Source organism: Flavobacterium sp. FlaQc-49 (genome assembly GCF_044005985.1).
GTDB lineage: Bacteria > Bacteroidota > Bacteroidia > Flavobacteriales > Flavobacteriaceae > Flavobacterium > Flavobacterium cupriresistens.
Genome location: NZ_JBIPCS010000001.1, coordinates 634,387 through 865,072 on the forward strand (window position 1 = coordinate 634,387; position 230,686 = coordinate 865,072).

Consider the following 230,686-nt stretch of genomic DNA (forward strand, 5'->3'; position numbering starts at 1 on the left):
TTCGTAAGTGTCTGGATTTTTTAAATATTCTCCAATTAATTCATTTGCTTTTTCTTTATTCCCACTTTCAAGCAAACTGCCGTAGACTCTCGAAAGATTCTGTAATGGCATTTTATAAGGCTTCTTATCTATTAATTTCAAAACTTCATTGGCTGTCACGAAAACCGGATTTGCTGTATTAGACAGCAAAATAACCGTGTTGTTTTTAGTAATGTTATGCATCAAAATTGAAGTAAGTCCAGTAATGAGTCCATCATGAAAAACTATTTTTTCATTAGTGTCATTAGTGTAGATTTGCCATCCCAAACCATAGGCAATCTCTTTTTCGCCCAAACGATAAGAAGCAATTTTGCCATTATTAAGCTTTGTCGGCGTCAGTGCTTCTTCTAATTCTTTCTTGCCTAAAAGCTTGTAGCTAAATAATGCTTTTTGGTACTTATGCAAATCCAGAGCAGTACTTACAATACTTCCACCTCCATAAAAATTGCTTTTCTCATAGATTAAAAAAGTTTCTTTTAAGGTTTGAACATTCACTACGTCCGTAGAATAAAAGTTTGGATAAGTGTACAATTCTACTTGATTTGGTTCTTTAAGCTTTCTGTTTTTTGGAAGAAATGAATCTTTCATTTTAGCAGGAATGAAAACATTTTTTAGCATATAATCTCCAAAACTAATTCCGGCTATTTTTTCTACTATTAATGCCGCAAGACAGAAATTAACATTATTATATTCCCATTTGTCTCCTGGAGCAAACGAAAGTGGTACTTTATTATCAATTAATGCCGGTATAATGTCTTCATTAGAAAAAATTCTTTCCGGACTTTCTTTTATTTCCTTATCAAATAGATGATATTCTTGCCCCAATCCGGAAGTATTGCTTATCAGATGCCTGATACTGACATTTGGATAAGGAAAATTCAGAAGATATTTTTGCACTGCATCATCAATGTTCAATTTACCTTTTTGTTTAAGCTGCAGTATTGTTACCGCAGTAAACGTTTTTGATACCGATGCAATTGGAAATTGCGATTTTTCATTGATCTTTTCTTTCTTATCGATATTGGAATATCCATAAAAATTTGAAAAAGTATTTTCTCCTGATTTGGAAACTAAAACACTGCCGTAAAAAAGATCATTTTTAGCAAGCGTTGAAAAGAAATCTTTTATCTCTTGTCCTGAAATAGTACTTGTAAAAAGTAAAGCTGTAAAGTAAAGAAATATTTGTTTTTTCATTTTGATTGATTGATTGATTGATTGATTTTAAACGAAAATAATAAAATATTATTACTGCAATCGTTTTTCCGGATTTATATCCCAGTTGTTTTACAGAAAGCTTTTCCAAATCATACCAAAATGGATTAATCTTGTCACGCGAAATTCTTGCACTAATGTACGCTAAGACACTGGCCGAGGGCATACACGGCGTCTGTCATGATAGACCTTCGCGGAGAAGAGTCATTGATAATTAAAAAATACTTCATTGACCAGCAGTGTATTGAACTGAATTTAGAACATAAAATCAACCCAAATATTCCTTTAAAATACTGCTTTTCTAACTCCCCAAAAAATCAAATACAAAATAAATTTTAAAATTATGTTTATTTAATTGACATATCAATTATATTTGTATCAAACAAAATAAAGATGAAAAACAATACCCCAACAGGAACAGTACTTTATTCGCTGGAACAAGCCATAAAAGAATACAGAAAAATTTCGCAAAAAAAAATCAGCAAAATTGTAACCGATATAACTGTTGATCAATGTTTAGTGCTAATAATCCTCAATAAAAACTCTGATTATTCTCAAAAAGAAATCGCTAATCTTATTTTTAAAGACAATGCTTCCATTACAAGAATAATTGAATTAATGGTGAAAAAAGACTATCTAAAAAGGGAAATAAATGAATTTGACAGAAGGAAATTTAATCTCAAAATAACAGAAAAAGGACAAAATACCATAGAGCTATTATCACCAGTTATAACACATAATAGGGAAACTGCTCTAAATGGATTAACTAATAATGAAATTGAACTCCTTGACAAAATACTCAATAAAATAATCTCCAATTGTAAAACCAGCTAAAATGAAACGTATCATCACTTTATTGCTATTAGTACTAACAACATCTTTTTATTCGCAAAAAACAATAGCTCCCCGAACAGAAGTTAATCTTACTGAATTAGAAAAAAAAGATATTTTAGATTCGCTAAACAAAAAGCTTATAGAATTTTATATACGCCCCAACGCGCTACAAAATATAAAAACAAAGTTGAGTGAAAACTATAAAAAAGGCAAGTATAGTAAAAGTTCTAATCCAAAAGAATTTGCCTCCATGCTCACAACAGATATTGTAGATATTAGCAAAGATTTGCATTTTAATGTAATTTACGATCCACAATGGATAAATGATCAATTGAAAAGCAAAGATGATCTTTTACGAAAAACAATTAAAGCTCAAGAACTAACAGAGGCGAAAAAAAAGAATTTTGGTTTTCAACAAACACGAATATTGGAAGGTAATGTGGGCTATCTGGAATTTACCTATTTTCACGATCCGGTCGAAGCAAGTGAAGTTGCAACAACCGCGTTACAGTTTTTAAGCAACACAGATGCTTTAATTATAGATTTGCGTAAAAATAATGGTGGAGCAATGGAGATGGGGCAATTTATCAGCAGTTATTTGTTTTACAATAAAGATTTACCGCTCTATAAATATTATTATTACGAAAGTGGGAGAAAAAAAATAGATCGAGAAATGTGGTTGTTACCTTCTGTTCCCGGCAAACGATTAGATGAAATTGACATCTATATTTTGACAAGTGGCGTAACTTTTTCCGCTGCTGAATGGATGAGTTATTCTCTTCAAAACCTTAAACGTGTCACTATTGTTGGAGAGCAGACAGCAGGTGGCGCCCATCCGATTGATCGAAAAATAATAACAAACGGCTTTTCTGTAAACATACCTTTTGGAGAAGTAACAGACCCTATTACAAAAACAGATTTTGAGGGCCGCGGCGTCACTCCGGATGTACTATGTAAAAGCGAAGACGCTGTGAATGTAGCTCATCTTTTAGCCTTACAAAAATTGTCATCGAAAAATAAAGATTCATTACACCCTATTGATTGGATTATTCCGGTTGTTAAAAACAGGCAAAAACCAGCGATTATAGATCGCGAAATTCTAAAATCATATCAAGGAAAATATGGGAAAAGTGAACTGGTCTATGAGAATTCCAATTTGTATTATAAATGGAATAATACGGTTAGCTTTTTGCTTACCCCTTTAGAACAAAATTTGTTTCTGGTAAATGGGATAGATGAATTTCGTATAAAAATAATTTTAGAAAAAAATTCCATCACTGGAATTAAAAGGATTTATCAAGATGGACATGAGCGAATGTATTCCAAAGAATGATGCCGGTGACCTTAATACAATAAGTACTAATAATAAGCCTCTTAATTTTATAAGACGTTTATTGTTAGTAGTATTATTTATATAAAAATTGCACAAGATAACACTATAGCATTGTCTAAAATTTGCGATAACTTCATGCAACAAATATGGAACAACGAAACAATAATCTTTAAGATTCTTTAAAATAGTCTTCCATCGCTAAACTCCAATTTTCATTTAAAATATAACTAATGTCATCTTTAGCGTCACTTATTTCTTTTATTGAAAAGTCCATTAATTCTTTATAATTAAAATCTTCTGGTACATTTTGATTGTATAGCCCTTCGACCATTTCTTTAAAAAGCAATTCGTTGTTCATCGTTTTTTCAAGATTAAAGAACGCAATATCAAAGAAAGACTTCATTTTCATTTGTAATCGGTTGAAATAATATTCATGATACAACCAAATGGCAGATTGAAGAATAGGAAAGTCATCAGCGCTTTCCATTAATGTCCTTAACTGACTTATAAAAGAGGTATATTTAATAAAACCCCAAACGCCTTGTGCTAAAGCGGATTTATCCTTTGATGTAATTATTTGACTTAATTTTTCGAATGATTTTAAACTTTTAATAACATCCGAAATATCGTATTCACCATAACTAACGTAATCTAGCATTGCCAAAAAAACGTCAACATCATCATCATTTTTTAAGAATCTGTTTAAACTGATATATTCATTAAAAATTCGTAAACTTTCCTCATTTGTTTCTCCATTATATTCCATTTCATTTAACGAAAATTCGCAAGTATATCCAGCTAATTTATAAGGATAGTTTATTCTGTAGTACTCCACTACAGCTTCATAAGACATTATTTTATTAATTTCTTGTCTTAGGTCATTATTGAATTTTCGAGGTATAAATCCAGCGAATACGGCAATTAATAAAAAGTTATAATACCCTATTAACTCATCCGTCCAAAATCGTTGTTGAAGTTCAAGTCCGTAATAACTTCTTTTTTTATGATCATCCAGTAAAGCATATAAGTCAATCTTTCTATTTTCTAGAATTAACTGATTTATCAATTCAAATCCTTGCGACGGCATCTTCTTTTCATAAAATTCGGCCTTTAAAGAATCGTAATTTCTGTCTGTATTTTCCATAAATCCTTAGTTTAGATGATAGACTTAAGCAAGTCCAATGGTTCTATAAAACCACTTTTGGGTTTACAAACAGAGACATGACTTGTCTCTGCTAAAACAATCGGAGCTATATCATTTAGATAAGGAATATTTCTGACTACTTTATCTCCCTTAGCATAGACAACTAATTTTGCTTTAGTACAATCGCCTTTATTTTGATTTTGAAATTCGTGAGTCCGTTCCTTTATGTAATGTATAATACCTTCCTCAGTATTATCTAAATCATTAAGAATTGGATATCTTAGTTTAGCAAAAATCCCAAGTAATCCGGTTAAACCAGGTAAAGCTTGCATTGCCAAGTTAATAATGTTTGCTCCATGATGAGCCGGTGCAAACAATGCTAAAGTAACTTTATCAGCCCATGTCTTATTCTCATTGATCGCAAATATTAAAGCTTGTCTTGTCAAAATTGCTCCGAGAGAATGAGCCACTAAAATAATCCCATTATAGTTTCTTTCAGGCAATCCTTGTGCAATGGGCAAAATATGGTTGGCTACTGGATTTTCGACAAGATTTAAAAATTTGAAAAGTTCTCCGGAATGATCACCGGCTTGTCCTTTAAAAGTATCGTATCCGTAAAAAATAATATCAGATTTTGCAAACTCTTCTTCTGAAGTAATATAAGTTGGGAAATTATTCCATGTTCCTATAGAAGTGCCACCAAAACCATGAATAAACACAATTAGATTTTTAGGCTCACTATAACTGAAAAAACCTTGCGAATTTAATCCGTGTTTTTGAATTCCAATACTAATAGTATGATTTGACATTTTCTAATTTTAAAGTTATTAGTAAAAGCTACTGATTTTCAATTCATTTCATATAAGTTTAGAAAAGTATTGAAAATTAAAAAAAAATATTCAAAAACGCGTTTTTCAACCTGTAGTATTAATATAAAAACAATAGAGTTTTAACAACTATCTGAGAATTTATAGTGAATATATTTTATAGCTTGGAAATATTTAAAAGTAAAAAATAAATTACATATACTGCACAAGTATAAATACCCTTTTCTTTATTTTAAAAATTCTTATTTACTGCTAAATAACTCGAGAGTTTGCTCAAAAATCTAATTCAAAATTTACTTTATTTACTTACTTTTTTTAGCTAATTCCATCGCGTTATACACATTTAGAACTTTTCCTGTTTTTGATAGCTCAGAGAATGGTGCTTTTTTGTCGTTTGTTCCCGGAACAATAACATTTATATCATATGCCGTACCTGAATCTAAAATAATTTGTTTAACCTCTTTTACAGTAAGTTTAGGGTAATAGGACCAAATCAATGCAGCGGTTCCACAAACCATCGGGGCTGCAAATGAAGTCCCTGATTCAAATTTATAGATGTTTCCTGCTCCGGTGGTGTAAATTTCATCGCCAGGTGCAAATAAGTCTACATTCTGCTTACCATAATTTGAAAAATCAGATACAAATTTATCCCCTAATTGTTGAGTCGTTGAACCTACATTAATAAAATTGTCATAGATCTCCACGGTATCATCATTATTAAGGTCATTGGGGTAGTTAAGGAAATTATCTAAATTTTGGCTATCATTCCCAGAACTATGCACAAGAAGAACATTATGATCCTGGGCATATTTAAAAGCATCTATTACCCAATCTTTATGCATAGAAAACTCCTTGCCAAAAGACATGTTAATTATTTTAGCTCCATTATCTACAGCATACCGGATTGCCATGGTAATATCTTTGTCATGTTCATCACCAGATGGGGAAATGTTTAAAGGCATAATTTTCACATCAGCAATTCCTTTTATGCCAATAGCATTACTCCTATTTGCTGCAATAATACCGGATACCATCGTATTATGATCCTGAATAGTTCTTACACCCTTTATAGTATTGCTGATCTTATTATTACCGTATCCTTTTTCTAAAACCGTTGGATTGTCCCCAATAGGAAGTCGTTCATTGTATGCTAAATTTAAATTTTTATTAACTACAGAATCTAATTGAACTTCTTGATCTTTTACATCATCAAAAGTTTTTTGATTAACTTCAAGATTACTCATCATAAAAAACACAAGTGCACCAAGATCTTTGTCATTATCATCTCGTCTCTGGCGGTATTTTTTATTATTAATTTTGTATTTATTATACATGCTGTCCAATTGCTGATAAGTATAATCCTCTTTAGGAAAAAAATGTTTTAAAGTATCTTTTACCAAGGGATAAATTGCTACACCATGTATTAAAGACTTGTGCCAGTTTTTATAATACTTATTTTTTTCCTCAAATGTTTTTAACGCTCTTTGGTATACTTTAAACTTGTACAAATCTTTAGTTTCGATTTGGGTTTCTTTTTTATCCTTAAATAATGTTTCCCATTCATTGACTATACGTACATATTCATATCGGTTCCATACCACGTAACCTCCACTTTTGGTACCTGTAAAACTCCAGCCGTTGCAATCGTCTATATATCCGTTGTTATCATCATCGATACCATTATCTGGAATCTCTTTTGCATTTGTCCAGATTACACCTTGTAAATCTTCATGTTTTAAATCAATTTGGGTATCAATAACTGCAACAATAATGTTATTATTTTTTGGCTTCTTTTTATTTTGTGCATACCATTTATCCAAAGAAATTCCAGGTATATTATCCTTTTGAAAATCCTTTTTATACCATGTTTTTTGATCTGAAATTGCGAGTTGTTTTTCAGTATCTGGTTTTAGAGTAGTAATTTTTGAATGCTTCGTTGATTTACATCCTATTAGAATTACTATAAATAATGATAAGATATAAAGTGATTTCATTTTAAGATCGCGGTTTAGACAAGTTCCTGTCGTACATAATAATAGTTCCAGCCACAGCAACATTTAAACTTTTTTCGGATTTAAATTTCACTAAATAATGGCATTTATCCATTACTTTTTTGGATAAACCATGATCTTCTGCTCCTAATAAATAAACACAACGTCTTGGATGTTCGAAGGTTTCTAAATCGCAGGCATTTTCATCTAATTCAACACCAACCAATCTCGCTCCTTTTGGCAGGTTTTCAAAAAAAGCTTCAAAAGTATCATAATGAAAATAAGGAATTGCTTTTACCGCATCATGAGTATCGCAGGCTTGTTTGGCATATCGATTCCCGATGGTAAATATAAAAGTAGCACCTAAGTTTTGAGCAGATCGCCACAAAACACCCAAATTTTCAGGAGTTTTACCATTTTGTATTCCTATCCCAAAATATTCATTTATAAAGTTATCATTCATAAGGGCAAAAATACAAACTGTAAGTAGATAAATCAATTTTTTCTTAAGTTGAAACGAAAGTCTGGGATTGGTAATTCTGTATTGCAATTTTAGGAGATATCTATTAGCGAAAATAAATCCAATGAAAGTTAATGATGCGGCTTTTCGTTTAGAAACTTTTTTTTGCAGGTAAGGCCGAGTCAATTATGATTGACAAGATGTAAACCAGAAATGAATAATTGCTAAATATTAGCCTAAATAAAAAGCCGTAAATCTAAAATTTCTATACCCCTCTTCCCTCTTAAATTCTCGATAAATAAAGGAAAAATACTTATTGCATTATAAAATAACAGCAAAGTCAATCTATCCACCTTACACCATCAAAACCTTTTAATAAACTCCATCATATCACCAATAGTTTGTATATCTTCTTTTTGGGTGTTTCCTAGCGCTCTAACCTTTTCAATATGCAGCAGACTCGTTAACATTGCTTTTTGTAAACCGTTTAATGGATCTTTACTTGTATCGGGCTCAGGAAGTAATTCTTCCAGACTTATATGGGACGGGATGTCGGGCCAATCTGTTCTTTTTTGATTGGAAAAAACCTCTGTAAATGGCAAAACACTTGGATCTTTATCTCTGTCGGTTAACGCATCCAGTCCCCATTTCTGACAAGCAGTTTTTATGAATGAGGTGTGCTCAAACTGTCCGTTGATAATCGTATTTGGTTGAATATAGGAGGAAACCATTATCATAGGAACTCGAATGCCCAGACGATCAAAAGTGAAATCACACTGTCCTTTCATACCGGGAACAGGTGGTACTGTTGCAGGCGGATATACATGGTCAAAACAGCCGCCATGTTCATCATGAGTGATGATAAAAAGTATTTTATCTCGCTTTGGACTATTTTTGATGGCATTATACACTTCGCGAATCAGTTCATCTCCTAATTTTACAGTTCCCGTAGCTAATTTGTGATTCACTGCAGACGGATGTTGATCATTGTGTTTGTCAAGAAATTGAGGCTCCACGAACGAATATTGCGGAAGACTTCCAAATTTCAAATCAAAGAAAAAATCAAGATGTCCGTGTGTTTTGTCTTTTCCGTCTCCAAAGCCATTGACAATATTGGTGAGGCTCAGAGGCGCAATAGGCGAATAAACTTTCCATGAAACATCCTTGTCATTCATGCGGTCAAAAATGGTGGGAAGAGGCCAAACCTCTTTTATCCACGAATCCATATCGCTGAAATCGCCATCAATACCGGGAAAACCGGTTCCGTCTTCCTCAAGCGGATTAACCACTTTGCCCCCCGAACTGGCTGCGTGCCAAAAAGCCCGATTGCAATAGGTTTGACTGGGCACCGCACAATACCAATGATCAAAAACTGCAAATTCCTTAGCCAAAGTAGCCATTGCCGGAATCTGGTCCGGCTGAAAACACTGCATGATTACCTCATACTGTTCGTAACTTGGGTCATCAATACCATAAGTAGCTCTAAGATTACTTTCATAATCGTTAACAAATCCGATCATCCCCCCGGGTGTGGGTACAGGAGTAGGCAGGTTGTAAGGTGGTGTCATTTTATACTCCGGCAAACCAACATTGCAAAGCGGGTCAATCGTATTAAAAAGTTGTGTATTTACATGCGGATATTCCTCACCCGGATCGGGATAAGGTACCGAATAGTTCATAGCGCGTGAAGGGGAAATACTCGTCTCTCCTGAGTTATTGATAACTCTTGGAGGAATAGGGTTCGCATAGTCAACTGCGGGGTTGTAAAGCCCTTCAAACGACTTATTCGCTGGTACTTCATCATTTTCATAGAGGAAGCCTAAAAGATTGTCGAAAGAACGATTTTCGAGCATCAGAACGACAATGTGGTCAAAAGTATCCAGACCGTCAAATTGGTTTTCGTTTTCCATTTTTAACTGTTTTACATTACAACTTAACTGTAAATTAAAATAATTAAAATCAAAGTTGTACACGTACTTTTACGTGTTTATGAACCGTATTTTACAACTGTTTAAAAAACCAATAAACACTACACTTCTATTGATAATCTAGTCCAAAAGTTTTAGGTTTTTATGAAAATTCTTTCTTTGAGATTGGGAATGGCTCTCGCAAAGCCGCGAAGTCGCCAAGTTTTATTTGTTTTGCTGATTGCTAGAAGCAATTTTCAGGAGCAAAGGATTAAAGATAAAAAAGAAGAAAAGAGGAAAAGAAACTTTGCGACTTCGCGACTTTGCGAGATTATTACATACCGACAACTTTTGGACTTGATCGTAGCTTTAAGAAACTATGAAGCCTTAAAAGGATTCAAAAAACTCATACGCTCTTTTCTCTGCATAGGAATACATCGAATTGCGCAGTGGAAAAGCGCAATGTCCACCATATTTTGGGGTTTCCAGATACACATAAGCACTGTCACCCGCTATTGTTCTCGGATAACATCTTTCTCCTAAAAAAGGATCGTCAAGCGAATTAATAATGAGCACCGGAGTGGTAATATTTTTAAGCGAAAATTCCGGAGAAACACGCTGATAATAATCATCCCGACTTGCAAAACCATGCAACGGTGCTGTAAAATAATGGTCGACTTCATCAAAAGAAGAAATTTTATCAATCTGATCACGGTTTATAAAATCCGGAAATTGTGCTGCTTTGTGCTTTAGCTTTCGTTTAATATCGATTGTAAAATTCTTTAAGTAAACTCTGTTAAACCCTTTTTTGAGTTCCGCTGCACTTGTTGCGATATGCGTTGGAACTGAAATAGAGACTGCCGCTTTTATGCGTTCATCCATTTTTATCCAGCCCAAATAATTCAAAAGCTGCACGCCTCCCATTGAGTATCCGATTAAATATACCTCTTCAAAGCCTTTTCGTAAAACAAATTGCACTACTTCATCAAGATCATCCACAGCACCATGATGATACAGTCTCGGAAGCCGATTCATTTCGCCCCCGCAAGTGCGATTGTTCCAAGCGAAAACGGAGAAATCTTTCTCCTGAAAATAAGCTGCACAGCTATTATTGTACGTTCTTCGCGAATCTCCTTCTAAACCATGGCATAAAATCACTGCTTTTTTAGAATCCTTTAGAATGAAATCTATATTGATGAAATCGCCGTCTTTTAACTCCTGTTTTTCTCTTGTGTAGCCCGGAACATCAAATTTTTTAAACAGAGCAGCATAAATAGTAGAAATGTGCCTGTTACGGTACATTATAAAAGGCAAACTATATTCTGATTGTTCAATAATTGGCATACTAAAGAAGTTTTTATGGTGCTTGATACAAATTTAAGAAATCAATCAACATGTCATTTGATACTGTCGTTTTTATTTCACTAAAACTCAAATATTTTCTATTAAAATTAATCAATCAGCATTTGAATAATCCACGGTTTTAATCAACGGTCGGATAGGATTGATTGTATAGGCTTTAACCAAAACCTTAACCGCGAAATTTTGGCTAAAGCCTTGCATCGATATCTTTTAAATCCGTTGATTAAAACCAACGGCTATTCAAAAAAACACAAAATAGAAGATTCAATAAAATAGTTTTTAAACTCAATACACTTTAATCACCTAGAGATGAATTACATAACAAAACATCCATCTATATAATTTAATAAAAACAAAAATTTGGCCAGATCAATTGCGACAATCCATGTCCTCAGTCAAAAAAATCACTATTTTTGAGTAAACCTTCACTCATTTACTATGACCGATAAATCACAACTCCGTAGTTCTATATTCAGACATCTTGACGGCCTGGCAGTTGCCCCTGTTGCAATAGCATTGAAAAACAATGGAGTTTTAGATTTTATTCTGGACAAAAAGCAACTACAGTTGGCACAGCTTACAACTGTTTTTAAAGCAAATGAAGGCTATCTAAATGTTGGTTTGAGGATTTTGGCTTCGCAAGGTTTTTTCGATTATGAAGTGAATAACAGCACTCAGGAAATTACGATCCTGACAAATGAAAAGACAGAAACAGCCTTTTCGATGTTTTACCTGTATGAAGATGTGGTTGATTTACTAAAATTTTCGATCCAGTTTCATCCGCGTGTCTTTGAGGATGAACCATTTGAAAAACTTAATGTTATTTTTGAAAAATACAAACAAAATTATTGGGTTGAACAGGGTGAAGATCCGCTTGTAAACAGTATACAAAACCAAATCTTAAAGCACATAGAAGGCTATCTGATTGGACCAACCATTGTCCGTTTGGCAATGAGCGGCATGTTTCATAAATATTTTATGGAGACTTCCTTCAAGCCGGAGGAATTTCATAAATCTCCTGAAAAATTTAAAAAAATATTAGACTTTTTTGTACATCTTGGATGGTTCCTGGAGAAAAATGGCAATTATCAATTTACAGAAGTGGGTTTGTTTTATGCTAAAAGAGCCAGTGCCTATGGGGTTACTGTTTCTTATCTGCCGACCTTTGCGAAAATTGAAGAATTGATTTTTGGCGATGCAACCGTTTTAAGAATGGTAACAGAGGGTGAAAATGAAATACATGTTGACCGTGAAATGAATGTATGGGGAAGCGGAGGAGCTCACGATACTTATTTTAAAGTTGTAGACGAGATTCTGGTTAAGCTTTTTAACCTGCCAATTGAAGAACAACCTAAAGGAATACTGGATATGGGCTGTGGTAATGGTGCTTTTTTACAGCATATTTTTGAAGTCATTGACAGACAAACTTTAAGAGGAAAAATGCTTGATGAGTATCCGTTGTTTCTTGTTGGTGCCGATTATAACCAAGCGGCTCTGAAAGTGACAAGAGCCAATCTTATCAAAGCAGATATTTGGGCAAAGGTCATTTGGGGAGACATTGGACGCCCCGATTTGCTAGCCCAAGACTTGAAAGAACATTACAATATTGACCTGAAAGAGTTGCTAAACGTGAGAACTTTTTTGGATCACAATCGAATTTGGGAAGAGCCGAAACACATTAAATCAGACAGAATCAGTAAATCTACCGGTGCTTTTGCCTACCATGGAAAAAGAATCAGTAACAACCACATAGAAGATAATCTGTTGGAACATTTACAGAAATGGTCGCCTTACGTTCGTAAATTTGGTCTGCTTTTGATTGAATTACATACCATAGATCCAAAACTTACTGCTCAGAATTTAGGAAAAACTCCCGCAACAGCTTATGATGCTACTCATGGTTTTTCCGATCAATACATTGTTGAAATCGATATCTTCAATGCCGTTGCCGCTGAAGCAGGATTATTTCCGGATCAATCCATTTTTAGCCGTTTTCCGGATGCTGATATCGCTACAGTAAGCATCAATTTACTAAAGGGAAACTGATAATTGATCAGACAATAGAAGCTTATATTAGGGGCATTTCAATACTATTATCGTTTGCAACTACAACTAATTTTATAATCGTTCAATTTTGCAAATAAAACAACAAGCTTCTGAATTTCTGGCGTGAAGAAACTCAATTTCTTTTTTACTTTCAAAAATTTTGACAATTAAATCATCTACATCGGCGTTTCCAACCAGCTTGGCGTATATCATTTTTTGCCCTTTGTTGTAACCTATTAATGTCAATGGAAAATTTTCTTTATCTGCTTTTATTGCGTGAGGAAAATTATAAATATCGGCATACGGTTCTACTTCCTCTTTTTGAATAAATATGGGGCCGGGCTGATTGAAAATATTGTCAATCTGAAACGGACTGTGTTTCAAAACCAATCTTCTATCATTCCCGACATCAAATGGTTGTAATGAAATTCGGCAAGGGCCCTTCCCAGTTGCTACTTCTTCGTATACTTGGTTACCGAAATCATCTTTATAAGTTTGCTTGATTTTATTTGCATATTCTGTCGTTAGAGGTATAATTTTAAAATTTTTCATTTTGTTTCAATTTACAAGTTTACTCCAAATTTAGTTTGCTTTTATTGCTCACAAAATCCGAAAGTTGCTAATTCATAAACTAATAATCTTGTCGCATCGAAGAATACATTGACACTTCACCAGTATAAACAACAAAACCCGACAATTGCCGGGTTTTATTGTTATTTCTAGGTTTGAATCTATTTACTTTGCTACACCAAACATCATTACTAACTTGTTATCAAGATAGAAATTAAGTGTTTGATCAGCTACGTCAAAACGTAATTTTTTGTCATTTAAAAAAGACAGTATTTTTTGTTCTGTTTTATTCGCTTCTTCATTTAGGCAAGCCATTCTGGTAGATGCAATATTGCTAAACTGAATAGAGTTATCACCGCTAGCAGTATAACTTCCGAAAAAATTATTACAACCGCTATTTCCATTTACTTTCTTTTCGGCAATATTAAATTTAATTGAAGCTCTTCCATAATCTTGCCCAACATTTTCAAGGCTAATTAGTTTCCAGTCATTTTTACCAATATAACTCCAAAGATCATTTTGAGTAGGAATAGTAAATTCCATTATCGTTTTATTTTTTGAGTTCTTAAACTGAACAACATTTTTCTTCTTAACGATTTTGTATTTTTTATCTTTTATAGCGTCAAGAAAGTCTCTCTCTACTTTCATTGCAGCATCATTACAAGCCATTAAGGTTCCTGCACCTGCACTAATTTGAATCCCGTTTTTAGAATTCAGTTTTTTGTATTTTGCATTAAAGTTATTGCATCCGCTTTTCCCGCTAATCGTCTCGGTAGTTGGATCAATGGTCATATATACACTCTTTGAATTGATTGTTTTACCATTCAAACGCGTTAATATCATCTTGGTATTGTAAATCCCATTAGACTTTGTTACCGGTTTTTTCCAAACAATACTTTTTAATTTATAAAGATAAGAAGAAGCATCTGCCGGCACAATTCCCTGTCTTTTTGTTCTGATTACTATAATTTCGTAGCGATTACCCTTTTCGAAATTAAAGCCTTCGATATGATCATAAAAAAGTTCCCAATCCTTTCCATTATCATATTTCACTTCTAAACATTCCATCGGAGCTACACCCTGACAAGGCACTTTGTTTTCTTTGACAGTCATCTTGATTGTTTCCTGTCCATAGGTAAATGCTGATACTAACAATAGCATCATAAAAACGTACATCTTCTTAAATCTTTTCATCGTTTCAAATTTTGTAATACTCATAAGTATTTGATTATAAAATATTCCATTAATAGGTGCAAAAGTATTGCTGATACCTACAATTAGGATTAAACTCGATCTGCTTTAAAAAAGCATATCGTTGGCTTCTTTGCATTAATCGTGCCATTACAAAAAATAAGTTTAAAAAAATTTTCGTAAAAAGTAAACAAACCCGTTTATTGATTGACTATCAGATTACAGGGCAAAATAAATTTTTCGCTACCCGTCAACCCAAAAACAGTTGGCAATGATGACACCAATGACGCACCAAAATCAACTGTTCTGGCTTCCGTATCGTATAGCCGACTGAAGAATAGCAAGATCGATATCTTTTAGCGTTTTGAACTTAATGCAGTACCCCGTCACACTTGCTTTGCCTAGTTTTTCTCCAAAGGTTTTTGCCAGATAAGTTTTGTCTTTGATTCCTAAAATGTATACAGAAATTCCGGTTTTATTTGCGCTGATCCCAATTTGAAACCACTCTTTGGTTTTTCCATCAGCATATTCCATGACGAAAAATCCATATCCGATATTAGGGTTAGCTACAACTTTATTCTCACTGTTTTTACCATCAAAAAACCATAGTTGACATCCCGGTAATACCTCCAGTGTGGCCCGGTGTAACTCTTGCACTTCACTTCGTTTTGGTTCCGGCAGACTGGCAATATATTCTTTGATTTGCTCTTCTACATTCATATAAAATATACAATTAGTTGTTTCCTATAATATTCCTTCCAAGTTAATACGATCTGCAAAACGTCGGATCAGCTTATAAATTATTTAATACCTGCTCTTCAAACTATTGGGTTATAATTTCTGTTTTTGCAGCAGTAAGTATCTTCAATGATTTCGCATCCTGAACAAACGTAATAATCTGGTATTCGGAAGCAGTTGCATTGCCATTCAAAACGAAATTTATACTACCTGATTTCGAATCAGAAGGAACGGTCTTAAAATCAGTTACTATATTGTAATTGGTGAGTGTCAAACCTGAATTCTCCCCTCTTTTTATTGCAGTAGACTCCTCTTTTTTTACTAAGGCAAAACAAATTTTATCTTTCGCCGAAATTACTTTACAATGGTATTGCACCTGTACATTGCTAAGTTTTTTTTCGGCTGTAATATTCAATTCCCCCAAAGGTTTCTGCTCTCGTGCTTCTTTAATAAACCTTGTGATACTACTCTCCTGACTTCCTACAACCGATTCACTTCCGTTGATGATCAACTGCGGCGTATAAACTGAGGAATTTAATGTTGCTGCGTATTGTCTTTGTCTTTCTGAAAATTCTTTTTTGCTAAACGGATCTTTCCATCCAATATAGTTCCAATAATCTACATGAAATGACAACAGCATCATATCGGGATTGTTTGCCACAGCATATTTCCCCATTAATCTGTCGGCGGACGGACAGCTACTGCAGCCCTGGGAGGTAAACAATTCTAAGACAACAAATGACTTAGACTCCTCTGCCTTTTTTTCTTTAAACGTAGAAAATCCCATCGAAATCAATAGTGCAATCCCTAAAAACAAATAAAAAATCTTTTTCATAACGTACAATTTTATAAGTCAAATGTACTTATAGTATGAAAATCTAATTGTCGCCCAGATTACATTAATACTAAATATTTCACACTTCTTTTATTCAACACGAATATAAGCAATTAACTTGCTACTTAGTAAAATGCTATAACACATAATAATAATACAGGCTTAGTGGTTTTTCGCCACGAATTACGGATCAAGCCCGAAAGTTGCGGGGAAGAAAAAATCTCGCAGAGTCGCAAAATCGCAAAGTTTTAATGAAAAAACAGAAAAAACTTTGAGACTCAATACTATTTTTAGAAATCCAAAGCGAGAAAGTAGAAAACAGAAAGGTGGAGCTTAAAAATAGGAAAAAAACTTAGCGGCTTGGCGTCTTTGCGAGATCGTGTTCCTCCAAAACAATATGTCTTGATCCCGAATTACACGAATTTTCACTAATTTATTTGCGAATTGCAGAATAGCTTAAATCCTTTTAATCCTTTAATCAGTGGCAAAATTCCCCACAAAGAATCTCAACAATTAATTCGTGAAAATTCGTGTAATTCGTGTTCAACTTTTTATTGCATTATTTTTGGCAATACGTTCCGCAAAAAGAAAAATCAAAACAAGAAACTAGTTTGTGTATGAATAACATCAATCTCCATTGGAATCATGTTAATTTTTCTTTCGACAATGGTCTCGCCTAAAGAACCAGCAATTTCACTATTAAAATTCACCGCATTAAAATTATAAGTAAGCCACTTTCTTTCTCTGTCTGAAAGCAGTGGGATTTTAGAAATCGGAGTATCAATGTTCTCTTTTAAATTTTTCAACCAATTTTTAAAATTCATTAAAAAATCAGAAACAATGACACTGTCTATAAATTTTGGAGAATGACTAACTAAAATTTCATAATCTTTATTCTCCAGCTTTTCTATTTGAAATGAGAATCCATAATTTAAATCCGCTTCTGTCTCCTCTGCTCCATAATTAAAATGAAAAGGGACATTACGTACATCAGCAGCAAAAAAGGAATCATCTTCGGAATAGCTAATACATTTATAAACCGTCTGCACTTCTTCTCTGACTTCCTGGAGAAATTCTTTTATTGATTTTTGAGCAATACTGTCAAATTCGTAACCTACCGATACCGTCTTAAAATCCAAGTCAATATTTGCCGCTATCCTGTTACAATCCTCAAAATAATGTTGAAGCAGTATATTGTACAAACCGATTAACACAGTGTATTCTGCTATCGTATTTCCAGCTGTTAACTCATAAAAATAAGAAAGATCTGAAGCGTTTATTATCATACAATCTATCGTAGAAACTTCAGAAACACTTCCTTCATAAGAAGCAATCTTGCTTATCTCTCTATGCCAATTTTCTCTAGTAGTAATCTGATTGATTTGTTGCATTGCGTCTCTGTTTATTATTAAATTATCTCACTGAAAAATGGCAAACAGGATAAGAGAAAAAACAAGAAACCTATTACTATTTCATTCCCTTATGATTTCATCAATCTCAGTTTCAAATGTTTATTCTAATTATTTCAGTCAACCAATTTAACACTAAGGTAACAGAGATATAGGTCTAAAAATTACGGGCTTTTGATCTAATAATTACGGTCTTCAGAAACTTGCAACAACGCTCCTAAATAAAACAACTAATATCACAATACATGGAGCTTCCATACCGAAACAACACTAAAAGAAAAGTAAATAGGAATTTTGGATTTGGAAGAATTATGCCAAACCACTTCAATCATTGAGGTTAAAATATTGAGTTTTACCAGACTTTGCTCCATCCGGATTTTACTAAATAGGATTTAAAAATTAAAACAAGCCCTGTCGACCTTGTATATGAAGGTTGATTGTAACTTCAATTCTGGTTCCTTCATTTGTTTTTGAAATTACGATAAACTTCCCATTCAAAGAATTTACTCGGTCTCTCATATTACTTAATCCAATGCCTGCTTTTCTGCTTCGAACATCAAAGCCAACACCATCATCTGTAATGGTCAGTTTCAGAATATTATTTTTCTTTTTACTGATCTTTACTTCACAACTTTTTGCGTTAGCATATTTATTGACATTTAAAATAGCCTCCTGAATAATTCGGTACAAATTTATTTTGTAAATAATCTGAATACTTCTCCATTCGATCCCGTCATTATCCAAATAATTGAACTTGGTTTCCGTAATTTCCTTTTGATTTTCTATCAAAGCCATTAACAAGATATTAAAATCACTATGCTCCAAGAACGAGCTGTGACTTAAGCCATGTGAAACCGTACGTATTTCATTTTCGATATTTTGCAATTCAATAATGTAATATCGTCGCTTTTCTATAATTTCAGCATTGTTCTGTGAATTAAAAAAGCCCAAATTCATTCTGACACTATAAATTTTATTCATTATGCCATCGTGTAATTCTTTCGCTATTTTTGTCTTTTCGTCTTCACGTGCTGTATTAATTTTCTCCTGCTGATCGGTCAATAATTGATAGATGACCTCATTGGCCAACTGCTCCTTTTTAAAGAATCGCATTTCCTGATTTTTATATTTCAAATAGCGAAAAAGGATAATTATTAACAGTCCCAGAATTAATACAAAGGAGGTAATTAAGATGTAAAAATTTCTCTTGGTCAGAATCTTATTTTCGTCCTCAATTCTTGACGTCTCATATTCGATTCTGGAGTACTTATCGTGTGCATTTTTCTGAATGGCATTAATGCTGTCACTTAACTTAATATACTCATTTGTATAGTATAAGTTTTTCTTTTTATCAATTTTGTAAAGTAATCTCAAAGTGGTCAGAATCTCATTACTGCTTTTTAGTTTAACAGCCAGTCGATTTGCTTCTACCAGAATCTTAATAGATTGTACCGTATCTTTTTGAGACAAATAATACTCTCCTATACGTATCTTTTTATATAGAATATCCGGTTCTAAACCTATACTATCGACTATTTTAAGGGATTCAAAAAGCATTGAACTTACATTCTTATAGTCTTTGCTTTTCATTTTTGAATAAGCCAGATTACTTAAAACGTTCGCATACAATTTAGGCCATTTCTTTTTTAAGTCTTCGGTTACTAATGGGGTTAGCATTTTTATAGACTTATCGTATTCGCCTTCTAAATCATGTAGATTACAAACGTTAATAATAGAACTTACATTATAATTGTTAACATGAGCTTTGTCTGTAATTTTCATTTTACCGACTACTTCCAAAGCCATGCGATGGTATTTTAAAGCCTGATTGTACTTAACCAGTTTCTCCAGACAATTCCCCATTAAAGTATTACAACTGTAAATCAGTTCGTAATCTTTGGATTTTTTTAAATATTGTAAAGCTTTAGAAATTTCAACAGTACTTTCTATATAATTACCGTCATAAAATAAAACATAGCCTTTGTTGAATAACATTCTGGCAACATTATCGTTGTCATGAATTTTATGGTATATTTTTTCAGCTCTAAGATAATAGTAGTATGCACTGTCTTTTTGTGTATTTTCATAGCAATCTCCTACAAAATAAGATGACTTTGCCATTCTGACACTATCACTAGCCAATTTTGATAATTCTAAAGCTTTCAAACTAACCTCTAAAGATTTTTTTGATTTATTAATATAATAATATTCTGACGCAATTTCTAAATAAGCATCCCTTACTGCCGAATCATTCTTTTTCTTTTTTAAGACAAGAACCCGATAATCTAAATAGGCCTCTTTTTTATTGTTTTCGAGATTACAAACGTAATTTTTATCAAACAAATCCGTTGGGCTACTTTCAAAGCTCAACGTGTCATTTTTCTTACACGAGAAAAAAAGGAGAAAAATAAAATAATAAGGAACCCGGGTCGAAATAGCCAAAATACAATTGTTGTTTATAATCTCAAATATAACATTTTGAAATAAATCGGAACTTAATGATATTAATAATTAGCAAATAAATTTTTAGTGTCTTGGTGGTTTCGGATTACTTGGGTCGCCATAATGTTCCCCGTCACAATTAGTTGGTGCTATCTCCCTTTTGATACTGCTTGAATCCAATTCGCGCGCAAATGCATCTTTTTGTGTTTTTAAATTTTTAACTTGCTCATTTTCAATATCATCATTTGAACATGAAGCCATTGATAATGAAGCAAAAACAAGTCCCAGTAAGTAGAATTTAATTCTCATAAAATTGTATTTTTTTATTAATCATGAATATTTGGTAAAAAAAAAGCTTTATTTTTTCTAAATTGTACGGGATTTCCGTAACATTTTAACTAGATTTGATGTAAATTGAGATTACAAATTATGGGATTAAACATTTTAATAGTTGACGATCATCCGATGACCGTCGATAGTTACATTAACCTACTATCATACAGTAGCTTACAAGAAAAAAACTTGCATTTTATAAAAAGTTATAATTGTGAAGAGGCATATAATAAAATAAACTTATACGAAAAACAGAATAGTATAATACACTTTGCATTACTGGACATTAGCATCCCTCCTTATAAAGATTTAAACATTAATAGTGGAGTTGATTTGGCTTCTCTTCTCAGAAAAAAATTCCCTTTCTGTAAAGTCGTTCTTCTTACCATGCACAGTGAAGCTCTGACGGTTGATAAAATAATTAAAGAAATAAAACCCGAAGGATTTATCTCAAAAAGCGATATCAATTTTGAATTATTTCCGGTCATCTGTCAAAAAGTTTTAAATGGAGAATTCTACAAAAGTCCAACAATAATAGAATCACAAAGAGAATTATTAAAGAAAAATATAAACTGGGATAATCATGATAGTCAGATTTTGATATTATTGGCAGAGGGCGTAAAAACGGTTAATCTGCCCAATTACATTCCATTATCCATGAGTGCTATTGAAAAACGCAAAGCCAATATAAAAGACCAGCTTTTAGAAGGTAAAGGTGGAGATAAAGACTTAATCGACAAGGCTAAAAAATTAGGTTTATTGTAATTATTAAACACTTATAAATGAAAACAACAAGAATTTTATGCCTGGGGCTAACCTTATTCTTTTCTTTTAACAGTCATGCCCAAAAAGAAGAAAAGGATTTGATCAAACAAACAATTGAAACCTATTTTGACGGCTGGATGACCGGTGATACTTTAAAAGTTGGAAAGGCAATGCACGCTTCCTGCCATTTAAAATTCATCAAAGACGATCAGATTACCATAATTAACAGAAAAAACTATCTGGCCGGGTTCAAACCTCGTCCAAAAATGGAAAATACGAAAGGTACTATACTCGATATCAATTATACAAAAAATGTTGCTTCTGCAAAATGTGAAATTGAGACTCCAAAAAGGGTATTTACTGATTATTTCAATATGATTAAATTAAATGGGGTCTGGTATATCGTTGATAAGATTTCTACAAATTTTGAAAAAAAATAAGACTCGTTTCATTTCCCATAATGCCGCTAGGCATGCTAACGAAAAACGATTGTCATAAAAAAGTCTGATTATAGAAATCAGACTTTTTTTATACAAAGTCCCGTCCCAAAATAAGTTGACACAAAATTGGCTTATTCGGAACGAGACACAAACACAACAAAACATTTTATACCTATTCGGTTGTTCTGATCTTTTTTAAACACGAATTTCACGAATTGGCACTAATTTTTTTTGCCACAGATTAAAAAGATTCGCACAGATTTTTTTTGCCGCGAATTACACGAATTGACACTAATTTTTTATTAATTAAAATTTTAATTCGTGCAAATTCGTGTAATTCGTGTAATTCGTGTCAACCTTTTTTTGCCACAGATTAAAAAGATTCGCACAGATTTTTTTGCCTCGAATTACACGAATTGACGCTAATTCTTTTTATTAATTAAAATTTTAATTCGTGCAAATTCGTGTAATTCGTGTCAAACTTTTTTTGCCCATAGCTGTACAAGATTACTTTTTCTCTCTAGAATCGCTAAATTTTTATTTCAAATTAATCTGTAAGAAAGGATCTGTATCCTTGTAAATTGTTTTTAAGGATAGTCTTTTTACAGCTGAGCTTCTATTTTGTTTAGCGTTCACTCCCCCATTCAAAGCTCTATTGATTAAAATTTCTCTGGGATCTCCCAAGGGAAAAATCTCCATTTCCTGTAGTTCGTTTAGCGCAACAACGGGGGTTATTCCTTTGGCATAATTGCCTTCGTCGTTGGCATTAAACAACTTATAAATCACGGGATATAAAACCCATCCCTTGTTACCTGAAGAAGGTCTTTCATCTTCTATAGCAAAACCCGCTACATCTTTTCCTACGGTCTTTTCGCCTATCGAAATTACAGGCATAAACGGCTTTAAATTATTGATAATTATTTCAGAAGCCGATGCGGTATGCGTTCCACATAACACATACAGCTCCTGAATTAATAATGGGTGTGCAGTTCTTAAGGCTTCAAAACCGATTTGAGTTTCGTTCATTTCCAATGCTTCTTTAAAGGACTTATTTACAAAACCTCCGTTTTTATTTCCTTTAAATTTTATAAACAAATCATCCGGTTTAATGTTTGGAGCCAAAAGAATACTTAATGCTGTTGCCGATGAGACATCTCCACCTCCATTATATCTCAAATCGACGATCACTTTGGTAACTGATTCCTTTTTAAACTCGCTAAAGACGGACAACAACGTCGCTGCAAGTCCGCTATCAAAATGAGCGATGGCGATGTACCCCGTTTTTTGACTATTATTTGAAATGATTTTATGAATTATAGACTGCGAAAAAGTAAACCCCCGAATTATCTCCATTTCTTTTGCAGTTGAAAATCCGGACTGCGAGGCATATTCAGTAAGTTTCAAATTTATGCGTTCAGAATTGAGAATATCGGCATACAAACGTTCCAAATTTTGATTGTTTACCGCAACCCCGTTTATTGCTTTTATAAGCTGACCTCTTTTAAGACCTGATCGTTCCGCAGGCGAATCGGAAAGTACATATAAAACAACACCATAAACTTGTGCTTCATATTCAATAAAAGAAATGTCAAATCCGTAGGAGATTCTAATGCTTTTGGGGGCTGTTTCCGGCAATGTCACATTTGTTGCATAAGAAAAACGATCCTCCGCATTTAATAGTCTCTCAAAATATTCTTTTGGATTTAGCGACTTATCTGTGTTTTTAGGCAAACTTTCGTTCCATAAATAATACTTTTTCATTTGTTCGTACATCCAGTCATTTACATATTGATTGGTACCTTCTTCATACGTAACCGGAACGGGATCACTTTGACAGGAAATCATCAAAGAAAAAACAAGGACGAAAAAACGTAAAGTAAAATGATATTTTTTCATGGATTGAAAGACATTCAAAATTTAAAAAGAAAAATAATCCGTTAAATTAATACTCCCTTCTACTCCTGAAAAAGCACCATTTGCATCCGCTTTTTCTTCCAGTACGATTAACTTTGATTTATTCTTTTGCATCACCATTAAAAAAGATACTTTTCTCCCTGGTACATAAGATTCATCTGTTCCGTGTTTGACTAGCTCAACATTGACGATTGGGGGTAAACTGAACGGAAACTCTAAAAAGCTACTGAAACGGTCTTTCTTTATGTTTTCTATTCGGCCTATTTGTTGTCCGTTGGTTTTTCTTAAGATTGCATCCAAAGTACCGTTGTAGCCACTTTTAGAATATTGATTTACGGAAGGGAAAATAAATTTATAGCCTGTGTTTCCTGCTGCGCTAAGGGTTCCGGGTTTATTAGCGAGTACATTTTCTATCCAAACATTTTCTTTGGTGTAAAAAGAAACTGTATCTACCGGTTTTGCGGTAGTAAAAGTATATGAATGTAGAATTTGCTTTGTTTTTTTAAGACTAATCACTACAGTTTTACTGCTCTGACCGTAAAATACAAATTCGTAATTATTTTCTGTTTTTTTCAAAAAGGCGTTGCGTTTATCAACCACCAGCAATTTACCATTTAAGGAAACCTGAATGGAATCCTGTGCTCCATTATAACCGCGTATCACTACTTTTCCTGCTTTTTGTTCCTCGTACAAGGGTGTTAATTCGTCGTTGCTGCAGGCGGCAATCAAAAGGCTTGTAATAAAAAAGAGAACTATTGCTTTTACTATATTCGTCATGAGTTGTAAACTATTAAAAATGATATTCTTGTTGGTGTTGGTATAGATCAATTCTCTTTTTACAATACCAATCTATTTTTTGATAAATTTTATTTTTTCGACTGCATCTCCGTATTCAATAACAAGAAAATAAACGCCTCCCGACAAGTTACCGACAGTAATTCCTGCTTTATTATATTTCGATTCTTTAACCAATACACCTGCTGTATTGTATATTTTTAGTGCAATTTCTTCTTCATTTAGGGTGCTGTCCAACTCTAATTGCAAATCATTCTCAACAGGATTTTGTTTTAATGCAATTTCTTTTTTTCCTTGTAAGTCTTTTAATCCTAATGATGTTGCTGTAATTGAAACTTTATCAATTTCATAACCTACTACAAAATTAGGCGCATTTAAAAACGCGAAATACACTTGAGTTTTTCCTGCAAATTGAGAAATGTCCAGTGTATAATCTTTAAATTCTGCATCTAAAGTGGATACTCTTGTTAATTCTAAAACCCCAATCTGAGTAAACGATTTAAGATCAGTATCTGTTGTAGAAACATAAACATATAAATTATCAGGTCCGTCATAAATCGCTTTTTGAGCATTTAAAATTAATTGCATGTTTCCTGCATAATAGGATAAATCTACCGCCGGCATAATGGCCCAGTTTTTCTGTTCCACTCCAAGTGGCGCTCCCGAAGCCATATCAATATTATAAGTTCCCAGTACTTTGTAAGTCCCGTCTGTTACGACACCATTTCCATCAATCTGAATATTGGTTCGCGTAATCCAATTTATGGCATCACCATCAGCATCCAAAAAAGTCCAATCTGATGCCTCAGCATCGTCAAAATCATCCTCCCAAATTGCAAACTGTGCAGATGCAATTCCGGATATAAGCATAAAAACCAATACGAGTAATTTTTTCTTCATTTTTATCTATTTAAAACAAAGGCTGCCTAAAAAGTGAGGAATCAAACCATATCCTACTCTTTATAAAAAAAACAATAAAAAACTCTTCAGACAGCCCCGTTAAATTGTATTATTAATTTACAGTACTATTAAAAGTTAGTAAACTTAGTCCAAGTATTTGTCCAGTTTGCTTCCGTTTTAAATGCACCAGTTGCACCAGCGAAGTTTAACGTACCATCATTAAAGAATGGTTGTGTTAAACCCCATGCTGTAGCAGGGCTTACAGTAGAAGTAGTACTACCAAAACCTAAAGCTGTACCAACAGGCAATACCGGATTTGTGAAACCGTGAACTGATAAAAGACTCCATGTAGAGTTTGCAGGTAAAGAAGGGCTTTCCCATCTGATTCCTGTAAGGTATCCTGTAACAGTAACATTCGAAAGGTTGATTTGACCTAATCTACGTACGTGAATTGCATTCTCATAAAGAGCAGCATTTGTAGATGAACTAGCACCAATGATAGACAATTGAGAGATAACCGGTCTTGTAATGATTGCAGTACTTGTACCTGTAGCATTATTGTCTAATTCTATACCATTTGAATCCGGGTTTCCACCGCTTAAACTGTGTGTAGAATCTTTATCTGCAATAGCGATCGCTTTAGTGATTGATCCTGTATAACCAAAATCAAAATCAAAGTTGTCATCATCCGGAGCAAAAGAAACTAAATGGCTTGCATTTACAGTTCCTCCGAAAAATTCGAATGAATCATCTCTTCCGTAAGATACCTGAACGTGATCGATAACAGTACCACTACCAACACCACCAAGAGTTAAACCATTGATCTCAACACCAGTTGTAGCATCTAAAATACGACCAGCGAACTCGATACGAACATAGTTTAAAGCTCCGGCATTGTGAGCGTTGTTTGTTCCTCCGTAGTAAAAATCAGAAGGGTTTGGTTGATCTCCTAAACCTTCGATAACGTTAGTAGTAACTCCTGTATTTACTTGCGCATCTCCTAAAAGAACAAGACCACCAAAGTCACCAGGAGTCGCTTTAGTAGCAGCGTTTCCGTCTAACAAATTAAAACTTGTAAAAATAACAGGAGAAGCAGCAGTACCCTGAGCATCAATCTGACCTGTTTTTGTGATAACCAATACCCCTGTAGCAACTCCTGAACCTAATACTTTAGCTTTAATAAAAGTTCCCGGTTGTATCGTTAATTTCGCTCCAATAACACGAACTACACCGCTAACTTCCCAAACTCTGTCGTTTGTCCAAGTAGTGTTAGTTGTAATGTTACCACTTACTGTTTGTACTGTAGCTGGGTAACCTGAATAATCTGCACTTGCAGATTTCATTGCAAATGAAGAATCAGCACTTGTTGCTTCATCATTTTGACAAGAATTGAAGAAAAGAATGGCAATCGCGAACAAAAAAACTTTTTTCATGATAACTGAATTTTGATTAACTTTGCTGCTAATATTTTACACTTGAGGTCTTTGGGAGGAGCAGCAAATTTTCTTCCCTTTGACCTTTCCTTTTTTTGGTAATGTATTTTATAGGTCTCCGTCTTACCTCCGGAGACTATCCCTGAGTATTCCTCTTTCACTTTTAGGGTTCCGGTGAAAGGCTCATTTTCTTCAAAATCTGAAACAAACCATACTATAAGTTGTAGAGAACGTAAAAATCTATTGTACCATTCTGACGCGCTTTTTTCGGTCTGGATTTTTTTTGCAGATTGTGTACGTCTGTTAAGATGTAGTGTTGACTTGTAGCAGTTTTTCAAAGAAATTAATATCAAAACAGATTTACTTTATAGCTAAAAATAGATCGTCTCATTTATATACATTAGATTTCAAAAGGGGAAAAAATCACGCTAAAATCTTTCCTTAACGTTTTCTTAATTTTAATGGTCTTTTCTCCGTGAAATCAACAATCTAATGTTACTAAAAAGAATAATTCATAGAGAAATTAAAGCTTCTCCCACTCCAGGCTTTAAACATTTTTCGGTCTATGTACGGATCGTATTTATCGGTTGCTCCTGCCCCAAGTGCCTTTTGATCTCTTGGATTTGAACCATAATCGTAATCCACATCTTTTGAGTAACTATTGGCATTATTATACGTCTCAATAGCTGTATCAAAAAGATTCTTGATTCCGAGTTTTATTTCTAAATTTCGTTCTTTGAAAAACTTATAACTTACCTGAGCATCGGTAACGGCATATGGCATACGGATCTCTTCGGCCTGATAATCAAAACCAACCAGAATGTACTGATCTCCAATAGCATTGTGTCTGATACTGAACCCTGAACGTTCTCCTACATAGTCCAATCCTAAATTGTAATTGTAAGGAGCCTGTCCGTATAAAGGACGATTGGCTTCATAAAGTCCGCCTGTACCGTCAATGTTTACATATCCGGTTACTTTTGTATCATTAAAAGCGGCATTTCCGCATAGGAAGATTTTTTTCAAAAGATCCCCTTCACCCAAAAAAGAGAGGTTTTTATAAATTTCAAATTCTACTCCAAATAGTTTGGCACTGTCTGAGTTCATATTAAAGATGGTACGCGAACCTCCGTCATTACCAATCTGGGTAACTCCTTCAATTGGATTTTTGATGTTTTTATGATACACTCCAAAAGACAGAATTTCACCCTGAGAAGGAAACCATTCCGCTTTAAAATCAAAATTATCAACCAGAGTAGAAACAATTCCGCCTGTATAATTCAGCACTTTTGCATCGCGTATTGGGTCGTAATAAGGCATATTGATTCGCTCTGCAAACTGTGGTCGCAAAACCGATTTGGTATACCCCAGTCTGATATTCATTTTGTTGGTAGGGCTAATGGTCAGGTTGGCAGAAGGAAGGTATTGCCACACATCCTCATCTTTTTGCGTTGTTTCAAAACCAGCCGAATTGTCTGACTGACTCGCGATTTGGGTGTAGACATAACTTTCAGCACGCAATCCCCAAACCAGTCTGATATACTGCGAAAATTTATTATCGAGCATTAAAAAAGGAGAATGAATTTTGACATCTCCCTCATATTCATTACCATAAGTCGTAATCCTGTTCCAGCCATAACCACCCCAGCGATAATAAGAACCGTCCAGCAATTGCGAAAGAGGAAAATCAACAATAGCCGTTTCTGTTCCTTGCCCGACAACATTCAGAGCCGATGATTCCTGTTGGTTGGTTGCTATTTTGTAAGTCCCGAAATATCCTGCTTTTACGTTGTTTTTGACCGATTCTCCTAAATCAAAAGCATAATTAAAATTAATTCCTACATTATAATCTTTCTCGTTGTTTGTGAAATTGGATCTTTTAAAAGCATCCGGATCAGCATTATAAATTTGTTGGTACAACTGAACATCACTTCCCACTTTTCTTCTGTAACTCGTTAAAAAAGTAGCATCCTTAGTATCTTTTGAAGTACTGGCAAAAGCCCCAAACCAATTGATCTCAAAATTCTCAAAACGATGATTTCCTTCTATTTTATTTTGAATAAAAGTCTGGTAAACCGGATAATCAGTTTCTTTGGTAAAAGGCAAATAAGTTCCTTTTACAATTCCTTCGACGTTTCCTGCGTAGAAATTCCAACCTGTAATTTGAGTCAGTTGGTTGTCGTACATGTGCATGTACGTATTGCGAATGGCAATTTTATGCTTTCCGAGCTGAATACCCGCATTCAACATTCCGCCTAAAGTCGAATTGAAATTATAGGAAGCCCCCGAGTTTTTAAATCCGTATCTTTTAAAAGTCGAATAACCTTCTTCTTGTTCCGGTGTAAACTCCGAGTTGGTCATATAGGTACCTCTTTCGGTGTGGTCAATTTGTAACTGATCTTGTGTGTTTTTGAAAATAACAGAACCCACAAAACCAAGTTTATTATTGTCTTTTAACTCATATACTTGTCCCAAAGCAAACTGTAACGAAGTTCCGGGAGCGGCATAGGTTTTATAAGTAGTAAAATTATCCTCCGTAAATTTTTTCGATTGCTCTAAAAAAGGCCCTGATGTCGCCTCCGTGGTAGGCAAAGCAATATTTACTAAACCGGAAGGATAATCTCTGGTGCCATCATCAAACCCAATATAATCATTTGAACCTTCTTGTTTGCTCAGACGGTCTTTAAACGTACTACGGCTATTATAAGAACTTCCGACGGTAAATGACATGAAATTTTTCTTCGGAATATCTTTTGTTTTTACTTCTACATACCCTCCGGCAAAATTGGCATTCATATCCGGAGTTGCATTTTTACTAACTACAACACTTTCTACCATTGCCGTGGGAATAATATCAAAATTAAACTGTTGTACATTCGGATCTGTACTTGGCAAATTAACACCATCCATTACAGCTTGATTCCAACGTTCTCCCATCGAACGTACGACCACATATTTATCATCAATTGTAGTTACTCCTGTAATACGTTTTAGGGTACTTCCGACATCCTTATCCGGTGTTCTGGCAATTTGTTCGGCAGAAATTCCATCAGAAAACTGAGCGGCTTTCTTTTGCTGAAGCAGCATTCCTTCCGTAGAAGCAGTTGCTTTTTGATAGGTTTGGGTGATTACCACTTCATCCAATGATTCCGCATCGTCTTTTAAGACTACATTCAAGACTATTTCTGCTGCATCTCCCACTTTTATATCTGTAATTTTCTGGCTTTGAAAGGAAACATAACTCACTTCCAAGGTATATGAACCCTCTTCCAGTGCAAAAGAATAATTTCCGTCAAAATCAGAAACAATTGCATTTGCGGTTTCTATTACTTTCACGGAGGCTCCCGGCAAAGCCAAACCATTTTTGTCGACAATTTTCCCGGAAATACCTCCTACTTTTTTTGTCGATGCGATCCTTTTATTGACAGCAATATTGGTATTATTTCTTCTAAAATTTAGATTGGTAAGCAGCTCTAATTCTTTTAATACTTCATCAATCGTTACATTCTCTTTTTTAAGATTGATCAATGGTTTACTAAAATCTATATCTTTTTGATAAATAAAGCGATAAGGAGTTCGGGATTCTAAATTTTCAAAAATTTCTTTTGGTGAAGCATTTTTAAAATCTACCGACACGGTTCCAGATTGTGCGTAGGTGGCGGTTGTACAGAGGAATAGGCTAAAAAACAGCATTTGTATGGCAATCGGAAATTGCCTGAAAAAATAGCTCATAAGTAAATAATTTGTTTTAATGGTATATTAGGTTATAGGAAATCGCATGTTTTCTTAGCGGATAAAGGCTTATTTGCTTACTAAAAATTTATTCTCCCCGATGGGTTTGATTTTAACTTCAAGAGCAAATGCAATTGTTTGTAATATTTCAGAAAGGCCTTGTCTGGTATCAAGTGTTCCTTTTATTTGAAGTTGTTTCAGGTCTTCGCTGGCGTATTCCAATTTAAAGACATGATCGGATTTAAGTTTCTCGATGACAGCAACGAGCGTTAGGCCATCAACATCAAGCAGCGCTTTTTTCCATTGTGGTTCCAACTCAGTAGTTTTGTGTTTTTTAACTCTGTTTTCTTTTGGAAAAAATAGTGCAGCGTATCCTCGTTCTAAAAAAACAGCATTTTGAGTACTTTCTACTTTTACCTTTCCGGTTCTCACATTTACCTCTGCTATTTTTCCGTACGCTTTTACATTAAAGGAAGTTCCTAAAACCGTTGTTTTTATATCACCGGAACTGATAATAAAAGGCCTCGTAGTATCTCTTGCTACTTCAAAAAAAGCTTCTCCTTTTAATTTTACAATTCGTTCATTAGCCGCAAAATGTTCCGGATATTCAATCTGAGTATTTTCATTTACCCAAACACGGGTACCGTCAGACAGACGCAATAGTCTTATGTCCTGAGGAAATGTCTGTGTGATAATTTCGGGTTTCCTGGAAAAATTGAATGCCAAAAAAGTGTGGTAAGCAGCAATCGATAGAAAAAGCACCGCGCAAGCTGCGATTGCTCTTTGGTAATTACGTCTGCGTCTGTTGCTTGTTGCGCGGAGAATGTTAGTCCACATTCTGAGTTTTGTCTCTTCCGAAAATAATCCTTTTTGTGGCAACTCATCCCATTCTTCACGTAGTCTGTACGATTTCATTTTATCTTAGTAAAAATTAATATTTTAGGAAAAACTCCAGAATTTCTCCTGTCTAACTACATTAGATATTTTTACTCCAAAAAATCACGGGGGGTCGCGACACTTAACGATTTGTTAATGCCTTAAAAAGCAAAAAACAATGAAACCGATTAAAAAACAATTCATTAGAAAAAAACAGCTCAAAACAACTTACATTTAATTTACACTTGTCACGCAATTTTATAACACAGCGCGTTGGATGCAACTAATTTTAATACATAGAGATAGGGTCAAAAAAGCGTAAAAAGATGATGCGCTAAAAAACAATTCACATAAAGCTATGTGAAAAAATTATGTTTCCCTTAAAACACCACAAATTATAAATTCCGCATCTATGTTTCTATGTGTTAAAAGAAAAAATCAACAGAATCACAATCAATAATTTGCCTGAAATATTTCCGAAATACAGTCCGAAAAATCAAAGTTTAATTATGGTTAATGAACATTAAAAGAAACCAATAAAGTTCATGGCTCTTTATAGAATTCTTCTTAAGATACTGTAAGGTTTTGGAGATCTGGTTGGCCACAGCACTTTGGGACATTCCCATTTCGGTGGCAATTTCCTTGTAACTCATTTCGTCAAACTTGTGCAGGGTAAAAATTTTTCTTCTTTTCTCCGGAATCTGCTGCAATAGTATTTCTATTTTTTCCAGATTTAAAGAGACCGTCTCCTCTGCTTCATCGGTTTCATCCAGATCTTTTACCAACTGTTCATACTCCATCGAAAAAATTTCATTCTGTTTTTTATACCATTTTGAAATTTCCTGTTTGCAACTTTTAAACAAAATCGAGTCTAACGGAATGGAAGGATCTATTTTAGTGCGGTATTTCCAGATATGAATAAAGACATTCTGTGTTATATCCTCTACGTCGGCAGGCTGAGCAGCATACTTTTTAACAAAACAATACACTTTGAAGTGATATAGCTCATAGATTTCTTTAAAACAAGAATCGTCTCCGTCGCGCAATCTGGTAATCAAAATAGTATTCATAATGCAATTTTAAAGGTGTAAGGTATCCTTACAAAATTACCTTAAACTAACTTTCCTTATTTTGATAACCCATTCATTTAATGATTTATTAATATGCCCTTCCGAAGCAATCCTCCTTTTTCAAAACAAAAAAAGCGGTAGGATTAAAAATAGCTGTTTTCGAGCACAAATAAATTTCATCCAACTTTTCCTTGAATTTTGTTTAAATCTCCTGTTTACTCAGCAAAGCTTTAAAGGCTCGAGTTTATTTTATAATATTCCAACCTTTTTGTCTAATTTAGCGGAACATTAGCAATACAGCGTATTTCCTTGTCGTATTGTAAACAACAACACACTAACAATTTAGTTAATTTAAAAAATTATGAACACATTTGATTTTGGCATTGTTGGGCTCGGCGTAATGGGCCGTAACCTACTTTTAAACATTGCCAGCCAAAAATTCGCCGCAGCGGGCTTAGATTTAGATGCCGAAAAAGTAAATTCACTTCAGCAAGAAGCCGATGCGGAGCATACCCTCGAAGCAACAACAGACGTTAAGCATTTTGTGGAACTTATCAAACGTCCAAGAGCCATTATGCTTTTGGTACCAGCCGGTAAGCCTGTCGATAGCGCCATCCAAAGCCTTTTACCTCACCTTGATGAAGGAGACATTCTGATTGATGGTGGTAATACATACTTCACCGACACAGACAGAAGATTCCTTGAATTATCTGCAAAAGGAATTCATTTCTTTGGTATGGGAATTTCGGGAGGAGAAAAAGGAGCGAGATTTGGTCCTAGCATGATGCCCGGAGGAGATAAAAAAGCGTACGAAAGACTTCGTCCGATTTTTGAAGCTATTGCAGCAAAAGTCGATGGAGAACCTTGCGTGGAATATCTGGGGAACGGATCAGCGGGTAATTATGTAAAAATGGTTCATAATGGAATCGAATACGGAATTATGCAGCTTATTTCAGAAATTTATGATCTGATGAAGCGTGGCTATAATCTCGATGAAGATACTATTCAAAAAACGTTTGAAGAATGGAACGAGAGCGATCTTAAATCATTCTTAATCGAAATAACAGCACAGATCCTTAAAAAAACAGAACCGGATGGTTCAAGGTTAATCAATCAAATATCGGATTGGGCAAAGTCTAAAGGAACCGGAAAATGGACGTCACAAAATGCGATGGATCTGCAAGTACCTGTCCCTACTATTGATGCTGCAGTGTTTATGCGTGATATGTCAAAAAGCAAACCGGAAAGAATTGAGGCAGCAACAAAATTAATCTGGGAAAATGCAAAAACAACGGTGGACACAACGGAAGCAATTGCGTCGTTAAAATCGGCTTTGTATTTTTCTACCCTGATTACTTATGCACAAGGATTGGCCATGTTAAAAACGGCTTCAAAAGAATACAACTACGACTTAAACTTAGAGACCGTAACAAAAATATGGCGCGGTGGTTGTATCATTCGTGCAGAAGTGCTGGAAGATTTCAGAAAAGCATTCGCACAGAATACCGACTTACCCAACATACTTTTAGATTCGAATATTGCAGCAAAACTGAATGAAAGTCAGAAAGGTATCAGAACCATTATTCAATTTGCCGTGCAAAATGGTTTACCAACTGCCGGTCTAATGAATTCTTTGGCTTATTTTGATTCTTACAGGTCCGAAAATCTTCCAACCAACCTAATACAGGCTCAGCGCGATTATTTTGGAGCGCATACTTATGAACGTATTGATGCTCCGGGCATCTTTCATACCCAATGGAATGATTAAGAACCTTTAAGCAAAACAAAAATGAGTACTGTTAAAAATATAAACCCAACAATCATTGTTATTTTTGGAGCCTCAGGTGATTTAGCTAAAAGAAAGCTTTTCCCTGCCTTTCAAAATCTATATCTCGATGGTCGTATGGATGAAAAATTTCAGATTATAGCACTGGGAAGAGCCGAAAAAACCAATGAGGAGTTTCGCAGTTATGTTTTGGAAAATTTAGAGAAATTTTCGAGAAAATCAGGGCTTTCCCTTGAAGATACTCAGAAATTCATTTCACATATTACCTATCTCAGACACGACATTGACAAAGAAGAATCCTATCAGGACTTAGATTCCAAGTTAAATGCCATCGATGAGTCTTTTGGTCTGCGTGCCAATCGTCTTTTTTACCTGTCTATAGCCCCTTCTTTCATTACCACTATCTCGAGTAATATCAAGAAAATAGGTCTTGCTGCGAATGCCAAACAAGATCGTATTATTATCGAAAAACCATTCGGATACGATAAGACTTCGGCGATTGAACTTAACGAGATGCTTTCCGAAACTTTCAAGGAAGAACAGATTTACCGTATTGATCATTATTTAGGGAAAGAAACCGTTCAAAATATCCTTGCTTTCCGTTTTGGAAATTCTATGTTTGAACCCTTATGGAGCCGCAATTTTATTGATTTTGTTCAAATTACTGTGGCAGAAGAAGTAGGAGTTGAAGATCGTGGCGGATTCTATGAAGGAGTCGGAGCCTTAAAGGACATGATCCAAAATCACCTGCTTCAAATTTTGTGTATGACTGCCATGGAAGCTCCCGCTTCTTTAGATGCAGATGATATCAGAAGTCGCAAAGCAGATGTGCTGCGTTCTATTCGTCGTATAAAACCAAATGAAGTCGATCATTATACGGTAAGAGGTCAATACGATGCAGGATTTATACAAGGAAATCCCGTTCCAGAATATCGTAAAGACAAAGGAGTCGCACCGGATTCTAATACAGAAACCTATGTGGCGATGAAAATTTACCTCGATAACTGGAGATGGCAAGGCGTTCCTTTTTACCTGCGTACCGGAAAAAGAATGCAGGAAAAACAGTCCTCGATCGTGATTCAGTTCAAACCGGTACCGCATTCCTCCTTTTCTTATGGCAATGAAGGAATGACGCCTAACCGATTGATCATAAACATTCAGCCCTCTATGGATATCAAGCTGCAGTTTATGACTAAAAAACCGGGACTTTCGCTTTCTTTGAGACCTGCAGAAATGGTTTTTGATTATTTTCAATGTTCTACAATGTCACCGGAAGCTTATGAAACCCTGCTTGCAGATGCTTTAGCAGGAGATCCTACCCTGTTTATGCGTTGGGATCAGGTAGAACAGGCTTGGGATGCAATCGACACCATTCAGGAATTCTGGAAGAACAATGCCCCTGCCAATTTCCCGAATTACAAAGCCGGAAGCTGGGGACCTGAAGCCGCAGACGAATTACTTGCACGTCAGGGACATGCCTGGGTTTCTAACACAACAACTACCGTAAAAGAAGAAATTTAAAATGATACAGATTTTTAACACCATAGAAGAGATTAATACTAAAGCAGCAACTCTTTTCGTAGTGTCAGCACAAAAAGCCATACAGGAAAAAGGAAAATTTACCGCCGTACTTACCGGTGGTTCTTCACCTGCCGGTCTTTATAAACTCTTGGCTTCTCCCGATTACAAATCAAAAATTGATTGGAGCAAAGTTTATATTTTTTGGGGTGATGAGCGTTGGGTACCACTTGATGATGACCGCAGTAATGCAAAAATGTCTTTTGATACGCTTTTGAGCCACGTTCCAATTCCGCAAGAAAATATATTTCCGATGTACAAAGAGGGTGTTTCACCAGAAGCGTATGCGGTTACTTATGAGCAATCCGTAAAAGATATTACTGGTCCGGACGGAAAATTAGATCTTATTTTACTTGGGCTTGGTGATGACGGGCACACCGCCTCTCTTTTCCCGGGCGAAGCTGTTTTGCATGAACAAACAAAATGGGTAGATGCTTACCGTTTAGAATCTCAAAACATGCACCGTATTACGTTGACCGCTCCTCTGATTAACAAAGCAGAGCAGATTATCGTAGTGGCTTTTGGAGGAAAGAAAGCTCCGGCATTAAAAGAAGTGTTACATGGCGATTATAACCCCACTACTTATCCGATGCAACTAATAAAACCTGTTACAGGAGAATTATTGTTTTTGGTAGACAAAAGTGCTGCAGGGACAACTAATTAAATACTAGACAAATCCTAACCGATTTGGCTAAAAAAAAATACTACTTAAACAGTTACGAGATTTTCTTGTAACTGTTTTTTTTGTTTTTAAAGCATCCTAAATTAAATGCCTTTTTCGCTACTGAAAAAAATATATTGACCCAAAATTTTCCGGTTGTTCTAATGTAAACCTCTAATAGCATAGGTATTGAATTTATTATATCAATTATAATTTTTAATCATACATCTATACAACCAACTATTTCTGTTACACTGCTCTTTAATATTTTTGAAAAAAAATGAAGGTATTGCTATTTCGCCCTCATTCTTTATCAACCTGCTTTATTATACTTTTTGCATGTTCCGAATTATTTCAGTAAAAAAAATAATGAATTGATTTCTATAATTTCAATGTTTATCAGCCCTAACCGATTGGATTATGATTATCGTATTTATAAACCGTATTTAAGTTTGGCAAGTTGATACAAATTGGGGTTTTTCACACTTTCTTAATCAAAAATTAAACCTATGAAACAGTACTACAAATTAATCTTTTTATTACTATTTCCTTTACTGGCAGTAGCTCAACCAGCTCATGGTAAAAAAGTAATAGGCTACTATGCACAATGGTCTATTTATGCACGGGATTTTAATATTCCAAAAATAGACGGCAGTAAATTAACCCATTTAAACTATTCCTTTTATGGGACAACCTACGATCCCGCCCATCCCGAAAATACCAAATTAAGATGTTTAGACTCCTATGCTGATTTTGAACATATGGAAGGCGGAATACCATGGGACGCTCCGGTAAAAGGGAACTTTTATGACTTAATGAAGTTAAAACAAAAGTATCCGCATTTAAAGGTTTTAATTTCGATTGGAGGCTGGACCAAAGGTCAGGATTTATCACCAATAGCCGCAAACCCTATAGCAAGAAATGCTTTAGTAGCAGATATGGCACAGTTTATCTCCAATTATCCCTTTATTGACGGGTTTGACATTGATTGGGAATATCCTGTAAAAGGAGGAACAGACGGAACGGAAATGCTTAATGATGCTCCGGTTCCTGCACAAAATCACAATCCGGATGATAACAAAAATTTTGTCTACCTATTAAAAGAAATGCGTCGTGTAATGCCTAATAAACTAATCTCGATCGCCGCCGGGAATAATGTGAAAAATGTTTCTCAGCAATATCTGGGGCCTAACAATAGAGCTCAATATGGAATGACAGAAGACCTTTCGACTTACTGCGATTATATCACTTATTTTGGATATGATTTTGGTGGAAACTGGTATGATAAAACGTGCTATAATGCTCCTTTATATGCCAGTGAAAACACAAACGATCCTTTATACGGCGCAACACAATCTGAATCATTAGACGAGTTAACGAATCAATTTCTAAACGTTGTGGGTATTCCATCCAATAAATTAATCATGGGATTGCCTTACTATGGAAAGTTGTTTAACAATGTTGCCAATAATGGAACAGATCCAAATCATCCGGGTCTATTTGTTTCAGCTCCACAAGATATCATTTCAGGATGCACCAATCATCAACCTCCATTAGGAACCTGGGATTCAGGTAAACCCTGTGAAAATTCGGGAAGTATTGAAATCTGTGATTTAGTAGGAAACCAAACTACAAATCCACATCCTTATTTAGATCCAACTACCATGCTGGTAACATCCACCGCCGCTGCTGCCGGTTGGGTAAGGTACTTTGACAACACTACTAAAGTTCCTTATCTATACAACGACCGTACACACCAGTTTATCAGTTATGAAGACAAACAATCTATAGACTTTAAAGTACAATATCTTAAATCACGAAATCTGGCCGGAGGAATGATTTGGGAACTTTCTCAGGATACCAGAGGCGTAGTTCCAAATGCATTACTAAACCAGATAGATACTTCGTTTGAGGCTATCTTACCCGGAACAGTAAGTATTAGTGGTGCTGTAAAAAACGGAACTGCTTTGATCGTCAATGCTACAGTTGAATTAAGAGATTCAAACAATGCAATTCTGCAGACTACAGTTAGTACTACTGGTAATTTTACTTTCCATAATTTAGCCTCCGGAAAAAATTACAGCCTTATCGCTGTTCATCCGGCGTATACATTTACAGCTACAAATTTTACAAATGTGACGACGGATCAAACCGCAGTAGTACTTCAAGGAACAGCACGCCCTACTTACACCGTTAGCGGAACTGTTAAAAATGGAACTACTGCAGTTTCAGGAATGGTAGTTTCTGCAACTTCCGGAACTATGACTCTGAACGCTACATCAGATGCTACGGGCAATTACACCGTTGCCAATTTGGTCGCAGGATTAGATTACGCTGTAACAGCCGCTAAAACAGGGATGACTTATACTCCGGCTAATACCGTTTATGCTGCAATTGACGCCAACAAAACATTAGACTTTACCCAAGATGCCATTATAAACAAAATTAGTGGTACAGTTAAAAAGGGTTCAACTCCGGTTTCAGGAGCAAAACTAGAATTAACCTTACCCTGGACCGACTCCAGTCATGCTTATAAAACCATAATTGCAACTACAGATGCACAAGGGGCGTACAGTTTTAATAATGATGATTTAGCAGGTTATTCAAAAGTACAAACCTTAAAACTGAATACTTGGGATAATAATGGAATTGACTATTTCCCAACTGATTTGGCAAACTTTGAGATTCCAACGGTATCAAAAGTTTATAATTTCAATTCAAGCGCTGTCACACCACAAATTGCGATTACAAGTCCAACAGCAACAACAGTAGCAGTTACACCAGGAACGGTTGTTCAACTCAAAGCCAATGCTGATTTGACTTTTGCAGATCCGTCCGTGACTATTTCTTCTGTAGTATTTAACATCAATGGACAAACGATTACAGGAACACTTTCAACAGCAACCGAATATGTAGCCAATTGGACACCAACTTTAGCCGATTTTAATAAAAATTACACCTTAAAAGCAACGGTAACAGCGTCAAATACAATCACTGCAGAAGACAGTAAAACGTTTTATTTACAATGTTCCGGTGTCAATTGTCCAAATATAGTACCCGAAATCACCTGGATTGATCCGGCATCAACTACTATCAATCAGGCTTCGGGATTTAAGACTGTATCGGTCAGTGTTACTATTACAGATAAAGATGGTACAGTTGCCAGTGCTTCTATTAGTATTGATGGGGTTTCTTATACGATGACAAAGGGCGCGGGAAGTACTTACAATTACACTTTCACTCCAACTGCCTTCAAAACATATGCAATAGTTGTAAAAGCCAAGGATAACTCCGGAGGCGAAAACACCTTAAACCAATCGATTAATATCGTTAATTCTGCATTTAATCTTCTCCCGGCGAAGGTAATTGTTGGTTATGCCCACGGATGGGAAAACTCAAGTGCACCGTTTTTATACTTCAATCAAATGGGGGATAAAAAATTTAATGTAGTCATTTACTCCTTCATTGAAACTAAAAACAGAGACGGCTATACACCAGTCCTTGTGGTAAACGAGCCAAGATATTTTACAAATGGTATTTTTGATCCTCAGTTATTAAAAAACGATATCAAGTTCTTAAGAGATAAAGAAATTCCGGTTCTTGTATCCATAGGAGGGCAAAATGGTCATGTAGTGTTAGAAACAGTCGCTCAAAAAGACATTTTTGTAAGCGGCATAAAAACGATTGTTGATCAATATCATTTTGACGGTCTTGATATTGATTTTGAAGGATCATCAATGAATTTCGAAGCAGGAGCACTTAAAGATTTCTCCTATTCATCGATTTCCACTTATCCAAAATTAAAAAATGTCGTAGATGCTTTTAAAGAATTAAAAACAAATTATGGGAGCGGATTCATTCTGACAGCTGCTCCCGAAGCCTACTACGTTCAGGCAGGTTATAATACCTATGGAAACGGAGTTGGTTCTTTCTTACCCGTAATTCATAATCTACGCAACGAGCTGGATCTTTTGATGGTGCAATTATACAATACAGGATCAATAGTAGCGCTGGACAACCTTGCCTATGAACAAGGAAAACCCGATTTCTTAGTATCCATGTCAGAAATGTTAATGAAAGGATTTAATGTAAGCACTACAGGCTTTTATTTCCCTCCATTACCCGCATCCAAAGTGGTCATAGCGATTCCGGCTTGTACCGGAGCAGCTCAGGCTGCAAGTTATATAACACCGCAAAAAGGAATTGAAGCTTTTAATTATTTAAGAAGCGGAATCAATTATACAGGACGAAATTACACACTTAAAGGTGGTCCTTATCCTGATATGAGAGGAGTAATGACCTGGTCGATTAACTGGGATGCAGGCTGCGGAACCGGATATGAATTTTCAAATGCGTATGCTACTTATTTTGCAACACAGTTATCTCTTGACAAAATTGAAGCAAAAAACAATACAGTGGTTTATTTCAAAAACAATGCTCTACTAGTTAAAAGCGAGACGGAAGATATTGCTCAGGTCGACGTGTTTAATACATTGGGACAATCTTTAGCCAGTTACAAAAACAGGACGAACAATAACGAAATACTGCTTCAAAACTATAGTTTTTCGACGAAACAATTGTTTATCGTTGTAGTAACAAACAAAGCAGGAAACAAAAAATCTTTCAAAGTAGCAAACTTCTTAAACTAAGAATTTTGCAACAAAATGTTAAAGCAATAAAAGCTAAGTCATTTTAGTTTTATTTTTTTTTTGCAAAATACTCTGGAATTATGAGCCATCTTTAGTTTGTATTAATCCGAAGTAGAGTGTTTTGAACCTGGCAATTTTATTGTCAGGTTTTTTTGTCTCTACTTTTTAAATTTGACTTCTTTGGAGAAAATGCAAAACCCTTGTACTCCATTGTATCCTTTTGCAAAATCATACGGTTATAGTTAACTTTACAGAGAAATCTACCCCCATGTGATGCTAACAAACAAAAACAAACATATTCCGCTTCTCGGTTTAGAAGAGTTTAGAAAAGACCGACTCCATTCTAAAGAGCCGCTTTTGTTTAATGAACTGCATGGCGAAAGACATATTCACAAACCACATCAACACGATTTTTTTATCATCATTCTTTTTGATCAGGCAAAAGGGAATCATACTATTGATTTTAAAGAGTATAAAATTAGCAACCGACAAATTCATCTTTTATTCCCCGGACAGGTTCATACCTGGAATATCGAACCGGAAACAACAGGCTATCAATTGATGATTGATCGTCATTTTTTTGAACGTTTTTCTGCCAGTTTCAGATTTTCATTCGTCGAGTATCACAATCATCCTGTTATTGAGCTGGAACCGGATTCCTTTAAACTGCTTCATTATGAATTTGATGCGATTAAAAATGAGTTAGCTGCTGAAGACTCCCTCTCAGAATTAATCAGTTCCCGTACGGCCGTCATCGCTTCTATTATAAGTAAATCTGCCGCTACAATTTTTACCGATCTGAACAACTATGAGGCTGAGCCACGCATCGTAAAATTTCAACAGTTGATTGATGTCTCTTTTAAAGAACAAAAACTAGTGTCCTTTTATGCGGCAAAACTTCACATTTCGGCCAATTATCTCAATATCCTTTGCAAGAAATATCTAAAGATTTCAGCAACACAACTCATACAGCAAAGAACGGTACTGGAAGCCAAACGTCTTCTTAAAACCACCACCGTGTCTGTTAAAGAAATTGCCTTTGAATTGGGATTTATTGACCATGCTTATTTTTCCAATTTCTTTAAAACCCAAACCGGAACAACACCTACTGATTTTCGGGATTTGTTATAAATTTTACAAGCCTTGGAATAAATCCTTCACATTCGGATTCTTTATGACGGTTATATTTGTAGAAACTATAACTACTATGAAAAATTCCGGAATATCCCGCAAAGACTTTTTAAGAAACTCCGCATTAAGTGTTGCCGGACTGGCCATTGGCTCCGGATTTCTAAATTCGGCAGCGGCCTCTTCCCTGAAAACCGATTCTGATATAAAAATAGCAGCAGGTAAATCGTACACCTTAAAAAATGTTAGATTAGAAACAGGCTTTGAATATAAAGAAGAAGAAATTGTACACACCAAAACAGCACTCTTTTGCGTAGAAATCAGTGATGGCAAAATCAAGTCTATTTCGCCAAATAAACCCAACTCAGAGGCCATAGATGCCAAAGGTTTTTTAATGCTTCCGGCTTTTCGTGATATGCACATTCACTTGGATAAAACTTTATACGGCGATTCCTGGGAAGCAGTAAAAAAGAGAAATGGTGGTGTAAAAGGCATGATAACATTAGAGCAGCAAATTATGCCTGATTTGCTAAAAAATTCAACCTATAAAGCTGAAAAACTAATCGAACTGTTACAATCACACGGAACCTCGTTTGCCCGCAGCCATGTAAACATTGAGCCTACTTCTAAGCTACAATCCTTAACAAACCTACAGATCGCTTTAGAAAATAAAAAGAATGGTTTTGGAGCAGAACTGGTAGCTTTTCCACAACACGGTGTTTTTTATACCGATACGGTTCCTTATCTAAAAGAAGCTGCAAAAATGGACATTGATTTTATTGGAGGAGTCGATCCTTACACGATTGACGGTGCCATTGAAAAAACAATGGATTTTACCATACAACTGGCTCTCGACCATAACAAAGGAATTGATATCCATTTGCATGAATCTGGCGAATCGGGACTAAAAACCGTTGAATATCTAATAGACAAAGTCAACGAAAATACCAGTCTGAAAGGAAAAACTTTCGTAAGTCATTGTTTTATTCTTGGAAAACTGGACAAACCCAAACAGGAAGAAATGGCACAAAAACTGGCCGCAGCTCAGATAGGCATTGTTTCTACTGTTCCTTTCGGTACTCTTGTGATGCCTATTCCAACTTTACTGAAACATGGCGTAAAAGTAATGACCGGAAACGACAGTATTATCGATCATTGGAATACTTTTGGAACCGGAAGTGTGTTGCAAAAAGCCAATCTTGCAGCACAATTGTACGGACAAGTTACAGAATTCGGCTTATCCAGAATGTTAAAACTCGCTACCGCAGGTCCGTTACCATTAGATGATAAAGGAATTCAACAATGGCCAAAAGCGGGTGATACTGCAGATGTAGTATTGATTGAGGCCAGCTGCTCTGCTGAGGCTGTATCGAGAATGTCTCCGGTGCGCTCTCTTATTCATAATGGAAATATTGTATATTAAATATTGTCTATTAAATATGCCTTTTTTCAATAGCTGTTGGTTATGGCTTTAGACCAACCTTATTAAGTTCAAAGATTATCAAAAAAAGTCTCACGCAGATTTTAGCAGAATGAAATAAAAAAATCCGCCAAATCTGCCAAATCTGCGTGAAAAAATCTCTTAATTTAATGATATTAGGTTTTAACCAAAACTTTGCCTTGAGATTTTTGGCTAAAGCCTATTACTCTGGCAACAAACGACCATTGGTTAAAACCAACGGCAATTCAAATTCTTAGTGATTATTCACAGCACCAACTAACACATACATACCTGATTATAAAACAACAACACCTCTATAACCTGCAAAGTCAAGGGAGTTTAAAGAAATTACAAGTCTACTTAAATAAAAATAACCCGTAGTACATTTGGGTAATTCTGTTGTTTAAAAAAAACATCAAATGCATATTTTTTTAATTGCCGTTGGTTTTAACCAACGGATTTAAAAGCCCTTGATTATGGCTTTAGCCCAACCTTATTAAGTTCAAAGATTGTCAAAAAAAGTCTCATCTAGATTTAAGCAGAATGAAATAAAAATAACGCGTAGTACATTTGGGCAATTTTATTGTTTAAAAAAACATCAAATACCTATTTTTTTAATTGCCGTTGGTTTTAACCAACGGATTTAAAAAGCCCTTGATGATGGCTTTAGCCCAACCTCATTAAGTTCAAAGATTGTCAAAAAAAATCTCACTCAGATTTAAACACAATGAAATAAAAAAAATCCGTAGAATCCGCAGAATCTGCCAAATCCACGTGCAAAAAATCTACCCTTAAATTTTCCAGCTAAAACATATTACTTAAAAAAACAACTTATTTCACAGGCAGATTTTTCTCAAATGCAGAACCAAACGAAATAAAAGAATCCGTTCCCCCTACTCCTTCGATTTGATGAATCTGTTCATATAAAATTTTGCGAAGCTCTTCATTATTCGCAGCAACAATTTTTATAAACAAAGCATATTTTCCCGAAACCCAGTGGCATTCTACTACTTCAGGGATTTTCTCCAATTGTTCAGAAATCGAATAAGCAAAACGCGCTTCTTTGGTTGCAATTCCTGTGTAGGTTATCGTTTCAAAACCAATTCCCTTAGCATCTAACTTAACAGAAAACCCTTTAATTATTCCAGATTCCTGCATTTTTCGAACGCGCAAATGCACTAATGAATTAGAAATATTTAAATCTTTTGCTATTTCAGAAAAAGGGATTCTACCATTTTCATCCAGCTTTCGTAAAATTTCCTGATCTAAATAGTCAGTGTTTTCGTTGTGTTTTATGATTGACATAGCTACAAATGATTTACTTGATTCTATTATTTTGACAACTTTAAGATTAAAACTGTTTTTATAAGTGTCAAATCTACAAAAAAAAACAGCTAATCCATTTATTTATAAATAATCGTACAGTAATAATAATAACATAACAGTTATATATATAGATTTGTGTAATAATAACATTTAAAATTTTTTACAGATGGACAAGACGCAATTACTGTCAAAATTATGGGAACAATACGCTGAAATTACCCCATCAGCAAAAAAAATTCATGACTTATTAGAACAAAAAGGAGAAGAGATAAAAAACGATCATATTGCGATCCGCACATTCAATGATAATAGAATAAATATTGCCGTATTAGAAAGGCTTTTTGTAAACCTTGGTTACGAAGCTAAAGGAGAATACCATTTTGAGTCTAAAAAATTGTTCGCTAAACATTACGAACATGCTACGGATCAAAATGCTCCAAGAATTTTCATTTCTGAATTGGAACTGGAAAAATGTTCATCTGAATTGCAGCAGACAGTAAAAAGCATTTTAGACAGTTGCGATCAAAAGCTATTTGACCATCCGGAATTAGTATTGAGCGGAACCGTTTGGAACGCCAATTCACACGCCACTTACCAATCCCTATTGGCCGAATCTGAATATGCGGCTTGGATGTATGTTTACGGATTCCGCGCGAACCATTTTACAATAAATACTAACGCCTTGAAAGGCTTTGCTACTTTACAGAATCTAAATGCTTTCTTAGAAGATAACGGATGGAAATTAAATGCCTCAGGAGGAAAAATTAAAGGTACACCGGAGCAATTATTAGAACAATCCAGCACCTTGGCAGATTTACACGTCGTTAATTTTGAGGAAGGCGCTTTAGAAATCCCTTCTTGTTATTACGAATTCGCGCTTCGTTATCCAATGGCCAACGGTGAACTGTACCAAGGATTTATTGCTTCTTCTGCTGACAAGATATTTGAAAGTACAGACGTACAATTACAACACAATAAATAGTAATACGCTTTAAAAGAAGATTTATTCCAAATCTCTTTCTTTTAAAGTATAAAAGCACATACAAAACATGACATCAATAACATCGCAATTTGGAATGAATGAGGCTCTGGTAAAACTGGGCATCAAAACGATAAATGAAGGAACATCGACAGGTTTGCAAAACTTTTCATCAGGAGGCATTTTAGAAAGTTATTCTCCGGTAGACGGAAAATTAATTGCTTCCGTAAAAATGTCAACACCTGAGGACTATGAAAGAGTACTGCAAGCTGCAACAGAAGCTTTCAAAACATTTCGATTAATTCCGGCTCCACAACGCGGCGAGATTGTGCGTCAGTTTGGAGAAAAATTGCGTGAGAATAAAGAGGCTCTTGGCAAATTGGTTTCTTATGAGATGGGTAAGTCACTTCAAGAAGGTTATGGTGAAGTACAGGAAATGATCGACATCTGTGATTTTGCAGTGGGATTATCACGTCAGCTTCACGGATTGACAATGCACTCTGAAAGACCGGGACACCGCATGTACGAACAATACCATTCCTTAGGAGTTGTGGGAATTATTTCAGCATTTAACTTTCCGGTTGCCGTTTGGGCTTGGAATACAGCTCTGGCCTGGATCTCCGGTGATGTTTGCGTTTGGAAACCTTCTGAGAAAACACCTATCTGCGGTATCGCTTGTCAAAACATCATGGCTCAGGTTATTAAAGAAAATAATTTACCGGAAGGAATTTCCTGTTTGATCAACGGTGATTATAAAATTGGAGAATTACTAACTGCTGATACCCGTATTCCTCTAATTTCTGCTACAGGTTCTACTCGAATGGGAAAAATCGTAGCGCAAACCGTTGCCGGACGTTTGGGCAAATCACTACTGGAATTAGGAGGAAACAACGCTATAATTGTAACTCCCGATGCTGATATCAAAATGACTGTTATAGGTGCCGTTTTTGGTGCAGTTGGTACAGCGGGACAACGTTGTACATCAACCAGAAGATTGATCATTCACGAAAGTATTTACGATAAAGTAAAAGATGCACTAGTTGCTGCCTACAAACAACTACGCATTGGAAATCCGCTTAACGAAAACAATCATGTTGGCCCACTAATTGACACACATGCTGTTGAAATGTACACTCAGGCTTTGCAAAAAGTAGTAGCCGAAGGTGGAAACATTCTTATAGAAGGCGGTGTACTTTCAGGAGAAGGTTACGAAAGTGGTTGTTATGTAAAACCTGCTATTGCCGAAGCTCAAAATTCCTTTGAAATTGTACAACACGAAACCTTTGCGCCGGTTTTATACCTCGTAAAGTATTCCGGAGAAGTAGAAAACGCCATTGACCTTCAAAACGGAGTGGCTCAAGGATTGTCTTCAGCGATTATGACTAATAATTTGCGTGAGGCCGAAAGATTTTTATCTGTAACAGGTTCTGACTGCGGCATTGCCAATGTAAATATCGGAACATCGGGGGCTGAAATTGGTGGTGCTTTTGGCGGAGAAAAAGAAACCGGTGGCGGTCGCGAATCAGGATCTGATGCCTGGAAAATTTATATGAGGCGCCAAACCAATACCATCAACTATACGACCAGCCTTCCACTGGCCCAAGGAATTAAATTCGACCTATAAATCATCAAAAAAAACAATTAACCAAAACCACTATCAAATGAAAAAACCAATTTTATTAAGTAAGGAAATAAGCTATATTGTCTTATTTCTATGCTTGTGGCTGCCAGCTATCGGTTTTGCACAAGCAAATCAGGCGCAAAAAAGCGTTTCAGGAAAAATAATTGACAATAAAGGTTTTACCCTTCCGGGAGTGAATATAACCTTAGATGCGACCAATGTGAGCGCAAATAGTGATGAAAACGGAAAATTTACATTACTTATTCCATCCGATATCAAAAACCCGACTTTAACCTTTACTTATATTGGGTTTACCAGTCAGTCAATAGCAGTCAATAACAGCAAAGAACTAAACGTTGTACTGCTCGAAGAAAACAATAAACTGGACGAAGTAGTCGTGATCGGGTACGGTTCTATCAAAAAAGGAAACGTTACCGGAGCTATTTCTTCCGTAAAAAAAGAAAGCATCGAAACCAGAGCTACCAATAATGCTGCTGAGGCCTTACAAGGTTTAGTAGCAGGGGTGAATGTTCAAAAAAGTGGAGGAACCGCCGGAGCAACTGTAAAAGTTAAAATTCGTGGAATCAATACTTTCGGAAGCACCGAACCTTTATACATTATTGATGGTTTTCAGGGAGATATTGCCTCTGTAAATCCAACCAATATTGAATCAATGGAAGTTCTAAAAGATGGAGCTGCAGCTGCAATTTATGGATCTGTTGCTGCCAATGGTGTCATTATCGTGACTACCAAAGCAGGTCAAAAAGAAGGAATTAAAGTTGATTTCACTTCTTTTGTGAAAGGCACATCAACCGCAAAAACATTAGATTTATTAGACGCACAAGGCTATCAGACCGTTCACAGAAGAATGTACGATGAATACAATAAATATGCTAATACACCAGTAACTTTACCAGCTTATATTACCAAACCGGGACAATACAATACAGACTGGCAAGATCAAGTTTTCCGTTCCGGGTTAGCGCAGAACTATGGGATAGGTGTTCAGGGACGTCAGGGTGTGGTTAAATTTGCACTTTATGGGAACTATTCAACAGAAAAAGGAATTGTAATTGACAATAATTTTGGACAACGCAATGCAAGTGCCAGAGTGAGTTTCAAAAAATCAATTTTTGATGTTGATACAAAATTATCTTACCTTACTACTAATAATGAGCAACCCAACTTTCAATTAAAAGAAGTTTACGCGATCTCGCCATTAGTACCCGTATTAGATCCAAATGAAACTTATGGTTACGGTTTAACCAACAAAGACGGTTTACCTTTTAATACCAACCCGGTAGCAGATGAGCATTTTAGAAGCGGAGCTGTAAAATCACAGGATTTAACGGCTAATATCTCGATAACAGCCAATCTGGCTCCTTGGTTAAAATTTAAAACGGCTTACTCTTATCATGAAATAAACACCCAGCTTGAGGCACACAATCCGCCTTTTATTGCCAACACACAAGCACCGGAAAAATATACCGTACACAGAGAAAGAAGAGCTTTTTGGGATGAGCAAATTTTTGAAAACACATTGACTGTAGCCAAAACATTCGGAGCTCATTCTATTGATTTTCTTTTGGGAGCAACCATCAACCCGTCATCTTCTAACTGGAATGACATTACGGTAGAAGGAAAAACAATAGATCACACGGTAGAAAACGGACAACTTGTTTCTGTTGAACGCCCTTCAGGATTCTTAGATCCGGGATTCGAAACCATCGGAGCCGGAAAAGGCGGAACGTATTCTGCAGACGGATCTAAATACCAATACAACAGACTTTCTTATTACAGCCGTTTGAATTACTCGTATAAAGACCGTTATTTAGCACAGGCCACTTTACGTTATGATGGTTCGTCAAAATTTGGAAAGGACAGCCGTTGGGGAGCTTTCCCGTCTGTGGCTTTGGGTTGGAAAATTGATAAAGAAAGTTTCTTTCCGGAAGATTTCTTTGTTTCAAAATTAAAATTACGTGCCAGCTGGGGACAATTGGGTAATGAAGCTGCATTAGGTTACTACGCATCAAGCTCTTTAATTACTTCAGGAAATTATTTAAACTCAGGTTATGTACAAGGAACCGGAGGTAACCCATGGCCGGGAAGTATCGCTACAACATTAGAAAACAGAAAATTAAAATGGGAGACTACCGACTCTAAAAACATCGGTATTGATTATACCCTTAAAAACGGAAAAATTAGCGGTTCGATCAATTTCTATCGCAACGTTACCAACGATTTGTTGATTACAAAAAGATTAGCGCCATCAGCAGGTATCGATGATCCAATTCTAAACGTAGGTAAAGTAAGCAACAGCGGATTTGAATTCGAAATAAATTATAGCGAACAAAGTAATGCCTTCAAATACAATGTAGGTTTCAATTTTTCAACGTTACGCAACAATGTTGAATCTCTTGCCAATGCCGATCAGGCGATTTATGGAGAAGGTCTAAAATTTAATGACGAGCACTTCCCTACTCAGGCACGTGTGGGTACTCCGATCAGCGCCTTTTACTTGTACCGCACTAATGGAATTTTTCAATCTCAGGACGAGGTAAACAGCTATACCAATAATGGTACTTTAATTCAACCCAATGCCAAACCGGGAGATATTAGGTTTAAAGATTTAAACAATGACGGTATAATTAATGAAAAAGACAAAGAATATACCGGTACAGGTTTACCAAAAGTAGAGGCTAACTTAACTTTGGGAGCCAGTTACAAAGGCTTTGATTTTAGTACTTTAATCGGAAGCGGCTGGGGTAATAAATTGTACAACGGAAACCGTTATTTTTACGAATCTATGAGTTCAGGAACCAATATGCTGGCTTCTACTCTTAACTCCTGGACACCCGAAAACCGCAGCAATACGCCACGTGCCGTTCTTGGAGATCCTAATGGAAACAGCAGAGAGTCAGATCGTTTTCTGGAAAGTGGAAATTTCGTTCGCATGCGTCAGTTACAAATCGGATATTCTTTACCGCAGGAATTGTTAGAAGCAGCCAAAATAGATAAATTAAGATTCTACATCAGTGCTGAAAATTTATTTACCATCACCAAGTATTCCGGTACAGACCCTGAATTCTCCAGACGTGAGCTATTGGATACCGGAGTAGATCGTTTTGTGTATCCGTTTACGAGATCATTTATTTTGGGTGTACAGTACGTATTTTAAGAAATTTATAAAGAAACAATCATGAAAAAGATATTCAATTTTTTTACTGTTTTAGGTTTACTAGCAGTAACGGCATGTAGTAATGATTTCCTCGAACAACAATCACCGGATCAACTCGACTCCTCTACCTTCTGGAGAAATAAAGCTGACGCCGAAGCAGGTCTTTCTGCCACCTATGCCTTTCTGGAAGCTTCCATTGACGAATATTCCTTCTCTGAAATAAAATGGCCCGTAGAAGCCTATCGTGAAGACATTTGCAAATTAGGAAGTGATGCTCTTAATTATCAAAGCTGGGTAGAATTGGCTGATTTTACTTATACTAACGGAAACACTCAATTTACCAGTTATTGGAAATACAATTACCGCGGGATCAGTAATGCCAATCAGGTTATTACCAAAGTAGGTGAAATGTCCTCCTCCACTATTAGCGATGCCGACAGAAACCAAATCATTGCAGAAGCTCGTTTTTTAAGAGCTTATTACCATTTAAAATTAATTTTGAACTGGGAGAAAATCAAGATCAGAAACAAATACATCACGGATCAAGCTCAAATTAGTATTCCACTTTCTGAGCGTGCAGAAGCATGGGATTTTATTATCGGCGAATTAAAAGCAGTTGCCACCGTACTTCCTCCATCGCAACCGGCAGAAAAAGCAGGTCGTGCAACCAGCGGAGCAGCTAACAGTTATCTTGGTTTTGCTTATTTAACGAGAGCCTACGAAGAAACAGCACAGAAACAAACTTATCTTACGGAGTCTCTTGCTGCTTTTAACAAAGTTCAGGGTTACGAACTTGTAAAAGATTATGTAAGTCTTTTTAACGGAACTAATAAAAACTCTAAAGAATCTATTTTTGAACTTCAATTTACAGAGAACACTTCAAATGGTGCTTTCTATCGTACTGCCTTACACTTCTGGATGGCGGCCAGCGAACTGGGTGGTTGGGATGAAATCCTGCCAACAACTATGTTGATGAACGAGTTTAAAAAAGAAGGAAAAATAGCGACTACAGGAAATTATGATACTCGTCTTTACAGTAATATTTTCTTTAAAGATCCTTATTTTAATGATGCGGCTAATCCAAGAATTTTTGGAGCTACTTATGATCAAAAATTCGGAACTTTAGACAAGCCTGTTTTCCGTAAATACCTGCCTCCTACTCAGGAACAAATGGATACTGAGTTTTTAGGACTTAATGTTCCTTTAATGCGTTACTCGAATGTTCTTTTGATGAAAGCAGAAGCCCTAAACGAGTTACAACGTCCGGCCGAAGCAATTCCTTTTATCAACGCGGTTCGTGAGCGCGCAGACATGCCCAATATGACAGGTACTACCTACGATGCTGTAAAAACTCAAATCGAACATGAAAGAATTATTGAGTTTCCTTTAGAAAACTTCCGCTTTTACGATTTACGTCGTTGGGGAAAAACCAAAGCGGCTCTTGATGCCGTTGGCCGCACCAATTTTGATGCTGCAAAAAATAACTTTTATCCGGTTCCTTTAACGGAAATACAAAATAATTAGACTTATTTTTACCCTGAAAGCAGTACAAAACTCTTTCAGGGTAATTATTTCAAAACATCAAATAAATTAAATATCATGTCCAAAAAAGAAGCATTTTCTATTTTTTTGTTCTTTTTAATGATGCAGAGTACTTTTGCTCAAAATAAATACACCAACTTAGAAGCCAGTAAAAACAGTCTGGATTACAAAGGAGACCCTAAAAATGCCACAGATCGAAAATCACTCGCTTTTTCTGATAAAGGAGCCTGGTTTGGATTCGGCTTTTTGGAACCCGCCGTAGCTCAGGGTGGATTCTCAGGCCCTTTCTTAATGACAGAGCAAAACGGAGTCTGGCTAAGTGCTTCTTTTATTTCTTTACATCTAATCGATGAAAAACAACAAGAACTTATCGATTGGAAAACGGCTTTAGTACAACAAAATAGTTATAACAGTCATTTAGAACAACAATTTCAAAACGATCAACTGGAGGTAATCCAACAACTGGTATTTTCATCCGGTCAATCTGCTATTCAAAAAACAACAATCAAAAATCGATCATCAAAAACGATAACGCTTACTCCTGCTTATTATTCTAAAATATATCTCGATAATCTACAGTTTTCAGCAGAAGAGAATGCGATCAAAATCGTTTCTTCAAAGAGCAATGCTATTGGACATATTCAATTCCTTAGCGCAAAAAGTACCATCGAAATCACAAAAGAAGGTTTCGCTGCCAAAACTGCTGAACTTACTTTAAAACCTAATGAAACTAAGGAAATTGTAGTTTCTCAGACCTATATTTTTCCACAATACGATTGGAAAAAAGAAAAGGAAGATCTCTCAAAAATAAAATTTAATACGCTTTTAGAAAATACAAAACGAGAGAAAGAAAAGCAACTGTCTCAGTTAATTTCGAAAAAGAAATCAATATATAAAGGAACCGATTATTCTGTTTTCCTAGCCAAACTGGTTCTTACTTTACAAAACAACAGCCGAATTGCGGCCGAAGGATTAAAACACGAAGGTATATTTCCGAGTTATCATTACGAATGGTTTCATGGTTTCTGGGCATGGGACAGTTGGAAACATGCAGCAGCGGCAGCTCATTTTGCACCCGAATTAGCCAAAAACCAAATGCGTGCTTTATTTGATTTTCAGTCGCCAAATGGTTTTATCCCGGATTGTATTTACAGAGATACTTCCATTGAACCTAACAATTACAGAAATACAAAATCCCCTCTTGCCGCTTGGGCGGTTTGGGAAATTTACAAACAGACTAAAGATGTCGATTTCATAAAAGAATTTTATCCAAAGTTGAAAAAATACCATGCGTGGTGGTACAAAGATCGCGATCACGATCAGGATGGTCTTTGCGAATTTGGTTCAACAGACGGTACTTTAATTGCCGGAAAATGGGAAAGTGGTATGGATAACGCTGTTCGTTTTGACAATAGTAAGATATTAAAAAACGGTGAAAATGCATATTCAATGGATCAGGAAAGCGTTGATCTAAATTCTTTTTTATATGCCGAAAAAAACTATTTGGCTATGATGGCTAACGTTTTAAAACTAGCAGACGAAGAGAAAAACTGGAAGACAGAAAGTGAGCAATTAAAAAATCAGATTCAGACTCAATTTTGGGACGCCAGTTCAGGTTGGTTTTACGACACTACAATTGATGGTAAGAATTTTATAAAAGATATGGGCTGCGAAGGTTATTTACCGCTTTGGGTACAAGCTGCAACCAGCGAGCAGGCAAAAGCTATAAAAAACAATTTGTTAGATCCGTTGTCTTTTAACACGTTTGTTCCTCTGCCGACTTTAGCCGCAAATCAATCAAAATTCAAACCGGATAATGGGTATTGGAGAGGTCCAATCTGGCTCGATCAAAGTTATTTCGGAATTGATGGTTTACGAAAATACGGATATGTAAACGAAGCCAATCAGCTTTCAAACAAACTTATTCATAATGCAGAAGGCGCTTTTGAGAAAGGAAAATCGATTCGCGAAAATTACCATCCTATTACCGGAAAAGGTTTAGAATCGGAAAATTTTAGCTGGTCAGCGGCACATTATTTATTATTACTTTTAAACGATTAGAGGTTGAAGAATACATAGAATGGGACGCGGATTATGCGGGTGTGCTGGCGCACAAACGCGGATAAAAACGGATTTTTTTTTATTTAAAATGGGTTTGTTTCTTTTGCTTAAATTCATTTACATTTAAACAAAGACTCGATAATAGTCAGCAGCTTGTACGTCAAGAAAGAAACATAGATAAGACAAACTAAAAAAATCCGTTTTTATCCGCGTCTTCACGATAGTGAATCCGTACAATCCGCGTCCAAACCTAATCAACAGTATAAAAATTGAGAAACCAATTAAGAAATGAAGCATGTGCAGAAGCAATAATAAATAGTTAAACCATATAAGTAATGTAAGTTCATTTAAAACAAAGCTTATATTTTCTTAAATGACTTATATGGTTTAAAATTTTGCGTCCTCATGATAATTCAACACTATAAAAATTGATAAAACCAATTAAGAAATGAAGCATTACAATTCGAGATTAACCAAATTTATAGCATCAATAGTACTGCTGTCGGGTGGCTTTTCTACTTCCTTATTTGCGCAGGAAAAGAAAACTCCACAAACAGAAAAGGCAGATCCAAAACGTTTTTTCACCAAATCTGATCTGATGCAGATTGGTGTTTATTATTATCCCGAACAATGGCCGAGGGAACAATGGGAACGCGACTTAAAAAACATCAAAAAATTAGGTTTTGAATTCACGCATTTCGCCGAATTTGCCTGGACTTATATGGAACCTGAACAAGGAAAATATGATTTCAAATGGCTTGATGATGCTTTAGCAATAGCCAAAAAAGAAGGCTTAAAAGTAATTCTTTGCACCCCAACACCAACGCCTCCGGCATGGATGGGCGACAAATATCCTGAAATCTATCTGACCGACGCTAATGGCCGTCGCAGAGAACATGGCAACAGAGCTAATGTATCTGTAACGAATGAAAAATACCGTGAATTTACCGATCAGATTGTTGCTGAATTGGGAAAACGCTACGGAAAAAACAAAAACATTATGGGTTGGCAGATCGATAATGAGCCTTTGGCAACAGCCGATTTTAGCCCTTCTGCCCGCAAAGCTTTTCAAGTTTGGTTAAAAGCTAAATATGGAACCATCGAAAAATTAAATACCGAATGGGTCGGTAGTTTTTGGAGCACGCGTTATTCCAATTTCGAACAAATAATTTTACCTAATGCCGAGATCTATTTTGAAGATAAGTTAAGCCCGCATGCTGTTTTGGATTTCAAACGCTTTACCTCAGACGCACAAGCCGAGTATCTGAACAGACAAGCCGAAATACTTAGAAAATATATTGATCCGAAACAATGGATTACTACCAATTTTACGAATGTAATTTATGATGCCAACCCAAGGAGTGCCGATAAAATGGATTTCATTACCTACACCATGTATCCCGTAAGCGGTCAAAATCCGCTGGGTGGTCAGAGTTTTAGAATGGGTTCTCCAAGCAAAATTTCAGAAGCAAACGATTATTACCGTTCCATAACTGGTGTAACCGGTGTTATGGAAATGCAACCGGGGCAGGTAAACTGGGCGGGTATTAATCCGCAGTTATTACCGGGAACCGTGCACATGTGGCTTTCTCAGGCTTTTGGCGGTAATTGTTCATTTACTTGCACTTATCGATACAGACATCCGCTGGGAAGCAGTGAAATGTACCATGACGGTATTGTGGGGACTGATGGTGTTACACTTTCGCAAGGTGGTAAGGAATTTGTTGAATCAATACAAGACATGAAATTGTTGCGCAAAGAGTACGATCCTAAAGCCGTATTGCCACAAAATCTGCTAAAAAGAAAGACCGGTTTCTTATGGAGTCATGATAACCTTTGGGACTTGGAAAACCAAAAACAAACAAAATTCTGGAATACCTGGAAACATAGAAATACGTATACTGCTGCTATTAAATCTACGGGAGCTCCGATGGATTTTATTACCGAAGCAGACAACTTTGCTGATTATCCGTTTATCGTCGCTCCGGCTTATCAGCTTATTGATCAAAAATTAGTTGCCAAATGGCAGAAATATGTTGAAAATGGAGGTCACCTAATCTTATCTTGCCGTACGGGACAAAAAGACAAAAACGGACATTTTTTTGAAGCTAACTGGAGCGCACCAATCGTACCGCTAATAGGTGCTGAAGTGGATTTCTTCGATATGTTGGTTTCGGATGTGAATGGAGTTGTAAAAGCAGGAAACACTACTTTTCAATGGAATACTTGGGCCGATGTGCTTACACCCAAACAAGGAACAGAAGTTCTGGCAACTTATGAAGATCAATTTTATAAAGGAAAAGCGGCAGCAGTAACTCGAAAATTAGGCAAAGGAACAATTACCTACGTTGGGGTTGAAAGCAATGACGGGAACTTAGAAAGAGAAATTGTTCGTACGATCTACACTCGTGCCAATGTTGCAATTGAAAATTTACCAAAAGGTGTTTTTATCGAATGGAGAGATGGTTTTTATGTGGTTGTAAATTATACTAATGAGCCCGTTAATTTACCAATTCCGCAAGGCAGTAAAATACTGGTTGGACAAAACCCGTTATTGCCTGCACAAGCGGTAATCTGGAAATAAACTATTACTCTCAGGGTCTTTTGATTATCCTGATTTTTTGCCACGAATTTCACTAATTGCCACGAATTATTTTCTTGCCACAGATTACACTGATTCCCACAGATTAAATCTTTTTAATTCTTTTAATCTGTGACAAAAAAGTAGGTACAAGTGTGTAATTTGGTTTTGACAGAATAAAAATAGCACGCAGATTTTGCAGATCTTGGAGATTTCCGCAAAAGAAACGATAAAAAAATCTGCTAAATCTGCTAAATCTGCGTGAAAAAAAAATAGGCAAAAGTGCATGATTTGAGCTTGACAGACTAAAACTTATGCAAATGAATAATGCCACAAATTACACTGATTCTCACAGATTAAATCTTTTTAATCCTTTTAATCTGTGGCAAAAAAGTAGGTACAAGTGTGTAATTTGGTTTTGACGGAATAAAAATAGCACGCAGATTTTGCAGATCTTGGAGATTTCCGCAAAAGTAACGATAAAAAAATCTGCTAAATCTGCGTGAAAAAAAAGTAAGCAAAAGGGTGTAATTTGGCTGGATATACTAAAAATTATACAAATAAATAATGCCACAGATTACACTGATTCTCACAGATTAAATCTTTTTTTAATTCTTTTAATCTGTGGCAAAAAAAGTAGGTACAAGTTTGTAATTTGGTTTTGACAGAATAAAAATAGCACGCAGATTTTGCAGATCTTGGAGATTTCCGCAAAAGAAACGATAAAAAAATCTGCTAAATCTGCTAAATCTGCGTGAGAAAAAAAGTAAGCAAAAGTGTGTAATTTGGTTTTGACAAAATAAAAATAGCACGCAGATTTAGCAGATCTTGGAGATTTCCGCAAAAGAAGTGATAAAAAAATCTGCTAAATCTGCTAAATCTGCGTGAAAAAAAAGTAGGCAAAAGTGTGTAAGTTGACTTTATATGCTAAAAATTATACAAATGAATAATTACACTAATTTCCACGAATTAAATCTTTTTAATCCTTTTAATCTGTGGCAAAAAAAACAAACGAAAGTGTGTACTTTTAACTACAAACAAGACCACTAAAAAGAAATATAAAAAATAAATACTAAAAATAATGACTTTTTCAGAAGCAGCTATTCAAACCTTAGTAAAGGAACATTACGGATTAAACGTTAGTGTCAAATCATTAAATGGATATGATGAATTAAACTTTCTTCTGTCTAATGATCAAAATGAAAAATACATTCTAAAAATATCCAACGAAAGTCATTCCTTTCCCTTTTTGGAAGCTCAGGTCAAAATTATCAGACATTTGTCCCAAAGCAATATGGCCGATTTGTTTCAGCATTTTTGCCTTAATAAAGAAGGAGAAGAATTAACCAAAATTGAAAAAGATTCTAAAATCTATTACCTGAGAATTCTAAACTTTCTGGAGGGTACTTTTTGGGTCGAAAAAGAGCATAAGCCTAATTCGTTATTTCATAATCTAGGTTCCTTTTTAGGGAATATGGATAAAGCACTTCAGGATTTTTCGCACCTTGCAATGCATCGCAGTTATACCTGGGATATTAGTCGTGCCAGTGAAGCAAACGATGGCCTTAAGTACATTTTAAATCACGAGAGAAGGCGTATTGCGTCTTACTTCCTGTTGCAGTTTGATACAGAAATTGTTCCTAAAATACATCAATTGCGTCATGCTTATATTCACAATGATGCCAATGATTATAATGTACTTGTTCAGGAGGATAAGATAAGTGGTTTGATAGATTTCGGAGATATGGTTTTTACGGCCCTAATCAACAATCTTGCGATTGCTTGTACGTATGCCATGCTGGATCAGGAAGATCCATTGGCTTGTGCGGCTTTAATTGTAGCAGGATACCATAAAGCCTACCCTCTTACCGAACAGGAAACAGATCTGCTGTATTATTTAATAGCCGGAAGACTTTGCATCAGCGTTACACAATCGGCTTACAATGCTTCTTTGGACAGTGACAACGAACATCATTTTATTACCGAAAGACCCGCTTGGGATCTGTTGTATCAGCTCATCAAAATTAACCCGATCAAAGCGCAGGATACTTTTAGAAAAGCTTGTGGTTTTGAAGGTGTTATTAAAGAAAATGATTATAGCGACCTCTTAAAAGTCCGTCAGGAAAAGATTGGTCGTAATTTAAGCATTGGTTACAAAGACAAACTAAAAATTGTAAAAGGCGCTTTGCAATATCTGTATGACGATCAAGGACGCACTTTTGTGGATTGCGTAAATAACCCTTCACACGTGGGACATTGCCATCCGGTAGTCGTTCGAAGAATGCAAAAACAAATTGCATCGTTAAATACCAATACCCGATATTTAAATGATACTATTATTGAATATGCTGAAAAACTTACGGCAACCTTACCTCCTGCTTTAAGTGTTTGTTATTTTGTGAATTCCGGCAGTGAAGCCAATGATCTTGCCATTCGAATGAGCCGTCATTATACCAAACAAAAAGATGTCATTGTTTTAGATCATGCGTATCACGGCACTTCGACTGTTGCCATGGAAATGAGTCCGTACAAATTTGACAGTAAAGGCGGTTTTGGTAAAATGCCTTGGATTCACAAAGCCATTAATCCTGATTTATACCGTGGTCCTTACCAATACGGGGATGCAAATGCAGGCGAAAAATATGCCGCCGATGTGCAACGCATTATCGAAGATTTAAAAACAGAAGGAAAAGCTCCCGCTGTATTTATCTGCGAAACTCTTTTAGGCGTTGGCGGACAGATTCCGCTTCCTGAGAATTATTTAAAAACAGCCTATCAATATGTCAGAGCTGCAGGAGGTATTTGTATTGCCGATGAAGTCCAAGTTGGTTTTGGAAGAATCGGGGATCATTTTTGGGGTTTTGAACTGCAAGATGTTGTTCCGGATATTGTTGTCTTAGGAAAACCAATAGGAAATGGCCATCCGCTAGCTGCAGTAATTGTTACTAATGAAATTGCTGATGCCTTCAACAACGGTTTGGAGTATTTTAACACCTTTGGCGGTAACCCAGTATCTATGACAGCAGGTCTGGCAGTTTTAGATGTAATTCAGGAAGAAGAAATGCAGCAACATGCGCTGGAAGTAGGCAATCATTTAATGGATGGTTTAAGAAATTTAATGACCAAACACCCGATTATTAGTGATGTTAGAGGTCATGGTTTGTTTATTGGTGCAGAGATGGTCAAAGACCCAATTACTATGGAACCTGCAGTTGCCGAAATTGATCGTGTCGTAGAAAAAATGAAAGAGAAAGGATATCTACTGAGTACAGACGGGCCTTTGCATAATGTTTTAAAAATAAAGCCACCAATGCCTTTTAATAAACAAAATGCAGATGAAATGGTTGCTTTATTGGATCTGGCATTGAGTGAATTATAAGGAATCTAGGAACTAATTAGCTAAAAGTTTGGCACACGGATGAAACGGATTCGCTATGCGAAGACGCGGATTTTTGCGGATTTTTCTTTTTTTGTGTGGGATGGTTGTTTGGTGAAGATTTGAATAAGAATTCCGCGGAGATTCGCAGAGGCCACACAGAGACACACAAAGAATCATAAAACTTTGTGTGTCTCTGTGTAACCTTTGTGAAGCTTTGTGAAACTTTCTTAAGTGCTAAGGATTCACCTGAAAATGATTTTGTAGAAGGCTTTTGCCTAAAAAGTATTAAAATGAATAATAGTAATAATAATCCGCTTTCGGAACCAATTTCCCATCTTGAAAATTTAGAAAAACAATTGGAAGGTAAATTATTTTATGACCACACCATGCGTTTGTTATATGCTACAGATGCAAGTGCTTATAAAGAAATGCCGTTGGCTGTTGCGATTCCTAAAACAAAGGAAGACATTCAGAAAATCATTGCTTTTGCACGTGAAAATAAGAGTAGTGTGATTCCGCGTGCGGCTGGGACTTCACTTGCAGGTCAGGTAGTCGGTAATGGAATTATTGTCGACATCTCACAAGAATTCACCCAAATTATTTCGGTGGATGAGAGCAATAAAACAGCATGGGTTGAACCGGGTGTAATTCGTGATGAACTTAATCTTTACCTGAAACCCTATCAACTATTTTTTGGCCCTGAAACGTCTACCAGCAATCGTTGTATGATTGGGGGTATGGTAGGAAACAATGCCTGTGGTGCCCGATCGGTAGTCTACGGCTCGACAAGAGAACATCTTTTAGAAATAAAGGGCTTTTTGGCTGATGGAAATGAAGTCACTTTCAAAGCATTAACCAACGCTGAATTTGAAAACAAATGCAACGGCATTGACACGGTAAGTCCTTTAGAGCAATCGATTTACGTTCAAATTAAAGAAGTAGTATCGTCTGAAACCAACAGGCTTTTATTCGATAAAAATTTCCCTAAAAAATCAATTCCAAGGAGGAACACCGGTTATGCATTGGATTTATTAGCCGATAGTATGCCGTTTGCTGCTACTGATGAGAAGTTTAATTTTTGTAAATTAATTGCCGGATCAGAAGGAACTTTATTCTTTGCTACTGCTATAAAACTAAACTTAGTTCCTGCTCTGAAACCTTTTGCTGCTTTGGTTTGCATTCATTTTGAAAGTCTTAACGATTCTTTGAAAGCTAATCTGGAAGCCCTGAAATTCAATCCTGATAGTGTTGAACTTATTGATCATTATATACTGGAATGTACTAAAGAGAATTTAGAACAAAGTAAGAATCGTTTTTTTGTAGAAGGAGACCCTCAAGCCATTCTTGTGGTTGAATTTTTAAGAGATACACAAGAAGAAATAGATACGATAGCCAAAGAAATGGAGTTTTTAATGCGTTCTAAAAACTTAGGCTACCATTTTCCGATAGTTTATGGCGAAGAGACTAACAAAGTATGGAATTTACGAAAAGCCGGACTTGGATTATTGTCTAATATACCCGGAGACGCAAAAGCAGTCGCAGTTATTGAAGATACGGCTGTCGATGTAAATGATTTGCCAGCCTTTATCGAAGATTTTAATGCGATATTAAAACAACGCAATTTAAGTTGTGTTCATTACGCACATGCGGCAACAGGTGAATTGCACCTGCGCCCTATTATCAATTTAAAAACCAAAGAAGGTGCCGCCCTTTTTAGAACTATAGCCACAGACATTGCGCATTTGGTAAAAGAATATAAAGGATCACTTAGTGGTGAACATGGCGACGGAAGGCTTCGTGGTGAGTTTATCCCAATGATGCTCGGAGAAGAAATATACCAACTGTTTATCCAACTTAAAAACACCTGGGATCCCTGGAATGTTTTTAATCCGGGAAAAATTGTGAACACGCCTCCAATGGACACCAATTTAAGATATACTCCGGGACAGGATACTCCAATGCCGGAAACTTACTTTGATTTCTCTGAACACAACGGCATCCTTCGTGCTGCCGAAATGTGTAATGGTTCGGGAGATTGCAGAAAAACCGAGAAAAGCGGTGGTACGATGTGTCCCAGTTATATGGCTACGCGAAACGAAAAACACACCACTCGCGCAAGAGCAAACATGCTCAGAGAAACCATCACTACCTCAACAAAAGAAAACAAATTTGACGCTGAAGAACTTCTTGAAGTACTCGATTTGTGTTTGAGTTGTAAAGGTTGTAAATCCGAATGTCCTTCTAATGTTGATATGGCCAAGTTAAAAGCGGAAACCTTACAACAAAACTATGATGTAAATGGAGTCAAATTTCGTTCCAGTCTGATTGGAAATACACCAAAAATAAATGCTGTTTTTGCTACAGTTCCGTGGGTTTATAATTTATCTACTAAAGGTTTTTTGGGTAACCTCATCAAAAAATCGACTGGATTTGCGGTTGAAAGACAACTACCGCAAATGCATAAAATCACTTTTGCAAAATGGATAAAAACACACGTTCAAAAAGGGAATTTTATCCACGGTCAGGTCTATTTGTACAACGATGAATTTTTAAACTATTATGATGTCGAAATAGGTCAAACGGCAGTTCAATTATTAAATCGTTTAGGGTATGAAGTAGTAGTTCCTGAAATTGGCATAAGCGGAAGAACCTATTTGTCAAAAGGCATGTTAAAAGAAGCTCGAGAAATTGCAGAAAAAAACATACTGGCTTTCGAAAAACATATGCCAAAGGATGCTATTCTAATCGGAATAGAACCTTCTGCCATCTTATCGTTTCGCGATGAATATCCTGATTTATGTCGTGGTATATTGAAAGAAAAAGCTAAAACATTTGCGGGCAGAACGTTACTTATTGAAGAATTTTTGGCCCGTGAATTAGACGAAGGACGTATATCGTCTGTTAGTTTTACAAATAAAGAAGAACGTGTACGCATGCACGGTCATTGTTTTCAAAAAGCGTTGTCTTCTTTAGTTCCTTTGAAAAAAATTCTGATGCTTCCGAAAAACTATACCGTTCTAAATATTCCAAGTGGTTGTTGTGGTATGGCGGGGTCATTTGGTTATGAAAAAGAACATTATGACATTTCAATGAAAATTGGAGAATTGGTTTTGTTTCCCTCGATTCGCTCTGAAAAGGAAGCTACTTTAATCTCAGCATCAGGAACCAGCTGTAGACATCAAATAAAAGACGGTACCAACCGAAATGCACAGCATCCTGTGAGTATATTGTATAATGCTTTAAAATAATTTGATCCTTTTTCACTTTGAAAATAAAAATATACAACAAAAAAGGCTGTCTTACCAATAGTAAAACAGCCTCTCTTTTGTCATTAAAATTGATCAAAACAACGAATTAAACAATTCATTATCAATCCTTTTTAAAATTTTAAAATTTATTTTTTAATTATTTTTCTGGTGGTTACCGTTCCGTTATCTGAAATAAACTGAACTAAATAAACCCCGGGAACCTGATTCGCAATGTTTACATCAAAATCTCTCTGTTTAGCGGTTCTTTCTTTAAATACAACTCTGTTGTAAATGCTAACTATTCTTAAAGTTCCTTGTTGCTCATTGTTAATACTGATTTTAAACACTCCGTCTGTCGGATTAGGATAAATTGTAAACAATTGAGACTCGGCTGCTTCTTTAAGAACAATTTCATTTCCTTTGGTATTGGCCTGTTTTTCGGCTCTTACAAGGGCAAAACGTTCACCGCCTTCCAGTTCTCCTTTTAGAGCATCTTCCTGAATAAGGTCTAATGTGATCTGCTGATCCAGAGGGAAATCTTTCGCTACTTTAAAGTCAAATGTTATTCCGAAAGTTTCCTCATTGTCAATCGGTAAATTTGCAATCGCACCTTCTCTGTTAGTAATCAGAATTTTGTTTTTATCAATAATCTGAACTCCTTTCAGACTTCCGTTTGCTTGCGCTCTTTCAAAAAGACGGTCATCCAGTGTCGCTACGATTGTTCCTCCTAATTCAAAGAAGTTGTTTTTAAGCTCTTCATTAAATCCTTTGTCTACAAATCTTATATTAATAGTTTTAGACTTTACTCCTCTTATAAATACTGCTGTAGGGGGAACAAAATCGGTTGTATTTAAATTATAAACACTTAGGTTCTTCCAGGCAATATTATTATTGTTTTTAGCATTTGGAGTAATTACAACACCATTGACTTCATTAGGCATTGGATCTCTTGGAGATTCGATTCTGGCAATTAAGCAGAAATGATGCTGATCATACGTATAATCTGCCGGGTTTGGCGGATACCATGGCACCATTACTATCGTGCTACCTCCTACCGGTATTGACGGGATACTTACTTCACCAATCTCATCACCGTGTTTTACTGCTCCGACACTAAAGTTCACAAAATTAGTAGGCCATACCAATCCGGATGACGCTTTTGCAAAATAGAGTCTTACTTTTGCAGAAGAACTTGGACTTGTTCCCTTGTTATAAACTCTGATGTATACTCCGTTTGGAGAACTCAATTTAAACTCAGGGTTCTGATGCGAAAGTCCAGCATCAATACTTTGTCTTACCCAAATGTCATCGCTGATCCACATTGGACCTAAATCAGGATTTGGCTCTAAACCTGTATCAAAAGGTCGGTCTTTGATGTACAAATCCGCTATTGGCAAAGTGATACCGGTAACAATTACAGAATATTTCTGACTGCTGTTCACCAACGTTCCTTTGTGCGTAATTTTTACCGTATAGACACCTGCAGCGCCTACAATAGCAATTCTTTCAAAAGGGTCTCTGGTATTATCTCCCAATCCGTTTGTTGTAGCTGACAACAATCTGTATGGGAAAACGGTACCTGCCGAATTGGTTACTCGTATGTCAAGGTCATTTACAAGTCGGGCTGTACCCACATTTACAATACTTCCCGGATTGGCAGTTCCGGCAGGATCTGTCCAGGATATCGAAGCGATTAACGGATTTACTCCATCTGATGTTACCGGAAAACTATAAGAACCACCGTTTGGTAAGGTATGTTCCTGAATGATCGCTAAAGTTCCATTTTTCGTAATAGTTTCTGCCGCAAATTTTGCATTTAACAAACCCCATCCAAATATAGCATCAGGACCTGTGGGTCCGGCATCATCTGCAGTGTGTAAAGCCAGTCCTTTTAAAGTTGCCGCACGCATAAAATTTCCTTTCAGATTTTTGTAGTGCTGTTGCAATAAAAGTAAAGTACCGGTAACGTTTGGTGATGCCATAGAAGTTCCCGTTGCATTACCATAACTCGTATTGGTCAATGGCGTAATTACTGATGTAAGTGTAGCGGTAGAATAAACAGAGGTTCCATTTCCGGTAAGATCCGGTTTGATTCTTAAATCATCTGTTGGTCCTTGACTGCTCGAAGTATTAATCGTTACGCTGGTTAAGGCTCCGGTTGAACTGATCACAGCATCATTGGCATTAGCAATTACCAAATTGTTCTTCGCAGTCGCATATCCTGTTAATTTATCGTAGCTCGGATTCCCTCCCAGCGGACTCGGATTTGCGGTATTGTCAGTACCGTCGTTACCGGCTGCTTTTATCATCAAATAGTAAGGCGCATTAAACATTAAATTGTCCCAGTCTCTTGCGAAAGTTTCATACGCTCCAAATCGCCAAGGTGCCATTATCACAGTTCCTGCAGAATTTCTTAATCCCCATCCGTAGGAATGATTGGACAGCAACATACCGTTTGAGGCTGCGGTCGTAGCCTCAGCTAAATCAGAATTCCATTCATTTGTTCTTGCAGTTGCCATATTGGCCATTCCCTTTGAAGCAGCTACCAAACCAGCTGCAACAATAGTACCTGTAACATGGTTCGCATGTTGGCTGTTATTACTGGTCGTTATGATAGTGGTAACACCATCAGAAATAGAAACCCTTCCTCCAAACTCATTGTGAGTAGGAAGCGTGGCTCCACCGTCCCAAACATAAGCAGTCATCGATTGTCCATTTAAGTTGAGTCCCAAACCACCGCCTGAATTCAGAAAGTTTGCACGGGTCGATTTGGCAGCATTTACGTTTTCAGGTGTAAAATAAAGAGGTTGTTTACCATCTGCAGAAACGCCCATCAATTCACTCACAGTACCGTCTTTATTTTTAAATGTGGTACTCCAGCCATTGGTTTTGGCCAGACTTAAAGCTCGGTCCTTATTTCGGTCTGACTCACTCTTGTATTGTTTACTTAGCGCTTCCAGCTCTGTTATATTTGAATTTTGTCTAATCTTTTGAATATCATTCTGCGTTTGGGAATACGTTATTCCACATACGCAAAAGAGCATATATTTGTATAATTTTTTCATATGATTTTTGTTTTAATGGGTTGTTTTGTTCTCATAAACTCTTCATAAGAAAAAGGCGGACTTCTGTCACTCATAATCCCAGAGCATTCAGAAAATACATTTGTTTTGATTTTCATAATTCCAGTTGGTTAAGGGTTAATAAAGAATAGTTTTATTGTAATCCGTTGGTATTCGAAAAATAAACTTGTTCAACTTTATTTACAAAAACTCTAATTTTTGTAAGATTTATTCATTAAACACAACAAAACTCGTTAAACAAAACGAACCAAAAAAGAGTATAAATACCTGATTTAAAACACATTGACTTTTCAGCTCTCCAACAACAATCAACCGGATACCAATTCGACTTTAATCTATCAATGCGCCATTTAAAAAGAAGTAAGGATCTTATTCACTCCCTCTTCTACTTTCCAAAAAGCATACAAGCTGAATTATTTTTTATATTTTTGAATGGAGCATTAATATCCTCATTTTAAAAGATATGAAACCACTATTAGTATTAATCAGCGTTTTTCTGATCTCCTTAGTTTCTATTATTCTTCTTTCCGGAGATTACAATTTTGCATTAGCGGCACGAATTGCGATGTCGGCGATGTTACTGTTCACGGCTATAGCACATTTTGTATTTGCAAAGGGAATGAGCATGATGTTACCGGACTTTATTCCGTATAAAACGGTCGTTATCTGGTTAACCGGATTCATTGAAATTGCTGCTGCGATCGGACTCTTAATTCCGCAAATCAGAATAATAACCGCTTGGCTGCTCATTGTGTTTTTTATTCTTATACTTCCGGCTAATATATACGCCGCTACTAAACAGATCGATTATCAAAAAGGGACTTTTGACGGAAAAGGAACGACTTATTTGTATTTTAGGATTCCATTACAAATCCTTTTTATTGTTTGGGTTTATCTGTCGGCAATCATCAACTAACTAATTCAAGTTGTTAGTTTTTTTTTAATCTGTTACTATTTGAATGGCTTTCTGCTTTAGCTCAATGGCATTAGGTTAAGAGATTTTTTCACGCAGATTCTGCTGATTTTCTTTCATACAATTTTAACTCATTTCTTGAAATACTTAATTCATCCTTTTTTTTCCTTAGCTTATTGTTTTGTCGTTGCCGGACCGTTCTTATTCAAATAGTTTTGTCTTATAAATTCAACCCTTTAACACTAAAACAATGAATAAAGAATTAGTTTTTTTAAGAACATTCGCGATCGCCACCTCGTTAGGAATGATTGTTCTCACAAGCTCCGCTTTCAAAGAAAAAAGCAATACAAAATTTACTGAAATTGATGTAGAACGGATCAATATTGTAGAAAAAGACGGCACGGTAAAAATGATTATTACCAATGTAGACCGTTTTCCAAACGGAAAGGATATCATCAATAAAAGGCCTACTAATGAAGGGCGAAAAAAACGTTCGGGCATGCTTTTCTTTAATGAAGAAGGTATTGAATGCGGCGGTTTTATCTATGACGGTCAGAAAAAAGAAAACGGGCACTCAGCCGGTTTGTCACTTACCTACGACCAATACGATGGTGATCAGGTCATGCAATTGCTTACACAAGATTACATTAAGGGAGACAAAAGAGTCGTATCCAGTACTCTTGCTTTTAACGATCGCCCGGCAAAAGAATCACAGTTGAAAACCTTTGAAATAACACAAGAACTGGCAGAATTACGCAAAAAAGATCCACAGGCAATGGAGAAAAAACTAAAGGAGTATGAAGAACAAGGCTTGTTAGGAGGCGCTACACGAGTAATGCTCGGAAAATCAAGAAGTCAAAACAACGGGCTGTTTCTGTTTGATGATAAAGGAAAACCAAAAGCGATGTTTTATGTAGACAAAGAAAACAAAGCCAAATTGGACTTCTTTGATGACAACGGTGCTATCATTGCTTCATTCCCCGAAAATAAAACCAAATAAACTTCAGGTCAATAGTGCTGCAAAATTAGAAATGCTATTTTTGTATTGATACATCGTCTATAGAAAATGAAAAACATGCTATCTCAACTTAAACAAGCCCGGTATTTTCTACTGTTTGTCTTTTTATTCTCTTACGCACAATCGATACAAGTCCGTTTTTTAATAAGACAGAAATTAAACTGGTTTATTTTTACACCGGAGGCTGCTATAGCTTCACTTATGTCGTCCTGTGTTTTATTCCTGATCCTTTATTTTTTCATCAAACGCTGGCAAAAATCAGAGCTCTTTAGTTTCAAAGAAGTATTAAAAATATTCAGCTTCTCCTTGTTGGTCTTTTTAGCAACAATGAAAACTATAGGGCTGCTGCTTGCCCTCCTATTTGATACATTTGAGCGCAACTTCAATCAGAAAACGCTGCTTTTATCAACCTTTTCGGAACTAATGGATGCGATTATTTACGGGAGTTTTTTTCTGACTTATTACTATTATCAAAAAAATAAAACGAATCAAAAGCAACTTATAGTTTACAATCAGGCTTTGGCAGAAACTAAAATTGATCGGCTAAAAGCACAACTTAACCCTCATTTTTTGTTTAACAATCTTAATGTACTGGATCAGCTTATTGAAGAAGATCAGCTGCAAGCTTCTGATTTCTTAAATGAGTTTGCTGAAATTTACCGTTATGTTTTACAGGTCTCGGACAAAAAAATAATTGCTTTGGAAGAAGAATATGCTTTTGCTAAAAAATACTTCAACCTGATGCAATACAAATACGGGACTGCTTACCAATTGCAAACAGAAACTTTAGATCTAAGCGGAAGTATTGTACCGTTAACATTACAATTGCTTTTAGAAAATGCCATTCAACACAATTTAGGAACAGAGGCAAATCCGATTCGTATAAAAATAAACAGAGATTCTAAACTCACGGTAAGCAACACTATTGTACCAAAACGCAATTCAAAAACCTTATCAGGAAGGGCACTACAGAACTTAAAAGAGCAATACTTTCTGTTAACAAAAGACCAAATCGAAATTGAAAAAACGGCTACTACTTTTTCTGTTTCTATACCTCTAATTTCAAACTAACCACAATGATAAAAGTGCTAATCATAGAAGATGAGATTCCGGCAAGAAACAAACTGAAAAGATTTCTCAGTCAGCTTAACGAAAGTATTGAAGTAGTGGGCGAAATAGATACTGTAGAGGCTGCAATTGCATTTTTGAACACAACAAAAGTAGATCTGATCCTTTCGGATATTGAATTGCTGGATGGAAATGCTTTTGAAATCTATACGCAAGTTAAAATTAACTGTCCGATTATTTTCACCACGGCCTACGATCAATTTCTGATGGATGCGTTTGAGAATTATGGTATCGAATATCTTTTGAAGCCTTTTTCGATGGAACGTTTTCAAAAAGCCTGGGACAAATACCTATTGTTAGGAAAATCAAACTCTAACGAAAGTGATTTGGTCGCTAAATTAAATCAGATTCTTCAAAACAATAATCGGGCAAAGACCTATAAAGAGCGTTTCACGATCAGTAGTCCGAAAGGGATTTATTTTATAGAAACAAATGGTATTTTGTTTTTTGAAGCCAACGAAGGGGTGTTATTTGCTTTCGATACAACAGGAAAAAAACATTTGCTGAATGAGACAACGCTTAAAGAAATTGAATTTTTACTCGATCCACGGGCTTTTTTCAGAATTAACCGTAGTGAATTGGTTCATAAAAAATATGTTGAAAGAGTCGAGCGTTATTCTAAAAATGCTTTTGCTTTAAAAATAAAAGGATATGAAAAACACCTGAAGACCAGTCAAAGCAATACCGCTTCTTTTCGGGAATGGATAGAGCAATAATTGTTTCGTACAAAGGTTTAAAGAGGCAAACACTCAAAGGTCCAAAAGATACAGCGGCAGACGCTAAAAACTTTGTGGCTTTGTGACTTCGTGGCTTTGTAGCTCTCCCTCACTATCCTCAAAAAAAAAAACATCTGACATAAATACGAATATGCCAGATGTAATCACAAATCAATCACTGAGGATTAAAATCTTTATTTCACTAAATAAGAAACAGCATCTGCTTCACAAAGTCTAAAATATCCCATCGCGTAACTATCAGCGTTTTTGGTATTGACAATATTGCCTCTGATATTACCTGGTGGAACAGAGAAAGGATTTCCTTGTGAAGCTTCCAAAATTAGCTTCATATAGTTAAAAAAGTTCTTCGAAATACCACGATTCACAATAGCAATGGTTTTACCCGGTTTTAAATCTGTATCTCCGAATTGAATACTTATTTCATTCCCATTTAGTAACTCATCATCTGAATTTACATAAAGAGGAAACTTTAAAAAATCACTTTTGAAATCTGTGAGATAATAATTGCTCTTATCAGCCGGGTCATTAAAATAAATCTGAACCACAAGCACATCAGGACCTGATATATCCGGTACATATTTTTGTTCAACTTTATTAATTGGAGTTACGGAAGTTAACTTTTCAACAGCAGTAAAACTTTGCCCTTCTGCCTGTACATGAAGCACATAATCCATATCTACCACAGGAACAAAATTAGTACATACATATACGCCGGGTGCCGATTCGTTAAAAATGAAACTGGTTCCATTGCTGTTCTCCACTCTTACCTGTGCTCCTGAAACTTTTGGTGTGTCAGCATTATAATAAGATGTCGTTTTACTGATTCTTATGGTCTGCTCGCTACCTGTAGTTCCTTTTTTCCAAATTAGTTCCGCATCGATTACAATCTTAGGGGTTCCTTCATTTAAATCCAACTTTACTGTATCTTCACAGGAAGAAAAAAACAAAACAAACAAACCACTAAATAAAGCAAGTACGCTGCTTTTAAAATTATACTTTATTACTCTTTGCATGCCATTAAAATTTAAAATTATAAGAAATACTCGGTACTAATCCAAAAATAGACAGCCTTTTGGTCTCATTAAGTCCTGTGTCTTCATTTGTTGTAAACGCCATTGAAACTGCATTTGCTCTATTATAGATATTGTAGATGCTAAATACCCAGTAGCTTTGCCATCCTTTCTTTTTGTCCGGTTTAGGCGTGTAAGTTGCCGCTACATCTAAGTGATGGTATAAGGGTAATCTATTTTCATTTCTCACTCCGTAATTTGGCACATTAAGTTCACCAAAATTGTAATAACTACCGGCATAGGTTACCGGCTGACCTGATCGCAATGAAAAATTAGCATTAAAAGACCATTTTGGACTAAAATCATAGTTCCCCACTATATTTAAATTATGCAATTTGTCATAGCCTGATAAATACCAGTCTCCATTAGCAATACCCGGTTCATCCGGAGTTCTTCCCGGAGTCTTTTGTTCCGCTCTTGACAAGGTATAAGAAACCCATCCTGTGAAATTACCTTTGTTTTTACGGAATAATAATTCCATACCATATGCTCTGGCTTTACCGTTCAGAATAACCTGTTCAATGTCATCGTTTGCCACTACATCTGCCCCGTCAATATAATCGATTCGATTTTGGATGTTCTTATAAAACAACTCCCCTTCAAAAGAATAATCCCCTTCCTTAAAATTTCTGAAATAACCTACAGCATATTGATCCAATAATTGTGGTTTTGTAAAAGGACCACTTGGTGTCCAGACATTCATTGGCATTGGAGATTGTGTATTGGATAACATATGAATATACTGCGCCATCCTGTTGTAACTTGCTTTAACAGAATTATCATCATTAAAAGCATAAGACAATGCCAATCGAGGTTCTAAATTATCGAATTTACTAATGGTTTGACCATTTTTATAGGACTTAGTTCCGGTTGGAGTACCTTCTTCATAAATGTTATACAACGGATTATATACTACAGCTTTCCCGTCTTTGTATGTATTAATATCTTCCGCACCCAAACGTAAAAACATACTGTAACGAAGTCCGTAACGAAGATTCAGTTTCTCTGTAATCTGATGCTCAAAATCAATATAGGCAGAACTTTCAAAGGCATATTTTTTATTCAACTGTTTGTAATTAAACTGAGAACCTGCACCTGAAGGCTTCACGGTACCCGGATTAAAATCATAATACAAACCATCGATACCATAGTTGAGTTTTAGTTTCTCTGATCTAATGTAATTCCAATTGTACTTAAGTCCGTAACTGCTGATTTTACTGTCCCATTCAAACTTTTCTTCCGTCATCGTTAGGTTAAACTTATAATCACTGTATAAAACCGATAAATTAGTGTTCAGAGATTCCGAAAATTTATGCTTCCAACTTAAAATACCCATTGCATTTCCGTAGGTACTGGCGAAACGTTTATTCAAATCAAACAAATCACTTCCTAAATAACCGGAGAACGTAAGGCTGTTATTCGGACTAAGGCGATAATTCAACTTAGCGTTAAAGTCATAAAACATAGCCGAATTTTTATTATCCGCCAGTTTCATAAATAAATGAGCATAAGAAGCACGTCCGGCTACGATAAAAGAGCCTTTTTCTTTTTTTATGGGTCCTTGCACTAAGAGCCGACTCGAGATAAGACCGATTCCTCCATTTACTTTATACTTTTCAAAATCTCCTGTCTGCTGGGCCACATCAAGAACAGAAGAAACACGTCCTCCATATTTAGACGAAATCCCTCCTTTGTACAAATCTAATGCACTAACGATGTCAGCATTAAAAATGGAAAAAAAACCAAACATATGAGAGTCTCCATACACCGGAGCACCATCTAAAAGAATCAGATTCTGATCTGCTGCACCTCCACGGACATTAAAACCCGATGACAGATCTCCTGCATTGGTAACACCCGGCAAGGTTAATAACGATTTTAAAGGATCGGGTTCTCCCAAAGCAACCGGAATTCTTTTGATGTCCTCCATCGAAAGTCTGTTGACACTCATTTGTGTATTCCTAACGTCTACTGCTTTAGTGTTTGTTATGATTACCTGATCTAATTGTTGACTATCAGAAGCAATACTAAAATTAATTGAAACATCATCGGAAACCGTAATTTGCTTCTCTTTCGTACTGTATCCCAAATAACTAATCGAAACGGTATAACTTCCTTTGGGTAATTCTAAGGTAAACTTTCCGTTTTTATCGGTTATAATACCCGTTTCGAGTTCTTTAATAAAAACGTTGGCACCAATAACCGTTTCATTGTTTTCATCAAAAACCTGACCTGTTACTTTATTTTTTTTTTTTGTTGTTTTTGGCGCTTTGTGTTTTACAAAAATGTTATTCCCCACAATTGAAAATTGAATCTGTGCATTCTTATTCAGTTCGGCGATCAGTTTCTCTATTTCGATCTTTTTGTAAGTACTTTTTCTTGTAAAATATTTCTGACTGGTATCAATTTGATCCGTAAAGGCAAATTTAAAGTCTGTTTGTTGTTCAATTTGCTTAAATAATTCTTTTAATGTTACGGTTTGATCTACTGTAACCGTTACGTTTTGGGAAAACACACTAAAACTGAGTAAAAAAAAGCATACTGTAATTAAATGCTTCATAAAAATTTGTATTTTTGAATATTATTAAGTGGAATAGCATCATGCTATCCATACTAAGGGAGGATGTTTAGTTTCGCGGCTAGTGCATCCTTTTCTTTTCTATTGAAAAGTAATCTGCTTTATTTCTTCATTTACTTCAAAATTTAGGTTATACATTTCTGAGATTAATTGGATTATGGTTTTTAAATTTTCCTTTTTATTGATTCTCAATGTAATTCTTTGAGTATCAAATTCTTTTGGGAGTATCATTTTATAACCATAGTTGGTCTCAATGTAGGTACTGAGTACTACTAGTTTTTCATTTTCAAAATCCACAAAGCGGTTGAAATCGGTCACTGCCACAATCTTATTGCTATAAGTGAATTTTTCACCGGGTTTCAGTATCCAGTTTTCTTTTTGGTCTTTTACATTCATCTGAACACTTCCCTCAAAAAGTTCAACAACTACTTCTTTATCAGTAGATCCATTAACTGAAAAGGAAGTCCCTAGAACAGTTGTAGTGGTCTCTTTGCAAAAAACCTGAAAAGGATGTTTTTTATCTTTTTTAACTTTAAAATAGGCTGATCCTTCTACCTCGATCTTTCTGTTTGAAATAAAATTACTGACGTATTTGATTTTAGAATTCGGGTTTAATTCTACCACTGAACTATCGGGTAAGAATACACTTTTTACCTTAGAAGTTGGATTTTCAATGATAGTTGAAGCAACAAAATTATCCACTTGTAATGGGTTATCAGTGTTGAAAACTCTGGTTCCAATAAAGCCAAAAATTAAAATTGCCGCTGCCGCTGCATAATACATCCAATGTTTCAATTTCCGTTCTTTCGAAGGAAAGGTTTTTGCTTGGAATTGCTCCCAAGAAGTTTCTTTTTCACTATCTGAATGCGAAACAGGGGTCTCCTCCCACATTTTTTTTAATTCTTCTTCCAGTTTATTTTCATCCATATCTTTGGGGCGTTAAAGTTTCTGACAATAATATCCTTGTTTATTAAAAACACCATAGACCATTTCTTTAATATCTCTATTGGTCTCAATTCTTAAAATAGTATCACAACCTTCTGTGTCAAAGTTCATGATACAATCAGAAATAACAAATTGCAACAATGCTACAATATACCTAGCTTGCTCTTTTGTTCTAACATCGGTTTTGTAAACTTCTATATCCATTTCTACAGTCTGTTTTTATATATAACAAACGAAAACAGAAAAGTTCCTAATGGTTTTCGATTTTTTTTCTAATAAATTTACTGGCAAGATAAATATGATTGGCAATGGTCTTCTCAGAAAGATCCGTAAGTGCTGCAATTTCTTTATAGCTAAGATTTTCCAGTTTGTGTAAAGTAAATATTTTTTGTTGTTGTTCAGGAAGCTGATTTATGAAATTGTATAATTTTTCTTTTTTTTCTTCAAAATCTCCTGTATCCGTAACCTCTTCTGCAATTTCAACTTTTAAAGGATTAAGTTGAACTATTTTATTTTCTCTGTTCACATGATTGAGGATGATATTTTTACAGATCGTAAACAATTGTTTGTCCAACAAAACATCTTCGTGAAGTAATTCCCGCTTATCGTAAAGTCTTAGAAAAGTTTCCTGAACAAAGTCTTCAGGAGTTAGAAGTTTAAAGTCGAATCTTTTAGCGATACTTACCAATCGATCATAATAAGTAAGATAAACCTCTTTGAAGGATGCTTCATTGCCTTTTTTCAAACTTCCTATAAACTTCCTATTGTCCATAACTTAACTATGATAACTACTCTAAACTGTTTGACGGCAATTATATTGTGTTTCAAAATTGAAAACATAAAACTGCAAGGATCTCAGATTGGAAATCTATTGAATCGCTTTGCCAATTTCAATGCTGTAGAAAAGTGCAAAGAACCGTAATTTAATTCTATATTTTATGTCTGCTGCAATAAAGTTTTTAGCAATTACAGCTATTGAAAAGCTCTAGATTAGTCGTGTCTTTTAAGAATATGTTACACAGGGATGAAAAAAAAATAGGACAGATCGAAACCGTGCCATAATTTACATCTGAACGATGCTTCTTCAGGGCTAAAAAAAATCGCACAAAGACGCAAAGGCGCAAAGTTTTTTACTTTTAAAACTTGGCGGCTTGGCGTCTTGGCGAGAACCATTTCATGAGCTGTACTGAAGTCTCTATCTCTTACAATTACAGCAAACGATTTTTCTCTATTCTCACTTTACCCACAATACCGCATTACCATGTGCTTCCAGATTAATCTCTTTTCCTAAAGCTTTTATTCGGACACTATGAGCGCCGGAGGATAGATTGTCTGGCTTTGCAATCCTCCACAAATGCGTACTGATTGTTTCCGGCTTTGGGGAATTTGATATTTTCATGCTGGCATATCTCCCTTGGCTTTGCAGATAGTATTGTTTTTGAATATTGGGCGAAATACCTTCATATTTTACCATTTCACTCCAACTTCCATTATCGAAATTCACATACACCTTTGTCGCGTCATCTGCAGCAAATACATTGGCGTAAATGTAATTGTCATTCAAAGCATTGAGTGTCGTATCCCATTCGTTAGTATTTGGAACGGTGATGTCCATTTGTTTTGTATTGGGTGCTCCGGAAACTTTATAATCGTAGGTATAACGATCCTGATTAATTCCGACTGTCCAATAACCTTTTGGCGTACCGTCGTACATCAACGCAAACGGAATCTGGTTCTGATCATGTGGACCTTGCCACCACGAACCACATACGGCGCCGGCAACTAACTCATGGATTGGCTTTCGTCCTGCCTCTCTTTCAAAATATTTATGATATTGGGTATGGGTATGTCCGGCACTAATCAGTACTTCTTCAAAAGGAGCCAACAATTTTATAATCCAATCCTGATCTTCCATCTCTTCCAGCGGAATGTGCATAAACAAATGAATCGAATTAAAAGCGCCTTTTTTTACTGTTATCAGATTGGTTATGAATTGTTTTTGCATCTCATCAAGACGTCCTACATATCCTTTTTCGTTTACAGGATAAATATTATTCAGCACTAAAAAGAACTGATTTCCGTACTCGAATGCGTAATAAGACGGCCCAAAAATACTTTCAAAACTTTTATCCCGATCCTCAAAAGCGGTTTCTTTAAAATTTAGATCGTGATTGCCAATGGTATAAAAAATGGGAGCTCCAATAAGTCCCAAAGTTTCTGCTAAGGGTTTAAAAATAGTCAGATTGTCAAAAGAAAGATCTCCAAGCGGTACTATAAAATCAATTTTCTGACCCATTAATTCTTCGGTAACCAACTTTCCTACGTGGTGAATATCATCCATCACATCAACCTGAGTATCTCCTAACAACACCACTTTCACATCTTTATTTTCAGCATTTGGAATCAAGGGGAAATTGTAATTTTTAACGCCTTTTACTTCATCAAACGGAACATAAAACTGCACGCTGTTCTGCTTATTTTTCTTTGAAATATACCCCGTCGGTTTAATTACAAAAACGGTATTTCCTTTTATTTTTGTAATGCTGTATTTTCCTTCTGAATTGGTCTCAACAACATCTTTACCATTAGAAACCAAAACATTAGGCAGCACTACCTCATCTTTATCAAGAACAGCATTTTGGTTTGTATCGGCAAACACAATTCCTGAAACTTTATTGTTTTTCTGTGCAAAACCAGCTGTAAAACTCAGCATTACAACTAAGCTAAAAATTATTCTATTCATGATACTACTTATTAATAAAAAATCCTTCGTAAATCATCCCTCTTTTCCAAGATAACAAAGCTATGTGAGCCAATATTGAACTAAAAAAATTCTTTTTTCCATCTCTAAATATTTCTATGTCTCTATCTGTTAACAAATTGCGTTGTTATTGCACCAGGGATATTTTTTGCAAAGACGCAAAGTTTTTTAACACATAGAGACATAGCTTTTTGGAATCTCTACTGCAGTTAACTTTTTAGAAAGGGCTTATTTCGTTTTCAGTAATTGCATTATTTTATTGTAAATCTCTGTGTTTTGATACACTCCCATAAAATTCTGAGCTCCGGGACCGTATGCAAAAACAGGAACAGTTACCGAGGTGTGATCGTTTGTACTGAAACTTCCGTGTACATATCCTTTTTCTATACTACCGTCAATCAAAGAAAGTCCTCCGGTCTCGTGGTCTGCGGTTACAATTAGCAGGGTCTCCGGATTTTTGTCTACAAACTCCATCGCCTGTCCAACCAAACGGTCAAAATCTAACATTTCACGCACCACATATTCCACATTATTACTGTGACCTCCATAATCAATCTGTGCGCCTTCTGCCATTATAAAAAACGGATTTGTAGTTTTAGAAAAAGTGGTTGTAGCTTTAGCCAATGATTTCGCTAGAAAATCACCTCTTCCGTCTTTTCTGGAAACCACCGAAGCATCATCCAATACTACAAAACGATTGTTCCTGATGGTATCTAAAGCACTAAATTGATCCGAAAAAGTATAGCCTTTTTTCTGTAAAACCTCAGCAAGATTTTTACCGTCTTTGCGGGATCTGAACTCCTTTGTTCCTCCCCCAATTAAGATATCAACCGGATTGGATAAAAAATCTGCCGCGATTGCTTCACTATAACTTCGGTCTGATTGATGCGCATAAAAAGCAGCTGGTGTCGCATCGGTAATATTACCACACGAAATGAGCGCCGTTTTATACTTTTTCTTAGCCAATTTCTCTGTTATTGATTCTAAAGATTGTCCTTTTTCATCCACTCCAATAAAACGGTTATTGGTTTTATGACCCGAAGCCATAGCCGTTGCGCCGGCTGCTGAATCTGTAATATAACTATCGGAGGCTTTGGTTATCGAAAATCCTTCGGTAGGGATAGTAAACAAATTTAATCTTCCTTTGTTGGCGGTGTAACCGGCATAAATCTGCGTCAGTCCCATTCCGTCACCAATAAGGAGAATCACATTCTTTGGGCGTTTATTTTTAGGAAATACAGCACCATTTTTAGGGACATAAGTTTCATAGAACTCGGTATTCTGGTAAAAAGTAGACTTGATGTTTTTAATGAATTGTGTTAAAGCCGATGTATTATCCGTTGCAATGTAATCGACGTGAAGGTTCATTAAAGTCATCCAGGTATTTACATTGTCTTGCGTAGACCAAAATCTGATTTTCTTATGCTGATCGTGTACTTTTTTGATTACTGCTTGTATTTTTTCAGAATCAGTTTGGGTCAGAATCCCCTTTCCGTTCCAAACGGTAAGCTCTTTCAAATCTTCACTGATCATTTCTACACGCGACAATTCCTGAACTGTATAGGTTTCGTTTACTCTTCCGTCGAAATAAATAAACGTCGGGTACTCGCTCCATTTTGAAGGAGCCGGTCTGCTTCCCGAAATAACTACTTTGAAATTTTTGTTTGAAATTAAATCCGGATACATTTTTAACTGTTCCACAATTACTTTCAAAGTAGCTTCTGCCTCTGACTTTATATCAATCATCAAAAGCAACGGTTTATCGCTTTTATAAGCTTTACCGCCCAGTGCTTTAAATTTCAATAAAAGAGGCTCCAAATAAAGGTTACGCAACGAATTACCAACTTTAATTTCTTCAGAAGTGTGAGCCACCATCAAATCATTTTTCACTAAAAAAACATCGGCTTCAATAACCCCTGTTTCATTAGCATAAGCCTCATAAAAAGGAAGCGCCCCGGCGTAGTCATTATGAGAATGTATATTGGACGAACTGTATTCTTGTGCCTGCAAAAAAAGGCAGAAAAGAAGGCAAAAAAAGGTGCTTATTTTTTTCATATTTATTATAAATTATCCATTTCAAAAGTTACAAACCAACTTTAATAAAACAGACATAAGTTATTGATATTAAAAGTTTTAAATTTAAAATTCCTACAATAAAAAACAGAAACCATCTATTCTCTATTATCCATTCTTTAAAAACACAAACCAGCCCTTCTTAACACAGGACTGGCTTATTAAATTATCTGTAAAAAGTTGTCATTTTGTTTACGACTGCAGACTCCTTAGAAGCCCGCAGCGTAACAAAACACAAACAAATGAAACTACTTTTTACCAACCTTTGTTTTGAGACAAAGCTCCTTTACTTACTGCAATCTCATCCGGTGGTATTGGCCAAACATGGTGAATGGCAGGGTTAAAATTACGAGCAGGATAAATTACCGTTCCGTTATAATGGTGTAACGGTTTGGCATAGGTTGCTTCGGCATCGCCCCAACGAACAAGGTCAAAATGGCGGTCTGTCCATTCTCCGGCTAATTCGCAACGTCTTTCTCTTTTTAAATCGGTTAATGTTGCTCCCGAAATAGAGGTTAGACCAGCACGATTACGAATCAAATTTATTTCGGTATCTGCACTTTGTCCTTTCTTTAATTTTGCTTCAGCCAACATCAGAATCACATCGGCATAACGCAATAGTGGTACATTTAATGCGGTTGAAGGTTTGTCTCCATTTGCGTTTACATAACGAATATCAATTCCTCCCGAAGTGGTTTTTGCATAACCAAACGGCTCCATATACTTTTTAAATTGATAGCCTGTTCTGTTACTTGAACTCACGACATATTTTCCTTCATTAAAAGTAACCAGCTGACCAAAGTACATAAACGAATCTCCTTTTTGTAGAATAGTCGCACTACGACGTTTATCGGCAGGATCATACGCATCAAATAATTCTTTGGTTGGGTAAAAATTCCCCCAGCCATTATAAGCTCCCCAACCTTTATCTTCGAGACAAACACCCGGAAAGATTGACCCAAGTGAAGTATTATCGGCACTTGAAGTAACAGACCAAATGTATTCTGATGACCAGTTGTTTTTGATTTTAAATACATCTTCAAAATTAGGAAGCAAAGCATGTTTTCCACTGTTAACAACCATATTTGCGTACTTAATGGCATTGTCCCAGTCTTTGGCATACAAATACGTACGAACCAAATACGCCCACGCAGCCGTTTTGTGCGCACGGCCGTAATTGTCTACCGTAAGTTCACTGAAATAAGGCAATAAGTCAGCTGCTTTAACCAGATCCGCAGCAATATAGGCGTAATTCTCCGCTACATTTTTTGCTCTCGGTACATAAACATTCGTAGGATCGTTTCTATCCTGAATAGGAATTCCCGCGCGATCATCGCCATAATGATACGCCAATTCTAAATGCATAACGGCATGATTAAAATAGGCTTCTCCCAACATCATTTTCTTAGTTTTCTCCTCTAATGGAATGTTTGGAATATTACGCAATACATCGTTACAACGTTTCATCACTTCATAATGCAATCTCCAAATGTCTTTTGTGTCGGATTCTGATCCGTCAACAATAAAGTTTTTGATACGTTCTGCATTTTGTCTTGGTTTGGTTCCGATATCATCACTGGCATTGTTGAGCCAGAAAAACCCACGTCCGTACATATTATCATCCGAATACAAGGCATAAATAGCATTTACTCCAGCCTTGGCATCTGCGGGTGTTTTCCAGAAATTTCCGCTCGAAGGCGCTCCTTGTGGTATCAGATCAAGTTCACTTTCACAAGCTGTCGTTCCAAGCAGCATTGTAAAACTCAACAATAAAATACTTATCTTTTTCATTTTGTATGTTTTATGTTTTTTTAAAAAGTAGCGTTTATACCCGTCATATAAATTCTGGACAGCGGGTATTTCCCTAAATCCAGTCCGAAATTAGAAAGACCTACCTCGGGATCCATTCCTGAATATTTAGTAATCGTAAAGAGATTCTGAGCCGAAATAAAGAACCTTAGATTTGCTTTTCCGTTTAACCAAGCTTCTTTAATTGTATACCCAATTGCCACATTTTTTAATCTCAGGTAAGAGGCATCTTCAATATAAAAATCAGAAATTCGTCCGAAGTTATTGTTATTGTCTGTTGCTGAAAGTACCGGAATATTTGATCCTGTATTCTGTGGTGACCACGCATCTTTTGACTCTGCCAATAAATTATACCCAGGGAAAGAACCGTTTAAGCCGGTATATTTTACGGCATTAAAAACACTGTTACCTGCCGCACCGCTTAAAAAGATGTTCATATCAAATCCTTTGTATCTGAAATTGGAATTTAAACTGAATGTGGTTTTTGGAAATGGATTCCCCAGCACTACCCTGTCGTTATTATTAATCACACCGTCTCCGTTTACATCTCTAAATTTCATATCTCCGGCAACTGCATTTGGTTGATATACGGCACCACTTGAATTCACATAGGCTTTAGCTTCTGCATTACTTTGGAACAATCCGTCTGTTTTATACCCGTAAAAGGCACCAACCGGACTTCCTACCTGATAAATATTGGCTAAAGGCAAACTACGAACTCTGCTCAAATTAAGTGGTTCAAGAGAGGTTAAACCGTCTTTGATTGAAACAATTCTGTTGTCTAGAAAAGCAGCATTCGCCGTCACATCAAATTTAAAATCACCTCGTGTTTTTTGATAGGTAAGACTTAATTCAAGTCCTTTGTTCTCTACATCACCCGAGTTTACAATTCGCCCTAATGGTGTTCCCGATACTCCCGGCAACTGGTCTCGAACGAGCATGTCTTTGTTTGTTTTTTTATAAACGTCTACCGATCCTGTAAGACTGTTGTTGAAAAGAGTGAAGTCTAAACCTAAGTTGGTTTGCTCTGAGCTTTCCCACTTTAAAGCCGGATTCGACAATTCGTTTTCCGAATAACCGTAATTAATCACCGGAGTCGATCCAATTAAAGCAGAAGTCTGATTTAACGGTACACTAAACTGATAAGGTCCTAAGTTTCCTAAATTTCCAATCTGTCCCCAACTCGCACGAAGTTTTAAACTGTTTACGGTTGAACTAATGTTTTTCATAAAATCTTCTTCAGAAATTAACCAACCTGCCGATACAGAAGGATAAACTCTCCAACGGTTTGCAGAAGTCAATTTTGAAGTTCCGTCACGACGCACAATTCCCGAGAACAGGTATTTTTGACTGAAATCATAATTTAACCTTCCCACATAAGAAGAAATAATTTCTTCAGACATTCCTGCTCCTAACTGCTGTACTAATTTGGCATTAAGCAAATAACGTTGTGATGGATCTTCGTTATCAAAACCGGTACCTTGTACACTGTAAAAATTCCTTTTGGTTTGTTGATAAGTGTATCCTGCCAAAGCTTTAAAACTGTGTTTCCCAAATGTTTTATCGTACGAAAGGGTTTGTTCGCTCAATAAATCGGTTGTCGTAGAAGTGGTTTGTGTTAATCTGTTAAAATCAAATACTTTACCCGGTTCTGTAATCTTTACGGTAAAATCTTTATAATCACTTTGAATTCTGGTATACCCCCAATTTGATTTAAATCTTAACCCTTTTACAATTTCCCATTCCGCATAAGGATTGATCAGAACAGTAGAAACGGGATTGTTGTTGTCTAACCTTTTCAAATAAGCCACCGGATTAATAACGTCTCCATACGATCCGATGTATTTTTCAGGTACTCCACCAAAAGAACCGGAACCGTCTTCTCTATAAACCGTTGCATTTGGCGGGTACAAAATCGCTCCTAAAATTGCTCCTGTGTAAGCACTTGAAGTATTGGCACTCTGACCATCTGTTAACGAATACGTCAGATTCTCTCCTATTGTAAAATTGGGCGCCAGTTTAAAAGAAGAATTAGCGCGGGCTGTATAACGTCTTGCAAAGGTGTTCAACAATATTCCTTCATTTTTTCGGTAACTTCCTGAAAGAAAGAAATTAGATTTTTCTGTTTTTCCGTTTACCGAAATAGATAAATCCTGAATTTCACCAGTCTGAAAAATTTCATCCATCCAATCGGTTTTGGTCATTCTGGCGGTAGGTTCAAATGCGGGATCAAAAGCCGGTATTCTTGGTAGTCCTGCATTATCTCTGGCCGTATTCATGGCGTCTGCATATTCTGCGGCGTTTAATACTTTCAATTTTTTCGCTACATTCTGAAAACCTCCCTGATAATTTACATTGACATTAATTTTTTCAGAAGTACCCTTTTTAGAAGTAATTAAAATCACACCACCTGAAGCTCTCGCTCCATAAATAGCTGCCGAAGCTGCATCTTTTAAAACACTGATAGAAGCAATATCATTAGGGTTAATGGTATTTAATGAACCACTGTAAATAATTCCGTCTAATACAATCAGCGGAGTTTCGGCATTTAAAGAACCTATCCCACGAATATTGATTGTAGGTTCTCCTGTTGGATCTCCTCCATTATTAATAACCGTAACACCCGAAACAGTTCCCTGTAATAATTCGGCAGCAGTATTGTAGGTTCTGCTTGCGGTTTCTTTCATTGAAACAGATCCCACAGCTCCCAGAACTTCTTTCTTTTTTACACTTCCATATCCCATTACTACTACTTCCTGTAATTGTTTTACATCGGCAGCTAATTTGATATTTTGATTTTTTCGGCTTTCAGTAACCTTAATTTCCTGTGTAATATACCCTACATAAGAAAAAACCAACAGCGCCTCAGCCGAATGAATTTCCAGTGTAAAAGTTCCATCATAATCAGTTACGGTGGCTGCACTGGAACCTTTATCTTTAATCTCTACTCCCGGCAACGGCATTCCGTCATCACCGCCAAAAACGGTTCCGGATATCGTGATTTTATTTTGTCCCGCATCGCTTACTTTCTGATTTTTCTTAATCACAATATTGTTGTTGATTATTTCATACTTCAGGAAAAAACTGCTGCAAATTTGATCCAACGCATATTCCAGCGTGACATTGTTTAGTTTTAAACTTGCTTTTTGATTGGTATTGATCTGATTGGCTTCATACATAAAATGCACGTCCACTTGATTTTCAATTTTTTGAAGAATATTTTTTATACTTTCATTTTCTACTTTTAAAGTTATTCTTTTGTCCCTCTCAACATTTCCGGCCTTTGCCGTTAATCCGATAAAAAATAAAGCAGTGAACAGAATCAATTGGGTCTGAAGACCTTTTTTAATGCTTTGACACTTTGCGACGTACCGCAGTTGTTTTTCATTCATAATTTTTAATTTTGATTATTCCTTTAGTTATTGTTGTTTTTTTTGGAGTTTCATTCTATTCTAAAAGTTATTCAATCCGGTACACTCCGGACTCGAGTTTATACTTGGCATTGATAATAGTACACACCAATCGGATCACCTGATCAGGCGGTAATTCTTTAAAGTAGGCGCTTATTTTGAGGTTGTTCAGATCCTTATTTTCAACAGATACAGCGATATTATAATTGCGGTTGATCGTTGTAATTACTTCCGGTAATGGGGTGTCTTCAAAAACAATAATATTCTTTCGCCATAGCGAAATGGAGTTCATCGGAATGTTACTAAAAGCATGCAGACTACTGTTTTTTGATTTAAAAACCACTTTCTGACCCGGCGTTACATAAACGTTCTCTTCCGTAACAGTCGATTTTACATTTACTCTTCCTGTTAGTACAGAAACCTCCTGTGTTGTTTGATCGGGATAGGCCTGTACATTAAAACTGGTACCTAACACTTTAGTATCCATTTTATTGGTATGAATGATAAAAGGGTGTTTTTTATCTTTTGCTACATCAAAAAAAGCTTCTCCTGTTAAATAAACTTCGCGGGTATCTCCTTCGAATTCAGCAGGGTATTTTAAAAGGCTTCCCGCATTAAGCCAGATCTGTGTTCCGTCGCTCAAAGTTATTTTGGTATGCTCTCCGGGTTTTGTAGCATATTCTTTAAGGATACTTGTTTCGGTAGACAGATAGAAAAAACAGGACAAACCCGCTAAAAGCACTACAGAAGCCGCCATGATCCAATTTCTGGTGTTTAACGAAATGACTTCGTTTGATTTTTTGATGGCTTTGATTTCTCTCTTTAGTTTTGAAATATCCGATTGTATAACCACCTCGTGTTCGAATATTTCTCCGGGATTGTTATACCAGTTGTCCCACATTTCTTTTCCTTTTAAAGAAGATTTACCTTCTAAAAAAGTTTTGATATCTTGATGTAATTTCTCAGGCATTATATAGTTATTGCTTTAATAGTAAGTCTTAGGAATTCCGATTTCAGGTAGGTACTCAAGGTTACCCTTTTGTTAAGAAACCAAAAGAATACCTTAGCATTGAAATCTGTTATAAATTAAATTGTCCCAAATAAAGACGCATGAATTTTAGCGCATAGGCAATATGATACTTAACGGTCTCGTGAGATACATTAAGCTCATCAGCTATTTCTTTGTTGGTGTACTGCTTAAAACGACTCAGAATAAAAACCTCTTTAGCCTTTTTTGGCAGCAAAGAAGTGGCTTTGTCTAAAGCCTGTTGCAGCTCATCATGATAGATGGATTCTTCTGTAGTATTATTATTACCTTCAATAACTGTATTTCGATCAAAGACCTCTTTACAGTAGGCATCCGTCATTTGGTTGGATTTAATATAGTCGAGCGTTACATAACGTACTGAAGTGTACATATAAGCCGAAAACTTTTTTTGAATGACCAGCGTTTTGCGTCGCTCCCAAATAGTGGTAAAAACTTCCTGAACAATTTCTTCTGAAATCGGAATCGATTTTATTCGCTGGTATACAAAGCGGACTAATACATCTCTGTATCGAAAATACAATTCATCAAAAGCTCTGTCTTTTCCTTGTTTTAATAATGCAACAAGTTCTTCGTCACTATATTTCTTATACATAATACAACGCTTTTGCAACTGTTGTCAAACAAACAAGGTTTACTACAACATCGATACGGATTGTTTTTTTGCGATGAATTCTTACTCTGAAAAGCGACATATATACAAGTATTGGTTTCTTATACTATGTCTCCAAAATTAAAGCTCAGGGTAGGTCAAAAAGGTTACGTTTACATTAATAAAACCAGCCGATTACGAAACATATTATTAACATTTGAGGCCTGATGTTACCGCTGTGTAGTGCCCCGGAAAGAATAAACTTACTTATGAATGAATAGTAGTTTATTCCCTAAAAAAATGGTCAGAATCTACTCTATTTTAAACACTTATTGTGTGATTATTTATTTTACATATAATGGCAATTGCATCATATTGTATTCTGTTTAAATTAGTAAATATGTTTTTTTTGAATAGCCGTTGGGTTTTATCAACGGATTTAAAAGAACATTCAAGAAGGCTTTAGCCAAAACTTTGCCTGCATTTTTTTTGGCTAAAGCCTATTGTCCTAAACAAACACAACCGTTGGTTAAAACCAACGGCAATTAAAATCCGGATTGATTATTTCTAATTGAAAAAAGAATCCCAAATAAAAACACCTCATAATTACAATACAAAAACAGGTACTAATACGCTACTCCAAAAAAAAAATCTTTAATACTTTAGACCCTACATCTATCCGCTAAAAAATACTCTGTTTAAGCCTGTTAAAGTAAGGTCAACTTAAATTATTCAGAGTGTAATTCCGAGCCTAAAAGCGAAATAATGGGAAGGTAATTGGAAGTATCCAAATTAAAATGCAATACCTGCTACTCTTTAAAATAAATCGATGATTCATAAAACTACAAATTATGCTTAATTCTCCCGTACTAGATACTGCCATTGGTCTGGTTTTTATTTATCTTTTATACAGTTTATTGGCCACTTCTGTAAACGAAGCCTTTTCTACCCTCTTCGGATTAAGAGCGAGAATGCTAAAAAAAGGTATTGTTGACAGTATGTTGTCTAATACCGAGCGCAAGGAATGGTTATGGTTCGAAACACTAAAGTCCTTTTTTGAAACTATACTGGAGCCTTTTAAATTGATTTTGGGTTACAAACCCATTTCGAAAGAAAAACTGGGCGATAAATTTTATGAGCATCCCGTGATCAAAAATTACGGTTATAGCAATAGAAATTCGATTCCTTCCTACATCTCTAAAGAGAATTTTTCAACCATCTTAATTGAAGTTTTAAAAAAATACTATCAAGAGCACGAAGCAGCTGTCATTGCTTATGTCAAGGCGAAAAAAGTAAATGTAGATCTTAAAGATGCTCCAAGTATTATAAAAATATACTATCTGGTGGATTATTTACTTAGTCCTGCCGGTCAAGCTTTAATCGCTAATTTTAAAGCGCAACATACTGATATTGATATCGAAACACTTGAAATACTACAGCTTTACCTACAGAAAAGCTATCAAAATATCGAGACATTTACCAAGCAAATTGAAGACTGGTACGATGACAGTATGAATAGAATTGCCGGATGGTACAAAAAGCAAGTTCAATTTTGGTTGTTTAGTATCGGATTGGTTATTGCGATTTGCTTTAATGTCGATATTATTGAAATTGCCGGTAAAATAAGTACCGATAAAGATGCCAGAGACAAGTTGGTTGAATTAGCCATAAAAGAAGCCGACGGCTTAAAAGCAGCCGGTTATCAGCAAACCTCAACTGACACCGCATCGACACCAAAGGCTAAACTTCCCAAAGATCCATTGGTACAATATAAAAGTCAGATTGACACAATAAAAAAACAATTGAATGGACAGATTAAAGAAGCCAATAATCTCTTGGCAATAGGTTGGGGAGATTATGGTTTAAAAAGAGACAGTACGCTGGTCTCGAAGGAATACGCTGGTGAACTCGCAAGCATAACAAAAGAGCTTAAAGCTGATGTCACGCTAAAAGTTCCAAAAGACGCTACAAAATTTTATACTCAAAAAGCACTACAGCGTTTGTATGATGACCATTGGATAAAACTCAAAGCCAGCTACGTATTGGAGCAATCCACCGATGGAAGAAAACTTTTGGGTTTTCTGCTTCTCGCATTCGGTGTTTGTTTAGGAGCTCCGTTTTGGTTTGATTTATTACAGAAATTTATTAAAATCCGAGGAACAGGTAAAAAAGAAACCAGTGGAAATAGTTCCACAACCCCAACCCCGGAAACTCAACCTGTTCAGGTAACAGTGAACAGCAATATTAACCCTGAAGCAGTAGGATAGCCATGGACCGATATAAAGTAATAGTACCGCGACTTAACGTACGTAAAGCGCCGGTAGCCGATTTTAAAACACAAAATATCATTTCTCAGGTAACACAAGATATGATACTCGAATTAGAACCAGAAACCAATATACCTAACCCAGGTTTAGGAAAATGGTTAAAGGATAGCCTTGGACAATATTATTGGGCAAATGGTTTGGCAAAACTAAGTGCTACACCTGCCGCTGCTACTCCTCCTACGTCTACACCGCCAGCAGCACGTACACCACCAGCTCCCGCTCCTACATCTCCATCTACCGTAAGTTTAAAGGGGCTTCCGACAAATCTTCCTGCCAACTATCAATTAGGAGTTGATGTTTCGCATCATAATGCTAAACCGGATTGGGCTGGATTTGTTAAAGCCGGAGTTCGTTTTTCGTATATAAAATTATCCGAAGGTGTTGGAACTCCAGATGCAAAGGCAAAAGAAAATGCTCAAAATGCAGTAAGCAAAAACATCAAAATTGGTTACTATCATTTCTGTCGTCCTGATACCCGAAATGGAGGAACCGTTGTTTCTGATGCCACTGCAGAAGCCAATGAAGCACTCAATTTGATGAAAGCCTTACCCAAATCCAATTTAGCTTTAGTAATGGATTTGGAAGATCAGGCGAGCTGGGATACTCCTTTAAAACCAGCCGACTATATGCTGTGGATTAAAACCTTTGCTTCCATTATCCAAACAGGAATGAACGCAGGACCGATAATCTATAGTCGTAAAGAGTATCTGGACAGAAAGCTACCCAAAACACACACTTTAAGCAATCTAAAACTATGGATCTCTTATTATCCAGCACAACCAAACTGTCTAAAGGTTACAATACCAAATGGATGGACGGATTGGGCAATCTGGCAATATACCGAAAGTGGAGCTATTGGTCAGAATCCTAAGATCGATCTTAATATTTTAAAAGATAATTCGGTATTTATAAATCCTTAAAATTGAAAAAAAAATAGCGTATAAGTATGCTATGGGTATAAAAAATAATATTTCACTTACTTTTGTAAAACACTTATCTCTTTTATGGTGTTCAAAATCTATTATCAAAGAATTAGTAAACTTGTATCAATTAAATCGTAAGTAATCATGAAACCAATTATTTTTATCCCCGGTATTCAAGCCACCAGTTTAGTCAACAGTAATACTTTTGATTTCAATTATATCTGGAATGCTTATGACACTTTAAGTACTTCTATAGGTACAGCAATCACAGGACCTTATATTAAAGAATACCTGCAATTGAATCCGCTTTACGATCAGAGTATTGAATCCATTGTCGAACGCAATCATATTGCACGGTTTCCTTATGAGAACAGTATACTTAAATTGAAAGCTAAACTTAATGACAATCCGCTTTATAAAGATACACCCATCTATTTGTTTGGTTACGATTGGCGAATGTCGAATATGGAAAGTGCCAAAAGGCTCAAATTATATGTAGAATACCTTCGCAATAAATTAAAAGGTCAAAACATTGAAGGATTCCGATTTGTCACGCACAGCATGGGAGGATTAGTCTTAACCTGTTATTTGAATCTTTTAAAAGAAGACTATTCCGGTATTGACAAAATCGTAATGAATGCTCCGCCATTTTTAGGTTCCCCTTATGCTATGGTGCATATGGTAAAAGGTGATGGTGGATTACGCAGCATCCTCAACTGGGCCATTGGAAGAAATGAAGACATGCGAAAAGTAATTCGCACCTATCCCGGAGTTTACGAATTACTGCCTGTATACGCAAATGCCATGATCTATAAAGACGATAAACAACCTTTAAATCTTTTCGAAAAAAAATACTGGCAAAACAATATTTATGATGACATTGAAGAACTTTTCGATGCACGATTAGCGCTATTAAAAGAGTTTCATGGACCTACCGGCTCTAAAAACTTATCGGAATTACCACAAGCCGTAAAAGACAAAATGGTGATTGTAGTAGGAGAAAAAGACAATACCTATACGCAATTATTGGTTGACAAAAAGAAGTTCACTACCAAAAACCTGGTGGATTTAGACTCTCTAAAAAAAGGAATTGATTCCGGAGACGGCACAGTGCCTTTTAAGAGCTCGTCTATATATGCAAAGGACATTACTACACTGGCTGTAAAAAAAGAAAACTTTTTTGATGAAATCAGTAATAATTTAGATTTTCATGGCTTGTTTCTGAAAGATAGCCGTGTACAAAACATTGTAGAACGCTTTCTGAATACCGAAGATATAATCCCCGGTGGGATAAAAAATTGGTGGGAAGTACCCAATCACAGTGTTAGAAAAGTCTAAACTTTAAGAACATAAAAAAACGTTGTATCAGATTTGATCCAATACAACGTTTTTATTTTTATAATACTAACCAGACTTTATTCAAGAAAAGAAATGGTTATAGTGTTTTACTTTTTATTTTCCCCAACTCAGGTAACAGCTTCCAAATGTAAATCCGGCTCCAAATGCGGTAAGTAATAATCGGTCTCCTGTTTTGAAATCATTTTTAAAATCCCATAAGCATAAAGGTATTGTAGCCGCTGTAGTGTTACCATAACGCTCAATATTTACCTTTACTTTTTCCATTGGTACATTTAAATTACTCGCTACAGCATTTATAATACGAATATTGGCCTGATGCGGGATCACCCAATCCACATCTGTCACGTCCAAAAGATTGCGTTCCAGGATTTCATTGCACGTATTGGTCATGCTTTCTATAGCATTCTTAAATACAGTTCTTCCGTCCTGTTTTACGAATTGTTCCCGATTCTCTAATGTACCATCATGAAAAGGTTTAAGAGAACCTCCTCCTGAAACCGACAGAAATTCGCTGCCCGCTCCATTAGTTTTTAATACAAAATCCTTCAATCCATTGTTTTCAGAGGCTTCCAATAATACGGCACCTGCACCATCTCCAAACAATACACAGGTATTGCGGTCTGTATAATCGATAATCCTGCTCATGGTATCTACACCCACAACGATTACTTTTTTATGTCTCCCTGATTCTATTAATGCCGCAGCAGTTGATAAAGCATACAAGAAACCACTACACGCTCCATTAAGATCAAATCCCCAAGCATTTGTAAGTCCAGCTTTCTGACATACTACAGGTGCTGTAGGAGCCAGTAATTGATCCGGTGTTGCTGTTGCCAGTACCAAACAATCGATTTCTTCGGGATTAGTATCAGAATTTTCTAAAAGGTCTTTTATGGCCTCTGCAGCCATGTCTGAAGTTGCTTTTTCGGGATCAGTCAGTATACGTCTCTCTTGTATTCCTGTTCTTGATAAAATCCAGTCGTTTGAAGTATCGACCATTTTTTCAAGTTGATAATTATCCAGTACAGTGCTAGGAACATAGCCACCTACAGCCGTAATAGCTGCTAAATTATTTCTTGTCATTGCTAACGATTATTGAATTTTTTGTTGTAGAAATCTACAAATATAAAATTGCTCCTACCGTTTTTCTTGCGATTTTCAGAATTCATACATCCATTTCAGATAGGACAAAAACTTAATTTCAATATTGCTTTAAAAAAATAAAATAACTAATCTTTTCAAAAACTAGTTATTTATCCAAAAAAGCCAAATGCATTTTGCAAAGCCACCGGGAGAGCAACGCGTCCAAATTTACCAAAAAAAGTTGGTTTAGCCATCATTTTCATGACGCAATCCTCTAAAAAGAAATAGGCCGAATGTAAGACATTCAGCCTAATTCACTTACTATTGCTGGCATTCATCAAAAAACATAAAAAAAGTGTACCTCCTTTAAAATAACTAATATTTCATAAGACTTATACCGTTAAAAAAAAATAAAATTTAGTTGGTTTCAATCGTAAGGGAACTAACACAAAATTAAAATTCCCAAAACGCACCCACTAAGTCAACTAAAAATCCCTGTTTTTAGCTTAAATTAAAGGCTACTATTAGTTCGAAACCTGACTAATACGAACAACATTTACCGGATCACTTAACAACTCGTCCGTCCTTTTTGCAAAGTTTTGAAAATGATCCGTTTGAATATGTGCCTCAAATGCTTCTGCATTTTTAAATTCTTCATTCATATAAAATGCCCCGGAACTTTCATGATCTTCATAAAGTACATACTCCAGACATCCTTCTTCATTTCTGGTAGGTTCAATTAAAGCCAGTAAAGCTTCTTTCAACAATTGATTTTTACCCGATTTCGCTTTCAAAAAAGCGATCGCCTTAAATGTATTTTCCATACTCTTTATTCTTTATTCATTAATTATTTTTAACACTATAACTAAATCAACAAACTTTACCGATAACTCATAAAAACGGATAATCCGTATACCCTCTGGCACCCCCTCCTCCAAACAAAGTATGATTGTCTGAAATCACATTAAGAGGTGCATTCGTTAATACGCGTTGTGGATAATCGGGATTCGTCAGAAACTTTCGACCAAATCCGATTAGATCTACCAAATCTTCAATTAGTAAAACCTCTCCCTCTTCAGGACTTTTGTTTCCCGTTGCGATTATGGTGTTTTTAAAATTGGCTCTTAACGCCTTTCTAAAATCATTGGGTATAACTGGTGCATCATCCCAATCTGCTTCACAAAGATGTATGTAGGCAATGTCTAATTTGTTTAATTCTTTGGCAGCGAGCATAATGGTTTCTAATATTTCCGGATCATTCATATCTTTAAAACTAATAAAAGGAGAAAGTCTTACACCGGTTTTTTCCTTACCTATTGCTGCTACTATCGCTGCAGTTATTTCCAATAAAATACGGATTCTGTTTTCTTGTGATCCTCCATAAGCATCCGTTCTTTTGTTGCTGTTGCTTCTTAAAAACTGATCGATCAAATAACCGTTTGCGCCATGTATTTCAACACCGTCAAATCCGGCCAAAACAGCATTTTTTGCACCTTGTACAAATTCTTCTATAACACGATCAATATCGTTCTGAGACATCTCCTTTGGTTCTTCAACAGGAACAAAAGTGGCGTCCCCATTTGGAGCTCCGTCAAAAATATAGACATTGGTATCTTTCGCAATTACTCCTGATGGTCCGATCGGCTGTAAACCGTTTACTTTTGAACTCGATACTCGCCCAACATGCCACAACTGCAAAAATATCGTGCCTCCTTTTTCATGCACGGCATCTGTTGTCAGTTTCCAGCCATCGATTTGTTCCTTAGTATAAATACCGGGTGTTTTAGCATACCCCTTACCTTGTAATGAAATCTGTGTAGCCTCGGTAATAATTAATCCTGCCGAGCTTCGTTGTTTATAATATTCGGCCATTAAAGCATTGGGAATATCGCCGGGTTGTGTCGTTCTTGATCGGGTCATGGGAGCCATGAGAAAACGATTTTTAGTCTGTATTTTATCTCCCTTATACGTTTGGAATAGTTTCATTTCTTTCATTTAATATTTTTTTAAATTTCTATTTATTTTATCCTAAAAGGGCTGTCCCTCCAAGCAGTCTGTCTATAAGCCCATAACAACAGATCAAACCAATTATACAATAACCAATCGCTACTAAAATCAAACATCCGAAAATGGAAGTCCAGTACGCTAAACCAATATTCAGATCTCTGTTTAGCGTATAAACGATTGTGATTTTTCGCTTAAGAATACTCCAAAACCAAACTAGCAGCATCGATATCCCTATAAAAACCAAACTGATAACCGCAAATCTAAATTCATAACGCCCAAAAATAAGGTCAATTACAAACACCAAACAAAGTAGTAGTGAACAAATCAGAGCGAGTCCACTTGTTATTCTAAATATTTTCAACATCTAATTCCTTTAAAAATTCAACAGTCATAAAAATTAATTCTGTGCTTCCGGTATTCTCCAAATTATGGGTGAAAAAATTAGCATCACTCAAATCCGAAAAATACTTTACGTCATTTACTTCATATTGTGTTTCCAGAACAGAACCGTCATTGTAATACGAAATTGATTTGCCTGCTGACAATGCCGTCCAGAAATAGCGTTTAGAATGCGTATGAAATGGCATGCTTTCACCTGCCGGTAGATGTATGGTCCAGATCTTAAATTCATTATTCTCTAAAACCAACTGTTCACCAACCTTAAAATTGTCTGTAGCATTTTCCAGTTCCGAAATTTTCTCTGCTGTCCAAAAACTCCAATTCTCCGGCGGATTAATTAATGTAGCTATCATATTCTTCAAAAAAATTAGATTTACAAATACTTCAATATTGGTTTCTTTTAATATTCAATAACAATTTTCCCAATCGTTTTTCCACTTTCGAGCAACTCGTGAGCCTCCTTTAAATTCTCGGCCGTTAATCCTTTTAACGTTGTAGTTAATGTAGATTGTACTACACCTTCGTCTAATAAATCAGCCATACGATTCAGAATATGATGTTGCTCAATCTTATCTGCAGTTTGAAACATGGATCTCGTGTACATCAATTCCCAGCTAAAACTCACACTCTTGTTTTTCAGCTTATTTAGTGCAACCGGTTCACTCGATCCCGTAATAGAAGCAATGTGCCCTTGCGGTTTTATAAGTTCAGCCATTACATCCCAATACTTATTTGTATCTACGAAATCCAGAATAAAATCGACATTCTCAAAACCCGCCTCACGTACCTCTTTCACTAAATCAAAATGATTCACCACTACATCAGCGCCCATTTTTTTACACCAATTAACAGTCTCCGGTCGTGAAGCAGTTGCAATTACTTTAAGGCCTGCTATTTTTTTGGCCAACTGAATCGCAACAGACCCGACACCACCGGCACCGCCAATGATTAAAACACTTTTGCCTTTATCTTTTTCGGGACTAATCCGAATGCGATCAAAAAGAATTTCCCAGGCAGTAAGAGATGTTAACGGCATTGCAGCAGCCTGCGAAATAGTGGTTGTTTTTGGAGCAAATCCAACAATGTTTTCATCTACCAATTGATACTCCGCATTAGAACCTGATCGCGTAATATCTCCTGCATAAAAAACAGCATCTCCCACTTTAAAAAGCGAAACCTTTTCTCCTATGGCTTCTACAATACCAACGGCATCCCAGCCAATCACTTTAGGATCCGTCAAAACAGTATCTTTTGCTGCACTTTGTCGAATCTTAAAATCCACCGGATTTACCGAGATTGCCTGTATTTTAACCAAAAGATCCGTTCCCTTCGCTTCCGGTATTTGACTTTCAAATTCAATAAAACTTTCCTCATGATCTACCGGGAAAGACGTTCTAAATCCTATTGCTTTCATATTTTTACTACTTTAAAATTAATGTTATAAATAAAATGCTTTACTAAACCGATTCGTTAAAGACTCCTTCTAAGAGAACTCCCGTCGGTGTTCTGAAAAAAATGCGTCTCTCGTTTAGCTCCTCAATATCCATTAGGGAATAAGGAATTTTTAGTCTTTCTAGTTTTTTCTTAAATGCTGTATAGTTTTCTAATTTAAAACCAACATGATCAATTGTTTCTGATGTATGATCCAAATGATTTCCAAAACTTTTTATCACATGTATAATGGGATCATTTCCATCAAACAACCAAAATCCGGGTATGTGCTGTATCATTTTCGGGCGCTCTTTTTCAACAAGATCAAAAACACCAATTAAAAATAATTTAGTGGCTTCCAAATCACCCGTTCTTATCGTTACATGGTCGAGTTGCATACTACGCTAATTAATTGTTGTATTTTTCCTCCGAATTATCAATGGGAGTATTCGGATCGTTTTGTACCAATCTGGCAATAGCATCCTTACGCATGTAAACAACACCTGTTTTAGTTCTGGTATACTTTATAAATTGCTCCATTGCATTGACAACTGCCGGTGATCCTCCAATACGATCATGAAAACTAATCGACATCATTCTTCGTTTTGTTGCGCCTTCTTTATAAAGTTGATCAAACTCTAATTTTAACTGATTTAAAAATTGATCCGGACTCCAATGTTTGCCTTCAATATTTACGATATCATTGTTACGAAGCGTATACGGAATCACTACAAATTTTTTCCCGTTCACCATTGTGATAAAAGGTTCATCACGGCTCAAATCATCAATATGATATAAAAAACCCAACTCCTGAAGTACTTTTAATGTATTAGGACCTCTCCTTAACCAGTTACTGTTGTACCCCACTCCTCTTTTTCCTGTAATGGCTTCAACGGTATCAATTCCGTCTTTTACAAACTTTAATTCCTCTTCGTAGTTCTTATTCCATTGATTGTCCCAGGTCATACCGTGTGCTGCTATTTCATGACCCTGATCAGCAATTGCTTTTGCTACCTCCGGATATTTTACGGCAGCTTGTCCAACTACATGTGAGGTGACCTTAATATCGTATTTTTTCCATAAATCAAGCATGCGATACACTCCTTCTTTCGCTCCATATCGGAACCAACTGTCTGCTGCTAAATCAGGTTGTCCTTTTGGCAATGGATTTCCCGAAAATGGACTTTCTGCGCCTTCCGGCTGTCCTCCGGTTTCAAACTGCATGGATACTGATACCACCAACTGAGCACCATTAGGCCAATGACTTTTTGATAACGCTGTTGAATCCTTAGCCCCCTTACAAGATACCAATAACACCATTAGTATCAACAAGCTAACTATTGCTGTATATTTTTTCATTTTTAATTTGTTTTAATTAATAGATCAAAATTACAAAGTCTCTCGGTGGTATTAAGGTATAAATCTATTGTTGTTTTGTAAAAATCAATTCTATTATGAAGTGGTTTTCTTTAAGGCTTTTTGAATCCTTTTAGAAAGTAATGTTATCGATTTGGGTACTGGTTTTGAGTTTTGAGTTTCAAGTTTCAGGTTGCTGCTTACTGGTTTCAGATTACTGCTTATTGGTTTCAGGATATTACTTACTCCTTTTGGGGTCATCACAATTCTGTCATTTCGAGCGAAGTCGAGAAATCACACACGCTGATCCGTTTCTATCTTCCGCAATTTTGTCATACTGAGGAACGAAGTATCTTCACAAGTAATTCCGTAAAGTGAAGCTCAACGCTATCGATTCAGCAAACGTAGATCCTTCGTTCCTCAGGATGACAAACTGTGTGGAGTTTCTGGTTTCAGGGTATTACTTACTGTTTTTGGGGTCACCACAATTCTGTCATTTCGAGCGAAGTGAGAAATCACACAAGCTGATCCGTTTCTATCTTCCACAATTTTGTCATACTGAGGAACGAAGTATCTTCACAAGTAATTCCGTAATGTGAAGCTCAACGGTATGGATTCAGCAAACGTATATCCTTCGTTCCTCAGGATGACAAACTGTGTTGAGTTTCTGGTTTCATGGTATTACTTACTGTTTTTGGGATCATAACAATTCTGTCATTTCGAGCGAAGTGAGAAGTAACACAAGCTGATCCGTTTCTATTATCCACAATTTTGTCATACTGAGGAACGAAGTATCTTCACAAGTAATTCCGTAAAGTGAAGCTCAGTAGTATGGATTCAGCAAACGTAGATCCTTCGTTCCTCAGGATGGCAAACTGTATGGAGTTTATTGCTTGATTACGCCTCCTCAGGATGACAAACTGTGCGGAGTTTCTTGTGTGATTTCTCATTCTTCGAAATGACAAACTACACCGTATGTTTTACCCTTTTCGAGTTTCAGTATTCAGGTTTCAAGTTTCGGACTATTACTTACTGTTTTTGGGGTCATCACAATTCTGTCATTTCGAGCGAAGTCGAGAAATCACACACGCTGATCCGTTTCTATTATCCACAATTTTGTCATACTGAGGAACGAAGTATCTTCACAAGTAATTCCGTAAAGTGAAGCTCAGTAGTATGGATTCAGCAAACGTAGATCCTTCGTTCCTCAGGATGACAAACTGTGTGGAGTTTTTTGCTTGATTACGCCTCCTCATGATGACAAACTGTACGGAGTTTCTGGTGTGATTTCTCATTCTTCGAAATGACAAACTACACCGTATGTTTTACCCTTTTCGAGTTTCAGTATTCAGGTTTCAAGTTTCAGGGTATTACTTACTGTTTTTGAGGTCATCACAATTCTGTCATTTCGAGCGAAGTCGAGAAATCACACATGCTGATCCGTTTCTATTATCCGCAATTTTGTCATACTGAGGAACGAAGTATCTTCACAAGTAATTCCGTAAAGTGAAGCTCAGTAGTATGGATTCAGCAAACGTAGATCCTTCGTTCCTCAGGATGGCAAACTGTATGGAGTTTCTTGCTTGATTACGCCTCCTCAGGATGACAAACTGTGTGGAGTTTCTTGTGTGATTTCTCATTCTTCGAAATGACAAACTACACCGTATGTTTTACCCTTTTCGGGTTTCAGGGTTCAGGTTTCAAGTTTCGGACTATTACTTACTGTTTTTGGGGTCATCACAATTCTGTCATTTCGAGCGAAGTCGAGAAATCAAACACGCTGATCCGTTTCTATCTTCCGCAATTTTGTCATACTGAGGAACGAAGTATCTTCACAAGTAATTCCGTAAAGTGAAGTTCAACGGTATCGATTCAGCAAACGTAGATCCTTCGTTCCTCAGGATGACAAACTGTGTGGAGTTTCTTGCTTGATTACGCCTCCTCAGGATGACAAACTGTATGGAGTTTTTTGCTTGATTACGCCTCCTCAGGATGACAAACTGTGTGGAGTTTCTTGTTTGATTACGCCTCTTCATGATGACAAACTGTGCGGAGTTTCTTGCTTGATTACGCCTCCTTATGATGACAAACTGTACGGAGTTTCTGGTGTGATTTCTCGACTTCGCACGAAATGACAAAATGTAGTGGGGAACTATCTAGAGCACTTTTTTAACTTTTTTCTTTTAAGAAGACGATCCTGAGTTTTTATAGGCAATTCCGGGGCTTATACCTCTGTACTTTTTATATATTTTATTGAAGTGGCTGGCATCTGTAAAGCCTAATTTAGAGGCTATTTCATTGATGTTAAGACGACTGTTTTTCAGCAATTGATCTGCCAACTTGAGTTTCGTTTGTATAATATGTTGCTGAATTGAAACGCCGCTATGTTTCTTTATATAAATACTGATATAGTTTGGAGACATTGCAAAATTAGAGGCTATATTTTCGATACGCATTTTTTCTATATCTAGTGCATACAATCTCATATACCCCAAAATTTGATTTACTCTGTCCAATTCTATATTCTCCGGACATTGTTCCCCATATTGTGATGTTGCATGACTTCTTGCCACTATCATCAATATCGCCCCAAAAAGTTCTACTACCACTTCACGACTGTAGGTGCATGTTTTTGTGAATTCAACTAACATAATCTGTAGTAAGTAGCCCAAATGTTTTTTGTCCTGAACCTCATTTACCAAACTGCCGGAAACAGCTGATACATTTTGCAGCAACGTTTTAATAACTTCCATCCACTTTGCCGTTTTTCCGCCTTCTAGTTTTTCAACAAAAAGTTGCTCTGTAAATTTTACAAATATAAAATGTGTTTGTTCTGTGATCGTGAAATAATGTCCATCTTCGGGTCGCAGCAAAAAAACATCTCCTTCTTTAAAACTAAAAGATACCTCATTGACTATATGATAACCACTTCCTTTTTCAACAAAAATCAATTCATAAAAATTATGTTTATGAGTAGGAAATTCCCATCGATCTAATTCAAGTCGGAACACATTTAAAGAATAATAACTGTTAAAACGCTTCATATGGATACAATAATTATTTACAAAAGTAGAATGAATTTTTACAACAACTTCCTTGTCTTAGCAAAAATCTTTATTTCATATACTTCTTTGGCCTATAGACATTTATAACACCATCCGATAAAATTATTCAAATTGCAGCAAATCATTAGATTTTTTTATTCCAAATCGCCTTTATCATTGCTGCTATTTGTCCTTTCCATTGCAAATAAAAAATTCGGATTTGAATAACCGTCGGTTTTGTCCTAAACCTTAATAGTACCATTTTTGGCTAAAGCCCAACATCATTAGCATTCTTAAAAAAAAATCTCACGCAGATTTTAGCGGATTGAAATAAAAAAATCCGCAGAATCTGCCTGAAAAAATAACTTAACTTAATGACATTTGGCTAAAACTTACAGTAATACCTTTTTAAATCTGTTGGTTAAAACCAAGGACTATTAAAAAAATACCTTTCAAATAATTTAAAAAACTATATTACCTAAATGCACTACAGGTTTCTTTAATTTTTTTTCCAATTGCCATGTAAAGTAAATAGTGAAAACAAACAAGCGATTGAGAAAAGAATTACTTCTATTCAACAATCGCTTATCACTCTAATTTTCAAAATTTCTTGTATAAACCTTATATCAAATAAATCACAAACATCAATATACAGTCCTGGTTCAAATTAGAGTTCTCTTTTTCCTTTTAGAGGTATTTAGATTATAATTACGTTTCTAAAAATAACATCCAAATAACTGCTTTTAAATTAAGTGTGTACTAATTCCAGCTCACCACTGCCCAAGTAGATCCATCGGCTATTACGGTTACTGCTTTAGGATAGTTCAATGTTGTAAAAGTACCACCATCATATGTAACTGCGGCACCAAATGTTAAAGTTGTCCCTTGATCACTTTTCTTAATTGTTAACTTTTTACCTTGATTAGTAGTCGTAACAGCAGGTAATGTCAAGGTCATATTTCCGGTACACACCACAAATTCATCTGTACTGACAACGGTGTAATTGGCACTTACTTTTCTCAACGCAGCAAGAAGATTTGCTTTTTTATCTAACTCTACTTTAAGACCTGCCGGATGAACCGCCTTTGTCGTTTCTGTTCCAGTTGTCGTTTCTGCCGCATTAGCCAACTGAACTTTACCCGCTTTTGATTCTGTTGAAGCAACAACACTAGGAGAATCCGCTGAACCTAATAAATCACCCGCTAATTGAATCTTTCCTTTTACTAAAGTTGTTGCGTCGGGTGTAGCATTACTCACTGCTGTAGTTACAAAAGCTGTTGTGGCTATAGAAGTATCATTATCGCCAGCTGCCGCTGTTTCTGTTTTAGCATCACCTGTAAATGTTGGGGCAGCTATAGGTGCTTTTTTATTTAATTCGACTTTCAAACCTTTTGGGTGCACTGCTTTTGAATCTAATGTTCCTTCAGTGGTTTCTGTTTCGTTAGCCAACTGAACCTTACCTGCTTTCGATTCTGTTGAAGCAACAACACTAGGAGAATCCGCTGAACCTAATAAATCACCCGCTAATTGAATCTTTCCTTTTACTAAAGTTGTTGCATCGGGTGTAGCATTACTCACCGCTGTACTTACAAAAGCTGTTGTGGCTATAGAAGTGTCATTATCGCCAGCTGTCGCTGTTTCTGCTTTAGCATCGCCTGTAAATCTTGGATCCGCTATAGTTGCTTTTAGATCTAATGCTTCTTTCAAACCTTTTGGATGAACTGCTTTTGTAGATAATGTTCCAGCTTTAGTTTCTGCAGCCGTAGCCAATTGAACTTTACCCAATACTGTTTCTGTTGCATCAGCGACATTAGCTGTTGCGGATTTCCAAACGATATTACCATTTGCATCTGCTGCAGTTGCAACCTGACCTGTTAATGGGGCAACACCATCTGTACCTTTGCCAATGGCTAATGAGGTTAATGTGGTTTTACCTGTTGTATCATCAATAGAGAGGGCGTCAGAAATATCCACGCTCCAAATACTGAATTTTCCACTCTGTTTATATAAACTAAACCCCTTTGTATTCGTAGCCAACCTATCTTTAATAATCATTTGAAAATTTGCTGTAATCTGGTTTGCATTAGTAATATCATGATTTCCCATATTCAAATCTCCAGTCATAGTACCTCCCGAAAGATCTAGTTTTCCACTTACCGAAGGTGCGTCCCTCCAAACGACATCACCATCTGCATTCTTTGCAGTTGCAATCTGGCCTGCTACTGGGGCAGTAAGATTATCTGAACCATATGAAATGGTTAATCTGCTTAATGTGGTTTTGCCAGTAGTAGCGTTTATAGAAAAATTATTTTCACCCCTTTGTTGATTGTAAATCTTAAAATTATTTGAATTATAACCTAAGCTAAAAAACCCTCTAGGAAGGGATTCTGAAGGATCTTCGAAGTAAAGGGTACCTACATTATTAATATTTTTTAATCCCATACTCAAATCTCCGGTCATAGTACCTCCCAAAAGATTAAGTTTTTTATCTAATTCAAATTTCAATCCTGCCGGATGTACTGCTTTTGTCTTGTCTGTTCCTGTAGTAGTTTCTGCTTCTGTAGCCAACTGAACTTTACCTGCTTTCGATTCTGTTGAAGCAACAACACTAGGAGAATCCGCTGAACCTAATAAATCACCCGCTAATTGAATCTTTCCTTTTACTAAAGTTGTTGCATCGGGTGTCGCATTACTCACTGCTGTACTTACAAAAGCTGTTGTGGCTATAGAGGTGTCATTATCAGCTGCTGCTGCTGTTACTGCTTTTGCATCTCCTGTAAATGTTGGGGCAGCTATGGGTGCTTTCGTATCGACATATTGTTTGGTAGCAGCTCCCAAATTCGCAGTCGGGTCTCCTGATAGGGTCAACAATCCTGTCATAGTAGCCCCGGAAAGAGGTACATTTTCATCACTGGCCGAAGTACTATACCATTTACTTCCATCATATACTTCTAACCTTTTTGTTGTAGTATTATAAATAATCAAACCAATGGCGGTCGGAACAATAGCATCTCGCTGAATAGTTGTCATTCGTGGAGCTAAAAAACCTTTTGATGTTGATTCTAATTCCAAAACAGCGCTTGGACTCAATATAAAAGGATTATCTCCAATCTTTTGGACTACCTGACTGCTCACAGACTCAGTAGCCAAGGCAAGCAATAGTATACTTCCAACTTTAAGAATATTTTTATTCATAATAAATTATTTTTTATTGACTAAAATGATTTAGGATACTGATCTGTTTTACCTATTAATAATCTAGAATTATTTTTATATTTCATTTGTTAGCCCAATTTAATTCGAGTTATTTTAAATTATGACAGTACTAATTCCAACCTGCCACAGTCCAATTTGATCCATCTGAAATTAGAGTTATTACTTTAGAATAATTTATTGTTGTAAATGATTTCAGTACGCGCATATCATCAAAATAGTAAACTGCGGCACTAAAGGTTAAAGTACCCTCACCTGTTTTGCAAATTTTAAGCGTTTTGTTTTTGTTAAGCGCAACATCTGGCAATGTCATTGTCACATTTCCACCAGCATATATAACTTCATCTGCGCTGGATGTATAACTACTATTTAATGCCGTTTTAACTACGATAACGTTTGCTTTTTTATCTAATTCTACTTTCAAACCTGCAGGATGAACTGCTTTTGTCTTGTCTGTTCCAGCTGTAGTTTCTGCAGCATTAGCCAATTGAACTTTACCCGCTTTCGATTCTGTTGAAGCAACAACAGTAGGAGAATCCGCTGAACCTAATAAATCACCCGTTAATTGAATCTTTCCTTTTACTAAAGTTGTTGCGTCGGGTGTCGCATTACTCACTGCTGTACTTACAAAAGCTGTTGTGGCTATAGAAGTATCATTATCAGCTGCTGCTGCTGTCTCTGCTTTTGCGTCTCCTGTAAATTTTGGATCCGCTATAGGTGCTTTTAGATCTAATGCTTCTTTCAAACCTTTTGGATGAACTGCTTTTGTTTCTAATGTTCCAGCTTTAGTTTCTGCAGCATTAGCCAACTGAACTTTACCCGCTTTCGATTCTGTTGAAGCAACAACACTAGGAGAATCCGCTGAACCTAATAAATCACCCGCTAATTGAATCTTTCCTTTTACTAAAGTTGTTGCATCGGGTGTCGCATTACTCACTGCTGTACTTACAAAAGCTGTTGTGGCTATAGAAGTGTCATTATCTGCTGCTGTTGCTGTCTCTGCTCTAGCATCTCCTGTAAATGTTGGGGCCGCTATAGGTGCTTTCGTATCGACATATTGTTTAGTAGCTGCACCTAAATCCGCAGTCGGATCTGCTGATAAGGTCAACAATCCTGTCATGGTAGCTCCGGAAAGCGGTATGTATTTACCACTGCCAGAAGTACTGTACCAAACTGTTCCATCCCACACTTCCAACGTATTTGTTGTAGTATTATAAATAATCAAACCAACGGCACGCGAAACAATAGCATCTCGCTGAATAGTTGTCATTCGTGGAGCTAAAAAACCCTTTGATGTTGATTCTAATTCCAAAACAGCGCTTGGACTCAATGTGAAAGGATTATCTCCAATCTTTTGGACTATCTGACTGCTAACAGACTCCGTAGCCAAGGCAAGTAATACTACACTTCCTATTTTTAATAAATTTTTATTCATAATAAAATATTTTTTATTTTTTTTTTCTAAAATGATTTAGGATTCTGATCGGTTTACACCTAAAAAATCAAATCATTTTTTATTTATTTTGTCGATTCAATTTGAGTCATTTAAATTATGTGAGTACTACCACTCTCCCACATTCCAAACCCCATTATTAGCCCATACAATTACTGATTTAGGATAGTTTATGGTTGTGAAAAATTGGTTAGAAGTATATTTAATTGGGCTACTAAAAGTTAAAATTGTACCTTCATCTACTTTGTAAATCACCATTCGTTTGCCATTATTGCTCACGGGATCAGGTAATGTTATGGTTACATCTCCGACACATGATAAAAATTCATCTGTACTCACAGCTGTATAATTGGCCGTTACATCTTTCAATACGGGAAGGCCCGCTTTTTTATCCAATTCTACTTTCAAACCTGCGGGATGAACTGCTTTTGTATCTACTGTTCCTGCTGTAGTTTCAGCAACCGTAGCCAACTGAACTTTACCCGCTCTCGATTCTGTTGAAGCAACAACACTAGGTGAATCTGCTGTACCCGATAAGTCACCTGCAAGTTGTATTTTCCCCATAATCAAGTTCGTAGCTTCTGGGAGTAATGTTCCATCAGCCCCAGCAGGTCCCTGGTCTCCTTGAATTCCTTGTATACCCTGTAAACCAGTATCTCCTTTTTCTCCTTGAATTCCTTGTATACCCTGTAAGCCAGTATCCCCTGTATCTCCTTTTTCTCCCTGAATTCCTTGTATACCCTGTATTCCAGTATCTCCTTTTTCTCCCTTTAACCCATTTTGTAATGGAATCCAGTTTTTAGGATTTGATCCCGGTTCTAAAACATAAAAAATTTTGGTTGTAGTATCCAAATAGAAGTTTGTTCCTGCAGGGATACTCACTCCCGGAGTTCCCGGAGCTCCAGCAGCACCTGTAAGGTCATTTGAGCGTGATAAATTATTTAATTCATCAGAAATTACGATCCTATTCCATTTATTATTAAACCAGTAATAATATCCTGGCATAACATCTAAAATACTTGAAGTATTAAAAACTAAAAGGCTTTCAACATTCCCATTATCAATAGTTTTAATATCTGTTGTACCAGTAAGGGAAATTCTAGGAATTAACATCCCTTTATTTACACCCTTAGCAGTTGTAACATCTAATTGAGCTGATGGATTTGGGACAAGAGTTCCAATTCCCACCTGAGCATAACTAACATAACCTCCTATTAGAAACAATGAGAAGAAACTAAGTACATCTTTTTTCATATTTAAATCAATTTATTTCTATGCAAATAAAAAAAAGTACAACTATTATTAGCCAATATGTTTTATTAGTGCGTAAATCGAATTGATATTTGATATATCTAGTTTTACTTTCAAAACATTATTGCGGGATATCCGTAATAGTAATTTTATGTACTAATGTTTTATTATTTGCATTTTGCTGTCATACAAAATATATTTAAACAGAAAAAAGAGCTAATTGTATCTGTACAGAACGCGGAGAAACATTTATTTTCCTAAAAAAACAGCTTCCTTATTCTTTTACTACCTACAAACCAGCAACTTGAATAAATCACAAAAGTGTTGGGTATTATTTAGAAAAGTAGGAAACAACAAATAGTATGTTATCTTAAATAAAAAAAAATCCAACTTTACAGTTAAATCTTTATTTCTATAAAACAATCCTATTTCAATAATAAGAAGTCCATTAGAGTGAGAGGATATTGAGAAGTATAAAAACAAAAAGAGTGAAAATTTTAAAATTTTCACTCTTTTTGTTTTTCTGTAATAACTTTAGAGCGCATTTACGTCAAACTATTACAGGCAAAAAACTAAAAACCGAACCTCATTATTGATCAATTAATTTATAGCTTCTTCTAAATTTAGGCTACGATTTTTTATCTCTGCAGACTAATGATGGCCCAAACATACGTGCAAGATAAAAAAGCGTTTAAGAGAATATAATTAATTCAAGCTGCTGGTTCATTATTCTTTTTCAATCTGTTACTATTTGAATAGTCTCCTGCTTTTGCTCAATAGCATGAAGTTAAGTTATTTTTCACGCAGATGCTGCGGATTTTTTTTATTTCAATTCCCTAAAATCTGTGTGAGACTTTTTTACAAAATCCTATAACTTGTTTCATTTCACAGAAAAGAGAAATAACAACTTGAATTAATTATTTTAACAGAACAACAGTTTGGAATCAAATTAAAATAAAGGTATGCTTTTTTACAGAAGTTCCCATCTGTATGAACCGTTTTTTGATTAATCGCATCAAAACCGACTTCTTTAATGGCTCCTGAATGTTTCAATATTGCATCAACTAAATCAAAAGATGCTCTTTAGATTGCAGCAATTAAACACTTCATTTCTTAAACAAAGATCTCTTTCTTACAGATACCGGTACTTCATCGCCATTACTCATCACTACATGGGCTAATTTCTTCGATATTATTTTATTTTTGGCCACTAAGTGTGAATTGTGAACTCTTATAAAGTCATATTCACTCAATAGATCTTCATAATACTTCATGTTTTTTGACACCAAAATTATTTTATTTTTCAAAATAAACTTGGTATAAGCTGTATCCGCTTCCAGTCTGATAATATCTTCAATATCAACATAAAAAGTTTCAGACAAAACATTAAGAGTCAGACGAGGGACTTCCTTTTTTCTGTTGCTTAAAAAATACTCAATCTGAGCCCGATTGTTAATTCTCTCTTTTGCTTTTACTATTGCTTTTGCAAGATCATCAGGATCAACCGGTTTAAGAATATAATCAATCGCACTAAACTTAAAAGCTTTTACTGCATGATTATTATAAGCGGTAATAAAAATGATTGAAAAATTTATTTGCGGGATTTTTGATAATAATTCAAAACAATCTCCATCAGCCAACTGAATATCCAGAAAAACAATATCTACACTCGTATCTTTCAAGAAAACAAGACTTTCGAATATACTGGAAATCTTAGCACAAATCTTAAACTCTGGCTCTAAAATAAATAACATCTTTTCAAGGGCTGAAGCCGCAGCTACCTCATCTTCAATAATTAATACTTTATACATATTTTATTGTGTATTTAAATTCAATTTTAGTTCCTTCAAAATCCGGTCTGGACACAACCGTAAAACTTTTCAAATCTTGGCTATTGTGCAGAAAGAGCCTGGCTCTAAAAACTTCTGTGGAATGTAACTTATCGTCTTCAACCACCTTATAGCCAACCCCGTTATCCGAAATACAAAAACCAATTCTTTTCTCAGAAATATTAAATATCTTTATCTTTAGAATCCCTAATTCTTCAATTCCTTTAAAACCAATTTCTATAGCATTTTCTACAAAAGGTTGCAACATTAAGGGCGGAACTAAAATAGTCTCAATTTCGACATTTTCATATTCTATAAAACAATCAAAACTTTCCCCAAACCTCATTTTTTGGACTGATATATAATTTTTTAACGCCCCCAAATCTTCCTCTAACGTAATATATTCTTTTTGTGTAAAATCAAAGTTCTGTCTTATGAGCTTCGCAAATTTTGCTACATGGGAAGCTGATACTAATATATCAGAATCCATCATTGAGTTCTGAATCGCAACAAGGGCATTAAATATAAAGTGGGGATTCATCTGTGATCTCAATACTTTCTGCTCCAACTGCAGCGCAGTTTGTTGTTGTCTTACAATATTTTTACGATAAAAGCCGTACAAAATAAGCCCTATCAGCAACATGATTACAAATACTATAATACGTTCACTCTGGAATACCTCTTGTTCTAGCTGGTTCTTGTCATTCAATAGCTTAATATCCTCACTCTGATGTTTAATCCTCGCTTGCTCCGTAGTCCTGTCCACCAGATCTTTTTTTTCTAAAAATCGCACACTCTTAAACTCTTTTAATTCTAGTTTTTGATAATATAAGGCACTATCCAGCATCATTTTCTTTTCGTAACATTCAGAAAGAATTCTATACAAGCTTTCTTGATCGTTTAAAAAATAACTATTACTTGAATAGTAACCTAAAGATTTTTTACCATAATAGAGAGCACTGTCTATCATTATTTTTCTTTCAAAAACTAATGCCATTTTTTTATTTATACTGGCCTCGAGACTCTTCAAATCGATATACGGGACATACCCCTTTGAGACATACTTTAATGACGTCTTTAAGCAAAAATAAGCACTATCATAATTTTTCAAATCAATATATACAGAAGCCATGTTATTATAAGTTGAACTGTGCAGACTAAAATTTTTATTCAACTTATCGTTTTTAATAGATAACCTAAAATATTTCAGCGCTTCTTTAGGAATTTTCTGTTTTCTTAATATAATTCCATATTGATTGAAGATTCTTGACAAATTGATTTTATAGTTAATTTTTTTAGAATGCTCAATAGTTTTCTTTAAAAACACTTTTGCTTTTTCAAAAGATTCTAAACTGTTATAGTATCTTACTGTCTGAAAATAACTATCAGACAGTACTGTCGAATAGGGGGCGTGCTCTTCAAGTTGCAGATTATTTTGAAGGATAATTTCCAATGCTTTTACAATTTTATCGCGATCAAAATAATATTCAGCATTAATAATATTAACAATACCCTTTTCCGGATAACACTTATCATTGTTACAAATGACAAGCGCTTTTCTCATTTCCATTTCGGCCAAAACATCTAAGTTTCTTGATGCCATAAACTCAGCCGATTTTGCGTAAATAACTTGCGATATCTTTGGGAAATCTATGTTTTTATCTTTAAGTATATCTAACTGATTTTTACACCATGAATATCGGTTGGTTTGGTATCCATAAATTACACTATCTATTGCATCAAAATCCAAATCTGACTGACTATATGCTTTAGGCGCTAAAAATAGAGTTATAAAAAAAAGAAGAAAAACTAATCTATTTCCAATCATCATTTTAAATATTACAATTTTGATAAAAAATACCTCTTAAAGATATTACTTTATTTACTAGTAAGTTGCTCGTAACTAGAATTTTATTAAATAGACCGTACTACAATTTCAATTCTCTTCTTCAACTTATGCTTCTTCTCACTACAAAAGACCTCATGTCTAAAATTTGCAACACTTATAAATACTTGAGTTGCCAAATTCTTATATATCTTGAAATATCCTCTATCAACAAGTTTTTATACATCTCAACAGTATCAATAAACCCATCTGCTTTTTATACAATTTAAGCTTAACCTACAAAAATTAAAAGAAACGGGGTTCAAGGTTTTTGGAGCTTCCGCTCTTGAAAATTTTAAATCCAACAAATAACTCATGCGATCCTGAATTATAATTCGTCAACTTAGTTACTTCGGTATCATAAGAATATCCAATAAAAAGATTGTTTGTTATCTGAAATCCGCAGAGTGCACTGAAAGAAGATCCGACTCGGTATGAAATCCCGGCATTAAATTTCTCTGCATAAAGAAAATTAGCTGAAACGTCTGCTTGCAAGGGAGCTCCTTCAATGTTTTTAATCATAAAAGTAGGTTTAAATTTCAGATTATAGTCCAGATCAAAAACATACCCACCAATAAGATAGGTTTGAAACTTTCTATGAACAACGGAATAATTTTCTTCATTATATCGTTTCGTCATAATCATCTGCGGCACTGAGAGCCCTACATAAAATCTGCTTGAATAGGCATAAACACCGGCACCCACATTAGGTGAAAGTTGATTTTCTACATTACTGGCAAAAACCGGATCTAAGTCGTTATAAATTTTCAGCTTTGTAAAATCAACATTTAATACATTTAAAGAAGTTTTAATACCAAAAGCAAGTTTAAAATTATCAATATCCAAACCATACGATAAATCTAATGCCAGGTTATTTTCCTGCATTGGTCCAATATTATCATTGATTAAGGAAACCCCTACTCCCATTTTTTTGTACATGGGTGCATTCATCGATATCGATGCTGTTTTCGGCGCTCCGTCCAAACCTACCCATTGTGAACGATAGCTTCCTGTAATATTTGTACAATTATCACTTCCTGCATACGCTGGATTGAAATATGTGGTAGTGTACATATATTGCGAATACTGGGGATCCATCTGCCCTAACATACTAAAATTAATACTTAGTAAAAAAAGTAGTAGAAAAAAGACATTTTTTCCTGTTGTATTTTTTTTCATAAATTCTCTGTGCGATACTATTAATATCTTACGAAGAAAATTCAAAAAAACACACTCGATCACTACAAGTTAATAATCGATATGTTCTAACTTATAATTGTGCTAATAATCAAACGGAGTGTAATTAAAATAGCCTAATTTGCTCTTTAATTGACAAGGGAAATTGCAAAATGAAAATCATAAATTTATGATTCAATCTTTTAATTCTATCTAACTCCTTTTAAGTTACTGGCAAAGAGGGGCCTTTTTTTTGCCACGAATTACACTAATTTCCGCGAATTATTTTTTGCCACAGATTAGGAGGATTTTCACAAATTATTTGATTCTTTTTAAAATCACTAACAAAGGGGGGGCTTTTTTTGCCACGAATTTCGCAAATTGCCGTTAATTATTTTTTGCCACAGATTAAGAGGATTTGCACAGATTATTTAATTCTTTTTAAAATTACTGACAAAGAGAGGTCTTTTTTTTGCCACGAATTACACTAATTTCCGCGAATTGTTTCTATGCTGTTGGGGGTTAAACCATCCTAAGCCTTCAATCTTCGGCGATGTTTCTCGCCAATAATTTTAAAACTTGATTCGTGTAATTCGTGACAAAATGATGAAAAACAAGAAATACAAACGACTTACTCATCACTAACTCTTTTTTAAAATTACTGATAAACATTAAATTTATATTTCCGACTTTTTGGATTATTCTAGCCTTTTGTTTTCACGCAGATTCAGCAGATTTTCTCCTTGCTTCCTTCGAAAATCTTTCAACAGGAGGACAGCGAACAGACGAAGCAAATCTACATGCTGTTCTCTTTGATGTCTTTACTGTTTTAACATTGTACACAACTTAGCAACTCTTTGTTGAGCTCCAAAATGAACTTTCCTACAATTTGTGCTAGAATAAAAAGTAGCCACGGATTTTTAAGATTAAAAAGGGTTTTCTTTTTCTTTTTAAACTAAAGCTATTTGTTATTCTTTTTTTACTACTCCACAACTTTTAGATTTGATCTTTTAACTAATAAAACTAGATCTTACAAGTGATGCCAAATTAATTCAGTACTAAACGCTAAAATCGTGGATCAAGACATATTGTTGTGGAGGAACAAATATCTTGTAGTTCTGTAATTTCGAATCAAGTTAAAAAGTTGTGAAATAATTTTTAGAAATTTCTTTTGTTTAGAAGTAGCAGATCATATACTTTTTGGCCAGAGCTTTTTAAGGTTCCTAATTTTCTAACTTCTCGCTTTGACGATCTCGAAAAGACGCCAAGCCGCTAAGTTTTTTCCTGTTTTTTCATTAAAACTTTGCGATTTTGCGACTCTGCGAGATTTTTACTTCCCCACAACTTTAGGACTTGATCCAAAACCGTATGCTAACAAGCTTTTAGTACTGAATAAGATATTATTAGAAAAAACAAAAGACCAAATCCAAAAGTTGTTGGGAAGCAACTTTTAGACTTGATCTGTTTTTTCATTTACTATATCATCATATGTAAATGAAATTCAATGATTTTATATGTATAAAAAAATATACACTTACTCACTAAGATACAAATACCCTGATTTTGTATTTAATTTTTTATCAGCTCCGGTTCCGTATTCAATGGTATAGAAATAAGTGCCCGCCGGAAGCTTACCTGTTCCGACTTTTATTCCTTTACCAGCCATGAATCCATCGAAAACATTTCCTGTAGAATCATAATTGTTTGTTTTAAAAACTCTGGCTCCCCATCTATTATAAATCTCAACGGTATTATTAGGATAGTTTTCAATATTTTCAATTTTGAAATAATCATTTACTCCATCATTATTAGGTGAAACGGCATTATATGTCTTTAAATCTGATCCTGCCCCTGCCGTATCCTCCCTTTTTATCTTTGCCAAAGTAAAGATTCCTTTAGCATCGTTTTTAGTGACAGCTGTCACGACCTTACTCTGCAGATCGGAAACACTGTTAATGACTATCCATTTTTTGCTTTCCGGATTCCATTTTACAATTCCAATTTTTTTAGGATCTGAAATTATTTCGGACTGCGACATATCTTCAGACCAACTTAGTGAAATAAAAATATCAGCCTTATCGTTCTTATCTTTATCAATAACCCAATATTCATTATCTGCAATTAATTCTACCTCATCTTCTTTTGCGGAATGTGGGTACAATGCATCTGAATTCAAATTATAATATATTACATTTAAAATATTTACATCATCCAGACCTGATATAATATAACGTCTGTAACTTTTATTAGTTCCAATTGGAAATGTAAAATCCGATTTACCCATCTTATATACATCTCCATCAACAAAACTTAAATCTGAAGCCAAGCTATTTACTGCATCAAAACCAAAAGTTATAGCCCCTCCAAAATCTCTATTGTTCAAAATCCCTTTTTCAAACAGAGCCATTCCATCTATAGAAATATTACCACGTAGATTAAAACTGGCATTTGAACGATTAGTATTCAAAAATTGAACATTTTTAAATTGAGATTCCACAGTCCCTTCGATATTTTGTATTTCTGAACCCGTAAATCTGGTGTAACCGTTTTGTTTGTCATTGAAAGCCACTACGCCATTATTACGAAAATTTTGTTTAAAAGAAACATCGCCATCATTCTGAAAACGCCCATTTACAGAATTGATAAAATCTCCATATACAGAAACTATAGTATTCTCTTTTATTGAGACAATCCCATTATTTAAGACCTCATTATTTTGGCCAAAACAAATCACAACTTGCAAAAAGAAAGCGGTAAGATATAATTTCATATTATTACTAAATTTATTTATTTCAATTCCCCATAAATGGTCTTTTTGCAATCTTAAATCCTCTTTTTTCATATTAAATATCTAATTTCAAAGCAAATAAACCACCAAACGGACAATCAAACAAAAGGAATTAATAATCAAAACGATTCGTTTTATAATCGTGAAAATTTTAAGTAAGCAGAATTAATTCGAATGAAAACAAAATTAACTTTAAATCAAAAAACAAGATGGGACAAGTACTATTCATAAGACCCGCTACCTAGTTATTGGTCAGGAATCTGCCCGCAAATGACATCCCCAAACGCCATAAAACAGACAGATAACCTGAAACAATATTTAAAAGAATAAAAATTGAAATTCACCCTCTTGTTCTAATGAAACATAAAACATCGTTTAATTACCTTAACAAGTTTAATCCATCCAAAACACAAACTTTTCATCGGCTTCATTATGGCAATCCGGTCTAATTCCATTATTCCATAAAAGATATTTATCTTACCTTTTAACGAAATCCGTGCAAACTTACAATAGCATAAACTAAAACCTTTTAATTAATCAACACCTGATCGATTGCAATTTATATTTGAAACAAAACCTTTCAAAATGCTACATTTTATTCGAGCAAAATTGCATACGACATACTGCTATCTCTTTAAATTACAGAAACAATTTTTCAGAAAACTTTGTCCCTAAATTTGTTAAGTATTCTTATTTTTTTTGATTTTTGATCTTCAATAAATACAATAAATCCCTTAATTAAGTGTTTATACAAATAGGTATTAAAGTGTTTCACTTTATGTCTATTATGTTTTATTTGTTAATATTTACAAGAGATGAAAAGTATATTGTTTTTAATTATATTGGTTGGGGTATCCTTACAGGGATATGCGCAGGATGAAATGAATAATAAATTCAAACCAATCCCTGCAAAAGAATCGGAAAAAAAAGAAGTTATTCCTCCGAAAGAGATTTCAACAAAGATTGCGCCGCCTGCTATTGTGGAAAAACCGGATCCATTGAAAATTGATCCTGCAGAACTTTTTAAAGATCCCAATTTATACAAAAAAGAAGCTAATATTGAAGGGATTTTTTACAGAAGAAATCAATATTTAGGAGGTTTTAAGACCAAATCCTTTACTTCTACAATTCGTTACCGAGATGCTGCTTATGTGGATGGTGATAAGATAAAAATATATCTGAATGATAAGATCGTTGAACCGGAAGTTAGTCTTGATGGAACGTTTAAAGAATTTAAAATAAAACTCATAGCAGGCATTAATAAAATCGATTTTGAAGCTCTAAATGAGGGCTTTGCTTCTCCGAATACTGCTCAGTTTGAGGTATATGATGACAAAGGTACCGTTATTAATGCAAGTGAATGGAATGTGGGTACGGGTTATAAAGCCACTATTATTTTATTTAAAGAGTAAAAGATTGTTACCGAAATAACCACCAGTAAAAAGGACACCAATGAACGAAACTATCTGATTTTGATCATTTTATGCCTCTGTATTTGGCAAATGCATAAAAACGGGTAGTTCTACGCTCTTGTAGGATTATACATTGCATTAAGTTTGTTACTTAATCCTAAATAACAATACCATGCAAGACAATCAAAATTCACCCATTCCAGCAGGATGGGTTGGCGGGTTTCCACCGGCAGGTTCACCAATGTTATATCCAATCCGAGATCTTTCCTCTTTACCAATGTTGGGTAATATGGACAATATTAATTTTCTTCAGCGTCAGCTTGGCGTAAGATGGCCCGAGTTTAGTTGGGAGACAGAGAAAGACAGTCCTATTAATACGAAACGATGCTATCAGCAATTTGCTCCCTATATCTCGAGAGCCGGTTATACCGATGAAGGAAGGGTATATTCCGTTATCTGTCCACAACAAGGAGTTTGGATCAAAGATGAGATTTGCATCAATGTCGAGGTTACCGTTACCGGACAAAGAGGCTGGGTCAATGAAGTAACCAAAGAAATCGCAATAGACATGACAGTGGAAGGCAAAATTTGGTTAACGCGAGATAAAAAAAAGGGAGGCATATTTAATGATATTTGGGCCTTTATGGAATATGGTCCTTTTAAATTTCCGTTAGATAAAGAACACGCGATCCGAGTTACAACACACAAACAAAATGATCCTACTCAACCCATTTTTGAGGTGATACACGGATTAAATCCTGAATTTGAAAATCCACCGTTTGCACTACACGAAGCTGAGGCATTTGCAACGGCCTTTCTTGCCGTAGAAATTGGTGCTATCAAAGAGACAAAAAGCTCCCTTGTGGATGGTTTTAATCATTTAATAATGAACATTTTTAATCTGGGTTCAGGAAATATGCTTCAGCCCGGAAACACCTTATCATGGAATCTGTGGTTTACAGAACCTGCTCTGGTTAATAAGGAAGAGTGGAAAAATCATGCTAATTTCTGGAGAGATTCTATTGATATTCATCATCGTTCTCCTACCGGAAATGGTACTGATGCCAGGTATTTTGATGGTAGTACATTCAACCCTGAACAAAATGCAATAGATGAAATAGTTCAGGATATTATTGATTATGTTAAAAAACATATTTAGATAACGTAATTCTGGTGGAAATAAATTTGGGGTTAAATTCCAATTTTTTAAATCCCAAATTCCAACTTTTGGAACTTGAAATTCCAGAGACAAAACGTACTTGATTTTAAATACGTACAAATATAAAACCCCAATGTACTAAATGTATATTGGGGTTTATTTATATTTACGCTTCTGCTTTTAGAATCTGTTGTAGTGCTTATTTGGCTACTTTTTTAAATCGCATCATCGGGACATCACCTTCATTTAAATTTAATTTTCCCTCTTTATCAATCGTATAACTTGTGATTTTATTTATTTGTTGCAGGAACTGTTGCTCTCCTCCACCATCACAAAACATCATTGTTGTTGGTCCGGCCTCTCCAAAAGAAAGTTTTTTTCCGTCTAAAGTATAGGAAGCACTGTAGCCGTTACAACCATTATTTCCATACACTCTGGTTTCTTTCTGATCAAAAGTAAGTTGTGGTTTTTTGTTTGGAAATAATCCGTCAAAAGCGATTCTTGGTCCTGAAATATACTCTAACTCCCAGGTTGTATCATAAATGTTGGCAGTACTTTTTGTTTCTTTTGAGGCTTTGCAGGAACTAAAGAATACCGTTGAAATTGCAACGATCGCGATTACATAATTTTTCATAAATGTGATTGTGTTTTTTAATTAATGATTTTAATTTTTAATGATTGGAATTACTTTCACAATATTCGTGCCTGATTGTGCTTACAAATGTTTTTTTGTTTCAGGTTTCAGGTTTCGGGTTTTACTTCAACACGGATTAATGAAAACTGAGATTATTAAACCATATAAGTCATATGAGAAAATATAAGTTGAGCTTAAATGACTTACATTACTTATATGGTTTTGTTTCAAGTTTCAAGTTTCAGGTTCTACTTCAACACTAATAATGGAAACTGAGATTATTAAATCATATAAGTCATATGAGAAAATATAAGTTGGACTTAAAATGACTTACATTACTTATATCGTTTTTGTTTCAGGGTTCAAGTTACTGGTTACTGGTTTCAGGGGTATCACAATTCTGTTATTTCGAGCGAAGTCGAGAAATCACATAAAGTACTAAGTTTCTATTTTCCATGATTTTGTCATACTGAGGAACGAAGTATCTTCGCAAGTAATTCCGTAAAGTGAAGTTCAACAGTATCGATTCAGCAAACGTAGATCCTTCGTTCCTCAGGATGACAAACTGTACGGAGTTTCTAGTGTGATTTCTCGACTTCGCTCGAAATGACAGACTACAACGTATAATTTACTGGTTTCAGGTTTCAAGTTTCAGGTTTCAGTTTCTACTTCAATACGAATAATGTAAACTGAGATTATTAAACCATATAAGTCATATGAGAAAATATAAGTTGGGCTTAAATGACTTACATCACTTATATGGTTTTTGTTTCAGGTTTCAAGTTACTGGTTACTGGTTTCAGGGTTATCACAATTCTGTCATTTCGAGCGAAGTCGAGAAATCACATAAAGTACTAAGTTTCTATTTTCCATGATTTTGTCATACTGAGGAACGAAGTATCTTCGCAAGTAATTCCGTAAAGTGAAGTTCAACAGTATCAATTCAGCAAACGTAGATCCTTCGTTCCTCAGGATGACAAACTGTACGGAGTTTCTTGTGTGATTTCTCGACTTCGCTCGAAATGACAGACTACAACGTATATTTTACTTGTTTCAGGTTTCAAGTTTCAGGTTCTGCATCAACAAGAATAGCGGAAACTGAGATTATCAAACCATATAAGTCATATGAGAAAATATAAGTTGGACTTAAATGACTTACATTACTTATATGGTTTAAAAACTTTGCCCCTTTGTACCTGAGAACCTCTGTACCTTACCTACTTTTTAAACTGCTGAATACCGGATTGCAACCATTCTTCATATTCAGTGACGTCTGGCATATATCCGACAGCTTTGTTCAAACTGTTCTCCTTCGTATCTAAAATAAGATAATACGGTTGTGCATTGGCTTTGTATCTTGTAATCTGGAAGTCACTCCATTTATTACCGATTGATTTTATTGTTTTTCCAGTTTCTTTGGAGACGTATTGCTCGCTTTCGGGTAGTTCTCTTTTATCATCAACATAGAGTGATATTAATACAACTTCATTGTTTAAAATCGACAATATTTTGGGATCGGACCAAACGTAATCTTCCATTTTTCGGCAGTTTACACAAGCAAATCCTGTAAAGTCCAAAAGAATAGGTTTGTTAACCGATTTCGCATATGCCAATCCTTTTTCATAATCTGTAAAAGCCATAATATCATGCGGGCCTTTGTGTGCGCCATCGGGCAATACTGTCGTAGAAATAGTATTTCCCGCTTTGGTACCTCCCACTCCATATGGAGATTCACTGTAAGTCATTGGTGGCGGGAAACCGCTGATTAATTTTAATGGTGCTCCCCATAAACCCGGAATCAGATAAATCGTAAAACTCAATACAATTAACCCTACAGACAAACGTCCTACAGAAATAGAGGAAGTCGGTGAATCGTGAGGCAGTGTAATTTTTCCGAACAGATACAAGGCCAATGTACCAAATATGGCAATCCAGACTGCTAAGAATATTTCACGCTCAAACCAATGCAATTGCAAAACCAAATCGGCATTGGATAAAAATTTAAATGCCAGCGCCAATTCTAAAAAGCCTAAAAATACTTTCACGGTATTCAACCAGCCTCCTGATTTGGGTAATGTGTTTAACCAGCTCGGAAATAAAGCAAATAGCATAAAAGGCAATGCCAATGCGGAAGAAAAGCCCAACATTCCAACAATTGGAGCAATACCGCCTTTAGATGCGGCTTCTACCAACAAAGTTCCGATAATGGGACCTGTACAGGAAAACGACACTATAGCCAAAGCGAGTGCCATAAAAAGTATGCCTATAATACCGCCCCTGTCTGCCTGCTGATCGACTTTATTGGCCCAGGAATTAGGCAGCATTATTTCGAAAGCACCCAGAAAAGAACTGGCAAAAACCACTAACAGTACAAAGAAAACAACATTAAACCATACGTTAGTAGACAAAGCATTTAAAGCATCAGCACCGAAAATAAGTGTAATCACTGAGCCTAAAAAAACATAAATCAGAATAATGGACAATCCGTATATAATGGCATTTTTAATTCCTTTGGCTCTGTTTTTACTTTGTTTGGTAAAAAAACTCACCGTCATCGGAATCATAGGAAATACGCAGGGTGTCAACAGTGCCGCGAATCCGGATAAAAAGGCTATAAAGAAAATAGTCCCCAAACCTGTTTCTGAATCTGAATTGTCCTTTTCTGTTACAAGAGGAACTTTCGAATCTGTTTTTATTGTTTTTTGAGTGTTAATTGCCGAGGCTTCGATTTCTTTCGCTTCTAATGATTTTAAGTTAAACTCAAAGTATTTGGTCTCGCTTATGCAGTTTTCTTTGCACACCTGATAGGCTAGTTCGAGCTGAATAATTTCATTCTCTGTATTCGTATTTTTAATCGATTGTGCAAAAGCAACTTTGCTTGAAAAGAAAATTTCATCAACTCCAAAAATGTCGTTAAATTTTCTTTCTGTTTCACTTTCGGTCGCTTTTCCAATTAACTCATAATTTCCATCTTTTTTATGAAAGATCAGTTCTGCCGGCAGAGGTCCACCATCTGGGGTAAATTGTGAATAAACATGCCAACCGGTTTCAATGGTTCCGTTGACGGTAATCAAAAAATCAGCATTGGATTTCTTTTCTATTTTTGGCGTCCATTTTACGGGATTTAAAATTTGTGCCTGCCCGTTTACAAAAGCAAACAGCAGGAGCACTACATATAGTATTTTTTTCATGGTTTCAATTTAAGCAGAACGAGATGTTCCGGTTATCGTTTTGTTTTCGATCCTTTCTTTAATCTGCATAACAACTCTTTCGATGGCAACGGTGCTGCCATCGAAAAATAGTTGTCTACTCCTTTTTATTGGTTTAAAAAAAACTTTTTAAGGATTACATTTTATAAAGAAGTTGTTTACTTGGTTACATTAAAAAAGGTGTACTCTAATTTCAAAAAGAAACCATCTGATGTGATACGGTTCATCGAGCTGTACAGTTCTTTCCTGTAAGCCAAATCAATTCTCGCCTGACTATTGATGATAAACTGAATTGAAGGCACTACATCCATAAACGACTTACCATCGGCAGTGATCGTCTGACCTACAAACTCTAACATCGTGTTAATGTTCGTTTGTTTATAGCTGGTGTATTTTTTGGGATGCATTAATCGTCCAACTGAAAAAGTGTAATTTATAGCACTCTTGCCTTGACTGTCCGGAAAGTTGTTGTTATTGTTATCAAAAGCCTGTCCGTAACTTACTGTTGAACTTAGCGCTACTTTTTTAATTAATTGTGTGGCAACCAAACCGGCTTCATAGCCTGTATTCATCCCCATCAAATCAATAGCTTCACTACTAACCGGAGCATTGTTCCAGCTGTATCGCCCAAAAGCAGCCATTCTAAAATGACTTTGAAGATCATCTATGGAGAAAAAACGGTATTTGGCATAAACCCCTCCCCCTTTGTACTCCAGTCCACTGTTCATATTATTTAAATAAGCAGAGGCTCGTACCATTAAATTTTTGTTGACACCCCAGGTAACTTCAGGCGACAAAGCATAGATGTTACCTCCGTCGAATTGGTTCTTCATCAAAGACTGTCCTACGCAGGCTGAAATAGAACCCGCCGGAGCATTACTGGCGGGCTCGGTTACAACAAATAATTCCTGTGCCTTACTATTAAATGAAACAAGCAACAAAAATAGGATTGATAATTGTCTCATTATTATATGGTTTTTAAATGATAATCGTTTTCATTTTCAACAGCATAACTTGGTTGATTTGAATACGTTTTACTTAATTTTTTGTATGCTTTCTGTGTTACAAAACCTTTGTCAATGACCTGATAGGCAGTTTCATTACCTGAAACCGGGTTTTTAGAATCAATAAACACAAAAGTACCGTCGGCTATTTTAAGCGTATTGTTTTCCAGTTTTTGCGGATCCACTTTCATCGTCAGCACCATAGAGCCAACAAAAAAGCCTGCTTTCTCGACTGCATTTTTAAGTACTTTAGGTTGTAATGCCACGTCTTTTTTAAAATAGACCGTAAACGTATTGGTGTTTAAATCGGTGCTGATACTGTCTACTTCCGTCATTGATTTTAATTGCTTATTTATGGCGTTAGAACACATTGAACAAGTTAATCCTGTAGCAATTATTTCAGCTTTAGAAATTTGAGCGTATGATTTTATGCTGCCAAGCATTACCAAAAGTGCAATGGCAAGAGATTTTATAGATAAGGTTTTCATTTTATTTGTTTTTTTTGATTTGTGCAATAATCTGAGCTTCTGTAGGATCGATCGCGATCAATTTTCCGGATGCATCAAAAAGATAAGTTGATGGTAGCGCTTCTACTCCAAAAAGTACTGCCGTTTTCGCGTCAAAACCTTTTGGGTCAATTAACTGCTGATGTTTCATTTTGTCTTTTGCTATGGCTTTCAACCATTTGTCTTTATCGGCATCAATTGAGATTCCAACGATTTCAAAATTTTGACCTTTATACTTATCGTACATTTTGACCAAATTTTTATTCGCTAATCGACAAGGTGCACACCAGGAGGCCCAAAAGTCAACCAAAACTGTTTTTCCTTTAAAAGAATTTAGTTTTACAGCTGCATTTTTATCATTTTGAAGTTGAATATTGGGAAGGTTATCACCTACTTTTATCTGTGCATTTGCTAATGAAAAACTTAAAATCATTAGGAATGCTACGGTTACATTTTTTATTTTAAACATAAAAATTTAATTTAGAGTGAATAGTATTACTACTGTTTATGACATTGTGCTTTCTTCGGAGTTTCTCTGTCGTATTGGCAACATCCGTGAAGGTTGTCATAAGCGGTAGTTGTGGCCGTGAATTTTTCGTTATCATATCCTGCATCAGATACGCGTTTTAGGATCTCCTCTAAATTGGTTTTCTTAGGGTCGTAAGTAACTACAGCAGTCTTTGTGTCTTTATTCCAATTTAATACCGCTGATTTGGTATTTGCTGTGGTTTCGATGGTCTTTTTGCACATGGCACAGTTTCCATTAATTTTTACAGTTTCAGTTACTTTATTTTTACTTTGCGCGTTGACAGTTGCCACTGATAACAATAGTATTATTGCTACCAATACTTTATATATTGATTTCATGTTTTTTTTAATTTTTGAATGAATTTATCCGACGGGTACAACAGAAACTATAGCAGATACAGCTATGTTCTGAAACTAATACGGATTTAATAAATGATTTTGTTGCCTGAACAGGCTTAAATTTGACGCACTTACGGCTGTCAAAGAAGAAAATCTAGCTTATTTTAGGAGGAAGCCAGATAGAACGGAAATCAGAAGAAATAAACACTTCTGAATAAAAATAAGTTTGTCTGCGATCTGAAAAATCAAAAAGAGCGTCGTTCGCTTCCTGAAAAACAAACATTGGGCTAAAACCACAATACATTACAGGACAACCACAAGAAACTCCCGAACAACTGCTATCGCAATCGTGTTTGGTTTCTTTAGACTTCTTTTCTTTACAACAAGATTTTTCAGAAGATTCTTTTTTACAGCATGACATTTCTTTCTTACTACTATTATGTGCAAAAGATTGCATTGGACTTAAAAAGAGTCCAAGAATAAGTAGAAGTAATATGTAGCTGTTTTTCGGCATTTCGGATACAAACATACAATTATATTGAGTATCGAGTTGTTAAGTTTTTTGTAAAAAAAATCAAGAAGACTATAGTTGGCCTCAGAAAAACAGCAGCCTTTTTCCTAAACAACTGAATGTTAAGACCACATAAAGAAATTGCCTTTTGATAAAAGAGTATTTTTTTCGCAGTTTAACACTTTGTACAGCTAAAGAATAAGTTTACAGCTGTGAATTTGAAATCAAAACTAAATAATTAAATATCAGTGAGTTAAAAATCATTACCAATACCTTCAAATTTAGTACTGTATTCACCCCTATTTTCATTCAAAAAAAGCTATTAAATTTTACTTAATGGGCTCCCGAAAGCCATTCAAAAGCGTTAACAAAAAAATAACAAAGTCAGATTAAACTCATTATTAAGCGATTAACTTCAACACAAAGCTATTTAAGGGCAAAATCTACTACAAAAACAGGTATTTCTACCTGCCCTTGTGAGTAGGCAATAAAGTAGCTTTGTTGTATCAAAACTATTATAAATTAACTTAATCTATTTTATTATGGAAGAATACATTGGAATTGTAAAGCTTTTTGCGGGAAATTTTGCGCCAAGAGGATGGGCCTTATGTAATGGACAAATAATGTCAATTGCTCAGAACACGGCATTATTTTCAATTTTAGGTACTACTTACGGAGGTAATGGTCAAACTACATTCGCCTTACCTAACCTACAAGGTAACGTAGCTATTGGTGCTGGAACAAGCCCAAGCGGAAGTTATGTTCAAGGACAAACAGCAGGTACTACAACAACAAGCATTTTAACAAGTAACCTTCCAACACACGTTCACGCAGGTGTAGGAACTATATCTGTAAGTACTGCTAACGCTACAGATTCTACACCGGTAGCCGGTGCTTCTTTTGCTGTACCGGGATCGATTGTATCAAGAGTGTTTACCCCGACGTTAGGATTTGCAACATCAACCCCAAGTGTTAATTTGGCAAGTTCTATCACTACCGGTGCGACTGGAAGTAATATTCCAATCTCAATAATGCAACCTTATTTGGCATTGACATACATCATTTGTCTTGAAGGTATTTTCCCTTCTAGAAATTAAAAGATAAGATTATTTTTTTAAGCTATATGACCATTGTGGTATTTCACTAAAATCATATACCAATTGAATTTTTGAATAATCCCTGAGATTATACATCGATACTAAACAATAAGGATTTGTAATAAAAGACTCTGCCGTTCTTAACGTAATGTCTTCAAATATCTTTAATTCAGTAAAAATGGCAATATCAGGATGATTGCTAAAATTCTCAGGCAGATCATAAAAAGAACTTTCCAATTTTGAATTGTGATTTTCTCTGCCGCAATGTTCTTTGTTTATTGTAAATAATCTATCAACAAATACGTTATCAGGATAGGGCTGCATTTCTTTGTAGCCCTTTATTCCATCTATAGTGTATTTAAGGTAAGGCTCATAATCAAAAAAGGTATAGGCCAGATCAATACTTATTTCTTCGGGAATTAATATAGCATAAGAAGCTAATTGTCTGGTAATATTTCTCATGATCGCGACCTGCGGTTCACGTGTAAGCGCATAATGCATGGTTTCGGATATGGCAAGATCTATAGTAAAATCAACTGGTTTTGTATACGTAATAGCATTAGTTTCAACTAAATGAATATTATACTCTTCAAGACCAATGACAGAAACAAGTTGCTGTACAGAAGAGATTGATTCTGCATTAATATCGAGTAAAAGAGCATTAATTTTCTCTTTACTAAATAACGGAAGCAACGGTAAAATTAGTGTCGCATACGGACCACATCCGGCATATAGTACATTAATACTTCTTTCGGGAAAATCTATACTTAATTTAGTTAAAGCCTTATAAATACCTTTTATAAAAAAAACTGTGCGCAAACTGTCATCAACACAATCTGCGGCTCCGGAACTGGATAAAGCAATACCGCCTTTTACGAAAGTCTCATTGCTCTCAGAAATAAAAATCTTGGTCACTTTTTTATAAAACTCTGAAAGTTCTCCGGCACATCGTATATGCTCATCAATAGTATTTGATGCAATGATAGATTTCGCAATAAATGTAAGTTCCTGTTTATACATGTTTTACAACCTTATATATTATTCTATTTAAAGTTAGAAATATAAGTTAAAATAGTATACAGTAATACTAACAGATCAATTTAATATCAATAAATTATGAAAAAACTTTACTTATTATTAATCCTTCTCTTTTTTGCGATGCAACATATTGCCGCGCAAACTACAGAAACATTTGAAACGGCAACTGTAGGTGCTTCCAGTTTTACAAACGGTACAAAAACGTTTAACTTAAGCAGCAGCTACCTTAGCTTTAAAGCTTTCAATCTTCCTGGTCAGGGTTACAACGGCTCGAATAATTTTCTTCAGGTTGAAGATGCTGTCGGCCCAGAAGCTCTTGGACAAACCGGTACTATTTCGGATGCTACAGGTAGTTTTAAAATCAGTAGTCTATGGATATATGTAACTGGTAATTCTGCCTTTACTGCAGGTGTCACAAGTAATGGATTACCTGGGTCAATCACTTTCAGAGGTAAACTTGCCGGTGCTACCGTATTTACTGTTACTAAAACTACGACCGGTGCTAGTATTCCTCTGACACTTCCCGGCAACGGTTTTCTGTTTATCAACTTCGCTACCGAAGGAGGCTCAAATAATACAACTGCAATAATAGATCAACTTGAAATTCAATTAAGCAACAATTATGATTATTTTGCTGTTGATAATTTTATATTTTCAAATGGTGCAGTAGCACCAACAGTAAGTACTACAACAGCAACAGGTACCGGATCTGTAAAAGCCACCATGGGTGGTAATGTAACAGCCGATGGTGGTGATGCTACTATAGAAAGAGGAATCGTTTGGGGCACAGCAGTCAACCCGACTACTGCCAACAATAAATTCCAAATCGGAACAGGAACGGGAATCTACTCAGGTATCGTTTCTTCCTTTCCCCCATCAACGCTTATTCATTATAGAGCTTATGCTACAAATAGCGGAGGTACTGCATATGGGAATGATTTAACATTTACAACAACAGCAGCTTTAAACACTTCTTCAACACCATCTAGTAATGTATCCTGTAATGGAGGTAATAATGGTGTAGGAGCAGCAACTGTAACGGGAGGCTCCGGAGGTTATACCTATTCTTGGGCACCTTCAGGAGGTAACGGATCAATAGCTACCGGTTTAGCTGCGAATACTTATACCCTTACTATTACTGATAGTGAAGGCACAATCATAACACGAACATATAATATTACACAACCCACAGCTATTAGTTTAGTTACCGGATCAAGTAGTAACGTATCCTGTAATGGCGGTAATAATGGTGTAGCCAGTGTAACACCTACCGGTGGAACACCCGGATATTCCTATTCATGGGCACCATCTGGAGGAACAGGTTCTACTGCTTCCGGTTTAGCAGCAGGCACCTATACGGTAACAGTTACAGATGCCAATACTTGTCAAGCAACCAGAACATTTAATATTGGACAACCGGCTGCAGCACTTAGTCTCGCAACAGGCTCCAGCAGCGATGTGTCTTGTAACGGAGGTTCAAATGGTGTAGCAAGTGTAACGCCTACCGGTGGAACACCCGGATATACCTATTCATGGGCACCATCAGGAGGAACGGGTTCAACTGCTGCAGGTTTAGCAGCAGGGACTTATACGGTAACAGTTACTGATAATAATACTTGTCAGGCAACCAGAACATTTGTTATAAATCAACCAGCAGCACCTCTTAGTCTCGCAACAGGATCTAGCAGCGATATATCTTGTAACGGAGGTGCCAACGGTGTGGCTAGCGTTAGCCCTACTGGAGGAACATTTCCTTATACTTACTCCTGGGCACCATCAGGTGGAACCGGATCAACGGCCGCAGGTTTAACAGCAGGAACTTATACGGTAACGGTTACCGATAATAATACCTGTCAGTCAACCAGAACATATGTTATAAATGAACCAGCAGCACCAATTAGTCTGGCAACAGGATCTAGTAGTGATGTATCCTGTAACGGAGGTGCTAACGGTGTAGCGAGTGTTTCTCCTACTGGTGGAACATTTCCTTATACCTATTCATGGGCACCGTCTGGTGGAACCGGATCAACGGCTGCAGGTTTAACAGCAGGAACTTATACGGTAACAGTTACCGATAATAATACCTGTCAGTCAACCAGAACGTTTGTCATAGGTGAACCAGCAACGCCACTTAGTCTGGCTACAGGATCCAGCAGTGATGTATCTTGTAACGGAGGTGCCAATGGTATAGCAAGTGTTACTCCAACCGGTGGAACATTTCCTTACGCCTTCTCTTGGGCACCATCCGGTGGAACCGGTTCAACGGCTACTGGTTTAGCAGCAGGTACTTATACCGTAACTGTTACGGATAATAATACGTGTCAGACAACCAGAACATTTGTTATAGGAGAACCAGCAACTGCACTTGTAGCTTCAGATGGAGGGCAAACCAATGTTTCCTGTAATTTGGGAGCTAACGGATCTGCTACTGTTAATGCAACAGGTGGAACTCCAACTTATACCTATTCTTGGGCACCCGCAGGCGGAACTGCTGCAACAGCAACAGGATTGACTGCAGGAACATACACTGCGACTGTTACAGACGCCAACGGATGTACAGCAACACAAAGTTTTACTATTACAGAGCCAACGGCTATTATTGCAAGTGCAGCAGCACAAACTAATGTAAATTGTAATGGAGGCTCCAACGGATCTGCCGCTGTAACTGCAACCGGAGGAACGGGTAGCTATACTTACTCTTGGGCACCAGCTGGTGGAACTGCAGCAACAGCAGCAGGACTTACAGCCGGAACATACACTGCAACTGTTACAGATGCTAACGGATGTACTGGAACGCAAAGTTTTACTATTACCGAGCCAACTGCTATTATTGCAAGCGCAGCAGCTCAAAATAATGTGAGTTGTAATGGAGGTGCCAACGGTACCGCTACTGTAAGTGCAACCGGAGGAACTGGAGCATATACGTATTCATGGGCACCAACTGGTGGAACAGCCGATACAGCAGCAGGATTAACTGCAGGTACTTATACTGCAACTGTTACAGATGCTAACGGATGTACTGGAACGCAAAGTTTTACTATTACTGAACCTGCAGCACTTGTAGCTTCAGATGGAGGACAAACAAATGTATCTTGTAATTCAGGAGCTAATGGAACGGCTACTGTTAGTGTAACAGGAGGAACAGGTTCTTATACTTATTCATGGGCACCAGCTGGCGGAACTGCTGCTACGGCTTCAGGATTAACTGCCGGTAGCTACACTGTAACGGTGACAGATGCCAATACTTGTTCTACTACACAAAGTTTTACGATCACAGAACCAGCTTCACTTGTAGCTTCAGATGGAGGTCAAACGAATGTTTCCTGTAATTCAGGAGCTAACGGATCAGCTACTGTAAGTGCAACCGGAGGAACTGGAACCTATACCTATTCATGGGCACCAACTGGTGGAACTGCAGCTACGGCTACAGGACTTACAGCAGGTACCTACACTGTAACGGTAACAGATGCCAATACTTGTTCTACTACACAAAGTTTTACCATTACTGAACCAACTGTTATTGTTGCGGCTCCTGTCGCACAAACCAACATCGCTTGTAATGGAGGTGCTACCGGATCTGCTACTGTAACTGCAACCGGAGGAACTGGAACTTATACTTACTCTTGGGCACCAGCTGGCGGAACTGCTGCAACAGCATCAGGATTGACAGCCGGAACATATACAGCAACTGTTACAGATGCAAACGGATGTTCAGCAACTCAGAGTTTTACTCTTACAGAGCCAACTGCTATTGTTGCAACTTTAGCAGCGCAAACCAATGTATCTTGTAACGGAGGTGCTAACGGTTCAGCTACTGTAAGTGCTACTGGAGGAACAGGTAGCTATACCTATTCCTGGTCTCCATCTGGAGGAACTGCTGCAACAGCAGCAGGATTAACTGCAGGTACTTATACCGCAACTGTTACAGATGCAAACGGTTGTACCGCAACTCAAAGTTTTACTCTTACTCAACCTGCTCCACTTGTTGCTTCAGATGGAGGACAAACAAATGTATCTTGTAATTCAGGATCTAATGGATCAGCAACAGTTAGTGTAACTGGAGGAACGGGTTCTTATACGTACACATGGGCACCAACTGGCGGAACTGCTGCAACAGCGACAGGATTGACAGCTGGAACTTATACAGTAACCATAGAAGATGGTAATGGATGTACTACAACACAAAGTTTTACTATTACTGAACCAACTTTACTAGTAGCTTCAGATGGAGGACAAACCAACGTATCTTGTAATTCAGGAGCTAACGGATCTGCTACTGTAAGTGCAACCGGAGGAACTGGAACTTATACCTATTCATGGACACCAACTGGCGGAACTGCTGCAACAGCAACAGGATTGACAGTTGGAACATATACAGCAATTGTTACAGATGCTAACGGATGTACAGCTACTCAAAGTTTTACGATCACAGAACCAACTGCTATTGTTGCGGCTCCTGTCGCGCAAACCAACATCGCTTGTAATGGGGGTGCTACTGGATCTGCTACTGTAACTGCAACCGGAGGAACTGGAACTTATACTTACTCTTGGGCACCAGCTGGTGGAACTGCTGCTACAGCAACAGGACTTACAGCAGGAACGTATACTGCAACTGTTACAGACGCTAACGGATGTGCAGCAACTCAAAGTTTTACTCTTACAGAGCCAACTGCTATTATTGCAAGTGCAGCAGCACAAAATAATGTGAGTTGTAATGGAGGGGCCAACGGTACAGCTACTGTAAGCGCAACCGGAGGAACTGGAGCATATACATATTCATGGGCACCAACTGGTGGAACTGCCGATACTGCTTCGGGATTAACTGCAGGTACTTATACTGCAACTGTTACAGATGCTAACGGATGTACTGGAACGCAAAGTTTTACTATTACTGAACCTGCAGCACTTGTAGCTTCACAGGGAGGACAAACCAATGTATCTTGTAATTCAGGATCTAATGGATCAGCTACTGTTAGTGTAACTGGTGGAACAGGTAGTTATACCTACACATGGGCACCAACTGGTGGAACTGCCGATACTGCTTCGGGATTAACTGCAGGAACTTATACAGTGACTGTAACGGACGCTAATGGTTGTACTACAACACAAAGTTTTACTATTACTGAACCGGCAATTCTTGTTGCTTCAGATGGAGGACAAACCAATGTATCTTGTAATTCAGGAGCTGACGGATCTGCTACAGTTAATGTAACCGGAGGAACTACAACCTATACCTATTCATGGACACCTTCTGGTGGAACTGCTGCAACAGCAACAGGATTGACAGTAGGAACTTATACAGTAACTGTTACAGACGCCAACGGATGTGCAGCAACTCAAAGTTTTACGATTACAGAACCATCCGCTCTTGTAGCTTCAGATGGCGGACAAACCAATATAACCTGTAATTCAGGATCAAATGGATCTGCTACTGTAACTGCAACCGGAGGAACTGGAACTTATACTTATTCATGGGCACCAGCTGGTGGAACTGCTGCAACAGCATCAGGTCTTACAGCCGGAACATACACAGCAACTGTTACAGATGCTAACGGATGTTCAGCAACACAAAGTTTTACGATTACTGAACCGGCTGCTCTTGTAGCTTCAGATGGAGGACAAACCAATGTATCTTGTAATTCAGGAGCTAATGGATCTGCTACTGTAAATGTAGTTGGAGGAACTGGTACTTATACGTACTCATGGGCGCCTTCTGGTGGAACTGCAGCTACGGCTTCAGGATTAGCAGCAGGAACTTATACCGTGACTGTTACAGATGCTAACGCATGTACTGCTACTCAAAGTTTTACGATTACAGAACCGGCAGCCCTTGTGGCTTCGGCAGGAGCTCAGGACAATGTATCTTGCAATTCAGGATCTAATGGATCGGCTACAGTTAGTGTAACCGGAGGAACTGGAACTTATACGTACTCATGGGCACCTTCAGGAGGAACTGCTGCAACTGCTTCAGGTTTAACTGCAGGAACTTATACAGTGACTGTAGAGGATACTAATGGATGTACGACAACACAAAGTTTTACGATTACTGAACCGACAGTACTTGTTGCTTCAGATGGAGGACAAACCAATGTATCTTGTAATTCAGGAGCTGACGGATCTGCTACTGTTAATGTAACCGGAGGAACTACAACCTATACCTATTCATGGGCACCTTCAGGTGGAACTGCTGCAACAGCAACAGGATTAACAGCAGGAACATACACAGTAACTGTTACAGATGCAAACGGATGTTCAGCAACACAAAGTTTTACTATTACTGAACCAACTGCTCTTGTAGCTTCAGATGGCGGACAAACCAATGTAACCTGTAATTCAGGATCTAATGGATCTGCTACTGTAACTGCAACCGGAGGAACTGGAACATATACCTATTCATGGGCACCAACTGGTGGAACTGCTGCAACAGCATCAGGTCTTACAGCCGGAACATACACAGCAACTGTTACAGATGCTAACGGATGTTCAGCTACTCAAAGTTTTACTATTACTGAACCAGCCGCTCTTGTAGCTTCAGATGGAGGGCAAACCAATGTATCTTGTAATTCAGGATCTAATGGATCTGCTACTGTAAATGTAGTTGGAGGAACTGGTACTTATACGTACTCATGGGCACCAACTGGTGGAACTGCTGCAACAGCATCAGGTCTTACAGCCGGAACATACACAGCAACTGTTACAGATGCAAACGGATGTGCTACAACTCAAAGTTTTACGATCACAGAACCGGCAGTCCTTGTGGCTTCGGCAGCAGCTCAAGACAATGTCTCTTGTAATTCAGGTTCTAATGGATCTGCTACTGTTAGTGTAACCGGAGGAACTGGAACTTATACGTACTCATGGGCACCTTCAGGAGGAACTGCTGCAACCGCTTCAGGATTGACTGCAGGAACTTATACAGTGATTGTAGAGGATGCTAATGGATGTACGACAACACAAAGTTTTACTATTACCGAACCGACAGTACTTGTTGCTTCAGATGGAGGACAAACAAATGTGGCCTGTAACTCAGGAACTGACGGATCTGCTACTGTAAGCGCAACCGGAGGAACTGGAGTTTATACGTATTCATGGGCACCAGCTGGTGGAACTGCTGCTACAGCTTCAGGATTAACAGCAGGAACTTATACAGCAACGGTTACAGATGCTAACGGATGTTCAGCAACACAAAGTTTTACTATTACTGAACCGACAGCACTTGTGGCTTCAATTGGTTCTCAAACAAATGTTGCTTGTAACTCAGGATCTGATGGATCTGCTACTGTAACTGCAACTGGAGGAACTGGAACTTATACCTATTCATGGTCACCAACCGGTGGAACTGCGGCTACGGCTTCAGGTTTAATTGCAGGAATCTATACAGCAACTGTAACAGATGCTAACGGATGTACCGCAACACAAAGCTTTACTATTACACAACCAACCGCTATTGTTGCGACTGCAGCTGGACAAACAGATGTTACTTGTAACGGAGCTGCTACAGGTTCAGCAACAGTAAGTGCAACCGGAGGAACTGGAGCTTATACGTATTCTTGGGCACCAACTGGTGGAACTGCCGATACTGCTTCAGGATTAACTGCAGGAACTTATACAGTAACTGTAACGGACGCTAATGGTTGTACAGGTACACAAAGCTTTACGATCACTCAACCGGTAGCTTTAGATGCTATAGTTGCACAAACAAATGTAACTTGTATTGGAGGCGCTGATGGATCAGCAACAGTTACCGCAGCTGGTGGTACATCTCCATACACTTATATCTGGTCACCAACTGGAGGAACAGCTGATACTGCAACGGGATTAACTGCCGGAACCTATACAGTAGTAATTACAGATGCAAATGGATGTACTTTAACAAAAACAGCTGTTATATCAACTAACCCTGATACTACAGCTCCGGTACCGGATGTAACAAACTTACCGGATATCACTAACTATTGTGCTATTACATCGTCTGAAATTGCAATTCCAACAGCAACTGATGCTTGTGCAGGAACAATAAATGCTACAACAACTGACCCATTAAATTATACCGCAGTAGGTACTTATGTAATTACTTGGACGTATGATGATGGTCATGGCAATAGTTCAACACAAAATCAAACACTAAATGTCCTTGCTTCACCTATTGAAGGTGTAACTTTAAGTGATGTTACTGCTACTTTTGACGGAAGTTTACATACTATTGAGGTTGCAGGACTTCCAGCTGGAGCTAGTGTCCTATACACTATATCGCCGATAACAGGAAGTGAAAATGGTGCTATTGACGCAGGAACTTATTTGGTTACTGCATTTGTATCGCCAGCACCAGGAACTAATTGCTCGCTAATTACGCTAAACGCAAATCTTACCATTAATAAAGCTCCACAACAAATTACTTTTGGTGCTTTACCGGTTAAAACTCTTGGAGCAATCAACGATTTTACTTTAGGAGCTTTCTCTGACTCAGGTTTGCCAATACGTTATTCTGCAACATTTACTTCTCCTCTACCACCGGCTACTGTTACTGCCGCAGGTTTAGTAAGCATGATTAGATCAGGTCAGATACTTATTACAGCTCATCAGGATGGTGACAGTAATTATTTACCGGCAACATCTATTTCGCAGAATTTAGTAATAATGAACAACAATGCCGATCTTACAAAACTGACAATTGGTACTACTGTTTATGATAATCCGGCACAACAGATTAATTATTTGATGACGTGCGACGAAGGAAACAGTCTTACTATTTCAGCTTTAAACGGATCAAATGCAACTATCAGTCCGGCTGCTACTTTTACTATTCCGTTACCAAAACCGGGAATTTACAATCAAGTTCTTACGGTAACATCAGAAGATGCAAGCGTTGTTAAAAATTATACCATTACAGTATCAAAACCTTTCAATTTCTTTGATATTGCTCGTCAGAAATTTAATAACGTGCTGCTTGTAAACAACAATCCACAAACAAATGGTGGTTACGAATTTGTTGCTTACCAATGGTTTAAAAACGGTCAATTAGTTGGAACAGGTCAATACTATTCAGCTGGAGATAACATCAACAACACGTTAGATCCTACTGCTGATTATATGGTAAAAATGACAACTAAAGATGGAAAAGTACTGCAAACATGTCCTACTAAAATTCCAGTAGTGAACTCGCTAACAGCTAAAGTTTATCCAAACCCAATTCAAGTAGGGAAAGTGGTAACTGTTGAAGCTGACTATCCTGAGGAGGAATTGCAGAACATGCAGATAAGCTTATATACTGTTACTGGTCAACTGGTAAAAACAATGAAATCATCGACAGTAAAAACAGAGATACAATTACCTCTGGCAACAGAGAGCAATATGTATATTGTAGTTATTGAAACTGCAAATGTTAGAAAAACACTGAAAGTAATTGTAAATAAATAAAATCTGCCGGTGCCGCTTTAACAACGGCACCGGCATAAAATAACTTTAAGATGAAAAAATATATAATAAACTATATAACATCGTTATCGATGATTACAGCACTTTTAGGCTCCGTCTTAAATAGTTTTGGTCAGGATAAAAAACATGAGTTTTCAATTGCATTCGGTGGTCCCTCCTCTTTTTTAGATTATAAGACTTCCGGTCAATTGGTAGAAGGAAACGGATTTAGTGCCGGTTTACGTTATGCCTATTATCTAAGTGAAAATTTAAGTATCGGAATTGGCGCAGAATACCAGTCCTATAATACCGATGCTAAATTTCAAACGATCTCCGGACGCTATGCGGCTACTGACTCTGAAAAGGAATCATTCCAATTTAGATTCAGAGCAACCAATTTAAGAGAAGAGCAAAAGCTAGGCTATATCAATGTTCCGCTTCACATTCAATTTGAAACTCCCGGAACAACTAAATTGTATGTTGCAGCCGGAGCCAAAATAGGTTTTGCCATAAACGGAAGCTATGAATCCACGATACAAAATCTAACGACAAGTGGTTATTATCCACAATATAATGTCGAATTATTTGGTCCATCCTTCGCAGGATTCGGAAGTACAAATAATGTGAAAGTAGGTAAACAGGATCTTAATGCCGAAGTGTCTTACTCTATCACTTTTGAAACCGGAGTAAAACAAATAATTGGAGACAAAAGTTCGATCTATCTGGGCGCGTATTTAGACTATGGATTGAATAATGTATATGACAGAAATACCAGTAAACATCTGGTTCAATACAATCCCGGGACAACTGCTCAATTAGAGCACAATACGGTATTGGATTCACCATTTACAAATGATGTGAGATTGGTTTCTTTGGGGTTAAAACTAAGATTTGCAATTCGATAAACCCTTACAATTTAGATAATTTCCCTTGAATTCATTAAGACCAGTAAAGTTAGCTTTACTGGTTTTTTTATGGAACAAATCAGAAAATTGTCAAGCACTAAAATTAAGCGCAAATAGTAATCCTTCTACAGTGAAAAAAAGTCCTTTTAATTCGTTTGATTCTATCCAACTCTTTTTATCATACTGGTAATGACGTTATTTCAATTTGTGTGCTTCGATCTTTCTTTTGTTCTTTTTTTTCACGCAGATTTAGCAGATTTGGCAGATTTATTTTTTATTGTCTTCCGCGAAAATCCGCAAAATCCGCAAAATCTGCGTGCTATTCTATTTTACTAACATCCAGCAAAATAATCTAGTTCAGATTAAAAAGAATTTGCTCTAAGCTCTCTATTATCAACTTCTAAATATTTTCTCCAGATCACGGAATACTATTTATAAAAACGCCACATTTTTTGGGTTTGGCCTATTTCGATCTCTACTACGAACAAACTTTTTTATTCAATTTGAAAAAAAATCAAAACAACTCCAATACCTGCACTTCAACCGAATTTAAATGTACCTCAATCTTTCCTCTTCAAGATCCAGATAGCGCAATTGGTTTCGGATGATTTCTTCGTTCAGAGTCGCCTCTTCTTTATTTCTGTTAATGAGCCAGGCTCTTTGTTCGCTTAATATTTCTATATAAACCACTTTACATTCCTCGGCCATTGTCACATCAGTGGTCATTTGTTTGTTATCTTCCCATTTCCGCGCCAATTGCTGCAAGGCCGGTTGTTCCTTAAGTACTTCACTATACTTGGTATATAAATGCTCCAAAGCTTTTTCTGCCAATTGTCTTCGAATTAAAATTACCGTTTCCTCTTCGGGAACTACCTGATCAGGATCGTTTAAATGTATTTTTCGTATTAAAAAAGGCAAAGTCAACCCCTGAATGAGCAAAGTCAACAGAATAACAACAAATGTGATAAAGAGAATTAAGTTTCGCTGTGGAAAAAGTTCTCCATTATCCAAATGCAATGGAATCGACAAGGCTGCAGCAAGTGAAACCACGCCACGCATTCCCGACCATCCAAGTACTATCGGGACTCTGTAGCCCGGATGTCTCGAATCTGCTACTGTAATAAAATTACGGGCAATAAGCGTAATAATTACAGCGCCGTAAGCAGATATAATTCGCGCTATTATTATCACGGCAGTAATCAAAACACCATAACCAATCGCAGCAGAAATACTAACGCCTTCAAGACCTTCTGTAATTTCAGGTAAATCCAATCCGATTAATAAAAATACGATGCCATTCAAAACAAAACACAAACTTTCCCATACACTTGAGCCTCTTATGCGAGAGCGACTGCTAAGAAAATGGTGCCGGTAATACGATAAAAATAAGCCGCCACTTACAACCGCTAATACACCGGAACTGTGTACTTCTTCGGCCGCCATATACATGATATAAGGTGCAAGAAGAGTTAAAACAATATCAATATTAGAGTCGGTTGGTAGGTATTTATGGGCTTTCATAAAAATGAATGCAATTAGTAAACCAATACCAACACCACCAATTAACATCCAACCAAAATTCAATACGGCCTCATACCAAATAAACTGACCCGTTGCCACTGCAATCATCGCAAAACGAAAAATAATCAGCGAAGAAGCATCGTTCAACAGACTTTCTCCTTCTAAAATAGAAGAAAATCTTTTAGGCACTTTTACAAATTTTAAAATGGCTCCCGCGCTTACGGCATCAGGAGGCGAAATGATTCCCCCCAATAAAAAACCCAAAGCCAATGAAAATCCCGGAATAAAATAATTCGCCACAAAAGCAACTGACATTGCAGTAAGAAATACCACTACGAAAGCAAAACTGGCAATAATACGTCGCCATCGCCAAAGTTCTTTCCATGAAATTGCCCATGCGGCTTCATACAATAAAGGAGGTAAAAATATAATAAAAAGCAACTCCGGTTGTATATGCAGAATCGGAACACCGGGAATAAAACTAATTCCCAATCCAGCCAAAACCAATACTACCGGGTACGCAACTTTTATCTTGTTGGCCAACATTATTAAAAATAAAATGACCACAATAAGACTTAAATAAAATGGAAAGTTTTCAATCATTTGATTCCTTATTTAATTGATTTATAAAGATATAAAATTGATAAATCCGGGGTTGTTATTTTTACATAGAGTTCAAAAAATCTAAAACTTACTCACCGCATCAACAAAATAAGGAGAATCGTTCCATCTAATTTTTTTATAGCTAAAATTAGCTTTAAGTGCCTCCGGCAAACAACTCCAAATCGCTTCATTCATCTTTTCTAACAGTAACTTTTTAGAAAAAGTATCCGATACCACAAAACTGATTTCACGTACCGGTTTAGGGTCTTTAAAAGGTTTAAAAAGCATATTTTCCTTTTCGTTTAAAATAGAAAGCTGTGGAATAATAGCAAAACCTAACTCCGCACGAACCAAATTTTTGAGCGTTTCAATAGAACTTATATCGTAACTAAACTGTTCTTTTATTTTTCCCGGTGTTTTCAAACCACAGATATCCAATAATTGCGCATTGTAACAATACTCATTCTGAAGCAATAATAAAAAGGGTTTGTCTCCCGGTTGAATTTCATAAAAATCCTCACCTGCCATCGGGTGTTCTTTATTCAGATACGCCACAAATGGCTCCTTAAAAATCGGATGTTCCATCAGATTTTTATTTCCGGTAGGTGTCGCCATAATCGCTACATCAAGAGCTCCGGTCTCTACATCATGCATCAATTGTCCCGTATTGGCTTCCTTGATGATAAAATGAACTTTTGGTGTAACCTCTTTCATCGTTTTAATAAACAACGGAATTAAATAGGGAGATAAGGTAGAAATCACGCCGATTTTCAACTCCCCTTCCAGCATATTCTTTTCGTTTACCACAAAATCGCGGATTTCATTCGTCTCACGCAAAATTTTCCTGGCCCTGTTTATAATCTCTTTTCCAAGTTCCGTTGGTGTCAGCGGCACTTTATTTCGATCAAAAATTTTAATTCCGATTTCTTCTTCGAGATTTTTTAGCTGAATGGTTAATCCGGGTTGCGAAACCATACAAACGTCTGCAGCCCTTGCAAAATGGCGTTCCTCGTCTAAAGCGACAATATATTTTAACTGTTGAATTGTCATGATTATAAATTTATTTTATAAAGATACAAAATTATCAATTTGATTTATAAAACTACTCGCTCTAAATTTGTCCCATCAAATCAGAACAATGGTTTGAATAACTCAAAAAATTTAAAATAACATAAAAAAGTAAGATCATGAAATTTACAAGAACAGCAAACGCAAATTGGAAAGGTACAGGAATGGAAGGAACAGGAACCATCAGTACACAAAGTACTACCTTAAACAATGCACAATTATCCTTTAAAACCCGATTTGCAGAAGGTGTAGGGACAAATCCAGAAGAATTAATCGCAGCCGCACACTCGGGATGTTTTACCATGCAACTGAGCTTTTTGTTAACCGAAGCCGGTTTTATCCCGGAAGATTTGAATACAAAAGCAAAAGTAACTTTAGAAGACGGAACCATTACTTTAATTCAATTAGAACTCGAAGGAAAAGTTCCGGGAATCTCAGAAGAACAATTTCAGGAATTAGCTCAGAAAGCAAAAGCGATTTGTCCAATTTCAAAACTACTGAATACAGAAATCACGCTATCAATTACACTAACAGCCTAATTATAAACAAATAACAAATTAATTTCTTTAAATTTATACTATGAAAACAACAACAGCAAAAGAACAAATGAAGTCCTATTTCATGTTCGCAGTATTATTTTTCTCCCTCCTATTTTCAACTACTATTGCAACAGCACAAACCACTCCACCGGTAAAAAATATAGTTTTAGTACACGGTGCTTTTGCAGATGGTTCAGGATGGAGAGCTTTGTATGATATTTTAAGCAAAAAAGGATATCATGTAACGATTGTTCAGAATCCACTTTCTTCTCTTGAGGATGATGTAAACGCAACAAAAGTAGTTTTAGACAACCAAGACGGACCAACTGTTTTAGTCGGACATTCCTGGGGTGGATCTGTAATTACCGAAGCCGGAAACCATCCAAATGTAGTCGCTTTGGTATATGTTGCAGCTTTCCAGCCCGATAATGGAGAAACTACCGTACAATGGCTAAAAACTGCTCCTCCAGCTCCCGAAAATGGAATCTTAAATCCCGACGATAAAGGAATTGTATATTATGACAAAGCTAAATTCCACGCCGGTTTTGCTGCCGATATTCCAAAAGACCAAGCCGACTTTATGTTTGCTTCTCAAGGTGCATTTTATGCCAAAGGCTTTGGAACTCCAATTACAAAAGCGGCCTGGAGAGACAAACCAACTTATGGAATTGTAGCCACCGAAGATAAAAGTATTAATCCGGAAATAGAACGTGCGATGTACAAACGTTCTAAAACAAAAATAACGGAAATAAAAGGTAGTCATGTAGTGTTTATGTCGCAACCAAAAGCAGTTGCTGACGTAATTATTAAAGCATCAAAAGAGAGTGCTAAAAAATAAGCAAATTCAACAATAAGGATAATTGGAACTCCGGCAATTTGTCGGAGTTTTTTATTTTTCATTTTGAAATAAATTCATTTTAAAAATCCGGAAGAAATAAATTATATCTTTAACACTAATTACAAAACTAAGTTTCTGAATAAATCAAAATTGACCTTTTGAGAAAAATAAGAACAGCGTTTTATCCTGAAATTGACAAACAGAAAACCCAAACATCACTATAATATCACAAAACAAAAACATGAGAGTAATTATTACAGGTGCCACAGGAATGGTTGGTGAAGGTGTTTTATTAGAATGTCTTGACAACTACGCGGTCAAAAAAGTATTAATGATCAACCGTAAAGCTTCCGCAATTAAACATCCAAAACTAGAAGAATTAATTGTATTGGATTTTATGCAACTAAGCCGCTACACTGATGTTCTGAAAAATTATGATGCCTGTTTCTATTGTGCCGGCGTAAGTTCTGTTGGCATGGACGAAGTAAAATATACCTATGTAACGTACGACACGACTTTGGCTTTCGCTCGAGCATTATCCGAAATTAACCCCAACATGGTTTTCAATTTTGTTACCGGAAGTCATACCGATACTTCCGAAAACGGAAAAGTAATGTGGGCACGTGTAAAAGGAAAAACAGAGAATGATTTAATGAAATTACCCTTCAGAGGGCAATATAATTTTCGTCCGGGTTTTATGAAACCTTTCAAAGAACAGAAAAATGTAAAAACCATATTTAAAATGATTATTCCGTTTTTCCCGCTTTTGTTTCCTAAAAAATCTTTGACTTTGAAAGATGTTGGACAGGCGATGATTAATACGGTTAAAGACGGTTATCCGAAGCAAATTTTGGAGATAGAGGATATTAAGGTGTTGGCGGAAATGTAATTTATTTTCTGCCCTTTTTCTCCATTTAAAAGTTAACAAGCACCCTTGATTATCCGCTTTTCCAAACCCAAACTATTTCAAAATTTAATACCTTTATTACATGATCGAAATCGGAATAGACAGTTTTGCGTCGGCGATGTACGGCGATAACAACAGACTTAGCCCTGTGGAGGCAATGGAGCAATTACTTCAACGAATTGAATTTGCAGATCAGGTTGGTCTGGATGTATTTGGAATTGGCGAACATCATAAAAAAGAATTTTTAGATTCTGCTACCACTGTAATCCTAAGCGCAGCCGCAGCACGCACCAAACAAATTCGTCTGACTAGTGCCGTGAGCGTTTTAAGCGCCGCTGATCCTGTACGCTTGTATCAAAGTTTTGCAACACTGGATTTAATTTCTAAAGGAAGAGCAGAAATTGTAGTTGGTCGTGGTTCTTCTATTGAAGCTTATCCCCTTTTTGGATTTAATCTGAACGATTACGACGCTCTTTTTAAAGAAAAACTGGAACTTCTACTACAAGTTCGCGATACTGAATTTGTGACCTGGTCGGGGAAATTCCGTCCGGCATTGAATAATTTACCTGTCTATCCGAGAGCGCTACAGGACAAACTACCCGTTTGGCTTGGTGTTGGAGGAAGTCCGGAATCCTTTGTTAGAGCCGGAAGTCTCGGTTTACCTTTGATGGTAGCCGTCATTGGAGGGCAAACACACCGATTTCGCCCGTTGATTGATTTGTACCGGGAAGCGGGGAAAGCGGCAGGCTATCAACCCGAAGATTTAAGAGTTGGCTTACATTCCCCGGGTTATGTATCAGCCACTACCGAAAGTGCCATCACAGAATACTATCCCGGTTATGCCGAACTTTGGACTAAATTAGGAAAAGAACGAGGTTGGCCACCGGTTACCAAAACATCATTTGATTATCTTATCGACGAAAAAGGCGTTTTAGTTCTTGGAAGTCCGGAGCAAGCTGCAGAGAAAATTTTGCGCCACAGTGAAGCTCTTGGAGGCATTTCAAGATTTACGTTCCAGATGGATAATGCAGGACTTACGCATAAACAATTGATGAACGCAATAGAACTAATCGGAACAAAAGTAAAACCGCTGCTACAATAAGCAGCGGTTTTACTTTTTATTTTTTATTTTTCCCTCTTTACCATCTATTCTCCATAATCTATTTCCTATTCTCTATTTTCTATAATCAATACTTCACATCTCACTTCTAATTCCTCACAAACAATTCCTTTCAATCTATAAGAAATTGAAGTAAATTTGGACTATCAACTCATTCTATTTCTTAACACTTTAAATAGTCCAGATGTTACGACCTTGGTCACTTGAAATTCAATTAGACAAAAAATCAGACAAAGCCCTGTATCTGCAAATTGCTGATGCTATTATCAATGCTGTTAAATCGGGAAAATTAACCAAAGGCAATGCATTACCCGGAAGCAGGCAGCTTGGCGCTTTATTAAATGTAAATCGCAATACCGTTATTGAAGCTCTGGATGTTTTAATCGCAGAAGGCTGGCTTATTACCATAGACCGAAAAGGGACATTTATAGCGGATGTATTACCCGAAATTGTTTCTGACAAAAAGCGCGAAAGAAAAGCAAACGCCACTTCCGAAGAAACCAAACCCTATCTTACTTTTGATGATGGTCATCCCGACAGTAGTCTTGCCCCTACCAATGATCTTGCCCGTGCTTACCGCGAAATATTTAGTAGAAAATCCCGCTGGCAAATCATGGGATACAGCAACGAATTTGGCGATATCGAATTCAGAAAAGCAATAGTGCAAATGTTGAATTTCAAAAGAGGAATGAATATCACATTAGATCAGATTTGCATTACGCGAGGCAGCCAAATGGCCATGTATCTGGCTTCTCATTGTTTACTTTCCAAAGGAGATTTTATTATGATCGAGAATCCGGGATATCAACCTGCCTGGGAAGCCTTTGAAAATGCCAATGCACAGCTTTTGCCTGTAGCGGTCACTTCGGATGGTTTAGACATCGATCAAGTGGAAGTATATCTAAAAAAACACCCTACTATAAAAGCGATCTATGTTACACCGCACCATCAATTTCCGACGACGGTAACACTTAGTTTGAAAAAAAGATTAAGACTTATTGAATTATCCAATCAATACAACTTTACCATAATTGAAGATGATTATGACAATGAATTCCATTTTGGTCAACGTCCTGTTCTGCCAATTTCCAGTTATGACAATGCTAAAAACTTTGTCTATATAGGTACCTTAAGCAAAATCGTTGCTCCGGCACTCCGCATTGGTTATTTGGTAAGTGCAGCTGAGAATATTCAAAAAGTAGGCAAACACAGGAAAATAATTGACGTACAGGGAGATAATATTATGGAAGAAGCCGTTTTACAACTTATTAATGACGGTAAAATCAAAAGGCATCTTAAAAAAACCAATCTCATTTATAAGTCCAAAAGAGATTATTTTGAAAAACTGCTTAGCGAGCATCTCAAAGATAAAATTACATTCAGCAGACCCGAAGGAGGATTGGCTTTTTGGATCGTCCCAAATTCCGAGATTGATGTACTGGCAACCTTTGAAAAATTACAACGCAGCGGCATCAAGATAATGAGCCCCCAGAAGTTTAGCTTTGGTCCGGCCATTTCAGGATTTAGATTGGGATACGCTTCACTCACTGAAAAACAAATGGAAGAAGGAATTAGGGCTCTCGCTAAGATTTTATAATTTTAAAAACAAGAAAAACGGTTCTGTATCTTTGAGCCTCGAGGTTTGACTCAATATCGTTAAGTTAATGACATTTTTTCACGCAGATTTTGCGGATTCTGCGGATTTTTTTATTTCATTCCGCTTAAATCTTCGTGAGCCTTTTTTGACGATTCTCAACTTAATGACATTGGGGTTTGGCCGAAACCTTTTGAATCTGTTGGTTGAAATCAACCGCTATTAAACAATTTAAAAAAATGCGATATTGCCTAAATGCATTGTGCGTGAGAAATACTAATTGTAATTTTTACTACTCTTGAAATCTGCAATTTAGTAAGAATCTCAACTCAATTAATATTCTAAATTTAAATTATGTTCGTCGGTATTTAATTTGCTTTTCTATTTTCTGCAAGGTCCTTTTTGACCTTGTAGGTATAATTTGAGTCATTAAAAACCTGCCAGGTCAAAAAAAACCTTGCTGAAAAATCATAATACTTAAAAATCAAAGACTAAATAATTGGATAGCGGTTAAGAAACTATAAATCATGCCCTATAAATCTCATATTGCGCTTAACAGAACAACACAGTTAATAATTTTTAGTCTTCAGGAATAAAAAAAAGACAGCATTTTTAATTTAGATTTCTATATTTGCAACAAAGTTGCGATAGACCAAGCCTTAAAAGAGGCTTCCATACTCCCAACTTCATGTAAATCAAGAATGAAGAAAAAAGTAATTTTAATTAATCTTTTGTTGTCTTATACGGTGTTGTTTGCAATGCTGTTTCAGACGATACATTCTTATGAACATGTTTACAGGCAATTGACCGAAAAACATTGCGATCACCATTATGCTTCCAACCAAAAGCAAATAACGCACAGTCATACGGTAGAAAACAACTGTTCGATTTGTCATTTTGCGCTTAGTACGTTTATTCCAAACTCTTTTCAGGCCTTATCTTTCCATAAGACAAACTTTGAAAACAGCTTTGTATTCTTTTATACCAAAACCGTTTCAACCTTCTTTAAAGGTAGTCTTTTTGCCCTTAGAGCTCCCCCTATTTTAGTTTAGTTTACTGTATTCTTGTTTCAATTCTGAAATTTTTTTCCTATTTGCTAAAAATCAGGAAAAAGACATTGTTTCGTTGTGTTTTTATTGCAACCGTCCCAGTTCAAAACAACTTAAAACACACGCTTCTTTTTAGTTTAAAACAGAAATCTAACGACAGAATTCTCAGTAAACCCCTCTTATTTATAGTTCCAATACAATAGAAATCTGGCTTGTTACCTTGTGTAGCGGCAAAGATTTTCTATACCTACAATAGTAAAATCAAACAAATCCAAACTCATACAATTATGCTTACAGCAGAAAATCTGACCAAAAAATATGGCGACCAGATCGCTTTAAATGCTTTAAATCTAACCATCAAAAAAGGAGAAATTTTCGCCCTTTTGGGACAAAATGGCGCAGGAAAAACAACTACGATTAATCTGTTTTTGGGTTTTATACAACCCACAGGTGGAACTTTAAAAATAAACGATATTTCGGTTACGGAAAATGCGCAGGAAACCAAAAAACACGTGGCATATATTCCGGAAACTGTAATGTTATACCCTAATCTTACCGGGATAGAAAACCTGAAATTCTTTTCGTCTCTGGCCGGATTCAACTATTCAATCGGAGAATTAACTTATTTTCTGACCAAAGCGGGTTTACAAATTACTGCGCACGGTCAAAATCTTGGGGGCTATTCTAAGGGAATGCGACAAAAGGTTGGAATTGCAATTGCGATTGCTAAAAAGGCTAAAGTGCTCCTGTTAGATGAACCTACAAGCGGCCTTGATCCCAAAGCTTCAAATGAGTTTTCACAAATCTTAAAAGAACTCTCTGCAGACGGAACCGCAATACTTATGGCAACACACGATATTTTCAGAGCTAGAGAAGTTGCTACACATATCGGAATCATGAAACAAGGAAATCTAATGACCATTATCGAGGCCAGCAAAATTTCGGCCAACGAATTAGAAAACTTGTATTTACAAACCGTATAAAAGAAAACACCGTTTTCACCATCAAAAAAATGAAACATTTACTCTCCCTATTCTTTTTAATAATTGGCATAAACTACGGGCAATCCCAAGTTATTAAGGGGAAAATCATAGCTTTTGACACCAAAGAACCGATTGCAAAAGTTAACATAAAAGTACTCCAATCCGGCAAAGAGACCATAACAGATCAATACGGAAATTTTAGTCTGGAAGGAGAAGGAATACTTGAGATTACTTCTACGGGTTACAAAACGCAGCGCATTACTTCCAGTTCAGAATTTTTTACTATTGAATTGGAAACAACCCTCAATGAATTACAAACCGTCGAAATTGTTGGTCGAGCTACAAAAAAATACAATAGCGATTATTCTTTTGCAGCAACAAAAACAGCTGTATTAAACAAAGATATTCCACAATCTATTGCTACTGTAACCAAAGAATTAATTGCTGATAAAGGTGCTTTTTATCTCGCTGATGCTGTAAAAATGGCCAGCGGCGTAATTCCGGCCAGTTATTACAACCAATACACCATTCGCGGAATCAGTCAGAATGAAGAAGGTCAAATCATCAATGGAATGCGTACAAGACAATATTATTTTCTTCAGCCTCTAACGAATAATATCGAGCGTGTTGAAGTCATTAAAGGTCCGTCAAGTGCTACTTTCTCCTCTGCCGACCCTGGCGGAAGTATCAATCTGGTTACCAAAAAACCCTTGGCTAGTGATCGCAAAGAAGTTAGTTTAAGCGTTGGAAGTTTCAGTACCTTACGCGGAACTTTAGATTTCACTGGTCCTTTAAACGACTCCAAAACACTTTTATATCGTGTTAATGCAGCCTATCAGGAAGCCAAATCGTATCGGGATTTAGTATCCAACAAATCCTTTCTAATTTCTCCTTCGTTCAGTTATATTCCGAATGAAAAAACGGCCATTAATACCGAATTAATTATTAGTGATATGACGGGAACCCTTGACAGAGGTCAGCCTATCTTTGGGGCTGTTGCCGGTGTAACCAATTTAAAACAAACTCCGATCAGTCTAAATCTGGGAGCTTCCGGGGATTATTTTAAATCAAAGGAAATGATTTTAACGACAAACTTTGTTCATAAATTCAATTCGAAAATTGGTTTTAATGCTACCTATATGAAACAAACCTGGACCGAAGATCTTCAGGAACACAGGACTACAAATGCCTTTACGGTAGACATCAATAATAAACCCGTAACAAATCTTGCTATGATGCAGTTTGTACAACGCCAGCAATATTGGGACATTGACAATCTAAGTGCTTTTTTTAATTTTGATTATAAAACCGGAAAATTAAATCATAAATTATTAGTCGGTTATGATCTGAGCAGTTGGAATAAAAACAAAGGCGGTGGACAAAATGCGGCAAGAGGTTATGTATTGAAAGACGGAACAGTAGCGGGCTCTTTTGTATTGGCAAATGCTTCTAATTATCAGACCACAACCGTAAATGGGGTAGTTTTACCAAAACCCAATGTTTCCTTTTTTGACTTAAACAACCCTTCTTATGCGATGAGGAGTCCGGAAGATTATATATTGAATGTTAGAACAGCCTTACCATCCGCTTTGACTACGACCAATGCTCTTTATATTCAGGATCTTATTCAATGGGAGAAATTCACTTTTTTACTTGGACTTCGAAAGGAATGGTTTGAAGACATTACCAACTATGAATCAAATAACGAACTGACGGTAAAAAAATCAGCTTTGTTGCCACGTGTCGGAGTTACTTACGCTGTTAACCAAGCCGTAAATGTTTATACCACTTATTTGGAAGGTTATCAGCCACAATCGAATACTACAACATTAATGCCTCAAACAGGCTCTTTACCTGCCGGCAGTTTGTTTGATCCGCTCGAAAGCAATTTAAAAGAATTAGGTCTTAAGGCCACTTTCTTTACTAGTAAGATGAGTTTTAACGCCGCAATTTACGAGATCAATCAACGCAATATTTTAATGAATGCCAATGATCCTGTTCATCCGGATTTATTGGTAACCAGAGGTGCTGAGCGTAGTCGTGGTTTTGAATGTGATTTGGCGGGGTACATTACTCCCGATTGGCAAATAAATGTTTCGTACAGTTATATTGATGCTAAAATTACCAATGACCGCAATACCTCTTTAATTGGCGCCAGAAAACAAAATACACCAAAAAACAGTGCCAACTTATGGACACGTTACAACTTTGCTTCTGATTCGGCTTTGAAAGATTTGGGAATTGGTTTCGGACTGCAATATCAAAGTAGCAAAATACCGTGGTTTACCAGGGATTTTACGCTTCCTGATTTTACTGTTTTTGACGCTGCTTTGTACTATAAACCCAATAAAAGCAATATGCAAATTGCTTTAAACGCCGGTAATTTATTCAATAAAACCTACTGGTTGGGCGCTCAGAATTATTTGCGTTTGTTTCCCGGAGCACCAAGAAATTTTAGCCTTACCGTAACCTATAAATTTTAATCTGCATGAAAACACTACATCTGGAGTTTTTAATCGCGAATCATTTAAAAAATGCTATTCTTAAAAACAAAGCTTTTTATTTCATTACACTTTTTATTGGTGCTTTATTGTTATATGCCGCTTTTTCGGGTTGGGAAAATTATACCAGCCAAAATGAAACCAGCGAAAAATACCAACACGAATCGAGAGAAGACTGGTTGAGTAATCCCGATAAAAACCCACATCGAATGGCGCATTACGGGAATTTCGCCTTTAGAAAATGTAGTTCCTTAAGTGTTTTTGAATTTGGAATGGAACCGTTTTTCGGAAATGCCATATTCCTTGAAGCACACAAACAAAACACAGCCAACTTTTCTGAGGCCGGATTTTCAAATAGCATGCTGCGTTTTGGAGAAATCAGCATTGCTATGGTTTTACAAATATTACTGCCTTTATTAATCTTTTTTATAGGTTTTAATTCGGTCGCAGCCGAAAGAGAAAACGGGACCTTAAAATTGCTTTTCAGTCAGGGTATTAATTGGAAACAATTACTGATCGGGAAAATACTGGGTGTGGTCTCCGTCATCATGCTTCTTTTTATTCCGACTCTGCTGGTATTGGTTTTGTTATGGTTACTCCTTCAAAATTTCACTATTTCTGTTGATGAAATGCTAAAAATGCTTTTATTCATTGCGTTTCATTTTATCTACCTGATTTTTTTCTGTGCCATAGCAGTTTTGGTTTCCGCGGCAAGTAAAACTTCAAAAAAAGCATTAATCAGTCTTATTGGAATCTGGTTAGTATTTACAATCATTCTACCCAGAACTACTCAGGCCATCGGTGCATATTTATATGAAGCCCCATCAAAAATCCGGTTCAATAGCGATATCGAGAAAGACATTCTGAAACAAGGAGACAGTCATAATCCTAATGATTTGCATTACAAAGCTATAAAAGATTCCTTGTTAACTCTCTACAAGGTTGATTCTGTACAGCAACTGCCCTTCAATTATTCCGGTTTTATTATGACGGAAGGCGAAAAAATCAGTTCAAAAATTTACAATCAACATCTGGAAGTTTTACTTAAGGTCTACGAAAAACAAAACCGTTTCTCTAAAACTGTTTCTTTTTTTAATCCTTATATCGCGATAAAAAATTTGTCAATGGGGTTGTCTACGACGGACTATGATTCATATATCGATTTTCAGAAACAAGCGGAGGACTATCGTTACACTATGGCCCAAAAAATGAATGCTTTACAAATTAAGTACATCAGCAATAAAAAGCCCGCAGCAACAGACAAACCACTCGCCATCAGCAAAGAACATTGGGCAGATCTCGAAGAATTTCATTATGAACCAAAGGACATTCGGGACGTTTTAAAAAGCGAAATCATTTCCATTATTTCAATTATTCTCTGGATTAGCCTGCTGTTTGTTCTTCTTCGCATTGCAGCTAAAAACCTTAAAGCCATCTAATATGTTAGTATTACTATTTAAAAATTTCATACGATCTAAAGGAACCAAAATTGGCCTGCTTTTCTTGTTATTAATCGGAATTATAAGTCTTATAATTGGACAGCAATTTCAAAGCAAACAGCAAAATTCGATAACAGAAGCAGCCCTTTATCAGAAAGAGCATATTGCCAGAAATGCCGCTTTTCATAAAGAGGAGATCGGACTTCTGCTTTATTATATTAAATTTTCTCTTGTCAATAAAACCTTTCCAATCAGTAGTCTCGCGATCGGACAACGCGATGTAAATCCGTCGGTTCAGAGTGTTACCATTCGTGGTTTGGAAGCGCAGAAATACGATGCTGAACTTAATAATCCTGCTAATTTATTATCCGGAAACATTGATTTCAGTTTTGTTTTGATTTATCTTTTTCCGCTATTGATTATCGCATTTTCATACAATCTGATTTCTGAAGAAAAAGAAAGCGGTACCTGGAAAATTGTAGCAACGCAGAGTCAAAACACTTTTTTATACATTTTAAAATTGTTTCAAATCAGAATCTTAAGTCTGTTGGGGCTTCTTACAATTGTACTTTTTATAGCTGTTTTATTGTTGAATATTCCCCTTGACGAATCCTTTTTTATTTTCTATGGTCTTGCCATTTTATACCTACTTTTTTGGTTTTCGATTTGTTTTTATATCGTTTCTCTTCAAAAGAATTCCAACTTTAATGCGGTTATTTTATTGACCGTCTGGCTGTTTCTTATTATTATTTTGCCAGCCGTAATCAATACTTATATTGTCAATAAATATCCGGTACCAGAGGCTCTGGAATTGACCTTAAAACAAAGAAATGCTTATCACGAAAAATGGGATATGGACAAAAAAATAACCTTGGACAAGTTCTATGCGCATTATCCTCAATTTAAAAATTATCCTTTACCCGATTCCGAATTTAACTGGCTTTGGTATTATGCAATGCAACAGGCGGGTGATGATGATTCGGCACAACAATCTAGAGAACTGGAAACAAAATTGGAACAACGAAATAAAGCCAGTCAGACAATTGCATTATTCGTTCCGACTTTGCATACCCAAATTCAATTGAATGAAATTGCGAAATCAGATTTAGGCAATCAACTTTTGTTTTTAAAAGAAACCAAACAATTTCATGAAAAACTACGTCTGCATTTTTATCCAAAAATATTTGATAATGCTCCTGTAAATCAGCAAAAATGGGATCAATTTAAAGTGGAGACTTTTACAGACCCATCAGAAATTAAATTCTCAAAAGCCTTTTTGCCTTTGTTGCTTTTCAATTTAGTATTGCTGTTTTTTGGGTGGATGAATTTTAGAAACAACAGATTACATAACTTTTAAAAACAGATTTAAATTCTGCAAGTAATATCAGTTTATACTAGGCCGTTGGGTTCGATTGGTACAGATGATTTCATTAAAAATCAACTGAACAAAGAAAAATTTATTCTCCAAATTAATTGGACTCAACGACATAGTAGGATTATTCAATTTAAATAAACAAAAGAATAACAACAGTGCTTTTTTCATAACAATTCGTTATTGCCTTATCAAAGTATAAGATGATCCGTTCATCAGAATACCATTGTCCTTTTTTAAATTTGTTTTAAACGAAAAGAAGTTTTCTTCTTATTTAAAAATTGCGATTATGAAATTAGAACACCTTCAGATTATAACAAATAATGTTGCTGCAACTGCTGCATTTTATCAGGACATTTTAGAACTTTCAATTATAGAAAAAAGCACTGAATCTGTTACTGTTCAGACAGGAAATTCTGTTCTTAAATTCATTGAAGATCCCGAATTTGACTCTATCTATCATTTTGCATTTAATATACCTGAAAACAAACTTGACGAAGCCATTGAATGGTGTAAAAACAAAGTGGACATTATTCCTATTGAAGATGAAAAAGTAATTACAAACTTTGAAAATTGGAATGCCAACGCCATTTACTTTTACGATAATAATGGCAATTTATTGGAGTTTATCGCCAGACATGACCTCAACAATAGTCAGACCGCAGCATTCAATTCCAAATCCATTTTGAATATCAGTGAGATTGGGATCGTCCATAACAATCCGCTCGAATTAGGTACTGAATTAGAAACAAAATACGGCTTGGGTTTCTTTACAAAAAATTCTAATAGTGCCATTTTTTCTGCCATTGGTGATGATGAAGGTTTATTGATTATTGTAAAACCAAATCGGAACTGGTACCCCACTCAAACCCCATCAGAAAGTAATACAACTAAGGTAAAAGTAGAAAACAACGGAGTACTAATTAACCTCCAATTTTAGTTTAAATAAAAAAATGCTGCCGTAAGATGGCAGCATTTTTTATATACAACAAGGCTTATTTTTTAACAAAACGTCTTACTGTTTTGATCCCGTCTTTTTCTACTAAAATCAAATAGATTCCGCTTTTTAGACCTGCAACATCAATGCTGTTGTTAGTGGCTTTTTGTTGTGAAACTGTAGCACCGTCCTGTGCATTTATCACACTTACGTTGGCTTCTGAAACCTCTGCCGTAAAGAAAAGCACTTCTTCAGTTGGATTTGGATAAACACTCAGGCTTTCGATTTTTTCCTGAGAAGCCGTTTTTGCAGTTAAAGAAGCACCCGATTTTGTGATTCGGAACCAATTTAAATTCACACCGGAATTTTGAATGTAGATTCCGAAATTATAAGTTCCGGCATTTACGTTAACCGTCTGCGTGATGGTTTGCCAGTTTTGCCATCCTCCTGTATTAGGTACATTAACAGCTCCAAGCTGAATCGCACCTGCACTCAAATCTGAAGATAATCTTGCTCCTGAAACGGCACTTGCCACTCTGTACTCAATCACATAAGAACCTGATGTCGGAAAATTGATGTTGTAATAGGCCATCCAATCTCCTGTGTCAGCATAACCAACATTTAAACCTCCACCCGTATCTGTAGTAGCTTCGGTTTGAACACCACTCATAGCCGAATAATTTTCTGCCTGAATCAAAGTTCCCGTTCCCGGAGGCTGACTACCTGCAATTACCTGATTTACGGCTGTCAATAATGATTTTGAACCAACCGCGTCCTGTGATAACTCCCAAATCATAACTCCACCGGCATTTTGAACGGCAAAAGTTGTTTTTTGTTTGATCGTTGGAATTCCGTTGTAGTAAATCGTATTTCCAACCTGATCCACATTTTCGGCTCCCGGATATTGATTTACAATATTTGCGTAAGAGATTCCTTGATTGGCTGAAGCTCCAAAACCATATCCATAAAAAGGCAGCCCGATTATAGCTTTACTTGCCGGTAATCCTCTTCCTGTCCAATAATTAAACTGGTTAACCGCCATGCTGTAAGGAGAATGCTGCCCCGGGCTGTTGGGTGCCCATGGACCCGTCGCATCGTAAGCCATGATATTTATCCAATCAAAAGCGGCAAAAGTAGCAGTAGGTACATTGGCTCCGCCATACCCTTCTGAAAGCGCTGCTGAAATGAGTTTACCATTGGCATGTAGTTTAGCTGCCAGCGCAATTACAAAACCTCCATAATCCCCGTTAATTGCCGGACCTTCTAAATCCATGTCGACTCCATCAAAATTATGAGCCACCACATAATCGTAGATTTTCTGAATAAAGGCCGTTCTGTTGCCGGGTGTGATGAGATTAAAATAATTATCACGGATAGCACCACCTTCAGAAACGGCACCTCCTCCAAGGGAAACAAAAACCTTTACATTTTGCGAATGTGCAGCATTTATAATCGTATTACTTCCGGAATTGAAAGTCAGATAACCATTGGCATCCGGATTTTCGAATGCGATATTAATGTGTGTTAATTTCCCGTACTGCACGCTACTCGAAAAGGCGTTCAGGTCTATCCAGTTGGGGATGTAAGCAATTACTTTTTTCTGAGCAATTGAAAGATTGAAAACTCCAAGTACCAAAATGATGGTCCATTTCAGTGGCATTCTTCTGTAGTTGTTTTTCATAATGTTCTTTTTTTAATAGTTACTTAATAAATAAAGATAACCCGGTGCATCTATAAGGAAAAAAATGCCACGGATTAAAGGATTAAAATGATTAATAAACTGTTACGTAAAAAAAATTAGACACGAATTGCACGAATTACACTAATTGACTCGGGGTAACTTTGACATTTACTGCAAGATGATTTGATAATCTGTGACGCAAAAAATTAAACACGAATTGCACGAATTACACTAATTAACTCGGGGTAACTGTGACATTTACTGCAAGATGATTTGATAATCTGTGACGCAAAAAATTAAACACGAATTGCACGAATTACACTAATTGACTCGGGGTAACTGCAAAATTTACTGCAAAATGCTTTGATAATCTGTAACGCAAAAAAATTAAACACGAATTGCACGAATTACACTAATTGACTCGGGGTAACTGCAAAATTTACTGCAAAATGCTTTGATAATCTGTGACGCAAAAAATTAGACACGAATTGCACGAATTACACTAATTAACTCGGGGTAACTGTAAAATTTACTTCAAAATGCTTTGATAATCTGTGACGCAAAAAATTAAACACGAATTGCACGAATTACACCAATTGACTCGGGGTAACTGTAAAATTTACTGCAAAATGCTTTGATAATCTGTGACGCAAAAAATTAAACACGAATTGCACGAATTACACTAATTGACTCGGGGTAACTGTAAAATTTACTGCAAAATGCTTTGATAATCTGTAACGCAAAAAAATTAAACACGAATTACACAAATTATCACAAATTAATTCGGGGTAACTTTGAAATGATAATCTGTGTAAATCTTTTTAATCTGTGGCAAAAAAATAATTCGCGCCAATTCGTGAAATTCGCGGCAAAAAAAATAATTAGTGCCAATTCGTGTAATTCGTGTTAAATTTTTTTTTAAACTGCATCCCGATAAAGCCCTGAACATTTCTCATTCGAAGTGTTCAAGGCTTTTACTCCTCTAAAATTATTTTTTGATAAAACGTTTTACTGTTTTCTTACCGTCTTTCTCCAAAACCACGAAATAAATTCCGGTTTTTAAGCGAGAAACATCCATGCTGTTGTTGCTGATTTTCTGCTGAGAAACTACGGCTCCCGTTTGCGAATCTACAATGCTAACTTGCTGTCCGTTTACTGCAGTGGTAACGAAAAGCGTATTTTCTGCAGGACTTGGATAAACACTTAGTTCCGTTGCAATCGGTTCTTCTTCCGTCGTTTTTACTACTGCCGCTTTTGCTGCAGCACCAACTTTTGTGATTTTAATCCAGTTGATATTCATTCCGGTATTTTGAATGTAAATTCCAAAGTTATAAGTACCCGCATTTACATTTACGGTCTGAGATACCGTTTGCCAGTTTTGCCATCCTCCTGTATTTGGAATATCAACACTCCCTAACACTATTGTTCCGCCGTTCAAATCCGAAGATAATCTGCCCCCTGTTACGGCACTTGCTACTCTGTATTCGATTAAATAAGAACCTGTTGTTGGAAAATTAATACTGTTGTAAGCGATCCAGTCACCTGTTTCTGTATAACCAACATTAGAACCTCCACCGGTATCGGTTGTAGCTTCTACCTGAATTCCGTTCATAGCCGAATAATCTTCAGCCTGAATTAAAACAGACGTTTGCGAGGTCGTCGCCGGAATCAGTTTCCACTGTCCACAAGTCTGGTTGTTGTTGTCCCATTGTTGTACATTCGCTCCATTTGTTGTACTGGCACCCGCTACCTCAACAATTCTGCCGCTGTGACGTGCCACAATTTTATAAAACCCGTCACCGGTTGAAACTAAAACAAACTGTTGATTGGTCGTTGCATTGTATGGATATTGTTCTACATTGGCACCATTTGCTTTATTAAAACCATTTACATCCAATGACAAACCACTGTGATTTACTATAATTTTATACATTCCATCCCCTAAGTGTGTGAATCTGAATTTTTGATTATTTCCATTGTTAGCAGCTCCTTGCGCAACATTAGCACCATTGGCCGTACTGGCATTCCAAACGTCCATATTAAGTCCGCTGTTTCTGTTTTGCAAATAATAAGTCGCGTTTCCTAAAGTTGTAGTTCCGTTAGCAATAATTCTAACCGAAGTCACTTTATCATTCCAGGTTGTATTCAGACAAGAGTTATCCGAATTAATTACTGTTGAAATTCCTGTAAAATTATCATCCTGATACAAAATAGCCTGAAAACCTTGCGTAATTTTTAGCGATGAAATATCATCATTTAAAACTCCAAGTGTGTTTAAACGTGCTAAGTTGTAATCTCCAATGGTCAATCCGCCTGAAAATCCGGTATAATTACAATCTTTATATACTGTAATTACATCTGTCGTTGCGGGTACTGAAGGAACTGTTCCCGCATAACCTCCAAAAGTTGCAATTACCTTAGTTGGTTGAGGCGAATGAAGGGATGGCGACTGATCTGCTACATCATCATAAGCAAATCCGTAAGCCAGATTGTCTACACTAATACCCGGCAAATGCCAAAATTTAGAATAATGATTCGTTGGATTCACCTGATAAAATTGTGATGCATTGTACCAGTTTTGCTGTCCCGGATTTGTTGTGGTAACATTCACAACGTGTCTGTTAATAGCAGCTGTTAACTGTGCCTGAACTACAAGGTCTAAATCTCCGTCAACCAATCTTCTGTCTAATACCCCTTTCCCTTCAAGAGCTTCCTGCGTTGTAGGTCTGCTTTGTACACGTCCCGTACGGCCCACAAAACCACCTGATTGTCCGACAACCTCAAGTTGTTCTCCTATAACTCTGCCTTTAAAAACTCCGGCATCTCCGGCATAAAAGATCAAATCTTCGTTTTTGTATTTATTCCAGATCTCATCGATATATGATTTTAGATAATTCGCCTGAGGTCCAACTGTAGTTCCTCCGGTTCCATCAGCGAAGGCAGGTGTTTTTGAGGGTGCTGTAATTTCACCAGTAGCATCATTGACACAACCTTGAAATTCTGACGGTACATTGGCTTTAAAAGCAGTCACAATATCAGCATGTTTCTTTAATTCCCCCACTCGTTTTTGATAGCCGTTTGCACCAAACAACTCCAATCCCATTGGATATTTATACGAATCTACTCTCGACGGATTTCCAAAGAAACCATATTGGTTATTGGTAAGTTCGATGATTTCATATAAAATTCCCTGATTGGGATCTGTTGCATTCAATGGATTTGGTGAAGTATATCCTGATGGAGCACCACTTGCCCCAAAGAAATAAAAGTACAATTGTTGTCCTTTTGAAATAAAAACACGACAACCTGCAATTTGTGGCAAAGTGAAGGTTTTGTTTGCAATTTCACTCAGTTTTGTAAAACAGTTGGCATATTTTGAGTTTTGTCCAGGCCCGGTATTTCCGCCAATTGTTGGCCCCGTAACCGTATTGTACGACGAATTCATTGGCAAAACCTGACTTGTTTTGGCATTTACCCAAACGTGATTTCCAGTTGTATAATCAATTCCGACTATGGCTACGTACAACTCGTTATCATTAAAAGTAGAAGTATTGCTTATGGTAAAGGGAATCGGCCCCTGACCGTACATTAAATTAGAGAACACCAAAAGCAGCGTTATCAGCAAAGAAATTCGGTAAAGTTTAATTCTTTTCATATCTAAAGTTTTTGGGATTATTACTTATTCTTTAAAACTCTGAAAATCACTTTTAAAGAAATGATTTTTGGTAATCCGTCAGGTGTCATTTGGTGGTATTTTTCTCTTTAAACTTCGGCTTTGAACCGTTAGCTTTTCTTAAATCAAAATACACCTGACGGATTGCTGTTTATTTTTTAATTACTTTTTTAGTAACGCTTTTCTGATCGGAACTAAAATTTAAAATGTAGATACCTTTTGGAAGTCGGCTAATATCGATAACCTTTTCTTCAACCGCAGTATCCATACGGCTTTTTGCTACCAGATTACCTGCCAGGTCATGAATCGTAACTTCTTTATTGGTTAATTTCGCAGGAACTGAAAGTTCGATATAGTCATTTGCGGGATTGGGATAAATGGATACCTCAGTTACTTCCCTATCAGGAGAAATGTCTTTAGTAACTGCAACTTTTTTAGCCGTTGCCGCAGCTCCATAAGCTTCGATTTCGTACAAGGAATATCCGTAAGGCGCCAACGCTTTTGCGGTACATAAAACTCTAATGTATCTTCCTGATCCGCTTACGGCTAAATCATCGGTTCCTCCGTCGCTTGCTGTTTGGGTAGTAACGGTTTCATTTTCTGTGAAAGTAGCATCTGTAGAAATCTGTACTTTGTATTGGGTTGCAAAAGCAGCTTCCCATTTTAATACCACCCGATTGATGTTGTAAATACTTCCTAAATCGACATAAATCCATTCGGTAGCATTTGCAAAAGAACTCGCCCATCTTGTTGCTGTAACGTCTCCATCTGTTGTTTTGGTAGCTGAAAGTGTCGCATTTTCTTCTGTTGAAGCTACTGCTGTTTTTCCTAAAGCCAGATTGGTATTGGTACTTGGAACAATATTTCGAACAAGTACATCACTAAATATTCCTGTTCCCAATGTACCATTTGCATGCGATGTTACCGCCATACCCACATAGATTGTATTAGCCATTGCAATCGTTCTTGCTGTTCCAATCTGAGTCCATGTAGTTCCGTTATCTGAAGTATATGAGGTAAATACATTACCGGATCTTACCAAACGAACCCATTTTGGTGCTGCTCCTCCAACACCCTCAAAAATCGTCGTCCCGGAAGTAGTATCTCTTGATAAAAACTCTATTCCTGCTCCTGCACTGGCATCAGTCATAGCGTGTTTAGAAGTCGGTGTAAGCGTTTCACGGAACATTACGCCCGCTTTGGCATATGTACTGGTATTGGTCAATGAATTTACTTTCGCGATAATTTCGGCATCACCTGTTATGGATTGGTTTACATATTGAAATTGATCACTTGATTCCCAAATGTCGGTTCCGGATCCTTTTACGGTAAATGTTCCGGCGGAAAAAGCGGCTTCCCCAGCCGGCGTTACAGCCCCTAAATCAGTACTAACCCACGGAGCAGGTAAAGTAGTCGTTGGATTCTCGGTGCTCACTAAATTAACACTTCTGATGTTATCAAAATAATAGGTACTTCCGGAATTCGTTCCCGGTTCTACTAAGAAAACGAAACGATTTACTTCGCTGTTTAAAGTAGAGGCATCGGGTGCGCTAGCATAAGAAAACACCAAAGTATGCCAGGTATTGGTTTGTTTTACAACGGCCTGATAAATGCTATGTCTTCCTACAGGATAATTAGACGGAATCGAAGCACTGCTTTCTGCCTGCCACGAGATTACAGATCCAACCGGAGCCGAAGTATAGACATCCATTGCAAATTTTTTGGTGCCACTTTTGAAATCTCCAATATTAGTCAAAGTTGAATTAAACGAAAAATTATCATACAACTCTGTTGCTTTCCTTACGTATTTCCCAACATTAGAGGATGTATTGATTCCACTTGCATTCGGATTTGCAGCATTGGCTGTATAAGTTCCAATTGCATCTCTAAAAGTAATATTGTGTATGGTTTGGTAATCCTCATAAACGACTCCGGCAGTATACGTATCCGGTAATTTTGTAGAACCAATTCTGATATTGTCAAAATAATACGTATCGCTCGTATAAGATCCTGAGTTAAACAACAACACCATTTGGTTAATTGCCAGATTAGAAGTTCCTTCGTCAGGGCTTGAATTGTAATAAAATGTCAAGGTTTCCCATTGATTTTGTTTGGATGTTATGGCCACATAATTACTGTTTCTTCCTATTGGAAAATTCGTAGGAAGTGAGGTTGCACTATTCTCTAAATTTAAACTCACCACCGTCCCAACCGGCGCCGAAGTATACACATCAATCATGATTTTATTGGTCTGATTTTTTAATAAACCGGCATCTTCGATTGTACTTTGTGTATTAAAAAACAACACATCGTACTGCTCTGTCACATTTCTAACGTACTTCGCCACATTCGCGGAAGCGTTAACCGAATTAGACCCCGGATTGGCTACCACCGAATAGGTTCCGGTCGTTGTTCCTTTTATAATTGTATTAATGCCATCATAATTCTGCAGCACCGTTGTGGCAATAATTGGTTTTTCGGGAGCTGCTTTCGTCAGTAAATTATCAATATAATAGGTCGCTCCCGAATTAGAGTTGGACTCAAAAAGAAGCACAACGGTATTGATCGCCAAAGCACTTGTGTTGGCATCAATTACTTTTTCGAATTCAAATTCTATGGTCTCCCATTTGTTTTGTACGGTTGTAGTCGCTTTGTAACCACTATGTCTTCCGTACGGAAAATTAGTCGCCGTTGTTACCAAACTGTTTTCGAGTTGCATGGAAATTTTAGTTCCCACCGGAGCAGAGGTATAAATGTCAAAAGAGAGTTTTTTTCTTCCGTAAACATAATCATTGGCATTGGTAATGGTTAGATTTTTAATGTTTACCACATCATACAATTCAGAAGCGTTACGAACGTATTTTCCAACCAAAGCAGAGGTATTTACACCCGTAGCGGACGGATTTGCAACCGCTTCTGTTAAAACACCCGTTTTGAGTGGATAAAGTACATTTCTATTGCTTTGAAAATCTTCGTGGATTTTCTCAACCGGTAAAGGCACTTCTGTAGTTACGGCCAGTTTATAGGTAGTGGCATTGCAACCGGAAACAGTTGCCACAGCGGCAATGTCTCCTCCAGTAGTTCCCCAATTAACCGTAATTGTATTGGTTCCCTGCCCAGAAGTAATCGTCGCACCGGATGGTACGGTCCAATTGTAAGTTGCTCCGGCAATCGCATTCAGCGTATAGGTTTTTCCTGTTTCGTTATGATATACTTTTGCATCACCGGTTACTCCATGCGTAAAACTTCCGTCGTACACACGAACATAATCAACTTGCAATTTTGAAGGGAAATCAGTCGGAATTGGCTCCACTCCTGCTCCATTGACGCTTGTATATGGCGTTCCTAAACTACCGACAGCCAAATTCAAAATGATATAAAAATTGTTATCATTAAAAGGCCAACCGCCATTTACAGTAGTGTTTGGAGTTGCTGTATGAAATAAGTTTCCATCAATAAACCATTTAATACTATTAGGTCCCCATTCTACAGCATATACGTGAAATTCTGTAGACAAATCTGTTGGAGAAGTGTAACTCCTACCGGTGTAATGGTAGCCTCCACCGTCATAATGAATGGTTCCGTCAACAGACTTTGGATTCCTGTGTTTCGCTTCCATAATATCAATTTCACCAGTATACGGCCAATTGGATACACCGGCAGGCAACATCCAGAATGCGGGCCATGCGCCCATACCTGAAGATAATTTCATACGGGCTTCCACTCTTCCGTATTTCAAAGAATATTTGCCTTCAGTAGTTAGTTTTGCTGATGAATAGGGCTGTTGCGGGAATGCTGCACTGGGCTCATATTTCGCCTCAATATTAAGGTAACTGTTTGTTCCTTCTTTAACAATAGTCGCCTGATTTGGATCGTAACGTTGTGCTTCAGCGTTCCCAAAGCCACAAAGTGTGGGACAGCCGTTTCCGGAAATGCTTTGCCATTTTGTGGCGTCTACTGTGGTTCCGTTAAACTCGTCTGCCCAAACGAGTGTATTACATTGTGCCTGTAGTTTTAGAAAAGGGGACAAGGCTACCAGAGCCATAATAAAACACCTTTTCAGATAATTGCAATTGCTTCTCGGTGGTCGGCCGAAAAAAGAGTTTTTTTGATTCATTTTTTTAGTTTTTTGTTAGTAAAGAATACCATCAAATCAAAAAGTCAATTTGCAAAAAACGAACTGATTTTTCTGATAATAATTCACAATATTAACAAATAAACTACCCTGAAGACCAATTCGGGGCTACGGTTTGACTACGGTGGTTGATAAAAAAATGTCCTAAACGGCTCAATCAGACCTAAGATTTTACTTCACAATACCAAATCAAAAGTTAAGAATAAACTCCGTAATATTGGCATCAGAAGAAAGTTGCAGTTTTTTTCGAATGCGGTATCGGGTGTCTTCAACACCTCTTACCGAAATTCCCAAAAGCGGAGCAATTTCTTTTGTATTGAAGTTCATTCGCAGATAGGCACACAATCGCATATCCCGCGGAGTCAATTCAGGAAAACTGTTTTTGAGCCGTTGCATGAAATTATCATGCAGCTGATTGAAGATTTCTTCGAATTCATTCCAATGCTGATCTCCTTGAAGTTCATGATCAATAATTCGGTTTATTTTAGTGAGCAGACTAAAACTGATAGCAGCCTCTTTTTCTTTCTTAATCTCAGAGATAAGCTCTTTAATTGATAATAATATTTCATTTAAATGAATCAAATTCACCGTATTCGAAGCTACTTTGACATTCTTAAGCGTAATGGTGGCTTCCAGATTTTCACGCATGATTATCGTGTTTTGCTGTTCCAGTGCCAATTTTTGCTCGTTTAATTCTGCCCGATTTCGCAACAATTCTTTTTCCTGATTTAAGATTAATTGCGCTTTTTCACGCTCGGCAAGATTCTTTTGGTACCTGACAATTGCATAAAGCAAACCGCAAAAAAGCAACACATACAAAAGATAAGCCCAACTGGTTCGGTACCACGGAGGCGAAATTTCGAACCTGAAAACAGCCTCTTCACTTACCACATCGTAGATATTCTTTGCCCTTACATGAAAAACATAACTGTTTTCAGGAAGATTGGTATACTCTTTTTCGGTTTGAAGGCTCCAATCTGACCATTTGGGTTCAAAACCTTCCAGCCAATATTCGTATTTAGTAGCATCAGCCTCGTCATAATAAAGAGAGGCAAATGAAAAATGTAAAGCATTATTCGAGTAGGCCAAAACCGGAAAAAGAGTGTCATCACCTTCTGAATTCGCTGGAAGCACATCATATCGGCTTGAAAACAACAAACTGTCTTTTGGAAAAATACACTTTACCTCCGCTATAATCGATTTGTATTTGGTTTGATAGCTTTTTCCTTTCGTGTTATTGTAATGAATTAACCCCTCTTGGGTCCCAAAAAACACATCACCGGTTGCGGTGGTCTGAATGTTTTCAAAACCCGGAATGTATAAATACCTTAATTTTCTGAAAGGCAACTCTTCTACATCAAAATGGCCTGTCTTTTTACGGCTGATCTTTCCGGTATTCTCCCCTGAAACATACCAAATATTGCTTTGATTGTCTTCTTTAAGCAAACGGATGTGGCTGTCCATTCCCAGATATTTCGCAAAAACAGCATCGGGAATCATTTTATTACTCTTCTTGTCGCGTTTATAAACTCCTTTTGTCGTTCCAAAAAGGATCTGATCGTCAATTTGAAAAGTATTCAAAAACAAACTCGACGGAAAACCATTCTCCCGATTATAAAATTCAGTACTCCAAACAGCATCAAAATTTTTATTGAGTTTGATTTTAAAAATTCCTTTATAACCATGCGCAATCCAAACAGCGTCATTGTCAGTTACCATTACCCTGCTACTTTCTTCAAAACCCTTTATTTTATTCTGATAAACCCACGAACCGTTTATTCTTTTCAATAAATACAATCCGGTATAACCGCCTACAAGTAATAAATCAGGGCGATTGGGAACGATTACACCTTGCCAGGCACCGTCTATTTTGGCGAGCAGTTTGGTTGAAGTTCCTTTTATTTCGAATATTCCGTTTTTTTCAAAAGCTAAAAGGCAACCTCCAAAAATGCCAATATTCCACACATTTTCAGACATTCCTGAAATATGTTGAAAGTGTACATTTTCTCGTTTACCGTTCTTATACGCATTCCAATCCAGCCAAAATAAGCCATTATCAGTTGCAATGTAAAGTTTGTTTTCATAAATCTGACTGCAATATATTTTGGTTTCAGAGTTGGAGGCATCCAATATTTTAGACAAAGGCGACGAAATCTGAATTAACGAAATCCCTTCTTTAAGGGTTACCCACAAATTTCCTTCTTTATCTATTTTGAGATTCGTCACATAATCATGCTGTAATCCCATTTGTTTGTTGATGTGCTGAATCAATTTTCCCTCACTATCCAGAACTACCAACCCCGATTGACGTGTTCCGATTCCAAAATAACCGTCAGAAAGTAGAGCTCCTGTCGAAATTTGATTCTGTTTTAGTAAGTAGTCTGCTTCGGTTACAAAGTTTTTTAACTGATAGTTTTTATAAACAAAAAGACCGTCTTTTTGCGTGAGAACTACCAATCCATTCTTCGTCTCAAAGATTTTTTTAATCTTCAATCCTATAAATTGCTTACTATTTGGAAGAGGTTCTAAAACATTGCCATTGAACTTCAAAAGCCCTTTCACATTATCCGAAACATAAATCGTTTTATTGACTTCGAAAAATTCATCAAAAGTTGAAGCTGGCCGTATGACTTTGATTTTATTATCCTTATAAACAAACAATCCTTCCTTAGAAAAAAAAATAACTTCATTGTTGCGGATAACGGTATGCAACACATCGCCAAAATTCCTGTTAGCCGTTGGAAGCAATTTTACCAAAGACGTATATTTATATTGTCCGTTGGGCAACTGAACGGCGTAACCAAAATCGCCCTGAGCCCCCACATATATTTTATCTTTCGCATCAATCGCGAGCGAGCGAACCATGCTCTTGTTTTCGGGTTGTGTGATAATATTCCATCGGACACCGTCAAACTGCAAAATCCCGAAATGATTGGCAAAAAACATCATGCCTTTGGAGTCCTGCAAAACATCCCAATTTTCGGAAGCTGCTTTATAACTCTTCGGACTGTAATTCGTTATAAACGGAACTCCGGTTTTTTTAATCTGTGCATTACCGGTATGGAGTAGGGAAAATAGTAGTACAACTAAAAATCTAATTTTAAATTTCGTCATTTTGTTTCCGTCTGTAGGTTACTTTATAAGGCTTGCAAAAACTATCCTCTTAAAAACAATCCGTTTGGGCTTAGATTGTTTTTGAAAAAAAAGCTGTTTCTTATTGCTTGTAAATAGTGAAAATCAACAATTTAAAGTCATAAAAAAACGAATAGCTATCTTCAAATATATAAAATTTCATTTATAGCTAACAATTAATTTTAACAGATAGGCACATAGAAGTACAATCTAAAAAAACGTTTCACTATAAATAAATCACCTAAGCGTATGTGAAAAATTGTAATTTCCTTAAAACAACTTAAATTCTAAAATCTATGTGTCTATCTGTTAAAAAAGCATTTAGCTAAATTACACCTAACAAACATAAAATTTTACTTTATGGCACTATAAAACCTATATTAACACAGAACAATAAACTTCTCATTATCAAATAACTGTACATTATTACACCTATTCTGTATTCGCAATGACCATTTGATTAGTACATTTATCCCTTGCTAAAAAATTATTTCCGAATCAAAATTAAAACCTTCAATTTTGAAAAAACATTTATTATTAACCGTACTATTGGCCGGCACTTTTGTTGTCTCTTCACAAAGCAAAATCATAACCGTTACTAATTCGCTTCCTGTTGACCGGGAATTTGAAACGGTCGAACTAACTAAAAAGTTGCTTGGACTACCCGCTTCATCTAAACTTGAAAATTACGGCGTAAAAGAAAAAAATTCCAGTTCGTTTTTAGAAAGTCAATCTGTTGACAATGATGGTGACGGCATTCGAGATGTTCTCTTATTTCAGCCCAAAATGAGTGCTTCCTCTCAAAAAGAATTTGAAATCGTTGTGGTCACGATTCCCTCCGAATCAAAAAACAACAACTGTTATTCCAGATTTGTTCCCGAACGTACTGATGATTATGCCTGGGAAAACGACAAAGTTGCCTTCAGAACTTACGGTCCGGTCGCTCAAAAAATGGTAGAAGATCATATTCCCGGCGGAACGCTTACCAGCGGAATTGATGCCTGGCTAAAAAGAGTTGATTATCCTATTATTAACAAATGGTACGAAAAAGCAACCAACGGAACCGGAACGTATCACAAAGATACTGGGGAAGGTTTAGACAATTTTCATGTTGGGGACAGTCGAGGCATTGGCGGAATTGCTGTAAATGTTGACGGCAAATACTATTTCTCTAAAAATTTTATTGAATGGAAAACCATCACCACAGGCCCAATAAGAACCAGCTTTATTTTGACTTATGCAGATTGGAACGCCAAAGGTTTAAAAATCAAAGAGTCTAAATTGATTAGTCTTGATTACGGAAGTTATTTGTCCCGTTTTGAAATCTCCATCACAGGCGCCAAAAAAATTGCCGCCGGAATTACACTTCATGACAAAAAAGGCATCATCGGAACTAATATAAAAGAAGGCTGGTTAAGTCACTGGGAAACTCTTGAGGATTCTGAAATCGGAACAGGTCTAGTAGCGCCTAAAAAGACCTTAACCAATTTTGACAATCATATTACGGATGAAAAAGACTTGAGTAATCTCTATGGAAATTTAAACGTAAAAGACAACAAAGTGATTTATTATGTGGGCTTCGGATGGAAAAAAGGAAGCCCTTTTCAAACCAAACAAGAATGGGAAGCTTATTTGAGTTCATTTGCCCGTAAAATAAATAATCCGCTTACAGTAAAAATGAAGCGATAAAAAATTAACTTCTAACAAACCTGACAGGTTTTAAAAACCTGTCAGGTTTAAATTACTACTTAGCAGGGAAATAATTCTCTTTTAAGATAATTTCCAACGGAATATAATGTGTGTCTTCTACGGTCTCTTGCAAAACCATTTTTTTGTACAAATGACTGATCCCCATATAGCCCTGCTCCTCGGGTCTTTGGTTAATTAAAAAGTCAATTATTCCTTTATTTAGGTATTCTATATTTTCTTCCAATAAATCATAACCAATGATACGAACGCCTTTAATATTGTTTTTCTCTAAAAATCGAGCCACAATATATGCTCTGGAATTAGGTACAAAAACACTGTGAACCCCCAAAAACATATCCATATTTAACTGATCGATTCCGGAGTCTTTAATGGTAACTTCCGAAAACTTAAAATTGGTAAGTTCACCATGATCCTTAAAGAAAGAATAAAATCCATCGATGCGTTGCAGATAAACCGAAGTGCTTTCGATTTCTCTTGTAATCTTGAAGATCAATATCTGCCTTTCGTTTTTCACAGCAAAACTAATTAACCTTCCTGCCAGATAACCACTCTGAAAAGCATCCTGTCCAACATAAGCATGTTGCTGATTGGTGTTGATATCAGAATCAATTAATACAACAGAAATGTTCTTTTTTTTGTACTTATCTAAAAACCGAATGGATTCTTGGTAAAATATTGGGGCAAACAACAAGCCATCACATTCAAAGTCGAGTACTTTTTTTACCGCTTCTTTAAAAGATGCTGTATTAAAATCGTAGAAAAAATAATCCAGCACGACTCCGAATTTTCCAAATTCAACCGCCGCTTTTTCTATACCGATAATCTGACTCTTCCAATATTCTAAATCTTCGTATTTAGGCAAAAAAACTGCGAAATGAAACTTCTTATTCAATGCCAGATTACTGGCCAGGATATTTCGCTTGTAACCGTATTCTTCTATTATAGCGTTTACTCTATCAACATTATCCTGGGTCACCTGTCCGCGGTTATGGATAATTCGATCAACAGTTCCTGGTGAAACATTGGCTAGTTCTGCTATTTTTTTAATTGTTATAATAGTGATTGCTTTTAAGTTAAAATAATACAGTAAGTGTGTAAAATTAATTTTTTTTATCAAAGATAAATTGTTTTGGTTAAGTTTTTATATACATTTGTAAAAATACGTGTGCGTACACGGAATTTTCAAACAACACAGAATGAAGCAAGAACAATACTAAAAAAATGTTCGGCTTTTTCAGGTCAGCAACTAACTATTTCATAAAATATAAAACCGAAACGATGATAATAGATTCATTACAAAATGCAACAAAATATTACGCTTTACACCCCAATTTCAAGAAAGCATTTGACTATGTAAATCAAAATGACCTCTCAAAATTAGAAGCAGGAACTTTTGATATTGCGACGGGTTTAAAATTAATTGTAATTATCGGTGAAGGAAGTAGCCGCGAAGAAAGTATCAAAGGTTTTGAATGCCACGATCAAAATATTGACATTCAGATTTCGATAAAAGGTCCTGAGACTTTTGCCTGGAAACCCAGAGAAAAATGCCTCAATCCAAATGGAGGTTATAGCGACGAGCGAGATGTTCGTTTTTTTCATGATGCTCCGGATATGTTTTTTGAATTGCAGGAAAAACAGTTTGCGATCTTATTTCCCGAGGACGTACACGCTGCAATGATTGGTGAGGGAGTAATAAAAAAAGTTGTTTTTAAAGTAAAAATATAAGCTATGAGTACCATTCAAAATTCAATTGATGTTATTGTAAAACAAGGAATTCTGCCTTTGTATTTCAATACCGATGAAAATAAAAGTATTGAGATACTAAGAGTCCTTTATAAATCCGGAATCAAAGCCGTTGAGTATACCAACAGAGGTCCGGAAGCAGCATCCAATTTCAAAAAAATGATTGAAGTCCGAAATGCTGAGATGCCCGAAATGTTATTGGGAATCGGTACCATAAAGAATATACAGCAGGCAGAAGAATTTTATACGATTGGAGCAGACTTTTTTGTAAGTCCGGGTTTCGTTGCCGAAGTTTCTGATTTCTTAAAAAGTAAAGACATTCTATACGCTCCGGGTTGTATGACGCCAACCGAAATTATTACAGCAGAAAATGCCGGAGTCAAATTTATTAAACTCTTTCCGGGGAACATTTTAGGCCCTGACTTTTTAAGTGGTATAAAAGACATTTTCCCTTCTTTAATTTTTATGCCAACAGGAGGCGTAGAAACCACTTTGCAAAGTATACAAAGCTGGTTCACTGCAGGAGTTTCCGCTGTTGGAATGGGAAGCAAACTAATCAGTAAAAAAGTAATGGAACACGAAGCTTATGACACCATCGAAAAGGAAACCGTAAGAGTTTTGTCTTTGATTGAAACCGTAAGAAACAAATAGCACTAACTCAATATGGATTCAATATTTAATCTAAAAGGCAAAATTGCACTTATTACAGGTGGTGCGGGCGTACTTGGAAGCAATATGGCAAAAGTACTCGCCAAACAAGGCGTTATCACAGGAATCGTATCACAATCTATTGAAAAAGCAACTAAAACTGCCGCAGCAATTACGGACAATGGCGGAACGGCTTTTGCCATTCAGGCCAATGTTTTAAACAAAGAAGAACTCGAAAAAGCAAAAGATTTTATTGTTGAAAAATACGGTCGTCTGGATATTCTCATCAATGCCGCCGGAGGAAATATGCCCGGAGCTACCATCAGCCCCGATCAGGCGATTTATGATCTGAAAACCGAGGATTTGCAAAAAGTTATTGATCTGAATATTATCGGAACAATGCTTCCTTCGCAGGTATTCTCAACCCTTTTTGCCAAACAAAAAGAGGGAATCATTATCAACATTTCGTCGGCATCGGCACAAAGACCTTTGACAAGAGTTGTTGGGTATTCTGCATCAAAAGCGGCAATAGACAATTTCACGCAATGGATGTCGGTTGAATTGGCTTCAAAATATGGAGAAGGCATTCGGGTTAATGCCATATCACCGGGCTTTTTTATCGGGGAACAAAATCGCGCGTTATTGCTGACACCGGATGGAAAGTTAACTCCAAGAGGCGAGAAAATTATTGACCACACTCCCATGGGAAGATTTGGAACACCGGATGATATTGACGGAGCACTACTGTTTTTATGCAGCGACATGTCAAAATTTGTAACAGGAACAATCTTAAAAGTCGACGGAGGTTTTGCCGCTTCCAGCATTTAAAAACAACTACCAAATACTATATTAAATGGAACAAACGTTACGATGGTTCGGACCACAAGACCCGGTTTCTTTACAAGATATTTTACAAACCGGAGCAACCGGAATTGTAACCGCATTACACCATATTCCCAATGGAGAGGTATGGCCAATCAACGAAATAATCAAGCGAAAAGTCGAAATTGAACATAAAAATGGGGATCCAAAAAAGGAAGCCTCCGGTTTAATCTGGTCTGTTGTAGAAAGTATTCCGGTTCATGAAGACATTAAAAAACAAACCGGAAAATACTTAGAGTATATTGAAAATTACAAAGAAAGCATTCGCAATCTGGCTTTATGCGGAATAAAATGTGTTTGCTACAATTTCATGCCGGTTTTAGACTGGTCAAGAACGGACTTGTCTTATGAAATGCCGGATGGTTCAAAGGCCTTACTTTTTGACGGTATTGCTTTCGCGGCTTTTGAATTGTTTATTTTGAAAAGACCCGGAGCAGAAGCCACCTATACGGAGGCACAAATTAAAAAAGCGACCAAATACTTCGAATTATTGACGGAGGCCGATAAACTAAAACTGCAACAAAACATTCTTGCCGGACTTCCAGGCGCAGAAGAAGCCTATACGGTTGAGGATTTTCTGGTGACTTTAAAAGGCTATAGTCACATAGACAGACAAAAATTAAAGGAGAATCTCTTTTTCTTTTTGAGAGAAATTATTCCTGTAGCTGAAAAGGCAGGTGTTTTGATGGCCATTCATCCGGACGATCCTCCCTTTCCGATTTTAGGCTTACCACGAATTGTAAGCACCGAAGAGGATTTAATTGAACTAATGGCTGCCATTGATTCCAAATCAAATGGTTTTACGATGTGTACCGGTTCGTATGGCGTAAGAGCAGACAATGATTTGCCCGGAATGGTGCGACGTCATGGTGATAAGATGAATTTTATACACCTCAGAAGTACAAAAAGAGAGGAAGAAGATCGCTTTTTTGAAGCCAATCATTTAGAGGGTGATGTCGATATGTATGAAGTAGTAAAAGCGATTCTGGAAGTCGAGAAACGAAACGGAAGCACCTTACCAATGCGTCCTGATCACGGTCATCAAATGCTCGATGATTTAAATAAAAAAACAAATCCCGGATATTCCGCAATCGGTCGTTTAAGAGGTTTAGCCGAATTACGAGGACTTGAAATGGGGATTAAAAAATCTATTGTTTAAAAAAGAATGTCTATAAAACCGGAAATAGTAAGATAGCACGCAGATCTGGCAGATTTGGCGGATTCTCGCGAAAGCAATCAAAAAAATCTGCTTTAAATTTTGTAGAATGTCTTTAAAATAGGAAATAATAAAATAGCACGCAGATCTGGCAGATTCGGCGGATTCTCGCGAAAGCAATCAAAAAAATCTGCTTTAAATTTTGTAGAATGTCTTTAAAACAGGAAATATTAAAATGGCACGCAGATTTAGCAGGTTCTAGCAAAGAAATGAAAAAAAAATCTGCCAAATCTGCCAAATCTGCGTGAAAAAAAACCACCTCTCTTCAAATCATTTGAATCATTTGAATCTGTGGCATTATAAAAAAAGTTTGAGAACTAACCGCCCCAAACTCATTACAAAAAAAACATTGCAAACTACTAACTATCATGACTTTCAAAAACCAATTAACCAAAAAACACCGCTGGAATTACTGTGGTATTTTTATAAGTACGCTACTTATACCCCTAAATGCAATTAGCCAGCAGTTACCCAAAATCCTAAACACACAACAAAAATCAGTAACCACTTACCTACCCGATTTTAGTTATGCAGGCTATCGTTTTGGAGAAACAAACTTACCTGAAGTTCAAGGAAAAATAATCAATGCGGTCGATTTTGGTGTAAAAGCAAATGATGAATTAGACGATTCGAAAGCTTTACTAAAAGCAATAAAAGCAGCCAATGCAATAGAAGGAAATGTCATTTTGCAATTGCCCGCAGGAAGAATCATTTTAAGTACCATTTTATACCTCGAAAGAAGCAATTTTGTACTTCGCGGCACAGGATCGGGCAAAAACGGAACAGAGTTCTATTGTCCGAGACCAATGATGTACTTAAAAGACCCTGAATCATTAGCCGAATTAAGGGAATACCTGACTACTTTTGACAAAAGACAACGGGAGAACGAAAACAATATCGACTTGGCTTTTTCGCAATACGCCTGGTCCGGAGGTTTTATCTGGACACAGATTCCAAATGAACGCGTAAAATCCTATCTTGATAAATACGAACCCACTCCAATTGTCCTGGCTAAAGTCAGCAGTGGTACTATGGGCGAGCATACGATAACCGTTTCGGACTTAAACGGGTTGAAAATTGGTGATGTCGTAGAATTACAATTATTTAATAAGGACGGCGAAAATGGCGAAATTCTTAAAGATTTATACCAAGGTGCTCCTGTAAAACCGGGTTCACATCATTGGAAATTTCCAAAATTACCCATCGTAAGACAACAAGTTGAAATTACTAAAATTTCAGGTTCTAAAATCACGCTGAAAACACCCTTGACTATTGGCATCAAACCCAGTTATCAGGCTCAATTGGTAGAATGGAAACATTTAAACGAAGTCGGAATCGAGCATCTGCGTTTTACATTTCCGGATATTCCGAGAGTAGCACATCATGTTGAACCGGGAAATAATGGTATTTTTCTAACCCGTGTTTTTAACAGTTGGGTCAAAGATGTAACCATAACCAATGCAGACAGCGGAATTTTAGCAGAAGAAATCGCCAATGTCACCATACAAGATATCGTAACCGACGGAAATCATATGGCACATTACACCGTTACTTTAGGGGGTGTACATAATGTTTTAGTAAAGAATCTAAAGGTTTACAATAAAGCCGTTCATCCTTTAAGTTTCAACACATTTGCTACTAAAAACGTGTATCAGAATTGCGAGGTTTTTGCAGATCCGCTTTTGGATCAGCACTCGGGAGCCAATCATCAGAATTTATTCGATCATATAACGGTTCATTTAACTCCGGATAACACCAACAGTTATGCTCTATTTGGCGGTGGCGGTGCCGACTATTGGAAGCCTTCACACGGGCCATACAGTACCTTTTGGAATCTGAATGTACAGGTTTCAAATCCCGAAGAACATACCAAACCGGTTTTACTTTACGGCATGAAAGACGGCCCTTTCGCCAGAATTATAGGAGTAAATGGAAATACAAAATTCGAGGTAAAATACGACCCCGAGCCCTACATTGAATTTTTAAATGAGTCTATGGATAAAGTACCTTCCTTATATGATTATCAATTGAAAAAACGATTAAAATAAGTTTAGGTAAAGCTGTATCATTTACAATCACGTTAAATCACAAAGAGTAAAGAGTAAAGAATAAAAAGCAAAGCGCAAAGAATATAAAATAATTCGATCAAACAAAAACTTTGCGCCTTAGCGCCTTTGTGGCTCCCCCCCCTCTATTCACAAAATAATTCGAATGCTATGAAAAAAAAAATAGCTCTTCTAGTTTTAGTCCTCATCACGGGAAATCTATTTTCTCAAAATAAATACCGTCTTAAAAATATCTCGACAACCGATGGTCTTTCGCAAAGTTCTGTCATTGCCATACATCAGGATAAATTAGGGCAAATGTGGTTTGGTACGCGGGACGGACTCAATAAATACGACGGAAGCAAGTTTACCATTTTTAGAAATGACATTTCTGACAAAGCAACGATTAGCAACAACGATATTCTCGCGATTGATGAAGACAATTCGGGGAAAATATGGGTCGGAACTTACAACGGACTCAACTGTTACGATCCTGTTTCCAATACCTTCAAGAGGTATTTGCACTCCAATACCAACCACACCATTAGTAGTAATGCTGTTTGGTGTATCAAAGAAATTGGCAATGAGCTTTGGTTTGGAACCTCAAAAGGCTTGAGCATTTTCAATAAAAAAACCAAGCTGTTTACTTCTGTTTTCCATTCAGATACCGATACCTCAACTTTGCCAAGCAATAATATTCTGACTATTATAAAAACCAAAAAGCAGGAAATCTGGATTGGCACAACAAAAGGTTTATGCCGACTTACAAGCAGAAATAACGGAAAATTAACTTTTAAAAATTACCCACTAAATACTACTGATTTACTTAATGTTCAAACCATTGCAGAAGACGCGCAAGGTGATTTATGGATTGGTACCAAAAACAAAGCGCTTTTAAAACTCGATATAAAAACGCGTCAATTTGTTTCTTTTTTGCCGAATGAAAAATACAAAGAAATAAACGCAGACATTCGTTCATTAGCCATTGACAATCAAGGTTCGCTATGGATTGGCGCTTACGATGGAATCTATATTTACGGCAAAGATAAAAGTCTCCAAAAAATCAATAACAGTAATAATAGCAACGGGATTGACAAAGTAAAATCGGTTTTTATCGATAAAAAAGGTTCTGTTTGGATCGGCTGTTATTACAAAGGCGTAAACATCTGGGATGTCTCTAATGTCAATTTTTCGAATTACAATCAGAATTCAAAAAAAATCCCTATGAGTTTTGATGTCATCAGTTCGATCATCACCGACAAAAACAAAAATATCTACTTTGGCACGGAAGGCGGTGGAATAACCATTTACAACCCAAATACATCGGTAACAAGTTATATCAATAGCAGCACTGGACAAAGCAATAAAAATGATATCAAATCGATGTCGCTTTCTCCCGATAATATCTTGTGGATTGGCACATTTTCTAAAGGATTATCGGCTTACAATACCCTTTCAAAAAGAATTGAAGACAACCGCATCAGTTCGGAATTAAGCGCATTAGTAAAAGAAACCGGTGTCTATTCTATCAAAACGGAAGCCAACGGAATCGTTTGGATCGGAACTTTCGGAAAAGGTTTGATTCGATACAATTCTATTGACAAAACCTTTGTCCTTGTAGGAAACGATAACACAAAAGCCAATTTTCTAACAAACAATATTATCCGAACTCTTCTAATTGATCAAAAAAAGAGACTTTGGGTCGGAACTCAAAATGGACTTAATTGCATCTCGTTGAACAATTTCAAACCCAATCATTATTCCATACAACATTACTTTTTTGATAAACCTTCTTTGTCGGGAGATGACATACTCACGCTATATCAGGACAGTCAGAACAAAATATGGGTGGGTACAAAAGCAAAAGGACTGCATTATTTTGATGGAAAAAGATTTCAGAAAATCAATCTAAAAGTCGGAAACACTGTAATTACTTCGATACATTCGATCTTAGAGGATGGTGACAAAAACCTATGGGTCAGCACGAATCAGGGAATTTTAAAATACAGTACCACTCAAAAAACGGTTGCTTTATATGATCAAAAAGATGGTTTGGCAAGTAATGAATTCAATGATAATTCGGCCTTAAAACTGGACGCTACACAATTTTATTTTGGAAGCCCATCCGGAGCTACGTTTTTTGATGCCAAAAAAATTGTACTGAACCGATACTCGCCACAAGTTTTAATCACAAGTCTGAAAATTAAAAATAAGACGATAAATCCAAATGACACACCGGAAATTTTAGAGAAAGGCATCAGTTACACCAAAAACATAACGCTCGACTATGACAAGGCTAATTTTTCTATCAGTTATGCCATTCCAAATTACATCCGATCAAAAAACAACCAGTACAGTTACCGCTTAATTGGTCTGGAAAACAACTGGACGACTACCAAAAATACCGAGGCTATATTTGCCATTCAAAACCCGGGAACTTATATTTTTGAAGTACGAGGTGCCAACAATGACGGGGTCTGGAACAGTAATCCCACTACACTTACCGTCACTGTAAATCCTGCACCATGGCGAAGTATTTGGGCTTTTTTATTGTATGGAATAACAATTGGTATCGGATTATATGGATTGATGTGGATTATTAAATCAAAAGCCACATTAAAACAAAAACTGGAATTAGAATATCTGGAAACCAAACGCATTGAAGAAAACAATCGTATCAAATTGGATTTCTTTACGAACATTTCGCACGAATTCAGAACACCGCTGACCTTGATTCTTGGTCCCTTGCAACAAATATTGGCGGACTACAACGGAACTAACGAAATGTACAAAAAACTGTTGGTTATAGAAGGAAGTGCCAATCATCTTTTGAGTCTGATTAACCGATTAATGGATTTCAGAAAACTAGAAAGCCATCAGGTCACCTTAGAATCTGCCAATGGAAATATTGTAAAATTTACTAAAGAAATCTTTCTGTCTTTTATAGAATATGCCAAAGATGGCGGTTACCAGTACACTTTTGAATCTTCACATGAGGAAATCCAGGTGTATTTTGATCGCTACAAATTAGAGCGTGTTTTTTATAATTTGATTTCAAATGCTTTTAGATATACGCCAAAAGGAGGTGTTATTGCAATCAAAATAAGTCAGAACGCAGAAAACTTATTCATTGCGGTAGAAGATTCGGGAGTTGGAATTGCCCAAGAGCATATTGACAAAATTTTTGATTTATTTTTTGAAATTCCGACCCACAACAACGTTCAAAAAAATTACAATAAAGGCACCGGAATTGGATTGTCGATTGTAAAAAACATTGTAAAACTTCATAAAGGAACCATAAATGTCGTCAACAAAAAAACGGAAGGTGTTATTTTTACGGTCACACTTCCATTAGGGAAAGAACATCTTCGACCAGAAGAAATCATTAAGGATTTTAGAATCAGCGATGCTATTGAACAGTATACAGCACAACTCGTTCCTAATGAAACAACAGAACCGGAAGACATTGACGATTATGTAGTGAATGCCGAAAAACAAACGATACTACTTGTGGAAGACCATAAAGTGCTGAGAGACTTCATGAAAAATCTACTTAAAAAAGAGTATAACATTCTGGTTGCCGACAACGGAAAAACGGCCTTAGAAAAAGCCATTCAATATGTACCCAATTTAATTATCAGTGATGTTATTATGCCCGAAATGGTTGGTACCGAGCTTTGTTCCAAAATAAAAGAAAACCTGAAAACCAGTCATATTCCTGTAATATTACTGACTTCACGATCTTCTTTGGTTTACAAATTTGAAGGCTTGGAAAGTGGCGCTGATGATTATATCAGTAAACCTTTTAATTTAATTGAATTTAAACTCCGTATTAAAAATCTCCTCCATTCAACGGAACGATTAAAAGCAAAATTCTCAAGCGAAGACAATTTTGTTCCGGCAGAAATAACGGTATCTTCCATAGACGAAGCACTATTAAAAAAAGCCTTCCGTATTGTAGAGGACAATATCTCCAACGAGCAATTTGACATTCCTTTTTTCTGCTCCGAACTAGGGGTAAGCCGTACGATGTTATTTCTAAAAGTAAAAGCTTGGACGAACTTCACGCCAAATGAATTCATTCATGAAATAAGATTAAAACGAGCCGCCCAATTGTTGGAACAAAACAAACTAAACGTTTCTGAAGTCAGTTATAAGGTAGGTTTTAACAACCCCAAATACTTTAGCAAATGTTTTCAAAAAAGATATGGAAAAACTCCGTCACAATTTGCTGACAAATTTTCTAAACCGTTGTCCGTATTTTAAAAAGTCCTTTGTTTTCAGGGCTTAAAAAAGGGTGTCTGTATTTTTAGATACCCTTTTTTGTACTTCTATATCGCTTGTGCCTAATACATTTGTGGTATGAAAGTCAAAAAAACAAAATTCATATTACTCCAAATTCTCTTCATGATGCTGATAATAGGAATGAGTTTATTGCTTTTTTATTTTAGCTAACATTAACCTTTAAACCAAAAAATGAATGTTTACAAACCAAAAAATTAAGTCGTTTAAATGGTGTTTCCTGGTACTCTTTTTACTGGGAATTACTATTGTGAATGCACAGGAGAGAAAAGTCACCGGAAAAGTTACTTCCAGTGAAGACTTACTCGGACTTCCTGGTGCTAATGTATATATCAAGGGATCTTCTGTAGGAGCCACTGCCGATATGGATGGGAATTATGCTGTTTTTGTTTCAGAAAAAAATGCTGTACTTGTTTTCAACTTTATAGGATATCAGTCGGTCGAAATTCCGGTCGGAAATAAAACCGTTGTCAATATTAGTCTAAAACCCGATACCAAAAATCTGGATGAAGTAATTGTGATCGGTTACGGAACCCGCAAAAAGAGCGACATTACAGGTTCTGTATCTTCCGTAACGGCAAAAGAATTAACTGCCTATCCCTTATTAAATGCCGAACAAGCTTTACAAGGGCGTGCAGCGGGGGTTTCTGTACAATCCAATAATGGTGGTGAACCGGGCGCTCCGATAAAAATCAGAGTTCGTGGAGGTACTTCGATTAATGCGAGTGGAGACGCGCTTGTTGTGGTGGATGGTTTTGCAGGGGTTTCTATGCCTGCACCTCAGGACATCGCTTCTATCGAGGTATTAAAAGATGCCTCAGCAACTGCTATTTACGGATCAAGAGGGTCTAACGGGGTTATTATTGTTACCACCAAAAAAGGAAAACCGGGAAAACCGGTTATTGAATTCAGCAATTCAACTTCCGTACAATCTGTCAATAACAAATTGGATTTATTAAATGCCGATCAGTTTGTAGCGTACCGAAAAAGTTTCACTACACATACAGCAGGGCCAGCAAACACAGACTGGCAGGATGTCATTTATCGTGATGGTATGATTTCGAATAACCAATTGTCTTTTTCCGGAGGATCGGAAAAAGTGAGGTATTATGTTTCAGGAAATTATTTCAATCAAAATGGTGTTGTAATTAATTCCGGAATTGATAAGTACTCGATTGTAAGCAATTTAGAAGCCGATTTAAGCGACCGATTTAAAGTAGGTTTGAATACCTTTCAAAGCAAACAAAATAAAGAAGGAATTATTTCTCAGACCGGTGCAGGCGGAACCGGAGCTGCCGGTGTAATTGCTGCCGCTTACCGTTTTATGCCGGATCAGGGCATCTACAAACCCGACGGAAGCTATACTTCTACTGCTCCTATTGGGGATGATATTGACAATCCGTATGCAACAGCGATGGAAAATGTTTTAGAAACCGTTTCTGTAGTAAGCAGAAATAATTTCTTCGCCACTTATAAAATCACACCTGACCTTGAATTTAAAACCACTTTAGGTTTATCGGATTCCAACTCTCAAACCGGAAGATTTATTCCGTCTACTCTAATTGCAGGGAAAAATATCAAAGGAGAAGCTTCTGTAAGCAACAACCGAAATTCCTCCTTCCTGACCGAAAATTATCTGACGTACAAAAAAGAGATTATCACAAAAGGAATCCTGACTGTTCTTGGAGGGTACTCCTATCAAAAAAACAAAAACGAAACTTCTTTTGCAGCCTCAAGAGGATTTTTGACCAATACCAATTCCTATCATAATTTAGGGGCCGGAACAGTCTTTTTAAAACCGGATTCTTCTTTATCAGAAACCGAGTTGATCTCGGCTTTCGGAAGGCTAAACTTTGATTACGACGATAAATACTTACTAACGTTTACGGCCAGACGTGACGGTTCATCGAGTTTCAGTAAAAACTATAAATATGGAACTTTCCCATCGGGGGCCATTGGTTGGAACATCGCTAAAGAACAATTCTTAAAAGACAATAAAACGATTTCTAATCTTAAGCTAAGAGCCAGTTATGGTGCTACAGGAAATCCTTCTATCGGTGCTTATTCTACGCTGTCCAGATTTTCTGAGATATATGATGTGAGTGGTGACGTAATTGTAAATGCAGTTCAATTAACATCATTGGACAATCCAAACTTAAAATGGGAGACTTCCTATCAACAAGATTACGGGATCGATTTAGGTTTGTTTGATAATCGCATAAGTTTAACCGCCGATTATTATAAAACGATTACCAAAGACTTGCTGTTCAACAGACCTTTACCGGGAGTTTCAGGAATTGCCTCGCAACTTCAGAATGTTGGAGAACTAGAGAATAAAGGTTGGGAATTGGGAATTAATTCTAAAAACTTTATCGGAGCCGATTTTACCTGGTCGACCAGTTTTAATATTTCATCCAACAAAAATAAAGTATTAAAATTAGCCGATAACAAAGACCTCCTTATCAACTCGACACCGGGGCATTTCCTTGCAACAGAATCTCAGATTTTGAGAGTTGGACAGCCGGTTGGTTCCTTCTTCGGATTTGTTTATGATGGTGTGATTCAACAGGGAGAAACTGTACTTCCGGGGAATTTTGAAACGGCTCCGGGTGGAGAAAAATTCAAAGATGTAAACGGTGACGGAAAATTAGATTCGAACGACAAGACCATTATCGGAAATCCAAATCCGAACTTCATCTTCGGTTTAAACAATGATTTCACGTATAAAAATTTAGACTTAAATATTTTCTTCCAAGGTTCAGAAGGGAATCAAATTCTGAATTATACTTTAATGGAATTGGCTTCAGGAAACAATAATGCAACAACAGAAGTTTTAGATGCCTGGACTCCTACGCACACCGACACCAATGTTCCGGCCAATGCAGCGAGAACCAAAAGAGTAACGTCAAGATTTGTATACGATGCAAGTTATATCCGTTTGAAAAACATCTCACTTGGATACAGCTTAAATGAAAAAATTGTTTCGAAAATGGGACTGAGTAAAGTCCGTTTTTTCATCAGTGCACAAAATATCTGGACCATTACCGACTATCCGGGTTCTGATCCGGAGGGCAATTATCTGAATGATACCAATGCCAGAAGTAATACCAATTTGGGTCTGGAATATGGAAGTTACCCAAATGTGAGAACATTTACGTTCGGATTTAATTTAAAATTTTAGTCAAATACCATCACTATCATGAAAAAATATATCGCTTTTATTTTCCTGGGAATATTCGCCTTCGGATGCTCTGATTTAGAAGAACATCCCGTAGGAATCATTCGTCCGGATAACTTTTTTAATAATACAGACGATTTGCAAGCTGCTGTAAATGGAAGTTTTGCCAACATCGCTCACAACAACTACTGGGGAAGAGAGTTTACTATTGCCCTGATGCTTAGAGATGATATGTCCGATATTGGAGACCGAACCACTCAGGCAGCAAGGATTGATGTAAACGATTTTAGAATGAACGACACCAATGCACTGGTAGCTAACTTCTGGCCACAATCGTTTATCATCATTGCCGCGGCCAATCAGGCGATCGAAGGCGCTAAAAAAACACCTGGTGATCCTGCAAAAGTAAACGCCATTGTTGCTCAGGCTTATTTCGCAAGAGCTTTTACCTACTATCATTTGGTTCGCATCTTTGGAGATGTTCCGTATATCGATTTTGCCGTAAACGAAGTTTCACAGGTCGATAAATTAAGCCGAACCAAAGAAGCAATAGTATATGCCAAAATCATTGAGGATTTGGAATTCGCAAAAAAATGGTTGGACGACAAACCAAAAGTAAAAGCCGTTCCCGGAAAAGGAACTGCAGCAGGTTATTTGGCTTCGGTGTATTTAACTTTAGGAAATTATCAAAAAGCCTACGATGAAGCCAAATACGTTATTACCAATGAGGCAAAATTTGGTTTAGGGCTGGATGCTGATTTTCAGGATTTATTTAATGCAACAAAAGCTGCTTCATTAAAAGAGCCTTTATTTACAATTGATTTTAACAACTTAACCTCCGGAAATTACGGTCAGGACTATACCGCCTTTTTTACAGGTTCCTTAAAAGACGACAGTTACAGTTACGGACAGGGGTTTTCTGTGGCTGTACCTTCTTTAAAAGTTTTTAACGACTGGGATCAGAGAGATTACAGAAGAGCGGTAAGTTTTGACACGATCATCAGAAAAAAAACAGGACCGGGTGGTGCTTTGCAAATTTATCCTTCAAGCGATAACGAAAAAGCGCCACGCCCTCATATTGCCAAATACTATCGTTTTCCGGGTAAAGCAGGTGCTAACGGAAGAACTTCCCAACACAACTACATCACCATGCGTTATGCCGAAGTATTGCTGACGGCTGCTGAGGCTTTAAACGAAATTAGTCCGGGAACTTCAGAAGCGAATGGTTATGTAAACAGAGTGCGTGCCAGAGCCAGAAACAAAGCAGGCAGACAAGTTTCTTTTCCTGCAAATGTAACACCGGGATTATCTAAAACGGATTTCAGGAAAATGGTGGTTGATGAAAGAAGATTAGAATTGGCGTTTGAATACATTAGATGGTACGATATTAAAAGACTTAAAAATGGCCCTGAAGTATTTGGTCCAAATGGTTTTGAGCCTCACGCCAATTTTGATTCCAATAGAGATTATTTGTTCGCATTGCCAGGAACTGAGTTGGCGATAAATCCAAACTTAGCACCAAATAACCCTGGCTATTAAAACATTATATTAAATTTACTTATGACTAAAGTTAATCACATACTTTTTGTTCTTGGGTTTGCATGGCTGCTTACAGCGTGCAAATCCGGGAATAATTCTCAGACCAATGCAACCGCATCTTCAGCTAATCTGCTTGAAACCCGTTATAAAATGATGTTGGAATATCCCGTAGATTCAATGGCAATGCCACGCAGCATGACCCCGGCATCCAATCTCATAAAGAAAGTACCTTCGCGAGATTGGACCAGTGGTTTTTTTGCCGGAAACTTATGGCAATTGTATCGACTAACAGGCAATTCCGAATACAAAAAACAAGCAGAAAAGTGGACACCATTCAGCAAAAAAGAAAGTGTAAATCGTGGTTCTCATGATGTGGGATTTAAGGTGTATTGTGCCTTTGGAGAAGGTTTAAAAGTAACCAATAATCCGGAATACAAAAAAACGATTATCAAAGGAGCTGAAACCTTATGTACGCGTTTTAATGAAAAAGTAGGTGCGATCCGTTCCTGGGATTTCAATAAAGACATTTGGGAATATCCGGTAATCATTGATAATATGATGAATTTGGAATTGCTTTTTGAGGCTACTAAATTATCCGGAGATAAAAAATATCAGGATATCGCCATCAAACATGCGAATACGACACTCAAAAATCAATTTAGAAAAGACAACAGCTGTTACCATGTGGTGGTTTACGACACCATTACGGGAGCTGTAAAAAAGAAAACGACTTTACAGGGATACAATGACGATTCGGCTTGGGCACGAGGTCAGGCCTGGGCGGTTTACGGATTTACCATGTCGTATCGTTATACAAAAGACAAGGCCTACATCGATCAGGCGGAAGCAACCGCAAAGTTTTTTATGACGAATAAAAACCTGCCCGAAGATGGGATTCCGTATTGGGATTTTAACGATCCTGGTATTCCAAATGCGGCACGTGATGTTTCTGCAGCCACCATTATGGCTTCTGCTTTATACGAACTTTATGGCTACACCAAAAACAAAACGTATCTGGCTTATGCCAACAAAGTAATCCAAACTTTAAGTTCTGATCAATATATTTTAGACTCTAAAATCAACGCACCCTTTATCTTTGGTCATAGCACAGGAAACTGGCCCAAACACGACGAAATTGACGAGCCAATCGTTTATGCCGATTATTACTTTCTGGAAGCAGTATTAAGAAAAAAAGACTTATAACGTATGAGAAAATTATCTTACCGCTACAAGTTTGTTTTTACGTTTCTTTTTGTTTTTTATTTTGGTTGTAACAGTCTTTCTGCTCAGACCAATAACGATCGTACCAAAACAAATCTCAACGACAATTGGCTTTATTTAGAAAACGGTACTACAAACCTTAAAGAGGCGCAAAAAGCAATCAATTGGGTTCCAATAAGTGTACCACATAGTTGGAACAGCGAAGATGCAACCGATTTAATTCCGGGTTACAGACGGGATGCGAGCTGGTATCAAAAAATGCTCAACATCACAAAAATAGATCAAAACCGACGTTATTTTTTATATTTCGAAGGCTCCAATGTCACTACCAAAGTATATGTAAACGGTAAAGAGGCAGGTGGTCATATTGGTGGTTATATTGGTTTTACAATCGATATTACAAATTATATCAAAGAAGGAAATAATGAACTTTTTGTACGTGTAGACAACAGTTATGATATTGAAATTATTCCATCACAAAAAAGTGATTTCTTTATCTACGGAGGAATTACGCGGGATGTTTGGCTGGTTTCTAAATACAAAAACAACATTGCCAATCTAAAAATTACAACTCCCGAAGTATCAGACAAAAAAGCGTCTTTAAAAGTTAGTGCGTCAATAGAAAATCCGGAAGAGTTAAAGGGACTTTCATTAAGTGTTATCCTTAAAAATCCAAAAGGAAAAAAAGTCGCAGGCAAAACCGTATCCGTTACCGATAAAACCGTTAACATAAGCTTTGAGAATCTTAAAAATCCGGAATTGTGGGATACTCAAAAACCTAATTTATATACGATCACCGCTGTGCTCTCAGAAAAAAATACGGTAAGAGACAGCGCTACCGAAAAAGTTGGTTTCAGATGGTTTGAGTTTAAGGATCACGGCGCTTTTTACCTTAACGGAAAAAGACTTCTGATTCGTGGCACACACCGACACGAAGAGCAAGCCGGTGTTGGCGCTGCCATGAGTAATGCACAACATCGCGCCGACATGGAATCCATAAAAAAAATGGGCGCCAATTTTGTCCGTCTCGCCCATTACCCGCAAGATCCCGAAATCTACAAAGCCTGTGATGAACTTGGTCTTTTGGTTTGGGATGAATTGCCTTGGTGTCGTGGCGGAATTGGAGATGAACTTTGGAAAACAAATACCAAAAACATGCTGGTTGAAATCATCGAACAGAATTACAACCATCCGAGTATTATCATTTGGTCTTTAGGAAACGAAATGAATTGGCTTCCTGACTTTCCGGATGGAGACAATACGGAGAAAACCAATGCTTTTTTAACCCAACTAAATGATATTGCACATCAACTTGATCCAAACAGAAAAACCGCAATTCGCAAGTATTATGAAGGCTCACAAATTGTAGACGTCTTCTCCCCCTCTATCTGGTCAGGCTGGTACTCCGGCAGCTACAAAAGTTACCAAAAGGCAATTGATGTTTACAAAAAAGAATACAAACATTTTATTCATGCCGAATATGGTGGTGACAGTCATGTTGGGCGTCACAGCGAAAACCCGATCACAGGCGAAAACATCATAAAAGCAGAAGGCTGGGAAGAAGCCATCGTGCAAACCAAAGTAGCTAATATTGCTCAAATTGGCGATTGGAGCGAAAATTACATTGTAGATTTATTCGACTGGCATTTGCATATCTCTGAGAATGATCCAACGTTTGTGGGTAATGTGCAATGGGCATTTAAGGACTTTGCAACACCGCTACGCCCCGAAGACGATATCCCGTACATGAACCAAAAAGGACTGGTAGACCGAAATGGAATTCCAAAAGACGCCTATTATGTCTTTAAAAGCTACTGGAGCGACGAGCCTTTCACGTACATCGAATCACACACCTGGACCGAACGCCAAGGACCTGAGAATACGCCAAGAGTTTTAAGTGTTTTTAGCAATTGCGAAAAAGTGACTTTGTTTCACGACGGAAAATCACTTGGCGAAAAACAAAGAAATACTACGGTTTATCCGGCATGTGGTTTAACCTGGGACGTTACTTTCAAAAAGGGAGAAAATACGTTAATTGCCATTGGAAAAAACAAAAGCGGAAAAACAGTCTCGGATACTATAAAAGTAAACTATCGATTTATTAAAAATGAAGCTGCGGTTTCTTTACAATTGTCTTCGGAAAAGTTAAAAAACGGAAATTATCTGGTAACGGCTATTGCGATAGACCATAACAATTTGCGTTGTTTAGATTATGAAGAGAGCGTTTATTTTCAATGTTTGAAAGGTGGGAAAACGATCAAAAATCAAGGAACACCTACCGGAAGTGAATCGATTCGAATGGCTAATGGAAAAGCTGCAATAGAGGTGATTCCAAATGGCACCGGAGCTCCGATTGAAATGACCGTTTTAAATCAGAATTTTAAGGGCGAATATTTAAAAATACAACCATGATAAAAGTGGGTATGAATAATTTTAAAAGCAAAGTGCGATAAGAAAAAGTGCTAAGGCCACTAAGGTTAACCTTGTGGCCTACTTTTACTTTGCAAAACTTAATGCTCTTTGCCGTTATTTTAAAGCCTGAACTCAATTAATATTTAAATTATAAATCATTGTTTATCAGTATTTAAAATGCTTTTTTTTTATCTCCTACCAGATCAAAAAAAGACCTTGCAGGAAAACCGTACTATTTAAAAATTAGCAACTTAATACCATAACTCCGATTTAAAGCATTTTAACAAACCCATCTAATGATACTAAAAATGAAAAAATTACTAACCTTATTCCTCCTCATCTCGTCTGTTTTTGGGTTCGCACAAAATTTAATTTCCAACGTCTCCAACAGAAATACCACTTCCTTAAACGGGGTTTGGAATTACATTGTTGATCCTTACGAAACGGGTTATTACAGTTTTCACCATGATGTTTATGACAAACAGGCCAAACCTTCAAATGCGGCTTATTTTAATAATTATCATGCCGTAAACAAACAGGAATTAGTAGAATATAATTTTGATACCTCCCCCAAAATAAACATCCCGGGAGATTGGAATTCGCAGGTTCCGGAACTAAAATATTACGAAGGAAATGTATGGTTCAAAAAATCTTTTGATTACGATTTAAAAGAAAAAAAACGTCTCTTTGTCTACATTGGCGCCATTAACTACAAAGCAGATGTCTATTTAAACGGTAAAAAATTAGGCACACATGAAGGAGGTTTTACACCCTTTAATTATGAAGTTACCTCAATTGTAAAACCAAAGGACAATTATTTAGTAATTAAAGTAGACAACACCCGACACAAAGAAGACGTCCCAACACTAAATACAGATTGGTGGAACTACGGCGGAATTACGCGCGATGTTACGTTAATCGAAGAATCAGCATCTTTTGTAGAAGATTATACGATTCAATTGGACAAAAAGAATCAAAACAAAATTTCCGGTTTTGTCAAAATCAATAACTTAAATCCGGAACAGAATGCGGTCACCATCACCATTCCGGAATTGAAAATTAAATACAAAGCTAAAGTAAGTCCCGATGGCATTTTGAAATTTGAAATTCCGGTCAAAAACGTTTCGTACTGGTCTCCTGAAAATCCAAAATTATATCAGGTGGGCATTGATTTTAACGGTGAAAAACTAGAGGATACCATTGGCTTTAGAACGATCGAAACACAGGGTGACAAAATTCTGTTAAACGGAAAACAACTCTTCTTGCGAGGGATCTCCATTCACGAAGAAAATGCCAAAGGCGGACGTGCCAATTCTGAAGAAGATGCCTCGCGTTTGCTTAATTGGGCCAAGGAATTAGGTTGTAATTATGTACGTCTTGCGCATTATCCGCATAACGAAAACATCATCAGAATGGCCGATAAACTAGGCTTGATGGTCTGGGAAGAAATCCCCGTGTACTGGACCGTAGAATTCACCAGAAAAGAAACCTACAACAATGCACAAGAACAACTAACGGCTGCCATAACAAGAGATAAAAACAGAGCTTGTATTATCATTTGGTCTATGGCTAATGAAACACCAATTTCTGATGCCAGAAATACCTTTATCCAAAATCTGGTTGCACATACCAAATCATTAGACAACACGAGATTAATCAGTGCGGCCTTATTAACACAAACAAGTGAAGGATTTGGAACTATAAATGATGCCATTGGCGAATCTCTGGATATCATTTCCTTTAACCAATATTTAGGCTGGTACGGTGGCAATCTGGAAGATGCGGAAAAAGTACTTTGGAAAACCAAATACAACAAACCCGTTATAGTTTCTGAGTTCGGAGGAGATGCCAAAGCCGGCTTACATGGCGACAAAAAAGAACGCTGGACCGAAGAATATCAAGAATACTTGTACATTCAGAATCTTAAAATGATCGAAAAAATACCTCATCTGAGCGGATTAAGTCCTTGGATTTTAGTTGATTTCAGATCTCCAAGAAGACTGTTACCGGGAATTCAGGACGAATACAACCGAAAAGGCCTGATCTCAAACGAGGGTCAGAAGAAGAAAGCTTTTTACATTATGCGTGATTGGTACGAAAAAAAGAAAAAGGAATAAGGTTTTAGTTTTTCTATACATAATTCTCTTATTTTTGTATAAACTACATTAAAAATACTACATTATGAAAAACTTTAGTTTACTTACCCTTCTCTTATTATTTGTCTTTTCTGTTAACGCTCAAGAGGTTAAATTCCCTGCTTTAGATGCCAGTCCGGCAGATATTGCTTATTTCCCGAATAAAGCGGTAAAGTTTAAAAAAACCGACACTACACTTCCGTCGATAAAAGTGATTTATTCAAGACCTTCAGCTAAAGGTCGCTCCATTTTTGGGGAATTAATTCCTTTTGGGGAAGTATGGCGTGTAGGGGCAAATGAAAATACAGAGATTAAATTTTACAAGCCGGCTACAATCAATGGTATTGCAGTTCCTGCAGGTACTTACAGTCTTTTTGCCATTCCTGAAAAAGACAAATGGACCGTTATCATCAACAAAGAAATTGACTTATGGGGTGGATATGCTTACGATCAAAGCAAAGACCTGGTAAGAATTCTGGTTCCGGTTAAAGCCATAACAACTCCGGTAGAGGCGTTATCGATTGCTTTTACAACTCAGGGTGCAGTTACCAATTTGGTTATTGGCTGGGATAAAACAACGGTTGAAGTTCCGATTACGCTTAAGTAAGTTGAACTAAACTTCTAAAATAAAAAAGAGACACTAAATTTATTAATTAAGTGTCTCTTTTTTTTATAACTTTCGTTAATTAACTAACAAGCAATATTTTAAAACCAAAAGAATGAAAAAATACTATTTGCAGCTGTTATTTTTATTGACGATTTATTCCGGTTATTCACAACAAAAATTCAAAATTACGTACGAACAATTAAAAGAATATGAAGGTATTTATGAATATGTAAATAAAGGAACTCTTAAAATAGCGGCTTCACCTAAAGACACCGTTTTATATGCCATTATTAACGAAAGCAAATACAAATTAAAAGCAATTGACAAAGATATTTTTCAAAACATGTCAAACGAAAAAGTGACTTTTTTGAGAAAAGATGGAGCCCTTACCAGTTATGCTTCAGAAGGAACTACTTTTAATTTAATTACAAAAAAAGTCGTTTTCCCCAAAGAGATGTGGTACGCAAGACCAAATGCAAAAGACTTTAAATATGTCTATATACAGCCCAAACAAGATACAGACGGACTACCGACAGGAAATCTCGATTATACCGGATTAGACAAATCTTTATTGAATGAAATGATGCAAAAAATTGTAGACGGTAGCTTTCCAAACGTCCACAGTGTTTTGATTATAAAAGATGGGAAATTGGTCTTTGAAGAGTATTTTTATGAATACAATAAAGCCAAACTACACGAGTTAAGATCGGCTACCAAAAGTTTTGTTTCTGCCCTTACCGGAATCGCCATTGACAAAGGGTATATAGAAAACAAAGAGGTTACTGTACTTTCCTATTTTCCCGAATATACTTTTAAAAATCTTACCGAAGACAAAAGACTAATTTCGATTAAAAACCTTTTGACCAATCAAAGTGGTTTAGATTGTGATGTAAGTAATGCTAAATCAGAAGGAAATGAAACGGTAATGAATTCTTCTCCCGACTGGATACAATATACCTTAGACTTACCAATGGTTGACGTGCCGGGAGGAAAAGGAATGTATTGTTCCGGAAATCCAATAACACTGGGTAGAATTATCGAAAAAGCGACCAAAATGACGTTGCCCGATTTCGCCAAACAAACCCTTTTTAAAGATATAGGAATTAAAAATTTTACCTGGAATTTTAAACCCGACGCCTCAAGTGCTGAAACCTTTTGCCAACTCTATTTAAACTCAAGAGATATGGGAAAACTAGGTTTACTTTACCTTAATCGAGGTATTTGGAATGGCAAACAGGTTATTTCTACCGCTTGGGTAAAAGAGTCCTTAACCAAACAATCTGTTGTTCAGGGCGTAAATTATGGTTATTTATGGTGGCTAAAATATATAGATGTAAACGGCGTACGCTACAATGGGAAAGCAGCACAAGGAAACGGCGGTCAAAAAATTTACATTTGGGAAGAGCAAAATATGGTGACCATTATTACCGGAGGCAATTACAATTCACAATCCCCAAGCGACGAAATCATCCAAAAATATATACTACCTTCTTTCAATAAAAAATAAAATTAAGAATCAATTATTTTTATTGGTTACAATTGGTACAATTAAGTTTTGTACTTTTATGAATAGCATACTATTAAATGCCTAACTTAAACAAAAATTATATGGGAAAATTTGTAATTACTACAAGAGCGAACGGTGAATTTCAATTTAATTTAAAAGCCGGAAACGGTCAGACTATTTTAACCAGCGAAGGTTATACTACAAAGGCTGCCTGTACAAACGGAATCGAATCTGTAAAAACGAACTCTCAGGATGATGCCAGATATGACAGAAAAGAATCCAGCAACGGAAAACCTTATTTCAATCTAAAATCAGGTAATGGCCAAATTATCGGGGCAAGTGAGATGTATGAAAGTACTGACGCCAGAGAAAATGGAATTGCTTCAGTAAAAACAAATGCTCAGGATGCTGCAACAGACGATCAAACGGCATAAATAACAACTATCAAACAAAAAAAGGGCTTGAAAATCTAGTGTTTTCAAGCCCTTTCTCTTTGTATTTAATAGCATCAGAGCACATTTACGAAAATGTACCGATGGTATAAATTAAAAGAATTAATCCTCCAATATTTCACAGGCAAAACCCAAGTTTATGATTTCGTTTTTGATAACTGGAATTTGTACCGTTTCAATATAATCGACGCGCAAAATTTTATCACAATCTTCCAAATCAAAAATAAATGAAGCGTTGGGAAATATTCTTTTAAGCATTTTTAAAATTCTGTTGGACTGTCTTTTTGAATTCACATTTGTTTTGAAAATCTCAATCATGATTTTTCTAATTAATGGCTATTGGTGCAATTAATCTTAGCTCAATTACACCTAAGAGGTTAAGTGGTCAGTTTTATTTATTCTAAAATTCAATGAAGCTGTTCTAATTTTGATCCATTTTGATTTTGCTTAAAATTTTATGATCAATATAGAATGTCCCAAACGGAACTATACAAGCCAAAAGAACTTTCCATGTTGTGGTTTTAAACTTCCAATTCTGCTCAACACCAACACTTAAGGTATTGAATATAAAAAGCAGAAATAACGCCCCATGAATAGGCCCTATCGCTTTTGTCCCCGCAGGATTATCAAAAAAGTACTTTAGCGGAACTGCTATAAAAACTAAAATCAATAAAGATACGCCTTCAAGAAGTCCCAGAATTCTTAATCGGCCAATGTTTGTTTTGAAAAAATTTATCATAATTATCTAAAAAAAGGTCTGTTTGCTAATGGAGAAAATGGCCACGGAATGGCTATGAAGATGATACTTACTGCAAGGGAAAACCAAAAAAGTATCGTTTTGAATTTGTCTTTGTCGGTTTGTTTGCGTTTTGCCACTGCCGATCCAATTGTAATCATAGCGATGGCAACAAGCATTAAAACCATATGGATTACACCGAAAAAAAAGGTGCTTAAATCTTTTGATCCCTCCGTAAAATTGTTCCAGTAATATTTAATTATGGGACTTTGAGAGTACAAGACAATTCCGATCATTAATTGTACGTGTGCAATGGTTGCGGTCCAATGTCGAACCAGATTATCCTTTTTAGAAAAGAGTGAATTATTCATAAAACCCCGGTATGCTCTGATAATGGAGTAAAATAAACTTAAAAGCACCAACCATCTTACGACGGAATGCAGCAATAGTAGTGTTGGGTACATTGTTATCTTTTTTAAAATAATAATGCAAATATAAATCAAAAACATACTAGTTAGTATGTTTTTGAAATTAGTTTTTTTCCAAACTTTTTAAGTAGCGCTTAAGCTCCTTTAAATAAACTACATAACAATCATTACTATCAAAAAGTTTTCCCAAATTTCGAATTCCCCAATAGCCAGACAAAACAAAAAGAGTTACTTGTTCCTCATTAACTTCGGGTTTAATAGCACCCGAATCTTTACCTTTTTTTAAAGCAATTTGCATCGCCTCTTTCACTTCAGCCGAAAGCTTAAAAAGGGCTTCACCAAACTGCTGGTTTATTGGCGGCATTTCCTGAGTCAAATTTCCCGCCGGACAACCGTATTTTCGAAGTAGAAAAGAATTCTCTAACAATAAATACTGCATCATTTTATAAATGTCGCTGACTGCATCCTTAGAATTCAACAATGGTTTTACAAAATCTTCCTGCATTAACGGATACATAATCTCGTTAATAACGGCCAATCCCATTTCGTCTTTATTTTTAAAATGATAAAAAAAAGCGCCTTTGGTTACATTAGTGGTTGCAATTATGGTATCAATACTGGTCGCCTGATATCCCTGAGTATAAATTAACTCAAATGATTTTTGGAGAATCGAAAGTCGTGTAGAAAGTGCTTTTTTCATAAAAGATACCAATTAGTATTCTTTACAAAGGAATATAAAATAGAGGAGCTTTACAAATACTGAAAATCTTAAATTTTTATTCCTGTAACATCTTACAATACAACTGGTAAGTTCTAGGAGTACATCAAACATATATAAATAAAAAAGTTGACAACTTTTAAAAAGCGGTCAACTTAGAACAATAAATAGGTTTTTCACAAAATCACTACTATTTTTAAAAACAGTTACAATACCGCATAGGGTAATTAATAACCATATTTCACTACAGAAAATGGTACACCATCAACGACACCCACTATCTTTTTAGTCGGGTAGCCCTGTCTGTTGTATACATAAAAATTTACTTGCTCACTAACAATGCCAGATTTCTGAATACTCTTTGATCTAACCACATTATTAATAGAAGGCATATAGCCCAATAACAGATTATAACCTAAAACATTCTTGAAATTATTATATTTAGTATCATACTCATAGCTAGTTGACCTCTCAAATACTGAATTATGATACGATTCGCCTTTAATTCTGTTACCGTCTTTAAAAAAATATTTACCCGAAAATGAGTCTTTCCCTTCTTCTTCTCCTGTTCGAGAATTAACTTTATAATGCTGATAGGAAACCGTTCCATCCTCGTTATGAACAAACTTTACAAGACTAAGATACTCATGCACAAAAAAAAATTTATAACTCAAACTCGAATAAATCTTACCATTATTGTAATTGTATTCTGTTCCGCCAAGAACAGCACCCGACGAATCAACATCTTCAATTTTTGTGATTAGATTACCTGTATAAGTAAAATTCTCCCTAAATCCGCCATTCCAAATAATGCTCACTATTTTATATCCATCGTATATAATTTTTTGCTCAATTACTTTATCTCCACTTGTAACCAAAACTTTTTTGACTAAAATAGAATCTGCTAAATTTGATGAATCATCATTATCATTGCAACAAGAAGTACATACCAAAAAAATAACACTTAACAGGCAAAAAACTTTTTTCATATTTGATTTTTAATAAATTTATAGTGACAAATGCAAAGCTAATAATCTCTATTAAAAAACCTAGTAAATAAGACCTCGATTCCCATTATTAAAGGGGCTTAAGAAACTAATATCATAATTTTTATTGGTCTCATTTATATACTCTCACTCAACCTCGAATAGTTCAAATCGATATATCTTATTTAGTATTCTTTTTGAAAACTTATCCAGAATTTTCCGTATTAAAAGAGTATATTAAATAAGATAATTAATTGACCCTCAAATAAAAAAAGTATTTAAAGTATACTGCGCCAAATATCCATTTCGCTAAATGGAACAATAAAAAAACATAAAAATTACATTAAAAATTCTACACCGAATTCCTGTCGATTTGCTTCTCCCGAATTCACAAAGTCGCGAAGTTAAAAAATCAGAACAAAACTTGGCGCCTCTGCGACTTTGCGAGATTTTTGCTACCCCACAACTTTTGAACTTTATCTGAAAAATAGTCTCTGCTCGGTCAACTTCTTTCGCATTATAAAACAAAAAACCCGACAGCTTTATAAAAACTGTCGGGTCTTATTTTTGAATACAAATATTATTTTTTTGATTCTTCGATAGAAACTTTTCTAAACTCTTTTAAAAGTTTTTCAATTTCTAAAGTTGATTTACGTGCTCTTGGTCCAGCAGCTTTAACACCTTTCTCAGTTAGTGCTTCTGCTTCTGCTTTGAATGTGTCGATTTCGGCGTTGATTTTTACTAATAGATCGTTCATGCTTATACTTATTAAATTAAGGCGCAAAAATAAAAGTTTGCTAGATAGATAACGCAAGTTTAATGTTAAAATTATGCCAGTTTTTACCGGGCCGCTTAATATTAAATTAACCTGCAATACTTGCTCTTAATTATCAATCAATTACATAAAAAATAAGCTCCGAATTTGTTGCAGTTTTTTTTAAAATTTTCTCTCTCACGCCATCTATTTCGGTTAATTCTTACCATTTCCCACCGATTTCAGGATAGTTTTATTAGTTGCTATCTTCAAAAATTGCAGAAAAGTGATATAGAAATACCTCCTCTTACAATGATTAACCTGGAGTCTAGTCTATTTAATGGGTTATTACTTTTTTTAAAACGTTTGGCACTTTGATAAAGTGTCGCAAAACCTCGTAGAGCTACAAGCGAAAAAAAGCCACAGATTAAAGGATTAAAGGGATTAGATAATCTGTGCTATTCTTTTTAATCTCAGGCAAAAAAACAATTCGCGCAAATTGGTGTAATTCGTGGCGCAAAAAGTTAGCCACGAATTACACTAATTAACTCATTCTAATTGACTTTTTAGCTTGGAATTTGGAATTTAAAGTAGCTGTAAATTTCTAAGAAAAAAATAAACCAAGAATACTATCACATATCTTGGTTTTTAAAATGCCTTCGTATTCTTAAACAAACCAACTACGCGCCAGAAAAAGCAATCCAATTTTTAAAGAAAATGTACAATTGGTTTTCTACCACAGCTGAATCCAAAAAAGATTCTATTAGTCTTTGTTTAAAATTTAAAGCCTTTTTAAAGTTGTATCTTAAATCTGCCATCAGATCAATACCCGTTTTTGAACCATCCAAAAGCACTACACCACTGAATTCTTCAAGAAAGGCTGTTCTTGCAAATAATTGCTCATTAAAAACGCAGACTAAAACATTTGTTTCTCTTTTATATACTTTTAATAAATTGACCAGTTCAATTTTGTTATACACTACAAATATTAAACCATCAAAATTCTCATCTTTGATTGCATCTTCTGTCAAAAGAGAATGGTCAACAAACTCAAATTCCTGACGCAATTTCTTTTTAAACATTTTCACAAATACTTTATTGGTATCACAGACCAAAACAGTTCTCTTTTCCATTGATTTCCTTGTATTAACTTTAGCCCGGTGGCTAAATATTTTTATTCAATTATTATCACTAACTACATCTCGTTTTAAAGCATAAAACGCTCCTATTCAAAATTTTAAATTTTCATAATTTCAGTCACATTATTCTCAACAAAGGCAATTAAATCACTCAGATTTCTGCCATTCTTGCATCTATTTGAAATAGATATAATGTGCTGATCAGTATCTTTCACATATAAAAAAAAGAAATCTTTGGTCAAGACTGCTTTTTCAATTTGGCTCCATTTATGGACAAAAGCACCTATCGGAGAATTTACACGGATGTTCGAATTAGTAAAATTGAGTCGGTATTTCCCTATGAAATTAGTATACCCCTCTAATTTTCTCATTAGCTTAAAAATGACTTTGCAGATGGTATTTACAAATGCATAATGAAATACAAAAAACGACACCATCAGCACTGAACTTCTTAAATACCATTTTAAAACATCATCATCACTTTTCAAATTAAAAAAATCAAAAAAGATGAAACCTACTAAAGCGATGGTAAAAAGAACCGTAACCCTTTCTTTGTATAAACGTTTAAAATACATCTTATTCAGTTTTTGTATTTCAGTAACATTTAGTTCAAACTCTATAGAAATTTTAGACGTATTCATATTCTTGACATTACTAATTAGTACATTTTATATTTTCTGATTTAAGTATTTCATTAAAACAGTATGCAAAATTAGAGGCGAGAACAAGTTTCAAATTACCCCCTTACGACATATAAATATCAGAATAAGACTTTAATTATTTAAACATAAAACACTGTAAATCAGTACTAAAAACAACAAACAAAACACTTATCAATTAAAATGCAACACTAATAAATACATCAAAACATCTTAACTTTTTATTAAAGAACTTTGCGTATGATAAAATATAAATACATACCATAATTATATTTTAAATAATAGAATGTTTTGTGACAGACAATTATATTAGAAATGGCGAAGGTGTCGGAGAAGAAAAGATTTTAAATAAATAATGAATTCTTTTGCTTACGAGTTAGGAGTAAAAAATATTTTTTGTAAAACAATAGAAATACCACATGAAAACAATTGAACACTCTTATAGTGCTGACTTAAGTTGGGTACAACATTTAACAGAACAATTTGGAGGAAAAGTAGAGGGTAACTTTATAAATGTTCCTGAGGATATCCACACTGGAATCCGTTATTTCCTTGAATGTGAAGAAGGAATTGTAGCCTATTATGTCAATGTAAAATACCATCAAGACGTACTCTTTACTCAAAAAAATTCAAGAAATGATTTTATTGCATTGTACTATGATCTTACTGAAGGTGACGCCAGTTTAGAAACCAATAATACAATCTTCGATATAGGACGATGGAAATATAATTTGGCTGTAATTGACGGCTCACTTCTAACTGATTTTCACGTCAAGTCAGGAAGTAATACTTATGCCCTTTGCATATTTATAAAAAAGAACGTCCTTAATACATTTGTTAAAAACAATACTCTTTTTTTTCCCGATTTACAAAAGCTTATCGATCCCGAAAAAAATACGATTATCAGAATTGACAGGATTGCTGATGAAAGTTATCATATATTAAATGACTTGCGCAAACTAAATGCCGGTGGGCCAGTTTTTGATCTAAATCTTAGAGCTACCGTACATCTTTTAATGTCTAGTTATATAAAAAAAATAGCACTTGATAAGTTTGTTATTCAAACTGTTAAAGAAACAGATCTTAAAAAAATAATAGCCATTCAAATGTTTCTAACTGAAAATATTGAAGGTGCTTTTCCTACTATTGCGGTGATGGCAAAAAATGCAAAAATGTCTGAATCAAAATTCAAAAATTTATTTAAAAAAGTAACCGGCTTAACACCAAACTCCTTCTTTCTGAATAATAAGCTCCTTCTGGCAAAAGAACTTCTTGAAAGCAGACAATTGTCAATCTCTCAAGTTTCAGATAAACTTCATTTTAGTAATAACTCCTATTTCTCTTCAAAATTTAAGGAGCATTTTGGAGTTTCTCCAAAGAATTATATTAAACAATTATAATCTTAAATGTCGCCACTAATGAAAAAAATAGCTCTTTCATATAACCTGACACCCGAATGGCATCAAGCGTTAGCTCAAGAAATAAGCGCTGAACTTATTGATGGAAAAATAATTGTTATACCAGAAGCACTTGGTGAGGGTCATTCCTACTTCACCCAGATAACTCCGGGGATTTCTGCATTGTTTATTGATTTTGTTTTAACCAAACCTATTGAAGTAAATCGATTAAAATCAGAAAATGATTTATATATTTTTCACTTCGATTTAAGTGATTCTCCCAATTCAATAGAAATTGATGCCGTAGAGTATCAAATCGATTCTTTTGAAAATCCGAGTTTCACTATTTCAAACAACAAGATAGAAAGCACTTTCAGACCTTTAATCAATAAACGAACAGTAGTATTACAACTACTAGTTGACAAAAAAGTATTAAATGAATACTTAAGAGCAGATACGATTGAAGAATATACCAAACGAAAAAATGAAGCTATGGGAAACTCCCATCACTTTTTTGATACTATTGACAGCAATAGCAATTTATTACTGAAATCAATTAAGGATAAATCAATTTCTGATCTTTCATTTGACTCTTTTTTAAAAGGTATTTCATTAAAACTACTGGGTAATTTTATAATTCGATGCGAAAATTCATCAGCAGTACAAAGTGAAGCAACCAGAATTGAACTGGAAGCGGTTGCAAAAACAAAAAACTATTTTTTGGATAATCTGACCAATTCGTTTCCTACCGTAAGTTTTTTATCCAAAATGGCTGGTATGTCTCCCTCCAAATATAAAATACTATTCAAAAAACAATTCAATAATTCCCCTAAAAATCTCTTTCTTAAAAAAAAAATGATACTGGCGAATGATCTTTTAAAAAGTGGGAATTATAATACATTGACAGAGATTGTGTATGAATTAAATTACACCAGACTCAATCATTTCCGATCCAAATATTATACTTTCCATCACAGAAAGCCTTCAGAAGATTTTGTAAGAAAGACCTACCAGACAAATAACAGAAGATATGCCAGTTAAACTCTAAAACGAGTACTACGATAAAAATACAACTTGTTATCTAATACTTTTTTGGAGTTTAGCCAGAGAAGGATCATCCAAAAGTTTTATTTGATTGATCACAATTTTAGCAATCTCCGTTGCTCCCAATAAGGAAAGATGAGTATCATCGTTTTTCTCTTCTTTATAATAAGGTACTTCTCCGGCTTTAAAATGCAAATGAAGTAATTTTGATTTTTCCACTCCGTAAGATTGTTCTAATAATTCGGTGTAATATTCTAAATCTATAAACGGTACTTTATATCCCTGTGCAACCAGCCGTGTTTCTAATGGATAATCACCGTGAGTCGGAAGCAATACACCTTGCTCGTTAAAATTTCGCCTGGCAATTGAACTTAGCAGTACAGGGACAGCTCCCTTTTCTCTACTTTCCTTTACAAATCGGATTAAATTATAACGGTATGCGGTATGTGGATTGGTGTATCGGGCAGAATCTCCTGTTTTCTCATCATTATGTCCAAATTCTATAAAAACATAGTCTCCAGTTTTAAGTTTTTTATAGATAGAATCCCAACGCTTTTCAGCGATAAAACTCTTTGTGCTTCGGCCATTTACTGCTTTGTTTTCTACCAGAATATTGTCTTTAAAAAAAGGTTGCAAAACCTGCGCCCAACCGTGTTCGGGATTTTTTTCGGGATCTTTTTTATTGGCCATGGTAGAATCGCCAATACAATAAACTGTCGTCTTTTGTGCCAGACAACTCATGGAAATTAAGAATATGAGGGATAGATAATAGTTCATTTTATTTAAAAATTAGAGTTTTACCGCAAAGCCAAGGTGTGTTAAGCGTTTACAAAAGTGGTGTTATTTTTTTCTCGCAAAGTCGCAGAGTCGCAAAGTATTTTCTAAGTTTTACTACTTTGAACCTCTGTAACTTTGAACCTTTGAACCTCTCAAAAAACTCATTTCGCTGCGGAGGGAACCGTCGCTCTTTTACCAATAAAAACATCACTCATGATCACATTTTCTGCATTTTCGTTAGATAGGGCATTTTTTGCTTCTTTTATTTCAATATTGTTTAGAAACACATTTCGAATCTTCTTCTCGGGAAATCCCTGAATGACTATTCCTGATTCTGTTGCTTTATTACAGGTGATAGCAGAAAAATGTATATTTGATATATCCGACTGGAAACCTTTTCCTTCTCCATGATAATTTGCTGTTATATACAAGCAATCTTCTACCTCATCCAGTTGGATATTTCTGACATGGATATTCTTAATGAAACCACCCCGATCTGCATTGGTTTTTATATAAATTCCTCTTTTTAAATAACCAACCGCTTTGCAATTTTCTACATAAACATTCTGAATTCCAGCTGACATTTCGCTACCTAAAACTACTCCATGCAGTCCTTTAAAATTGCAATTTCTAATTACAATGTTCTCACTTGGAGTAGCCGAATTGGCTCTTCCTTCATGATCTCTTCCTGCTTTAATGGCGATGTTATCGTCTCCGTTATCAAAAGTTACATTTTCAATTAGAACATCTTTTGCGTATTCCGGATCGATTCCGTCATTATTGTAATTCAATGATTTATAATGGACTCCCCGAACGGTAATACTTTCTGATTTTAACAGATGCAAACACCAAAATGGTGCATTTTCGATATGAATGTTTTCTACCAAAATATTTTTGCAATTAAAAAACTGAATCATTTGTGGCCTCAGGAAAAAACCTTCTCCAAACTTTCTGTCTTTTAATGCAACCGCATTGTGATTCATTTCACGACTTCTGTTTTTCCCTTCCGTTTCTTTGGCTTTAAAACTTTTCCAGATCTTCCCTCCTTCTCCGTCTATCGTTCCTTCGCCCGTTATCGCAATATTAGTACATTCATAAGCATAGATTAACGGACTGTAATTGTAAAGCATTGTTCCTTCCCAGCTTGTCAAAACCATCGGCAAATAGTCTTTCGGGTTATCACTAAATTTAATCTTTGCCCCTTTTTCAAGTCTAAGATTGACGTTACTGACAAAGTGAATCGGTCCGTTTAGTTTATAGATGCCTTTAGGTACAATTATGGTTCCACCCTTGTTCTTTTTGCACAATGCCATGGCTTTATCAAAGGCCAATTTTGCATTGGTTACAGAATCTCCTTTTGCTCCCAGTTCCTGAATATTTATTTGATAGGAAGAAAAAACCGGTAATTGAATTCGGTTTACAATAGCGTCTACTTCTGCAGTTGGAAATTCCGCTTTCTGAGCGAAAGAACTGCAAGAAATTAATAAAATAAGGAGGTATTTAAAATTCATTTGTATTTACTTTTATGAAAACCGGATTTAGTTTGAAAACCAGTTTGGTATTGTGTCCTGAAGTATATTTTCTATTGTATATTTTTCTGCTTCTTTTTTGGAAAGCTGATGCGACCAAGGCACTCTTTTATCGGGTTGATATCCTTCTCCCTTACAATTGTACTCGGCATAAAAGGCTTTTTTTTCTGCTTCGGGTTTAGACCAGTTTTGCCAGCCTTCGGGTCTTATATGATTCGCCATATCACAATTTATAAATACTGTTTTTGCATAAACTCTCCACGGTCTTCCCAGATAAACTGCCGTTGCCAAAGGATCAGCGGTTAGTCTGCAGTTTTTGAAAACAAAACCAAAGGCTGTCCCTTCTGGAGTTGAAGCGGCGGTAATAAAAGAATCTTTGATGCTATGGATCGTGCAATTTTCAAATAAAGTTGTTGCATTTCCAAAAATAAAATCGGTTGTTCCTTCGATATAACAATCCTTAAAATATTGTTTGGCATTTTCCCCAGATAGATATAAAGTATCCTGATTTCCAAGTATCAAACAATTCGAAATCTGAACGCGATTGGCTACCACAGACAACGCAATCGCCTGACCATTGTCTCCCGATGTATTTTTAATGGTTAAATTGGATGCTGAAAAATCATCCCCTTCAATCAAAACAGTGTAGGTGTAAAAAGTACTGTTTCGTCCTGAATTTATCTTTGCGAAATTGTCGTCAAATGTGATGATCGTATTTTCTTTACTTTCTCCTATTAAAGTTAAGTGGGTATTCCATTCCGGGATTCTCACTTTTTCGGTATAAATTCCGTTTTTTATAAAGAGAGTTACTTTTTCATACGGGAAGGACGGACAGGCATTTACTGCTTCCTGAATTTTAATAAAATCTCCCGTTCCGTCCTGAGCCACCGTAAAATAATGTTCTTTTTTCTTTGAAGGAGTTACAACTGTCTCCATTCTCACTCCGTTTTTTGCTGCCCATCCGGCATATTTTTTAAGAACTTCTTTGGGCTCATCTGTAAACCAGGCATAACCATTTCGACGCTCGGGGCCGATTTGATCTAAAGATTTCTTTTTAATTCCGTCACGATCACAGAAGAAAGGTTCATTTGTATCCAATTCCATAAATCTTGCCCAAATTGGTGCTCCGTTTGAGGTAACTATCATTTTCTTTTCTATGATTTTTCCGCCGTCCTTTAGTACTCGTTTTTCTTCGAGATTGGTAATTTTAGTTTTTTCAAACCACGCCTGGGCACTTTTTACAGCAGTAATAATTTCCGCAGAAGGATTCTCTATTGACATTAATAACAAGGTAATTTTAGCTGATTCTTTTCCGCTTAAAGACGGAAGTTCATAGGCTCTTGCTTTTGCCGGAGTCAACGCTATTTCATCATACTGTGCGCACCAGGCTGTTAATGATCCGTTTTGTCTGTATTGTGTTTTCAGGATACAATCTATACCTTTATTGAATGCTTTTTTAGTTTTTTCAACTATTTCATTTGATGGTTTAATGCTGTAGAAATCGGTTCTTTCACTAATTTGTTTCAGGACATTCAGAATATTAACCATCGAGTCATCATTGTAGGTGATATGGGTGTAATATCCTTTTTTTAACGGATAAAATTGCGGCCATCCTCCATTTGCGTATTGTGCTTCAAGTAAATAATTGATTCCTTTTAAAAAAGATTCTTTGTATCCTTCGTCTTTGACCTCAGCATACATTCTAGACATAAAAAGCATCTCTTGACAAGTCGCTCCGTTATCTGTTGTAGTTTCTAATGCCGTTTTTTTAAGCGCAATTAAATCTTTTTTTTGCTGAGAAGTTAATTCCTCCTGCATTTGTATGTTCTTTGGCCATCCGCCAATATCTCTTTGATACAACAACACATTTTCTGCTATTTTTTGGGCTTCAGCAGAAGCAAACCAGACAGCATCATTTTTACGAATAATATCCGACCAGTTTTTATAGGTGTTTTGGGCATTTGCTACAAAACCTGTGACTAATAAAACCAGTAGTACTATTTTTTTTTGGAGTATCATTTTTAATTTGTTACGTACTTAAACCCGACAGATTTGAAAACCTATCGGGTTTAGAACAATTTAATATTTTATCTGTTTAATTCCAGGGCTGCCAGAATAAAGGGGCCGGTTGCTTTTGGGTCATTATCCTTTTTTTTCTCGTTTACATAATACTCATATGAACCGTCACGATAGGGTTTTCCTCCTAGACCGGCTACCTGACAGGCTTGAGTAAGTGTAATTCCGCCATCGGCATCTGTTTTAATTAATTGTTGAGTCAGACCATCAAAGGCTTTGTTCGCCAGTTTTTTATATTTTGCAGGTAGGTATCCTTTGTTGGCGCCTTTTGCAAAAGCATAAGCAAACATAGAAGATCCTGAGGCTTCTAAATAATTGCCTTCCTTTCCACCTTTATCGGTTACCTGATACCATAAACCGGATTGATCCTGATATTTCGCTAAACTTGCAGAAACGGCATTTAAATATTTTACCAATTCTTTTTGTTTTGGATGTTCTTTTGGGAAATAATCCAACACATCAACAAGTGCCATGGCATACCATCCCAATGCTCTGGACCAGAAATTTGGGGAATTTCCCGTTTCTTTATTCGCCCATGGCATTTCTTTGCTTTCATCCCAACCATGATATAACAAACCTGTTTTTGGATCTGTTGCATGCAGTTGAATTTGTTCAAATTGTTTGGCCACATCATCGAGATTTTTTCCATCTTCGAATGTTACCGTGTATTGCGCATAAAATGGTTCTCCCATATACAAACCGTCTAGCCACATTTGGTTTGGATATATTTGCTTGTGCCAGAAACCGCCGCTTTTGGTGCGCGGTTGCTCGCTTAGCTGCTTGCGTAAGAGCTGTAATGCTTTTAAATACTTTTCTTCTTTTGTAGTGGCATAAACATCAAAAAGCAAACGGCCGGGTACAACCAAATCAATGTTGTATTTATCTAATTCATAAGTGTTAATAGTACCATCTTCCTGAACCAATGCATCCACATAACCTCTTACATAAGCCTTGTATCTTGGGTCCGGATTTTTTTTATACAATTCTTCGATTCCATGTAAAACTAATCCGTGAACATAATCCCATTTTGGTGTTTTTGAATCGTCGATCCTATAAGCCTCAGGATGTCGTTTCATTAAGGTCAACGTCATTTTGTCCGACCATTTTAAATCTTTAGCAATAACGATATCCTTGTTTACCTGTTCCTGCGCGATCAGTTTGCTGTTTGTAAAAACCATCAAGCAAATTAATAGTACCGATACAAGTATATTCTTTTTGTTATTTATCATTTTAAAAATTGTTTTAATTCTACTATTTATCTAATTCAATCACACTTAATAAAAAGGCTCCGATACCTATTGCCCCATTTTCTTTTGTCTTTGCAGTAAGGTAATACTCGTTTGTACCATCGCGGAAAGGTTTTCCTCCCAAACCAACATTTGAAGAAACATTGAGAATGTTTACTTCACCCGCTTTATTGACTTTTACAAATTCCTTTACAAAACTGTCAAATGATTTTTGAGCCGTTCGCTTGTAACTTGAAGCCAAATATCCTTTGTTTGCTCCTTTTGCAAAAGCATAAATAACCATTGCAGAAGCAGATGGTTCGACATAATTTCCAAATAATTGCGGTTTATCTGCTACCTGATACCACAAACCTTCGGCACTTTTATACTCGTTTGCATTTTTGGCTATTTGATTGAGATAGGCAACCAAAACTTTATACTTTGGATGTGATTTTGGAAAATAATCCAGTGTTTCTGTCAAAGCCAGCATATACCAGCCAATACCACGTCCCCAGATTGTTGGTGATGTTCCGGTTAGCTTATTGGCCCAACCAATTTCCTTACTTTCATCCCAAGCCTGATATACTAAACCTGTCTGTTTGTCTACTATGTGATTTTGTACCAACTCAAATTGTTTCGCAATATCATCCAGACTTTTCCCTTTTTCATACTTCATGGTAAATTGTGTGTAGAAGGGTTCGGCCATATACAAACCATCAATCCACATTTGGTTGGGGTAGATTTGTTTGTGCCAAAATCCTCCGCTGGCTGTTCTGGGCTGACTTTCTAATTGATTACGAAATTGCCCCAGCAGTTTTAAATAACGGGAATCTTTTGTAACCTCATATAAATTAAACAATAGCTTTGCCGGACTTAAATAATCGATGTTGTATTCTTTGACATCGTACTTTTTAATACTTCCGCTACTGTCAATTCTTTCATCGACATAGTCTTTTATGTAGTTCAGATATTTTTTGTCGTTTGTCTTTTGAAATAATTTTTCAAAACCGGACAATACAAAACCCATTTTATAATCCCACTTTGGTTTGTCATTGCCATCAAGCTGCCAGGCATTTGGATAGTTTCTTAAAACTGTAAGAGCTGTTCTTTCCGACCATTTTAACTGATCAGAGATAATCGTTTTATCGGAATCATTCTGACCTTGTGCTTTTATTTTACTGCCAAAAATCAACAGGAAAACAATAACAACTTTTATAAAATTGATCTTTTTAAAAACAGCTTTTATCATACTATTACATTTTACCTTTTTTGTTCAGTACTTCTAATCTTTCGTCCAGATATTTTACAAACTCTTCTTGTGTTTTAATACCGTTTACTTCTTGTTCCCAAGCACCTAACAGATAGAATGAAGTCCATTTGGTAGTGGGTTTGAATACTAACAAATAATCTAAATCGGTATCAACGGTATTTTCGATAGTGCTAACTTCGTAGAAAAGAGCCATTCCCAATTTATCCGGAACCAAAGATTGCTGACCATAAGTTGCTAAATAGGCCCACTTTTTATTCTTGCTTTCTTTTTTAAGCAATTCGGTGTTTTTTTGTTTCACGATTCCGGTACAAATTCCCTGAATTGCTGATGAAGCTTTAAAAGCATGTTGTGTGTACAGTTGGTCTGGTTTTATGGTTAATTCCGATATAAAGTCAATTTTATCTGAAGCGGTTTTCCATCCGAAATAATCAATTTTTACTACCGATTCGTTGGCTTTATTTGTTACATAGGCGATTGTTGAATCGACTTCGTGGAAGTGTAATTTTTCTTTGTTTAAATAACGATCTATGGATCCAATTCCGATTCCTTTTCCGGCTTTGAGGATATCGGCACCCCAATCACTCATTTCGTGATAGGAATCAAAATTGTCCTGTCCTACTTTTGGTAATATATTCTCAGTTGTTTTTTTTCCGAAAATATCAATCGCATTTCTCCAATCTAAATACAAGCGGTATCCAATTCTGTTGTTCTCCCATCCCGGACCTTCGTAGCGAATATCAAAAGAATGATCGGTATGTTCCGGAGCCAATTTTAGTCGGTCAACATTATTAAAAGTGGTTCCTCCAATGTATTTGCGTGCCTCCCATTTTCCATCTGTTTTTGCGGATATTTCGGCGTACGTTTTGTTCTTTTTTATATCATATTGCTGCGCATTGGCTGCTGTAAAACCTAATAAAAATAAAGTCGCTATTTGAATTCTTGCTTTCATTTTATTCCTGAATTATTTAAAAATTTTATCTAAAAATTGTGTTGTATAACCAACTGTTTCCTTCAACCACGGCTCAAAAAACCAAAAAGAATGTGGTGTATTTGCTATTGTTTTAACCTCACTGTAAATGGCATTCTGGTTTAAAATGGCAATCATATCGTCCCTTCCGGCATGAAATCTTTCGAAACTACTGTTTATAAAAAGTATTGGTGGTGTATTTTTGTTAGCGTGATTCAAAGCTGAAGCCTTGTCCCAGTTCTCCGGATTTTCTTCATAAGTCCCATTCAACCAAAAAGCGGCCATTTCTCCCTCATTTGATTCCGGATGTTTAAAAGCCAAAATTCCGTCTATATCAATAATCGCGTTTACTTTTGAGGATGTTTTACTTATATTGTTTGTATCTTCAAAAGTCAAGTCTTCATTTGTTGTACCAATCAAAGCTGCCATTTGTCCGCCCGAAGAGCAGCCCAAAATCGCAATTTTGTTTGGATTTGCATGAAATCTTTTCGCATTATCTTTTATAAACTTTATGGCGTTTTTTACATCATATATCGCTTGTGGATATTTCGCTTCAGGTGACAATCGATACTCAACGGTAAAACAAGCATATCCTCTTGAGGCTATTTCCTGTGCGAGAACCCACATCTGATTTTTATTGCCTGACTTCCAGCCTCCACCATGAATTAAAATTACAACGGGATTTCTCTTTTCCTCCTTCGAATTTACAAAAGAATCTAAATGTAATGCTCTCTCTTTTTGCTTATTATAAACTATATCGTAAATCTGGTCGACATTTTCATCCTTCTTTGCCTCGGCGATTTTTATAAAAGGGTATTTTTTGATCAGCTTGGCGTAGGTACTTTTTATTGTATAGGTTGTATCGATACTGTAAGCCGTCTGCGATTGACTATGGTTTACGGATAAAGCAAAAACTAGTAACAGTATTTTTTTCATTGTTTTTAATTTAAAACAGCATTAGAAGCTTGCTGTTTATCAAGCTCCTAATACCATTCAAAAAAACAAGAAATAGGCAATCAACCAAATGTTTATCTCTTGTTTTATTTAAAATTAACTCGTTGGTTACAATTATTTTTTAACACATAGAAACATAGAACTTACCATTCGAAAAAGAATATTTGAATCATGTTATTCCTCACATAGTTTACTTGTTTAAAATTAACTCGTTGAATGTCATTCTTTTTTAACACATAGAAACATAGACTTTGCTGTTCGAAAAAGAATATTTGAGTCATGTTATTCCTCACATAGTATACTTTTTGAAATGTATCGCTGTTTGTTTACTTGTTTAAAATTAACTCGTTCAATGTCATTCTTTTTTAATACATAGAAACATAGACTTTGCTGTTCGAAAAAGAATATTTGAATCATGTTATTCCTCACATAGTTTACTTGTTGGAATGTATCGTTGTTTCTTTACTTGTTTAAAATTAACTCGTTGAATATCATTCTTTTTTAATACATAGAAACATAGACTTTACTGTTCGAAAAAGAATATTTGAGTCCTGTTTTTCTTCCTATCGTAGGCTTTATGAAAGGTATGGTGTTTACTTTACTTTCATTTTCATCAGCGCAAAACTATGTTTCTATGTATTTAATTGTATTAATTATAGGCCGGGTTTTGTGGAAAATTTTTACTTTGATTTAAATCCAAAGCCTCTTGTGGAATTGGTCTCAAAATTTTCTTTTCTCCATTTGCTCCGTCAAAATTTGCTGCTTTAATATTGAAATTATGTAAAGAGGCTCTTTCGATTAATTTTCCGGTACGCTTCAAATCAAACCAGCGGTTGTATTCTCCGATCATTTCTCTTGCTCTTTCGTCCAAAATATAATCGATATTAAACTCTCCCGCAGTTGCATTGGCCACACCGGCTCTTTTGCGTACTTCATTTAATCTGATTAATCCTGTGGCAGGATTGGTGTGTAAATAAGCTTCTGCTGCAATTAAATAGGTATCTGCCAATCTCGAAATTACAAAATCACGAGTACTTGTTCTTGGTGTAGTTGAACTAGTAGCGAAAGGTGCTTTTGGATCATCAAACTTGCGAACCGGAATAGTTTGGTAATCACTATTCAAACCTTTTCCTGCACCATAAGTTCCGTATAGGTGAATATTAGTTTTTGGATTTGCCAGTTTGTACGCATCTAATTCTGCCGGAGTCATCCATTTAGGTACATAAAAATGAGTAACCGCTAAACCTGTTTTATTGGCTACATCATAATAATCATAATATCTTGTATAGGTTTGTGTCATAAAAGTTCCATCCCAACGGGTATCTCCTTTTTCAAAAAGTCCAATAGCGAAATCTGTTGGCAATAAGTTGTATGACCTGTAAGGCGCTTTACCTGCCACTTCTGAACCTCCTAAATAAGAACTAAAATAACTTGCTTGTCCGTTTCCGGTAGTCTGCGGGTTGGAACTGTTAGAACCGGCACTAAACTGAGCCGAGAAAATTACTTCTGCATTTATATCATTTGCCGGCAACCATAAATCACTATACTTTATAGTCAAAGCCTGACCGGCTATAGCATCGTCTGCATATTTTGCAGCATTTGCAAAATCGGTTGCGGCACCAAAAGTTTCATAGGCTCTGGTTAAATATACTTTTGCCAATAAATCCTGAACGGCTCTTTTGGTCACTCTTCCTGTAAAAGCACCGGCGGGTACCAAATTGAGAGATTCTTCTAATTCTTTAACGATAAAAGTATAGATTTCTTCTGCTGAATTTCTATCAAAAGACAATACCGGTGAATCGTGATACTGGGTGTCTAAACTAACACCTCCGTAGGTTTGTACTAATAAAAAGTAGGCATTTGCTCTTAGATACTTTACCTCTCCGATTCGGGCACTCAATGTTGTCGTTTTCTCTGTTAATTCTCCAAAATGCAAAGCTGTATTGGCTCTTTGAATGGCTTTGTAACATTCTTTATACAGATAATCTACATTGGGAGAGGAAGAAGTCAGTTGTGTATATTGGCTTATTCCGATTGGTTCTGTGCTTCTGCCCTCGGCATATAAATCTGTTCCGGAAACAAACAACCAGGGTTCGCCACCGTAAATATCTTTTAGTTCTGCATAATTCGCATTTATTAAAGATTCATATCCTGATGACTTTAAATATTCCGAAGTCTCAGCGCTGGATCTGTTGTCCTCTTCGATAAAATCACTACAAGAACTAAGTGTTAATAATGCTATTGATAGGGTTATTATTGTTTTTTTCATTTTGACTCTTTTTAAAATTTAACACTCATTCCCATTTGATACGTAATCGATGCTACACGACCTACACCAAATCCTGCTGCAGCCCATTCCGGATCGTAACCATCATACTTGGTGAATACAAATGGATTTAAAACATTTACATAAAAACGCAGGTATTTCATTTTAAATTTCTCAATAACGCTTGGTTTAAAAGTATATCCTAAAGCAATATTTTTAATTTTCACAAAAGAGTTGTCTCTGTAATAACCTACACCATTAGAATTCCAATAAGTACCTTCGTTAAATGCCATTGGATATTGGTTAGAAGCATTCGCTGGTAAGCCTGCGTCATTTGCCGGAATATACCAGTCAATATCAGCTTTCTGACGACCTCTGTCAAATACATTCGTAAAGTTGGCGTGGTAAGGGCTAAATACATACGATCCTTCGCTGATAATTGCTGAAGCTGATAAATCAAAATTACCTACATTCAATTTTGTTGAAATACTGCCTGTCCAATCCGGATTGGCGTGACCCAAAATTTGTCTGTCGTCTGTTGTAATTTTTCCGTCACCATTTACGTCTTCTACTCTTGCCTGACCTTCACTTTGTCCATAAGATGCGGCTTCGGCAGCTTGATTGGCTTGCCAGATTCCTGTAAATTTATAATTGTAAATAGCGTCTATTGATTCACCAATAAACAAATTGTTCCCTACATCATCATTTTCTTTGTCGTAAACCGATACAATTTTGTTGTTGTTTTTTGAAAAAACGAAAGTAGTTTCCCATTTCACAAAATCGGTATTGATGTTTTTTGTGGTTAGCAATACTTCTATCCCTTTGTTACTTACTGAACCAATGTTGTTGGTGTAATTCGTGTATCCGTTTTCAACCACTAATTTTTGGTCTAATAACAAATCGGTAGAAAGTCTATCGTACACATCTACGCTACCTGTAATTCTATTGTTTAAAAATCCGAAATCCAATCCAACGTTAAACTCTCTCATTTTCTCCCAACCTAATTCTTTGTTGGCCGGTTTCCCTTGCAACCATCCGTTTGCCGTTGTATTATTGTAATCGTAATACGTTTGCTGATCTAATTTGTTAATAGTAGAATAAGCGGCTACCTTATTGTTACCGGTATAACCGTAACTTGTTCTAAGTTTTAAATCGGAAACAACTTGTTGGGTTTTCATAAAACTCTCATCCACTACTCTCCATGCGAATGCCGCTGAAGGAAATGAACCCCATTTGTTATTGTCTGCAAATCGGGAAGAACCATCCCATCTGTCTGACAAAGTCAATAAGTAACGTCCTTTATAACTGTAATTTAAACGTAACGCATAAGAAAGTAAAGTACTTTTAAGATAACTTGAACCTACTAAAAAAGTCGATTGTTTCCCTGAACCTAAATTGTCAAATCCCAAATCAAATGGCTGATCTGTAGAACTTGCCGAAGTGGTTTCTGTTTTATCATAATACATACTTTGAAGACCTAATAAGGTAAAAGAATGATCCTTATTTAAATCATAGTTAATCGTAAACTGATTGTCCCAAGTTGAATTGAAATTTCCTTTTTCATTAACCGAAGCCGAAGGTAAATTTCTGTTAGCAACACCTGTATTGGTTAAAGCTCCCCACGCCTGTCCTTGTCTGGCGTGATCGTAACCAACCGCATAAGTCGATTTAAAAGTAAGCCATGATATTGGTTTATATTCTACAAATACATTACCTACACCGTTCCATCTTGCAATTTCATTGGTTGAATTGGCAATTTCCAATAACGGATTATAAGTACTTGTTTTATTAATTAAGAAAGCACCTGAATCGTCTGTCAATTTTCCCGGTAATGGAAATAAGTTCCCATGCAAATCATAAGGCGTGTAAAACGGACTTAATCTGAAAGCTTCCTGCATAGCCAAAGCACTTCCTAATTCCTGATTTGTTTTGGTCAGTGTCAAATTGGTTCCAACTGTAAATTTATCGTTTAGTTTGTGTGTCAAACCCACTTTAAAACTGTATTTGTCTAGAGATTCATTCTCAACATTTCCAGTTTCATTTTGCAAACCAATACCTAAATTATACGCTAATCCACTATCACCGCGACCAGAAATTGACACGTAATTATTTTGTTGAATACCATCTTTAAGTACGGCATCGTACCAGTCAAAAGTATCATTGTTAGCTACTCTTTCGGCAAGTAATGAGTTTTGTGTACCTATAACGGTAGCATTTAAAGTCGCCGGTGTAACGGTTCCCGTAATCGGATCTTTCTTAGCTGTCGTTAAATAAGCCGACTGATGGTACAACCACCATTTTTGTCCACTCATCATTTTAGGCAATCTCGCAACTTGTTTTCCTCCAATGTAAGAATCAATAGAAACCGTCATTCCGGCTTTAGCTGTTGATCCACTTTTAGTAGTTACGATAACAACTCCATTGGTACCACGTGAACCATAAATCGCTGTGGAAGAAGCATCTTTTAAGATATCAATTCTCGCAATGTCTTGTGGGTTTAGAAAGTCAATTCCGTCCGTTGGAACTCCATCTACTACAAACAAAGGTGTTGCTCCTCCCGAAAAGGAACTTTTTCCTCTAATTGCAATTGTGAAAGGATCTCCCAAACGTCCCGTTGAAGCATTGATCTGAACTCCGGCTACATTTCCTTGTATTCCTTCCAGTACATTGGTCGTATTTTTTTCAGTGATCGCTTTCGCATCCAATGTTCCTACTGAACCAGTCAGATCGGTCTTTTTTACGGTACCGTACCCAACTACAACAACTTCTTTTAAGGCATTTGTATCTTCGACAAGGCTTACGTTAATATTTGTTTTTCCTCCTACCGTAATCTCCTGTGTTTGAAATCCTATAAAACTAATATTCAATACCGCTTTACTGCTACTGACTTTTATTTTATAAGTTCCTTCAAAATCTGTTGACACTCCATTTTTAGTCCCTTTTTCGAGAATATTTACTCCCGGTAAAGAAAGACCTGCTGCATCTGTAATTTTCCCTTCCAATGTGATTTCCTGACTATTCTGGGCATACAGCTGAGTCCCTAATATTAAATTCAGGAAAAATAAAAATACAATGCTGTATTTTCTCTTTCTCTTTAATAGTTTTTTTATGCTCATTTTTTTTTAATGGTTTGGTTAATTGATAGTTATTAGCTTTTAATTTTTAATCGATTCTACTTTTTTTCCATTGATATAAGTATTTAAAAAGTTTACGTTTTTGACATTTTTAAGGGAATAGAGGGAATCTACTTTTTCTATTACCACATTTTTCAACGTGATATTTTCTATTGGTGATTCTTTGTAACCGTCAGCCAGAATCCCATATCTACCTCCGTTTTTTACTTTAATATTTTCCAGACTGATATTTCTGATGGACGGTATAAATTTTCCTTCCTGACCACCATACACATTGTACGTCATCGTTGCTCTCAACACGCATTCGCGTACCGTTCCTACTTCAATATTTCTGACATAGATATCTTCTGTTGTACCACCGCGTTTCGAGTTGGTTTTGATTCGGATGGCGCGATCCAGATTTGGACTGTCCATGCTGCAATTTTCAACAAAGACATTGTTGACACCTGCGGAGATTTCGCTTCCCATTACAACACCACCATGACCGTCTATCATTTTGCAATTTTGAACGATAATATTTTTACTCGGAATTGCGACCCTTCTTCCATCAGCATCTCTGCCGGATTTTATGGCAATGCAATCGTCACCCGTGTTGAACGTGCAATTTCTAATGATTATATTTTGAGAGTATTCCGGATCACAACCATCATTATTAGGACCGTGACTGTTTATCGTCAGACCGTCGATAATCATGTTATTCGATTTTATCGGATGTACAATCCAAAAAGGCGCGTTTATAATTTTAATATCTTTTAGGAGCACGGTGTTACATTCGAAGAATTCAATAAAACTGGGGCGTAAATAACGTCCTTCACCAAAGACTCTTTCGGAGACCGGAACTCCTTTTTCAGCCATATCAATCAATACTTCTCGATTCTGCGGGTCATTTTGCGACGGAATCCCTTTTTTCCATCCATACTCCTTACCTCCGGACCAAACCCACCAGTTACTATTATTCGCCTGACCGTTAAGAGTTCCTTTTCCGGTAATCGCGACATTGGTTTTGTTCTTCGCATAAATAAGAGGTGAATAATTCATTAATTCTGTCCCTTCCCATGAAGTATGAACCAGTGGATATTCTTTTGGATCTGTACTAAAAAGAATTTCAGCCTGATCTTCTAAATGCAGATTTACATTACTTTCTAAATGTATCGGTCCGGTTAGGTATTTTCCGTTTGGAACGAGTACAATACCTCCTCCGTTTTTAGCACACTCTTTAATTGCTTTTTCGAAAGCCAGCGTATTTGACGTTTTTCCATCTCCAACAGCACCAAAATCATTTACCGAATAGCTTTTATTAGAAAAATGCGTTTCAGGAATACTCTTTACTATTAATTCCATTTTTTTCCATGGATCAACTTCAGATGAATTTAGAGGCTGTTTTCCACAGGATAAAAACAATACGGAAATCAAACCAAGAACGGTTGTTAATTGTGACACTATAGATTTATTTGCAATCATTTATGGCGTATTTTTTTATTTTTCAGCAACAATTGTAAGTTTTATGTAATCGATTACACGAAAGTAAAAAAATACTTTGATTGCACCAAATTTATTTAGAAAAAATTTATATATTTAATTTTTATTACCAATTATATTTACACTTAATGTAAAAAAACGCATAATTTATTATCATTGTAGTACTGCAAATCGTTAAGATATAAATATTGGTAATCGATAACATTAAATAATTGTTATACAAAAAAAATGTACTTTTGTCCAGTAACTAACTTGAAAACCTATTGAATGAGCGAAAAAATAACCATTTACGATATTGCCAAGAAATTGAATATCACCGCTGCAACCGTTTCCAGAGCGTTAAACAACAATCCGAAAATAAAAGAAAGCACACGTGAGTTAGTACTCAAAACGGCAGCTTCGATGAATTACAAGCAAAACAAACTTGCTTTAGCCTTAAAAAGTGGCCGTAGTAATAATATAGGAGTAATTGTTCCGCGCATTGACAGCAACTTTTTTGCGTCGGTAATCAGAGGTATTGAAGAAGAATTACATCCGCATGGTTATCAGGTCATCATTTGCCAGACACATGAAGATCCTAAAAGAGAAAGTGAAAACTTATATACGTTAATAGATGCTCAGGTAGATGGTATTTTAATGTCTGTTACCGATGTGGCAAACGAAAATACGGCTGCTTTTCAGTATGTATTAAATAAAAATGTACCCTTGGTATTTTTTGACAGAAGTAAACATATAGATGGTGTCAGTTCTGTTACCATCAATGACTTTAAAGGTGGATACATGACCACCAAACATCTGATTGATGAAGGCTGTAAAGCTATTGCTCATTTTTCAGGAGATTTGTCTCTGGAAATCTTTAAAAACAGGTTTTTGGGCTACAAGCAAGCTTTATCAGATCATGGAATGCCTTTTAACGAAGCATATGTTATTCGTACAAAAAGTGCTTTAGATTCCGGTAAGGAAGCTGTAAATGTCTTATTACAATTAGAAACTCCGCCTGACGCTATCTTTTCATCGAGTGACTTTGCGGCTTTAGGAGCTATTCAGGTATTAAAAGAAAAAAATATTAGCATTCCGGAAGAGTTTTGTGTGGCTGGTTTTAGTAATGAGCCTTTTACTAAGTTCATGGAATTGTCAATTACTTCTGTCGATCAGTCTCCTCTTGAAATGGGAAAAATGTCTGCTCGCGTTTTCTTAGAACAGGTAGATAAAACGGATACGATCAAAATTGAGAAAAAGGTTGTTTTGGCTCCGGAGTTACATATTCGGAAATCGTCTTCCCGAACTGTCTCTTAGTGAAATACTCCTTCGAATAATAAACCCAATAACTTCAATGTTTATTGGGTTCTTTTTTTTTAAACATATAAGTGATGTAAGTTCATTGTAGTTATGAGGTGTAATTGCCTTGCGTTATTTGGGGGCTTTAGTTGGGCGTAATTCATTTTAACACATAGAGACATAGCTCACAAAGCCTAAAAAAAGACGTTTCACTTCAAATAAAACACATAAGATTATTTGAGAAAATCTTGATTTTCCTGAAACTCCTTAAACTGTCCATTCTAAATCTATGTGTCTATGTGTTAAACAACTCTCAATAGAACTACACAAGGTCAGTTAAAAATGAATGAGTTGTATTATGAATTTTAAAGCAATCCTTTGAGCATAAATTTCATAAATAAATTTCGCAACCAACGGCATAAAAAATTACTTTTGTTACGCCAACGATAAGTGTCACTGCAAATGAATATTAATCTATTAACGACTATTTTTATTGTGGGAGGATTGACTTTGTTGTCGTTTCTCAAATTAAGCAATGTTGATGCTGCAAATCGGAAGGCGAATATCTCTTTTGGAATTTTCTTGTTGCTTTGGTCGAGTTTCTGGTTAGATGAGCTGCTCTTTGCCAGTCATTTAGAGAAAGGAGATTTTATCTTTTACATTATACGCTTTGTTCAATTATTCACCCCTATTCCTTTCTATTTCAGCATTGTATTTTATACCAGTCCGAATTACAAAATAACATTTCGTGACTTGCGATTTCTTGTTGTACCGCTGCTTTTTTTAATTCTTATCCTGTTTCGATCCTTGTTAGACAAAACACTTATTAATTTATGGATTAGTTGTGTTTCTCCACTGCACGCTTTGTATTATCTGCAATTATCATTTAGAAGAATACTTAAACATCAAAAGGACATTGAGATTTTTTCATCCAATAAGGAATTAATTAGCCTCAATTGGATCAAGTACATTATCTACTGTTTGGTTCTGTCTGCTTTGGCAACCATTCTTTATACCATTTTAGTTCCAAATGGACCGTTAAATACCTATATCAATTTATTCTTTTTGGGCACGGTTTATTTTGTGGCTTATAATTCAATCAAACAAAAGGAGTTGTTTCCAGTTGGGTATGTTCCCGAAAAAGAAACCGAAATTTTTACAGCGCAATACGAAGGTAGTACTCCGAAAAACAAGCTGTTTGATGATAAAGAATTAGTGCTTTACAAGAATAAGTTACTACAATTGATGTCCGAAGAAAAACCTTATTTAGATACCGAACTTAATCTAATCAAATTATCAGATATGCTTGGGCTTTCCGGACATCAACTCTCTTATATCATCAACAACGGATTTGATGAGAATTTTTTCTACTTCGTCAACAAATTCAGGGTTCAAAAAGCAAAAGAACTACTCGAAAAACAGGATAATGATAAATTTACGATCTTAGCTGTTGGTTATGATGCGGGATTCAATTCTAAGACTTCTTTTAATACTACATTCAAAAAAATGACCGGTGAAACGCCTTCCGATTACCGAAAAAAGCATTCAAGACAATAAACTACTGCTGGTAACAATTAGAGCCGGTTCGGATCAATACTATTTAACACATAGACACATAGATTTGGGCTTTACAATTTATGCTGTTTAAATAAAAACATAGTTTTTACACATAGTCTTATGTGTTTTATTTGAAGTGAAACGCCCTTTTTATTAGCTATGCAAACTATGACTCTATGTGGTAAAATTAAATTACCCTCAAAGAGTTTACTATTAAACATTAAAATAGGTTCCGATAGATAAATCCGAACCTTTTACCCAATTATCGAATCTACTTTTACACCTTAAATCACAAACAAATGAAAGAGTTGTATACTGTAGTAACCGGAGCAAGTCAGGGTTTAGGAAAATCGTTTGCCTTTGAACTTGCGCAAAGAAATGAGAACTTAATTCTGGTGAGTTTACCCAATCAAAACTTGCGGGAATTGTGTATGGAATTACAAAGTCGTTTTAAGATCAAAATCCACAGTTTTGAGATTGATCTTACCCGAAAAAGTAATGTGCTAAAACTAGCCAGTTGGATCAACGACAATTTCAACCTAAAAATGTTAATTAATAATGCCGGAATAGGTGGTACAAAAGAATTTGAGAAGGCTGGTGTACACTATCTCGACAATATTATTCAGCTTAATGTCATGGCCACTTCTTTGTTGACGCATCAGGTCTTGCCCAATTTACAGCGACACCATAAAGCCTATATTTTAAATATTTCCAGTCTTGCTGCCTTTTCTCCTATTGCTTACAAAACAGTGTATCCAGCCTCAAAGGCTTTTGTATACTCCTTTTCACGAGGTTTATATGAAGAACTAAAAGATACAAATGTTTTTGTGAGTGTTGTAAATCCTGGTCCGATGAAAACAAATGACGAGGTAACAAAGAGAATTGAAAGTCAGGGATTCTTTGCCAAAATGACCTCCTTAGATCCTGATCAGGTCGCCGTTTTTTGTCTGAACCGCTTAGAGAAAAGAGATACTGTAATTATGGTCAATCAATTTAGCTGGCTTTTTCTGAAAATTTTACCTGTTTGGTTCAAACTGCCAATGCTCTCCAATAAAATTAAAAAGGAATTAGTCTTATGAAAAGAGTTTTTATGACCGGAATAACCGGATTACTAGGAACTAATCTGGCCAACGAATTGTTACTTCAAAACTACCAAATCACCGCGATCGCAAGAGATCCTGATAAATATATTGGCAACAGAAATTCCAATCTAAAATTAATAAAATCTAATCTGCACGCTGATCTTACCGAATACCTTGAAAACATTGAAATCGTGATTCATATCGCTGCCGAAACGGCTACAAATCTTATTCGCTATTCCGATTATGAAAAGATAAATTATGACGCCACAGTGTTATTATTTAAAAGCGCCCGAAAACAACAGGTGAAACAATTTATTTTCATTAGTACCGCCAACACTATTGGTTACGGCTCTCTTGCAAGCTTAGGAAATGAATCCCGAAAAATCAGAAGTCCCTTCTCGCGGTTAGCTTATGCAAAAACCAAACTTAAAGCAGAAGAATATGTATTGAAGAATGCAAAAAACATGGCGGTAAAAATTTTAAATCCAACTTTTATGATTGGTCCCTACGACAGTAAGCCGAGTTCAGGAAAAATTATTCTGATGAGTTTAGGTAAAAAGGTTGTCTTTTATCCGCCCGGAGGCAAAAATTTTGTGGCTGTAAAAGATGTTGTCAGCGCTATCATTAATAGCTTTGAAAGTGGAAGCACAGGAGAAAAATATCTGATTGCAGGAGAAAATCTCTCTTATAAACATTTTTTTGAGCAACTTAGAACACAGCAAAATCGAAAGCAATTTTTAATTCCTTTGCCAAAATTTATATTGATTGCCTTAGGGTTTATGGGAAGTACAGTCCGCTTTTTTTCAATACAAACAAGTCTAAGTCTCGTCAATACCCGAATCCTGTGTGTAAACAATTATTACTGCAACAAAAAATCCAAAGAACAACTCAAAATGCAATACAGCCCTATTGAAAATGCACTATTTGAAGCAGTAGACTATTTTAATTCAAAAAAATAGTTTTTTTTTAACCATATATTTTTAAACCATATAAGTGATGTAAGAAAATATAAGTTTTGCCGAAATGCGCTTAGAAAAACTGTCTATAAAAATTATCCTGATATTTGATTCAATAGGCTTTAGCTAAAAACTTTAAGTGTAAAATTTTGGCTAAAGCCTCTATCAATGCCTTTTTAATTCTTTGATTAAAACCCAATGTCATTAAGTTAAGGATTGCTTAAAAAAAAGTCTCACGCAGATTTTAGCAGAAACAAAAAAATCCGCAAAATCTGCAAAATCTCCGTGAAAAAACTCTTAACTTAATGATATTGGGTTTTAATCAACTACTATTCAAAAAACATCTATTAACTAATTTGAAAACAGCATTTAAATATACTACGAATAAAAGCTTTATTACGGCGCAAACTTCAATGAACTTACATCACTTATATGGTTTAAACTCTACAAAGAAACTCCGCGTTTCCAGGGAATAAAATCGTTTTGATTTAGAATTGCTGCTTTGGTTTTGATGGTACCGCTGGCTACGTCAATGATAAATTCTAACATTTCATCAGCCATTTCATCAATTGTTTTTTCACCTGTAATAATTCCTCCGGTGTCGATATCGATAATGTCAGACATTTTCTTCGCCAATTCTGTGTTGGATGAAATTTTTACAACGGGTGCGATTGGGTTTCCTGTTGGTGTTCCTAAACCGGTGGTAAACAAAACCATATTGGCTCCGGATCCTACCATTGCGGTCGTACATTCCACATCATTTCCGGGGGTGCAAAGTAAATTTAATCCCGGTTTTGTAATGTATTCTCCATAGTCCGAAACTCCAACTATTGGTGAGGTTCCTCCTTTTTTGGCAGCTCCTGCAGATTTCATGGCATCTGTAATCAAACCGTCTTTTATATTACCGGGGGACGGATTCATATCAAATCCGGAACCTGCATCCACAACTGTTTTTTCGTACCATTGCATCAAATCCAAGAAACGTTTTCCTCCCTCTTCTTCTACACAACGGTTGACCAACTCTTGCTCTACACCACATAATTCCGGAAACTCAGAAAGAATGGTAGTTCCTCCTAAAGCAGCCAGCAAATCGGAAGTAACTCCTAATGTTGGATTGGCTGAAATTCCGGAGAACCCGTCAGAGCCACCACATTCCAAACCAATTTTCAATTTTGATAAGGGTGCCGGCGTTCGTTTTAATTCATTTGCTTTTTTGATTTCTTCAAAAGTATCTTTCACAACACTGCTAAGCATGGCTTCAATCGTTCCTATTTGCTGCTGATCGTAAATTAAAACCGGTTTTTTACTGTCTGGATTAATTTCATTCAATGCATCTTTAAAAATTTGAATTTGAAGATTTTGACAACCTAAACTCAAAACCGTAGCTCCTGCCACATTCGGATTGTTGACATATCCGGCCAATAACTTAGCCAGACTGTGCGAATCCTGACGAATTCCGCCACAACCACCCTGATGCGTAATAAATTTTACCTCTATATTGTTGAATAAATCCGCATTGCTTGCTTTTCCCTCCTTGTTATCCACTCCGCTTTCTTTACTTACTAAAGAGCGAAGTAAAAGCTGATAGTCATTTTCTTTAGGTTTCATTAATTCCTTTTCGAAAATATCTTTTAAGATCTCGATATTTCTGTTTTCACAAAAAACCAAAGGAAAAAACAACCATACATTTTCGGTTCCAACTTGTCCGTCTTCTCTGTGGTAACCCAGAAAAGTTCTGTCTTTCCATTTGTCAATATTGGGTGCGGTCCAACCAATCGTTTCCGTTTTGCCAGTTACCTTATCACTTTCGTGTTTTACGTTTAATGTAGAAAGCAAGCCTCCTTTTTCTATTCTTTCACTTGACTTTCCTACCAGAACACCGTACATAATAATCCTGTCGCCTGTATTAAGCGGAGTTAAAGCAATTTTGTGTTTGGCTTTTACATCAGAACCAATTGCAATCGTTTCTCCTTCAAAATGAATCAGTTCCCCTGCTGTCAGGTTTACTAAAGCGACCGCTACATTATCGGTAGGATTAACTTTTATTATTTTTTTTTGCGTTTCCATAACTATTGTATGTAAGTTCCTGAATTTATCTGTTTTTTAAAATTGGTAAAACCTTGTTCGATACCATTTTCATCTATTTCTTTTAAGGCTTCAGCAATAGTTTCTGTCAAAGTTGGAATCGTAGTCAAATCTTCATCCCAGAAACTTTTATTTTGCAAAGTGAGTGTTGCAATTTCATTATAGTCATTTGATTTCCAGACCTCATTAAAAAAAGTAATAATGTCTTCACTGTCGTTTATTGGCAGATTTTGTCCATTCCAGGTTCCTTTATAAAAACGAATTAAGCAGGCAAATGCATACGTTAAATGAACCGGCAACTTTTTATGAATAGCAACATACTCCGTCAAACTTGGTAAAACACGTACTTTGAATTTAGAAATCGAATTTAAAGCGATCGAAGACAATAAATGTTTGATAAAAGGATTTCTGAAACGATCTAAAATTTCCTCGGCAAAACTGGCCAGTTCGGCTGGATCCATAGCCAAGGTTTCATTGATCTCTTCGAAAACGGCTTTGTTTACAAATTCACCCGTGAAGGTATTATCTACCGTTTCTTTAACTGTTTCGTTTCCGTAAAGCAACGAGAAAGGTACCATAGCGGTATGGGCTCCATTTAAAATTCTCACTTTTCGCGTACGATACGGCTGCATATCCTTGACTATCTTTACGTCTAAATCGGTCTTCTCAAACGGAAGTTTTGCCTTCAAAGCATCATCACCTTCAATTACCCACAAGAAGAAACTTTCCGCACTTACAATCAAATCATCTTTATAAGACAACTGACTGTTGTATGCTTCGATTTGATCCCTTGGATAACCCGGAACAATTCGATCTACCAAAGTATTATGGAAGGAGCAGTTGTTGATGACCCAAAAAACAAAGTCCTGCTCCAATTTCCATTCAATAGCATATTTTAGAACAATTTCTTTTAACGTATCCGAATTGTAATTGATCAGTTCGCAAGGAATAATGGTCAATCCTTTCGAAGCTTCTCCATTAAAATGTTTAAATCTTTCGTGTAAAAGCACCGTTAATTTCGCGGGAAAAGACACCGGAGGCTGCATAGTCGGAAGATCAGATGCGATATATTCTATACCGGCTTCGGTTGTATTGGATATAATAAAAGCCAATTCTTCTTCTCTGGCCAAAGCCAAAAAATCTTGAAAAGAAGCATACGGATCAATTGCTTTTACAATATTGGTAATCAATTCTTTTTCCTGAATTTCCTGCCCTTTTTTAACCCCTTTCATAAATAAAGTATACAAACCGTCCTGTGCATTAATCATCGGAACCAAGCCTTTATCGATCGGTTGTACCACAGCAATACCGGCATTAAAATCCGCCTTCTGATTGAGCTTTTGAATAGCAAATTCTACAAAAGCCCTTAAAAAATTACCCTCTCCAAATTGCACAATCTTGATTGGAAGTTTCGCTGTTAACTTCGCATTTGATCTGTTTATTTTTTCCATTTTTAATTCTTTATCACTTTATCAATTCCCCTAACAATCTCCTAGTCTGATTTTTATGTTTTTTAAATTGTAAAAGAAACATCACACCTGAGTGAGAAATAAATCTTGTCGTGAGGATTCACAAGATTTATTTTACAAGTGTAATGTTCTATTACAATAACTAAAACTCCAAAAAACGACTCGTCGAACAGGGAACTGTTATAATCGTACTATTTGTTTTTTATCTTTTTGATGATCGCGAGAACCTCACTTACTTTGTTTTTTAAACCCTCAAAGTCATTCCTATCAAGCATCTCTTTTGAGATTAACTGTGACCCCAAGCCAACACAAACCGCACCGGCATCGAGCCACGAAGTCAGACTTTCTACCGTTGGTAAAACACCTCCTGTGGGCATAATACTTGTCCAAGGACAAGGGCCTTTTATTGCTTTTATAAATTCCGGTCCATAGATATCTGCCGGGAATAATTTTACGATTTCACATCCTAATTCTTCGGCTTTGGCAATCTCGGTAAGTGTCCCGCAACCCGGTAACCATAATACTTTACGACGATTACAGACAATTGCAATATCTTCTCTAAAAACAGGAGTCACAATAAAATTAGCTCCTAACTGCAGGTATAAAGACGTTGCTGCTGCGTCTGTAACCGATCCTACGCCCAACATCATTCCCGGTAATTCAGCCAATGCATATTTATTTAAAGCGCCAAATACCTCAAAGGCAAAGTCGCCACGGCTTGTAAATTCCATTAACCTTGCACCACCATCATAACAAGCTTTTAATACTTTTTTACTCACTTCGATATCCGTATGAAAAAAGAGCGGAACCATACCGTTTTCTTTCATTTGCGAAGCCACTTCAATTCTTGAATATTTTGCCATTTTTTATTTTAATTATCTTGATACCAAACCTGTAGCATCACCATCAACCATATTCTCTACTTCTTTTAAGGTCACCAAATTATAATCTCCCGAAATAGTGTGTTTTAAACAACAAGCTGCTACTGCAAAATCTAAAGCTCTCTGGTTGTTGTTCTGATATTCGCATAGACCATAAATCAATCCGCCCATAAAGGCATCACCACTACCAACTCGATCTACAACAGGAGTTACTTCTTTGACAGCAGCATTGTAAATCGCTTTTCCATCAAACAAAATCCCGCCAATTCTTTGGTGAGAGGCACTAACCGAATAACGGAGTGTGGTCGCTGCAATTTTTAAATTCGGAATGAAATCAAAGAGTTTCGTATACAACGCAGGAAGCGTTTTCTCATCCTGATAGTTTGGATTTACTTTTGGAATTCCTAACATAAAATACGCGGTATCAATATCTCCCAAAATCACATTACTGTATTTTAGCAGCTCGGGCATAACCTTACTCGGCGTTTTACCATACTGCCATAATTTGGATCTGTAATTTAAATCACATGAAATCGTGATTCCCAATTTATGTGCAACTTTAATCGCTTCCAGACAAGCTTCGGCGGCAGTTTCAGAGATGGCAGGTGTAATTCCGCTCCAGTGAAACCAGGTTGCACCTTCTAATACTTTTTCCCAGTCAATACTCCCTTTTTCAATGGTTGCCATTGAACTGTGTGCCCGATCATAAACCACATTGCTTCCACGTGTTCCGGCTCCGGTTTCCAGAAAATAGATACCTAAACGTTCTCCTCCAAAAATTATATTTTTTGACTCAACGTTCATTTTTCGCATTTCTTTTAATGCCGAACCTCCGATTTCATTTTCGGGTAAACGGGTTACAAATTCTGCATTCAGACCGTAATTCGCCAGTGAAACGCAAACATTAAATTCACCTCCTCCATAAGAAGCTCCAAAAGCTTTAGCTTGCGAAAAACGCAAATGTCGCTCTGTCGAAAGTCGTAACATTATTTCTCCGAATGCAACTATTTTATTCATATTATTCTAATTATTTTACCGCAGATAACTTCTTTTTTTTTGCCACAGATTAACAGAATTAAAAGGATTTAAAACTTTGTGAACCTGGTGTAAATCTTTGCGAACCTTGCGTAAACCCTTGCGGTTATTCTTTTTTCTAAATAAAACTTATTCTCTTAATAATCTAAAAACTTAAAATTTAAAATATTCTTTTGCATTGTTATAAGAGATGTCCTGTACCAATTTTCCAATCCATTCCATATCATTTGGAAGTTCTCCTCTTTTGATTTCGTCACCTAAAAGATTACAAAGAATACGTCTGAAATATTCATGTCTTGGAAAAGACAAAAAGCTTCTTGAATCGGTTAACATTCCAACGAAACAACTAATTAATCCCATATTTGATAGGGCGTTCAATTGTTTTGTCATTCCGTCTTTCTGATCTAAAAACCACCAACCTGATCCAAATTGTACTTTTCCTTTACTACTTCCGTCATTAAAGTTTCCAATCATGGTTGCCATGACTTCATTGTCTGCCGGATTTAAATTATAAATGATTGTTTTAGTCAATTTATCTTTGCTGTCCAAAGCATTTAAAAAAGACGAAAGTTTTTGTGCTTGCGGATAATCTCCAATCGAATCCCAACCAGTATCCGGACCTAAAATTTTGTGCATGCGTGCATTATTGTTGCGCAAAGCACCTAAGTGAAATTGCTGTACCCATCCTTCCTCATGATACATTTCTGCTAAAAAGAGCAAGATGGCACTTTGGAATTTTAAAGCTTCTTCAGGAGTAATAATTCTGTTTTCTCTTTTCTTTTTGAAAACCGTATTGATCTCCGTTTCCGTAAATTCTTCAAAATAGATCTGATCTAATCCATGATCGCTTAGTTTACAGCCATTTTGGCTAAAAAACTTGATTCGTTTTTTTAAAGCGCTACATAAATCGGAATAGGTATTTATCGCCACACCGGACACATCCCCTAATGTGTCCAGATAGGCATTATAACCATCGTTTGAAATTAGAATGGCTTTATCAGGCCTGAAAGCCGTACTCATTTTAGTCCCAATCGGATTCTTAGCTAATTTTTGGTGAAACTCCAGCGTATCAATAGGATCTTCGGTTGTACACACTAGTTCAGCATTTACTTTTTTAAGCAAATTCTGCGTGCTGTAACTTTCAGAGTTTATTTTTTCAGTCGTTTCGATATAGATCTTTTCTGCTGTTTTTTCATTCAACAAATCATAAATATCAAAATAACGTGCTAATTCCAAATGCGTCCAGTGGTACAAAGGATTGCGCATGGTATACGGAACGGTTTTCGCCCAGTTTATAAATTTATCTTTATCTGAAGCGTTTCCTGTAATAAATTCTTCCTTTATTCCCAAAGTACGCATGGCGCGCCATTTATAGTGATCCCCATTGATCCATACTTTTGTAATCGTATCAAAAATGGTATTATCTGCAATATGTTGTGGAGACAAATGATTGTGGTAATCAATTATCGGTTGATTTTTTGAGTAATTATGATACAATTCTTCCGCGAATTTATTTTCAAGCAAAAAATTATCATTTATGAATGTGGTATTTGAACTCATACTTTTTTATCTAATTAAAAATTATTCGTTTGCCGGTTTACCAATAGTAGCAAGGATTCCACCGTCAACATACAAAATATGACCGTTGACAAAATCACTGGCTTTAGAAGACAAAAATATCGCTGCTCCTGCCAGATCATCTGCATCTCCCCATTTCGCAGCAGGCGTTCTGTTAATTATAAAATCATTAAAGGGATGCCCTTCTACTCTAATCGGTTTGGTTTGTTCTGTTGCAAAATACCCCGGACCAATACCGTTAATCTGAACATTGTATTTTGCCCATTCGGTAGCCATATTTTTGGTCAGCATTTTCAAACCACCTTTGGCAGCTGCATAAGCCCCTACTGTATTTCGGCCCAATTCACTCATCATGGAACAAATGTTGATTATTTTCCCTTGTCTTCGTTCAATCATTCCTTTGGCAACGTGTTTAGAAACAATAAACGGACTTACTAAATCGAGGTCAATTACTTCCTTAAAATCGGCCACTTCCATTTCGATTAATGGAATTCTTTTGATAATTCCGGCATTGTTTATTAGAATATCTATTGGTCCTACTTCACTTTGAATTTTTTGAACTGCAGCACTAACTTCCTCCTCTACGGTCACATTAAATCTATACCCAACGGCTTTAATTCCTTCGTTTTGAAGTTCTTTTACCGCATCATCAATTTTTTGTTGCGACGAATTACCGTTTACAACAATTGTTGCTCCGGCTTTCCCTAATCCTTTTGCCATTGCCATTCCCAGTCCGTGTGTACTTCCTGTGATCAAGGCTACTTTTCCTTCTATATCAAATAATGAATTTGCCATATTCTTATCTTAAATCTGTGATTTTACAAACGTCCATGTCTCCGTAATCTAAATTCTCACCCGCCATTCCCCAGATAAAAGTATAATTACTTGTTCCTGAACCGGAATGGATAGACCATGGCGGAGAAATTACAGCCTGATGATTGTTCATCCAGATATGTCTGGTTTCCTGCGGTTGTCCCATAAAATGACAAACGGCCTGATTTTCAGGAATATCCAAATAAAAATAAACCTCCATTCTTCGATCGTGAACGTGCGCCGGCATGGTATTCCAAACACTTCCCGTTCTTAACTCCGTCATCCCCATTTGCAATTGACAAGTGGTTACAACCCCTCCAATAATCATTTGATTTACGGTGCGATGATTCGCAGTTTCCACTGTGCCTAATTCTAATTTCTTGGCTTCTGCCAAGCTCACTTTTACCGTTGGATAATTCGTATGAGCCGGTGCTGAGTTGATGTAAAATTTAGCCGGATTTTTGCGGTCATCGCTTTTAAAGACAACCTCTTTATTACCACTACCGATATACAAAGCATCTTTAAATCCCAATGAATGAGACACTCCATCAACAACGATTGAACCGCTGCCTCCCACATTAATAATTCCCATCTCTCTGCGTTCTAAAAAATAACCCGCTTTAAGAGGATCAATAGTTTCCAATTGCAAATCGCTTAAAGGAACTGCTGAACCGGCAATATATCTGTCGTAATGAGAGTAGACCAATACAATCTCATCTTCCTGCATTAGGTCATCAATTAAAAATTCTTCTCTTAATTGCTGTGTGTCGTATTTTTTAACTGCTTCCGGGCTTGACGCGTATCTTGAACTGTGTTTTGTCATAACTTTAAATTTAATGTAATCGATTGCATAAAATTAAAATAATATTCTAAAATTATCCTTTAAACCGTTTAAAAAGTTTTTTTTATTTTATAAATCTGTAATTGGACTGTATTTTGGCACTAACGTTTTCATTACCAACCAACCAGTTAAGTAACAAACGGCACAAATTGAAAAAATGATAAAATAACCTGATTCAATTCCGTGAAAGCCCATAAAGGCCATATTGCTTTCTTTGGCATAATCAAACAACATTCCTGATCCTTTATTAATGAAAGTAGAACCTACTCCACCTGCTAAACCACCAATTCCGGTAATTGTTGCAATTGCTTTTTTAGGAAACATATCACCAACAGTTGTAAAGATATTTGCCGACCAGGACTGGTGTGCGGCTCCTGCAATACCAATTATGATTACGGGAATCCAATAACTAATATGTCCTAAAGGCTGTGCTATTAAGGCTAAGAGCGGGAAAAAAGCAAAAATTAACATCGCTTTCATTCTGCCTTCGTACGGATTCATTCCTTTTTTCTCCACAAAATAAGTCGGCAACCAACCTCCAATAATCGATAGTAAGGTGATCATGTACAATACAAATAAGGGTAAAGCAGCTTGTGTTGAATCCATTCCATAAACAGAGCTCAAATATGCTGGGGTCCAGAATAAGAAAAACCACCAAACACCATCGGTCATAAATTTACCAAATGCAAAAGCCCAGGTTTGTTTGTATTTAAAACAAGCGGCAAGAGACACTTTAGTTGTTGTTTCAGGAACATATCCAGCCATTTTGCTGTCTGCGACATCATCTTGTTGGATGTACTCCAATTCTGCAGCACTTACTTTTGGGTGTTTTTCGGGTTTATCATACATAAATACCCAAAAACCCATCCACACAAAACCAAGAGCCCCAATGATAATAAAAGCCATTTCCCAACCAAAAGACTCTGCTATAAAAGGAATTGATATTGGCGCCGCCAAGGCTCCTACTGTTGCTCCGGCATTAAATATACTGGTAGAAAAGGCTCTGTCTTTTTTAGGAAAGTATTCTGCGGTTGTTTTTATGGCCGCCGGAAAATTTCCTGCTTCTCCAATAGCCAGTACAAAACGGGCAAAAATAAACAAGCACACACTTACGTTAATGACCATCCCGGTATCCTTTACCGTACTGATGATTTCTTTTGCTCTTTCAAAACCAATAAACCATTCACCTGCTATGATCCCGGCTGTTGCAATTCCGCAAAAGGCATGCAAGCAGGCGCCAAAAGACCAAATACCAATAGCCCATAAAAAACCTTTTTTAGTATCTAACCAGTCTACAAATCTTCCTGCAAACAAAAGTGATACCGCATAAAAAATCGAAAATAACGCGGTGATATTACCATAGTCATTGTTTGTCCAATGAAATTCCGGTGCAATAAAATCACTCCACGTTAAAGAAAGTACTTGTCTGTCTAAATAATTTATAGTAGTTGCAAAAAATAACAGGGCGCATATACTCCAACGATAATTTCCAACTGTGGTTTTGGTTTGGCTCATAGTAACTGAATTTGTATGTTTTATGGTAATGGTTAATTCTAAAATTTTACAACTCTCGACATTTCAACTTCATCAATTATGCGCAATACAACTTCTTTGTTCAATGGATCAAAACCAGAATAGAAACAAAAAAATGTAATCGATTGCACAAATATACCTTTAAATCTTTATATTCCAAATAAATTGCGTAAAAAATTAATTTAGGCTTTTAAATAAATACATTGTATAGAAAATATTACGCTAAATTACATATTAAACAATATATTTGTTAAATAGCAATATGTGGAAATAATCCGTTTCAGGTATAAAAATTGTACCAGATTCGCTTTTTACACATTCATATTGAACATTTACTGGTTTATACTGCTTCACTGCGAATACTGCAGGCTTTCTAAAAATGCAAATCTGAATTTAATCCTAAAAAAATAGTACAACTAAACACTTCTAAAATTGAAAAACTACCTCTTAAAAAAAACAGTCTTATCTCTCTTCCTACTCTTAGGAATACTAAATCAAATACAAGCGCAAAATCAGATAATCCCGCTTTGGAAGACCATTCCTGGCGAAATTAAAGCAGCCGATTATAAAGAAAACGAAACTGAAAAGGACGGAAAAGTACAAAGCAGCAGTATGGTTACGATCCCTACTTTAACGGTCTTTTTACCCAAAGAAATCAAGCCAAATCAAACGGCGGTAATTATTCTTCCGGGTGGTGGATATTCGCATTTGGCCATTGCAAAAGAAGGCACAAAAGTCGCGGAATGGTTTACTTCTATGGGAATTGTGGCTTTTGTTCTCAAATACAGATTACCCAGTGATTTAATCATGAAAGATAAAGCGATTGGTCCTTTGCAGGATGCACAGGAGTCTGTACGTTACGTGCGACAAAATGCAGCGAAATGGAATATTGATACAACTAAAATTGGAATCATGGGTTTTTCGGCCGGTGGTCATCTGGCTTCCACACTCGCAACACATTATGAGGAGAAAGTATACGAACCGGCATCAAAAGTAAGTGCGCGTCCGGATTTTTCACTTTTAATATATCCTGTAATTTCAATGCAAAACGAAATAACACACAAAGGCTCTCAAACGAATTTACTAGGTACAACTCCGTCTTCTGCATTAATCGATTCTTTTTCTAATGAAAAGAGGGTCACTGACCAG

At 36.2% G+C, this 230,686-nt stretch carries 155 protein-coding genes (2 of these 155 running past the window's edge); 64 read left to right on the top strand and 91 right to left on the bottom strand.

What is annotated here, in order from left to right:
• Window positions 1-1,233: the 5' portion of a serine hydrolase gene (locus ACHRV3_RS02235; RefSeq protein WP_395434385.1), read on the bottom strand. Its footprint begins 246 nt before the window's first position; the window shows 1,233 of its 1,479 coding nt (coding positions 1-1,233); its start codon is at window positions 1,231-1,233; its stop codon lies beyond the left edge, outside the window.
• Between the two features lie 411 nt (window positions 1,234-1,644).
• On the opposite strand from ACHRV3_RS02235, the gene ACHRV3_RS02240 reads away from it, so the two are divergent.
• Window positions 1,645-2,085, top strand: coding sequence for a MarR family winged helix-turn-helix transcriptional regulator (locus ACHRV3_RS02240; RefSeq protein WP_395434386.1), 441 nt, complete (start codon window positions 1,645-1,647; stop codon window positions 2,083-2,085).
• Between the two features lies 1 nt (window position 2,086).
• Window positions 2,087-3,418: a S41 family peptidase gene (locus ACHRV3_RS02245; RefSeq protein ID WP_395434387.1), complete on the top strand. Its 1,332-nt coding sequence runs from the start codon at window positions 2,087-2,089 to the stop codon at window positions 3,416-3,418.
• A 169-nt stretch (window positions 3,419-3,587) separates the two neighbouring features.
• Here ACHRV3_RS02245 and ACHRV3_RS02250 read toward each other — a convergent pair whose 3' ends face one another.
• The 6 genes from ACHRV3_RS02250 to ACHRV3_RS02275 form a co-directional block, all read right to left on the bottom strand.
• Window positions 3,588-4,562, bottom strand: coding sequence for a hypothetical protein (locus tag ACHRV3_RS02250; RefSeq protein ID WP_395434388.1), 975 nt, complete (start codon window positions 4,560-4,562; stop codon window positions 3,588-3,590).
• Window positions 4,563-4,573: 11 nt separating this feature from the next.
• A complete protein-coding gene (locus ACHRV3_RS02255) occupies window positions 4,574-5,371 on the bottom strand; it encodes a triacylglycerol lipase (RefSeq protein WP_230002169.1) in 798 nt (265 codons plus the stop codon).
• 320 nt (window positions 5,372-5,691) lie between these two features.
• On the bottom strand, window positions 5,692-7,383 hold the full coding sequence (locus tag ACHRV3_RS02260; RefSeq protein ID WP_395434389.1) for a S8 family serine peptidase: 1,692 nt from the start codon (window positions 7,381-7,383) through the stop codon (window positions 5,692-5,694).
• A 1-nt stretch (window position 7,384) separates the two neighbouring features.
• Window positions 7,385-7,843: an RNA methyltransferase gene (locus tag ACHRV3_RS02265; protein ID WP_047778108.1), complete on the bottom strand. Its 459-nt coding sequence runs from the start codon at window positions 7,841-7,843 to the stop codon at window positions 7,385-7,387.
• Window positions 7,844-8,202: 359 nt separating this feature from the next.
• Complete coding sequence (locus tag ACHRV3_RS02270; protein ID WP_395434390.1) at window positions 8,203-9,750, bottom strand: alkaline phosphatase family protein; 1,548 nt, start codon at window positions 9,748-9,750, stop codon at window positions 8,203-8,205.
• A 384-nt stretch (window positions 9,751-10,134) separates the two neighbouring features.
• On the bottom strand, window positions 10,135-11,091 hold the full coding sequence (locus ACHRV3_RS02275) for a YheT family hydrolase (protein WP_395434391.1): 957 nt from the start codon (window positions 11,089-11,091) through the stop codon (window positions 10,135-10,137).
• Window positions 11,092-11,547: 456 nt separating this feature from the next.
• Between ACHRV3_RS02275 and ACHRV3_RS02280 the strand changes: the two genes are divergently transcribed.
• Complete coding sequence (locus tag ACHRV3_RS02280; RefSeq protein WP_395434392.1) at window positions 11,548-13,155, top strand: class I SAM-dependent methyltransferase; 1,608 nt, start codon at window positions 11,548-11,550, stop codon at window positions 13,153-13,155.
• 72 nt (window positions 13,156-13,227) lie between these two features.
• Here ACHRV3_RS02280 and ACHRV3_RS02285 read toward each other — a convergent pair whose 3' ends face one another.
• The 7 genes from ACHRV3_RS02285 to ACHRV3_RS02315 all read right to left on the bottom strand — a co-directional run bounded on the left by ACHRV3_RS02285 (window position 13,228) and on the right by ACHRV3_RS02315 (window position 20,649).
• On the bottom strand, window positions 13,228-13,707 hold the full coding sequence (locus ACHRV3_RS02285; protein ID WP_395434393.1) for a DUF1203 domain-containing protein: 480 nt from the start codon (window positions 13,705-13,707) through the stop codon (window positions 13,228-13,230).
• Window positions 13,708-13,890: 183 nt separating this feature from the next.
• Window positions 13,891-14,943, bottom strand: coding sequence for an META domain-containing protein (locus ACHRV3_RS02290; protein WP_395434395.1), 1,053 nt, complete (start codon window positions 14,941-14,943; stop codon window positions 13,891-13,893).
• Between the two features lie 270 nt (window positions 14,944-15,213).
• Window positions 15,214-15,636 (bottom strand): DUF1801 domain-containing protein, encoded by a 423-nt coding sequence (locus ACHRV3_RS02295; RefSeq protein WP_395434396.1) that lies wholly within the window; start codon window positions 15,634-15,636, stop codon window positions 15,214-15,216.
• A gap of 103 nt (window positions 15,637-15,739) precedes the next feature.
• Complete coding sequence (locus tag ACHRV3_RS02300; protein ID WP_395434397.1) at window positions 15,740-16,489, bottom strand: DUF1223 domain-containing protein; 750 nt, start codon at window positions 16,487-16,489, stop codon at window positions 15,740-15,742.
• A 593-nt stretch (window positions 16,490-17,082) separates the two neighbouring features.
• Window positions 17,083-17,880, bottom strand: a complete 798-nt coding sequence (locus ACHRV3_RS02305; protein WP_395434398.1) for a hypothetical protein — start codon at window positions 17,878-17,880, stop codon at window positions 17,083-17,085.
• 417 nt (window positions 17,881-18,297) lie between these two features.
• Window positions 18,298-20,268, bottom strand: coding sequence for an ATP-binding protein (locus ACHRV3_RS02310; RefSeq protein ID WP_395434399.1), 1,971 nt, complete (start codon window positions 20,266-20,268; stop codon window positions 18,298-18,300).
• 156 nt (window positions 20,269-20,424) lie between these two features.
• On the bottom strand, window positions 20,425-20,649 hold the full coding sequence (locus ACHRV3_RS02315) for a hypothetical protein (RefSeq protein WP_395434400.1): 225 nt from the start codon (window positions 20,647-20,649) through the stop codon (window positions 20,425-20,427).
• A gap of 120 nt (window positions 20,650-20,769) precedes the next feature.
• On the opposite strand from ACHRV3_RS02315, the gene ACHRV3_RS02320 reads away from it, so the two are divergent.
• The gene (locus tag ACHRV3_RS02320; protein ID WP_230002182.1) at window positions 20,770-21,438 is read left to right on the top strand and encodes a response regulator; all 669 of its coding nucleotides are present in this window, start codon (window positions 20,770-20,772) and stop codon (window positions 21,436-21,438) included.
• 17 nt (window positions 21,439-21,455) lie between these two features.
• The gene (locus ACHRV3_RS02325; RefSeq protein WP_395434401.1) at window positions 21,456-21,878 is read left to right on the top strand and encodes a nuclear transport factor 2 family protein; all 423 of its coding nucleotides are present in this window, start codon (window positions 21,456-21,458) and stop codon (window positions 21,876-21,878) included.
• A gap of 537 nt (window positions 21,879-22,415) precedes the next feature.
• Here ACHRV3_RS02325 and ACHRV3_RS02330 read toward each other — a convergent pair.
• From ACHRV3_RS02330 to ACHRV3_RS02360, 7 genes are all read right to left on the bottom strand, one after another.
• Window positions 22,416-23,774, bottom strand: a complete 1,359-nt coding sequence (locus ACHRV3_RS02330) for a S41 family peptidase (RefSeq protein WP_395434402.1) — start codon at window positions 23,772-23,774, stop codon at window positions 22,416-22,418.
• A gap of 21 nt (window positions 23,775-23,795) precedes the next feature.
• Entirely contained in the window at window positions 23,796-24,569 is a 774-nt protein-coding gene (locus tag ACHRV3_RS02335; RefSeq protein ID WP_395434403.1) for a hypothetical protein, read from the bottom strand.
• A gap of 72 nt (window positions 24,570-24,641) precedes the next feature.
• A complete protein-coding gene (locus ACHRV3_RS02340; RefSeq protein WP_395434404.1) occupies window positions 24,642-25,487 on the bottom strand; it encodes a choice-of-anchor J domain-containing protein in 846 nt (281 codons plus the stop codon).
• A gap of 128 nt (window positions 25,488-25,615) precedes the next feature.
• Window positions 25,616-26,920, bottom strand: a complete 1,305-nt coding sequence (locus tag ACHRV3_RS02345) for a hypothetical protein (protein WP_230002187.1) — start codon at window positions 26,918-26,920, stop codon at window positions 25,616-25,618.
• Between the two features lie 498 nt (window positions 26,921-27,418).
• Window positions 27,419-30,652, bottom strand: a complete 3,234-nt coding sequence (locus ACHRV3_RS02350) for a TonB-dependent receptor domain-containing protein (protein WP_395434405.1) — start codon at window positions 30,650-30,652, stop codon at window positions 27,419-27,421.
• 69 nt (window positions 30,653-30,721) lie between these two features.
• The gene (locus ACHRV3_RS02355) at window positions 30,722-31,567 is read right to left on the bottom strand and encodes a FecR family protein (RefSeq protein ID WP_395434407.1); all 846 of its coding nucleotides are present in this window, start codon (window positions 31,565-31,567) and stop codon (window positions 30,722-30,724) included.
• Window positions 31,568-32,031: 464 nt separating this feature from the next.
• Window positions 32,032-32,598, bottom strand: coding sequence for an RNA polymerase sigma factor (locus tag ACHRV3_RS02360; RefSeq protein ID WP_230002190.1), 567 nt, complete (start codon window positions 32,596-32,598; stop codon window positions 32,032-32,034).
• Between the two features lie 361 nt (window positions 32,599-32,959).
• On the opposite strand from ACHRV3_RS02360, the gene gndA reads away from it, so the two are divergent.
• The 6 genes from gndA (at window position 32,960) to ACHRV3_RS02390 (ending at window position 43,823) form a co-directional block, all read left to right on the top strand.
• Window positions 32,960-34,366 (top strand): NADP-dependent phosphogluconate dehydrogenase, encoded by a 1,407-nt coding sequence (gene gndA, locus ACHRV3_RS02365; RefSeq protein ID WP_230002191.1) that lies wholly within the window; start codon window positions 32,960-32,962, stop codon window positions 34,364-34,366.
• A 21-nt stretch (window positions 34,367-34,387) separates the two neighbouring features.
• Window positions 34,388-35,905 carry a glucose-6-phosphate dehydrogenase gene (gene zwf / locus ACHRV3_RS02370; protein ID WP_047778836.1) on the top strand — a complete coding sequence of 506 codons (1,518 nt, stop codon included), beginning with the start codon at window positions 34,388-34,390 and terminating at the stop codon, window positions 35,903-35,905.
• A gap of 1 nt (window position 35,906) precedes the next feature.
• Window positions 35,907-36,626 carry a 6-phosphogluconolactonase gene (gene pgl, locus ACHRV3_RS02375; protein WP_395434408.1) on the top strand — a complete coding sequence of 240 codons (720 nt, stop codon included), beginning with the start codon at window positions 35,907-35,909 and terminating at the stop codon, window positions 36,624-36,626.
• 506 nt (window positions 36,627-37,132) lie between these two features.
• Complete coding sequence (locus ACHRV3_RS02380; RefSeq protein ID WP_395434409.1) at window positions 37,133-41,272, top strand: glycosyl hydrolase family 18 protein; 4,140 nt, start codon at window positions 37,133-37,135, stop codon at window positions 41,270-41,272.
• Window positions 41,273-41,545: 273 nt separating this feature from the next.
• Window positions 41,546-42,403 carry a helix-turn-helix domain-containing protein gene (locus tag ACHRV3_RS02385; RefSeq protein WP_395434411.1) on the top strand — a complete coding sequence of 286 codons (858 nt, stop codon included), beginning with the start codon at window positions 41,546-41,548 and terminating at the stop codon, window positions 42,401-42,403.
• A gap of 76 nt (window positions 42,404-42,479) precedes the next feature.
• Window positions 42,480-43,823, top strand: coding sequence for an amidohydrolase (locus ACHRV3_RS02390; protein ID WP_395434412.1), 1,344 nt, complete (start codon window positions 42,480-42,482; stop codon window positions 43,821-43,823).
• An 849-nt stretch (window positions 43,824-44,672) separates the two neighbouring features.
• Here the strand turns inward: ACHRV3_RS02390 and ACHRV3_RS02395 are convergent.
• A complete protein-coding gene (locus ACHRV3_RS02395) occupies window positions 44,673-45,146 on the bottom strand; it encodes an Lrp/AsnC family transcriptional regulator (protein ID WP_047778841.1) in 474 nt (157 codons plus the stop codon).
• A gap of 187 nt (window positions 45,147-45,333) precedes the next feature.
• On the opposite strand from ACHRV3_RS02395, the gene ACHRV3_RS02400 reads away from it, so the two are divergent.
• From ACHRV3_RS02400 to ACHRV3_RS02435, 8 genes are all read left to right on the top strand, one after another.
• Window positions 45,334-46,149, top strand: coding sequence for a DUF1338 domain-containing protein (locus ACHRV3_RS02400; protein WP_395434414.1), 816 nt, complete (start codon window positions 45,334-45,336; stop codon window positions 46,147-46,149).
• 67 nt (window positions 46,150-46,216) lie between these two features.
• A complete protein-coding gene (locus ACHRV3_RS02405) occupies window positions 46,217-47,770 on the top strand; it encodes an aldehyde dehydrogenase family protein (RefSeq protein WP_395434415.1) in 1,554 nt (517 codons plus the stop codon).
• 37 nt (window positions 47,771-47,807) lie between these two features.
• The gene (locus ACHRV3_RS02410; RefSeq protein WP_395434416.1) at window positions 47,808-50,945 is read left to right on the top strand and encodes a SusC/RagA family TonB-linked outer membrane protein; all 3,138 of its coding nucleotides are present in this window, start codon (window positions 47,808-47,810) and stop codon (window positions 50,943-50,945) included.
• Between the two features lie 21 nt (window positions 50,946-50,966).
• Window positions 50,967-52,469 (top strand): RagB/SusD family nutrient uptake outer membrane protein, encoded by a 1,503-nt coding sequence (locus ACHRV3_RS02415; protein ID WP_395434417.1) that lies wholly within the window; start codon window positions 50,967-50,969, stop codon window positions 52,467-52,469.
• 75 nt (window positions 52,470-52,544) lie between these two features.
• Window positions 52,545-54,548: an MGH1-like glycoside hydrolase domain-containing protein gene (locus ACHRV3_RS02420; protein ID WP_395434418.1), complete on the top strand. Its 2,004-nt coding sequence runs from the start codon at window positions 52,545-52,547 to the stop codon at window positions 54,546-54,548.
• Between the two features lie 448 nt (window positions 54,549-54,996).
• On the top strand, window positions 54,997-57,132 hold the full coding sequence (locus tag ACHRV3_RS02425) for a beta-galactosidase (RefSeq protein WP_395434419.1): 2,136 nt from the start codon (window positions 54,997-54,999) through the stop codon (window positions 57,130-57,132).
• 1,078 nt (window positions 57,133-58,210) lie between these two features.
• Window positions 58,211-60,508 carry an aminotransferase class III-fold pyridoxal phosphate-dependent enzyme gene (locus ACHRV3_RS02430; RefSeq protein ID WP_395434420.1) on the top strand — a complete coding sequence of 766 codons (2,298 nt, stop codon included), beginning with the start codon at window positions 58,211-58,213 and terminating at the stop codon, window positions 60,506-60,508.
• 290 nt (window positions 60,509-60,798) lie between these two features.
• Window positions 60,799-63,756: an FAD-binding and (Fe-S)-binding domain-containing protein gene (locus tag ACHRV3_RS02435; protein WP_395434421.1), complete on the top strand. Its 2,958-nt coding sequence runs from the start codon at window positions 60,799-60,801 to the stop codon at window positions 63,754-63,756.
• 146 nt (window positions 63,757-63,902) lie between these two features.
• Here ACHRV3_RS02435 and ACHRV3_RS02440 read toward each other — a convergent pair whose 3' ends face one another.
• The gene (locus ACHRV3_RS02440; RefSeq protein ID WP_395434422.1) at window positions 63,903-66,821 is read right to left on the bottom strand and encodes a S8 family serine peptidase; all 2,919 of its coding nucleotides are present in this window, start codon (window positions 66,819-66,821) and stop codon (window positions 63,903-63,905) included.
• A gap of 481 nt (window positions 66,822-67,302) precedes the next feature.
• On the opposite strand from ACHRV3_RS02440, the gene ACHRV3_RS02445 reads away from it, so the two are divergent.
• From ACHRV3_RS02445 to ACHRV3_RS02460, 4 genes are all read left to right on the top strand, one after another.
• Window positions 67,303-67,755: a hypothetical protein gene (locus ACHRV3_RS02445; RefSeq protein WP_395434423.1), complete on the top strand. Its 453-nt coding sequence runs from the start codon at window positions 67,303-67,305 to the stop codon at window positions 67,753-67,755.
• Between the two features lie 247 nt (window positions 67,756-68,002).
• Window positions 68,003-68,752, top strand: coding sequence for a hypothetical protein (locus ACHRV3_RS02450; RefSeq protein WP_395434424.1), 750 nt, complete (start codon window positions 68,003-68,005; stop codon window positions 68,750-68,752).
• A 75-nt stretch (window positions 68,753-68,827) separates the two neighbouring features.
• Window positions 68,828-69,841 carry a sensor histidine kinase gene (locus tag ACHRV3_RS02455; protein WP_395442772.1) on the top strand — a complete coding sequence of 338 codons (1,014 nt, stop codon included), beginning with the start codon at window positions 68,828-68,830 and terminating at the stop codon, window positions 69,839-69,841.
• Window positions 69,842-69,846: 5 nt separating this feature from the next.
• Window positions 69,847-70,614 (top strand): LytR/AlgR family response regulator transcription factor, encoded by a 768-nt coding sequence (locus ACHRV3_RS02460; RefSeq protein WP_395434427.1) that lies wholly within the window; start codon window positions 69,847-69,849, stop codon window positions 70,612-70,614.
• Between the two features lie 194 nt (window positions 70,615-70,808).
• Here ACHRV3_RS02460 and ACHRV3_RS02465 read toward each other — a convergent pair whose 3' ends face one another.
• From ACHRV3_RS02465 to ACHRV3_RS02515, 11 genes are all read right to left on the bottom strand, one after another.
• A complete protein-coding gene (locus tag ACHRV3_RS02465) occupies window positions 70,809-71,648 on the bottom strand; it encodes a DUF4249 domain-containing protein (RefSeq protein ID WP_047778853.1) in 840 nt (279 codons plus the stop codon).
• A gap of 4 nt (window positions 71,649-71,652) precedes the next feature.
• The gene (locus tag ACHRV3_RS02470) at window positions 71,653-74,265 is read right to left on the bottom strand and encodes a carboxypeptidase-like regulatory domain-containing protein (RefSeq protein WP_395434428.1); all 2,613 of its coding nucleotides are present in this window, start codon (window positions 74,263-74,265) and stop codon (window positions 71,653-71,655) included.
• 99 nt (window positions 74,266-74,364) lie between these two features.
• Window positions 74,365-75,210: a FecR family protein gene (locus ACHRV3_RS02475; RefSeq protein ID WP_395434429.1), complete on the bottom strand. Its 846-nt coding sequence runs from the start codon at window positions 75,208-75,210 to the stop codon at window positions 74,365-74,367.
• Window positions 75,211-75,222: 12 nt separating this feature from the next.
• Window positions 75,223-75,432, bottom strand: a complete 210-nt coding sequence (locus ACHRV3_RS02480) for a hypothetical protein (RefSeq protein WP_230002219.1) — start codon at window positions 75,430-75,432, stop codon at window positions 75,223-75,225.
• 46 nt (window positions 75,433-75,478) lie between these two features.
• On the bottom strand, window positions 75,479-76,000 hold the full coding sequence (locus tag ACHRV3_RS02485) for an RNA polymerase sigma factor (RefSeq protein WP_395434430.1): 522 nt from the start codon (window positions 75,998-76,000) through the stop codon (window positions 75,479-75,481).
• Between the two features lie 462 nt (window positions 76,001-76,462).
• A complete protein-coding gene (locus ACHRV3_RS02490; RefSeq protein ID WP_395434431.1) occupies window positions 76,463-77,971 on the bottom strand; it encodes a calcineurin-like phosphoesterase C-terminal domain-containing protein in 1,509 nt (502 codons plus the stop codon).
• A gap of 246 nt (window positions 77,972-78,217) precedes the next feature.
• Window positions 78,218-80,044: an alkaline phosphatase gene (locus ACHRV3_RS02495; protein ID WP_395434432.1), complete on the bottom strand. Its 1,827-nt coding sequence runs from the start codon at window positions 80,042-80,044 to the stop codon at window positions 78,218-78,220.
• A 273-nt stretch (window positions 80,045-80,317) separates the two neighbouring features.
• Window positions 80,318-81,853 carry a RagB/SusD family nutrient uptake outer membrane protein gene (locus tag ACHRV3_RS02500; protein WP_395434433.1) on the bottom strand — a complete coding sequence of 512 codons (1,536 nt, stop codon included), beginning with the start codon at window positions 81,851-81,853 and terminating at the stop codon, window positions 80,318-80,320.
• 20 nt (window positions 81,854-81,873) lie between these two features.
• Window positions 81,874-85,263 carry a SusC/RagA family TonB-linked outer membrane protein gene (locus tag ACHRV3_RS02505; protein WP_395434434.1) on the bottom strand — a complete coding sequence of 1,130 codons (3,390 nt, stop codon included), beginning with the start codon at window positions 85,261-85,263 and terminating at the stop codon, window positions 81,874-81,876.
• Between the two features lie 67 nt (window positions 85,264-85,330).
• Complete coding sequence (locus ACHRV3_RS02510; protein WP_395434435.1) at window positions 85,331-86,251, bottom strand: FecR family protein; 921 nt, start codon at window positions 86,249-86,251, stop codon at window positions 85,331-85,333.
• A gap of 109 nt (window positions 86,252-86,360) precedes the next feature.
• Window positions 86,361-86,921 carry an RNA polymerase sigma-70 factor gene (locus ACHRV3_RS02515; protein WP_395434436.1) on the bottom strand — a complete coding sequence of 187 codons (561 nt, stop codon included), beginning with the start codon at window positions 86,919-86,921 and terminating at the stop codon, window positions 86,361-86,363.
• Window positions 86,922-87,769: 848 nt separating this feature from the next.
• Here ACHRV3_RS02515 and ACHRV3_RS02520 point away from each other — a divergent pair.
• The 3 genes from ACHRV3_RS02520 (at window position 87,770) to ACHRV3_RS02530 (ending at window position 91,506) form a co-directional block, all read left to right on the top strand.
• Complete coding sequence (locus ACHRV3_RS02520; protein ID WP_395434437.1) at window positions 87,770-89,185, top strand: hypothetical protein; 1,416 nt, start codon at window positions 87,770-87,772, stop codon at window positions 89,183-89,185.
• Between the two features lie 2 nt (window positions 89,186-89,187).
• Window positions 89,188-90,165, top strand: a complete 978-nt coding sequence (locus ACHRV3_RS02525; RefSeq protein WP_395434438.1) for a glycoside hydrolase family 25 protein — start codon at window positions 89,188-89,190, stop codon at window positions 90,163-90,165.
• 147 nt (window positions 90,166-90,312) lie between these two features.
• Complete coding sequence (locus tag ACHRV3_RS02530; RefSeq protein ID WP_230002227.1) at window positions 90,313-91,506, top strand: hypothetical protein; 1,194 nt, start codon at window positions 90,313-90,315, stop codon at window positions 91,504-91,506.
• 114 nt (window positions 91,507-91,620) lie between these two features.
• Here ACHRV3_RS02530 and ACHRV3_RS02535 read toward each other — a convergent pair whose 3' ends face one another.
• The 17 genes from ACHRV3_RS02535 to ACHRV3_RS02615 all read right to left on the bottom strand — a co-directional run bounded on the left by ACHRV3_RS02535 (window position 91,621) and on the right by ACHRV3_RS02615 (window position 114,496).
• The gene (locus ACHRV3_RS02535) at window positions 91,621-92,610 is read right to left on the bottom strand and encodes a beta-ketoacyl-ACP synthase III (RefSeq protein WP_047778867.1); all 990 of its coding nucleotides are present in this window, start codon (window positions 92,608-92,610) and stop codon (window positions 91,621-91,623) included.
• A 524-nt stretch (window positions 92,611-93,134) separates the two neighbouring features.
• The gene (locus ACHRV3_RS02540; RefSeq protein ID WP_395434440.1) at window positions 93,135-93,434 is read right to left on the bottom strand and encodes a putative quinol monooxygenase; all 300 of its coding nucleotides are present in this window, start codon (window positions 93,432-93,434) and stop codon (window positions 93,135-93,137) included.
• 67 nt (window positions 93,435-93,501) lie between these two features.
• Window positions 93,502-94,605, bottom strand: a complete 1,104-nt coding sequence (locus ACHRV3_RS02545) for an alkene reductase (protein WP_165579399.1) — start codon at window positions 94,603-94,605, stop codon at window positions 93,502-93,504.
• 28 nt (window positions 94,606-94,633) lie between these two features.
• Window positions 94,634-94,981, bottom strand: coding sequence for a hypothetical protein (locus tag ACHRV3_RS02550; RefSeq protein ID WP_395434441.1), 348 nt, complete (start codon window positions 94,979-94,981; stop codon window positions 94,634-94,636).
• The gene (locus tag ACHRV3_RS02555; RefSeq protein ID WP_395434442.1) at window positions 94,965-95,369 is read right to left on the bottom strand and encodes a hypothetical protein; all 405 of its coding nucleotides are present in this window, start codon (window positions 95,367-95,369) and stop codon (window positions 94,965-94,967) included. Before ACHRV3_RS02555 ends, ACHRV3_RS02550 begins: the two co-directional genes overlap by 17 nt.
• A gap of 47 nt (window positions 95,370-95,416) precedes the next feature.
• Complete coding sequence (locus ACHRV3_RS02560; protein WP_395434443.1) at window positions 95,417-96,430, bottom strand: zinc-binding alcohol dehydrogenase family protein; 1,014 nt, start codon at window positions 96,428-96,430, stop codon at window positions 95,417-95,419.
• A gap of 43 nt (window positions 96,431-96,473) precedes the next feature.
• Entirely contained in the window at window positions 96,474-96,845 is a 372-nt protein-coding gene (locus tag ACHRV3_RS02565) for a VOC family protein (RefSeq protein WP_395425827.1), read from the bottom strand.
• Window positions 96,846-96,855: 10 nt separating this feature from the next.
• Window positions 96,856-97,806, bottom strand: a complete 951-nt coding sequence (locus ACHRV3_RS02570) for a polysaccharide deacetylase family protein (protein WP_395434444.1) — start codon at window positions 97,804-97,806, stop codon at window positions 96,856-96,858.
• 93 nt (window positions 97,807-97,899) lie between these two features.
• Window positions 97,900-98,064, bottom strand: coding sequence for a hypothetical protein (locus tag ACHRV3_RS02575; RefSeq protein WP_395434445.1), 165 nt, complete (start codon window positions 98,062-98,064; stop codon window positions 97,900-97,902).
• 1,922 nt (window positions 98,065-99,986) lie between these two features.
• Window positions 99,987-100,847 (bottom strand): helix-turn-helix domain-containing protein, encoded by an 861-nt coding sequence (locus ACHRV3_RS02580; RefSeq protein WP_395434446.1) that lies wholly within the window; start codon window positions 100,845-100,847, stop codon window positions 99,987-99,989.
• Window positions 100,848-101,606: 759 nt separating this feature from the next.
• Complete coding sequence (locus ACHRV3_RS02585; RefSeq protein WP_395434448.1) at window positions 101,607-104,042, bottom strand: hypothetical protein; 2,436 nt, start codon at window positions 104,040-104,042, stop codon at window positions 101,607-101,609.
• A gap of 130 nt (window positions 104,043-104,172) precedes the next feature.
• A complete protein-coding gene (locus ACHRV3_RS02590; RefSeq protein ID WP_395442773.1) occupies window positions 104,173-105,495 on the bottom strand; it encodes a hypothetical protein in 1,323 nt (440 codons plus the stop codon).
• Window positions 105,496-105,621: 126 nt separating this feature from the next.
• Entirely contained in the window at window positions 105,622-106,767 is a 1,146-nt protein-coding gene (locus ACHRV3_RS02595) for a hypothetical protein (RefSeq protein ID WP_395435721.1), read from the bottom strand.
• A 1,103-nt stretch (window positions 106,768-107,870) separates the two neighbouring features.
• Window positions 107,871-108,575: a LytTR family DNA-binding domain-containing protein gene (locus ACHRV3_RS02600; protein ID WP_230002238.1), complete on the bottom strand. Its 705-nt coding sequence runs from the start codon at window positions 108,573-108,575 to the stop codon at window positions 107,871-107,873.
• The gene (locus ACHRV3_RS02605; RefSeq protein ID WP_395435720.1) at window positions 108,568-110,424 is read right to left on the bottom strand and encodes a histidine kinase; all 1,857 of its coding nucleotides are present in this window, start codon (window positions 110,422-110,424) and stop codon (window positions 108,568-108,570) included. Before ACHRV3_RS02605 ends, ACHRV3_RS02600 begins: the two co-directional genes overlap by 8 nt.
• Window positions 110,425-110,724: 300 nt before the next feature.
• Window positions 110,725-111,657, bottom strand: a complete 933-nt coding sequence (locus ACHRV3_RS02610) for a type IX secretion system membrane protein PorP/SprF (RefSeq protein ID WP_395435719.1) — start codon at window positions 111,655-111,657, stop codon at window positions 110,725-110,727.
• 1,531 nt (window positions 111,658-113,188) lie between these two features.
• On the bottom strand, window positions 113,189-114,496 hold the full coding sequence (locus ACHRV3_RS02615) for a gliding motility-associated C-terminal domain-containing protein (RefSeq protein ID WP_395435718.1): 1,308 nt from the start codon (window positions 114,494-114,496) through the stop codon (window positions 113,189-113,191).
• Between the two features lie 761 nt (window positions 114,497-115,257).
• Here ACHRV3_RS02615 and ACHRV3_RS02620 point away from each other — a divergent pair.
• Window positions 115,258-115,854: a hypothetical protein gene (locus ACHRV3_RS02620; protein ID WP_395435717.1), complete on the top strand. Its 597-nt coding sequence runs from the start codon at window positions 115,258-115,260 to the stop codon at window positions 115,852-115,854.
• A gap of 172 nt (window positions 115,855-116,026) precedes the next feature.
• A complete protein-coding gene (locus ACHRV3_RS02625) occupies window positions 116,027-117,013 on the top strand; it encodes a hypothetical protein (RefSeq protein ID WP_395435716.1) in 987 nt (328 codons plus the stop codon).
• A gap of 199 nt (window positions 117,014-117,212) precedes the next feature.
• Here ACHRV3_RS02625 and ACHRV3_RS02630 read toward each other — a convergent pair whose 3' ends face one another.
• The 7 genes from ACHRV3_RS02630 to ACHRV3_RS02660 all read right to left on the bottom strand — a co-directional run bounded on the left by ACHRV3_RS02630 (window position 117,213) and on the right by ACHRV3_RS02660 (window position 123,762).
• Window positions 117,213-117,647, bottom strand: a complete 435-nt coding sequence (locus tag ACHRV3_RS02630) for an META domain-containing protein (RefSeq protein ID WP_395427491.1) — start codon at window positions 117,645-117,647, stop codon at window positions 117,213-117,215.
• A 1,217-nt stretch (window positions 117,648-118,864) separates the two neighbouring features.
• Window positions 118,865-120,838: a cytochrome c biogenesis protein CcdA gene (locus tag ACHRV3_RS02635; protein ID WP_395435715.1), complete on the bottom strand. Its 1,974-nt coding sequence runs from the start codon at window positions 120,836-120,838 to the stop codon at window positions 118,865-118,867.
• Between the two features lie 176 nt (window positions 120,839-121,014).
• Window positions 121,015-121,821, bottom strand: coding sequence for a hypothetical protein (locus tag ACHRV3_RS02640; protein ID WP_395435714.1), 807 nt, complete (start codon window positions 121,819-121,821; stop codon window positions 121,015-121,017).
• 2 nt (window positions 121,822-121,823) lie between these two features.
• Window positions 121,824-122,348: a heavy-metal-associated domain-containing protein gene (locus ACHRV3_RS02645; RefSeq protein ID WP_395435713.1), complete on the bottom strand. Its 525-nt coding sequence runs from the start codon at window positions 122,346-122,348 to the stop codon at window positions 121,824-121,826.
• 1 nt (window position 122,349) lies between these two features.
• A complete protein-coding gene (locus ACHRV3_RS02650; protein WP_230002247.1) occupies window positions 122,350-122,835 on the bottom strand; it encodes a TlpA disulfide reductase family protein in 486 nt (161 codons plus the stop codon).
• Between the two features lie 29 nt (window positions 122,836-122,864).
• Window positions 122,865-123,233 (bottom strand): heavy-metal-associated domain-containing protein, encoded by a 369-nt coding sequence (locus tag ACHRV3_RS02655; protein WP_395435712.1) that lies wholly within the window; start codon window positions 123,231-123,233, stop codon window positions 122,865-122,867.
• A 154-nt stretch (window positions 123,234-123,387) separates the two neighbouring features.
• Entirely contained in the window at window positions 123,388-123,762 is a 375-nt protein-coding gene (locus ACHRV3_RS02660) for a hypothetical protein (protein ID WP_230002249.1), read from the bottom strand.
• A gap of 524 nt (window positions 123,763-124,286) precedes the next feature.
• Here ACHRV3_RS02660 and ACHRV3_RS02665 point away from each other — a divergent pair.
• On the top strand, window positions 124,287-124,841 hold the full coding sequence (locus ACHRV3_RS02665) for a phage tail protein (RefSeq protein WP_395435711.1): 555 nt from the start codon (window positions 124,287-124,289) through the stop codon (window positions 124,839-124,841).
• A 9-nt stretch (window positions 124,842-124,850) separates the two neighbouring features.
• Here ACHRV3_RS02665 and ACHRV3_RS02670 read toward each other — a convergent pair whose 3' ends face one another.
• Complete coding sequence (locus ACHRV3_RS02670) at window positions 124,851-125,861, bottom strand: hypothetical protein (protein WP_395435710.1); 1,011 nt, start codon at window positions 125,859-125,861, stop codon at window positions 124,851-124,853.
• A gap of 96 nt (window positions 125,862-125,957) precedes the next feature.
• On the opposite strand from ACHRV3_RS02670, the gene ACHRV3_RS02675 reads away from it, so the two are divergent.
• Window positions 125,958-135,296: a T9SS type A sorting domain-containing protein gene (locus ACHRV3_RS02675; protein ID WP_395435709.1), complete on the top strand. Its 9,339-nt coding sequence runs from the start codon at window positions 125,958-125,960 to the stop codon at window positions 135,294-135,296.
• Window positions 135,297-135,346: 50 nt separating this feature from the next.
• Window positions 135,347-136,198 (top strand): outer membrane beta-barrel protein, encoded by an 852-nt coding sequence (locus tag ACHRV3_RS02680; protein ID WP_395435708.1) that lies wholly within the window; start codon window positions 135,347-135,349, stop codon window positions 136,196-136,198.
• A gap of 549 nt (window positions 136,199-136,747) precedes the next feature.
• Here ACHRV3_RS02680 and ACHRV3_RS02685 read toward each other — a convergent pair.
• Both ACHRV3_RS02685 and ACHRV3_RS02690 read right to left on the bottom strand, forming a co-directional pair.
• Window positions 136,748-138,322: a Na+/H+ antiporter gene (locus ACHRV3_RS02685; RefSeq protein ID WP_395435707.1), complete on the bottom strand. Its 1,575-nt coding sequence runs from the start codon at window positions 138,320-138,322 to the stop codon at window positions 136,748-136,750.
• An 81-nt stretch (window positions 138,323-138,403) separates the two neighbouring features.
• Window positions 138,404-139,372, bottom strand: a complete 969-nt coding sequence (locus ACHRV3_RS02690) for a LysR substrate-binding domain-containing protein (RefSeq protein WP_395435706.1) — start codon at window positions 139,370-139,372, stop codon at window positions 138,404-138,406.
• Window positions 139,373-139,509: 137 nt separating this feature from the next.
• Here ACHRV3_RS02690 and ACHRV3_RS02695 point away from each other — a divergent pair, with 137 nt between their 5' ends.
• The 11 genes from ACHRV3_RS02695 (at window position 139,510) to ACHRV3_RS02745 (ending at window position 152,672) form a co-directional block, all read left to right on the top strand.
• Window positions 139,510-139,929 carry an OsmC family protein gene (locus tag ACHRV3_RS02695; protein WP_395435705.1) on the top strand — a complete coding sequence of 140 codons (420 nt, stop codon included), beginning with the start codon at window positions 139,510-139,512 and terminating at the stop codon, window positions 139,927-139,929.
• 40 nt (window positions 139,930-139,969) lie between these two features.
• The gene (locus ACHRV3_RS02700) at window positions 139,970-140,767 is read left to right on the top strand and encodes an alpha/beta hydrolase (RefSeq protein WP_395435704.1); all 798 of its coding nucleotides are present in this window, start codon (window positions 139,970-139,972) and stop codon (window positions 140,765-140,767) included.
• 241 nt (window positions 140,768-141,008) lie between these two features.
• Window positions 141,009-141,656, top strand: a complete 648-nt coding sequence (locus tag ACHRV3_RS02705; protein ID WP_395435703.1) for an NAD-dependent epimerase/dehydratase family protein — start codon at window positions 141,009-141,011, stop codon at window positions 141,654-141,656.
• 103 nt (window positions 141,657-141,759) lie between these two features.
• Window positions 141,760-142,776 carry an LLM class flavin-dependent oxidoreductase gene (locus tag ACHRV3_RS02710; RefSeq protein ID WP_395435722.1) on the top strand — a complete coding sequence of 339 codons (1,017 nt, stop codon included), beginning with the start codon at window positions 141,760-141,762 and terminating at the stop codon, window positions 142,774-142,776.
• A gap of 202 nt (window positions 142,777-142,978) precedes the next feature.
• Complete coding sequence (locus ACHRV3_RS02715; RefSeq protein WP_395435702.1) at window positions 142,979-144,391, top strand: PLP-dependent aminotransferase family protein; 1,413 nt, start codon at window positions 142,979-142,981, stop codon at window positions 144,389-144,391.
• Between the two features lie 698 nt (window positions 144,392-145,089).
• Window positions 145,090-145,440, top strand: a complete 351-nt coding sequence (locus tag ACHRV3_RS02720; protein ID WP_395435701.1) for a hypothetical protein — start codon at window positions 145,090-145,092, stop codon at window positions 145,438-145,440.
• Window positions 145,441-145,724: 284 nt separating this feature from the next.
• Window positions 145,725-146,420, top strand: a complete 696-nt coding sequence (locus ACHRV3_RS02725; RefSeq protein WP_230002261.1) for an ABC transporter ATP-binding protein — start codon at window positions 145,725-145,727, stop codon at window positions 146,418-146,420.
• A gap of 29 nt (window positions 146,421-146,449) precedes the next feature.
• The gene (locus tag ACHRV3_RS02730) at window positions 146,450-148,903 is read left to right on the top strand and encodes a TonB-dependent receptor domain-containing protein (protein WP_395435700.1); all 2,454 of its coding nucleotides are present in this window, start codon (window positions 146,450-146,452) and stop codon (window positions 148,901-148,903) included.
• Window positions 148,904-148,908: 5 nt separating this feature from the next.
• Window positions 148,909-150,360: an ABC transporter permease gene (locus ACHRV3_RS02735; RefSeq protein WP_395435699.1), complete on the top strand. Its 1,452-nt coding sequence runs from the start codon at window positions 148,909-148,911 to the stop codon at window positions 150,358-150,360.
• 1 nt (window position 150,361) lies between these two features.
• Complete coding sequence (locus ACHRV3_RS02740; protein ID WP_395435698.1) at window positions 150,362-151,717, top strand: DUF3526 domain-containing protein; 1,356 nt, start codon at window positions 150,362-150,364, stop codon at window positions 151,715-151,717.
• Between the two features lie 304 nt (window positions 151,718-152,021).
• Window positions 152,022-152,672, top strand: coding sequence for a VOC family protein (locus ACHRV3_RS02745; protein WP_395435697.1), 651 nt, complete (start codon window positions 152,022-152,024; stop codon window positions 152,670-152,672).
• Window positions 152,673-152,727: 55 nt separating this feature from the next.
• Here the strand turns inward: ACHRV3_RS02745 and ACHRV3_RS02750 are convergent, their stop codons facing one another.
• The 4 genes from ACHRV3_RS02750 to ACHRV3_RS02765 form a co-directional block, all read right to left on the bottom strand.
• The gene (locus ACHRV3_RS02750; protein WP_395435696.1) at window positions 152,728-154,350 is read right to left on the bottom strand and encodes a glycosyl hydrolase family 18 protein; all 1,623 of its coding nucleotides are present in this window, start codon (window positions 154,348-154,350) and stop codon (window positions 152,728-152,730) included.
• A gap of 988 nt (window positions 154,351-155,338) precedes the next feature.
• Window positions 155,339-158,005 (bottom strand): beta-1,3-glucanase family protein, encoded by a 2,667-nt coding sequence (locus ACHRV3_RS02755; RefSeq protein ID WP_395435695.1) that lies wholly within the window; start codon window positions 158,003-158,005, stop codon window positions 155,339-155,341.
• A 169-nt stretch (window positions 158,006-158,174) separates the two neighbouring features.
• The gene (locus tag ACHRV3_RS02760; RefSeq protein ID WP_395435694.1) at window positions 158,175-162,140 is read right to left on the bottom strand and encodes a family 16 glycosylhydrolase; all 3,966 of its coding nucleotides are present in this window, start codon (window positions 162,138-162,140) and stop codon (window positions 158,175-158,177) included.
• A 207-nt stretch (window positions 162,141-162,347) separates the two neighbouring features.
• Window positions 162,348-165,272: a triple tyrosine motif-containing protein gene (locus ACHRV3_RS02765; protein ID WP_395435693.1), complete on the bottom strand. Its 2,925-nt coding sequence runs from the start codon at window positions 165,270-165,272 to the stop codon at window positions 162,348-162,350.
• A gap of 537 nt (window positions 165,273-165,809) precedes the next feature.
• Here ACHRV3_RS02765 and ACHRV3_RS02770 point away from each other — a divergent pair.
• Window positions 165,810-166,979 (top strand): DUF4861 family protein, encoded by a 1,170-nt coding sequence (locus ACHRV3_RS02770; protein ID WP_395435692.1) that lies wholly within the window; start codon window positions 165,810-165,812, stop codon window positions 166,977-166,979.
• A gap of 55 nt (window positions 166,980-167,034) precedes the next feature.
• On the opposite strand, the gene ACHRV3_RS02775 is transcribed toward ACHRV3_RS02770, so the two are convergent.
• Window positions 167,035-168,117 carry a LacI family DNA-binding transcriptional regulator gene (locus ACHRV3_RS02775; protein ID WP_395435691.1) on the bottom strand — a complete coding sequence of 361 codons (1,083 nt, stop codon included), beginning with the start codon at window positions 168,115-168,117 and terminating at the stop codon, window positions 167,035-167,037.
• A 161-nt stretch (window positions 168,118-168,278) separates the two neighbouring features.
• On the opposite strand from ACHRV3_RS02775, the gene ACHRV3_RS02780 reads away from it, so the two are divergent.
• From ACHRV3_RS02780 to ACHRV3_RS02845, 14 genes are all read left to right on the top strand, one after another.
• Window positions 168,279-168,728, top strand: coding sequence for a YhcH/YjgK/YiaL family protein (locus ACHRV3_RS02780; RefSeq protein WP_395435690.1), 450 nt, complete (start codon window positions 168,279-168,281; stop codon window positions 168,726-168,728).
• 3 nt (window positions 168,729-168,731) lie between these two features.
• Window positions 168,732-169,397, top strand: coding sequence for a bifunctional 4-hydroxy-2-oxoglutarate aldolase/2-dehydro-3-deoxy-phosphogluconate aldolase (locus ACHRV3_RS02785; RefSeq protein WP_395435689.1), 666 nt, complete (start codon window positions 168,732-168,734; stop codon window positions 169,395-169,397).
• Window positions 169,398-169,409: 12 nt separating this feature from the next.
• The gene (locus tag ACHRV3_RS02790; protein WP_230002274.1) at window positions 169,410-170,222 is read left to right on the top strand and encodes an SDR family oxidoreductase; all 813 of its coding nucleotides are present in this window, start codon (window positions 169,410-169,412) and stop codon (window positions 170,220-170,222) included.
• Window positions 170,223-170,247: 25 nt separating this feature from the next.
• The gene (uxuA, locus tag ACHRV3_RS02795) at window positions 170,248-171,435 is read left to right on the top strand and encodes a mannonate dehydratase (RefSeq protein WP_395435688.1); all 1,188 of its coding nucleotides are present in this window, start codon (window positions 170,248-170,250) and stop codon (window positions 171,433-171,435) included.
• A 425-nt stretch (window positions 171,436-171,860) separates the two neighbouring features.
• Window positions 171,861-173,540, top strand: coding sequence for a hypothetical protein (locus ACHRV3_RS02800; RefSeq protein ID WP_395435687.1), 1,680 nt, complete (start codon window positions 171,861-171,863; stop codon window positions 173,538-173,540).
• A gap of 168 nt (window positions 173,541-173,708) precedes the next feature.
• Window positions 173,709-177,803, top strand: a complete 4,095-nt coding sequence (locus ACHRV3_RS02805) for a two-component regulator propeller domain-containing protein (protein WP_395435686.1) — start codon at window positions 173,709-173,711, stop codon at window positions 177,801-177,803.
• Window positions 177,804-178,017: 214 nt separating this feature from the next.
• Window positions 178,018-181,020 carry a TonB-dependent receptor gene (locus tag ACHRV3_RS02810; protein WP_047777287.1) on the top strand — a complete coding sequence of 1,001 codons (3,003 nt, stop codon included), beginning with the start codon at window positions 178,018-178,020 and terminating at the stop codon, window positions 181,018-181,020.
• A gap of 18 nt (window positions 181,021-181,038) precedes the next feature.
• On the top strand, window positions 181,039-182,556 hold the full coding sequence (locus ACHRV3_RS02815; RefSeq protein WP_395435685.1) for a RagB/SusD family nutrient uptake outer membrane protein: 1,518 nt from the start codon (window positions 181,039-181,041) through the stop codon (window positions 182,554-182,556).
• Window positions 182,557-182,577: 21 nt separating this feature from the next.
• Window positions 182,578-183,759, top strand: coding sequence for a glycoside hydrolase family 88 protein (locus ACHRV3_RS02820; RefSeq protein WP_395435684.1), 1,182 nt, complete (start codon window positions 182,578-182,580; stop codon window positions 183,757-183,759).
• A 3-nt stretch (window positions 183,760-183,762) separates the two neighbouring features.
• Window positions 183,763-186,189, top strand: coding sequence for a glycoside hydrolase family 2 TIM barrel-domain containing protein (locus tag ACHRV3_RS02825; RefSeq protein WP_395435683.1), 2,427 nt, complete (start codon window positions 183,763-183,765; stop codon window positions 186,187-186,189).
• Window positions 186,190-186,497: 308 nt separating this feature from the next.
• Window positions 186,498-188,306: a glycoside hydrolase family 2 protein gene (locus ACHRV3_RS02830; protein WP_395435682.1), complete on the top strand. Its 1,809-nt coding sequence runs from the start codon at window positions 186,498-186,500 to the stop codon at window positions 188,304-188,306.
• Window positions 188,307-188,370: 64 nt separating this feature from the next.
• Complete coding sequence (locus ACHRV3_RS02835; protein ID WP_395435681.1) at window positions 188,371-188,931, top strand: DUF2911 domain-containing protein; 561 nt, start codon at window positions 188,371-188,373, stop codon at window positions 188,929-188,931.
• A 112-nt stretch (window positions 188,932-189,043) separates the two neighbouring features.
• Window positions 189,044-190,438: a serine hydrolase domain-containing protein gene (locus tag ACHRV3_RS02840; RefSeq protein WP_395435680.1), complete on the top strand. Its 1,395-nt coding sequence runs from the start codon at window positions 189,044-189,046 to the stop codon at window positions 190,436-190,438.
• 101 nt (window positions 190,439-190,539) lie between these two features.
• On the top strand, window positions 190,540-190,872 hold the full coding sequence (locus tag ACHRV3_RS02845) for a YegP family protein (RefSeq protein ID WP_047777358.1): 333 nt from the start codon (window positions 190,540-190,542) through the stop codon (window positions 190,870-190,872).
• A 439-nt stretch (window positions 190,873-191,311) separates the two neighbouring features.
• Here ACHRV3_RS02845 and ACHRV3_RS02850 read toward each other — a convergent pair whose 3' ends face one another.
• The 7 genes from ACHRV3_RS02850 to ACHRV3_RS02880 all read right to left on the bottom strand — a co-directional run bounded on the left by ACHRV3_RS02850 (window position 191,312) and on the right by ACHRV3_RS02880 (window position 196,292).
• Window positions 191,312-191,629 (bottom strand): DUF3817 domain-containing protein, encoded by a 318-nt coding sequence (locus ACHRV3_RS02850; RefSeq protein ID WP_047777274.1) that lies wholly within the window; start codon window positions 191,627-191,629, stop codon window positions 191,312-191,314.
• A 2-nt stretch (window positions 191,630-191,631) separates the two neighbouring features.
• Window positions 191,632-192,090: a hypothetical protein gene (locus tag ACHRV3_RS02855; protein WP_395442774.1), complete on the bottom strand. Its 459-nt coding sequence runs from the start codon at window positions 192,088-192,090 to the stop codon at window positions 191,632-191,634.
• A gap of 67 nt (window positions 192,091-192,157) precedes the next feature.
• The gene (locus tag ACHRV3_RS02860) at window positions 192,158-192,754 is read right to left on the bottom strand and encodes a TetR/AcrR family transcriptional regulator (protein ID WP_395435678.1); all 597 of its coding nucleotides are present in this window, start codon (window positions 192,752-192,754) and stop codon (window positions 192,158-192,160) included.
• 245 nt (window positions 192,755-192,999) lie between these two features.
• Window positions 193,000-193,725, bottom strand: a complete 726-nt coding sequence (locus ACHRV3_RS02865; protein ID WP_395435677.1) for a hypothetical protein — start codon at window positions 193,723-193,725, stop codon at window positions 193,000-193,002.
• A 613-nt stretch (window positions 193,726-194,338) separates the two neighbouring features.
• Window positions 194,339-194,515 carry a histone H1 gene (locus ACHRV3_RS02870; protein ID WP_047777269.1) on the bottom strand — a complete coding sequence of 59 codons (177 nt, stop codon included), beginning with the start codon at window positions 194,513-194,515 and terminating at the stop codon, window positions 194,339-194,341.
• 677 nt (window positions 194,516-195,192) lie between these two features.
• Window positions 195,193-195,645, bottom strand: coding sequence for a hypothetical protein (locus ACHRV3_RS02875; protein WP_395435676.1), 453 nt, complete (start codon window positions 195,643-195,645; stop codon window positions 195,193-195,195).
• Between the two features lie 104 nt (window positions 195,646-195,749).
• Entirely contained in the window at window positions 195,750-196,292 is a 543-nt protein-coding gene (locus ACHRV3_RS02880; protein WP_131701544.1) for a YcxB family protein, read from the bottom strand.
• A 437-nt stretch (window positions 196,293-196,729) separates the two neighbouring features.
• Between ACHRV3_RS02880 and ACHRV3_RS02885 the strand changes: the two genes are divergently transcribed.
• Together ACHRV3_RS02885 and ACHRV3_RS02890 are read left to right on the top strand one after the other, a co-directional pair.
• Window positions 196,730-197,710, top strand: coding sequence for a helix-turn-helix transcriptional regulator (locus tag ACHRV3_RS02885; protein WP_053004259.1), 981 nt, complete (start codon window positions 196,730-196,732; stop codon window positions 197,708-197,710).
• An 18-nt stretch (window positions 197,711-197,728) separates the two neighbouring features.
• Window positions 197,729-198,748, top strand: coding sequence for a helix-turn-helix domain-containing protein (locus ACHRV3_RS02890; RefSeq protein ID WP_395435675.1), 1,020 nt, complete (start codon window positions 197,729-197,731; stop codon window positions 198,746-198,748).
• A 36-nt stretch (window positions 198,749-198,784) separates the two neighbouring features.
• On the opposite strand, the gene ACHRV3_RS02895 is transcribed toward ACHRV3_RS02890, so the two are convergent.
• The 10 genes from ACHRV3_RS02895 to ACHRV3_RS02940 form a co-directional block, all read right to left on the bottom strand.
• Window positions 198,785-199,528: a rhamnogalacturonan acetylesterase gene (locus ACHRV3_RS02895; protein WP_395435674.1), complete on the bottom strand. Its 744-nt coding sequence runs from the start codon at window positions 199,526-199,528 to the stop codon at window positions 198,785-198,787.
• A 161-nt stretch (window positions 199,529-199,689) separates the two neighbouring features.
• Window positions 199,690-201,039 (bottom strand): glycoside hydrolase family 28 protein, encoded by a 1,350-nt coding sequence (locus ACHRV3_RS02900; protein ID WP_395435673.1) that lies wholly within the window; start codon window positions 201,037-201,039, stop codon window positions 199,690-199,692.
• 27 nt (window positions 201,040-201,066) lie between these two features.
• Window positions 201,067-203,076: a pectate lyase gene (pelA, locus tag ACHRV3_RS02905; RefSeq protein ID WP_395435672.1), complete on the bottom strand. Its 2,010-nt coding sequence runs from the start codon at window positions 203,074-203,076 to the stop codon at window positions 201,067-201,069.
• 68 nt (window positions 203,077-203,144) lie between these two features.
• The gene (locus ACHRV3_RS02910) at window positions 203,145-204,362 is read right to left on the bottom strand and encodes a glycoside hydrolase family 105 protein (protein WP_395435671.1); all 1,218 of its coding nucleotides are present in this window, start codon (window positions 204,360-204,362) and stop codon (window positions 203,145-203,147) included.
• A 22-nt stretch (window positions 204,363-204,384) separates the two neighbouring features.
• Window positions 204,385-205,608: a glycoside hydrolase family 105 protein gene (locus ACHRV3_RS02915; RefSeq protein WP_395435670.1), complete on the bottom strand. Its 1,224-nt coding sequence runs from the start codon at window positions 205,606-205,608 to the stop codon at window positions 204,385-204,387.
• Between the two features lie 4 nt (window positions 205,609-205,612).
• Window positions 205,613-206,578 (bottom strand): DUF4861 family protein, encoded by a 966-nt coding sequence (locus ACHRV3_RS02920; RefSeq protein WP_395435669.1) that lies wholly within the window; start codon window positions 206,576-206,578, stop codon window positions 205,613-205,615.
• 12 nt (window positions 206,579-206,590) lie between these two features.
• A complete protein-coding gene (locus ACHRV3_RS02925; RefSeq protein WP_395435668.1) occupies window positions 206,591-207,532 on the bottom strand; it encodes an alpha/beta hydrolase fold domain-containing protein in 942 nt (313 codons plus the stop codon).
• 667 nt (window positions 207,533-208,199) lie between these two features.
• Window positions 208,200-209,819 (bottom strand): RagB/SusD family nutrient uptake outer membrane protein, encoded by a 1,620-nt coding sequence (locus ACHRV3_RS02930; RefSeq protein ID WP_395435667.1) that lies wholly within the window; start codon window positions 209,817-209,819, stop codon window positions 208,200-208,202.
• Between the two features lie 11 nt (window positions 209,820-209,830).
• Window positions 209,831-212,932 (bottom strand): SusC/RagA family TonB-linked outer membrane protein, encoded by a 3,102-nt coding sequence (locus ACHRV3_RS02935; RefSeq protein WP_395435666.1) that lies wholly within the window; start codon window positions 212,930-212,932, stop codon window positions 209,831-209,833.
• 39 nt (window positions 212,933-212,971) lie between these two features.
• The gene (locus tag ACHRV3_RS02940) at window positions 212,972-214,411 is read right to left on the bottom strand and encodes a glycoside hydrolase family 28 protein (RefSeq protein WP_395435665.1); all 1,440 of its coding nucleotides are present in this window, start codon (window positions 214,409-214,411) and stop codon (window positions 212,972-212,974) included.
• A gap of 285 nt (window positions 214,412-214,696) precedes the next feature.
• On the opposite strand from ACHRV3_RS02940, the gene ACHRV3_RS02945 reads away from it, so the two are divergent.
• The 4 genes from ACHRV3_RS02945 to ACHRV3_RS02960 all read left to right on the top strand — a co-directional run bounded on the left by ACHRV3_RS02945 (window position 214,697) and on the right by ACHRV3_RS02960 (window position 219,305).
• A complete protein-coding gene (locus ACHRV3_RS02945; RefSeq protein ID WP_230002298.1) occupies window positions 214,697-215,725 on the top strand; it encodes a LacI family DNA-binding transcriptional regulator in 1,029 nt (342 codons plus the stop codon).
• A gap of 444 nt (window positions 215,726-216,169) precedes the next feature.
• Complete coding sequence (locus ACHRV3_RS02950; RefSeq protein ID WP_395435664.1) at window positions 216,170-217,264, top strand: helix-turn-helix domain-containing protein; 1,095 nt, start codon at window positions 216,170-216,172, stop codon at window positions 217,262-217,264.
• 299 nt (window positions 217,265-217,563) lie between these two features.
• Window positions 217,564-218,343, top strand: coding sequence for an SDR family NAD(P)-dependent oxidoreductase (locus ACHRV3_RS02955; protein ID WP_395435663.1), 780 nt, complete (start codon window positions 217,564-217,566; stop codon window positions 218,341-218,343).
• Window positions 218,340-219,305 carry an NAD-dependent epimerase/dehydratase family protein gene (locus tag ACHRV3_RS02960; protein WP_395435662.1) on the top strand — a complete coding sequence of 322 codons (966 nt, stop codon included), beginning with the start codon at window positions 218,340-218,342 and terminating at the stop codon, window positions 219,303-219,305. The genes ACHRV3_RS02955 and ACHRV3_RS02960 overlap by 4 nt, the downstream gene beginning before the upstream one ends.
• A gap of 441 nt (window positions 219,306-219,746) precedes the next feature.
• Here ACHRV3_RS02960 and ACHRV3_RS02965 read toward each other — a convergent pair whose 3' ends face one another.
• The 8 genes from ACHRV3_RS02965 to ACHRV3_RS03000 form a co-directional block, all read right to left on the bottom strand.
• Window positions 219,747-221,369 (bottom strand): UxaA family hydrolase, encoded by a 1,623-nt coding sequence (locus ACHRV3_RS02965; RefSeq protein WP_395435661.1) that lies wholly within the window; start codon window positions 221,367-221,369, stop codon window positions 219,747-219,749.
• Window positions 221,370-221,371: 2 nt separating this feature from the next.
• Entirely contained in the window at window positions 221,372-222,838 is a 1,467-nt protein-coding gene (locus ACHRV3_RS02970; RefSeq protein ID WP_395435660.1) for a tagaturonate reductase, read from the bottom strand.
• A gap of 209 nt (window positions 222,839-223,047) precedes the next feature.
• The gene (locus tag ACHRV3_RS02975; RefSeq protein WP_395435659.1) at window positions 223,048-223,719 is read right to left on the bottom strand and encodes a bifunctional 4-hydroxy-2-oxoglutarate aldolase/2-dehydro-3-deoxy-phosphogluconate aldolase; all 672 of its coding nucleotides are present in this window, start codon (window positions 223,717-223,719) and stop codon (window positions 223,048-223,050) included.
• 12 nt (window positions 223,720-223,731) lie between these two features.
• Complete coding sequence (locus ACHRV3_RS02980; protein ID WP_395435658.1) at window positions 223,732-224,754, bottom strand: PfkB family carbohydrate kinase; 1,023 nt, start codon at window positions 224,752-224,754, stop codon at window positions 223,732-223,734.
• A 171-nt stretch (window positions 224,755-224,925) separates the two neighbouring features.
• Window positions 224,926-226,332, bottom strand: coding sequence for a glucuronate isomerase (gene uxaC / locus ACHRV3_RS02985; RefSeq protein ID WP_395435657.1), 1,407 nt, complete (start codon window positions 226,330-226,332; stop codon window positions 224,926-224,928).
• A 21-nt stretch (window positions 226,333-226,353) separates the two neighbouring features.
• On the bottom strand, window positions 226,354-227,145 hold the full coding sequence (locus ACHRV3_RS02990; protein ID WP_047777232.1) for a gluconate 5-dehydrogenase: 792 nt from the start codon (window positions 227,143-227,145) through the stop codon (window positions 226,354-226,356).
• Between the two features lie 4 nt (window positions 227,146-227,149).
• Window positions 227,150-227,986 carry a 5-dehydro-4-deoxy-D-glucuronate isomerase gene (gene kduI, locus ACHRV3_RS02995; RefSeq protein WP_395435656.1) on the bottom strand — a complete coding sequence of 279 codons (837 nt, stop codon included), beginning with the start codon at window positions 227,984-227,986 and terminating at the stop codon, window positions 227,150-227,152.
• Window positions 227,987-228,073: 87 nt separating this feature from the next.
• Window positions 228,074-229,519, bottom strand: a complete 1,446-nt coding sequence (locus tag ACHRV3_RS03000) for an MFS transporter (protein ID WP_047777229.1) — start codon at window positions 229,517-229,519, stop codon at window positions 228,074-228,076.
• A 450-nt stretch (window positions 229,520-229,969) separates the two neighbouring features.
• On the opposite strand from ACHRV3_RS03000, the gene ACHRV3_RS03005 reads away from it, so the two are divergent.
• On the top strand, window positions 229,970-230,686 hold the 5' portion of the coding sequence (locus ACHRV3_RS03005) for an alpha/beta hydrolase (RefSeq protein WP_395435655.1). The gene runs 213 nt beyond the window's last position; 717 of the gene's 930 nt are visible here — the first part of the coding sequence; it begins with the start codon at window positions 229,970-229,972; the stop codon falls past the right edge of the window.

Coding starts and splice junctions, on each gene's coding strand:
- ACHRV3_RS02610 (WP_395435719.1), bottom strand. CDS start 111,657: ATGAAAAAAAATACAACAGGAAAAAATGTCTTTTTTCTACTACTTTTT.
- ACHRV3_RS02490 (WP_395434431.1), bottom strand. CDS start 77,971: ATGAATAGAATAATTTTTAGCTTAGTTGTAATGCTGAGTTTTACAGCT.
- ACHRV3_RS02695 (WP_395435705.1), top strand. CDS start 139,510: ATGAAATTTACAAGAACAGCAAACGCAAATTGGAAAGGTACAGGAATG.
- ACHRV3_RS02670 (WP_395435710.1), bottom strand. CDS start 125,861: ATGTATAAACAGGAACTTACATTTATTGCGAAATCTATCATTGCATCA.
- ACHRV3_RS02545 (WP_165579399.1), bottom strand. CDS start 94,605: ATGAAAGAAATGAAACTATTCCAAACGTATAAGGGAGATAAAATACAG.
- ACHRV3_RS02275 (WP_395434391.1), bottom strand. CDS start 11,091: ATGCCAATTATTGAACAATCAGAATATAGTTTGCCTTTTATAATGTAC.
- ACHRV3_RS02530 (WP_230002227.1), top strand. CDS start 90,313: ATGAAACCAATTATTTTTATCCCCGGTATTCAAGCCACCAGTTTAGTC.
- ACHRV3_RS02655 (WP_395435712.1), bottom strand. CDS start 123,233: ATGAAATCAATATATAAAGTATTGGTAGCAATAATACTATTGTTATCA.
- ACHRV3_RS02665 (WP_395435711.1), top strand. CDS start 124,287: ATGGAAGAATACATTGGAATTGTAAAGCTTTTTGCGGGAAATTTTGCG.
- ACHRV3_RS02645 (WP_395435713.1), bottom strand. CDS start 122,348: ATGAAAACCTTATCTATAAAATCTCTTGCCATTGCACTTTTGGTAATG.
- ACHRV3_RS02395 (WP_047778841.1), bottom strand. CDS start 45,146: ATGTCAATCATAAAACACAACGAAAACACTGACTATTTAGATCAGGAA.
- ACHRV3_RS02410 (WP_395434416.1), top strand. CDS start 47,808: ATGAAAAAACCAATTTTATTAAGTAAGGAAATAAGCTATATTGTCTTA.
- ACHRV3_RS02915 (WP_395435670.1), bottom strand. CDS start 205,608: ATGATAAAAGCTGTTTTTAAAAAGATCAATTTTATAAAAGTTGTTATT.
- pelA (WP_395435672.1), bottom strand. CDS start 203,076: ATGATACTCCAAAAAAAAATAGTACTACTGGTTTTATTAGTCACAGGT.
- ACHRV3_RS02680 (WP_395435708.1), top strand. CDS start 135,347: ATGAAAAAATATATAATAAACTATATAACATCGTTATCGATGATTACA.
- uxaC (WP_395435657.1), bottom strand. CDS start 226,332: ATGAGTTCAAATACCACATTCATAAATGATAATTTTTTGCTTGAAAAT.
- ACHRV3_RS02885 (WP_053004259.1), top strand. CDS start 196,730: ATGAAAACAATTGAACACTCTTATAGTGCTGACTTAAGTTGGGTACAA.
- ACHRV3_RS02925 (WP_395435668.1), bottom strand. CDS start 207,532: ATGAAAAAAATACTGTTACTAGTTTTTGCTTTATCCGTAAACCATAGT.
- ACHRV3_RS02650 (WP_230002247.1), bottom strand. CDS start 122,835: ATGTTTAAAATAAAAAATGTAACCGTAGCATTCCTAATGATTTTAAGT.
- ACHRV3_RS02345 (WP_230002187.1), bottom strand. CDS start 26,920: ATGAAAAAAGTTTTTTTGTTCGCGATTGCCATTCTTTTCTTCAATTCT.
- ACHRV3_RS02425 (WP_395434419.1), top strand. CDS start 54,997: ATGAAGCATTACAATTCGAGATTAACCAAATTTATAGCATCAATAGTA.
- ACHRV3_RS02980 (WP_395435658.1), bottom strand. CDS start 224,754: ATGAATAAAATAGTTGCATTCGGAGAAATAATGTTACGACTTTCGACA.
- ACHRV3_RS02560 (WP_395434443.1), bottom strand. CDS start 96,430: ATGAAAGCAATAGGATTTAGAACGTCTTTCCCGGTAGATCATGAGGAA.
- ACHRV3_RS02910 (WP_395435671.1), bottom strand. CDS start 204,362: ATGATAAATAACAAAAAGAATATACTTGTATCGGTACTATTAATTTGC.
- ACHRV3_RS02335 (WP_395434403.1), bottom strand. CDS start 24,569: ATGACGAATATAGTAAAAGCAATAGTTCTCTTTTTTATTACAAGCCTT.
- ACHRV3_RS02245 (WP_395434387.1), top strand. CDS start 2,087: ATGAAACGTATCATCACTTTATTGCTATTAGTACTAACAACATCTTTT.
- ACHRV3_RS02340 (WP_395434404.1), bottom strand. CDS start 25,487: ATGAAGAAAAAATTACTCGTATTGGTTTTTATGCTTATATCCGGAATT.
- ACHRV3_RS02500 (WP_395434433.1), bottom strand. CDS start 81,853: ATGAAAAAGATAAGTATTTTATTGTTGAGTTTTACAATGCTGCTTGGA.
- ACHRV3_RS02555 (WP_395434442.1), bottom strand. CDS start 95,369: ATGATAGCTACATTAATTAATCCGCCGGAGAATTGGAGTTTTTGGACA.
- ACHRV3_RS02850 (WP_047777274.1), bottom strand. CDS start 191,629: ATGATAAATTTTTTCAAAACAAACATTGGCCGATTAAGAATTCTGGGA.
- ACHRV3_RS02790 (WP_230002274.1), top strand. CDS start 169,410: ATGGATTCAATATTTAATCTAAAAGGCAAAATTGCACTTATTACAGGT.
- ACHRV3_RS02590 (WP_395442773.1), bottom strand. CDS start 105,495: ATGAATAAAAATTTATTAAAAATAGGAAGTGTAGTATTACTTGCCTTG.
- ACHRV3_RS02255 (WP_230002169.1), bottom strand. CDS start 5,371: ATGTCAAATCATACTATTAGTATTGGAATTCAAAAACACGGATTAAAT.
- ACHRV3_RS02875 (WP_395435676.1), bottom strand. CDS start 195,645: ATGGAAAAGAGAACTGTTTTGGTCTGTGATACCAATAAAGTATTTGTG.
- ACHRV3_RS02475 (WP_395434429.1), bottom strand. CDS start 75,210: ATGGATGAAAATAAACTGGAAGAAGAATTAAAAAAAATGTGGGAGGAG.
- ACHRV3_RS02580 (WP_395434446.1), bottom strand. CDS start 100,847: ATGAAGCGTTTTAACAGTTATTATTCTTTAAATGTGTTCCGACTTGAA.
- ACHRV3_RS02325 (WP_395434401.1), top strand. CDS start 21,456: ATGAAAACAACAAGAATTTTATGCCTGGGGCTAACCTTATTCTTTTCT.
- ACHRV3_RS02535 (WP_047778867.1), bottom strand. CDS start 92,610: ATGACAAGAAATAATTTAGCAGCTATTACGGCTGTAGGTGGCTATGTT.
- ACHRV3_RS02800 (WP_395435687.1), top strand. CDS start 171,861: ATGACTTTCAAAAACCAATTAACCAAAAAACACCGCTGGAATTACTGT.
- ACHRV3_RS02700 (WP_395435704.1), top strand. CDS start 139,970: ATGAAAACAACAACAGCAAAAGAACAAATGAAGTCCTATTTCATGTTC.
- ACHRV3_RS02970 (WP_395435660.1), bottom strand. CDS start 222,838: ATGGAAAAAATAAACAGATCAAATGCGAAGTTAACAGCGAAACTTCCA.
- ACHRV3_RS02990 (WP_047777232.1), bottom strand. CDS start 227,145: ATGGCAAATTCATTATTTGATATAGAAGGAAAAGTAGCCTTGATCACA.
- ACHRV3_RS02860 (WP_395435678.1), bottom strand. CDS start 192,754: ATGAAAAAAGCACTTTCTACACGACTTTCGATTCTCCAAAAATCATTT.
- ACHRV3_RS02640 (WP_395435714.1), bottom strand. CDS start 121,821: ATGAGACAATTATCAATCCTATTTTTGTTGCTTGTTTCATTTAATAGT.
- ACHRV3_RS02450 (WP_395434424.1), top strand. CDS start 68,003: ATGAATAAAGAATTAGTTTTTTTAAGAACATTCGCGATCGCCACCTCG.
- uxuA (WP_395435688.1), top strand. CDS start 170,248: ATGGAACAAACGTTACGATGGTTCGGACCACAAGACCCGGTTTCTTTA.
- ACHRV3_RS02835 (WP_395435681.1), top strand. CDS start 188,371: ATGAAAAACTTTAGTTTACTTACCCTTCTCTTATTATTTGTCTTTTCT.
- ACHRV3_RS02445 (WP_395434423.1), top strand. CDS start 67,303: ATGAAACCACTATTAGTATTAATCAGCGTTTTTCTGATCTCCTTAGTT.
- ACHRV3_RS02945 (WP_230002298.1), top strand. CDS start 214,697: ATGAGCGAAAAAATAACCATTTACGATATTGCCAAGAAATTGAATATC.
- ACHRV3_RS02760 (WP_395435694.1), bottom strand. CDS start 162,140: ATGAATCAAAAAAACTCTTTTTTCGGCCGACCACCGAGAAGCAATTGC.
- ACHRV3_RS02705 (WP_395435703.1), top strand. CDS start 141,009: ATGAGAGTAATTATTACAGGTGCCACAGGAATGGTTGGTGAAGGTGTT.
- ACHRV3_RS02725 (WP_230002261.1), top strand. CDS start 145,725: ATGCTTACAGCAGAAAATCTGACCAAAAAATATGGCGACCAGATCGCT.
- ACHRV3_RS02740 (WP_395435698.1), top strand. CDS start 150,362: ATGTTAGTATTACTATTTAAAAATTTCATACGATCTAAAGGAACCAAA.
- ACHRV3_RS02415 (WP_395434417.1), top strand. CDS start 50,967: ATGAAAAAGATATTCAATTTTTTTACTGTTTTAGGTTTACTAGCAGTA.
- ACHRV3_RS02625 (WP_395435716.1), top strand. CDS start 116,027: ATGCAAGACAATCAAAATTCACCCATTCCAGCAGGATGGGTTGGCGGG.
- ACHRV3_RS02635 (WP_395435715.1), bottom strand. CDS start 120,838: ATGAAAAAAATACTATATGTAGTGCTCCTGCTGTTTGCTTTTGTAAAC.
- ACHRV3_RS02755 (WP_395435695.1), bottom strand. CDS start 158,005: ATGAAAAGAATTAAACTTTACCGAATTTCTTTGCTGATAACGCTGCTT.
- ACHRV3_RS03000 (WP_047777229.1), bottom strand. CDS start 229,519: ATGAGCCAAACCAAAACCACAGTTGGAAATTATCGTTGGAGTATATGC.
- kduI (WP_395435656.1), bottom strand. CDS start 227,986: ATGACAAAACACAGTTCAAGATACGCGTCAAGCCCGGAAGCAGTTAAA.
- ACHRV3_RS02715 (WP_395435702.1), top strand. CDS start 142,979: ATGTTACGACCTTGGTCACTTGAAATTCAATTAGACAAAAAATCAGAC.
- ACHRV3_RS02660 (WP_230002249.1), bottom strand. CDS start 123,762: ATGTTTGTATCCGAAATGCCGAAAAACAGCTACATATTACTTCTACTT.
- ACHRV3_RS02720 (WP_395435701.1), top strand. CDS start 145,090: ATGAAGAAAAAAGTAATTTTAATTAATCTTTTGTTGTCTTATACGGTG.
- zwf (WP_047778836.1), top strand. CDS start 34,388: ATGAGTACTGTTAAAAATATAAACCCAACAATCATTGTTATTTTTGGA.
- ACHRV3_RS02380 (WP_395434409.1), top strand. CDS start 37,133: ATGAAACAGTACTACAAATTAATCTTTTTATTACTATTTCCTTTACTG.
- ACHRV3_RS02685 (WP_395435707.1), bottom strand. CDS start 138,322: ATGATTGAAAACTTTCCATTTTATTTAAGTCTTATTGTGGTCATTTTA.
- ACHRV3_RS02750 (WP_395435696.1), bottom strand. CDS start 154,350: ATGAAAAACAACTACAGAAGAATGCCACTGAAATGGACCATCATTTTG.
- ACHRV3_RS02840 (WP_395435680.1), top strand. CDS start 189,044: ATGAAAAAATACTATTTGCAGCTGTTATTTTTATTGACGATTTATTCC.
- ACHRV3_RS02735 (WP_395435699.1), top strand. CDS start 148,909: ATGAAAACACTACATCTGGAGTTTTTAATCGCGAATCATTTAAAAAAT.
- ACHRV3_RS02485 (WP_395434430.1), bottom strand. CDS start 76,000: ATGGACAATAGGAAGTTTATAGGAAGTTTGAAAAAAGGCAATGAAGCA.
- ACHRV3_RS02565 (WP_395425827.1), bottom strand. CDS start 96,845: ATGCAACTCGACCATGTAACGATAAGAACGGGTGATTTGGAAGCCACT.
- ACHRV3_RS02435 (WP_395434421.1), top strand. CDS start 60,799: ATGAATAATAGTAATAATAATCCGCTTTCGGAACCAATTTCCCATCTT.
- ACHRV3_RS02870 (WP_047777269.1), bottom strand. CDS start 194,515: ATGAACGATCTATTAGTAAAAATCAACGCCGAAATCGACACATTCAAA.
- ACHRV3_RS02270 (WP_395434390.1), bottom strand. CDS start 9,750: ATGGAAAACGAAAACCAATTTGACGGTCTGGATACTTTTGACCACATT.
- ACHRV3_RS02430 (WP_395434420.1), top strand. CDS start 58,211: ATGACTTTTTCAGAAGCAGCTATTCAAACCTTAGTAAAGGAACATTAC.
- ACHRV3_RS02830 (WP_395435682.1), top strand. CDS start 186,498: ATGAAAAAATTACTAACCTTATTCCTCCTCATCTCGTCTGTTTTTGGG.
- ACHRV3_RS02920 (WP_395435669.1), bottom strand. CDS start 206,578: ATGAAAGCAAGAATTCAAATAGCGACTTTATTTTTATTAGGTTTTACA.
- ACHRV3_RS02975 (WP_395435659.1), bottom strand. CDS start 223,719: ATGGCAAAATATTCAAGAATTGAAGTGGCTTCGCAAATGAAAGAAAAC.
- ACHRV3_RS02730 (WP_395435700.1), top strand. CDS start 146,450: ATGAAACATTTACTCTCCCTATTCTTTTTAATAATTGGCATAAACTAC.
- ACHRV3_RS02280 (WP_395434392.1), top strand. CDS start 11,548: ATGACCGATAAATCACAACTCCGTAGTTCTATATTCAGACATCTTGAC.
- ACHRV3_RS02585 (WP_395434448.1), bottom strand. CDS start 104,042: ATGAATAAAAATATTCTTAAAGTTGGAAGTATACTATTGCTTGCCTTG.
- ACHRV3_RS02550 (WP_395434441.1), bottom strand. CDS start 94,981: ATGTTGAAAATATTTAGAATAACAAGTGGACTCGCTCTGATTTGTTCA.
- ACHRV3_RS02690 (WP_395435706.1), bottom strand. CDS start 139,372: ATGACAATTCAACAGTTAAAATATATTGTCGCTTTAGACGAGGAACGC.
- ACHRV3_RS02805 (WP_395435686.1), top strand. CDS start 173,709: ATGAAAAAAAAAATAGCTCTTCTAGTTTTAGTCCTCATCACGGGAAAT.
- ACHRV3_RS02455 (WP_395442772.1), top strand. CDS start 68,828: ATGCTATCTCAACTTAAACAAGCCCGGTATTTTCTACTGTTTGTCTTT.
- ACHRV3_RS02265 (WP_047778108.1), bottom strand. CDS start 7,843: ATGAATGATAACTTTATAAATGAATATTTTGGGATAGGAATACAAAAT.
- ACHRV3_RS02630 (WP_395427491.1), bottom strand. CDS start 117,647: ATGAAAAATTATGTAATCGCGATCGTTGCAATTTCAACGGTATTCTTT.
- ACHRV3_RS02785 (WP_395435689.1), top strand. CDS start 168,732: ATGAGTACCATTCAAAATTCAATTGATGTTATTGTAAAACAAGGAATT.
- ACHRV3_RS02595 (WP_395435721.1), bottom strand. CDS start 106,767: ATGAAAAAAGATGTACTTAGTTTCTTCTCATTGTTTCTAATAGGAGGT.
- ACHRV3_RS02880 (WP_131701544.1), bottom strand. CDS start 196,292: ATGAATACGTCTAAAATTTCTATAGAGTTTGAACTAAATGTTACTGAA.
- ACHRV3_RS02825 (WP_395435683.1), top strand. CDS start 183,763: ATGAGAAAATTATCTTACCGCTACAAGTTTGTTTTTACGTTTCTTTTT.
- ACHRV3_RS02300 (WP_395434397.1), bottom strand. CDS start 16,489: ATGAAAAAGATTTTTTATTTGTTTTTAGGGATTGCACTATTGATTTCG.
- ACHRV3_RS02355 (WP_395434407.1), bottom strand. CDS start 31,567: ATGAAATCGTACAGACTACGTGAAGAATGGGATGAGTTGCCACAAAAA.
- ACHRV3_RS02780 (WP_395435690.1), top strand. CDS start 168,279: ATGATAATAGATTCATTACAAAATGCAACAAAATATTACGCTTTACAC.
- ACHRV3_RS02575 (WP_395434445.1), bottom strand. CDS start 98,064: ATGACCCCAAAAGGAGTAAGTAATATCCTGAAACCAATAAGCAGTAAT.
- ACHRV3_RS02495 (WP_395434432.1), bottom strand. CDS start 80,044: ATGAAAAAAATAAGCACCTTTTTTTGCCTTCTTTTCTGCCTTTTTTTG.
- ACHRV3_RS02570 (WP_395434444.1), bottom strand. CDS start 97,806: ATGAAAAAATATACAGCAATAGTTAGCTTGTTGATACTAATGGTGTTA.
- ACHRV3_RS02295 (WP_395434396.1), bottom strand. CDS start 15,636: ATGAATGTAGAAGAGCAAATCAAAGAATATATTGCCAGTCTGCCGGAA.
- ACHRV3_RS02250 (WP_395434388.1), bottom strand. CDS start 4,562: ATGGAAAATACAGACAGAAATTACGATTCTTTAAAGGCCGAATTTTAT.
- ACHRV3_RS02515 (WP_395434436.1), bottom strand. CDS start 86,921: ATGTATAAGAAATATAGTGACGAAGAACTTGTTGCATTATTAAAACAA.
- ACHRV3_RS02930 (WP_395435667.1), bottom strand. CDS start 209,819: ATGAAAAAAACAATAATAACCCTATCAATAGCATTATTAACACTTAGT.
- ACHRV3_RS02765 (WP_395435693.1), bottom strand. CDS start 165,272: ATGACGAAATTTAAAATTAGATTTTTAGTTGTACTACTATTTTCCCTA.
- ACHRV3_RS02890 (WP_395435675.1), top strand. CDS start 197,729: ATGAAAAAAATAGCTCTTTCATATAACCTGACACCCGAATGGCATCAA.
- ACHRV3_RS02470 (WP_395434428.1), bottom strand. CDS start 74,265: ATGAAGCATTTAATTACAGTATGCTTTTTTTTACTCAGTTTTAGTGTG.
- ACHRV3_RS02420 (WP_395434418.1), top strand. CDS start 52,545: ATGTCCAAAAAAGAAGCATTTTCTATTTTTTTGTTCTTTTTAATGATG.
- ACHRV3_RS02315 (WP_395434400.1), bottom strand. CDS start 20,649: ATGAGAATTAAATTCTACTTACTGGGACTTGTTTTTGCTTCATTATCA.
- ACHRV3_RS02480 (WP_230002219.1), bottom strand. CDS start 75,432: ATGGATATAGAAGTTTACAAAACCGATGTTAGAACAAAAGAGCAAGCT.
- ACHRV3_RS02745 (WP_395435697.1), top strand. CDS start 152,022: ATGAAATTAGAACACCTTCAGATTATAACAAATAATGTTGCTGCAACT.
- ACHRV3_RS02510 (WP_395434435.1), bottom strand. CDS start 86,251: ATGCCTGAGAAATTACATCAAGATATCAAAACTTTTTTAGAAGGTAAA.
- ACHRV3_RS02330 (WP_395434402.1), bottom strand. CDS start 23,774: ATGAAAAAATATCATTTTACTTTACGTTTTTTCGTCCTTGTTTTTTCT.
- ACHRV3_RS02400 (WP_395434414.1), top strand. CDS start 45,334: ATGGACAAGACGCAATTACTGTCAAAATTATGGGAACAATACGCTGAA.
- ACHRV3_RS02290 (WP_395434395.1), bottom strand. CDS start 14,943: ATGAGTATTACAAAATTTGAAACGATGAAAAGATTTAAGAAGATGTAC.
- ACHRV3_RS02620 (WP_395435717.1), top strand. CDS start 115,258: ATGAAAAGTATATTGTTTTTAATTATATTGGTTGGGGTATCCTTACAG.
- ACHRV3_RS02960 (WP_395435662.1), top strand. CDS start 218,340: ATGAAAAGAGTTTTTATGACCGGAATAACCGGATTACTAGGAACTAAT.
- pgl (WP_395434408.1), top strand. CDS start 35,907: ATGATACAGATTTTTAACACCATAGAAGAGATTAATACTAAAGCAGCA.
- ACHRV3_RS02855 (WP_395442774.1), bottom strand. CDS start 192,090: ATGTACCCAACACTACTATTGCTGCATTCCGTCGTAAGATGGTTGGTG.
- ACHRV3_RS02405 (WP_395434415.1), top strand. CDS start 46,217: ATGACATCAATAACATCGCAATTTGGAATGAATGAGGCTCTGGTAAAA.
- ACHRV3_RS02895 (WP_395435674.1), bottom strand. CDS start 199,528: ATGAACTATTATCTATCCCTCATATTCTTAATTTCCATGAGTTGTCTG.
- ACHRV3_RS02900 (WP_395435673.1), bottom strand. CDS start 201,039: ATGAATTTTAAATACCTCCTTATTTTATTAATTTCTTGCAGTTCTTTC.
- ACHRV3_RS02935 (WP_395435666.1), bottom strand. CDS start 212,932: ATGAGCATAAAAAAACTATTAAAGAGAAAGAGAAAATACAGCATTGTA.
- ACHRV3_RS02950 (WP_395435664.1), top strand. CDS start 216,170: ATGAATATTAATCTATTAACGACTATTTTTATTGTGGGAGGATTGACT.
- ACHRV3_RS02845 (WP_047777358.1), top strand. CDS start 190,540: ATGGGAAAATTTGTAATTACTACAAGAGCGAACGGTGAATTTCAATTT.
- ACHRV3_RS02285 (WP_395434393.1), bottom strand. CDS start 13,707: ATGAAAAATTTTAAAATTATACCTCTAACGACAGAATATGCAAATAAA.
- ACHRV3_RS02260 (WP_395434389.1), bottom strand. CDS start 7,383: ATGAAATCACTTTATATCTTATCATTATTTATAGTAATTCTAATAGGA.
- ACHRV3_RS02460 (WP_395434427.1), top strand. CDS start 69,847: ATGATAAAAGTGCTAATCATAGAAGATGAGATTCCGGCAAGAAACAAA.
- ACHRV3_RS02240 (WP_395434386.1), top strand. CDS start 1,645: ATGAAAAACAATACCCCAACAGGAACAGTACTTTATTCGCTGGAACAA.
- ACHRV3_RS02350 (WP_395434405.1), bottom strand. CDS start 30,652: ATGAGCTATTTTTTCAGGCAATTTCCGATTGCCATACAAATGCTGTTT.
- ACHRV3_RS02465 (WP_047778853.1), bottom strand. CDS start 71,648: ATGCAAAGAGTAATAAAGTATAATTTTAAAAGCAGCGTACTTGCTTTA.
- ACHRV3_RS02505 (WP_395434434.1), bottom strand. CDS start 85,263: ATGAATGAAAAACAACTGCGGTACGTCGCAAAGTGTCAAAGCATTAAA.
- ACHRV3_RS02675 (WP_395435709.1), top strand. CDS start 125,958: ATGAAAAAACTTTACTTATTATTAATCCTTCTCTTTTTTGCGATGCAA.
- ACHRV3_RS02520 (WP_395434437.1), top strand. CDS start 87,770: ATGCTTAATTCTCCCGTACTAGATACTGCCATTGGTCTGGTTTTTATT.
- ACHRV3_RS02940 (WP_395435665.1), bottom strand. CDS start 214,411: ATGATTGCAAATAAATCTATAGTGTCACAATTAACAACCGTTCTTGGT.
- ACHRV3_RS02360 (WP_230002190.1), bottom strand. CDS start 32,598: ATGAATACTATTTTGATTACCAGATTGCGCGACGGAGACGATTCTTGT.
- ACHRV3_RS02540 (WP_395434440.1), bottom strand. CDS start 93,434: ATGGAAAATACATTTAAGGCGATCGCTTTTTTGAAAGCGAAATCGGGT.
- ACHRV3_RS02305 (WP_395434398.1), bottom strand. CDS start 17,880: ATGCAACAAATCAATCAGATTACTACTAGAGAAAATTGGCATAGAGAG.
- ACHRV3_RS02385 (WP_395434411.1), top strand. CDS start 41,546: ATGCTAACAAACAAAAACAAACATATTCCGCTTCTCGGTTTAGAAGAG.
- ACHRV3_RS02965 (WP_395435661.1), bottom strand. CDS start 221,369: ATGGAAACGCAAAAAAAAATAATAAAAGTTAATCCTACCGATAATGTA.
- ACHRV3_RS02955 (WP_395435663.1), top strand. CDS start 217,564: ATGAAAGAGTTGTATACTGTAGTAACCGGAGCAAGTCAGGGTTTAGGA.
- ACHRV3_RS02605 (WP_395435720.1), bottom strand. CDS start 110,424: ATGATGATTGGAAATAGATTAGTTTTTCTTCTTTTTTTTATAACTCTA.
- ACHRV3_RS02525 (WP_395434438.1), top strand. CDS start 89,188: ATGGACCGATATAAAGTAATAGTACCGCGACTTAACGTACGTAAAGCG.
- ACHRV3_RS02615 (WP_395435718.1), bottom strand. CDS start 114,496: ATGAAAAAAGAGGATTTAAGATTGCAAAAAGACCATTTATGGGGAATT.
- ACHRV3_RS02810 (WP_047777287.1), top strand. CDS start 178,018: ATGTTTACAAACCAAAAAATTAAGTCGTTTAAATGGTGTTTCCTGGTA.
- ACHRV3_RS02600 (WP_230002238.1), bottom strand. CDS start 108,575: ATGTATAAAGTATTAATTATTGAAGATGAGGTAGCTGCGGCTTCAGCC.
- gndA (WP_230002191.1), top strand. CDS start 32,960: ATGAACACATTTGATTTTGGCATTGTTGGGCTCGGCGTAATGGGCCGT.
- ACHRV3_RS02390 (WP_395434412.1), top strand. CDS start 42,480: ATGAAAAATTCCGGAATATCCCGCAAAGACTTTTTAAGAAACTCCGCA.
- ACHRV3_RS02820 (WP_395435684.1), top strand. CDS start 182,578: ATGACTAAAGTTAATCACATACTTTTTGTTCTTGGGTTTGCATGGCTG.
- ACHRV3_RS02815 (WP_395435685.1), top strand. CDS start 181,039: ATGAAAAAATATATCGCTTTTATTTTCCTGGGAATATTCGCCTTCGGA.
- ACHRV3_RS02320 (WP_230002182.1), top strand. CDS start 20,770: ATGGGATTAAACATTTTAATAGTTGACGATCATCCGATGACCGTCGAT.
- ACHRV3_RS02440 (WP_395434422.1), bottom strand. CDS start 66,821: ATGAAAAAATTATACAAATATATGCTCTTTTGCGTATGTGGAATAACG.